At 62.4% G+C, this 230,686-nt stretch carries 194 protein-coding genes and 1 pseudogene (2 of these 195 running past the window's edge); 97 read left to right on the forward strand and 98 right to left on the reverse strand.

The window, feature by feature from the left end:
• From AAGS40_RS17115 to AAGS40_RS17150, 8 genes are all read left to right on the forward strand, one after another.
• On the forward strand, window positions 1-818 hold the 3' portion of the coding sequence (locus AAGS40_RS17115; protein ID WP_345815972.1) for an HlyD family secretion protein. The gene continues 283 nt to the left of window position 1, outside the view; only the last 818 of its 1,101 coding nucleotides appear in the window; its start codon lies off the left edge, out of view; its stop codon occupies window positions 816-818.
• A 9-nt stretch (window positions 819-827) separates the two neighbouring features.
• On the forward strand, window positions 828-2,402 hold the full coding sequence (locus AAGS40_RS17120) for a DHA2 family efflux MFS transporter permease subunit (RefSeq protein ID WP_345815973.1): 1,575 nt from the start codon (window positions 828-830) through the stop codon (window positions 2,400-2,402).
• A 10-nt stretch (window positions 2,403-2,412) separates the two neighbouring features.
• Entirely contained in the window at window positions 2,413-3,846 is a 1,434-nt protein-coding gene (locus AAGS40_RS17125; RefSeq protein WP_345815974.1) for an efflux transporter outer membrane subunit, read from the forward strand.
• 46 nt (window positions 3,847-3,892) lie between these two features.
• Window positions 3,893-5,077: a thiolase family protein gene (locus tag AAGS40_RS17130; protein WP_345815975.1), complete on the forward strand. Its 1,185-nt coding sequence runs from the start codon at window positions 3,893-3,895 to the stop codon at window positions 5,075-5,077.
• A 205-nt stretch (window positions 5,078-5,282) separates the two neighbouring features.
• Entirely contained in the window at window positions 5,283-5,672 is a 390-nt protein-coding gene (locus AAGS40_RS17135; protein WP_345815976.1) for a cytidine deaminase, read from the forward strand.
• Window positions 5,669-6,634 carry a nucleoside hydrolase gene (locus AAGS40_RS17140; protein WP_345815977.1) on the forward strand — a complete coding sequence of 322 codons (966 nt, stop codon included), beginning with the start codon at window positions 5,669-5,671 and terminating at the stop codon, window positions 6,632-6,634. The genes AAGS40_RS17135 and AAGS40_RS17140 overlap by 4 nt, the downstream gene beginning before the upstream one ends.
• A gap of 216 nt (window positions 6,635-6,850) precedes the next feature.
• Entirely contained in the window at window positions 6,851-7,786 is a 936-nt protein-coding gene (gene panE / locus AAGS40_RS17145; RefSeq protein WP_345815978.1) for a 2-dehydropantoate 2-reductase, read from the forward strand.
• A 60-nt stretch (window positions 7,787-7,846) separates the two neighbouring features.
• The gene (locus AAGS40_RS17150) at window positions 7,847-8,146 is read left to right on the forward strand and encodes a hypothetical protein (protein WP_345815979.1); all 300 of its coding nucleotides are present in this window, start codon (window positions 7,847-7,849) and stop codon (window positions 8,144-8,146) included.
• Window positions 8,147-8,271: 125 nt separating this feature from the next.
• On the opposite strand, the gene AAGS40_RS17155 is transcribed toward AAGS40_RS17150, so the two are convergent.
• From AAGS40_RS17155 to AAGS40_RS17185, 7 genes are all read right to left on the reverse strand, one after another.
• Entirely contained in the window at window positions 8,272-9,870 is a 1,599-nt protein-coding gene (locus AAGS40_RS17155) for an OprD family outer membrane porin (protein WP_345815980.1), read from the reverse strand.
• A gap of 181 nt (window positions 9,871-10,051) precedes the next feature.
• Complete coding sequence (locus AAGS40_RS17160) at window positions 10,052-11,098, reverse strand: oligopeptide/dipeptide ABC transporter ATP-binding protein (protein WP_345815981.1); 1,047 nt, start codon at window positions 11,096-11,098, stop codon at window positions 10,052-10,054.
• A complete protein-coding gene (locus AAGS40_RS17165) occupies window positions 11,095-12,087 on the reverse strand; it encodes an oligopeptide/dipeptide ABC transporter ATP-binding protein (RefSeq protein ID WP_345815982.1) in 993 nt (330 codons plus the stop codon). The genes AAGS40_RS17160 and AAGS40_RS17165 overlap by 4 nt, the downstream gene beginning before the upstream one ends.
• Window position 12,088: 1 nt before the next feature.
• Window positions 12,089-13,003, reverse strand: a complete 915-nt coding sequence (locus AAGS40_RS17170) for an ABC transporter permease subunit (protein WP_345815983.1) — start codon at window positions 13,001-13,003, stop codon at window positions 12,089-12,091.
• 3 nt (window positions 13,004-13,006) lie between these two features.
• Entirely contained in the window at window positions 13,007-13,945 is a 939-nt protein-coding gene (locus AAGS40_RS17175; protein WP_345815984.1) for an ABC transporter permease subunit, read from the reverse strand.
• 16 nt (window positions 13,946-13,961) lie between these two features.
• Window positions 13,962-15,578, reverse strand: coding sequence for a peptide ABC transporter substrate-binding protein (locus tag AAGS40_RS17180; RefSeq protein ID WP_345815985.1), 1,617 nt, complete (start codon window positions 15,576-15,578; stop codon window positions 13,962-13,964).
• 174 nt (window positions 15,579-15,752) lie between these two features.
• Window positions 15,753-16,325 (reverse strand): cupin domain-containing protein, encoded by a 573-nt coding sequence (locus tag AAGS40_RS17185; protein WP_345816605.1) that lies wholly within the window; start codon window positions 16,323-16,325, stop codon window positions 15,753-15,755.
• Between the two features lie 921 nt (window positions 16,326-17,246).
• Between AAGS40_RS17185 and AAGS40_RS17190 the strand changes: the two genes are divergently transcribed.
• The 7 genes from AAGS40_RS17190 (at window position 17,247) to AAGS40_RS17220 (ending at window position 26,187) form a co-directional block, all read left to right on the forward strand.
• Window positions 17,247-18,788: an oligopeptide:H+ symporter gene (locus AAGS40_RS17190; protein WP_345816607.1), complete on the forward strand. Its 1,542-nt coding sequence runs from the start codon at window positions 17,247-17,249 to the stop codon at window positions 18,786-18,788.
• Between the two features lie 282 nt (window positions 18,789-19,070).
• Window positions 19,071-20,570, forward strand: a complete 1,500-nt coding sequence (locus tag AAGS40_RS17195; RefSeq protein WP_345815986.1) for a PLP-dependent aminotransferase family protein — start codon at window positions 19,071-19,073, stop codon at window positions 20,568-20,570.
• A 425-nt stretch (window positions 20,571-20,995) separates the two neighbouring features.
• A complete protein-coding gene (locus AAGS40_RS17200) occupies window positions 20,996-21,448 on the forward strand; it encodes an HU family DNA-binding protein (protein ID WP_345815987.1) in 453 nt (150 codons plus the stop codon).
• A gap of 365 nt (window positions 21,449-21,813) precedes the next feature.
• Complete coding sequence (locus AAGS40_RS17205) at window positions 21,814-23,223, forward strand: circularly permuted type 2 ATP-grasp protein (RefSeq protein WP_345815988.1); 1,410 nt, start codon at window positions 21,814-21,816, stop codon at window positions 23,221-23,223.
• Between the two features lie 168 nt (window positions 23,224-23,391).
• The gene (locus AAGS40_RS17210) at window positions 23,392-24,342 is read left to right on the forward strand and encodes an alpha-E domain-containing protein (RefSeq protein ID WP_345815989.1); all 951 of its coding nucleotides are present in this window, start codon (window positions 23,392-23,394) and stop codon (window positions 24,340-24,342) included.
• 12 nt (window positions 24,343-24,354) lie between these two features.
• On the forward strand, window positions 24,355-25,182 hold the full coding sequence (locus tag AAGS40_RS17215; RefSeq protein ID WP_345815990.1) for a transglutaminase family protein: 828 nt from the start codon (window positions 24,355-24,357) through the stop codon (window positions 25,180-25,182).
• 132 nt (window positions 25,183-25,314) lie between these two features.
• Entirely contained in the window at window positions 25,315-26,187 is an 873-nt protein-coding gene (locus tag AAGS40_RS17220; RefSeq protein ID WP_345815991.1) for a proteasome-type protease, read from the forward strand.
• Between the two features lie 307 nt (window positions 26,188-26,494).
• Here the strand turns inward: AAGS40_RS17220 and AAGS40_RS17225 are convergent, their stop codons facing one another.
• Together AAGS40_RS17225 and AAGS40_RS17230 are read right to left on the reverse strand one after the other, a co-directional pair.
• Window positions 26,495-27,679: a porin gene (locus tag AAGS40_RS17225; RefSeq protein ID WP_345815992.1), complete on the reverse strand. Its 1,185-nt coding sequence runs from the start codon at window positions 27,677-27,679 to the stop codon at window positions 26,495-26,497.
• 459 nt (window positions 27,680-28,138) lie between these two features.
• Window positions 28,139-29,491, reverse strand: coding sequence for a YihY/virulence factor BrkB family protein (locus tag AAGS40_RS17230; protein WP_345815993.1), 1,353 nt, complete (start codon window positions 29,489-29,491; stop codon window positions 28,139-28,141).
• A gap of 266 nt (window positions 29,492-29,757) precedes the next feature.
• Between AAGS40_RS17230 and AAGS40_RS17235 the strand changes: the two genes are divergently transcribed.
• On the forward strand, window positions 29,758-30,309 hold the full coding sequence (locus AAGS40_RS17235; protein WP_345815994.1) for a YbaK/EbsC family protein: 552 nt from the start codon (window positions 29,758-29,760) through the stop codon (window positions 30,307-30,309).
• A 29-nt stretch (window positions 30,310-30,338) separates the two neighbouring features.
• On the opposite strand, the gene AAGS40_RS17240 is transcribed toward AAGS40_RS17235, so the two are convergent.
• From AAGS40_RS17240 to AAGS40_RS17255, 4 genes are all read right to left on the reverse strand, one after another.
• Entirely contained in the window at window positions 30,339-30,725 is a 387-nt protein-coding gene (locus AAGS40_RS17240) for a histidine kinase (protein ID WP_345815995.1), read from the reverse strand.
• Between the two features lie 131 nt (window positions 30,726-30,856).
• On the reverse strand, window positions 30,857-32,344 hold the full coding sequence (locus tag AAGS40_RS17245; protein WP_345815996.1) for a SulP family inorganic anion transporter: 1,488 nt from the start codon (window positions 32,342-32,344) through the stop codon (window positions 30,857-30,859).
• A 329-nt stretch (window positions 32,345-32,673) separates the two neighbouring features.
• On the reverse strand, window positions 32,674-33,264 hold the full coding sequence (locus tag AAGS40_RS17250; RefSeq protein WP_345815997.1) for a YSC84-related protein: 591 nt from the start codon (window positions 33,262-33,264) through the stop codon (window positions 32,674-32,676).
• Window positions 33,265-33,434: 170 nt separating this feature from the next.
• Window positions 33,435-34,334, reverse strand: a complete 900-nt coding sequence (locus AAGS40_RS17255) for a LysR family transcriptional regulator (RefSeq protein WP_345816608.1) — start codon at window positions 34,332-34,334, stop codon at window positions 33,435-33,437.
• Between the two features lie 114 nt (window positions 34,335-34,448).
• On the opposite strand from AAGS40_RS17255, the gene AAGS40_RS17260 reads away from it, so the two are divergent.
• Entirely contained in the window at window positions 34,449-35,435 is a 987-nt protein-coding gene (locus tag AAGS40_RS17260; RefSeq protein WP_345815998.1) for a zinc-dependent alcohol dehydrogenase family protein, read from the forward strand.
• 48 nt (window positions 35,436-35,483) lie between these two features.
• On the opposite strand, the gene AAGS40_RS17265 is transcribed toward AAGS40_RS17260, so the two are convergent.
• The 4 genes from AAGS40_RS17265 to AAGS40_RS17280 form a co-directional block, all read right to left on the reverse strand.
• Entirely contained in the window at window positions 35,484-36,245 is a 762-nt protein-coding gene (locus AAGS40_RS17265) for a 3-oxoacyl-ACP reductase (RefSeq protein ID WP_345815999.1), read from the reverse strand.
• A 908-nt stretch (window positions 36,246-37,153) separates the two neighbouring features.
• A complete protein-coding gene (locus AAGS40_RS17270) occupies window positions 37,154-39,025 on the reverse strand; it encodes a hypothetical protein (protein WP_345816000.1) in 1,872 nt (623 codons plus the stop codon).
• Window positions 39,026-39,322: 297 nt separating this feature from the next.
• Window positions 39,323-39,985 (reverse strand): ligase-associated DNA damage response endonuclease PdeM, encoded by a 663-nt coding sequence (gene pdeM / locus AAGS40_RS17275; protein WP_345816001.1) that lies wholly within the window; start codon window positions 39,983-39,985, stop codon window positions 39,323-39,325.
• Complete coding sequence (locus AAGS40_RS17280; RefSeq protein ID WP_345816002.1) at window positions 39,982-42,633, reverse strand: ligase-associated DNA damage response DEXH box helicase; 2,652 nt, start codon at window positions 42,631-42,633, stop codon at window positions 39,982-39,984. The genes pdeM and AAGS40_RS17280 overlap by 4 nt, the downstream gene beginning before the upstream one ends.
• Window positions 42,634-43,065: 432 nt before the next feature.
• Between AAGS40_RS17280 and AAGS40_RS17285 the strand changes: the two genes are divergently transcribed.
• Window positions 43,066-43,416, forward strand: a complete 351-nt coding sequence (locus tag AAGS40_RS17285; protein ID WP_345816609.1) for an FKBP-type peptidyl-prolyl cis-trans isomerase — start codon at window positions 43,066-43,068, stop codon at window positions 43,414-43,416.
• A 105-nt stretch (window positions 43,417-43,521) separates the two neighbouring features.
• Window positions 43,522-43,989 (forward strand): DUF488 domain-containing protein, encoded by a 468-nt coding sequence (locus AAGS40_RS17290; protein WP_345816003.1) that lies wholly within the window; start codon window positions 43,522-43,524, stop codon window positions 43,987-43,989.
• A 10-nt stretch (window positions 43,990-43,999) separates the two neighbouring features.
• Here the strand turns inward: AAGS40_RS17290 and AAGS40_RS17295 are convergent, their stop codons facing one another.
• Window positions 44,000-44,230: a DUF2964 family protein gene (locus AAGS40_RS17295; protein ID WP_345816004.1), complete on the reverse strand. Its 231-nt coding sequence runs from the start codon at window positions 44,228-44,230 to the stop codon at window positions 44,000-44,002.
• A gap of 434 nt (window positions 44,231-44,664) precedes the next feature.
• Between AAGS40_RS17295 and AAGS40_RS17300 the strand changes: the two genes are divergently transcribed.
• The 4 genes from AAGS40_RS17300 (at window position 44,665) to cls (ending at window position 48,127) form a co-directional block, all read left to right on the forward strand.
• Window positions 44,665-45,108 carry a hypothetical protein gene (locus AAGS40_RS17300; RefSeq protein WP_345816005.1) on the forward strand — a complete coding sequence of 148 codons (444 nt, stop codon included), beginning with the start codon at window positions 44,665-44,667 and terminating at the stop codon, window positions 45,106-45,108.
• 217 nt (window positions 45,109-45,325) lie between these two features.
• The gene (locus AAGS40_RS17305) at window positions 45,326-46,204 is read left to right on the forward strand and encodes an H-NS family nucleoid-associated regulatory protein (protein ID WP_345816006.1); all 879 of its coding nucleotides are present in this window, start codon (window positions 45,326-45,328) and stop codon (window positions 46,202-46,204) included.
• Between the two features lie 23 nt (window positions 46,205-46,227).
• A complete protein-coding gene (locus AAGS40_RS17310) occupies window positions 46,228-46,713 on the forward strand; it encodes a hypothetical protein (RefSeq protein ID WP_345816007.1) in 486 nt (161 codons plus the stop codon).
• Window positions 46,714-46,864: 151 nt separating this feature from the next.
• Window positions 46,865-48,127 (forward strand): cardiolipin synthase, encoded by a 1,263-nt coding sequence (gene cls, locus AAGS40_RS17315; RefSeq protein ID WP_345816008.1) that lies wholly within the window; start codon window positions 46,865-46,867, stop codon window positions 48,125-48,127.
• On the opposite strand, the gene AAGS40_RS17320 is transcribed toward cls, so the two are convergent.
• From AAGS40_RS17320 to AAGS40_RS17340, 5 genes are all read right to left on the reverse strand, one after another.
• The gene (locus tag AAGS40_RS17320) at window positions 48,122-49,099 is read right to left on the reverse strand and encodes a hypothetical protein (protein WP_345816009.1); all 978 of its coding nucleotides are present in this window, start codon (window positions 49,097-49,099) and stop codon (window positions 48,122-48,124) included. The two genes, cls and AAGS40_RS17320, sit on opposite strands and share 6 nt — an antisense overlap.
• Window positions 49,093-49,884 carry a MetQ/NlpA family lipoprotein gene (locus AAGS40_RS17325; protein ID WP_345816010.1) on the reverse strand — a complete coding sequence of 264 codons (792 nt, stop codon included), beginning with the start codon at window positions 49,882-49,884 and terminating at the stop codon, window positions 49,093-49,095. The genes AAGS40_RS17320 and AAGS40_RS17325 overlap by 7 nt, the downstream gene beginning before the upstream one ends.
• Entirely contained in the window at window positions 49,881-50,972 is a 1,092-nt protein-coding gene (locus AAGS40_RS17330) for a formylglycine-generating enzyme family protein (protein WP_345816011.1), read from the reverse strand. The genes AAGS40_RS17325 and AAGS40_RS17330 overlap by 4 nt, the downstream gene beginning before the upstream one ends.
• Window positions 50,973-50,986: 14 nt before the next feature.
• Window positions 50,987-52,939, reverse strand: coding sequence for an arylsulfatase (locus AAGS40_RS17335; RefSeq protein WP_345816012.1), 1,953 nt, complete (start codon window positions 52,937-52,939; stop codon window positions 50,987-50,989).
• Window positions 52,940-53,078: 139 nt separating this feature from the next.
• Entirely contained in the window at window positions 53,079-53,621 is a 543-nt protein-coding gene (locus AAGS40_RS17340; RefSeq protein ID WP_345816013.1) for a hypothetical protein, read from the reverse strand.
• A 139-nt stretch (window positions 53,622-53,760) separates the two neighbouring features.
• Here AAGS40_RS17340 and AAGS40_RS17345 point away from each other — a divergent pair, with 139 nt between their 5' ends.
• Complete coding sequence (locus AAGS40_RS17345; RefSeq protein ID WP_345816014.1) at window positions 53,761-54,867, forward strand: catalase family protein; 1,107 nt, start codon at window positions 53,761-53,763, stop codon at window positions 54,865-54,867.
• Window positions 54,868-54,940: 73 nt separating this feature from the next.
• Here AAGS40_RS17345 and AAGS40_RS17350 read toward each other — a convergent pair whose 3' ends face one another.
• Entirely contained in the window at window positions 54,941-55,588 is a 648-nt protein-coding gene (locus AAGS40_RS17350) for a response regulator transcription factor (RefSeq protein WP_345816015.1), read from the reverse strand.
• Between the two features lie 3 nt (window positions 55,589-55,591).
• A complete protein-coding gene (locus AAGS40_RS17355) occupies window positions 55,592-57,001 on the reverse strand; it encodes a cache domain-containing protein (RefSeq protein WP_345816016.1) in 1,410 nt (469 codons plus the stop codon).
• Window positions 57,002-57,197: 196 nt separating this feature from the next.
• Here AAGS40_RS17355 and AAGS40_RS17360 point away from each other — a divergent pair, with 196 nt between their 5' ends.
• Both AAGS40_RS17360 and AAGS40_RS17365 read left to right on the forward strand, forming a co-directional pair.
• Window positions 57,198-57,395, forward strand: coding sequence for a DUF3311 domain-containing protein (locus AAGS40_RS17360; protein ID WP_007177944.1), 198 nt, complete (start codon window positions 57,198-57,200; stop codon window positions 57,393-57,395).
• Window positions 57,392-58,873, forward strand: coding sequence for a sodium:solute symporter family protein (locus AAGS40_RS17365; RefSeq protein ID WP_345816017.1), 1,482 nt, complete (start codon window positions 57,392-57,394; stop codon window positions 58,871-58,873). The genes AAGS40_RS17360 and AAGS40_RS17365 overlap by 4 nt, the downstream gene beginning before the upstream one ends.
• Window positions 58,874-58,977: 104 nt before the next feature.
• Here AAGS40_RS17365 and AAGS40_RS17370 read toward each other — a convergent pair whose 3' ends face one another.
• Window positions 58,978-60,210, reverse strand: a complete 1,233-nt coding sequence (locus AAGS40_RS17370) for an FAD-binding oxidoreductase (RefSeq protein WP_345816610.1) — start codon at window positions 60,208-60,210, stop codon at window positions 58,978-58,980.
• A gap of 452 nt (window positions 60,211-60,662) precedes the next feature.
• Here AAGS40_RS17370 and AAGS40_RS17375 point away from each other — a divergent pair, with 452 nt between their 5' ends.
• The 7 genes from AAGS40_RS17375 to AAGS40_RS17405 all read left to right on the forward strand — a co-directional run bounded on the left by AAGS40_RS17375 (window position 60,663) and on the right by AAGS40_RS17405 (window position 69,151).
• On the forward strand, window positions 60,663-61,328 hold the full coding sequence (locus AAGS40_RS17375; protein ID WP_345816611.1) for an XRE family transcriptional regulator: 666 nt from the start codon (window positions 60,663-60,665) through the stop codon (window positions 61,326-61,328).
• Between the two features lie 118 nt (window positions 61,329-61,446).
• Window positions 61,447-62,391, forward strand: a complete 945-nt coding sequence (locus AAGS40_RS17380; protein WP_345816018.1) for a DUF3348 domain-containing protein — start codon at window positions 61,447-61,449, stop codon at window positions 62,389-62,391.
• 10 nt (window positions 62,392-62,401) lie between these two features.
• On the forward strand, window positions 62,402-64,759 hold the full coding sequence (locus AAGS40_RS17385) for a DUF802 domain-containing protein (RefSeq protein ID WP_345816019.1): 2,358 nt from the start codon (window positions 62,402-62,404) through the stop codon (window positions 64,757-64,759).
• Complete coding sequence (locus tag AAGS40_RS17390) at window positions 64,756-65,403, forward strand: OmpA family protein (RefSeq protein WP_345816020.1); 648 nt, start codon at window positions 64,756-64,758, stop codon at window positions 65,401-65,403. Before AAGS40_RS17385 ends, AAGS40_RS17390 begins: the two co-directional genes overlap by 4 nt.
• Window positions 65,396-66,175, forward strand: a complete 780-nt coding sequence (locus AAGS40_RS17395; RefSeq protein WP_345816021.1) for a DUF2894 domain-containing protein — start codon at window positions 65,396-65,398, stop codon at window positions 66,173-66,175. Before AAGS40_RS17390 ends, AAGS40_RS17395 begins: the two co-directional genes overlap by 8 nt.
• A 532-nt stretch (window positions 66,176-66,707) precedes the next feature.
• A complete protein-coding gene (locus tag AAGS40_RS17400) occupies window positions 66,708-67,670 on the forward strand; it encodes a response regulator (RefSeq protein WP_345816022.1) in 963 nt (320 codons plus the stop codon).
• 23 nt (window positions 67,671-67,693) lie between these two features.
• On the forward strand, window positions 67,694-69,151 hold the full coding sequence (locus AAGS40_RS17405; protein WP_345816023.1) for an ATP-binding protein: 1,458 nt from the start codon (window positions 67,694-67,696) through the stop codon (window positions 69,149-69,151).
• A gap of 9 nt (window positions 69,152-69,160) precedes the next feature.
• Here AAGS40_RS17405 and AAGS40_RS17410 read toward each other — a convergent pair whose 3' ends face one another.
• The 3 genes from AAGS40_RS17410 to AAGS40_RS17420 all read right to left on the reverse strand — a co-directional run bounded on the left by AAGS40_RS17410 (window position 69,161) and on the right by AAGS40_RS17420 (window position 71,695).
• Entirely contained in the window at window positions 69,161-69,658 is a 498-nt protein-coding gene (locus tag AAGS40_RS17410; RefSeq protein ID WP_345816612.1) for an acyl-CoA thioesterase, read from the reverse strand.
• A 557-nt stretch (window positions 69,659-70,215) separates the two neighbouring features.
• A complete protein-coding gene (locus AAGS40_RS17415) occupies window positions 70,216-71,184 on the reverse strand; it encodes an alpha/beta hydrolase (RefSeq protein ID WP_345816024.1) in 969 nt (322 codons plus the stop codon).
• Between the two features lies 1 nt (window position 71,185).
• The gene (locus tag AAGS40_RS17420; RefSeq protein WP_345816025.1) at window positions 71,186-71,695 is read right to left on the reverse strand and encodes a thioesterase family protein; all 510 of its coding nucleotides are present in this window, start codon (window positions 71,693-71,695) and stop codon (window positions 71,186-71,188) included.
• A 304-nt stretch (window positions 71,696-71,999) separates the two neighbouring features.
• On the opposite strand from AAGS40_RS17420, the gene AAGS40_RS17425 reads away from it, so the two are divergent.
• The gene (locus AAGS40_RS17425) at window positions 72,000-72,326 is read left to right on the forward strand and encodes a DUF4148 domain-containing protein (RefSeq protein ID WP_345816026.1); all 327 of its coding nucleotides are present in this window, start codon (window positions 72,000-72,002) and stop codon (window positions 72,324-72,326) included.
• 196 nt (window positions 72,327-72,522) lie between these two features.
• On the opposite strand, the gene gabD is transcribed toward AAGS40_RS17425, so the two are convergent.
• Together gabD and AAGS40_RS17435 are read right to left on the reverse strand one after the other, a co-directional pair.
• Window positions 72,523-73,983 (reverse strand): NADP-dependent succinate-semialdehyde dehydrogenase, encoded by a 1,461-nt coding sequence (gene gabD, locus AAGS40_RS17430; protein WP_345816027.1) that lies wholly within the window; start codon window positions 73,981-73,983, stop codon window positions 72,523-72,525.
• Between the two features lie 22 nt (window positions 73,984-74,005).
• A complete protein-coding gene (locus AAGS40_RS17435) occupies window positions 74,006-75,295 on the reverse strand; it encodes a 4-aminobutyrate--2-oxoglutarate transaminase (protein WP_345816028.1) in 1,290 nt (429 codons plus the stop codon).
• A 136-nt stretch (window positions 75,296-75,431) separates the two neighbouring features.
• Here AAGS40_RS17435 and AAGS40_RS17440 point away from each other — a divergent pair, with 136 nt between their 5' ends.
• Complete coding sequence (locus AAGS40_RS17440; protein WP_345816029.1) at window positions 75,432-76,958, forward strand: PLP-dependent aminotransferase family protein; 1,527 nt, start codon at window positions 75,432-75,434, stop codon at window positions 76,956-76,958.
• Between the two features lie 9 nt (window positions 76,959-76,967).
• Here AAGS40_RS17440 and AAGS40_RS17445 read toward each other — a convergent pair whose 3' ends face one another.
• From AAGS40_RS17445 to phnC, 5 genes are all read right to left on the reverse strand, one after another.
• The gene (locus AAGS40_RS17445) at window positions 76,968-77,540 is read right to left on the reverse strand and encodes a PIN domain-containing protein (RefSeq protein WP_345816030.1); all 573 of its coding nucleotides are present in this window, start codon (window positions 77,538-77,540) and stop codon (window positions 76,968-76,970) included.
• A 3-nt stretch (window positions 77,541-77,543) separates the two neighbouring features.
• Window positions 77,544-78,002: a helix-turn-helix domain-containing protein gene (locus AAGS40_RS17450; RefSeq protein WP_345816031.1), complete on the reverse strand. Its 459-nt coding sequence runs from the start codon at window positions 78,000-78,002 to the stop codon at window positions 77,544-77,546.
• A gap of 96 nt (window positions 78,003-78,098) precedes the next feature.
• The gene (gene phnE, locus AAGS40_RS17455; RefSeq protein ID WP_345816032.1) at window positions 78,099-78,941 is read right to left on the reverse strand and encodes a phosphonate ABC transporter, permease protein PhnE; all 843 of its coding nucleotides are present in this window, start codon (window positions 78,939-78,941) and stop codon (window positions 78,099-78,101) included.
• Window positions 78,938-79,915, reverse strand: a complete 978-nt coding sequence (phnD, locus tag AAGS40_RS17460) for a phosphonate ABC transporter substrate-binding protein (RefSeq protein ID WP_345816033.1) — start codon at window positions 79,913-79,915, stop codon at window positions 78,938-78,940. Before phnD ends, phnE begins: the two co-directional genes overlap by 4 nt.
• A gap of 39 nt (window positions 79,916-79,954) precedes the next feature.
• Complete coding sequence (gene phnC, locus AAGS40_RS17465; RefSeq protein WP_345816034.1) at window positions 79,955-80,881, reverse strand: phosphonate ABC transporter ATP-binding protein; 927 nt, start codon at window positions 80,879-80,881, stop codon at window positions 79,955-79,957.
• 290 nt (window positions 80,882-81,171) lie between these two features.
• On the opposite strand from phnC, the gene AAGS40_RS17470 reads away from it, so the two are divergent.
• From AAGS40_RS17470 to AAGS40_RS17485, 4 genes are all read left to right on the forward strand, one after another.
• On the forward strand, window positions 81,172-82,206 hold the full coding sequence (locus AAGS40_RS17470; protein ID WP_345816035.1) for a M14 family zinc carboxypeptidase: 1,035 nt from the start codon (window positions 81,172-81,174) through the stop codon (window positions 82,204-82,206).
• Window positions 82,203-82,982, forward strand: a complete 780-nt coding sequence (locus tag AAGS40_RS17475; RefSeq protein WP_345816036.1) for an alpha/beta hydrolase — start codon at window positions 82,203-82,205, stop codon at window positions 82,980-82,982. The genes AAGS40_RS17470 and AAGS40_RS17475 overlap by 4 nt, the downstream gene beginning before the upstream one ends.
• A 168-nt stretch (window positions 82,983-83,150) precedes the next feature.
• Window positions 83,151-87,992 (forward strand): NAD-glutamate dehydrogenase, encoded by a 4,842-nt coding sequence (locus AAGS40_RS17480; protein ID WP_345816037.1) that lies wholly within the window; start codon window positions 83,151-83,153, stop codon window positions 87,990-87,992.
• Window positions 87,993-88,153: 161 nt separating this feature from the next.
• A complete protein-coding gene (locus AAGS40_RS17485; protein ID WP_345816038.1) occupies window positions 88,154-89,059 on the forward strand; it encodes a cation diffusion facilitator family transporter in 906 nt (301 codons plus the stop codon).
• Window positions 89,060-89,089: 30 nt separating this feature from the next.
• On the opposite strand, the gene AAGS40_RS17490 is transcribed toward AAGS40_RS17485, so the two are convergent.
• Window positions 89,090-90,070 carry an aldo/keto reductase gene (locus AAGS40_RS17490; RefSeq protein WP_345816039.1) on the reverse strand — a complete coding sequence of 327 codons (981 nt, stop codon included), beginning with the start codon at window positions 90,068-90,070 and terminating at the stop codon, window positions 89,090-89,092.
• A 218-nt stretch (window positions 90,071-90,288) separates the two neighbouring features.
• Here AAGS40_RS17490 and AAGS40_RS17495 point away from each other — a divergent pair, with 218 nt between their 5' ends.
• Window positions 90,289-91,362, forward strand: a complete 1,074-nt coding sequence (locus AAGS40_RS17495; RefSeq protein ID WP_345816040.1) for a purine nucleoside permease — start codon at window positions 90,289-90,291, stop codon at window positions 91,360-91,362.
• A 278-nt stretch (window positions 91,363-91,640) separates the two neighbouring features.
• Here the strand turns inward: AAGS40_RS17495 and AAGS40_RS17500 are convergent, their stop codons facing one another.
• A complete protein-coding gene (locus AAGS40_RS17500; protein ID WP_345816041.1) occupies window positions 91,641-91,943 on the reverse strand; it encodes a DUF4148 domain-containing protein in 303 nt (100 codons plus the stop codon).
• Window positions 91,944-92,170: 227 nt separating this feature from the next.
• Entirely contained in the window at window positions 92,171-93,175 is a 1,005-nt protein-coding gene (locus tag AAGS40_RS17505; RefSeq protein ID WP_345816042.1) for a LysR family transcriptional regulator, read from the reverse strand.
• 171 nt (window positions 93,176-93,346) lie between these two features.
• On the opposite strand from AAGS40_RS17505, the gene AAGS40_RS17510 reads away from it, so the two are divergent.
• From AAGS40_RS17510 to AAGS40_RS17550, 9 genes are all read left to right on the forward strand, one after another.
• Window positions 93,347-94,201, forward strand: coding sequence for an alpha/beta hydrolase (locus AAGS40_RS17510; RefSeq protein WP_345816043.1), 855 nt, complete (start codon window positions 93,347-93,349; stop codon window positions 94,199-94,201).
• 45 nt (window positions 94,202-94,246) lie between these two features.
• Window positions 94,247-95,458 (forward strand): efflux RND transporter periplasmic adaptor subunit, encoded by a 1,212-nt coding sequence (locus AAGS40_RS17515; protein WP_345816044.1) that lies wholly within the window; start codon window positions 94,247-94,249, stop codon window positions 95,456-95,458.
• A gap of 55 nt (window positions 95,459-95,513) precedes the next feature.
• The gene (locus AAGS40_RS17520; protein ID WP_345816045.1) at window positions 95,514-98,702 is read left to right on the forward strand and encodes an efflux RND transporter permease subunit; all 3,189 of its coding nucleotides are present in this window, start codon (window positions 95,514-95,516) and stop codon (window positions 98,700-98,702) included.
• Window positions 98,703-98,715: 13 nt separating this feature from the next.
• Window positions 98,716-100,290, forward strand: coding sequence for an efflux transporter outer membrane subunit (locus AAGS40_RS17525; protein ID WP_345816046.1), 1,575 nt, complete (start codon window positions 98,716-98,718; stop codon window positions 100,288-100,290).
• Between the two features lie 748 nt (window positions 100,291-101,038).
• The gene (locus tag AAGS40_RS17530) at window positions 101,039-101,878 is read left to right on the forward strand and encodes a MetQ/NlpA family ABC transporter substrate-binding protein (protein WP_345816047.1); all 840 of its coding nucleotides are present in this window, start codon (window positions 101,039-101,041) and stop codon (window positions 101,876-101,878) included.
• A gap of 50 nt (window positions 101,879-101,928) precedes the next feature.
• Window positions 101,929-103,086, forward strand: a complete 1,158-nt coding sequence (locus AAGS40_RS17535; RefSeq protein WP_345816048.1) for an ATP-binding cassette domain-containing protein — start codon at window positions 101,929-101,931, stop codon at window positions 103,084-103,086.
• Window positions 103,079-103,735, forward strand: coding sequence for a methionine ABC transporter permease (locus tag AAGS40_RS17540; RefSeq protein WP_345816049.1), 657 nt, complete (start codon window positions 103,079-103,081; stop codon window positions 103,733-103,735). Before AAGS40_RS17535 ends, AAGS40_RS17540 begins: the two co-directional genes overlap by 8 nt.
• A 150-nt stretch (window positions 103,736-103,885) precedes the next feature.
• On the forward strand, window positions 103,886-105,088 hold the full coding sequence (locus AAGS40_RS17545; protein WP_345816050.1) for an acyl-CoA dehydrogenase family protein: 1,203 nt from the start codon (window positions 103,886-103,888) through the stop codon (window positions 105,086-105,088).
• Window positions 105,089-105,156: 68 nt separating this feature from the next.
• Window positions 105,157-106,485, forward strand: coding sequence for an Nramp family divalent metal transporter (locus AAGS40_RS17550; protein WP_345816051.1), 1,329 nt, complete (start codon window positions 105,157-105,159; stop codon window positions 106,483-106,485).
• 163 nt (window positions 106,486-106,648) lie between these two features.
• On the opposite strand, the gene flhC is transcribed toward AAGS40_RS17550, so the two are convergent.
• The 7 genes from flhC to AAGS40_RS17585 all read right to left on the reverse strand — a co-directional run bounded on the left by flhC (window position 106,649) and on the right by AAGS40_RS17585 (window position 111,817).
• On the reverse strand, window positions 106,649-107,224 hold the full coding sequence (gene flhC / locus AAGS40_RS17555) for a flagellar transcriptional regulator FlhC (protein WP_345816052.1): 576 nt from the start codon (window positions 107,222-107,224) through the stop codon (window positions 106,649-106,651).
• Window positions 107,225-107,238: 14 nt separating this feature from the next.
• Window positions 107,239-107,559 (reverse strand): flagellar transcriptional regulator FlhD, encoded by a 321-nt coding sequence (flhD, locus tag AAGS40_RS17560; protein WP_345816053.1) that lies wholly within the window; start codon window positions 107,557-107,559, stop codon window positions 107,239-107,241.
• A gap of 528 nt (window positions 107,560-108,087) precedes the next feature.
• On the reverse strand, window positions 108,088-109,311 hold the full coding sequence (locus AAGS40_RS17565) for a YeeE/YedE family protein (RefSeq protein ID WP_345816054.1): 1,224 nt from the start codon (window positions 109,309-109,311) through the stop codon (window positions 108,088-108,090).
• Between the two features lie 195 nt (window positions 109,312-109,506).
• A complete protein-coding gene (locus AAGS40_RS17570; RefSeq protein WP_345816055.1) occupies window positions 109,507-110,037 on the reverse strand; it encodes a GNAT family protein in 531 nt (176 codons plus the stop codon).
• Window positions 110,038-110,193: 156 nt separating this feature from the next.
• Window positions 110,194-111,054 (reverse strand): helix-turn-helix transcriptional regulator, encoded by an 861-nt coding sequence (locus AAGS40_RS17575; RefSeq protein ID WP_345816056.1) that lies wholly within the window; start codon window positions 111,052-111,054, stop codon window positions 110,194-110,196.
• 92 nt (window positions 111,055-111,146) lie between these two features.
• Window positions 111,147-111,449 carry an addiction module antidote protein gene (locus AAGS40_RS17580; protein WP_345816057.1) on the reverse strand — a complete coding sequence of 101 codons (303 nt, stop codon included), beginning with the start codon at window positions 111,447-111,449 and terminating at the stop codon, window positions 111,147-111,149.
• Window positions 111,446-111,817 (reverse strand): type II toxin-antitoxin system RelE/ParE family toxin, encoded by a 372-nt coding sequence (locus tag AAGS40_RS17585; protein WP_345816058.1) that lies wholly within the window; start codon window positions 111,815-111,817, stop codon window positions 111,446-111,448. Before AAGS40_RS17585 ends, AAGS40_RS17580 begins: the two co-directional genes overlap by 4 nt.
• 264 nt (window positions 111,818-112,081) lie before the next feature.
• Between AAGS40_RS17585 and AAGS40_RS17590 the strand changes: the two genes are divergently transcribed.
• From AAGS40_RS17590 to AAGS40_RS17615, 6 genes are all read left to right on the forward strand, one after another.
• A complete protein-coding gene (locus AAGS40_RS17590) occupies window positions 112,082-112,450 on the forward strand; it encodes a nuclear transport factor 2 family protein (RefSeq protein WP_345816059.1) in 369 nt (122 codons plus the stop codon).
• A 78-nt stretch (window positions 112,451-112,528) separates the two neighbouring features.
• The gene (locus tag AAGS40_RS17595) at window positions 112,529-112,885 is read left to right on the forward strand and encodes a hypothetical protein (protein WP_345816060.1); all 357 of its coding nucleotides are present in this window, start codon (window positions 112,529-112,531) and stop codon (window positions 112,883-112,885) included.
• Window positions 112,879-113,343 carry an RbsD/FucU domain-containing protein gene (locus AAGS40_RS17600; protein WP_345816061.1) on the forward strand — a complete coding sequence of 155 codons (465 nt, stop codon included), beginning with the start codon at window positions 112,879-112,881 and terminating at the stop codon, window positions 113,341-113,343. Before AAGS40_RS17595 ends, AAGS40_RS17600 begins: the two co-directional genes overlap by 7 nt.
• Window positions 113,344-113,606: 263 nt before the next feature.
• On the forward strand, window positions 113,607-114,014 hold the full coding sequence (locus AAGS40_RS17605) for a VOC family protein (RefSeq protein ID WP_345816062.1): 408 nt from the start codon (window positions 113,607-113,609) through the stop codon (window positions 114,012-114,014).
• A 208-nt stretch (window positions 114,015-114,222) separates the two neighbouring features.
• The gene (locus AAGS40_RS17610) at window positions 114,223-114,654 is read left to right on the forward strand and encodes a DoxX family protein (RefSeq protein WP_345816063.1); all 432 of its coding nucleotides are present in this window, start codon (window positions 114,223-114,225) and stop codon (window positions 114,652-114,654) included.
• 74 nt (window positions 114,655-114,728) lie between these two features.
• Window positions 114,729-115,001 carry a hypothetical protein gene (locus tag AAGS40_RS17615; protein ID WP_345816064.1) on the forward strand — a complete coding sequence of 91 codons (273 nt, stop codon included), beginning with the start codon at window positions 114,729-114,731 and terminating at the stop codon, window positions 114,999-115,001.
• Between the two features lie 89 nt (window positions 115,002-115,090).
• On the opposite strand, the gene AAGS40_RS17620 is transcribed toward AAGS40_RS17615, so the two are convergent.
• Entirely contained in the window at window positions 115,091-116,392 is a 1,302-nt protein-coding gene (locus AAGS40_RS17620; RefSeq protein WP_345816065.1) for an MFS transporter, read from the reverse strand.
• Window positions 116,393-116,787: 395 nt separating this feature from the next.
• Between AAGS40_RS17620 and AAGS40_RS17625 the strand changes: the two genes are divergently transcribed.
• Complete coding sequence (locus AAGS40_RS17625; RefSeq protein ID WP_345816066.1) at window positions 116,788-117,510, forward strand: response regulator transcription factor; 723 nt, start codon at window positions 116,788-116,790, stop codon at window positions 117,508-117,510.
• Window positions 117,511-117,585: 75 nt separating this feature from the next.
• Here AAGS40_RS17625 and AAGS40_RS17630 read toward each other — a convergent pair whose 3' ends face one another.
• Entirely contained in the window at window positions 117,586-118,491 is a 906-nt protein-coding gene (locus tag AAGS40_RS17630) for a dihydrodipicolinate synthase family protein (protein WP_345816067.1), read from the reverse strand.
• A gap of 351 nt (window positions 118,492-118,842) precedes the next feature.
• Here AAGS40_RS17630 and AAGS40_RS17635 point away from each other — a divergent pair, with 351 nt between their 5' ends.
• From AAGS40_RS17635 to AAGS40_RS17660, 6 genes and pseudogenes are all read left to right on the forward strand, one after another.
• Window positions 118,843-119,799, forward strand: a complete 957-nt coding sequence (locus tag AAGS40_RS17635; protein ID WP_345816068.1) for a 4-hydroxyproline epimerase — start codon at window positions 118,843-118,845, stop codon at window positions 119,797-119,799.
• Complete coding sequence (locus tag AAGS40_RS17640) at window positions 119,796-120,923, forward strand: FAD-binding oxidoreductase (protein ID WP_345816069.1); 1,128 nt, start codon at window positions 119,796-119,798, stop codon at window positions 120,921-120,923. The genes AAGS40_RS17635 and AAGS40_RS17640 overlap by 4 nt, the downstream gene beginning before the upstream one ends.
• Window positions 120,916-121,200 (forward strand): annotated as a pseudogene (locus AAGS40_RS17645) ((2Fe-2S)-binding protein); the annotation flags it as partial. The gene AAGS40_RS17640 and the pseudogene AAGS40_RS17645, both read left to right, overlap by 8 nt.
• Before the next feature lie 89 nt (window positions 121,201-121,289).
• Window positions 121,290-122,627 carry an FAD-dependent oxidoreductase gene (locus AAGS40_RS17650; RefSeq protein ID WP_345816070.1) on the forward strand — a complete coding sequence of 446 codons (1,338 nt, stop codon included), beginning with the start codon at window positions 121,290-121,292 and terminating at the stop codon, window positions 122,625-122,627.
• Between the two features lie 133 nt (window positions 122,628-122,760).
• Entirely contained in the window at window positions 122,761-123,528 is a 768-nt protein-coding gene (locus tag AAGS40_RS17655; RefSeq protein WP_345816071.1) for an AraC family transcriptional regulator, read from the forward strand.
• 10 nt (window positions 123,529-123,538) lie between these two features.
• Window positions 123,539-123,868, forward strand: coding sequence for a hypothetical protein (locus tag AAGS40_RS17660; protein WP_345816072.1), 330 nt, complete (start codon window positions 123,539-123,541; stop codon window positions 123,866-123,868).
• A gap of 49 nt (window positions 123,869-123,917) precedes the next feature.
• Here AAGS40_RS17660 and AAGS40_RS17665 read toward each other — a convergent pair whose 3' ends face one another.
• The 3 genes from AAGS40_RS17665 to AAGS40_RS17675 form a co-directional block, all read right to left on the reverse strand.
• A complete protein-coding gene (locus tag AAGS40_RS17665; RefSeq protein ID WP_345816073.1) occupies window positions 123,918-124,178 on the reverse strand; it encodes a hypothetical protein in 261 nt (86 codons plus the stop codon).
• A 255-nt stretch (window positions 124,179-124,433) separates the two neighbouring features.
• On the reverse strand, window positions 124,434-124,766 hold the full coding sequence (locus tag AAGS40_RS17670; RefSeq protein WP_345816074.1) for a hypothetical protein: 333 nt from the start codon (window positions 124,764-124,766) through the stop codon (window positions 124,434-124,436).
• A 183-nt stretch (window positions 124,767-124,949) separates the two neighbouring features.
• Window positions 124,950-126,833, reverse strand: coding sequence for a TIM barrel protein (locus tag AAGS40_RS17675; RefSeq protein WP_345816075.1), 1,884 nt, complete (start codon window positions 126,831-126,833; stop codon window positions 124,950-124,952).
• A gap of 297 nt (window positions 126,834-127,130) precedes the next feature.
• On the opposite strand from AAGS40_RS17675, the gene aroQ reads away from it, so the two are divergent.
• From aroQ to AAGS40_RS17690, 3 genes are all read left to right on the forward strand, one after another.
• On the forward strand, window positions 127,131-127,586 hold the full coding sequence (aroQ, locus tag AAGS40_RS17680; RefSeq protein ID WP_345816076.1) for a type II 3-dehydroquinate dehydratase: 456 nt from the start codon (window positions 127,131-127,133) through the stop codon (window positions 127,584-127,586).
• Entirely contained in the window at window positions 127,583-128,464 is an 882-nt protein-coding gene (locus tag AAGS40_RS17685) for a shikimate dehydrogenase (RefSeq protein ID WP_345816077.1), read from the forward strand. Before aroQ ends, AAGS40_RS17685 begins: the two co-directional genes overlap by 4 nt.
• Before the next feature lie 90 nt (window positions 128,465-128,554).
• Window positions 128,555-129,919, forward strand: a complete 1,365-nt coding sequence (locus AAGS40_RS17690) for an MFS transporter (RefSeq protein WP_345816078.1) — start codon at window positions 128,555-128,557, stop codon at window positions 129,917-129,919.
• 168 nt (window positions 129,920-130,087) lie between these two features.
• Here the strand turns inward: AAGS40_RS17690 and AAGS40_RS17695 are convergent, their stop codons facing one another.
• The 4 genes from AAGS40_RS17695 to AAGS40_RS17710 form a co-directional block, all read right to left on the reverse strand.
• A complete protein-coding gene (locus AAGS40_RS17695; RefSeq protein WP_345816079.1) occupies window positions 130,088-130,828 on the reverse strand; it encodes a TetR/AcrR family transcriptional regulator in 741 nt (246 codons plus the stop codon).
• 95 nt (window positions 130,829-130,923) lie between these two features.
• Entirely contained in the window at window positions 130,924-132,240 is a 1,317-nt protein-coding gene (locus AAGS40_RS17700) for an FAD-binding oxidoreductase (RefSeq protein ID WP_345816080.1), read from the reverse strand.
• A 135-nt stretch (window positions 132,241-132,375) separates the two neighbouring features.
• Window positions 132,376-133,158, reverse strand: a complete 783-nt coding sequence (locus AAGS40_RS17705; RefSeq protein WP_345816081.1) for an anti-sigma factor — start codon at window positions 133,156-133,158, stop codon at window positions 132,376-132,378.
• On the reverse strand, window positions 133,158-133,727 hold the full coding sequence (locus tag AAGS40_RS17710) for a sigma-70 family RNA polymerase sigma factor (protein WP_345816082.1): 570 nt from the start codon (window positions 133,725-133,727) through the stop codon (window positions 133,158-133,160). Before AAGS40_RS17710 ends, AAGS40_RS17705 begins: the two co-directional genes overlap by 1 nt.
• 671 nt (window positions 133,728-134,398) lie before the next feature.
• On the opposite strand from AAGS40_RS17710, the gene AAGS40_RS17715 reads away from it, so the two are divergent.
• Complete coding sequence (locus tag AAGS40_RS17715) at window positions 134,399-137,497, forward strand: transglycosylase domain-containing protein (protein ID WP_345816083.1); 3,099 nt, start codon at window positions 134,399-134,401, stop codon at window positions 137,495-137,497.
• A 38-nt stretch (window positions 137,498-137,535) separates the two neighbouring features.
• On the opposite strand, the gene AAGS40_RS17720 is transcribed toward AAGS40_RS17715, so the two are convergent.
• The 5 genes from AAGS40_RS17720 to AAGS40_RS17740 all read right to left on the reverse strand — a co-directional run bounded on the left by AAGS40_RS17720 (window position 137,536) and on the right by AAGS40_RS17740 (window position 143,185).
• Window positions 137,536-138,762, reverse strand: a complete 1,227-nt coding sequence (locus AAGS40_RS17720; protein WP_345816084.1) for an ROK family transcriptional regulator — start codon at window positions 138,760-138,762, stop codon at window positions 137,536-137,538.
• 31 nt (window positions 138,763-138,793) lie between these two features.
• The gene (locus tag AAGS40_RS17725) at window positions 138,794-139,591 is read right to left on the reverse strand and encodes an ATP-binding cassette domain-containing protein (protein WP_345816085.1); all 798 of its coding nucleotides are present in this window, start codon (window positions 139,589-139,591) and stop codon (window positions 138,794-138,796) included.
• 17 nt (window positions 139,592-139,608) lie between these two features.
• Window positions 139,609-140,595: an ABC transporter permease gene (locus AAGS40_RS17730; RefSeq protein ID WP_345816086.1), complete on the reverse strand. Its 987-nt coding sequence runs from the start codon at window positions 140,593-140,595 to the stop codon at window positions 139,609-139,611.
• 88 nt (window positions 140,596-140,683) lie between these two features.
• Window positions 140,684-141,688, reverse strand: a complete 1,005-nt coding sequence (locus AAGS40_RS17735) for a sugar ABC transporter substrate-binding protein (RefSeq protein ID WP_345816087.1) — start codon at window positions 141,686-141,688, stop codon at window positions 140,684-140,686.
• Between the two features lie 411 nt (window positions 141,689-142,099).
• Window positions 142,100-143,185, reverse strand: coding sequence for a LacI family DNA-binding transcriptional regulator (locus AAGS40_RS17740; RefSeq protein ID WP_345816088.1), 1,086 nt, complete (start codon window positions 143,183-143,185; stop codon window positions 142,100-142,102).
• 187 nt (window positions 143,186-143,372) lie between these two features.
• On the opposite strand from AAGS40_RS17740, the gene ugpC reads away from it, so the two are divergent.
• The 5 genes from ugpC to AAGS40_RS17765 all read left to right on the forward strand — a co-directional run bounded on the left by ugpC (window position 143,373) and on the right by AAGS40_RS17765 (window position 149,703).
• Window positions 143,373-144,527 (forward strand): sn-glycerol-3-phosphate ABC transporter ATP-binding protein UgpC, encoded by a 1,155-nt coding sequence (ugpC, locus tag AAGS40_RS17745; RefSeq protein ID WP_345816089.1) that lies wholly within the window; start codon window positions 143,373-143,375, stop codon window positions 144,525-144,527.
• An 11-nt stretch (window positions 144,528-144,538) separates the two neighbouring features.
• Window positions 144,539-146,533 carry a beta-galactosidase gene (locus AAGS40_RS17750; protein WP_345816613.1) on the forward strand — a complete coding sequence of 665 codons (1,995 nt, stop codon included), beginning with the start codon at window positions 144,539-144,541 and terminating at the stop codon, window positions 146,531-146,533.
• Between the two features lie 95 nt (window positions 146,534-146,628).
• A complete protein-coding gene (locus AAGS40_RS17755; RefSeq protein WP_345816614.1) occupies window positions 146,629-147,822 on the forward strand; it encodes an extracellular solute-binding protein in 1,194 nt (397 codons plus the stop codon).
• A gap of 41 nt (window positions 147,823-147,863) precedes the next feature.
• On the forward strand, window positions 147,864-148,841 hold the full coding sequence (locus AAGS40_RS17760) for a sugar ABC transporter permease (RefSeq protein ID WP_345816090.1): 978 nt from the start codon (window positions 147,864-147,866) through the stop codon (window positions 148,839-148,841).
• 10 nt (window positions 148,842-148,851) lie between these two features.
• Entirely contained in the window at window positions 148,852-149,703 is an 852-nt protein-coding gene (locus AAGS40_RS17765; RefSeq protein WP_345816091.1) for a carbohydrate ABC transporter permease, read from the forward strand.
• A gap of 87 nt (window positions 149,704-149,790) precedes the next feature.
• Here AAGS40_RS17765 and AAGS40_RS17770 read toward each other — a convergent pair whose 3' ends face one another.
• From AAGS40_RS17770 to AAGS40_RS17805, 8 genes are all read right to left on the reverse strand, one after another.
• Entirely contained in the window at window positions 149,791-150,435 is a 645-nt protein-coding gene (locus AAGS40_RS17770) for an energy transducer TonB (protein WP_345816092.1), read from the reverse strand.
• 145 nt (window positions 150,436-150,580) lie between these two features.
• Entirely contained in the window at window positions 150,581-150,925 is a 345-nt protein-coding gene (locus tag AAGS40_RS17775) for a biopolymer transporter ExbD (protein ID WP_345816615.1), read from the reverse strand.
• A gap of 50 nt (window positions 150,926-150,975) precedes the next feature.
• Window positions 150,976-151,623 carry a MotA/TolQ/ExbB proton channel family protein gene (locus AAGS40_RS17780; protein WP_345816093.1) on the reverse strand — a complete coding sequence of 216 codons (648 nt, stop codon included), beginning with the start codon at window positions 151,621-151,623 and terminating at the stop codon, window positions 150,976-150,978.
• A 25-nt stretch (window positions 151,624-151,648) separates the two neighbouring features.
• A complete protein-coding gene (locus tag AAGS40_RS17785) occupies window positions 151,649-153,994 on the reverse strand; it encodes a TonB-dependent receptor (RefSeq protein ID WP_345816094.1) in 2,346 nt (781 codons plus the stop codon).
• A gap of 371 nt (window positions 153,995-154,365) precedes the next feature.
• A complete protein-coding gene (locus tag AAGS40_RS17790) occupies window positions 154,366-154,704 on the reverse strand; it encodes a DUF4148 domain-containing protein (RefSeq protein WP_345816616.1) in 339 nt (112 codons plus the stop codon).
• Window positions 154,705-155,340: 636 nt separating this feature from the next.
• Window positions 155,341-156,501: a porin gene (locus AAGS40_RS17795; protein WP_345816095.1), complete on the reverse strand. Its 1,161-nt coding sequence runs from the start codon at window positions 156,499-156,501 to the stop codon at window positions 155,341-155,343.
• Between the two features lie 355 nt (window positions 156,502-156,856).
• On the reverse strand, window positions 156,857-157,429 hold the full coding sequence (locus AAGS40_RS17800) for a hypothetical protein (RefSeq protein WP_345816096.1): 573 nt from the start codon (window positions 157,427-157,429) through the stop codon (window positions 156,857-156,859).
• Between the two features lie 373 nt (window positions 157,430-157,802).
• On the reverse strand, window positions 157,803-158,927 hold the full coding sequence (locus AAGS40_RS17805) for an MBL fold metallo-hydrolase (RefSeq protein ID WP_345816097.1): 1,125 nt from the start codon (window positions 158,925-158,927) through the stop codon (window positions 157,803-157,805).
• Window positions 158,928-159,012: 85 nt separating this feature from the next.
• On the opposite strand from AAGS40_RS17805, the gene AAGS40_RS17810 reads away from it, so the two are divergent.
• Window positions 159,013-159,627 (forward strand): TetR/AcrR family transcriptional regulator, encoded by a 615-nt coding sequence (locus AAGS40_RS17810; protein ID WP_345816098.1) that lies wholly within the window; start codon window positions 159,013-159,015, stop codon window positions 159,625-159,627.
• Between the two features lie 1,186 nt (window positions 159,628-160,813).
• Here AAGS40_RS17810 and AAGS40_RS17815 read toward each other — a convergent pair.
• On the reverse strand, window positions 160,814-161,176 hold the full coding sequence (locus AAGS40_RS17815) for a hypothetical protein (protein WP_345816099.1): 363 nt from the start codon (window positions 161,174-161,176) through the stop codon (window positions 160,814-160,816).
• Window positions 161,177-161,204: 28 nt separating this feature from the next.
• Here AAGS40_RS17815 and AAGS40_RS17820 point away from each other — a divergent pair, with 28 nt between their 5' ends.
• The 6 genes from AAGS40_RS17820 to AAGS40_RS17845 all read left to right on the forward strand — a co-directional run bounded on the left by AAGS40_RS17820 (window position 161,205) and on the right by AAGS40_RS17845 (window position 168,790).
• Window positions 161,205-162,812, forward strand: a complete 1,608-nt coding sequence (locus AAGS40_RS17820) for a hypothetical protein (RefSeq protein WP_345816100.1) — start codon at window positions 161,205-161,207, stop codon at window positions 162,810-162,812.
• Window positions 162,813-163,118: 306 nt separating this feature from the next.
• Entirely contained in the window at window positions 163,119-164,291 is a 1,173-nt protein-coding gene (locus AAGS40_RS17825; RefSeq protein WP_345816101.1) for a glycosyltransferase family 9 protein, read from the forward strand.
• A gap of 131 nt (window positions 164,292-164,422) precedes the next feature.
• Window positions 164,423-164,734 carry a hypothetical protein gene (locus AAGS40_RS17830; protein WP_345816102.1) on the forward strand — a complete coding sequence of 104 codons (312 nt, stop codon included), beginning with the start codon at window positions 164,423-164,425 and terminating at the stop codon, window positions 164,732-164,734.
• A gap of 486 nt (window positions 164,735-165,220) precedes the next feature.
• Window positions 165,221-167,098, forward strand: a complete 1,878-nt coding sequence (locus AAGS40_RS17835) for a DNA-binding protein (protein ID WP_345816103.1) — start codon at window positions 165,221-165,223, stop codon at window positions 167,096-167,098.
• Between the two features lie 183 nt (window positions 167,099-167,281).
• Entirely contained in the window at window positions 167,282-167,626 is a 345-nt protein-coding gene (locus AAGS40_RS17840; RefSeq protein WP_345816104.1) for a DUF2322 family protein, read from the forward strand.
• A gap of 297 nt (window positions 167,627-167,923) precedes the next feature.
• Window positions 167,924-168,790, forward strand: coding sequence for a sterol desaturase family protein (locus AAGS40_RS17845; protein ID WP_345816105.1), 867 nt, complete (start codon window positions 167,924-167,926; stop codon window positions 168,788-168,790).
• A 6-nt stretch (window positions 168,791-168,796) separates the two neighbouring features.
• Here AAGS40_RS17845 and AAGS40_RS17850 read toward each other — a convergent pair whose 3' ends face one another.
• From AAGS40_RS17850 to AAGS40_RS17870, 5 genes are all read right to left on the reverse strand, one after another.
• Window positions 168,797-169,975, reverse strand: a complete 1,179-nt coding sequence (locus AAGS40_RS17850; RefSeq protein WP_345816106.1) for an MFS transporter — start codon at window positions 169,973-169,975, stop codon at window positions 168,797-168,799.
• Window positions 169,972-170,766, reverse strand: coding sequence for a DeoR/GlpR family DNA-binding transcription regulator (locus AAGS40_RS17855; RefSeq protein WP_345816107.1), 795 nt, complete (start codon window positions 170,764-170,766; stop codon window positions 169,972-169,974). The genes AAGS40_RS17850 and AAGS40_RS17855 overlap by 4 nt, the downstream gene beginning before the upstream one ends.
• A gap of 135 nt (window positions 170,767-170,901) precedes the next feature.
• Complete coding sequence (locus AAGS40_RS17860) at window positions 170,902-172,431, reverse strand: PepSY domain-containing protein (protein WP_345816108.1); 1,530 nt, start codon at window positions 172,429-172,431, stop codon at window positions 170,902-170,904.
• Between the two features lie 77 nt (window positions 172,432-172,508).
• Entirely contained in the window at window positions 172,509-174,944 is a 2,436-nt protein-coding gene (locus AAGS40_RS17865; protein WP_345816109.1) for a TonB-dependent receptor, read from the reverse strand.
• 84 nt (window positions 174,945-175,028) lie between these two features.
• Window positions 175,029-175,430 (reverse strand): DUF2946 domain-containing protein, encoded by a 402-nt coding sequence (locus AAGS40_RS17870; RefSeq protein ID WP_345816110.1) that lies wholly within the window; start codon window positions 175,428-175,430, stop codon window positions 175,029-175,031.
• 226 nt (window positions 175,431-175,656) lie between these two features.
• Between AAGS40_RS17870 and AAGS40_RS17875 the strand changes: the two genes are divergently transcribed.
• On the forward strand, window positions 175,657-177,843 hold the full coding sequence (locus AAGS40_RS17875) for a tetratricopeptide repeat protein (protein ID WP_345816111.1): 2,187 nt from the start codon (window positions 175,657-175,659) through the stop codon (window positions 177,841-177,843).
• Here the strand turns inward: AAGS40_RS17875 and AAGS40_RS17880 are convergent.
• The gene (locus AAGS40_RS17880) at window positions 177,836-178,810 is read right to left on the reverse strand and encodes a LysR family transcriptional regulator (protein WP_345816617.1); all 975 of its coding nucleotides are present in this window, start codon (window positions 178,808-178,810) and stop codon (window positions 177,836-177,838) included. The genes AAGS40_RS17875 and AAGS40_RS17880 overlap by 8 nt on opposite strands.
• A gap of 106 nt (window positions 178,811-178,916) precedes the next feature.
• Between AAGS40_RS17880 and AAGS40_RS17885 the strand changes: the two genes are divergently transcribed.
• From AAGS40_RS17885 to AAGS40_RS17895, 3 genes are read left to right on the forward strand one after another with little or no spacing between them, the layout of a single operon-like run.
• On the forward strand, window positions 178,917-180,032 hold the full coding sequence (locus AAGS40_RS17885; RefSeq protein ID WP_345816112.1) for an aryl-sulfate sulfotransferase: 1,116 nt from the start codon (window positions 178,917-178,919) through the stop codon (window positions 180,030-180,032).
• A 29-nt stretch (window positions 180,033-180,061) separates the two neighbouring features.
• Window positions 180,062-181,390: a uracil-xanthine permease family protein gene (locus AAGS40_RS17890; protein WP_345816113.1), complete on the forward strand. Its 1,329-nt coding sequence runs from the start codon at window positions 180,062-180,064 to the stop codon at window positions 181,388-181,390.
• 50 nt (window positions 181,391-181,440) lie between these two features.
• Window positions 181,441-182,556 (forward strand): porin, encoded by a 1,116-nt coding sequence (locus tag AAGS40_RS17895; protein WP_345816114.1) that lies wholly within the window; start codon window positions 181,441-181,443, stop codon window positions 182,554-182,556.
• Window positions 182,557-182,586: 30 nt separating this feature from the next.
• On the opposite strand, the gene AAGS40_RS17900 is transcribed toward AAGS40_RS17895, so the two are convergent.
• Window positions 182,587-183,897, reverse strand: coding sequence for a LysR family transcriptional regulator (locus AAGS40_RS17900; protein ID WP_345816115.1), 1,311 nt, complete (start codon window positions 183,895-183,897; stop codon window positions 182,587-182,589).
• Between the two features lie 512 nt (window positions 183,898-184,409).
• On the opposite strand from AAGS40_RS17900, the gene AAGS40_RS17905 reads away from it, so the two are divergent.
• The 4 genes from AAGS40_RS17905 to AAGS40_RS17920 all read left to right on the forward strand — a co-directional run bounded on the left by AAGS40_RS17905 (window position 184,410) and on the right by AAGS40_RS17920 (window position 188,919).
• On the forward strand, window positions 184,410-185,630 hold the full coding sequence (locus tag AAGS40_RS17905; protein WP_345816116.1) for a porin: 1,221 nt from the start codon (window positions 184,410-184,412) through the stop codon (window positions 185,628-185,630).
• 144 nt (window positions 185,631-185,774) lie between these two features.
• Window positions 185,775-186,323 (forward strand): carboxymuconolactone decarboxylase family protein, encoded by a 549-nt coding sequence (locus AAGS40_RS17910; protein ID WP_345816117.1) that lies wholly within the window; start codon window positions 185,775-185,777, stop codon window positions 186,321-186,323.
• Window positions 186,324-186,455: 132 nt separating this feature from the next.
• Window positions 186,456-187,313, forward strand: a complete 858-nt coding sequence (locus AAGS40_RS17915) for a helix-turn-helix transcriptional regulator (protein WP_345816618.1) — start codon at window positions 186,456-186,458, stop codon at window positions 187,311-187,313.
• Between the two features lie 181 nt (window positions 187,314-187,494).
• Complete coding sequence (locus AAGS40_RS17920; protein WP_345816118.1) at window positions 187,495-188,919, forward strand: FAD-binding oxidoreductase; 1,425 nt, start codon at window positions 187,495-187,497, stop codon at window positions 188,917-188,919.
• A gap of 4 nt (window positions 188,920-188,923) precedes the next feature.
• On the opposite strand, the gene AAGS40_RS17925 is transcribed toward AAGS40_RS17920, so the two are convergent.
• From AAGS40_RS17925 to AAGS40_RS17940, 4 genes are all read right to left on the reverse strand, one after another.
• Entirely contained in the window at window positions 188,924-190,126 is a 1,203-nt protein-coding gene (locus AAGS40_RS17925; RefSeq protein WP_345816119.1) for a porin, read from the reverse strand.
• 118 nt (window positions 190,127-190,244) lie between these two features.
• Complete coding sequence (locus tag AAGS40_RS17930; RefSeq protein WP_345816619.1) at window positions 190,245-191,576, reverse strand: cytochrome c; 1,332 nt, start codon at window positions 191,574-191,576, stop codon at window positions 190,245-190,247.
• 110 nt (window positions 191,577-191,686) lie between these two features.
• Complete coding sequence (locus AAGS40_RS17935; protein ID WP_345816120.1) at window positions 191,687-193,465, reverse strand: GMC family oxidoreductase; 1,779 nt, start codon at window positions 193,463-193,465, stop codon at window positions 191,687-191,689.
• A complete protein-coding gene (locus AAGS40_RS17940; protein ID WP_345816121.1) occupies window positions 193,465-194,199 on the reverse strand; it encodes a gluconate 2-dehydrogenase subunit 3 family protein in 735 nt (244 codons plus the stop codon). Before AAGS40_RS17940 ends, AAGS40_RS17935 begins: the two co-directional genes overlap by 1 nt.
• 391 nt (window positions 194,200-194,590) lie before the next feature.
• Here AAGS40_RS17940 and AAGS40_RS17945 point away from each other — a divergent pair, with 391 nt between their 5' ends.
• From AAGS40_RS17945 to dld, 6 genes are all read left to right on the forward strand, one after another.
• A complete protein-coding gene (locus tag AAGS40_RS17945) occupies window positions 194,591-195,493 on the forward strand; it encodes a LysR family transcriptional regulator (protein WP_345816122.1) in 903 nt (300 codons plus the stop codon).
• 192 nt (window positions 195,494-195,685) lie between these two features.
• Window positions 195,686-197,635 carry an aconitase family protein gene (locus AAGS40_RS17950; protein ID WP_345816123.1) on the forward strand — a complete coding sequence of 650 codons (1,950 nt, stop codon included), beginning with the start codon at window positions 195,686-195,688 and terminating at the stop codon, window positions 197,633-197,635.
• 133 nt (window positions 197,636-197,768) lie between these two features.
• Window positions 197,769-199,253, forward strand: coding sequence for an MFS transporter (locus AAGS40_RS17955; RefSeq protein WP_345816124.1), 1,485 nt, complete (start codon window positions 197,769-197,771; stop codon window positions 199,251-199,253).
• A 234-nt stretch (window positions 199,254-199,487) separates the two neighbouring features.
• Entirely contained in the window at window positions 199,488-199,817 is a 330-nt protein-coding gene (locus AAGS40_RS17960; RefSeq protein ID WP_345816125.1) for a hypothetical protein, read from the forward strand.
• 154 nt (window positions 199,818-199,971) lie between these two features.
• Window positions 199,972-200,739: a transcriptional regulator GlcC gene (gene glcC / locus AAGS40_RS17965; RefSeq protein ID WP_345816126.1), complete on the forward strand. Its 768-nt coding sequence runs from the start codon at window positions 199,972-199,974 to the stop codon at window positions 200,737-200,739.
• Between the two features lie 274 nt (window positions 200,740-201,013).
• A complete protein-coding gene (dld, locus tag AAGS40_RS17970; protein WP_345816127.1) occupies window positions 201,014-202,792 on the forward strand; it encodes a D-lactate dehydrogenase in 1,779 nt (592 codons plus the stop codon).
• Window positions 202,793-202,846: 54 nt separating this feature from the next.
• Here dld and AAGS40_RS17975 read toward each other — a convergent pair whose 3' ends face one another.
• Both AAGS40_RS17975 and AAGS40_RS17980 read right to left on the reverse strand, forming a co-directional pair.
• Window positions 202,847-203,821, reverse strand: coding sequence for an LLM class oxidoreductase (locus AAGS40_RS17975; protein WP_345816128.1), 975 nt, complete (start codon window positions 203,819-203,821; stop codon window positions 202,847-202,849).
• Between the two features lie 60 nt (window positions 203,822-203,881).
• Entirely contained in the window at window positions 203,882-206,248 is a 2,367-nt protein-coding gene (locus tag AAGS40_RS17980; RefSeq protein WP_345816129.1) for a DNA polymerase II, read from the reverse strand.
• 184 nt (window positions 206,249-206,432) lie between these two features.
• Between AAGS40_RS17980 and AAGS40_RS17985 the strand changes: the two genes are divergently transcribed.
• A complete protein-coding gene (locus AAGS40_RS17985; protein ID WP_345816130.1) occupies window positions 206,433-206,858 on the forward strand; it encodes a PRC-barrel domain-containing protein in 426 nt (141 codons plus the stop codon).
• Between the two features lie 97 nt (window positions 206,859-206,955).
• On the opposite strand, the gene AAGS40_RS17990 is transcribed toward AAGS40_RS17985, so the two are convergent.
• The 12 genes from AAGS40_RS17990 to AAGS40_RS18045 all read right to left on the reverse strand — a co-directional run bounded on the left by AAGS40_RS17990 (window position 206,956) and on the right by AAGS40_RS18045 (window position 220,986).
• A complete protein-coding gene (locus tag AAGS40_RS17990; protein ID WP_345816131.1) occupies window positions 206,956-207,966 on the reverse strand; it encodes a DUF2891 domain-containing protein in 1,011 nt (336 codons plus the stop codon).
• A gap of 113 nt (window positions 207,967-208,079) precedes the next feature.
• Window positions 208,080-209,402 (reverse strand): FAD-binding oxidoreductase, encoded by a 1,323-nt coding sequence (locus AAGS40_RS17995; RefSeq protein ID WP_345816132.1) that lies wholly within the window; start codon window positions 209,400-209,402, stop codon window positions 208,080-208,082.
• Complete coding sequence (locus tag AAGS40_RS18000) at window positions 209,402-210,694, reverse strand: FAD-binding oxidoreductase (protein ID WP_345816620.1); 1,293 nt, start codon at window positions 210,692-210,694, stop codon at window positions 209,402-209,404. Before AAGS40_RS18000 ends, AAGS40_RS17995 begins: the two co-directional genes overlap by 1 nt.
• A gap of 73 nt (window positions 210,695-210,767) precedes the next feature.
• Window positions 210,768-212,348, reverse strand: a complete 1,581-nt coding sequence (locus AAGS40_RS18005; protein ID WP_345816133.1) for a DUF3138 family protein — start codon at window positions 212,346-212,348, stop codon at window positions 210,768-210,770.
• Between the two features lie 36 nt (window positions 212,349-212,384).
• Window positions 212,385-213,296: an ABC transporter permease subunit gene (locus AAGS40_RS18010; protein WP_345816134.1), complete on the reverse strand. Its 912-nt coding sequence runs from the start codon at window positions 213,294-213,296 to the stop codon at window positions 212,385-212,387.
• Entirely contained in the window at window positions 213,293-214,264 is a 972-nt protein-coding gene (locus AAGS40_RS18015) for an ABC transporter permease subunit (protein ID WP_345816135.1), read from the reverse strand. The genes AAGS40_RS18010 and AAGS40_RS18015 overlap by 4 nt, the downstream gene beginning before the upstream one ends.
• Window positions 214,261-215,424, reverse strand: a complete 1,164-nt coding sequence (gene potA / locus AAGS40_RS18020; protein ID WP_345816136.1) for a polyamine ABC transporter ATP-binding protein — start codon at window positions 215,422-215,424, stop codon at window positions 214,261-214,263. The genes AAGS40_RS18015 and potA overlap by 4 nt, the downstream gene beginning before the upstream one ends.
• 215 nt (window positions 215,425-215,639) lie before the next feature.
• On the reverse strand, window positions 215,640-216,761 hold the full coding sequence (locus tag AAGS40_RS18025) for a polyamine ABC transporter substrate-binding protein (RefSeq protein ID WP_345816137.1): 1,122 nt from the start codon (window positions 216,759-216,761) through the stop codon (window positions 215,640-215,642).
• 72 nt (window positions 216,762-216,833) lie between these two features.
• Entirely contained in the window at window positions 216,834-218,270 is a 1,437-nt protein-coding gene (locus AAGS40_RS18030) for an aspartate aminotransferase family protein (protein ID WP_345816138.1), read from the reverse strand.
• A 28-nt stretch (window positions 218,271-218,298) separates the two neighbouring features.
• Window positions 218,299-219,633: a glutamine synthetase family protein gene (locus AAGS40_RS18035; RefSeq protein WP_345816139.1), complete on the reverse strand. Its 1,335-nt coding sequence runs from the start codon at window positions 219,631-219,633 to the stop codon at window positions 218,299-218,301.
• Window positions 219,634-219,665: 32 nt separating this feature from the next.
• A complete protein-coding gene (locus AAGS40_RS18040; RefSeq protein ID WP_345816140.1) occupies window positions 219,666-220,460 on the reverse strand; it encodes a gamma-glutamyl-gamma-aminobutyrate hydrolase family protein in 795 nt (264 codons plus the stop codon).
• A 322-nt stretch (window positions 220,461-220,782) separates the two neighbouring features.
• Window positions 220,783-220,986, reverse strand: a complete 204-nt coding sequence (locus AAGS40_RS18045) for a hypothetical protein (protein ID WP_345816141.1) — start codon at window positions 220,984-220,986, stop codon at window positions 220,783-220,785.
• Window positions 220,987-221,435: 449 nt separating this feature from the next.
• Between AAGS40_RS18045 and AAGS40_RS18050 the strand changes: the two genes are divergently transcribed.
• Together AAGS40_RS18050 and AAGS40_RS18055 are read left to right on the forward strand one after the other, a co-directional pair.
• Window positions 221,436-221,987, forward strand: a complete 552-nt coding sequence (locus AAGS40_RS18050; RefSeq protein ID WP_345816142.1) for a cupin domain-containing protein — start codon at window positions 221,436-221,438, stop codon at window positions 221,985-221,987.
• A 95-nt stretch (window positions 221,988-222,082) separates the two neighbouring features.
• Entirely contained in the window at window positions 222,083-223,573 is a 1,491-nt protein-coding gene (locus AAGS40_RS18055; protein WP_345816143.1) for an aldehyde dehydrogenase, read from the forward strand.
• A 124-nt stretch (window positions 223,574-223,697) separates the two neighbouring features.
• Here the strand turns inward: AAGS40_RS18055 and AAGS40_RS18060 are convergent, their stop codons facing one another.
• A complete protein-coding gene (locus AAGS40_RS18060) occupies window positions 223,698-224,717 on the reverse strand; it encodes a VTT domain-containing protein (RefSeq protein WP_345816144.1) in 1,020 nt (339 codons plus the stop codon).
• A gap of 308 nt (window positions 224,718-225,025) precedes the next feature.
• Between AAGS40_RS18060 and AAGS40_RS18065 the strand changes: the two genes are divergently transcribed.
• On the forward strand, window positions 225,026-225,631 hold the full coding sequence (locus AAGS40_RS18065; protein ID WP_345816145.1) for a peroxidase-related enzyme: 606 nt from the start codon (window positions 225,026-225,028) through the stop codon (window positions 225,629-225,631).
• Between the two features lie 82 nt (window positions 225,632-225,713).
• Here AAGS40_RS18065 and AAGS40_RS18070 read toward each other — a convergent pair whose 3' ends face one another.
• Complete coding sequence (locus tag AAGS40_RS18070) at window positions 225,714-226,964, reverse strand: MFS transporter (RefSeq protein WP_345816146.1); 1,251 nt, start codon at window positions 226,962-226,964, stop codon at window positions 225,714-225,716.
• A gap of 101 nt (window positions 226,965-227,065) precedes the next feature.
• Window positions 227,066-228,016 (reverse strand): LysR substrate-binding domain-containing protein, encoded by a 951-nt coding sequence (locus AAGS40_RS18075; RefSeq protein WP_345816147.1) that lies wholly within the window; start codon window positions 228,014-228,016, stop codon window positions 227,066-227,068.
• Between the two features lie 254 nt (window positions 228,017-228,270).
• On the opposite strand from AAGS40_RS18075, the gene AAGS40_RS18080 reads away from it, so the two are divergent.
• Window positions 228,271-228,999, forward strand: a complete 729-nt coding sequence (locus AAGS40_RS18080) for a DUF899 family protein (RefSeq protein ID WP_345816148.1) — start codon at window positions 228,271-228,273, stop codon at window positions 228,997-228,999.
• On the opposite strand, the gene AAGS40_RS18085 is transcribed toward AAGS40_RS18080, so the two are convergent.
• Window positions 228,978-230,686 carry the 3' portion of an EAL domain-containing protein gene (locus AAGS40_RS18085; protein WP_345816149.1) on the reverse strand. The gene runs 283 nt beyond the window's last position, so only the last 1,709 of its 1,992 coding nucleotides appear in the window; its start codon lies off the right edge, out of view; its stop codon occupies window positions 228,978-228,980. The two genes, AAGS40_RS18080 and AAGS40_RS18085, sit on opposite strands and share 22 nt — an antisense overlap.

Genomic DNA, 230,686 nt, shown 5'->3' on the forward strand with positions numbered 1-230,686 from the left:
ATGCACGCGACTATGATGCGCGACTTGCGCAAGCTACTGCCGAAGTGGAAAGCGCGCAGGCGGCGGTAACCGAGCTGGAGGCGAGGAAATCGCTTCAGCTTGCGACGATCAACGAGCAGGCCGCCGAGGTGCGTGCGTCCGGCGCCGAACTGACTCGCAGTGCGGCCGACCAGACACGTTACCGCGAACTGGTGAAAGACGAGGCGGTGTCGAACCAGGTCGTCGAGAAAGCCGACGCGGATCTGATCAAGGCACGTGCCGCCGTCGATCGCAGCGGCGCGGCGCTGATCGCTGCGCAGCGACAGATCTCGGTGCTCGACGCGCAGATCGGCGATGCGAAGGCGCGTATCGCCACCGCGCAGGCCGCCCAACGCGTTGCGGCGTTGAACGTGGAATACACGACGATCCGCTCGCCGATCGACGGCTATGTGGGAAATCGCACGGCGCGTGTCGGTCTGCTCGCTAATGTCGGCGTGTCGCTGCTTACGGTCGTGCCCGCGAGCGGACTCTGGATCGACGCAAACTTCAAGGAAGACCAGTTGAAGAAGATGCGCGTGGGCGATAGCGTCGACGTGAATCTCGACGCTTCGAGCAAACAGATGCATGGCGTGGTGGAAAGTCTTGCGCCCGCAACCGGCGCAACCTTCAGCGTGTTGCCCGCGGAAAACGCCACGGGCAACTTTACCAAGATCGTGCAGCGCGTACCGGTGCGCGTGCATCTCGATGTGCCAAAGGACATGCAACGCGTGTTGCGTCCGGGCCTCTCGGCAACAGTCAAAGTGCATCTCGGCAGCGATAACGCGCCAGCACGCGGATAAGGGCCGATCATGACGACACAGGTTCTCGCCAATCCGGCCGACTTGCCGACGCGAACCAAGGTTCTCGCGTTCACGCTGATGTGCGTCGGCTTCTTCATGGCAACACTCGATATCCAGATCGTCGCGTCGTCGCTCAAGGATATTGGAGGGGGTCTCTCCGCAAGCCAGGATGAACTGTCGTGGGTCCAGACGTCCTATCTGATTGCCGAAATCCTGGTGATTCCCATGTCCGGCTGGCTCACCCGCGTATTTTCCACGCGCTGGGTGTTTGCGTTTTCGGCGCTCGGCTTTACGGTGACAAGCATGTTGTGCGGTCTCGCATGGGACATCAACTCGATGATCCTGTTCCGCGGACTGCAGGGCGCGCTCGGCGCCGCGATGATCCCAACGGTATTCACCACGGCTTTCGTGCTGTTCCCCGGCAAACAACGTTTGATCGCATCCACCACCATTAGCGCGCTCGCCACGCTGGCCCCGACCGTGGGCCCGGTGATTGGTGGCTGGATCACGTCGCAATGGTCGTGGCATTGGCTGTTCTATCTGAACCTCGTCCCCGGCGTAGTGGTCACGCTGATGGTGCCGAAATACGTGCACTTCGACAAAGCCGATGTGTCGCTGCTGAAATCGGGTGATTACATCGGGATTCTGTTGATGTCGGGCTTTCTCGGCTGCCTCGAATACGTGCTCGAAGAAGGGCCGCGCAAAAACTGGTTCGGCGACGACGTGATTCTGACGTGCACATGGATCACGGCCATTTGCGGTTTCCTGTTTCTCGTGCATGCATTTACCGCGAAGCAACCGATCGTCGATTTGCGCGCGCTGGCGATCCGCAATTTCGGCATTGGCAGCCTGCTGTCGTTCATTACGGGCATCGGCATTTTCTGCGCGGTGTTTCTTACGCCAGTGTTTTTGTCCCGCGTGCGTGGCTTCGATTCCTTGCAGATCGGCGTGGCGTTGTTATCGGTCGGGTGTTTTCAACTTGCGGCGATGGTGGCTTATTCGATCGTTGCGCGCTTTATCGACATGCGGATTCTGCTGGTTTTCGGGCTGCTGCTGTTCGGGGTTGGCTGTTACCTGTATGTGCCGCTGACGAGTCAATGGGGCTGGCAGCAGCTGTTGATTCCGCAGGCATTGCGCGGCATCGGCCAGCAGTTCTGTATTCCGCCGATCGTCACGATGGCGCTGGGTTCATTGCCCATGTCGAGGCTTCGCTCCGCAAGTGGCCTGTTCAATCTGATGCGAAATCTCGGCGGCGCCATCGGTATTGCCGTGAGCAGCACGATGCTCAATGACCGGCTGAATCTGCATTACGAACGTCTGGATGAGCATCTGAACGTGGGACGGCCTGTTGTCGATTCGATTCTGCAGCAGCAAAGCGCCCATTTCGCGGCAGTAGGCGGCGGCATGCTGAACGCGGCCAACGCGGGCATTGGCGAATTGCATGCGCTGCTGATGCGCGAAGCGCTCGTGCTCACGTTCTCCGATACGTTTTTTGCGCTGTCGCTCTGTTTTCTGGTCGGCCTGCTTAGCGTGCTGTTCTCGCGTCCGTTCGGCAACACCGCGCCGCCGCCGGATGCGCATTGAGGAATTGAACATGAAACCCCTGATACTCAAAGTACTGGCCGGCGCAGCGTGGCTGACGCTCGCCGCGTGTGCGGTGCAGCCGGAGACGCATGCAAATCTGCCGCAGACAGTCAGGACGGTCGCGCCGTCAGCGTGGAGCGTGGATGCGCCACAAGACAGCGTCAGCGCCGATGCGTGGTGGGCGCAATTCGGCGACCCGGTGATGCATCAACTCGTCGAATCGGTTTTGACCGGCAATCTCGACGTGCAGGCAGCCGTTGAGCGGGTGAAGCAGGCGCAGGATCTGGCGACGCAAAACCGCGCGGCGCTGCTGCCCGAACTGGACGCCAGCGCCACCGCGTCCGATTCCCGGCAGAACATCCCGCCGCCGCTCGGGTATGTGCGTCAGGCGGGCGTGGGTTTGACCGCAAGCTGGACGCCGGACGTGTTCGGCGGCGAACGCCTCGCGGTTCTCGCTGCGCAGGCGCAGGTGTCGGGGCGTCAGGCAGCGTTGAACCAGGTGCGGCTCGCATTCGCAGCGAATACGGCGGCGGCGTACATCGATCTGCGCTGGGCGCAGGCGCAGTTGCAGATTCTGAGTGACAACGAGCAGATCCGCGCGCGGGCGCTGAAGCTCACGCAGCAGCGGTTGCATTACGGACTGTCGACACAGCTCGACGTGGCGCGCGCACAGAACCAGTTGCAGGACTTGCAGGCGCAGATTCCGCGCATGCAGTCGATCGTTCAGCATCAATTGAGTCTGATTGCCGTGTACTCGGGGCGCACGCCGGAAAGCGTGGATAGCCTGCTGCTCGCCAACGTGCGCGAGATTCCGGTTCCCGCGCAGAGCGTGCCGCAAACGATGCCCTCGGACGCGCTCCTGCAGCGGCCCGACGTGCGTACCGCTTACGCGACGGTCGAGCAGCGCGCGGCCGAAGTCGGCGTTTCCAGAGCGCAGCGTTATCCGCAGTTCCGCATCAATCTTGCCGATGGTCTGCTCGCCTCGTCGTATCTCGGTTTGCCGACGCTTACCGACAATCTCTTCAGCGCCGCTCTGAATGCAACGAGTCCGATCTTCAACGCGGGCCGCATCACTGCGAATATCGACGCGAGCGAGAGCCGCATGCGCGAATCGCAGCTCGGTTTGCAACAGACCCTGTTGCAGGCGCTCAAGGAAATCGAGGACAACCGCAGCGACCTGATAAGCGGCGCCACCCAGGTGCAACGTCTGGGCGGCGCGCTGGATGCATCCGGTCACGCGCTGCGACTGTCAACAGAGCTTTATAAAGGCGGTGCGTCGAGTTTTCTCGACGTTCTGGCCGCGCAGGAGGCCTATCTGCTTGACTCGGAATCGCTGAATCAGGCGAGGCGCGAACACGCGCTCGCGGCGGTCGCGTTGTACCGGTCGCTCGGTGGCGGCTGGGACGTGCCCGGCACAGTCACGGCCGTATCGTCGGCTAACTGAAGCGCGGCCGCAGACAGGCAAGCGATCGACCTTGTGGAGAGAAGCGATGAGTACACGAGAAGTAGTGATCTGCAACCCAGTGAGAACGCCGATCGGCGCGTTTGGCGGCTCGCTGAAAGATGTGCCCGCAACGGATCTCGGCGCAGTGGTCGTGCGGGAGACGCTGCGCCGCAGCGGGCTCGACCCGGCGGCGCTGTCATCGGTCGTGATGGGCAACGTGGTCCAGGCCGGCAACAAAATGAACCCGGCCCGCCAGGCGGCGATTGGCGGCGGCGTGCCGGTGGCGGTGCCGGCGCTGACGGTCAACCGCGTGTGCGGGTCGGGCGCGCAGGCGGTAGCTTCGGCGGCACAGGAGATCCTGCTCGGTCTCGGTGACGTGGCCGTGGCGGGCGGCATGGAGAACATGGACCGCGCGCCGTATCTGCTGGACGGCGGCCGCTGGGGTTATCGGATGGGCAGCGCGCAGATTCACGACAGCCTGCTGCGCGACGGCCTGAACGACGCGTTTTCCGGCGAGCACTCGGGCTGGCATACGGAAGATCTCGTGACGCAGTTCGACATGACGCGCGAAGCGCAGGACCGTTGGGCCGCGCGTTCGCAGCAGCGGTTTGCGCAGGCGCAAGCGCGCGGCGATTTCGACGCGGAAATGGTGAGCGTCGAGACGCAAGGGCGCAAGGGTCCGCAACGGTTCGAGCGCGACGAGCAGCCGCGCCCCGACACCACCGTCGAGACACTGGCAAAGCTGCGACCTGCGTTTCGTCCGGACGGCACGATCACGGCGGGCAATGCGCCGGGGTTGAACAGCGGCGCGGCGGCGATGCTGATCGCCGAGCGCGGCTTCGCGCAAGCGCGCGGCATCGAGCCGTTCGCTCGCCTCGTGGCCTATGGCGTCGCGGCAGTCGAGCCCAGCCTGTTCGGCCTTGGCCCCGTGCCGGCCGTTCAGATGGCATTGGCGCGAGCCGGCTGGCAACTGAAAGACGTGGAGCGCTTCGAGATCAATGAGGCGTTTGCCGCAGTGCCGATCGCAGTGGCAAAACGGCTTGGCATTGCGGATGAGCTGATCAACGTACAGGGCGGTGCGATTGCGCATGGTCATCCGATTGGCGCGACCGGTGCGGTGCTGACCACGCGGCTGTTGCATTCGATGCGGCGTGACGGCATTCAACGCGGCATGGTGACATTGTGCATTGGCGGCGGTCAGGGGATTGCGCTGGCGTTGGAACTCGTGTGAGCGCGCCGACGCCGCCTTAAAGTCTTTCCGCCTTGCATCGCTTTCGTTTAGCATCGGTGCCACTGTCACATGAAGATCAGCAGACATGGCACTGATCGCTCGAAGTCTGTTGATAGTGCAGTCCCGTGCGCGGTGCTCCCGAATCTGATGAGCGCCGCGCTTGCATGGCATGTCGATGACGCTGCATTGAAGCGAGGGTGGCTGGATGAACATGGAAGAACTGCTGGAACGCGCGGGTGTTGCGCGGGAAAAGGCGTACGCGCCGTACTCCACATTCAGCGTGGGCGCCGCGTTGCTGACTCAGGACGGCAAGGTTTTCGACGGGTGCAATGTCGAGAATGCGTCCTATGGTCTGTGCAATTGTGCGGAACGTACCGCGTTTTTCAGTGCGATTGCCGCGGGCTATCGGCGCGACCAGTTCGCCGCGTTAGCCGTGATTGGCGACACCGACGGTCCCATCGCGCCGTGCGGTGCATGCCGCCAGGTGATCATCGAGCTGGGCGGCCCGGAGTTGGCCGTCCGCCTCGGCAATCTTCACGGCGCGACACGCGACACCACCGCGGCTGAACTACTGCCGCACGCGTTCTATCTATGAGCATGCACAGGGTCATCTACGACACCGATCCCGGCGTGGACGACGCGATGGCGCTCGTCTTCCAGGCACTGCATCCGGACATCGAATTGCTGGGCCTCACGAGCGTGTTCGGCAACGCCACGATTGAAACCACCACGCGCAACGCGCGCTTTCTTGCTGGCCGGTTTGCGCGAGGCGTGCCGGTTGCGCAAGGTGCGGGGGCGCCGCTCAAACGGGCCGCGCCCGAACCGCTCGCGTGGATTCATGGGGACAACGGCCTCGGCAACATCACGCTCGATTCTGCCGACGTAGCGCCACTCGACCCGCGTCCGGCTCACCGGTTCATCATCGACACGGTGCGCGCGCATCCGGACGAAGTCACGCTGATCGCCGTGGGGCCGCTCACGAATCTGGCGCTCGCGCTCGCGGACGATCCACAGGTCGCGTCGCTCGTCAAACAGGTGGTGATCATGGGCGGCGCGTTCGGCACTAACGGCGTGCTCGGCAACGTCACGCCCGCGGCGGAAGCAAACATGCTCGGCGATCCGGACGCCGCCGACGCCGTCTTCGGCGCGCATTGGCCGGTGACGATCGTCGGTCTCGATGTCACGCAGCGCACGATCATGAGCCATGCCTATCTGGCGTCGGTTCGCGACCGCGGCGGCGCGGCGGGCCAGTTCGTATGGGATGTGTCGCGGCACTATGAAGCGTTTCACGAGCAAAGCGCACAATTGGCGGGGATCTACGTGCACGATTCGTCCGCAGTGGCTTATGTGCTGGCGCCGCATCTCTATTCGACCCGCAGCGGCCCGGTGCGGGTTCTGACGGATGGCATGGCCGTGGGACAAAGCATCCAGAAGCCGTCCAGCATGCCTGTCCCCGCGCCGGATTGGGACGGCCGACCGGAATGCAACGTATGTCTCGACGTTGACGTGCCGGGCATGCTTGCGCTTTACGAGCGCACCGTTTGCGGTGAGCTTTAAGCAGCCACAAGGTGACGATGCAAAAGAGGCCAGGAGCGCAGGGTCCGGGATTGATCTGACGTGACACACGTTGCGTTGCAACATGCAATGCGGCGGGGCGCGGCGCTGTCGGCCGCCAATCTTTGCTACATTGCTGCACACGCACTGCGCACGCGTCAGCATGTCTTTTTCGCCGCGGCGCGGCCAGCGCGAACGCTATTCATCAAGAGGTCAGAGATGCGAATTCTAGTGGTAGGGGCGGGCGCCGTAGGTGGCTATTTCGGCGGACGGCTCGCCGAGGCGGGACGGGACGTGACGTTCCTCGTGCGGCCGGGACGAGCGAAGAAACTCGAGCAGGACGGTCTGGTCATTCACAGCGCGCGCGGCGACTTCACGCTGCGCGACGTGAAGACGATTCTTGCCGGCGTGAAGGCCGAGCCGTTCGATCTCGTGTTGCTCAGTTGCAAAGCCTATAGTCTCGACGACGCAATCGACTCGTTTGCGCCGTTGGTCGGCGAATCGACGATGATTCTGCCGATGCTCAACGGCATGCGCCATATCGATGTGCTCACGGAGAAGTTCGGCGCCGCGCGCGTGCTGGGAGGTCAGTGCGTGATTGCCGCGACGCTCAACGCCGAGCAGCAGATCCAGCATCTCAATGAGATGCATGCGATCACCTTCGGCGAACTGGAGGGCGGTACATCGGAACGTGTGCAGGCTGTGGCCGGCGTGATGGCGGACGCAAACTTCGATACGCTGGTGAGCGAAAATATCCTTCTGCGCATGTGGGAAAAGTGGGTGTTCCTGGCCACGCTCGCGGCCAGCACGTGCTTGATGCGCGGTGCGATCGGCGATATTCTGGCTGCGCCCGACGGCAAGCGTGTGATCGAAAACCTGCTCGGGGAATGCCGGGCGGTCGCCGAGAGCAAAGGCTTCACGATGGGGCCCGACTTCGACGCGCGCGCTACGCAAACGCTGCTGACGCCGTCGCCGCTTACGGCTTCGATGTTGCGCGACGTCGAAAATCATTCTCACACCGAGGCGGATCACATTCTCGGCGATCTGATCTCGCGCGGCGGCGACGCGCAAAAGGGCGAGCACGGCCTGTCGCTGCTACGTATCGCCTATAGTCATCTGAAGACGTACGAAGCAAGGCAGGCCCGCACATCGTGACGTGGGCCGCCCTGGACCAGCGAGCCGGTCTTCACGCAGCCTAACGATCGGAGGTGAAGCATGCCGAGCCCAACCGGATCGGTGCCCGCTTTAAGCGCCGCGTCGGCCACCGTCTTTTCGATCGGCATTGTTTTTCTCGGCTACTGGGGCATGTATGAGCCTAGTCGATGGCGCGCCGCCGACAATGTCGTGTTCGGGTTCGCGCTGCTGGGTTTCGGTTGCCTCGGACTGGTGCCGTGGGTTGTCACGTCACCAGTCGAGGCCGACGGCAACGACAAGCCGGTGCGCATTGCACGACACATGTTTCTCGCGGGCGTCGCGTCGATCTGGCTCGCGGTGGCGTTGTCCGTGATCTTGTAGTGGTACCGCTGCGCGCGCTAATGCCTACAGCAGAGCAGTACAAATCGCGGCGCGTCACGCCGCGGTGAATGCCAGGGTGGCGCCCGGTCTGGATCACCAGACCTGCGGCGCCGCAACCATTCCGGTTAGAACACCTTCACCGGCACGTTCACCACGAGCCGGTATTCCATGTTGTTGCCATCCGAGTAATGCGCTGTGCTCGTATGCCACATCGCGATGAACGTTATCTTCGTATCCTTGAAGCGCCCGCTTTGCAGCGTGTAGCTCGGAATGAAACCGAATTCGTGATGGTGGCCGTGCACCGGCTCGCCGTTTTTCCAGTACAGGTCATGAAGCGGTGCCGACGGCGACGCATTCTCCGCGGCGCCCGCCGACGCATCCGCGTTCCATCCATACTCGCCCCAGAACATTGCTTTCAGCCCCGGCACGCCGGCATATTTGCCGTCGAACGTGTAGCGCAGTTGCAGCGACTGCTCGTGCGGCGCGTTGTAGTCCACGTCCATCGAGTTTGTCAGGTAAATGCCGTTGGTCTCGTTGACGTAGTCGAAGAACTGGTCGCCCAGCACCTGCTGATAGCCGAGCAGCAGCGCGTGCGGCCCATGCTGCGCGGAGACCGACAGGCTGTATGCGTTGCTGTTGATATGCCCCTGGCGTGACGCGCCCGTGTCGTGTGTCGAATAGATATTCGCGAGGCCGCTCCACTTGATCGTGGCCGGATCACCGAACGATTGCGCGACCGAGCCGTAGTACTGACGCCAGACGTCGTCGGCCTGATCGACGTAGAGCGCCATTTCGCCGTTCTTCGCGTAGTGCCATGTGCCGCCAAGGTACGTCAGCCGGTCGATCCGCGTGCCGCCGTACGACGTGGTGAGGTTGGTCAGGTTCGTGTGGCCGCGCGCATCGACTTTGGTGAAACTGCCGGCCTCCAGCGTGGTGTGGGCCAGATCGTTGCTCACGAGCGAAACGCCGAGGAAGGTCGGCGGCAGCGCGCGATTGTCGTGCGGTTCGAGAAACGGATTCGCGACTGTTTGCAGACCGTATTTGACGACCGTCTCCGAAATGCGTCCCTTGATGTCGTACATGCCCGGATAAGCCCACGCGAGCTGCTGCGAGCCGCCGCCGTCCTTGCCCACGTGCACCATGTTGCCCGCGCCGTTGCCGCCGTCGAGCGTGAGCGCGCCGAACAGCGACGCGTCCACGCCGAAGCCGACCCGCCCTTGCGTAAAACCGGATTCGTAGTTGGCCTGAACGCCCTGAATCCACGCATGACGGTAGATCGTGTTCGGCGCCTGGAAGTAGTCGGCGTAGTTGCGCAATTGCAGGTTCACATGACTGTCTGCGATAAAGCCCTTGCTCGCCGCCTGGCTCGACGGCGGCGAGGGCGGCTCGACGGTCTGATTCGCCTCCGCATTGACGAGCGCATTCGTGGTGTCGGGTTGATCGTTGCGAATCTGTCCGCCCTCGTCCGCGCGACGCTTACCGGGAGCCGGAGCAGGGTTGGCCTGCGCGACGGTTGTCGCAGACATGCCGTGGGCGGGGGACGACAACGTTTGCGCGAGCGGCGGAGCCGTGGCTGCGCCGGGGACGGGCTGCGAAACCTGAATGACGCCATCGTCGGCATAGACGCTCGTGGCGACAGTCGAGGCAGGAAGGGTGAGGGCGCAGAAAAATACGATGGAGGCTCCGGACTTTTTTGTCCGTTTTTTTGTTCGGCTATCTTTCATTGGTACGTCTCTGATTATTGTGGTGATACTTTGGCTGGCGATTTGCCAGTCCACGCAGTTCGCCCGTTCTGCGCGAGCGCAGAGCGAGCGAATTCATCGGCGCAGCGGCCCGCTGCGCCGGTAAAACGGTTTTATTGTGTGTGGAAGTTTTCTGTTTCTAGCGAACCACCCGCAGTGATACTCAGGAAGCTTCGTTTACGCGAATGCACGCCACACGTGTAGCGTTCGCACCGTGCGTGACGGGCTGAGGAATGTTCACGGCGCACGCATCGATCGCATCCGGGCAGCGCGTGCGGAACGCGCAGCCGGAAGGCGGACTCAGCGGCGAGGCAATCTCGCCACGCAACAGCAGATGACGGCGCGCGCGCTCCACGGCCGGATCAGGCACCGGCACGGCGGACAGCAACGCTCGTGTATAGGGATGACGCGGCGTGCCGTACACTTCGCGCTTGTCGCCGAACTCCATCACGCGCCCGAGGTACATCACCAGCACGCGGTGGCTGATTGCCTTGACCACCGCGAGATCGTGCGCGACGAACAGCAGCGAGAGCGACAGTTCGCGTTGCAGGTCGCGCAGCAGGTTGACGATCTGCGCCTGGATCGACACGTCGAGCGCGGAAACGGGTTCGTCGCAGATCACGAGTTGCGGCTCGCCGATCAACGCGCGCGCAATGCCCACACGTTGACACTGGCCGCCCGAAAACTCGTGCGGATAGCGGCGCAGATGCTGCGCATTCAGGCCGACGCGTTCGAGCATGGTCAGCACGCGCCGCTGCATGTCGGCACGCGCAATGTTCTGGCCGTGCGTGAGCAGCGGTTCGGCGACGATCTGTTCGATCGTCATACGCGGATCGAGCGAAGCGAGCGGGTCCTGAAAAATCATCTGCACGTCGCGACGCAAGAGCGACGTGTCGCGTTTCGCGCCGGCTTTCGTGGGGGCTCCGGCGTTGCCTAGTACCGTTTCGTTGCCGCGCCAGCGCACGCTGCCGCTCGCCACCGGCGCGAGTCCGATGATCGCGCGGGCGAGCGTGGATTTTCCGCATCCCGACTCGCCTACGAGGCCCACCGTTTCGCCGCGCCGGACATCGAACGACACGCCGTCCACCGCGCGCAGTGTGGCTTTTCCGGACCACGGAAAGCCGCCGCGCGGCACGCCGAACTGCACCTTGAGATTATCGACCGACAGCAGCGTCGCCGCGTTCTGGCCTGCAATGGAAGTGGCGATCATACGTGTTGGACCTCGATGATGTCCGCCACAGGTCTATGGCAGGCGCGTAGCGCGTCCGCGCTTTGTGCGGGAGTGAGGGACGGACGCGACTCGCGGCAACGTTCGATGCAATACGCGCAGCGCGGCGCGAATGCGCAGCCGGCGCCGACTTCGCCCGGCAGCGGCGGATTGCCGGGAATGGTTTGCAGCGGACGGTCGTCGTCATCGGTCAGACGCGGCAGCGCGTTCAGCAGGCCGAGCGTGTACGGATGCGTCGGTGCGGCGAACAACGCGGCGGCGCTCGCCTGCTCGACGGTCTGGCCCGCGTACATCACCATCACGTCGTCGCATAGCCCCGCGACGACGCCCATGTCGTGCGTGATCAGAATGATTGCGGTGCCGCGCTCGCGATTGAGCTCACGCAACAGTTCGATGATCTGCGCCTGGACGGTGACGTCGAGCGCGGTGGTAGGTTCGTCGGCGATCAGGATTTCCGGTTCTGAAAGCAGTGCCATGGCGATCATCACGCGCTGCCGCATGCCGCCCGAAAATTCGTGAGGATACATGCCGATGCGCCGCGCGGCGTCCGGAATGCGCACCGATTCCAGCGTTTCGATCGCGCGGCGGCGCGCGTCGCGACGCGACATCTTGCGGTGCAGTTGCAGCGTTTCCGTCATCTGCCGCTCGATCGTCAGGAACGGATTGAGCGAGGTCATCGGGTCCTGAAAGATCATGCCGATGCGGTCGCCGCGAATCCTGTTGAGCGCCGCTTCGTTCAGCGTCAGCAGGTTTTCGCCGCGATACGTGGCCGTGCCCGACACCTTGCCGTTGCCGGCGAGGAGGCCAAGCAGCGCCATCACGGTCTGGCTCTTGCCCGAACCGGATTCGCCGACAATGCCGAGCGTGCGGCCGGCTTCGAGCGAAAACGATACGCGTTGCACCGCGTCGACGGGCGCGCCTTCGCGGCGTGTGAATCGCACGCTGAGGTCGTTGACTTCGAGTAGCGCCATGTCAGCGGTCCTTCGGATCGAAAGCGTCGCGCAAGCCGTCGCCGACGAAGTTCACGCAATAGAGCGTCACGCACAACATCACGGCGGGGCAAAGCAGCAGCCACGGCATGGATTCGAGCTTCTGCGCGCCGTCCTGGATCAGCACGCCCCAGCTCGTCATCGGTTCCTGCACGCCGAGCCCGAGGAACGACAGCACGGATTCCGTCAATACGATATTGGGCACCGTGACGCTCGCGTACACCACGACCACGCCGAACAGATTCGGCACGATGTGACGCGCGATGATCGAACGCGAACTCACGCCGATCGCGCGCGCGGCGTCGATGAATTCGCGCGACCGCAGCGACAGCGTCTGGCCGCGCACCACCCGCGCCATGTCGAGCCATGAAAATGCGCTAATGGTGAGCACGACCAGATAGAACGCGCGGCCGAACATCGTCATCATCAGAATGGCGATCAGCATGTAGGGGATGGCGTACATCATGTCGACGATCCGCATCATCACCGCATCCACGCGGCCGCCGAGGTAACCGGCGGTCGCACCATACGCGACGCCGATCAGCCCCGAGACCAGCGTGCCGAGCAAGCCGACTTCGAGCGACACGCGCCCGCCTTGCAGCGAACGCGCGAGCAGGTCGCGGCCCAGTTCGTCGGTGCCGAACCAGTGCATGTTCTGCCAGGTGGGCGCGAGGCTGATGGCGCCCCAGTCGCTGTCGACCGGATTGTTCGGCAGGAACCACGGGCCCGCCACGCACGCGATCACGATCAGCATCAGCAGCACGAAGCCGGCGAACGCCGCGCGATTGCGCACGAAGCGCCACGCGGCGGTGGCAAGCGGGCCGCGCGAGCGCGGCGCCCGCGCAATGGCCGCGAGCGGATCAAGCGCCGCGGTGGTCGATTGAATGGAGCGGGGCATGGATCAGTACCGGATACGCGGATCGAGCCACGCATACGCGAGGTCGACCAGCAGATTGAACAGCACGGCCACGGCAGTGGTCAACACGACGAGGCCGAGCACGAGCGTGTAGTCGCGATTGATCGCGCCGTTGACGACCAGCTGACCGAGACCCGGCAGCGCGAACACGGATTCGGTGACGACCGCCGCGGTGATCGACGAAATGCAGATGGAGCCGAGCAGCGAGACGACCGGCATCAGTGCCGGTTTCATCGCATGACGCAGAACGATCGTGCGGCCCGGCAGGCCCTTTGCACGCGCGGTTCGAATGAAGTTGCCCGACAGCACTTCGATCATGCTGCCGCGCATCACACGCGCAATCCCGGCCACGTTGATGATGACGAGCAGCACGATCGGCAGCACGCGGTAGCGCCACTCGCCTTCGCCCCATCCGCCGGCGGGCAGCCAGCCGCGCCCCTCGGATGTTTTCAGCAGGATGGCGAAGACCCACACGAGCACCGGACCCAGCACGAACGGCGGCACCACGTTGCCGATATTGCCGAGCACCATCACGAAGTGGTCGATGAAGCGGTCGCGCCGCACGGCCGCCAGCGTGCCGAGCGCGACTCCGATCACGAGCGCGATCGGCACCGACACGCCGCCGACGCCGAGGCTGACCGGCAGCGCCTTTAACACCAGATCATTGACGGTCCAGTCGGCGTAACGGAACGACGGTCCCAGATCGCCATGCAGCAGCGAACCGAGGTAGTGCACATATTGCAGCCACAGCGGCTCGTCCAGATGATATTTGGCGTTCAGGTTCGCCATGACGGCCGCCGACAGTTGCTTCTCGGTGTCGAACGGGCCGCCCGGTGTGAGGTGCAGCAGCAGATAGCACGCGGTGATCACGGCGAGGATCGTCGGAATCGCCCAGAGCGTGCGGCGCAGCGTGTAAGCCAGCATGACGGTGCTCCCGCGCTTAGTGCTTGATCAGGTACATGTCCTGCGTCGCGCGCTGGTCGACGTAGTTGGTCGACGTATAGCCGCCCACGTACGGCTTGACGAGACGGTCGGCCGAATACTGGAAAAGCGGCACGAGCGGGTAATCGTTCATTGCCAGATCGTGCGCCTGCGTGAGCAGCGCGGTGCGTTTGCCGTCGTCGAGTTGCTGATTGGCTTCGTCCACCAGCTTGTCGACTTGCGGGTTGCAGTAGCGCTGATCGTTCTGCACGCTGTTGCAGCGTATCAGGTCGAAATACGACATGGCGTCGTTGTAGTCGACGAACCAGCCGTCGCGCGAAGCCTGCACCTTGCCGTCGTGACGCTGCTTGAGCAGCACCTTGTATTCGACGTTTTCGAGTTTGGCATTTACGCCGAGCTTGGTGCGCCATTCGGACGTGGCGAAGAGCGCGACCTTCTTGTGCAGGTCGTTGGTGTTGTAAGTCAGCGTGAAGGTGAGCGGCTTCGTGTCCGAGTAACCGGCCTGCTTCAGCAGGTTGCGCGCGTAGTCGACGCGCTTCGCCATCGGCCACGTGGCCCAGTCCGGCTTGAATACCGCCGCGCCTTGCGTGCCCTTCGCGATCAGGCCGTACATCGGCAACTCGCCGTCGGCGGTCAGACGCTGCGTGAGCAGGTCGCGGTCGAGCACCATCGAGAGCGCCTGGCGCACGCGCTTGTCCTTGAACAGCGGGTCTTCGTTATTCAGGCTGTAGTAATACGTGGCGATCTGCAGGCCGGTTTTCAGCTCGGAGCCGAACTGCTTGCTCATCTGCGTGTAGATGCCCGACGGGATCGAATACGTGTAGTCGAACTGACCGGCCTGATACATGCGCATCGCCGTTTCGTCGTTTTCGATCGGCAGGTAGGTCACTTTCGTAATGACCACCTTGCCGGCGTTCCAGTACGTCTTGCTCTTCGTGCCTACCAGACGGTTACCCGGCTGCCAGTCGGCGAGCGTATAGGGTCCATTGCCGACGAAGTTGGCCGGGCGGGTCCAGTCGCCGCCGAATTTCGTCACCACGTCGCGATTGACCGGCGCCATGGTCGGCATGGCGGCCAGTTGCGGGAAGAAGGCAGCAGGCACTTCGGTCGTCACTTCGAGCGTGTACGGGTCGGGTGCGCGCACGGCAAGGCTCGTCAGCGGCTGTTTGCCCGCGAGAATCGCCTTGGCGTTCTTCACGAATTCGACCAGCACCGTGTATTTCGAGCCGGTTTTCGGATCGAGCACGCGCTGCCATGCATAGATGAAATCCTGCGCCGTGACCGGCTGGCCGTTGCTCCAGCGCGCGTCGTGGCGCAGCTTGAAGACCCATGTGTCCGGCCCCGTGCGCGTCCACGATTGCGCGACGCCCGGCACGACCGCGCCCGCTGCGTCGATACGCGTCAAACCTTCGAACAGGTCGAGCGCGATCGTGTTGCCAGTCCACGATTCGATGTGCGCCGGATCGAGCGATTCGGTTTCGGAGGGCACCTGGCGCGTGATCTCCTGACTGGCGGCGAGGGCGACGCCCGCCGGCACATTGACGGCGAACGCGGAAGGAGCAAATGCAAGGACGAGCGCGCTCAGCGCCGCCGCATAGACGAACGGGGTTTTCATCGGTTGAGATCGCAGGAAAGGTCGAGGGGAGAAACGCGCTGGCGCGAATGCGCCCGGTTATCTGCCGTGCTCAGGCCAGGGCGGCCCTTGTTGCTTGTCCGACATGCAGGAATCCTTACATTGCGTAATGCAGGCACTCCGTTGGCCGGTTCAGCCGGTCGAGATGCCTGCCTTTCAAAACAGTCTTGGTGTCCCCACCCAGACGACCACCGACTCGATACGCGCGGTGTTGACCCAGCTGTGCGGCACCGTCGATTCGTAATGCGCGCTGTCTCCTGCGTGCAGCACGAACGTCTTGCCTTCCAGCGTCAACGACACTTCGCCGTCGATCACATACACGAACTCTTCTCCGGCATGCGTGGTGACCTCGGAGCGCTTCTGCCCGGGCGGCATCCTGACGAGGATCGCCTCGAGCTGGCGGCCGCCCGTCACATTGGTCAATCGCGCAAACAGATTGGCCGAGTCCGCAAAGCCGAAAAATCTCAACTGATCGCCACGACTCACGCAGCGTTCTTCGCTGGGTGTGTCGACGAAATACTGCACCGTTACGCCGAGTGCCTGAGCGATGCCGGCCAGCGACGTGATGGACGGCGAGGCGAGACCGCGCTCTACCTGCGACAGAAACGGCTTGGAAAGCCCCGCGGCCGTTGCTGTGTCATCCAGTGTGCGCTTGAGCCGTTGACGCAGCGCGCGGATTTTGCTGCCCAGTTCAAGCGCCGGATTGCTTTTTTGAATTGTCGTGACCATAACAGGAGGAAATAAGCCCGTCAAAATTTGTTTGATAAAAACAAATATGTTTTGATTGCGGTCCGGGCCGGGTAACGGGCCTATATGTCCCCGGGCAAGGACAAACGCTCTATTTTCGAGAAAGCACTCTATATTGCCAGACCCGAAAGAGGGAACTTCAGAAACGGGCGCCGTTCCTCGGAGAAACGGACCAGGCAATGGCAATGTCAGCGGCTGTGCCGGCTCTATCTCGGTATTGATGAAATTTGCATAAGACGAGGAGCAAGCGTATGACGTCAAAGGTGATTTTTATTCTGACGATGTCTGCACGAGACGGTGCAACGCTGCGTAAGCGCGCGTAAGGTGCACCTGGGTCGGTGAATTCCCTGAGTGACGCGGCATGCGTCTATTCGGAGAATCCACCCCGCCCAGTGCAACGGCGTGCGTGTTTAACGGCATGCGCCGCCTTCCGCTGCTTTTCATTCCGCGCCCAGCGATCCTGTGCGACGGAGCTTTGTCCGGCGCGTTTGATCCGAACGTCAGCCGGCATGAGGACATGATTATCGCTACCCCTATCACCTGCAGCGGTCCGTGCCGCTGCCGCCCGTCGTTCCGGCTGCGGTCCGCTCGCAGCGCCCGGCCGGACAAGGCCGATTCCCCCGATGCCTTATCATGGTGGCCGTTCCGCTTGCCGGAGCGCGAGCCCTACAGGTCGCCGCGGACCTCGTCCCCCATCCCAGGCCGTTCCGGCCGTTCAACGCAGGTTTGCGTTGGAACGCCGGTCGCGGCGCCATATTGCGTCGCGCCAGGCGCTTCGGCTCGAGTCGAAGCCGAGACGCGCTTCGAATCGCGCTGGGCCCGCTGATCGTCTTTTTCCAGACGCCGTCTTCGCGCTGCACGCTCTTTCGCGCGGCGCTGCAACTGTTTGACTAGAGGTACATGATGAATTCATCCAACGCACGAGGCGTTCACGTGTCGCAGACCCGTTCGTTTTCGACGGTTTTCCTGATCGAGATGTGGGAACGTTTCGGCTATTACGGGATGGCCGCGCTGCTCGTTCTGTTCATGATCGACAAGCTCGGTTTCGCCGACAGCCACGCCACGCTCACATGGGGCGCGTTCACTGCGCTGGTGTATGCGTCGCCGTCGATCGGCGGCTGGATCGGCGACAAGATTCTCGGCGCGCGTCGCACGATGATCTTCGGCGCGATGGTGCTGGCCGCCGGCTATCTGATGCTGGCGCTGCCCAACGATCAACTCGCTTACATGTACGCGTCGCTCGGCGTGATCGTGGTGGGCAACGGCCTTTTCAAGGCGAACGCCGCGAATCTCGTGCGCCGCATCTATGAAGGCGACGATGCGCGCATCGACAGCGCGTTCACCATCTATTACATGGCGGTCAACATCGGCTCGACCGTGTCGATGCTCGCCACGCCGTGGATCAAGGACCATTGGGGCTGGCACACGGCGTTTGCAGTCTGCTGCGCGGGCATGCTGCTGTCGGTGCTGAACTACTTCGTGATGTTTCGCACGCTCGCGCATATCGGCTCCGCGCCGGACGCCGAACCGGTGCGCTGGAAGCGTGTCGGCGCGGTCGCGCTCGGCGGCATCGTGCTCGGCTCGGCGACCATGTTCGTGCTGCAGCACAAGGCGATCGCGGTTGCGTGCGTGTACACCGCAGGCGTCGCGATTCTCGCGATCTTCGCGTACATGCTGGTGAAATGCGAGCGCTCGGAGCGCTCGGGTCTTTTCGCGGCGCTGATCCTCACCGCGCAGGTGATCCTGTTCTTCGTGTTTTATGTGCAGATGTCCACGTCGCTCACGCTGTTCGCGCTGCGCAACGTCGACCCGCGTTTCGTGCTGTTCGGTCAGACATTGTTCACGTGGAGCGCCGCGCAGTTCCAGGCGCTCAACCCGATCTGGATCATGCTGATGAGCCCGGTTCTCGCGCTGCTTTATACGAAGCTCGCGAGCAACGGCAAGGACGTGCCGGTCGCCGTCAAATACGCGTTTGGGTTTGCGGTCGTGGCGGCGGGCTTTTTCGTCTACGCGGCGAGCGGCAACTATGCGGTGAACGGGCGCGTGTCGTCATGGTTCATGGTCGGCGGCTACGGGTTGTATTCGCTTGGCGAATTGCTGGTGAGCGGCCTGGGTCTGGCGATGATCGCGCGTTACGTGCCGGCGCGCATGAGCGGTTTCATGATGGGCGCTTACTTCGTCGCGACCGGCGTGTCGCAGTATCTCGGCAGCGTGGTCGCCAACTTTGCGCAAATGCCGGCGGGCAATCTGGACCCGCTCGAATCGTTGCCGCTGTACACGAAGCTGTTCACCGGGCTTGGCTGGCTGGCCGCCGGCGGCGCGCTGGTCGCGGTGCTGCTGTTGCCGCTGATGCGCAAGCTCTCGCGTGAGCACCAGCGTTGCAGCGACGAAGCGGCCAACACGTCACGGCAACCGGCGGCGACGAATAGCGTGGTGGCGGAGTAGGGTTCAGGTTTTTGAGGCGGCGGGGCCGGGATCGCGCGTCGCGCCTGTTTTGGTGGAACATTGCTGTTGTGTAATCAGAAAGCGCGCCCTGCATTGCACGGCGCGCTTCTCATTTTCTGAACCTTGCGCGCTGCTCCGGCCGGTTAAGCGCGTCCCGAGTTGTCAAAGGCCGTCCGAGGCCGGTTGGTATCAACCCTATTCGCTACTCGACGCGCTAAGCTGGCGATTTCCTATTGGCCTTTGCAAACGACCGCCAGGCGTTCGTTCGAGGTAACCATCCGCATGGAAATCCACATCTCGATTGAAGGGCGCCACGATCTGTCCGGACAGATCTATCGACAATTGCGCGCCGGTATTCTCGAAGGGCGCCTCGCCGGCGGCACACGCTTGCCGTCCACGCGCGATCTCGCCACGCAACTCGGCGTGTCGCGCAAGACAACGCTCGATGTATTCGAGCGCCTGCTTTCCGAAGGCTATCTGAGCGCGCGCGCCGGGTCCGGCACGTTTGTCGCCGACGGCCTCGAGCGCTTGCCCCTGGAGCGTTCGACCAACGCGGGCGGCGCGGACGCTACGCGTGAGCGGGCCAGGGCGGCCGCGGCGCGCGCACAGCCCATGTGGGACAGTCTGCCCGCCAGTCTGCCGCTGCCTCGACCCTCCGTGCCGTCGCCGCAGGATTTCGTCGGTGGCGCGACGGACAAATCGTTGTTCCCGTTCGACGTCTGGCGCCGCTGCATCAACCATGCATTGCGCGTGCAGTCTCGCGGGCCGGGCATTTATCGCGATGCCGCCGGCGAACAGGAATTGCGCCTTGCGATCTCGCGCTACCTCGCCTTTCATCGCGCCGTGACGAGCAACTGGGACGAGGTGATCGTCACGCAGGGCGCCCAGCACGCGCTCGATCTGATGGCGCGCGTCACGCTGCGTCCAGGCGACATCGCGGCTATTGAAGAGCCGGGTTATCCGCCGGCGCGCGCATGCTTCACCACGACCGGCGCGCGCGTCGCGCCGGTGCCGGTGGATAGCGAAGGACTCATCGTGAGCAAGCTGCCGGACAAGGCGCGGCTCGTTTACGTGACGCCGTCGCATCAATTTCCGCTCGGTATGCCGATGAGCCTGGAGCGCCGCGTCGAATTGCTCGAGTGGGCGCAGAAGCGCGGCGCGGTGATCATCGAGGACGACTACGACTGCGAATACCGTTTCGAAGGACGGCCGATGGAGCCGCTCAAGAGTCTCGATCGCGCCGGTCTTGTCGCCTACGTAGGCACGTTTTCCAAGACCATCTTCCCGGAGTTGCGCGTGGGATACGTGGTGCCGCCGGCATCGCTTTACGGTGCGCTTTTCAAGGCGCGGCAGATCGGCGACTGGCACGGCTGCACGCTCACGCAAACCGCGCTCGCGTCGTTCATGCTGAACGGCGACTTTGCCAAGCATCTGCGGCGCATGCATAAGACTTACGCCGCGCGCCGCGCGATGCTGCTCGACCACCTGTACGGCGATCTTGCGCCGTGGTTCGATCCGATCACGCCTATCGCCGGTATTCATATGGCCGCGCACCTGAAAGCGCCGTTGACGGAAACGGCGGTTGTCAAAGCCGCGCATGACATGTCGATCGGACTCTATGGGCTCGCGCCTTTCTATCAGCGCACGAAGCCACCGGCCGGACTGATCTTCGGCTACGGCAACATTGCCGTCGAGCACATCGACGCTGCGCTCACGCGGCTCGCTACCGTTTTGCCGCGCCTTGCCTCGCAAGCCGGCGCTATGGCAAGCGACGCCGTATGAGCGCTGCAATGAGCTGAGCGTCACGGGCGCTGTCGTCGCTCGCTGCAGCGGCGGTGTGCTTCTGACTCTCGCAAGTCAAGGCGCGAACCGCGGTGCGCGCGATTCACGAAGCTGACTTTTGCCTGCGCATTGTTATCCGCGTGCGTTCGCCCGATTCAGAAAGTGCCTGCACGTAGGCATCGAAATGACTTGTAACCTGAGTTACCTGTTCGTGTTGTGGAATACACGCAGGCGGGTCAAATGCAGTTTTAGCCGCTAAAACAAGGCTCAAAATGAGTTGCGCAGTCTGCGCCGCGCAACACACCGTCGCTGTTATACACAAAAGATTCGCGCAAATCGCCTTGGCACTTGTAGAATCCGCCCTTGGGCGTGCACATACCGTGTGCGCTTCTTGCAATTCACTGACCACAACAGGTAGGAGAAACATGCCGACTTCCGCAAAAAAGGTGGCCAAGAAGGCTGCTGCCCCGGTACCGACCAAGAAGGTTGCTGCAAAGAAAGTCCCTGCGAAGAAGGCCGTCGCAGCTAAGAAGGTCGCCGTGAAGGCGTCCAGCGCACCGTCGCCGATCAAGGACACCTTCACGAAGGCCTCGCTGGCTGCACACGTCGCTGAACGCGCCGCTGTCGAACCGAAAACCGCCAAGGCCGTTCTGGCCGCGCTGGAAGACACGATTCTCGGCGCAGTTCACAAGAAGGGCGCAGGTGAGTTCACGCTGTCGGGTCTTCTGAAGATCGTCGTGCAAGCCGTGCCGGCGAAGAAGCGCCGCTTTGGCAAAGACCCGTTCTCGGGCGAAGAACGCTGGTTCCCGGCCAAGCCGGCTAGCGTGCGTATCAAGGCACGTCCGCTGAAGAAGCTGAAAGACGCTGCTGCGGGCTGATCGCGCTGAGCGCAGCCACGGTTCAAACGTGGTTGACGCTCGCGCCGGGCCGTCGCGCTCGTTGTATTGATCCTCGTGGATGCGAATCCACGGGGATTTTTTTATATGGTTAGCACGCATGCTCCGGCTCGTGTGCGCGCAGCGCCGCCGCGCACCGTGGTGCCGCATTTGCACCGCACTAGCGCATCATGGGCCGTCGCAGTACGATGGCAGCGAAGCCTTGCCAGCCGGGATGCGCTGTTTGCGTGCACGCGTTGCGTGGCGCGCGCGAAAAGCAGAATGGCATAGCGCTTGCTTGATCGATTGTCGAACACCGAATGCGCAGCGCATTCGCCTTCTATCCGACAACAAGAGCGGGGCGTGACATGCGATGCTATGACGAGATGCGTCATCATGATGATGCCGTGCGGCCACATTACGCGCGTTTTGAGCGGTGGTTGGTCAAGCAGGGCAATGAGGCGATCGCGCGCAAACGCGCCGAAGCCGATCTGCTGTTTCGCCGGGTCGGCATCACGTTTGCGGTGAACGGCGATCTGTCTGGCACCGAGCGGCTGATTCCCTTCGATCTGATTCCGCGCATCATTCCGCGCAGCGAATGGCAAACGCTCGAAGCCGGGTTGCGGCAGCGGGTGCGGGCACTCAATCTGTTCATCCACGACGTCTATCACGATCGCAATATCGTGCGAGCGGGCATCGTGCCGGCCGAGCAGGTCTACACGAACGCGCAGTACCGCCCCGAGATGCAGGGCGTGAACGTGCCGCTTGGTGTTTACGCGCATATCGCGGGTGTCGACGTGGTTCGCGCCGGTGACGAGGGCGACTTCTACGTGCTCGAAGACAATCTGCGGGTGCCGTCGGGTGTGTCGTACATGCTCGAGAACCGCAAGATGATGATGCGGCTTTTCCCCGAGCTGTTCGTGCAGAACCGCATTGCGCCGGTCGCGCATTATCCTGATCTGCTGCTCGACACACTGCGCTCGGTTGCGCCCGAAGGCGTCGACGATCCGGTGGTGGTGGTGCTGACGCCGGGCATGTACAACTCCGCCTACTTCGAGCACACGTTCCTCGCGCAGCAAATGGGTGTGGAACTGGTGGAAGGCAAAGACCTGTTCGTCGACGACAATTACGTGTTCATGCGCACCACGCAAGGGCCAAAGCGCGTGGACGTGATCTACCGTCGCGTGGACGACGATTTTCTCGACCCGCTCGCGTTCCGCAACGACTCGGCGCTCGGCGTGCCGGGCTTGCTGACCGCGTATCGCGCAGGCCGCGTCGCGCTCGCCAACGCAATGGGCACGGGTATCGCCGACGACAAGTCGATCTACCCGTACGTGCCGGAAATGATCGAGTTTTATCTCGGTGAGAAGCCGATCCTCAATAACGTTCCCACCTTCCAGTGCCGCAAGCCGGACGACCTCGCCTATACGCTCGCGCATCTGCCGGAACTCGTCGTCAAGGAAGTGCATGGCGCGGGCGGCTACGGGATGCTGGTCGGGCCGGCTTCGACGAAAGCAGAAATCGAGTCGTTCCGCGAGCGGCTGATCGCACGCCCCGCGGGTTACATCGCGCAGCCGACGCTCGCACTGTCCGCCTGTCCGACGTTCGTCGAATCGGGCATTGCGCCACGTCATATCGACCTGCGCCCGTTCGTGCTGTCGGGCAAAGGCGTGACGATGTGCGCAGGGGGTCTGACGCGTGTCGCTCTGCAGGAAGGCTCGCTCGTCGTCAATTCGTCGCAGGGAGGCGGGACCAAGGATACCTGGATGGTCGACTGACGCGGTTGCCGTCCCGAATGCGGATGCGGCCGAGTCCGTCGCATCGCGCGATCCCGATAGCCACCCAACGCGCCGGGGCCGCACGCCGCCGGCGCTTACGGATAACCAGCGCGACTTTCTCCTTCGGTTCTGAACGAAGGCTCGCGTCATCAGATACGGAATGCCGTCATGCTAAGCCGCACCGCCGATCACCTCTTCTGGATGGCCCGCTACATGGAGCGCGCGGAGAATACCGCCCGCATGCTCGACATCAACCTCAAGGCGTTGTTGCTGCCGCAAACGCCGGAGCAGGAGGCGCGTGCGCAACGTTCGGTGCTGCGCATCTCCGAACTCGAAGCCGCGTTCGCCAAGCGTTACGACGAACCCACGCGCGAACATGTGCTCGATTTCATGGTGGCGGATGCGACCAATCCGTCGAGCATTCATTCGTGTCTGCAGGCTGCGCGTGAAAATGCCCGGGCGGTGCGCGGCACGCTGACCACCGAGTGGTGGGAGACCATCAACGACACCTGGCTCGAATTCAATGAGCGCAGTTCGTCGGGGCAGGCGTCGAGCAATCCGGGTGCATTGTTCGAATGGGTTAAGTTTCGCTCGCATCTGTCGCGCGGCGTGACGATCGGCACCGCGCTGCAGGACGACGCGTTCTTCTTCACGCAACTCGGCACCTACCTGGAGCGTGCCGACAACACCGCGCGGATTCTCGACGTGCGCTTTGCCAACGTCGAACCGAATTCACGCGACGCCGCGCGTCAGCTCGAAGACTTCTATTACTGGACCTCGATTCTGAGTTCGGTGTCGGCGCTCGAAATCTATCGCAAGGTCTATCGCGACGTGGTCACGCCGGCTCGCGTGGTCGAGCTGATGATTCTGAATCCGCAGATGCCGCGCTCGCTGCTGGCTTCGCTCGAAGGCGTGTGCGCGAATCTGGCCATGCTGCGAACGTCCGGCTCGAACCAGTGCGAACGTTTCGCGGGCAAGTTGCGCGCCGAGCTTGTTTATTCGGACATCCGGCAGATTTTCGAAGCCGGCCTGCACGCCTATCTGACCCAGTTCCTCGCTCGCGTGTTCGAGCTGGGCAACATGGTCGCGCGTACTTATCTGATGCTGCCAGTCGCCTGACGGAGTTCACCCATGTACCTGACGATCCGCCACGACACGTCCTATCGCTACGAAGCGACCGTCCATTATTCGATCCAGCAGTTGCGCCTGACGCCGGCAAGCGGCGCCTCGCAGGTGGTGCGGCGCTGGAACATCGACGCGCCCGGCAAGCTCGACGCGACCTTCGACGCATACGGCAACGTGCTGCATACGCTGGTGATCAACAAGCCGCACAGCGAAATCCGCCTGCAGGTGTCGGGCGAAGTCGACACCATTCCGCTGATGGACGGTCATTTGCCCGACGCGGTCGGACCGATTCCGCTCGAACACTTTACGTGCTCGACGCGACTGACCGAAGCGAATCCGGCGGTGCGCGACCTTGCGGAGTCGGTGGAAAGCCTGTCGAGCCCGGCGGGTCTCATCGCGTTGTCCGAGCAGATCCTGCAGCGCGTGAAGTACACCACGGGTATTACCGAAGTCACCAGCACCGCTGCCCAAGCGCTGGAACTCGGCAACGGGGTTTGTCAGGACCATGCGCACCTGATGCTCGCGTGCTGCCGCGCCCGCAATATTCCGGCGCGCTACGTAAGCGGCTATATCGAACCCGGCAACGCTAATCCTCGCGACAGCGCGGCTGGCGGCCCGCACGGGGCGAGCCATGCGTGGGTCGATGTGTGGCTGGACGGCCGGGGCTGGATTTCCGTCGACGTCACGCACGCCGCGTTTGCCAGCGAAATTTACTGCCGGCTCGCGGTGGGACGCGATTACGAGGCCGCTGCGCCGGTGCGTGGACGGCGTATCGGCGGGCTGGACGAGCAACTGAAAGTCTCGGTCACGGTGAGCGCGCAGCCGCCGCAGTAAGTGGATGACGGGTGTGTCGTCGCTCGCCGCCATTCAGTTCGGGCCCGCAACAGCCGTAATAGTGAAGAGAGGCGCATGCGCGCCGATTTACAATAGCGCCGTTCAGTCGGCTTTTTGCGGGTACTTTTCACTATGACTTACTGTGTTGCGATGTCCGTCGACGAGGGTCTCGTGTTCCTGTCGGACACGCGGACCAACGCAGGTGTCGATCGCATCAGCACCGCGCGCAAGATGTCGGTGTTCGAGCAGCCGGGCGAACGCATGCTCGTGCTGATGGGCGCCGGCAATCTGTCGCTTACGCAGGCTGTGCTGCACGAACTCACCGAGCCGGCGGACGGCGCGCAGCCCACGATGTGGAACGCGCCCACCATGGCGGACGCCGCTCGCGTAATTGGCCGCGCCGTGCGCTGCGTGCACAAGCGCGAGGCGAAGGCGCTGGAGGAATTCGGCGTCGACTTCAATTGCAGCTTTATTCTCGGCGGACAGATTGCGGGCAACCGGCCGCGGCTTTTCATGATCTACGCGGCGGGCAATTTCATCGAGGCGTCGGCGGTGAATCCGTATTTCCAGATCGGCGAGGCCAAGTATGGCAAGCCGATTATCGACCGCGTGCTCACGCCGTCCACGCCGCTCGACGAAGCCGCCAAATGCGCGCTGATCTCGATGGACTCCACGCTGCGCTCGAATCTGTCCGTCGGTCTGCCGCTCGACCTGCTCGTCTATCAGAAGGATTCGTTGCGCGTCACGCGCTTCGTTTCGATCGACCAGGACAACGAATATTTTGGCATGATCCATCGCACGTGGGGTGAGCGGCTGCGTCAGGTGTTCGGCGAAATCCCCGATCCGGACTGGCAGGATTCGGCCAATGTGCCGGTGTTGCGGCGGGAGCGCGCACTGGTGCTGCATCGCGGACCGGTTGGCTCCGACGGCGTCGAACACGATCACGACGCCACGCCCGCGCAGACCCTGGCGCAGGCGGAAAAAGGCAGGTTGCAACGGCGTTGATGGAAAGGCGCTAATACAAAGGCGCTAATACAAAGGCGCTAATACAAAGGCGCTAATATAAAGGCGCTAACCCACCGTCGACCGACCCTCACACTGCGTAAGAACGGCCGCCACACCCGCGAATACGGGCACCTGGCGGCCTTTTTCATTCCGCGACCGCTTTGCAGCTAGCACACCTTCACCAGCCAATCGATGCAAGCGGACGCCGCGCCGACTCACGTGACGAAAAAAAACCAGCCACAGGCTTTCGCCCGTGGCTGGTCTTCAACTTCAACTGCGTGTTGCTTCAGCAGTCCGTCAAATTCGATTAGAACTTGTGGCGGATGCCCAGGCTGACCAGTTCTTGCGAGCTGGATGCCGAGTTGTAGCTGTACGAACCGATTGCTGCGCCTGCGTTCACGAGCGCGCCGCCGACACGTTGGTCGCCGCTTGCGTGCTGGTATGCGCCAACCAGGTAGATATCGGTACGCTTCGACAGGTTGTAGTCGCCGCCGATGGAAGCCTGGTGGTACGTTGCGCCCGAATCGCCGCTCGACTTCGTGTAGATGTAGCCCACACCAACCAGCAGAGCCGGCGTTGCCTGGTAACCCAGGTATGCGCCACCGATGTTGTACTTCTCGGTCGAACCGAAGCCCGAGTTCGCGTCCGGCTTGTACTGTGCGTTGCTGTAGCGCAGGTTAGCCGTGAACGGACCTGCTACGTATTGCACAGCGACCGAAGCGATGCCGATCGACTTGGCAGCGACGTATGCGCCGTTGATCTGGTTGTCGAACGTGCCGTCGGACGTGCTGCCGTTCCAGCCAGCTGCCGGCGGCGTGCCAGCCGTGCGGCTAGCCAGCGTGTTGCCGTTGTCTGCGCGGAAGTAGCCGGCAGCCACGCTGAACGGACCCGTTGCATATGTTGCTGCGCCCGACCACGTTTGACCCGAACCCACCGAGCCGGCCACGCCGCCGAATGCGTACATGCCTTCGAACTGGAAGCCGCTCCACACCGGCGAGGTGTACTTGACGGCGCTGTTCGTACGCGAGGAGTTGTCGTTGTTGTCGACGTCGCCCGGCGTTGCGAAGGTGGAACCGAAATAGTTGTCAGCCGTCAGCGGCTGCACCAGGTCGACCAGCGGATCGTACTGACGACCCAGCGTGACCGTACCCCACTGATCGCCCGTCAGGCCGACGTAGGCTTGACGACCGAACATCTTGCCGCCTTGACCCAGCTTGCCGCTGTTGATGTCAAAGCCGTTTTCCAACTGGAAAATCGCCTTCAGGCCGCCGCCCAGGTCTTCTGTACCCTTCAAGCCCCAGCGGTCGCCTTGCAGGTTGCCGCCGACCAGGCCAACCTGGTTGCTGTTCTTGCCGGCCGCATCAACCGTGTTGTGCGCGTACTGGACCGATTCGTCGATCAAACCGTACAGGGTAACGCTGCTTTGAGCATGTGCCACGCCAGTGACGCCGAGAAGCGCCAGCGAGAGGGTAGACAGTGCGATTCGTTTCATCCATTTCTCCACGCAGATGATTAGTTTCGTTGTTGCGGGAAGGAGAATAGCTCACCGACTCAGTGCAGAAGAACTGGAAAAAAAAGACTGTCTCCAAAAACCGACAAACCGCGCAAGGTCTTGTATTTAAAGCGCGTTAACGATTGTTTCCATTTCCGCAATAGTTATTCGTTGACCTGACATTATTGTTGTTTCGTTGACAGTGTCGGTGTGGAAGCCAGTCTTTTGGATGGCAAAGTGAAGGGATCTCGTAATCAAGTCGTCTAACCGCGACCGGCGAGCGGCGCCGTTTGCGTAAAAATGGAGCGTTCTCTCGCTTGACGCGGATGCTGGACAAAAGGAGGTCTGTGTGAACACGCCAGTGGCCGGAAGACCCGGCAGCGGTGTTCATCGAAGAGGTTAGCGACACCCGGCCGCGTGTCTGGCGAACGCCCCTGCCTGATTGTTACGTTCGAGCGGTCATGGATTGCGGTGCGTTTCGTCACTGTTGCGACGCGCGACCGTAGCGGCAGCGAGACCCGCCGCCGCCACCACCAGCACGGACGTCCACGGGTGGCGCCTGACGTAGCGGTCGGCCACCACCGCCTTGCGGCTCGCGCGGACCAGCGTGACGGCGGCGATGCGGGTGGCTTGCGCTTCGGCTTGCAGCACCGAGCGGCCGACCTTGAGCGCAGTTGCCCGCGCGGAAGCCGCCTTGCGCGGCTGCACGCGGAATATCGAAGTCGTGGCTTTCACGGCCGCCGCAGCGGGCGATGCCGGCATGCGGGTCCCGGCGAGCGCGCCGCGTGCCGCAGCGGCCGGCGGCACTGCAACGCCGCCGGTGGGGCTGTCGCTGGCAGTCGGCCTTGCCTCTGCGGGTACGGTCGACGCTGCCAGCACGGAGGCGAGCTTCGCGCGGCTTCCCGGCGGCGCGTCCTCCTGCATGCCCCACTCGCCGCGCGGATCGTACAGACGCCCGCGCGCCGCCGAGAATTCCGCGCCGAGCAGTAACACAGCCGCCGAGAAGTACAGCCACATCAGCAGCACGGCAAGCGAGCCTGCCGCGCCAAACGACGTAGCCATGCCGGCATGCGCGAGATAGAGCGCAAAGAGTTTTTTGCCCGCCGAGAACAGCACGGCCGCAACCGCCCCGCCGACGAGCGCATCGCGCCAACGCACTTTCGCATCGGGCAGGAATTTCAGCAGACCGGCAAAGGCGAATGCCAGCACCAGCAAGCCGACCCCGAGCTGCAGCAGGTCGCCAATCACGACGTACGGCGAGTCGCCCCACAGCCATTTGCCGATAAACGTGATGACGGTATCCAGCACCAGCGACACGATCAGCAGAAAAGCCACGCCGAGCACGAGGCCAAACGAGATCAGCCGCACACGCACCAGCGCGATCACGCTCGATGTCCGTGGGCCGGTGACGGGCCATACTATATTGAGTGCGCTATTGAGCGACGAAAAAGTCGCCGACGCGCCAATCACCAGCGTCGCAAGCGACACGATGGCGGCGATGCCACCCGCACTGCCGCTGTGGTGCGCGTTTTCGACGATGGTCTGAACGCCGGCCGCAGCCTGATCGCCGAGCAGCCCATGAATATGGTTGAACAGTTCGCCGCGCGCGGCCTCCGCGCCGAAGAACCAGCCCGCAACCGCGATCACCATGACGAGCGTCGGCGCCAGAGAAAAGGCGGCGTAGAAGGCGATGCTGGCGGCCATCGCCGCGCAACGGTCGTCGGCGAACTGTTTGAAGGCGCCAATCGCCCAGTTGGCCTGCTTGCGCGCCACGTGCTGGAGGTTTTCAGCGGAAAGCGTGTCGATATCCATGGTCGTCTTTCTCGATGCAGTCCTGCGCCGGCTTCAACAGATGCCGGCGAGGCGGGCTGATAAGGCGTGCATGTCACGCCGTCTGCGTTGCCTTACGCAAACCTTATGCCTGTCATTGTGCCACTCGCCGGAAGCGCGCCGAAGGGTGGGGCTCTATCCTGGGACGCACGGCCCGTCACATGGCCTGCGGCCGCATGTCGTGCGCCCGCATGCCGTGCGTGCATGCCGCTAGAATGCATGACGCACCTTTTCCTCATGAGCCGCCAATGCACTCGCACGAACCCGTCAAGCAATTGGACATCATTCCAGCAGACCAACTTTGCTCGCACCTGCCCACGCACGTGGTCGAACAGCTGCCCGCCCAGGGTGTAACCGTTTTCGCGGTCGCCGACGACGCCTCCGACACCGCCCAGTTCAGTGCGCGCTATGGCTTTGGTCTCGAAGACTGCGCCAACACGATCGTGATCCGTTACAGGAAGGAGGGCGGCGAGCATTATGCGGCGCTGGTTTCGCTCGGCTCGCTGCGACTCGACATCAATGGCGCGGTGAAGGCCGCGCTAGGCGCGCAGCGGCTATCTTTCGCGAAGCGTGAGGCGGCGGTCGAGCACAGTGGCATGGAGTTCGGCGGCATTACCGCGTTCGGATTGCCGGACGACTGGCGCATTCTGGTCGACGCGGCTGTCATGGAACGCGAGCAGGTGGTGATGGGCGCCGGGGTGCGCGCCGCCAAACTCCTGCTGGCGCCCGGCGTGTTGCGCCAATGGGAACGCTGCGAAGTCGCCTCACTGACGTTGCCGCCCGGCGACGACGCGCCATGATGGACGCGCGAGCCCGCCTGCCGCGCCGTCTACGCGTTGGCGAAATAGGCTTCGAGGATGTCCACCACGCGCCATAGTGACAGCGGGCGCCGGCAATGGCCATCGAAACCCGCGTCCTTGAGCTGACCGATCGGGTCGCGCGGCCAGATATTGCTCATCGCGAGCAGCAGAACATCGGCGTTGGCGAGATCGGAGCGCAGCGTGCGGGTGAATCGATAGTCGAGAACGGCGTCGAGTCGCGTGTCGAGCAGGATCGCATGCGGGCGCCACCACTTCAGAAAGCATTGCACTTTCGTCAGATCGCCAGCGTGAATCGCCTCGTAACCTTTGAGCGTGAGCAGCAAAACCAGTGACTCGCCGATCGCAGTGTCGCGATGACCGATCAGCACGCGCCGCGATGCAGTTGGAAGAACCACACCATGACGTCGCCAGATTGCGAATTCGGTTTCAACGTCAAGGCTTCCGCGTTTCGTCACCTTGGTCTCCGGAAGAGCGCGGTGTAGGCGTCCAATTTACCCGAAAATAACCAGTGCGGGAAATTTTACGGCTACGTCAACGCAATTCCCGCGCGACTTAACAAGCGCTGGTTGCGCTCGGACAGATTTTTCATGCGTAATTCCTTGCCGGCTTTCCGGTAGCGCTCGACGAGTCCCTGTAGCGCAGCAAGCGCGGAATGGTCGGCAAGCAGCAGATGGCTGCAGTCGATCGTAATGCGGCCGGGATCCTTGGCCGGATCGAAAAGTTCATGAAAACGCATGGTGGACGCGAAAAACAGCGTGCCACGCGGCACGTAGATCTTGTCGCCGCCCTGTTCCTCGACGTGCGCATGGATTTCCCGCGCATGCTGCCAGGCGAAGTTCAGCGCGGCGATCACGATGCCGCACAACACGGCGATCGCCAGATCGGAGACCACCGTGATGGCGGTGACGGCGACGATCACCAGCGCGTCGTTGCGCGGCACCTTGCCGAGCACTCGCAACGAGCCCCATGCAAAAGTTTGCTGCGCGACGACGAACATCACGCCGACCAGTGCGGCGAGCGGAATGCGTTCGATCAACGGCGACAGAAACAGGATGTACATCAGAATCATCACGCCGCTGACGATGCCGGACAGCCGCGATCGTCCGCCGGAATTGAGGTTGATCATGGTCTGACCGATCATCGCGCAGCCACCCATGCCGCCGCACAGGCCCGATACGATGTTGGCGGCGCCCAGCGCCAGACATTCGCGATTCGGCTGGCCGCGCGTTTCGGTGATTTCGTCGGTCAGATTGAACGTGAGCAGCGTTTCCAGCAGACCGACGATCGCGATCAGCACCGCATAGGGCAGCACGATGCGCAGGGTGTCCAGATTGAACGGCACGTCCGGCATGTGCAGGCTCGGCAGACCGCCCGCGATATGCGCCATATCGCCGAGCGTGCGGGTGGGCAGATGCAGCAACTGTGTGAGCAGCCCCACGCCGACAATTGCCACGAGCGCAGGCGGCGCGGCGCGCGTGAGCCGCGGCAGCAGATAAACGATCACCATGGTCAGCACGACGAGGCCGCTCATCATTGCGAGCGGCGCGCCGTGCAGCCACGCGTCGCCCTTCAGCGTGCGCTCGCGGAAATGCGCGAGCTGCGCCGTCGCGATGACGATAGCCAGTCCATTAACGAAGCCCAGCATCACCGGGTGCGGGACCATGCGAATCAGCTTGCCTAGCCGCAGCGCGCCGAACAGCACCATCAGCAGCCCGCTCAATACGACGGTGGCAAGCAGATACTGCGCGCCGTGCTCAACGACGAGCGCGACGATCACCACCGCCATCGAACCTGCTGCGCCGGAGATCATGCCGGGCCGTCCGCCGAAAATCGCCGTGATCGTGCAGATGAAGAACGCGCCGTACAGGCCCATCAACGGATTGAGGTGCGCGACGAGCGCGAACGCAATGCATTCCGGCACCAGTGCGAATGACGATGTCAGGCCGGCGAGCACATTGCTCCGGATGCCGGAAAGGCTGGCAAACCAGCCGTGAGCGGGTCGAGCGGTATTCATGTCGGACAGAGAGGAGTGCCGGCCGAACGCGTGTAGCGACGCGCTTTCCAGCAGATGATGCGTCCAGGCCAGTCGGCGCGACCGTTACCTGGGCGAGATTGCGAAAGTGCAAAACGCGCGAATTTTACAGCAGTCGCGACATTCCGACCGACGAGGCGGCTGTCTCGATCATCAATGCGCATGGTGCACGCCGCAGGCTGCGCGAGCGGGCGCGCAGATAAGCAGTTGCGCGGCAGGCCATCGGGAATGCGCGCCCGCCGGCCGAAATAGAAAGCGCCACGCAGCCGCTTATGCGACTGCGTGGCGCTTCGGACCGCCGTTCGATCCGCTTAGATCATCAGACGCGAGACCTTCGTACCTTCGAGCGACACGCCGGCCATCAGGCCTCCGTTGGTCAGCACGAACGCTTCGACCGGGCTCGTGGCCGTCGATGTGTCGACTGCGCCGTTCGCGCCGACCTTCAACACCGCGACGGTCGCATCCGCACCGGCGGCCCAGCCCTGGCTGCTCGTGAATTTGTCGAGCGCATCCTGCGTCATGAACAGGAACACGAGCGCCTTGGATTGCGCGCCGATCTGCAGACCGAATGAACCGGCGACGGTGCTGTAGTAGCCGGCAGTACGGCCGCCGACGCGCAAACCGCCTTCACCGTATTGGCCGCCGACCCAGAAGCCCGCGGAGATGACATTCGGAAACACGAGAACCCCGCGTGCCTTGGCTACCAGCTCACGCGAGCCGGCGACGTTTGCGTAGAGTCGCGACAGCGTCGAGTCGATCCCCGCGTTGATCGTGTCGCGCTTGCCTGCATTGGCCGAAGGCGATGCGCTCGAGGACGGCGATGTCGTCGTGCAACCGGCGAGGCCAAGACCTGCCGAGGCGAGAACAGCGCTGGTCGTCATGATGAATTGTCTTCTGCGCATGATTTGTTTTCCTTTTGCGTTATCTAAGTTGTGTCTGGCGCTGCAATCTGTTTGGGTACGAGTGCAAACCGGTCTACTTGCGGCGACGTCGGCCAGGCCGACCGTCGCTTGCTAATTAGCATGGCGCGTGCCTGACATTGGTGTGTGTGAGCGCGCCATGCCGGAGCGGGTCAGGACTCCACGTTGGCGAGCGCGTCGATCGTCATATCGAGCAAAGCGCGCAGCCGGGCGACGCGCCGCAGGTCGCGGTGGTAGCCAAACCAGACGTCGCGGCCCGGCGGCGCCTCGCCGACGTCAACCCGTACGATGCCAGGCGTGCTGTCGCCGAGCGGACACGGCAGCACCGCGAGTCCGATGCCTTCGGCGCACATACGTGCCTGCGCGCCGCGATTGTTGCTGCCGAACGCGAGGCGCGCACGCGGAAATACACGTTTCGCCCACAAGACATCGGGTAGCGCAGCGAAATGGCTGTCCATGCCGATGAGTGTGTAAGCCGCATCATCGTGTGTCTCCGTGCTGGCGGCAGGGCGTGCGTACTTTGCTGCTACGTCAGCGCGGGCATAGACCGCATAGTCCATGTGCATCAGTTTTCGCTGCACGATGTCGGCTTCGTCAAAAGGCGTGATCCTGAACACGAGGTCGGCCTCCCGGCGCGCGAGATTGAAGAGGCGCGAATCCGTGACGAGTTCGATCGACACCTCGCGGTGCCGCGCGAGAAAGCGTGCAAAAACGGGCGTCAGCACATGGACGCCAAACCAGTCGGACGACGACACCCGCAGCTTTCCCGTCAGCGCCTCCTCCTTGCCGCTGAGCGCGCGACCGAAGCCGAGCGCCTCTTCCTCCATGCGCTCGGCGTAAAGCAGCACGGCGTTCCCTTCGTCGGTGAGCACGAAACCGTCGCGCGTCCGCTGAAACAGCGTATGGCCGATCGACTTCTCGAGCGCGCGCAGGCGCCGGCCCATGGTCGGCTGGGTCTGGCCAGTGAGCCGCGCAGCCGCGCCCAGCGTGCCGCTGCGGGCGATCGCGAGGAAGATGCGCACGTCGTCCCAGTCGGGCGTGAAGTCATTCATGCGAGTCATTCATTTCTGTTTGCGTGCCGTGCGTAAGTGTCGATTTACGTGCCTTTTCGCATGGACGATTATGCATGCATCGACTCGTCACAACCGCATTCGAAGGAAACGATCATGTCCATGCAAGCGCTCGTTCTTCACGAACACAATGGTCCGCTCAAACTCACTGAACTGGCCCGGCCCGAGGCCGCCAAAGGCGAAGTGCTAGTGCGCGTCGCCGCAAGCGGCCTGAACCCGCTGGACGCAAAAATTCGCGCGGGCGCGGCAGGGCACGCGCGCCATCCGCTGCCGCTCGTGCTGGGGATCGACATGGCAGGCGTGGTGGCCGCGGTCGGCGAGGGTGTGACCGCTTTCAAGGCAGGCGACGAAGTGTATGGGATGACCGGCGGCGTGGGTGGCATGCAGGGGTCGCTCGCCCAGTACGTGAGCGCCGATGCGGATCTGCTCGCATTGAAGCCGTCCGGCCTTTCGATGCGCGAGGCGGCGGGGTTGCCGCTTGCGTTCATTACTGCGTATTCGGGCATTGTCGATCGCGCGCATGTGCGAGCCGGCCAGACGGTGCTCGTACACGGCGGCGCGGGCGGCGTCGGGAATGTCGCCGTGCAATTGGCCAGAGCGCTCGGCGCGCACGTTTTCTCGACGGTTAGCAAACGCGATTTCGACTTCGTCCTGGCGCTTGGCGCCACGCCGATCGACTACCGCGCGCAGACCGTCGAACAATACGTGGCGTCGGCCACCCAGGGTGTAGGCTTCGATCTGGTGGTCGATAACGTGGGCGGCGCGACGCTGGATGCGTCGTTCGCCGCGGTCAGACACTTCGGCCATGTGGTGAGTGCACTCGGTTGGGGCACGCACACGCTTGCGCCGCTTTCGTTTCGCGAAGCGACTTATTCCGGCGTGTTCACATTGGACGCGCTGCTTTCTGGCGAGCGCCGGGCGCACCATGGCGAAATGTTGCGCGTGGCCGCAGCCCTTGCTGGACAAGGCAAGCTTAAGCCGCGTATCGACCCACGACGCTTCGACTTGAGCACGGCGGAGCAGGCCTACACCGCACTTTCCGATGGCAGTGCGCGCGGCAAGATCGTGGTGGACGTGAACTGATCTTCTGTGGGCATGTATTTGCTCTCTTCGCCGTGGGCTCTTTGGCTATCAGCCTTTCACCAGTCCGCCATCGACGATCAGATTCTGCCCAGTGACGGCGCGCGCCCACGGCGACAGGAAGAACAGCACGGCGTCCGCGAACTCTTCGGGGGTCGTCACGCGCCGCACCGGCGTGGAACTGGCGATGAGGTCGAACACGAACTCCGGGGTGGCCGCGCTGGCGTCGGTAGTGCGCAACAGCCCTCCCGACACCATGTTGACGGTAACGCCGCTCGGGCCGAGATCGTGCGCAGCCGTGCGTGTCAGCGATAGCAACGCGGCTTTGGCCGCCGTGTAATCGTGATACGGCACCACGGGATTCTGGAACAGATTCGTGCCGACATTGACGATGCGGCCAAAGCCACGCGCCCGCATGCCTGCCGCTGCCGCCTGAATCGTGTTGAGCGCGCCCTTGAGTGAGCCGTCCAGTTGTTGCTGGAAACGCGACCAGTCGATCGAATCGATTTGCGGGCGCGCGTCGCCGTCGAACTGAAAGTCAGCCAGCGCGTTGTTCACCACCGAGACTATCGGCTGCCCTGTCTTCGTCTGTGCAGTGTCGAACATACGCGCGACCGCTGCGGCGTCCGTGACGTCCGCCTGCAACGGCAGAACACGATCACCGAGTTCCTCCTTCAGCCCGAACGCGAGCTTCTGGCTCTTGTGATAGTTCACCACCACGCCTGCGCCTTCGCGCACCAGCGCCTTTGTGATTGCGGCGCCGAGACCCCGTGCGCCGCCTGTAACCAACACCCACTGTTCGGATAAAAGCATCTGATTTCCCTTGTTCGATGAAGCGACGATGACCCTATTGTCACCGGAATCCACAGATCGGTCCGGTGATGTCTGTGGGATCGCCATCATTTGTGCGGATACGGATGCGCTGCTATGTGCGGCTTCGCGCAAACAGGATGAGTTATGGCGCGATGTCTTCGTGCATCTTTGCAGGCATTGTTGCGCGCGCATCTTTCGATTATCTGTCTTTCGGGTTTGAAGCGGCATGACGGGACTGGTCTGGTTTTTGTTAATTTAGTTCGGGAAACTAATTGAACGACGGTCGTTTCCGCGTGGGTGAAGATAACCGGTAATTAGGAATATCCGGTGGATGGCTCGCGTTGTTAATAAGGGAAAAGCGCTGGCAGTCGCGCTTTGCGTGGGCTAGCGCACGGTATCCGAGTCGTGCTGCGCATAACTTCGACGTCCATCAGGCCTTGATGTGTCATCCAAAAAAATTTGGGCACATCCAGTCGTTTCTCCTGAGGCACGTCAGATCGGACCGGGATTTGGCGTGTGGGGAATGCCACACATCACGTCGATTTCCTGACGCGGGTGGCGCCGATTGGGCTTTGAAGATCTGTTTTTATCAGTGAACAAAGAAGCACTGAGTAATTGGACCGGTCTTTCGAGGATGTAGTTAGGAGAATGAAATGAAAAAGCAACACGGGGATATGCTGGCACTCGGAACACGCAAAGCGGTATTGGCAATAGCGGTCAGTTTGTATGCCGCGATGGCGGGCGCACAGACCAATTCGGCTGTGAGCGCTGCGCCACTGATGAATTCATCGAAGATCATTCTCGCGCAGACGCTGCCGACTGACTGTCCCATGTTCGATACGCTCGGCTGCAAGAACGACACCAGCGCGCTGGGCACGCCTATTGGGACCGGAATTGCTGCTGCGGGATTAGGCGCGGATTCGGCGGGATTGCAGGGCGGCGGCGAAGGCGCGGTTTCGGTCGGCGCAGCGGTCGCTGGTGGAACTGGGGCGACGGGTAGTAGTGGCCGAAGCGGCGGCAACAATGCCGGCGCAAATAGCGGCAGCGGTTCGGGTTCGACGGGTGTGGGCTCGGGTAGCACTGGAAGCGGTAATGGTGGTGGTAGTGGCGGTAACGGCAACGCGAACGGCAACGGCAACGGTAACGGCAACGGCAGCGGTAACGGCAACGGCAACGGCAACGGCAGCGGTAACGGCAACGGCAACGGCAACGGCAACGGCAACGGCAACGGCAACGGCAACGGCAACGGCAACGGCAACGGCAACGGCAGCGGTAACGGCAGCGGCAACGGCAACGGCAACGGCAACGGCAACGGCAACGGCAACGGCAACGGCAACGGCAACGGCAACGGCAACGGCAACGGCAACGGCAACGGCAGCGGTAACGGCAGCGGCAACAATGGGGCCGGAAGCAGTGGTACTGGCGGTGGGTCGGGTAGTGGGACAGGCGGTGCTGGAGCGGGTGGTGCCGGAGCGGGTGGTGCCGGAGCGGGTGGCGGCGGAACCGGTGGCGGCGGAACCGGTGGCGGCGGAACCGGTGGTGGCGGAACCGGTGGTGGCGGTGACAACGGCGGCGGCAACGGCGGCCATGGCAACGGCGGCCACGGTGATGGTGGTCATGGTGACGGCGGCCACGGCGATGGCGGCCACGGTGACGGCGGCCACGGTGACGGCGGCCACGGCGACGGCGGTCACGGTGATGGCGGTCACGGTGACGGCGGTCACGGTGATGGTGGTCATGGTGACGGCGGCCACGGCGATGGCGGCCACGGCGATGGCGGCCATGGTGACGGCGGCCACGGCGATGGCGGCCACGGTGACGGCGGCCACGGCGACGGCGGCCACGGTGACGGCGGCCACGGCGATGGCGGCCACGGTGAAGGTGGTCACGGTGATGGCGGACACGGTGATGGCGGCCATGGCGACGGCGGTCACGGTGATGGCGGTCACGGCGACGGCGGCCATGGTGACAGCGGTCACGGCGATGGCGGCCACGGTGACGGCGGTCACGGTGATGGCGGCCACGGTAATAGCGGTCACGGTGATGGCGGTCACGGCGACGGTGGCAAGGGTGGGTACGGCGGTGGCTTCGGTCACGGCGACGGAGGTCATGGCGACGGCGGCCATGGTGACGGCGGTTACGGTGACGGCGGCAAGGGCGGCTTTGGCGGCGGCTTTGGCGGCGGCTTCGGCCACGGTGATGGTGGCCACGGTGATGGTGGCCATGGCGACGGCGGCCATGGCGACGGCGGCAAGGGCGGCTTTGGCGGCGGCTTCGGCCACGGTGATGGCGGCCACGGTGATGGCGGCCACGGCGATGGTGGCCACGGCGACGGCGGCCATGGTGACAGCGGTCACGGTGACGGCGGCAAGGGCGGCTTTGGCGGCGGCTTCGGCCACGGTGATGGCGGCCACGGCGATGGTGGCCACGGCGATGGTGGCCATGGTGATGGTGGCCATGGCGACGGTGGCCATGGCGACGGTGGCCATGGCGACGGCGGTCACGGTGACAGCGGCAAGGGCGGCTTTGGCGGTGGCTTCGGCCACGGTGATGGCGGCCACGGCGACGGTGGCCACGGCGACGGTGGCCACGGCGACGGCGGTCACGGTGACGGCGGTCACGGTGACGGCGGCAAGGGCGGCTTCGGCGGTGGCTTCGGTCACGGTGATGGCGGCCACGGTGATGGCGGCCACGGCGATGGTGGCCACGGCGATGGTGGCCATGGCGACGGCGGTCACGGTGACGGCGGCAAGGGCGGCTTCGGCGGTGGCTTCGGCCACGGCGACGGCGGCAAAGGCTCCTCAAGCGGTTCCGGCCACGGCGGCTTCGGCGGCTTTGGCGGGGGCTTCGGCGGCTTCGGCGGTGGCTACGGTCGCGGCGGCTTCGGTGGCGGCCATGGCGGCGGATACGGCGGCGGTCACGGCCACTGATTGACCTCGGCACGCGCCGGCCAGCAGAACGGCCGGCGCGTGCCAAGTCGGCGGCATCCAAAAAAAACGAGCGGACGCCCAGCGCCGCTCGTCCTCAACGCAGAACGAGAACCCCGGACATCCGGCAACTCGCATCAGCGTCTATCCTCACTGCACTACCTCGATCACCCTCTCCGGCACCACAAGATAGACGCGTTCGTTTGTCACTCGTCCATCTTCTCGCGCGCCACCGGTGAAGCTCCCAAAAGCCGGCAATACGCCACTCGCGACGCCAAACCGGAAGCATGGCACACGTACCGAATCATTTCTTGTCCTGATCCGATAAACGGGATGTTCGTGTCCTGCGAGCGCATACGCATTCGCAATCCGCTGCGGGTAATGACATAAGGCCCACGGCCCGATACGCCACGGCTCCTGCACCGTTTCGATATTGAGGCAGTCCGGCAACGCACCCGCATGCCGATCGTGATTGCCTTCGACCAGCACGACACGCAGCGAGGGATGTCTCGCGCGCCACGTTTGCAGCGCGTTGAGCGTCTCCTTCGCATTTGCCTCTCGCGCGTGCAGCAGATCTCCGAGGAATACGAGCATGGCCGGCTCGAATTCGGAGATCAGCATGTCGAGCCGCTGTAAATTATCCGCGTTCGAACCCACCGGCACAGGAATGCCGCGAGCGCGAAAGACCGCGTCCTTGCCGAAATGCGCATCGGCGACGAATAACGTGCGCAGTACTGGATCGAAAGCGGCACGCAAACTCGACAGCACGAGCCGGTGCCCTGCAAGAACAATCTCGAGCGAAGCGGCCCTCATACGCGCGCAGCCTTTTCGAGTTCGGCCAGCATCCGCTCGACGCGGTCCGCGAGCTTCTCCGTACTCACTTTCTCGCGCAGACGCCCGACAATGAGCGGAAACGCAAACGGTGTTGGCTTCTTTGGCCGCGTGACGACCACCTGGCTGGTATTCATGCGTTCCAGCGCAATGCGGATTCGCTGCGCGTCGAGTTCCTGCAGCAGTACTTCTGTATCGGCCTGATTGAGCAATAGATTATCGCTGTCGTGATTGCGGAAGATTTCATAGAAAAGACCGCTGGAAGCCTGCAGTTGGCGCGCGCTTTTCTGCTGCCCTGGATGCCCTTGAAACACGAGGCCGGACACTCGCGCAATTTCGCGGAAACGCCGCAACGATAGCTCCGATGAATTGAGGCTCGCCAGAATGTCGTGATCCAGTTCGTTGGGAGAGAAAAGGCCTCGGCCAATTTCCCCTTCCCAGTCGAATGGTTGCGCGGACAACAACTCGAAACCGTAGTCGTTCATCGAAATGGAGAACGTGCCGGGCTTCTCGCGCGCCACTCGCCATGCGAGTAATGCACCGAGACCAATGTGCGCTGTGCGTCCGGCAAACGGATAGCAAAAGAAGTGGTGACCCTCGCGGGATTTCACCAATTCCACGACGAGCACACCCGGTTCGGGCAGCACGGACCACTTCTGCTGTAATTCGAGCAGCGGGCGCACCGCGCGCATTTCCGGTTCGTCATAATTGCCGTGTGCTGCGCGGGCCAGCATGTCGAGCGTCGCGTCGGCCAGTTCGGACGAAAGTGGCATCCGGCTTCCCGCCCATTGCGGCATTGCTCCGCGTGATGTCGTCGCGCGCCGCACCCATGCCGTCATATCCTGCACGCGGATCAGTTCGAGTGCGCGTCCGCCGAATGTGAAAATGTCACCCGGCTTGAGCCGCGAAATAAACGATTCCTCGATTGCGCCGATGCGGCCGCCTGACAGATACGCCACGTTCAGCGTGCCATTCGCGACGATCGTGCCAATGTTGTTGCGATGCCGGCGCACCAGGTCGTCGCGCGGCACGCGGTACTGCCCATCGCTTTCACGCACCACGCGATGGTAGTCGGGGTACGCGCGCAGCGATGTGCCGCCGCCCTCCACGAAAGCGAGTGCCCAGTCGAACTCCGCTTGCGTCAGATATCGATAGGCATACGTCCCGCGAATCTCCTTATAAAGTTCATCTGGATCGAAGCCGCCTCCGATCGCCACCGTGACGAGATGCTGGACCAGTACGTCGAACGGCTTGTCCGGCATATCGCGGCCTTCGATCTGCCGCTTCTCCACCGCCTCGCGCGCGGCAGCCGCCTCGACGAGTTCGAGCGCATGCGTGGGGACGATCGTGACACGCGACGGCCGCCCAGGTGCGTGGCCCGAACGCCCAGCGCGTTGCATCAGACGCGCGACACCTTTGGGGGAGCCGATCTGAAATACGCGCTCCACCGGCAGAAAATCCACACCGAGATCGAGACTCGATGTACACACAACCACTTTCAGCAGCCCACTCTTGAGACCACGCTCTACCCATTCACGGACTTCCTGATCGAGCGAACCGTGATGCAGCGCAATCAGACCTGCCCATTCGGGCCGCGCTTCCAGCAGCGCCTGATACCAGACTTCGCATTGCGAGCGTGTATTGGTGAACACGAGCGATGTCTGCGCATCTCCAATAGCGTCGGCAACGGCTTCGACCTGGCGCATCCCCATATGGCCGCCCCATGGAAAGCGCTCGATCGTATCCGGTATCACCGTGTCGACGATCAGCGCTTTCGGCAACGCGCCGTGAACACTGACACGCGGTGTCTGCACCGGCGCAAGCAGAACCTCGGCTGCAAAAGGCAGGTTGCCGAGCGTTGCCGACAGGCCCCATACCTGCAGCCCTGGCCGCCAGTGCGCGAGGCGCGCGAGCGCGAGCTGTGTTTGCGTGCCTCGCTTGTTGCCGAGCAGTTCATGCCATTCATCGACGATGACGAGTCGCACATGCGACAGCACCTCACGCGCGTCGGGCCTCGTCAGGATCAGCGACAGGCTTTCGGGTGTCGTGACGAGCGCCGACGGCATGCGCCGGTTCTGCCGTGCGCGTTCGGCCGACGACGTGTCGCCAGTTCGCAGTCCGACGCTCCACGGCACGGCAAGTTCGGTTGCCGAGCTTTGCAAGGCGCGGGCGGTGTCGGCGGCGAGCGCGCGCATTGGCGTAATCCACAGGACCGTAAGCGGTTCTGGCTGCGTGCGCGGCGTGCGCCGTTGCTTCGGCGCAGAGTTCGGCTGTTCCGAGAAGGCGGCCAGTGCGCCGAACCAGACAGCCCAGGTTTTGCCGGCACCGGTCGTCGCGTGAAGCAGACCGCTCGCGCCGCGACCGATTTCGCGCCACACATCGCGTTGAAATTTAAAGGGCTGCCAGTGGCGCCCCTCGAACCACTCGGCAAGCCTTTCTTTGAATGGCCGGCCAGCAGCGGCTTCGTCGAGCTTGAACGCAATGGGCTCGAACGCCGGCTCGCGCGCATCGAGCCGCGCCTGCTGTGCGCGACTGCGCGGGATCCGGCGCGGGCGCGGCGCGCGGCGCCTCTCGCGTGCAACCGGAGACGCGCCTGTCGGGTCCTCGTCGGGATCGGGCGGGTTATTCATTTCACCGTGTCTTGGAAACCGTTATTGAATTGCTCTTCAGGAGGTACCTACGAGCGCGTGCTAGCGCGCTCACTCTACGAGTGGACCGATCAATTGCGCTTCTGGTTCACCATCACATCTTCTCATTTACGCCGACGCTGCAGTCTGTATCTGCAACATCCGTCGCCGGATAGCAGCCGCTGCTTTTCAGTGAAACGGTCGAATTGACCGGGAATGCCGCAGGCTGCCATGCAAGAAGTAGCGGTTTTTCCCGAGCATTCACAAGAAGTAGGAGTCTCGCCCGATCGTCGACGTCCACGAGGATCAGACTGCACGTCCATTGCAATGAGCGCGGGAAGCGATCCGTTACAATGACACCCATCACCCCACTGGAGACGTCATTTGAAATCCATCGTTGCTTTGGTCGCTGCCGCGGTTCTTTCCTCGACAGCAATGGCTGCCGCGCCCACCACTGAGAAGCTGCCTTCTGGCGTGATCGTCGAACACCTGGTTCAGGGCACGGGTGCGCAACCGGCGGCGGACGACGTCGTGAAGGTCAACTACCGAGGCACATTGTCCAACGGCACCGAGTTCGACAGCTCTGCCAAACACGGTGGACCGGCCACTTTCCCGCTGAACCGCGTCATCCCCTGCTGGACGCAAGGCGTGCAAACAATGAAGGTGGGCGGCAAAGCCAAGCTCACCTGCCCGGCGGCTACGGCTTACGGTGAACGTGGTGTCGGCCCGATTCCGCCGAATAGCGAGTTGACGTTCGAGGTCGAACTCGTCGGCATCGGCAAATAAGCGGATGCGATGTATGAGCAAGAACCCCGCTTGCGCTACGGCAGCGGGGTTTTTTGTTTATTCTTTGCGTAACTCCGCAATCATGTACGCATCGAGCGACGCGTTATGGTGACAAAAACAGCCAGTCCGCCCGTGCAGGTGGCGACCATCGGCTTCACCAATAAAACGGCGGAAAGTTTTTTCGATCTTCTCAAACGCGCACATGTACGCACGGTTCTGGATGTGCGCCTGAACAATACGTCACAGCTGGCGGGCTTCGCAAAGAAACAGGACCTGCCGTTCTTTCTCGAGAATCTGTGCAACGCCGCCTATGTCGAGCTGCCTGAGCTTGCGCCCGAGCCGTCGCTCCTGAAGCGTTACCGGGCCAAGGAGCTAACGTGGAAAGATTACGAAGCGGCCTACCTCGACCTGATTGCCAGGCGCCGCGTAGAAAGCAGCCTGGACGCCGACATGTTCCGCTCGGCATGCCTGCTTTGCAGTGAACATTTACCCCATCATTGTCATCGCCGGAGTGCACTTGAATACCTGAATGCGCACTGGAACGGCAAGCTTCAGATTTCTCACCTGACTTGATGCGATACGGCTACTCGGCAGGTGCGAACAGCATTGACACATAAAGAATCGTGGAGACCACGATTATGCCTACGCCCACGAGTACCTTGGTGCGATTGAATTCGAGGCCGCCGTTTATCACAACGCCGATTCCCGCGACCGACGTAAGCGTACCGATCGTGGCCAGCAACACGTGAATCTTGCTGCGGATCAGCTTACGGCGCTCCGGGGATGCGTCTTCTTTCCATTTGTCGAGCTTCATTCAGACATCCTTTCAGTCGGGCGCGCGGTGGGTTAAAGACAGCAACCAGGCATACTGCGCGATATCACGCTTCGCAACGATGAGCGTTGCCGAACGAAGAATAAATGAACGCTGGTGAAGTGCAAATATATAACTTTAAAAACTGAAATTTCTGCCTTTGCGCGGCTTTCGCATCGCAGGTCCGACAAAAGCCGGCCATTCAGTCGCGTCGTGCCTTGCTCTGGAAGCCAGCTAAGCCAGCGCGCAGACAGTCAGTTCTTTAGAGCGCGTGAACAGCGGGCGCAGCCTGCTCATCCTTTGCTGTAAGGATTGGCGGCCGGTGCAGGCTATTTCCCGCCGCGTGTTTTGGCTAGCAGCAGGGGAAGTTTTCGCCGCTCCATCCAGCTTTCTATAGCCGACAACGCGTTTAAAGACGCTCGAGTATTAAAAAATTGATGCTGGGTCCTTTGAATCTTCGAATGCTTGCCTATAGTAGAAGCGACTATCGCCGCGACGCACAGCGCCGGTCTTCTCTTGATGCCAATGACGGGGAATCGAAAATGACGCCATCGAATGCCGTGAACTATCAGTCCCAGTCCTGTACGCCGATTTCGCTACAAACTCTGGCCAGCTATCTCGAACTGGCGCTCGACGAAGGGGAAAGTGTCGTGCTGATGCGTGTGGGGACGCATGTGCGCAGCGTGTATGTCGGCGATCCGTCAGGTGCACTCGACGCATTGGCTGATCTCGGCGTGGTGGTCGCATCGCAGGCGGACGAAATGCTTGCATTGACCCGCCTCGGCCTGAACCGGATAACCGCCGGAGAGCAACAGTACCGTTTCATGCGCAGCGTTCGATACATCGCCGATCGTCAGGCGGTTGTATTTACGCCGATTTGAGTGCCGGCAGTGAATTGGAAAGACAAAAGAAGTTCAGGAAGGAAAGAGAAAGAAAGAGAAAGTAAAGAGCATCGCCTGGCCGGTCGAGGAGTCGAAAGGTTCGTACTCCACCAGATAGGCGTAAAACGCGACACCCGTGTATTTTGGGCCGCGCAAACCTGCCTTTCTTCAGTCATTCATGGCATAGTTCGATCGATTCCCACATAAGGAGCAATCAATGCCCACGTTAGAGCAAATCCAAGCAAAGCTGAAAAAGCTCCAGGCACAAGCCGACGTCCTTATTGCCAGAAAGGCGCAAGTCGCGGTCGATCAGATTCGTGATCTGATGCTCAAGCATGGCCTGACCACAGCGGACATCGAAGCCAGCGCGAAAGCCAGGCGCACTTTGCGAGGACTGAATGGCCATGCCAGCGCAAAAGTTGCGAAAGCGGGCAAGGCGTCGCCGAAATATCGCGATCACAAAACCGGCGCAACCTGGACAGGCCATGGCCGCGCGCCGGCATGGATTGCCAGCGTGAAAGACCGCACTCAATTTCTGATCGAAGGCGCGAGTGCATCGACGTCTGCGGCAAAAGCCGGTGTCACGGCAACGAAACGTGGCAAAGGTCAGCCAAAAGGCGCGCAGCCGGCCAAGTATCTGAATCCGAAAACCGGTGCGACCTGGAGTGGGCGCGGTCCGGCGCCGGCATGGCTCGCATCGGTGAGAGACCGCAGCCGATTTCTGATCGACAGCGCGATGGCAGCAACCGGCGATACGGGTCAGAAGGTGGCGACGAGGGCTGCAGCGAAGGCCGGCAACACGAAGGCGGCAGCAACCAGCGGCGCGGTAAGCAAGAAGGCCTCTGCAAAGAAGGTGGTAGCCAGGAAGGCAGTAGCAAAGAAAGCCGCCAGGACAGTTACCGCCAGTAAGGCCTCTACGGCAGCACGTCAAGTAACCGCCACGAAAAGCGCGGCGAGTCCGGCCGCAAAGAAAGCTTCCGCAAAATCCACGGCCGTAAAAACGCCCCGTAAGTCGCCGGGTCGCAAGGCAGCCGCAAAAGCCGCGACGCCGGCCACGCCCGCACCGGAAGCCTCCTCGACGCAAGCCGGCGCATAACGCGCACTGGAGTAATGAAGTAAATGACCCGCGCGCCCGCGTCACCCGAACAGGAAGACCAGGTCGTCCTGCTGGACGATGTTCCTCAACCTGCAGCGGATGCTGCTGGACCGTTTATCGTCGCGAGCGACAGGCGGGTCATTCTTGCCTATCCGATAGCGGAATCCGCCTTCGAACGGTACGGTCCATTCGATCCGGACGACGACCCGTTCTGCACCGTACTGTTTCCGGATACGGCCTTTCATCGCCTTGGTCCGCCCGGTGATGCCGAACTGGACATTCATCCACTCGCGTCACAGGGGCTCAACGGCTTTTCCGCGCACGAGGTGATCCATTCGTCGCTCGCTGCGGAGCTATCGTCCGTCGGTGCAAACGGGCCAGCGCAACGGCATTTCGTGATTACATTCAACGAGTCCACGTTCGAGTGTGTCGCCTCGGACTATACGGTAATCGGTGTTTATGGCGCAGGGGAAATAGCGAGCCGCGAAGCGTTCGCGCTGGTACGGTAGTTCAGTCGGGCAGCAAAGCGCGATCCTACCCTGGCACGCGCAATGCGTGCTGCGGCCGTGGTAATACCCGGCTTAGGGCCCTGTCGTCTCCATTAAAACACGCAGAGTGCCGCTTATTCATGCGCTCTGCCGATTAGCATCGAGGCCACGCATGCTGACGATTCCGATTACCGTCGTTGTAACTGTCGTCATTATTCTGCTCATTGCAAATTTGTCGAGCGGCGAAAAGAAAATCGAGCACAAGATCGACCGGCTTTATTCAAGCGACGATCCGCAATTTCTTCGATCGATGGGTTTGCTGCTCGGGCCGCCCGTGATTTCAGGCAATTGCTTTGAAATGCTGCGTAACGGCGATCAGATTTTTCCGTCCATGCTGGAAGGCATTCGTGCCGCGCGCAAGACGATCACGTTTGAAACATTTATCTACTGGTCAGGGGCGATCGGCGAGCAGATCGCGCAGGCACTCGCCGATAAAGCGCGCGAGGGCGTTGCCGTGCATGTGCTGCTCGACTGGGTTGGCTCGTCGAAAATGGACAAGCGTTATCTGAGCATGCTGCGCGACGCAGGCGCTGAAGTTATCCAGTACCACAAGCCGCACTGGACTGGTCTTGGCCGCATGAACGATCGCACGCACCGCAAACTGCTCGTAGTCGACGGGCGTATTGGCTTTACCGGCGGAGTAGGCATCGCACCGGAGTGGACAGGCGATGCGCAGAACGAAAAGCACTGGCGCGATACGCATTTCCGTGTGGCTGGCCCGGTCGTCGGTCATATGCAGGCCGTGTTCATGGATAACTGGGTCAAGGCGACAGGCAACGTCTTGCACGGCGGGGATTACTTTCCCGACATTGAATCGCAAGGCGACGGTCTCGCGCATATGTTCAGCAGTTCGCCCTCGGGCGGCAGCGACGACATGCAGCTCATGTATCTGATGGCGATCACCGCAGCCACGCACAGCATTCATCTGGCAAGCGCGTATTTCGTACCCGACAAATTGACTATCAACGCGATCGTCGAAGCAGCGAAGCGTGGCGTGAAAGTGCAGATCATCACGCCGGGCAAGCGCATCGACACCCACACGGTACGTGAAGCGTCGCGCGCATGCTGGGGCGATCTGCTGAAAGCGGGCGTCGAAATGTACGAATATCAGCCCACCATGTTCCACTGCAAATTGCTGGTGGTGGACGAGTATCTCGTTTCAGTGGGCTCGACCAATTTCGACAGCCGCTCGTTCAAGCTCAACGACGAAGCCAATCTGAACATATACGACCGCGACTTCGCACGACAGCAAACCGCTGTTTTTGCCGACGACATCAGCAAGTCGCAGCAGATTACGCTGGACATCTGGATGCACCGACCATTGCGCGAAAAGCTGATTGAAAAATTTGTACCGCTACTCGACACGCAACTATGAAGATAGGCTTGCGCCGCGAAGATACGCTTCGACCGTCGTTGCGAACGCCGAATCGCCACTTTCCTTGTTGCGAGTAAGAGGGATGCTCAGTACGGCTTTTGCCCGCTGGTAGGCGTTGGCGAATCCACGTAATTCCTGCGTGACATGCCGGTCGTCCAGACGGCGTCGCGTCATGGCTTGTGCAATGCTGCGGTCGATCAGCGCCAACTGACTGTCGATAAAGTCGATACACCAATCGCGGCATGGCGCGGACGCGCCCGCAACGGCGAGCAACGCCGGTACGATTGAAATCGTTAAGAAGCCGCCTGGCGGAATGCGCGCCAGCGCGGCGGCCGAATCGAACAGTCCCCTGCGCAACGACGCGAACACGGCGCGCCCCCAGAATGCATGGTCGAGTTCGAGTGCTGCACGGCGACGTGACAGCGCGTTGGTCGCGCCGTCGTCTTCTATCCGGCCGTTTGCGACGAGCAGCGGTTCATCCGCGTGCGCGCCCTCCTGAATGCAGTCCGCGCCGAGATAAGCGGCGCTCTGGCTGCGTCCTGCGAGTACGAGATGCTGGAAACGGTCGGGCACGAGCGGATCGAGCGGCACGACTTCACATGTCACCGGTTTGCCCTGCAGATGAACCGCGCAGAGGCCGTCATCCAGCAGAGCGGGACAGCGCGCGAGAGACGGGTAGTCATAGCCTTGCGCCACGATACTGAACGTCTCGCCGTTCGCGTGATGAAGCAGCGTGCGCGCAATCGAATCGAATGCGGCCACGTCGGACTCGTCGAGTACGCTTGTGTGATTGCCCGTGCGCAGGCGTTCACCCGTGCGTCGGCGCGGCACACGCCCAATGGCCAGACAGCCGATGAACAGATCGCGATGCCGGAACAACTCGGGCAGCGACAGGGCGGGCGGCGTGTTGCAGCATTTGCCACACGCTGAACAGCCGAATGAAAACGCGTTCAGCGTTGGCGGTGTCACCACGGGCGGCGCACCGAATCCTGATAGCGCGTCAGGATGAAATGCGCAACGTCGGTCGAGTGATACGACGCGATCAACTGGGCGACCCAAGGCTGGGTGCAATCGCTTTCCCGAACTGTCAGAACGTTGGCATAGGGCGAACGCGCATCTTCGAGGCCGAGGCTGTCGCGCGCGGGAAAGAGGCCGGCGCGTGCGGCGTCGTCACTGTCGATTACAGCGAAGGCTACGCCGGGCAGCGTATCGAACAGCTTCGCGCGCGGCACCTGACGAATCCTCAGATTCAGCCGGTTGCTCGTGATATCGGCGAGCGTCGCATGCAGACCCGCGCTGTCCCTGAAAGTAAGCAACGTGAAATTCTGCAGAAGAATCAGTGCGCGCGCCGTACCCTCGCGATCGGCGGGAACCGCGATCGTCGCACCGCGCTGTAACTGGCTGAGGCTGGTCAGTTTGCGCGAGTACAGTGCGATCGGAAACGTGACCGTGGTGGCAACGCTAGCCAGTGCATAGCCATGCCGTCGGCGCTGCGTGTCGAAAGAAGGCGCATCTTCAAAGCTCGCGGCGTCGATCTCGTTCGACGCGAGCGCTGCGTCGATACGCGCAGGATCATCGAAGACGACGACGTCCAGTGCAAGGCCATGCGTTGCAGCCACGCGGCGTACTTCGTTCATGATCTGCGCGTGCGCACCGGCGCTTACGCCAATCTTGACGACAGACGGCGTAGCGGCGTGCGCGACCTGGAGGAGGGAGGCAGCCAGCACAGCCAGATACTTCGCGAAAAGACGCGTCATGACGCATCCCTCAGTACCGTGCGAAAACCAATGTGCGAGGCCGGCAGATCCGCTTCCTGCTGTTCACGCGATGCCGCGCGATAGCGCACGCAGTAGTCGCGTGAACAGAGGAACGAGCCGCCCTTGATGACCATCGGCGTATCGTGCCTGCGGCCAGGCGGCGCGACGGCTGCGGTGTCGCCGTTGGTATGCGACTGATGCGGGCCGCTGTACACGTCTTTCGTCCACTCCCACGCGTTGCCGATCATGTCGTAGAGCCGGAAATCGTTGGCCGCATAGCAGCCGACGGGCGCGAGTCCAACGTGACCATCTTCATTCGTGTTGAGTATGGGGAAGACGCCCTGCCAATAGTTCGCTGCGGGCTTACCGTGCTCGTCGCGCGGCGCGGTGTCGAGTTGCGCGCCTTCGTGGCCCGCCTTGCCCGCGAATTCCCACTCCGCCTCGGTCGGCAGATCGCGGCCGAGCCAGTGCGCGTAAGCGAGCGCGTCGGCCTGCGTCACCATCGTGACAGGCTGGTTCATGCGGCCGGCCAGCGTGCTGCCCGGCCCGGCTGGATGATTCCACGCGGCGCCTTTGACCCACGTCCACCATGCGAGATCGCGGGCATTCATTTCCTCGCGCGTCGGGCTGTGAAAGACCACTGCGCCGCCCTGGCGCTCGGAATCGCTGACGTAGCCGGTCGCCCTCACGAACGCGGCGAATTGCGCGTTCGTCACGTCCGTCTGATCGATCCAGAAGCCGGCGACACGCGTCATGCCGTCGCCGGCGGGGCGTTCGTCCTCGTAGCCGAGCCGGCTGCCGAATACGAAGGTGCCGCCACGCAGATGCACCATGCCGGCCTTCGGATCGTCGCGCCAACGCACCGGCAGCCCACCGTAGCGCTCGCACTGTGCTTCGTTGCCGAGCGGCACGAGCGGGCGCGAGCGGTTCAGTTCATCGAACGCGCTCGCGTTGCTGCCGCTGAACACCGCCGATGCAGCAGACGTAGCCGACGCAACGGTATAGGCGGTGACAAAGGCCGCGGCCGCGATCACGGCATACATACCGTAGAGCGCGATATTTGATTTCGGTTTGAGACGGAACGTCATGACGAACCCAGCACTTAGTAGTAGCCGCGCGGACGCAGCGGCTCGACACCGCCCACGTTGCTCATGTAGTTGTTCCACTGCTGCACGAGGCCGTCGATGACCGACGGGTTCTGCGCTGACACATCCTGTGTTTCACCGCGATCGGCGCTCATGTCGAACAGTTGCCAGTGGCCGTCCACGGGGCCGAGCGGCGGCTCGGTCCACAGGGCTTTCCAGCGGCCGTCCGCGCTGCGCAGATAACCGCGGCCATATGCCTCGTCGCCGAACGAGGCCGTATGTGGAGCGCTGGAGGTCTGATCGTTGAGCAGCGGCAGCAGCGATTGCCCGGTCACCGGATACACATAGCGATTGTTGTAGACCACCTTGCCCTTGTTCTGATCGACGCCAGTCAGCGTATTGATCAGCGGCGGGGCGGCCTGCGTGGGCGGCGCGATCTGCGCGACGGCGAGGAACGTGGCCGTGTTGTCCGTGACGTGCGTGAATTCGCGCAGCGTTGGCTTCTGCGTGGTCTGGCCCGGCAGATGCACGATCAACGGCGTGGACACGCCGCCTTCGCCCGAATAGCCCTTCGTGAGACGAAACGGCGTGGCGCTCACTTCTGCCCAGCGCAAACCATATTGCAGGCGCTGCGCGTTCTGTTTGCCGTTGTCGGTGCCAAGCGTCGAATAGATAGGGTCTGCGGCATTCGCCGTGTCGGTGGCGGTCGGGTCCGCGCCGGAGTCGATCGGCCAGCCTTCCGCGCCGTTATCCGACTGGAACATGATGAAGGTGTTGTCGTATTCGCCGATATCCTTCAGGTGTTGAATCAGCAGGCCAATGTTGTGGTCGAGATTTTCGACCATGCCCGCGTAGATTTCCATGTAGCGCGCCTGTGCTTTCTTTTCGGCGGGCGAGAGGCTGGCCCATGTCTTGTTGACGTAGCCCGGCCCGTAGTCGGTATAACCCTGCGCAGCGCTGTGCACCGCGCTCACGTATTTCGCGTTGACGGTGCCGTTATTCGCGGTGGCCGCGGTCGCTACCAGCGTTTCCGATGCACCGCCATAAGGCACGAAGTCGTTCGGGATGATGCCCAGCGCCTTCTGACGCGCAATGCGTGCGTTGCGGATCGCATCGTACCCGGCGTCGTACTTGCCCACGTAGTTGTGCAGATAAGGATCGGGAACCTGAAGCGGCCAGTGCGGCGACGTATAGGCCGCGTAGGCGAAGAACGGCTTGCCGTCGCCTTTGTTCGAGTCGATGTACGAGATCAGACGCTGCGTATAAAAGTCGGTCGAATAGAATACAGCGGGACTGCCGCCCGCACCGCCCGGTTGTCCGGGCTGGCCCGGCTGCACGTAGCGGCCGTCTTCCGTGTAGTTCTGCGAGTTCGCGGGTTCGTGCGCGAAGTGGTTGGTCGCGGCGCCGCCAAGAAGCGCGTAACTGTGCTCGAAGCCCCACTGATCCGGTGTCTGTCCGCCGCCCGTCGTGCTGCCCACGATGCCCGAACCAATGTGCCATTTCCCGGCCATATAGGTGTGGTAACCGCCGTCCTTCAGCAATTGCGCGACCGACAATGCGCGGTCGTTCAGATAGCCTTCATAGCCCGGCAGGCCTTTGCGTTCGTCGGTGGGCACGCCCATCGTGCCTTCGCCGACCAGATGGTGGTCGGTGCCGGAAATCAGCATGGAACGCGTGATCGCGCAGACCGTCCCCGTGTGATGATTCGTGAAGATGCGGCCGGATTGCACGAGCGCGTCGAGGTTTGGCGTATTGATCTCTCCGCCGAACGCGTGAATATCCGAATAGCCGAGATCGTCGGCCATGATGTACAGAATGTTCGGGCGTTTCTGCGCGGCCACAGGTGTGCTTGACGTGCTCGCGCCGCGCACGTTGTCGTCGCCGCAAGACGCGAGTGCAACGAGACTGGCGACTGCCGCGGCGAAGATGCCAATGCGAACGCGAGGGCGAGGCGATCGTGATGTTGTCATTGTTGTGGTGACCGATTAGGTTGGGTCGCCGATGTTAGCAATGACGCCAGCGCAGCCAAAGCTTGTTTTCTGCGTTGCTATGTCGGTTTGCGGATATAGGCGACAAAGAGTGATGGCGGATATAGCGCCGCGCGCCTGCTCAGTTGCCGGGGTCGAGTACCGGCTTATCCGGATCGGCGAGCGTTCTGTACGGCAGTTGCGGAGCGTGCGGATTTTGCGTCGTGTCGTCTATCACGCGATCGACGTCCGCCGTTTTGCCGAGTTCGGTGAGAAAGTCCTGTTTGTCGAAGCCCGGTGCAACACAGCCTTGCACGTAGATGAAGCGGCGTTGCAGGATGAGCCAGAGCGTCGACTGTTCGCGCCAATGCGTAGCGTAGTTGATCGTGGACAGGCGGCGCTGTACCGTGTCGGCAATTTCCGCGTCGTACAGATAGGCGTTGGATAGACGGCAGCGGCCTTCCACCCAGCAACTGTTGCCGCGTTCAATGCGGTAATGGCTGTCGTCCAGCCATTCCTGCCCGGTTTCCAGCGGTCCAAGCGGAACCGGACAATCGGCGATTGCGTGAGAAATCTGAAAGAACGGATCGTGGCCGCGATTGACCCGTGCGTCCTGCGCATGGGCATGAGCCGCTGCAGCGCCAAGCAGCAGCGCGGCCATCCGCGAAGTGATCGAACGATTCATTGTCATCGGCTCCTTGGAGAAGCGCGCGCATCGGCTGGCGCGGTCGTGGAATACCCCTTGCTGTGGCCTCATTATCGCGCCGCTTCCGCATGATGATGCGTCAGCCGCGCGTTCATTTTTCCGATTTCAGGAGCTCACCATGGCCGACCGACAGACAATTCAACCGCTGCGCTTCGATCCCACGTTCGAACAGATCCCCGAGGACGAAGCCGAAACTACGCAGGAACTGGTGGACACGCTGCGCAGCATCATCGAAACGACATATAAGGACTACGGCCACGCAGTGCGCAGCGTTCACGCCAAAAGTCACGGGCTTTTGCAGGGGGAACTGGAAGTACTGGACAACCTGCCGCCTGCTTACGCTCAGGGCGCGTTCGCGCGAGCCGGGAAATTACCGGTGGTCATGCGTTTCTCGACCAACCCAGGTGACATTCTCGACGACAGTGTGTCTACACCGCGTGGTCTCGCGGTGAAGATTATCGGCGTGGAAGGCGAGCGCTTGCCGGGTAGCGAAGGCGAGGTGACGCAAGACTTCGTGATGCAGAACGCGCCCGCGTTCGGCGCGCCGACGCCGAAGAAATTCCTCGGCATGTTGAAGCTGCTCGCAAAAACAACCGACAAAGCGCCCGGGCTGAAGAAGGCACTGTCGGCAGTATTGCGCGGCACCGAGGCGACCGTCGAAGCACTGGGCGGCGAAAGCGCGACGCTCAGAAACCTGGGTGGCCATCCGGAAACGCATATTCTTGGCGAAACGTTTTACACGGGCGTGCCGTTTCTTTACGGACCCTACTACGCGAAACTCAGTGTTGTGCCTCTTTCTCCGAACCTGACTTCGCTGACCGATACATCGCTCGACGTGAACGGCAAGCCGAACGGGCTGCGCGAAGCGGTCAACGAGTTCTTCGCAACCGGCTCCGCACAATGGGACGTGCGTATTCAGCTTGCCACCGACATCGACAGAATGCCGATCGAGGACGCGTCGGTGAAATGGCCCGAAGATGAAAGTCCGTACGTGAGCGTCGCGCGCATCAGCGTACCGTCGCAGCCGGCGTGGACTGAAGCGCGCGCTGCGGTCGTGGACGACCAACTGGCTTTCAGCCCGTGGCATGGGTTGAGCGCGCACCGGCCGTTAGGCGGCGTAATGCGTTCGCGCAAACCGGCGTATGAAATGTCGTCGGTCTTTCGTGGTCAGCACAATGGCTGTCCGATGCACGAGCCGCGATCGTTTGAAAAGCTGCCTGAGTGATCGGACTGTAGAGAGCGAAGCGAGCGCGCGTTGCGGCGTGCGCTCACCCACATAGCCAGGCATGCCTGAATATTCAGCGAGCCGGGCGCCGGTTCTCTACTGCAAACTTGATCAGTTCCGCCTGGCCCTCGATATCGAGCTTGCGTTTCAGATTCAGCCGGTGCGTCTCCACCGTCCGCACGGACAGGTCGTTGCGTTGCGCGATCTGCTTGCTCGACAGGCCTTCCGCGAGTGCGTCGAGAATGTCACGTTCACGTGGCGTAAGCCGTTCAATCGGCGATTGCATGGCCGACGCCTGAATCAATCGCGCACCCAGTCCCGCACTGAAAAACGTGTTGCCTTCCAGCACGGCGCCGATAGCCTGAATGATTTCAGTGGCCGGCGAGTCCTTGAGCACGTAACCGCTTGCACCGGCGCGCACTGCTTGCGTCACGTACTCCAGATTGTCGTGCATCGACAGCATCAGCACGCGGATCGCGGGGAATCGCTCATGAAACATGCCGGCGAGCGCAATGCCGTTCATCCCGTTCATGCCGACGTCCATCAGCACGAGATGCGGTTCATGGCTAGCTGCGAGCGCAAGGGCCTCATGCGCATTGCCTGCTTCGCCGACCACTTCGATATGGCGCACCGCTTCGAGCCGCGCACGTAGGCCATCGCGAACCAGCGGATGATCGTCGACGAGAATCAGACGGGCAGTGGCGGAGGAAATGTCGTTCATGGTTCAGGTCTCCTGCAATGCAGGCAGTGTGTTCTCGTGTGCTCCAAGCGGCACGCGGACCGCGACCGACGTATGGCCCGCTTGCGAACTCAGCAACAGCTTGCCGCCGAGCGCCTCTACCCGTTCCTGCATGTTGCGCAGACCGACGCCGGCGCGCAGGCTCACGAATGCATCGGCGACGTCGAAGCCGCGGCCATTGTCGGAGACCGTCAGCGCGACGGCGTCGTGCGATATTTCCAACGTCAACGCCGCTTTCGACGCGCCCGCGTGGCGCAGGATATTGGTCAGCGCCTCCTGCGCGATGCGAAACAACACGGTGTTGACCGCTTCCGGCAACGCGGCGGCATGCGTATGCGCGATCTGCGTGAAGCCGATGTCAATGCCGGACTGTTCGCTCAATTCACGCGAGAGTTGTTCGAGCGCGGCGGCGACGCCGAGATCGTCGAGCATCGACGGACGCAGCGCATGCGAAATGCGGCGCACTTCGCGCAAGGTGTCGCCAAGCCGCGTGATACTCGTGGCGAGCGCGGCTTCGGCGGGCGGCACACGCGGCTCGCTGCGCTCGAAGCGTGCGAGTGCGGACTCGAGCAGCAGCTTGACCGACACCATCATCTGGCTGATGCCATCATGCAGTTCGCGCGAAAGCCGCGCCCGTTCGTTTTCCTGCGAGTCGACGACCTGCTGCGCGAGTCTCTTGAGTCTGGCGTCCGCGCTGCGATACTCGCTGACGTTCAATACGAGCGCGCATAAGGCGATCACCGCAATTCCGGCGACTGCAATGGCGTCGATCCACTTCATTGTGCGATCGATGTTGGCGGCCGCGCTCGCATCGATATCGGCGAGCGTCGAGTCGACGTCGTCGAGATAGATGCCGGTGCCGATCATCCAGCCCCAACGTTCGAGCGGCACCACGTAGCCGAGTTTCGACGCTACCTTGCCGGTCGACGGGCGGTGCCACAGATAGCGCACATACCCGCCGCCGTGCGCGGCGGCGGCGAGCAGTTGCTGAATGGTCGGCGTGCCCTGCGAATCGCGCAGTGCCCACAGATCACGGCCCACGAGACCCGGCTCACGTGGATGCATCAGCGCGCGGCCATGCATGTCGAACACGAAAAAATAGCCGTCCTTGCCGAAATCCATTTTCTGCAGCATGTCGAGCGCGCGGATGCGCAGCATGGCGTCATCGCGCGCATTGTCCTCGCCCGCATTGTAGAGCGGTGCGATGGCCGTGGTGGCGAGCTCCACATAGTGCTTGAGCTCAAGTCGCTTGCTCGCCAGGTAGGCGGCTTGCGTGGTGGCGTGCTGCGTTTCGGCGAGCGCGGTGGCTTCCGTGCGCACGCCGGTTTCAATGCTGGTAATAGCCGCGAGGAACGGCACGATCGCCAGCAGGACAATCTTGGCTTTGAGTTTCATCGTCGGAAAAACACGGCTTGCCGGCTACGTAGTATTACGTAGCCGGCATACGTAATTGCGCGCTTGTAAGGACGCTTACGAAGGCGAATACTACATCCCCACGGGATGCCGCGCCGCCGGCGTGGTATTCCAATGCGCTCGCAGCCGGCACTCAGCCCGGCGCGCTGTGTGTCAATAATAGACTTAGGAGAAGTTCTTGGAGACCTCCCAACCGGCCGGCCGTTCATGGCTCTGGCTCATTCTGCTCATCCCTTATATCGCGCTGTTGTGGCTGCCGTTCTATAACGACACGCGTCCTTCGTTCGCGGGCTTTCCGTTTTTCTACTGGTATCAGTTCCTGTGGGTGCCGTTGACCTCGCTGCTGATTTACGTCGTGTATCGAGGTGTCAAATGAACGATCTGAATCCGGTGAACCCGGTCGCGATGACCGTTTTTATTGCGTTCTTCATTCTCGTGACGGTGATCGGCTTTTTCGCCGCGCGCTGGAAGCGGGGCGATCTCACGCAACTGCATGAATGGGGTCTGGGCGGACGTCAGTTCGGCACCGTCATTTCGTGGTTCCTGGTCGGCGGCGACTTCTACACGGCTTATACCGTGATCGCCGTGCCCGCACTCGTTTATTCCGTTGGAGCGTATGGCTTCTTCGCATTGCCGTACACGATCATCGTGTACCCGTTTGTTTTTGCGGTGATGCCGAAACTGTGGAAAATCGCGCACGCGAAAAACCACGTTACCGCAGCGGATTACGTGCAAGGCGAATACGGCGGCAAATGGTTTCCGGCGGCGATCGCATTGACCGGTATCGTCGCGACCATGCCGTATATTGCGTTGCAACTCGTCGGCATGCAGGTGGTGATCAAGGGTCTCGGCGTGACCGGCGAAATGCCGCTGATCGTCGCGTTCGTGATTCTCGCGCTTTACACATATGCGAGCGGCCTGCGCGCGCCGGCAATGATCGCGTTCGTGAAGGACATCATGATCTATATCGTGGTGATCGCAGCCGTGTGGCTGATTCCGGCGAAACTCGGCGGCTACGCGCATGTGTTCGACGCAGCCGACACCTATTTCAAGGCGAAGGGCGGCGCGACCGGCATCATCCTGAAACCGACGCAGTTCACTGCGTATGCGTCGCTCGCGCTGGGTTCGGCCCTTGCCGCCTTCATGTATCCGCATACGATGACGGCGGTGCTGTCGTCGTCATCGGCCAGTACGGTGCGCAAGAACGCGATCTTCCTGCCGGCGTACACATTGCTGCTGGGTCTGATCGCGCTGCTCGGGTACATGGCGATCGCGGCCGGCGTGCACGTGAAGTCGGCATCGGACATGGTGCCGGCGCTTTTCAACACGCTGTTTCCGTCGTGGTTCGTCGGTTTTGCGGCGGCGGCCATTGCCATCAGCGCACTCGTGCCGGCGGCGATCATGTCGATCGGCGCGGCCAATCTGTTCACGCGTAATCTGTGGCGTCCGCTGGTGACGCCGACTATCTCGCCGGCAGGCGAGGCGTCCACCGCGAAAATCGTGTCGCTGGTCGTCAAGTTCGGTGCGCTGCTGTTCATCGTGTTCCTGCCCACGCAGTATGCGATCGATCTGCAACTGCTGGGCGGCGTGTGGATTCTGCAGATTTTCCCGGCCATCGTTTTCTCGCTGTACACGCGTCGCCTGAACACGCCGGGCCTGTTCCTCGGCTGGCTCGTCGGCATCGTGCTCGGCACGAGTCTCGCGGTGTCGCAAGGGCTGAAACCGGTGTTCGCGCTGCATCTGGGCGACGCGGTCTACCCGATCTACATCGGCCTGATCGCGCTGGTCGCGAACATCGTGGTGAGCGTGGTGGTGTCGCTGGTGTCGCCGCGACGCGCGTTGGCTGCGGCCTGAGCGTTTTCGCCTGCAACGGAAGCCGGGGCGTGGTTCCAGACCACGCCCCGGTTTTTTTGTGAGTTTCGCCTATGCGGCGTTGCGGACCGGTCCCGGCGCGCAGTCTAGAAACGCTCCACGCTGAAGGGCCGCGCGTCTACAAAAGTTTGTTCGCCGGTCATCATTTCGGCGATCAGCCGCCCGGTGACCGGTCCGAGCGTCAAGCCATGATGCGCATGCCCGAACGCGAACCACACGTTCCTGTGTTTTCGCGCCGGGCCAATGATCGGCATCATGTCCGGCGTGCACGGGCGTCGTCCCATCCACGCTTCGTCGTCGAGACGCTTGCCCAGCGGAAACAGCGTACGCGCGACCGGTTCGACCGCCGCGAGTTGCGTCGGCGTCCTCGGCGCGTCGCGCAGCGCGATTTCGACACCCGTGGTGAGGCGAATGCCCTTGGCCATCGGAGCGAGCAGATAGCCGTTCTCGATATCCAGCACCGGATGATTCAGCCGCGCCTGCGCTTGCGGCGCGTAATGCATGTGATAACCACGCTTCACGGCGAGCGGCAGTGCGTAGCCGAGCTGCGTGCTCAAGCGATCCGACCACGGCCCGAGCGCGACCACAACCGATGACGCCGCGATCGTCCCCGCCTCGGTATGCACCTGCCAGCCTTCGCGTAGCGACTCGGCGTCGCCGATAAAGAACCGCCCGCCGAGCGCGTCGAAATACCTGGCATACGCGGTGACGAGCGCATTGGGATCGCTCACCGAATCGGATGCCGGATAACGCAGCGCGCCGCGCAGCGTCGTGTCGAGATCGGGTTCGACCTGTTGCAGACGCGTTGCGTCGAGCGATTCGTACTCGACGCCGAATTCGCGGTGCCACTTTTCCGCCACGCGCGTTTCGGCGTCGCGCACGGCCTCGCTACGAAACACTTTCATCCAGCCGATGGGCCGAAGCAGCGCGCTTGCGCCCGCGTCGGCAGCCATAGCGCGGTGTTCGGTGACGCAATGCTCGATCAGCGTCGCGTACGACTTCGCGATTTCGGCGTGCCGGACCGCATGGGAGTTGCGCCAGTACTGGTAAAGGAAGGGCGCGACCTTGAAGATGGCGTCGGCGTGATAGCGGACGTCGGGCGACTGGTTGCGCGCGTAGCGAAGCAGCGAGCGCAAGTCACGAGGGAACGCGTACGGATACACGCCTTCGCGCTGGATCAGCCCGGCATTGCCGAACGACGTTTCGTTGCCCGGCGGCTTTCTGTCGACGAGCGCCACGCTGCGCCCGCGCTTTTGCAGATGCACGGCCACGCTCACGCCGACGATGCCCGCGCCGAGCACAATGGTGTCGAATTTCATGGTTGTCATGAGTTGATCCGTTGTCTGCTATTCCTTAAGCCTCGTTTGCCTTCGTTTGCCTTCGTTTGACGCGGTGTCAGATGCGTGGTGAACGTCGCTTGAGTGCGCCGCGCGGTGCCGGCTCGCCTGCCGTGCACTAACCCCATTTGAGTACGGTCTGTTTGCGCAGCGTAGCGCATCGACAGCGCGAACTGATTGACGGGCGGCGCACCCGGAAAAAACACTGCCCAATCTGGACCGCGAAGAATCTGTTGATCGTGAAGTCGTGGGATTCGAGCGCCGTACTAATCGTCCTGGCGGTGACCAAGTGGGTCATCGTCAAACCAAACTGACCAGAAGCAGGAGTACACACGATAGGTTTCCCCCAGAAAAGGTGGAATAGACGTGAGTTATCATATACGAGAAAACGCCGAATTCTCGTATATGAGAATTTTTTTGTGGAAGTGACTGGAATGGCGAAAGCGGTGGTGGAAAATCAGGTTACATCCACGCAGGCTGCGAAGCCTTTGCATGAGGGGCCACCCGCGCTCGACCACAAGCTCGTGGGCGGCCATTTGAGACAGGCGCGCAAATCGCGCGGCTTGACGCTCACGGCGTTGTCCGAGCGCTCGGGCATTGCGGTGTCGACGATCTCAAAAGCCGAGCGCGGCGACATTGCGCTCACTTACGACAAGTTCGCGGCGCTCGCGCACGCGCTCGAACTCGAATTCGACGCGATTTTCGGCCGCCGCCGCAAACCGGGCGCGGGCGCGATGAAGCCTTCGTTCACGGCGTCCGGCAAGCAGCAGGTCTATCACACGCCGAACTACGAGTATGGGATGCTCGCCAACAATCTGACGGGCAAGCGCATGGTGCCGATGCGCGCGCACATCCATGCGCGGTCGGTATCGGACTTCCCCGAGTACATCCGTCACGCTGGCGAAGAGTTCGTGTTTCTGCTGGGCGGCAAGCTCGAATTGCGCTTTGAGAATGGCAAGTCGTTCAGACTGACGCCGGGCGACAGCCTGTATTTCGACAGCTCGGTCGGGCACATCTATCTGAGTGTGGGCGACGAGGAGGCCGAAGTGCTGGTGTGCTGCGTGGATAGCGACGAGCATCGGCCGGCCGGGGCTATCTGAAGTGCGTGCGCTGCGGTGGAAGGGAATTGCAGGAACGCACGCTATGCCCGGGAAATGGAACTCCAGCCGTCCCTGGCGCGACAGCGTGTAAACTGCTGACTTTTTTGAACCCGGTGGTATGTTGCAAGCCTCCCAGCGTACAGCGCTCAGCGGCCCCGCGCTCATTCGCTTACTGGCGCGGCTCTCGGACGTCGACGTTCCCGAATCCCGGCAATCGCTGTCGGACCGGCTCAGCCAGTGGCTCGGCTGGACCGACGCGATTGCGTTGTCCACTGCGCTCGCGAGCGGACCTCCCGTCGTACCGGCGGGCGGACGCGCGGCCAGTGCGGCCCGTGCGGGCGTTACGGCGGCGCGCGGTTCGCCGCACGGCTCGCCAAGCGCCGCGCATGATAGCGAAGCCGCGCGGGTTCGCACGTCGCTGATCAAAGCCATTGCGGGCGACAGCGTGCTCGCGCCGTCGAACCGTCGACGCCCCGGCGAGGCCCTGCTGCAAGGTGTCGCGCCGGATCCGGCCGCCGATTTCGCGCTGTTCCGCCAGCGTTACACGTCCATCCAGCAGGCAATGGAAACCGCCGTCGGCACGCTGCGTGGCCGTCTGCGCTCCATGCTCGCGGCGACCACGCCCGCGATGGCGCAGCTTGCTGTGTTGGACGCCGTGATGGAGCGCGCACTGAGCGAGCGCGAGCGTACCTTGCTGGCCGCCGTGCCCGGGCTGCTTGCGGGCCATTTCGAACGGCTGCGCGCGGCAGAAGAGGCGCGGCTGGGTGAGATCGACACGTTCGCCAAGGCTGACGCGAATGTCACGGTCGCTGCGCGGGCAAGCGTCGACGAAGGCGCCAGCGCTCACGTCGGTGTTGACGTCAACGCCAACTCCAATGTCAACGCCAACGCCAACGCCAGCGCCAGCGCCAATGCCAGCGTTGTCTCCGCCGAGCCCCGCGTCGTCAGGCCCGGCGCATGGCTGGAGGTTTTCCGCAAGGACATGCAGAGCGTGTTGCTCGCGGAGCTGGATGTTCGTTTTCAACCGGTCGAAGGGCTGCTCGATGCCCTTCGCGCCTGCTAACTGGGACGCTATGTCCAGATATCGTATTGAACTCATTGTTTTCCTGGCCGGTCTGGCCGCCGTCTGCTGGATCGGCGCCGGCTACGCTGTTTCGAATCCGCTCGCGCTGGGCGTCACGCTGCTGATCGGTGTCTGCTATGTCGCGGGCGCACTCGAATTGCGGCGCTACAGCCAGGCCACGTCGACACTGACGCGCTCGCTCGCCGGTCTCGCCGAGCCGCCTCGCAGCCTGGGCGTATGGCTCGAATCGCTGCACGACAGCTTGCGCAATCCCGTGCGATTGCGCGTCGAGGGCGAGCGGGCCGGGCTGCCCGGGCCGGCGCTGACGCCGTATCTCGTCGGCCTGCTCGTGCTGCTCGGCATGCTGGGCACGCTGCTCGGCATGGTGATGACGTTGCGCGGCACCGGTATGGCGCTCGAAAGCGCCACCGACCTGCAGGCGATTCGCGATTCGCTCGCGGCGCCCGTCAAGGGTCTGGGGTTCGCGTTCGGCACGTCGATCGCCGGTGTCGCGACGTCGGCGATGCTGGGTCTGCTGTCCGCACTCGCCCGGCGCGAACGGCTCGACGCCGCACAACGGCTGGACGCCCGGATCGCCGGTCCGTTGCGGCAGTTTTCGCAGTCGCATCAGCGCGAAGAAAGCCTCAGGCTGCTGCAGCGTCAGGCGGACGTGATGCCGGCACTGGTCGACCGCTTGCAGGCCATGATGGCGACCGTCGAGCGGCAAAGCGTTGCGCTGCATGAGCGGCAGGTCGCCAGTCAGGAAGTCTTTCACGGCAAGGCCGAAGCGGCGTACACGCGGCTCGCGGCGTCCGTCGAACGATCGCTGAAGGACAGCATTGCCGACAGCACGCGCGCCGCGGGCGCCGCGCTCCAGCCGGTCGTGCAGGCGACGATGGCCGGCCTCGCGCGCGAGACTTCCGTGCTGCACGACACGATCACGCATGCAGTGCAGCGTCAACTGAATGGTTTGGCGAGCGGTTTCGAAGCCACGGCGACGAGCGTGTCGCAAATCTGGGAGAAGGCCCTCGCCGGGCATCAGCGTTCGAGCGACGAACTCGCGCAGCATTTGCGCGCGTCGCTCGAACAGATGACGGCGACGTTGGGGCAACGCTCGTCTGCATGGCTCGAGGATGCGTCCACGCGGCTCGAAGCGACGGCGGGCAACGTCGCCGCTGCATGGAACGACGCGCTGTCACGCCAGCAACTCGCCGGAGCGAAGCTCGCAAGCGACAACCAGCAGGCGCTCGCCGCGGCGGCGGCTACGTTCGAGCAGCACGCGGCGTCGCTCGTGCAGGCGGTCGGCCGCTCGCACGCGGACTGGCAGATCGAACTCGCCGCCCGCGATCAGGAACGACTTGCCGCGTGGACCGAATCGCTGCGCACGCTGGCCGCGACGCTGAGCGAGGAATCAAGGCAGGCGGGCGCGCTAACGGCGGCACGTCAGCAGGAAATCGTCGACGCGCTCGCGCAAACCGCGCGCGACATGTCGGCCGATTCGCAAACGCACGCACAGAAGACGATCGCCGAGATCGATCGTCTGGTGCAGGTGGCCGCGCATGCGCCGAAGGCGGCCGCGGATCTGCAAGCCGAACTCGCCGCCCGCGATCAGGAACGACTTGCCGCGTGGACCGAATCGCTGCGCACGCTGGCCGCCACGCTGAGCGACGAGTGGAAGCAGACAAGCACGCACGCCGCGAGCCGCCAGCAGGAAATCTGCGACACGCTGGAGCGGACCGCGCGGGACATCACCGGGCAAACGCAGGCGCACGCCAGCGAGACGATCGCCGAGATTTCGCGGCTCGTGCAGGCGGCGTCGGAAGCGCCCAAAGCCGCGGCCGAGGTGGTCGCGGAGTTGCGCCAGAAACTCTCCGACAGCATGGTCCGCGACACGGCCATGCTGCAGGAGCGCAGCCGTCTGCTGGAAACGCTCGAAACCTTGCTCGACGCCGTGAACCACGCGTCCACGGAACAGCGCACGGCCGTCGATGCGCTGGTTTCGACATCAGCCGGTCTGCTGGAACGGGTGGGCGCGCAGTTCACCGAGAAGGTCGAGCAGGAGACCGGCAAGCTCGGCGCCATCGCCGCGCACGTGAGCGGCAGCGCGGTCGAAGTGGCAAGCCTCGGCGAAGCGTTCGGCGCGGCGGTGCAACTGTTCGGCGAGTCGAACGACAAGCTGGTGAACCATCTGCAGCGAATCGAAGCAGCGCTCGACAAGTCGCTTGCGCGCAGCGACGAGCAGCTCGCGTATTACGTCGCTCAGGCGAGAGAGGTGGTGGACCTGAGCGTGATGTCGCAGAAGCAGATCGTCGAGGACCTGCAGCAACTCGCCGGCCGCCGCTCGTCTGCGGGAGCGCAGGCGGCATGAGCGACGAAATCGACGGCGGCGTGGATACGGCCGCGCCCGTGTGGGCCGTTTTCGGCGATCTGATGTCGGTGCTGCTCGGCGCATTCGTGCTGATTCTGGTCAGCGTGATCGGCGTCCAACTTGAGTTGTCCAACCGTTTGCAGCATGAGGTCAAAGAGCGGCAGGCCGAGACGCAACGTCGCAAGACACTGGAGCAGGCACTGGCGGGACCGCTCGCGGCTGGCCGCGTGACGCTCGTGAATGGGCGGATCGGCATTAGCGGCAACGTGCTGTTTGCGCTGAATTCCGACCGGTTGCAGCCCGAAGGCCGCGATGTACTGAAGAGCCTCGCCGGGCCGCTCGCCGCCTACCTTCGTTCCAACGATCAGATCCTGATGGTGAGCGGCTTCACCGATGACCAGCAATTACGCGAAGGCAATCGCCGCTTCGCCGATAACTGGGAGCTGTCGGCGCAGCGCGCGCTCACGGTTACGCGGTCGTTGATCGATGCGGGTGTGCCGGCGTCGTCGGTATTTGCGGCTGCGTTCGGTGCGCAGCAGCCCGTCAGCCCGAATTCGGACGACGCCGGACGCGCCAAAAACCGCCGCGTCGAAATCGCGCCGGTGCCAAGGCCCGCCAGCGCGGCGGTGAAATCCGGTGACTAGCGGCGCACGTGATAGGGAGCGAGCAGCGCCGCATGCGGATTCAGGTCAGCTTGCAGACGCCGCACCCGGTGAGACTAAAAACACGGCGCGCGCGACGCTCGACGCATGGCGCGAGTCCGGCGCTGACCGGTTCGACGCAGTGCGCTTTTACTTCATGGACGCGCTGGAGCGTCGCGCGTGCGCGCAGCGGGGCGAAACGCGCCGGTTGCTGGACGAACGCCTGAGCAAACTGATCGCGGAGTATGCGGACGCGCTGCGTGACGCTGGGTCGGCGTCGCCGCTGGCGCTTACTTCGGCTCAGAACGAGGCTGCCGCATGCGTCGACGGGCCCGCGCCTGCATTTGCATCTGCACACGACACGCTGGCCAGTCTCGTCGATCGCCTTGCAACCGGCATCCCGCCGGCCGCTGCCGGGCAGCCCGCGCGAGCGTCCTATCCCGAACTCGACGCGCTCGACTATTTCCGCGACGTCTGGGCGAAAGTCCGCACCGAGAAGCAGTTGCGGCAATCGCTGGAGCAGGTGCCGGGCAACGCCGGTCCGCTGAATTCCAGCAGCCTCGTGCATCGGTCGCTTTCGCTGATGCGCGAGTTGTCGCCCGGCTATCTGAAGCAGTTCCTTTCCTATGTCGACTCGCTGTCCTGGATGGATCAGATGAGCGGCGGCGCGGCGCCGGCTAAAGAGACGCCACGCAAGGAGAGCCTGCGCAAGGAAACTTCCCGTAAGGAAGCGGTGCGGACCGCCAGCAAAGGCGGACGCGGCAAGGCGCGGTAACGCACGTGCGGGCCACGCCCGGCAGCTTGAACCGGAATCCAGCACGTCGAACCGGTCTTGCCAGGCGCCGGGCCGCAGGCCGAAAGCCAGGATGCCGCAATGCCAGCGTGTTACGTGCTCCGCCGCTTGTGGCGTGATCGATACGCTTACCTGGCTGGCCATTCAAGCAGCTTTACCCACCTCGCATACCCCAACGAATAAAGCTCCGGCAAGTTCGTACGATTAATCCGCAGACCCTGTACTATATGAACGAGCGGGAATCGGCAGGCAATAAGCGTTCTTTACATTCCGGTCTGGCGGCGACGAGGCGCACGCCCTGTTCAGTCAAGAACATGGCGAGACCGGACTGCCGAATCGAAGCAATGCCAGCGTGGCGATGGATTAAAAAGTGGCTCAGAAACGGCTCAGAAGCGGCCGCCGCGCTGATCGGGGAACCAGCGCGTCGCACACGCTGCGCATGGAAGGGCATTCTGTATGGTTGCCGGCTTGCCGTGAGTTCTCCGGCGGCGGCGTGATGGACCACGTGAAAAACATGAACAACTTTATTCGACCACCAGTGTTTTATCCGGCAACGGTTGTTTTTGTCGACGACAACGATAGCTACCTCGACGCATTGCGCCGTTTCTTTCCGGATACCGCCACCAACCTGTTTTTCACGCGCCCGCAAACCGCGCTCGCATTCATCCGCCAGCACGCACGGGCGAATTCGCTGGAGTTCACGCCGGCGTCCGCGTGTCTGAGCGAGACCGGCTTCGAGCGGTTTGTGGAAACGTCCAGCGAGCGCGACCTTCTTTCGCGCCACTTGCGCTTCTCCGAAGTCGCCGCGGTCGTGGTCGACTACGACATGCCCGGGATGAGCGGCGTCGAATTCCTGTCGTCCATATCGAATCTGCGCTGCGCGAAAGTGCTGCTGACAGGCGTCGCCGACGAAACCGTCGCGGTCAAAGCCTTCAACGCCGGCATTGTCGATCTGTATCTGCGCAAAACCGACGCCAATTCGGGAAACCGCCTCGCCCATTATCTGAAAGATGCGCGCATCCGGCACTGCTCGGAGGCGGGCTGGCTGGCGCTCGGCGAAAACGGCATGGTCTATTGCGATCCGCGAACGCGGCAGGTCATGGACGAGATCGTCGCAGCCGAACAGATCGTCGAGTATTACTGGCGGCCCGACCAGAACGCGATTCTGATGTTCGACCGGGCGGGCAATCCGAGCGTATTCGTCGCCTGGGCAGAGAACGACTGGATCTCGCAGGGCGAGATCGTCGCGGACGAAAGCGGCCCCGCCGAGCTGCTCCGGCAACTTGCCGTGCGCGAGGTAATGCCGCTGTTCTGGCCGGACCTCGCATACCGGTCCGGGGCGACATTCAGAACGCTGACACCCCGCGCGATTCCGGGCTGGGACGACGCTTTCTATTGCTGGTCCAGAATCGATCCGGCCGAAGTGGGAATCGATCTTCTGACTTTCGCGCAATGGCGGAATGAGCGCAACCACTAACCTCCGCCGACAGGTTGAGCCCCATGTACGCCATTCCGACCGCCTTCGTGTCCGCGTTGTTCGTGGTGTTTGGCCTATATGTGGTGATCACGCAGGGCGTGACGCGCTTGTCCGTGCCTTTCGTGATGATGTGCGCGACGACCTTCGCATGGCAGGGCACCTGGACGCTGCTCTTTCAGACTGAAGACCCGCACACTGCCGCATTGCTGGTGCGGATTGGCTACCTGTTCATTCTGTTTCTGCCCACCACGCTTTATCACTTCATGATCGAGGTGGCAGCGCGCCGCAAGGAGCAGCCGATCCTGCTCGCATCGTACGGGCTGTGCGTCCTTCTCGCGGTGCTGCTGCCCGGGCACGAGGTGATTGCCGGTTATCAGAAGTACTTCTTTGGTTACTATCCGATCGCCGGGCCGCTCCACCCGCTGCACGTCGTGCAAACGGTGCTGCTCGCCGCGCGCAGCGGTCAGCTTCTGCTCGACGCTCGCAAGACGGCTGGCGGCGAGGCGCGTAAGCGTCTCGATCTGTGTCTCGCAAGTTTGTGTCTGTATTCTTTCGCCGCGGTCGACTATGCGGTCAATTACGGGTACGGCATGTATCCGCCCGGCGTGCTGTTCATCGCGTTGAGCCTCGGCCTGCTCGCCGTCACGATTGTCCGCTATCACCTGATCCACCCGTATGCGCTGGCGGCAACCATCGCGCACGAGATAGCCACACCGCTCGCGACCATCGGCATGCACGCCGATGAAATTGCGAGCGTCTGGACCCATGTGTTCAAAGGCTACCGCGCGGCAGTGAACCACGGCATCTACGACGATCACGGTCACTCGGGTCAGTCCGAGCGCATCAGCCAGCTCGCCACCGCGATCCGGCGCGAAGTGTCGGGCACCAGTGCGATGGTCGAAATGGCGCTGGCGTCCTTCACGCTCGACCGGCTCGACCGCAGCCGTTTCAGTGCGCACCATGTGCAGCATTGCGTGACGTCGGCGCTCGAGCGCTATCCATTTCGCGGCGATGAACGTGCGCGCGTCACCGTGCTGCCCATTGAACCCGCCACCCGTTTCTCAGGCTCGGACACGGTCGTGATCTTCGTGCTGTTCAATCTGTTGAAGAACGCGCTGCACGCGATTCATGTGTGGGGCGACGGCCAGATCACGATCAGCGCCGTGCAGGATCAGGACTTTTGCGTGCTGCAGTTTCGCGATACCGGACCGGGCATCGCGCCCGACGTCTTGCCGCATATCTTCGACGCGTTTTTCTCCACGAAACGTCACGGCAGCGGCGCGGGAATGGGGCTAGCGTTCTGCCGCCGCGCGACGGAATTGCTGGGCGGCAGTATCGAATGCAACTCGGTGCGGGGCTCGCATACCACGTTCACGGTGCGCTTACCCGCGCCCGGCTCGCCGGCCGACCGCGCGACGCAGGAACCGCCGGCGCGGTCCTGGCGCCGGCGACAGGTTAATGCAAAGGTTGAAGAAAGCTAGGCGCTTTGATTAGTCTTTGAGCGCTGAAATGGGCAGTTCATATTCCTTTACGCGTTCGAGAATGCCGTCGGGAAAACGACGGATCTTACGATCTCGCCCCGAGAACAGAATCTGCTGATAGCCCTGTGACACCTGGCGTCCATCCACGCAGAAACGGAACAGCAGATAGGCCGAGCAGTTTTTGACCTGCACCGTATTCAGATAGCAATCCACCTTCTGAAACGGAAAGGTTTCATGCACGTATTCCTGGTGCGCGCGTTTCGTGACGAACATGCCATCCGATCCCAACAGATTCTGATCAATACACTCGTGAAACCATCTCTCACGGCAAACGCCTTGCCATTCGAAATAGCGCGAGAAATACGTATTCATGAACGCATTCGAGTCTTTTAGATAGATGTCGAACGAGTGATGGAAGGTTTTCGGAGAAACCGGCGTCAAAGGATTCTCTGAAGGCAGTGCGAAGTTACGGTTCAGAGCGTTAGGGATTGCGTCTCGCATCAACATACGATTTTCCTTTTTCAGGACGGCTGCGTGTGGCAGCCACACATGCCTTCCGAAGGCGGCAGGCACATCCCATTCTGTTGGGGATTGGGGCAACGTGGCTATGGCCCGGCTTCGATCAGCCCCAGAGGCGCCGCGCGCTGACCATGAGAACACTGCTGACCTGACGACCTTCAGGTCGAGCACAGTGTTGATCCTTCAGCTTTTTTATTCAGTGGGTCAGCCCACAAAACTCGCTGGACGGCGATCCGACATGCATGCGATTGCATGTGATCGCATGTGATCGCATGTGATCGCATGCGTCGAAGATCAGAGCGTGGCGTGAATGGCGTGCGATGTGATGCAGGGCACAGATCGACGCGAGGAAGATCGGGTATCAGCCTGCGAGCCGCAGGATGTCGCGATTGAAGGGCGGCGCTGGATAGCGCCAGCGGCAACCGTGGTCACGCGTGCGAGTGAGTGGCGCAATTGAGTGACGCAGATGAGTGACGCAGATGATTGACGCAGATGAGTGATGCAAAGTGGCGACGCGAATAAGTCGTCGCTAGCGACGACGCTCATCAACCCGTGCGGGCTTCGGCCCGTTCCCGCAGAAATGCGCAGGCCGTGTCGTGCATGCGCTGCACACCCGGACTCGAATCCAGCGCGCGCCAGCATCCATGCACGAGGCCGGTGCCGATCCAGAGCCTGGCGTCGCCAGCCGCCGCGCGCATGCGTTCGACGTAGACGCGGGCGTCGTCGCGCAGTGGATCGTGTTCAGCGGCTAAAGCCAGTGTGGGCGCAAGCGCGTCGAAACGCGTCGCGTTGAGCGGTATCGTCCATGCGGGGTAGGGCGTCCCGTCACTTCCATCACCCCAGTAGAGATCGCGAAAGCGCCGGACGTCCGCGGCCGTGAGCATGGGTGCGTGCGCTTCGGTGTCGCGCGCGGGCGGCTGAGGCTCGGTGCCGAGCATCGGGTAGACGAGCACGAGCCCATGCACGCGCTGTTCAGCGCGTTCGTCACGCAAGCGAAGCGCGACGCTGGCCGCGAGGGTCGCGCCGGCGCTGTCGCCCACGAGTTGCAGGCTGTCCAGCTCCAGTGAGGCGAACGGCAAGCGCCTTTCGAGCGCGGCGCGCGTGACGTCGAGACAATCGTCGTGGGCGGCCGGTGCACGATGTTCGGGTGCAAGACGGTAGTCGACGGCAATCACATCGAGGCCGGTGTCGGCGGCAATACGTGCGGTGATGTGCTGATGGCTGTCGAGCGAGCCGAGCACGAAACCACCGCCGTGAAAGAACAGCACGGTGCCGCGCACGGCCGCATCGCGACGCACCGCGCGGCTCCGGTAAAGCCGCAGTCGGATCGCATGTCCTGCACGGCTTTGCAGTTCGCCGTCTTCCACTTCGATGCCGGCGGGCAATGGCGGCGTCAACGAGAGCGCGTAGCGGTCATAGAGCGCGCGTTGTTCCGGCGGCGTCAGCGGCGTGCTGTGCGACGGATAAATCGCGCTGGCTTTCTCGACAAAAGCGGCAATCTCGGGTTCGAGCATGTCAGGCCACCGTGTGCTGGGTCTGTTGCGTATGTTTCGGCAGGCCGATCACCTGCCCGGCAAACGCCGGCGGCGGCAGTTCGGCGTGGGCGTTTGCGAGTTGACGTATCTGCGCCGCTACGTCCGGGTCGAACGCAACGGAGCGCGGACCCTCCATGTCGACGTGCAACAGCATCAGTTCGCCGGCCGCCACGGGTTCGTCGCGGCTATCAGCGAACATTTCGAGGTAAAGGTGCAAGCGCTTCGCGTCATATCCGAGCACCCGCATGTCGACGCGAACCTGTGCGCCTTCCTTGATCTCATGCAGATAATTGACGTGCGCCTCGACCGTGAAGACGGACCGCCGGCGCGCGTTGCGCACCGTTTCCGGCAGTCCGATCCGGTCGATCAGCGTGTCGGTGGCGAGGCTGAAGATCAGCAGGTAAAACGCGTCGCGCAGATGACCGTTGTAATCGACCCAGTTGGCGACCACCGTATCGCGATAGCTGGGCAGGCTGACATGTTGCGGCATGAGAAGGTTCCGGTTCCGTGGTGCTGTCCACTGCGCGGCCGATCCGTTCGTCCGTCCGCTGCGGCGCTATCAGTGTAGTCCAACGCACGTCGCGCGGCCGGCCCAGATTGCTGCGCGAAGCGGTGCTGGCCCATACCTGAGCCTGCGATTGGTCGATCGCGGGTGCACGATTGTCCCGAAATTCGCAATAGAGAATTTGCGGATTAGGGGTTTACCCTAGGTAACCTGACTCCTAGACTACCTACATCCGCTGCTGACCGACAGGTCTCCAGCGCGGCAAAAACAATCTCTGGAGGTAGGAATCATGAAATCGCTGATCGAAGCTGCTGTTATCGCTGCCCTCATTACCGCGCCGCTCGCTGCATTTGCGCAATCGAACCAACCGGTTACCCGCGCTCAGGTGCGCGCGGAACTGGTCCAGCTGGAAAAGGCGGGTTACAACCCGGCGGTCGCGAGCGACCCGCAATATCCGCAAGATATCCAGGCCGCTGAAGCACGCGTGGCCGCCCAGAACAGCGCGGCTCAAACGAGTGGCTATGGTTCGTCTTCAACCGGCTCGTCGCAGTCGGGAAGCCGTACGGAAACCACTTCGAGCTCGTACTCGGCACCGGTGGTGTACGTCGGTCATTAAGAGTCCGGAGCGGGTGGATCGGGTAGAGAAGCACGATTCGCTTACTCAGGGACGGGTAGAAAACAGCCACGACGCAGTTGTCGTGGCTGTTTTTATTCGTCCGGCTCGTATTTCGAATGGAACAAAAAAATTTCCGGGTTTCCGCCATGTGACGGCGTGCCCGCATTGGGTCAGGCCGTAGACAAAACGCCGCCGCTCAGATCCCTCCAATACACAGATATTTGATCACCACATAGTCGTCGATCCCGTAATGCGAGCCTTCGCGGCCCAGGCCCGATTGCTTGACGCCGCCAAACGGTGCGACCTCGTTCGAGATCAGGCCGGTGTTGATGCCGACCATGCCGTATTCCAACGCTTCGGCAACGCGCAATACGCGGCCAATATCGCGGCTATAAAAATACGACGCCAGCCCGTATTCCGTGTCGTTCGCCATGCTGACGACTTCTTCGTCGGACGAGAAACGGAATAGCGGCGCGAGCGGCCCGAAGGTTTCGTCGCGCGCGACCTTCATGGCCGGCGTGACATCGGCCAGCACGGTCGGCTCGAAAAAGCCGTGACCGAGCGCGTGCCGCTTGCCGCCGGTGACGATGCGCGCGCCTTTCGCGAGCGCGTCTTCGATGTGCGACTCCACCTTCAGCACCGCCGCCTCGTTGATGAGCGGACCTTGCGTGACACCATCGTCGGTACCGCGGCCCACTTTCAGCTGCTCGACCGCGACGCGCAGTTTCTCGGCAAACGCGTCGTAGACCTTATCGTGCACGTAGAAGCGGTTCGTGCAAACGCAGGTCTGGCCGCTATTGCGATACTTCGACGCAATCGCGCCAGCCACGGCCGCGTCGAGGTCCGCATCGTCGAACACGATGAACGGCGCATTGCCGCCGAGTTCGAGCGACACTTTCTTCACCGTCGGCGCGCACTGCGCCATCAGCAGACGTCCAACCGGCGTCGAACCGGTGAACGACAGCTTGCGTACGACCGGATTGCCGGTCAGCTCCGCGCCGATCGATTTGGGCTCGCCGGTCACGACGTTGAACACATCGCGCGGCACGCCGGCACGTTCGGCGAGTACGGCGAGCGCAAGTGCGGATAGCGGCGTGGCTTCCGCCGGTTTAACGATGATCGGACAGCCCGCGGCCAGCGCCGGACCGACCTTGCGCGTGATCATCGCGGCCGGGAAATTCCACGGCGTGATGGCGGCGCACACGCCGATTGGCTCCTTCGTCACCACAATGCGCTTGTCGCTCGCGGGCGTGGGAATCGTGTCGCCATACACGCGCTTGCCTTCTTCCGCGAACCATTCGAGGAACGACGCCGCGTACTGGATCTCGCCCTTCGCCTCGGCGAGCGGCTTGCCTTGCTCAGTGGTCAGGATCTTCGCCAGATCGTCGACGTTGTCCAGCATGAGGTCGTGCCACTTGCGCAGGATCGTCGCGCGTTGCTTGGCGGTGGTCGCGCGCCAGGCGGGAAAAGCCGCATTGGCCGTGTCGATCGCGCGTCGGGTTTCCGCCGCGCCCATGCGCGGCACCGTGGCGATCGTTTCGCCGGTCGCCGGATTGCGTACTTCGAAGGTCGCGCCGTCGTCGGCGTCTTGCCATTCGCCCGCGATATACGCGCGGGATTTCAGCAGGGTCGGGTCTTTCAGGGTCAACTTGATCATGGTTATTCTGCTCCGAACGCTTTTATGCCGCGACCGCGACGCTTTCCTTGATCACGTCTTCGAGAATCGTCAGCGCTTCGTCGAATACTGTGTCCTGGATCGTCAGCGGGAACAGGAAGCGCACCACGTTCGAGTAGACACCGCATACCAGCAACAGCAGGCCGCGTTCGAGCGCGCGGGTCTGCACCCGCTTCGTGAAGTCCGGATCGGGTCCCGTGCCGCCTGCCTTGCAGAACTCCACCGCCACCATGCCGCCGGGACCGCGCACGTCGGCTATCTGGGGCACTTCGCTTTGCAGCGCGACGAGCTTCGCCTTCACGCGGTCGCCGAGTGTCGTGGCACGCTCGCACAGCTTTTCTTCGTCGATGATGTCGAGCACCGCATGCGCCGATGCTATCGCGAGCGGGTTGCCCGCATAGGTGCCGCCGAGACCGCCGGGCGCGGCCGCATCCATCACGTCGGCGCGGCCCACCACGCCCGACAGCGGCATGCCGCCCGCGAGGCTCTTGGCAATCGTCATCAGGTCGGGCACCACGTCGTAGTGGTGCATTGCGAACAGCTTGCCGGTGCGCGCGAAACCCGTTTGCACTTCGTCGGCGATCAGCAGGATGCCGTGCTCGTTGCACAGCTTGCGCAGCGCGCGCACGAATTCGGCCGGCGCCGGATAGAAGCCGCCTTCGCCCTGAACCGGCTCGAAGATGATCGCGGCCACGCGCTTCGGATCGATGTCGGCCTTGAACAGATAGTCGATGTGTTTCAGCGAATCTGCCGTGCTCACGCCGTGCAGCGGATTCGGAAACGGCGCGTGAAAGACATCCGACGGGAACGGTCCGAAGCCGATCTTGTACGGCGCGACCTTGCCGGTCAGCGCCATGCCCATCAACGTGCGGCCGTGAAAGCCACCCGTGAAGGCGATCACGCCAGGGCGGCCGGTGGCGGCGCGCGCAATCTTGATTGCGTTTTCCACGGCTTCGGCGCCGGTCGTGAAGAACGCGGTTTTCTTCGGGTAGTCGCCTGGTGCGCGTTGATTGATCTTTTCGGCCAGTTCGACATACGACGCATACGGAACGATCTGATACGCCGTATGCGTGAAATGATCGAGCTGGTTGCGGATCGCGGCCAGGATTTTGGGGTGGCGGTGCCCGGTGTTGCACACCGCGATACCGGCCGCGAAGTCGATGAAACGGCGACCTTCCACGTCCCACAGTTCCGCGTTTTCCGCGCGTTCGGCATAAAAGTCGCACATTACGCCGACACCACGCGGTGTGGCGGCATCTTTGCGGGTCTTCAATTCTGCGTTCTTCAAGCTCATTGCACGTGCTCCTGATTTTTTCTGGATATGCGTGCGCCGCCCGTGACACGGGCCACGGCGCGGCACATGCAGCGACTATAATGAGATTTGGCTCCAGGCTTTAGAGCCAATTCGATAAATATGTAGGAGCCATTCGATGAGCGCGAGTCTTTTGTCGGACTGGCTGGCGCAGCGGCTCGACCGCGGCAACGGGCAGCCCATTTACCGCCAGCTTCACCGGCTGTTGCAACAGGCGATCCTGTCGCGGGAATTGCCGGCGGGCAGCAAGGTGCCGTCTTCGCGGTTGCTCGCGCAGGAGCTGGGAGTCGGGCGCAATACCGTGACGCAGGTGTATGAGCAGCTCGCACTGGAAGGCTATGTGAGTTCCGCGACCGGCCGCGGCACGTTCGTGGCCGACAGTGCGCCGGATGAGATCGTCGGCGCGGCCGATAACGCGGCTGGGACGCAGGCTGAGACGCAGTTCGACCCGGGGGCGGAGACGTCGCCGGAGTCGGGGAGGCGGGCGCTGTCCGCGCGCGGCGCGCGGCTGATCGCGGGTGCGGGTGTATCGAAGCGTCAGTGGGGCGCGTTCATGCCCGGCGTGCCGGATGTCACCCGGTTTCCCGCACGTGTCTGGAGCCGCCTGCATAACAAATACTGGCGAAGGTTGCGCCCCGACCTGCTGACCTACGCACCTGGCGGCGGTCTTGCGTCGCTGCGGCATGCGCTTGCCGACTATCTGCGCACGTCGCGTTCGGTGCGCTGCACGCCCGAGCAGATCATCATTACGACGGGGATTCACCAGTCTGTCGATCTTGCCGTGCGCCTGCTGTCCGATCCGGGCGACGTGATCTGGACCGAGGACCCGTGCTATTGGGGTGTGCGCAGTGTGCTGCATGTGTCCGGATTGCAGTCGCGTCCGATCGCCGTCGACGATGAGGGCATCAACCCTTCGCCCGACGACCTCGCGCAGCCGCCCAGGCTGATGCTCGTCACGCCGTCACACCAGTATCCGCTCGGTATGGTGATGAGTCTCGCGCGACGCCGCATGTTGCTCGAATACGCGCGTCAGAACCAATGCTGGATCATCGAGGACGACTACGACAGCGAGTTCCGCTATGGCAGCCGGCCGCTGGCTTCGTTGCAGGGTCTGGATACGTCGGGACAGGTGATTTACGTGGGCAGCTTTGGCAAGACGCTGTTTCCGGGCCTGCGGATCGGCTATCTGGTCGTGCCCGAAGCGCTTGCGGAGAGTTTCGCGACGGCGAGCGCCGAGTTGTACCGCGAGGGGCAATTGCTGCAACAGGCGGTGCTCGCGGAGTTCATCGGCGACGGGCATTTCACGTCGCATATCCGCAAGATGCGTACGTTGTACGGGCAACGCCGTCAGGCCCTGCTCGATGCCGCGACGCAGCGGTACGGTGATGCGCTGCCGGCCGTGGGCGGCGACGCCGGTTTGCATCTGGTGATGCAGTTGCCCGAAGGCAGTGACGACCGGCAGGTGGCCAGCGCTGCGCTGGAGCGCAACATCGTCGTGCGGCCGCTGTCGGGGTATTACGCGCGGCCGGCGCTCGCATCGTCTGGATTGCTGATCGGGTATGCGTGTGTGCCGGATGAGGAGATCGCGCCGGCTTTCAATACGCTCGGCGAGGCGATCGATTTGACGCAGGCGGGGTGGGGGTGAGCGGTCCTGTCAGATTGCGATGCTGTACTGGCGCACCATGGAAACGGTCTGGGTCAGCCCGAGCCTGGTCAGCGTGTCGAGGTAATCGTCGACGGATTTGGGCGGATTTTTTAGCGATTTCCGGTGTTCCGACATGGCCTCCAGCACCTTCGCCCGATTCAGGTCGAACAGGTCCGCGATGAAGTCGTCAGGGTGCTGTGCAGTTACGTTGTACCTGCTCAACGCGCGCGCCGGAAAGTTTTTCAGGTTGAACGTGACGATTAACTCAGCACCGCAGTGGGCCGCCGCGGCGACCACATGCGCATCATCCGGGTCCGGCAGGTCCATGCCCGGTATCAGGTGCTCGTAATTTTCGACGAGAGCGTCGCGGACGTGCGCGTCCATCAGATCGCGCACGCGCGCGATGCTCGCCGGGTCGAGATCGGGACGGTTCGCCGCGAGATTGCGCGTCCACTCGTCATGAATGGCTTGAGTCCAGCGAGCCCGATACAGATCCGTGAGGGCCAGCCGCATGAGGAGATTGCGCAATGGTTGGGAGTACAGAACACAGGCGTCGTACACAGCGGTGAAATGAGACGACATTGGCTATTCCAGCCCCATGTCCTGTGACAGCGCCGCGAGTTCGTCCAGCGCCTGACGGCGCTGCGCGTCGATACGATGACGGTAGGCCATGACGTCTTCATAACGTACGCGCCTGTGTGTGTTCACCTTGCGGAAAGGAATTTCCTTCTTTTCCAGTAACTGCACGAAGTAGGGGCGCGAAACGTTCAGCAGGTCGGCGGCTTCTTGCGTGGTGAGCTCGGCATGAATTGGAATGATCGATACGGCGTTCCCCTGACCGATTTCCGCCAGAACGTCCACCATCAGACGTACCACCGACGTCGGCAATTCCACCGTGCGGGTCAGACCTTGGTCGTCCTTGAAATCGAATTGCTGCGTCTGCGAGCGACTGGACAGCACAACCGACAGATTCCGGCCGGAGGTGCGGGCGAGCTCCGCCTCCTGCTCAGAAGGAAGTGGCGTAGGGTGGATCGTGGTGTTCATGGCGACTCCTTCAAGTGCGCCATTCTAAATCGAAATAATCGAAATCGCAATAAACGAAACGTCACATTCGCTGACGCGTGGAGCGACGTCTACCCATCAAATCACCCGCTCCCGCAACCACGCCGACGCCATATCGATCGCCGACACCACCACGATCACCATGATCATCACCGCGGCCGTCTGCGCATAGTTGAACGAGCGGATCGCCTCATACAGCACCACGCCGATCCCGCCCGCGCCGACCATGCCGACGACCATCGCCGAGCGCACGTTCGATTCGAAGCGATACAACGCATACGAAATCCATAGCGGCAGCACCTGCGGCAACACGGCGTAGATGATTTCGTCGAGGCTCGTCGCACCGGTCGCGCGCACGCCTTCGGCCGGACGCGGGTCGACTGCCTCCACGGCCTCCGCGAAGAGTTTCGCGAGCACACCGGTGGTGTGCACCCACAGTGCCAGCACGCCCGCGAACGGGCCGAGCCCCACCGCGACGATGAACAACATGGCAAAGACCATCTCGTTGATCGCCCGGCACGCATCCATCAGGCGGCGCATCGGCTGCACGACCCATGCCGGCGCCATGTTGTGCGCGGACATCAGCCCACACGGCACCGCGCACACGAGCGAGAGGGCCGTGCCCCACACGGCGACCGACAGCGTCACCACCATCTCCTGGACGTACGTGCGCCATTCGGTGAAATCCGGAGGAAAGAAGTCCTTCGCGAACTGGCCCATGTTGCCGGAATCGGCGAACAGATCCAGCGGCCGCATATCGGCGCTGTGCCACGTGCCACCCAGCAAGGCAAGGAGCGCAATCCAGCCGATCAGCGAGAGCCAGCTACGTTTGCCCGCAGCCGGCGCCGTCGGCCGGGCCGACTGTTGCGCCAGTGCTTCTTTCGTGCGCGCCGGCGACGCAATCAGATCGGCCGTGTTCATGGCTTGCTCTGCGCCACGTTCAGTTCGCTCAGTCTGGCGTCGACGGCGGCAAGCTGGCTCTTGCGGTCGCTATCGGACAGATGCGCGTCGCCTTCGATCTTCTGTTTTTGCTGGAACAATGCGACCTGACGGATCGGCAGCAACTGCGCGTCCGACGAAGCGGCAAACCCACCGTAGCCGAAAATCGCTGCGAGGACGGCCTTCTCGTGCGGATCCGTCTTCGCGTAGTTCAGGAAAAAGTTGCGGATCTTGTCCTTCGTCGCCTGCGGCAGGTCCTTGCGCCACACGAGCGGGTCGGACGGAATCAGCGGCGACGTCCACAACACGCGCACCTGCGCGAACTTGTCCGGATGCTGCTTTTTCAGTGTGTCGAGCATTTCGGTGTTGTTCGTCGCGATGTCGATCTTGTTGTTCACCACCGCGAGCAGATTCGCTTCATGGCTCGACGGCAACACCGTCTTGAACGACGTGTTCACCGGAGCGTTATGTTTCGCGAACAGGTAGTAGCCGGGAATCAGCGTGCCGGAAGTCGAGTTCGGATCACCGAAACCGAGCGTCACGTCCTTCGTGTTCCTGAACACATCGTCAAGCGTCTTGAAACGGCTGTTCACGTTCGTGATCAGCACCGAGTAGTAGCCGGAGTCGCCGTTCGCATAAACGGTCTTCGCAAATACTTCGCCTTGCGAACGATCCACCGCTTCGATGGCGGACGCATTGCCGAAATAGCCGACCTGAACCTTGTTAAAACGCATGCCTTCGATAATGCCGGCGTAGTCAGTCGCGAAGAACGCCTTCACGTTAAGGCCGGTCTGTTTGTTCATATCCTCGACCAGCGGTTCCCAGCGCTGTTTGAGCACGGCCGACGAATCGGTCGAGATAATGCCGAGGCTGATATCTTCCGCATGTGCGGTAGCGACACCCGCGAAGGCTGCTGTGCTAACAGCCAGCGTGATCAATGAACGCAGGAATTTCATCGGTAGAGATCCGTTGAGTGATGAGAATGTCGGACGTGCTCAGTTCGAGTGCGCCGGGTTCAGAGCAAACGCGTAACGTGTTGAATCGGGCTGGGGGCCCTGTGCGGCGGCGCTGTCCGTTTGAGCGGGACCGGCTGCAGCGCCGCTGCCAGCGTCGTCATGTCCGGCGCTCGTGGCTTTGTGGTCGAGAAGTTCGTGAACGTCGTCGCCATAAAGTTTTTTTAGCAGCGCGGGACTGAGTGCGGCGGACGGCCCGTCGTACACCACCTTGCCGTGACGCAATGCAATCGTGCGCGGACAATATCGCATCGCGATGTCGACCTGATGCAGCGACACCAGCACCGTGAGTTGATGTCCTTCGTTCAGCGCGCGCAGCATGTCCATCACACGGCGCGACGACTCGGGGTCGAGCGACGCGATCGGCTCGTCGGCGAGTACGATACGTGCGCGTTGCACCAGCGCACGCGCCAGCGCCGCGCGTTGTTGCTGGCCGCCCGACAGGTTGGACGCGCGCTCGCGTGCATGCTCGCCGATGCCCACTTCGTTGAGCGCGGCCATCGACGATTCACGTTCCGCACGAGGAAAGCGGCCGGTGAGGCGGCGCCAGAGCGGCAGCCGCGCCAGCGCGCCGATCAGTACATTGCTTTCGACAGAAAGCCGGTTCACCAGATTGAACTGCTGGAAGACAAAGCCGATGTCGCGGCGAATGCTGCGCACTTCGCGAACGATTTTGCCGTTCTGCTGGATCGGCCTGCCGAGAATCGAAATCTGCGACGGTTGCGCGTCGGAGGCCGTGAAGCCGGCGATATGCCGCAACAGCGTCGATTTGCCCGAACCTGATGCGCCGATTAATGCGACCATCTCGCCCGGTTGCACGCGCAGATCGATTTCATCGAGCGCCTTGCGGCCGTTGCCGAACGTCTTGCTCAAGCGCTCGATACGGATCGCTTCCCGAATTGCTTCCATGAGAACCCCTTGGTGTGTGCGGCCATGCCGGCACGTGTTGGGCTCATTCTAGGAATGCTCTGTGACGGTTGAGTGAACGCGTCGCAACGTCTAGACGACTATATCTTCTCGTGTCCTTTTCAAGGCATGGGAATGGCAGTTCGAAGTCATTCGTTCGAAAAAACGATGACACCGGTATGACACCTGTCGCATTGGCCATGCGCTTCGTGCATGACTGTGCGCAGCCAGGCTATATTGCGTCTTCGGATCAAACCGTCCCCAATAACCTTGCAGTTTCTTTGCGCCGTCTCATGCAGCCGTTGAGCTTCCTTCCCGACAGTTTTGCGGAGTACGAAGATCTCAAGACCATTCTCGATCAGGGTAGCGCGAGCTTCGAGATTCATTCGGTCTGCGAGACGACGGTGCGCGGGCGGCGATTCGATGTCTTCACCGCAAGCATTGGTTCGACCGATCCGGCCGCGCCCGCCATCGGCTTTTTCGGCGGCATTCATGGACTCGAGCGGATTGGCTCGCAACTCGTGCTCGACTACATGCGGGCACTGCTTGCGCGGCTCGAATGGGATGAACTGCTCGTGCGGCAGTTGCAATCCATTCGTCTTATCTTTATGCCGATCGTCAATCCCGGCGGCATGTGGGCGGCCACGCGCTCCAATCCGAATGGCGTGGACCTGATGCGCAATGCGCCGCAAAACGCCGACGAGCGCGTGCCGCTGCTGGCGGGCGGACAACGCGTGGGTGCATGGCTGCCGTGGTATCGCGGCCGTGAAGGCGGCCCTATGGAAGCCGAGGCGGCCGCGCTACTGAACGTCGTAGAGGCCCAACTCGCCGCGCGCCCGCTCAGCATTGCGCTCGACTGCCACTCGGGTTACGGCTGGAGCGACAGTATCTGGTTTCCGTACGCACGCACGCGCAAGCTGATGCCGCATCTGCCGGAAATGTATGTGCTGAAGACGATGTTCGAGCGCGCGCATCCGCATCATGGCTATCTGTTCGAACCGCAGAGCCATCAGTATCTGCTGCACGGCGACTTGTGGGACTTCGCGTACGACCGCGCGCCTGCCTCCAACGTCTTTCTGCCGATGACGCTCGAACTCGGTTCCTGGCTGTGGATCAAGAAGAATCCGCGTCAGTTGTTTTCGCGTCAGGGCATGTTCAATCCGGTGAAAGCGCATCGCACCGCGCGCGTTTTGCGGCGTCACGCCAACCTGCTCGACTTCCTCGCACGCGCAGCATTCTCGTCGCAACGCTGGCTCCCACAGGGCAATCGCCGCGAGCAGTTGCTGCAAAGCGCGATCGACCACTGGTATGGCGAGGTGGCCGTGTGAGCACCTGGATCCTGTTGCGCGGTCTCACGCGCGAGGCACGCCACTGGGGACGCTTCCCCGGCCTGCTGAAAGAGGCGGTAAGCACGGATCGTCTTCGACTGATCGATTTGCCCGGCAACGGTGAATTCGCCGATCTGCGTGCGCCTTTGACCGTGCCGGAGATGGTCGACTTCGTACGAACGGCCGCTGCTTTGCAGCAGGATGACGGTGGGCCGTATAACGTCGTGGCCATGTCGCTTGGCGGGATGGTTGCAACGGACTGGGCGCAACGGCATCCTCGGGAAATCGGGCGGCTCGTGTTGATCAACACGAGCATGCGGCCTTTCAGCCGCCTCGACGAGCGGCTGAGGCCGTCGGCGTGGCCGCCATTACTGGACGTCGCGTCGCACTGGAGCGATGCGCCACGTGTGGAGCGCGTCATTCATCAGTTGACGTGCAACAACGCGGACGCATTGAATGCCGACCTTGCCGCATGGAGCGAGATTCGCCGCAGTGCGCCGGTGAGTCGCGCCAACGCGCTGCGGCAACTGTGGGCGGCGGCGCGCTTTACTGCGGCCGCGAGGAGGCCGCAATGCCCGTTACTGATCCTGTCCTCGCGCGCGGACCGGCTGGTGAACGCCATCTGCTCCGTCAAACTTGCGGCGGCCTGGCGCGCGGAACATCGCGTGCATCCGTGGGCCGGTCATGATCTTCCGCACGACGACCCCGCCTGGACCAGCGAACAGATCAGGGCATGGCTCATGTCCGAACAGGCGCAATCAACGGTTGCGCTTTAAATACCTTCCCGCCGCACAGGCGCGTTGAGTGGCGCAATATTCGGCAGCGGGTATAACCTTAGTATGCGCACGGGTCGATACCTGGACAGCAGGCGCATAATTCCAGTTCAGACGATGCATGCGATTCGCGCGATACTCGCCATTGCCGCCAGCCGGGGAGAGTTCATCATGCAAGCAAAGAATGAAGAAGCCGTTACGCACTTGCTGAACGATGTCGTCGAATTTGCGCGGGGACGTTTGCCTGAACCCACGTTTCAAGTCGTCGAGCCTTTCCTGCGCCGCTACTACGATTTCGTCGATGCGGACGATCTGCAAAGCCGCTCGATTGCCGACCTGTACGGCGCGGCGCTCGCGCATTGGCAAACCGCGCAGCGGTTTTCACCAGGCAAGGAGCGGCTTCGGGTCTACAACCCGATTCTCGAACAGCATGGCTGGCATTCCGATCATACGGTGATTGAAATCGTCAACGACGATATGCCGTTTCTGGTCGATTCGGTGTCGATGGCGGTCAATCGTCACGGGCTTGCGCTCCATTCGGTCGTGCATCCGGTTTTTCGCATCTGGCGCGCGCCGGACGGCAGCATCGCTCGCGTGAGCCAAGGCTCGGAACAGGCCAACGACGCGCGTTCGCATCTCACATCGTTCATTCATTTCGAGGTGGATCGTTGTGGCGACGCCGCAAAGCTCGATGCGTTGCGCGATGAAATCGCCCGCGTGCTGCGTGATGTGCGCGTCGCGGTCGAGGACTGGCCGAAGCTGGTGGAACTCGCGCGTGTGACGATCAAAGGAATGAAGGCGGGAGAGGCCGGCCCGGACGGTGTAGAGGCGCGCGCATTTCTCGAGTGGATGGTGGCGGACCATTTCACGTTTCTTGGCCAGCGCGATTATGAATTGGTGCGGCACGATATTGGCTACGGTCTGCGGGTCGTGCCGGCTTCCGGACTCGGGATTCTGCGCGACGAACTGCGGCCCGCCGGCGCGGACGAAGTCACGCCACTGCCGCCGGGCGCCGCTGACATCATCTCCAGTCCGTCGCCCGTTTTTCTGACCAAGGCCAACTCGCGCGCCACCGTACATCGACCCGGCTATCTGGATTACGTGGGCGTCAAGCTGACCGATGCGAGCGGCAAGGTAACGGGTGAGCGGCGTTTTGTCGGGCTCTATACGTCGACCGCGTATTTCGTTTCGGCCTCGGAGATTCCGATCGTGCGGCGCAAATGCGCGAACATCGTGCGGCGTGCGGGATTTTTGCCAAAAGGTCACCTCGCCAAATCGCTCGTTACCGTGCTCGAAACCTATCCACGCGACGAACTCTTTCAGGCCGACGAGAATCAGCTCTACGACATCGCGCTCGGTGTACTGCGTTTGCAGGAACATCAGCGTACGCGGCTCTTCGTGCGGCGCGATCGATTCGACCGGTTCGTATCGTGCCTGATGTTCGTGCCGCGCGAGAAATACAACACCGACTTGCGGCAACGCATTGCAAGTCTGCTGGTGGAGGCATTTAACGGCGATAGCGTCGAGTTTACGCCGCTGCTCTCCGAGGCGACACTCGCGCGGATTCATTTCGTCGTACACGCAAAGCCAGGCGGCATGCCCAACGTCGACACACGCGAACTGGAAGCCCGGCTCGTGCAGGTGGCGCGGCGCTGGCAGGACGACCTGGCCGACGCATTGCTCGATGCATTCGGCGAAGAGCACGGCAACCGGCTGCTGCAGCATTACGGCGATTCGTTTCCTGCTGGCTATCGCGACGACTATCCCGCTCGCACGGCGGTGCGCGACATCGAACTGATCGAGCGCGTGCAGGGCACCGAGCGGCTGGCGATGAATCTATACCGTCCGATCGAAGCCGGGCCGCGTGCGTTCCGGTTCAAGGTCTATCGCGTGGGCTTGCCGATTGCGTTATCGCGCAGCCTGCCGATGCTCGAACATCTCGGCGTACGCGTCGATGAGGAACGGCCTTACCGGATCGAAGCGTCTGGCGCGACGCCGGCGTGGATTCACGATTTCGGTCTCGAACTCGCGGACGATGCCGAGTTCGACATCGAGCGAGTGAAAGCGCTGTTCGAAGAAGCGTTCGAGCAGGTCTGGACCGGCGCAATAGAGAGCGACGACTTCAATCGACTCGTGTTGCGCGCGGAACTGAATGCGCGCGAAGTGACGATCCTGCGCGCCTATGCAAAGTACTTGCGCCAGGTCGGCTCAACTTTTAGCGACGCTTATATCGAGCGCGCCGTGACGGGCAATCCGCGGATCGCGCGCATGCTGGTGGAACTGTTCGTCGCGCGCTTTAATCCCGTGCTGGGCGACACGCGCGAAGCGCGCATAGACGGTTGGCTCAAAACGATCGACAGCGCGCTCGATCAGGTGCCCAACCTCGACGAGGACCGCATACTGCGCCAGTTTCTCGGCGTCATCAAGGCCACGCAGCGCACCAACTACTATCGCTTCGGCGCGGACGGACAGCCCAAGCCTTATCTGTCTTTCAAATTCGATCCTGCGCAAGTGCCCGGTCTCCCCGAGCCGAAGCCGATGTTCGAGATATGGGTCTATTCGCCGCGCGTGGAAGGCGTGCATTTGCGCGGCGGGCGTGTGGCGCGCGGCGGTCTGCGCTGGTCCGACCGTCGTGAGGATTTCCGCACGGAAGTACTCGGCCTGATGAAGGCGCAGATGGTGAAGAACGTGGTGATCGTGCCAGTCGGCTCGAAAGGCGGCTTTGTCGTGAAAAATCCGCCGCCGCTCGCGGAGCGTGATGCATGGATGCGCGAGGGCATTGCCTGTTATCAGACATTCTTGCGTGGCCTGCTCGACCTGACCGATAACCTTGCGGGAACAACGGTCGTGCCGCCGCCCGACGTGGTGCGCCACGATCCCGACGATCCGTATCTGGTGGTCGCCGCCGACAAAGGAACCGCCACGTTCTCCGACTACGCAAACGCGATCTCGCAGGAATACGGCTTCTGGCTCGACGATGCGTTCGCGTCGGGCGGTTCGGTGGGCTACGACCACAAGAAGATGGCGATCACCGCGCGCGGTGCGTGGGAGTCGGTCAAGCGGCATTTCCGCGAGATGGGCGTCGATACGCAAACCATGGACTTCACGGTGGTCGGCGTGGGCGATATGTCCGGCGACGTGTTCGGCAATGGGATGCTGCTCTCGCCGCACATCAAACTCGTTGCCGCTTTCGATCATCGGCATATCTTCCTCGATCCGAATCCCGATCCCGCAGTAAGCCTTGCGGAGCGGGGCCGTTTGTTCGGGCTCGACCGGTCAAGCTGGGCTGACTACGACCCCGCACTCATTTCAACCGGCGGCGGCGTGTTTCCGCGCAGCGCAAAGACCATTCCGCTGTCGCCCGCCGTGCAGACGGTGCTCGGTATCAGTGCACCCGCGCTTGCGCCAGCCGAACTGATGCGCGCCATTCTGCAGGCGCCCGTCGATCTGCTTTACAACGGCGGCATCGGCACTTACGTGAAAGCGAGCCGGGAAACCAACCTGCAGGTCGGCGATCGCGCGAACGACGCGATTCGCGTGAATGGCGCGGATCTGCGCTGCAAGGTCGTAGCGGAAGGTGGCAATCTAGGCCTCACACAGTTGGGCCGAATTGAATTCGCACAGCGCGGCGGCCGCATCAATACAGATGCAATCGACAATTCCGCAGGCGTGGACTGTTCGGATCACGAGGTCAACATCAAGATTTTGCTGGGACTCGTGGTCACCGACGGCGAAATGACCGAGAAGCAGCGCAATGCGCTGCTTGCCGAAATGACCGACGAAGTCGGACTGCTGGTGTTAAAGGACAACTACTATCAAACCCAGGCATTGTCGATTGCGGGCCGGTACGGCGTCGGGTTGCTGGATGCCGAGGCGCGTCTGATGCGTTTTCTCGAACGAATGGGGCGCCTCAATCGCTCGATCGAGTTCCTGCCGGGCGACGAGGAGATCGCCGAGCGTCAGGCTGCGAAACAAGGGCTCACCACGCCCGAGCGCGCGGTCCTGCTCGCCTACAGCAAGATGTGGCTATACGACGCGCTGCTCGACTCGTCGATGCCGGAAGACCCGCTCGTGAGCGACATGCTGGTGGAGTACTTTCCGAAGCCGCTGCGGCAGAAGTTCAGCGATCCGATGCAGCGACATCCGCTGCGCCGCGAAATCCTCGCCACGCACTTGACGAATGCGCTCGTGAACCGGGTTGGTTGCGAATTCGTGCACCGCCTGATGGAAGAGACCGACGCGCAACCCGGCGATATCGTGCGCGCGTGCATCATGGCGCGCGACGTGTTCGATCTCGATCACGTGTGGAGCAGCATCGACGCGCTGGACAATCGCGTCGCCGACGACGTGCAGGCACGCATGTTCGTCGAGGTCGCGCGGCTTGTCGAACGTTCTGCCCTATGGTTTCTGCGGCACTTCCAGTCGGGCGCGGCGACGCATGGCGACGTCGCGGCATTGATTGCGCGTTGCCGCGATGCCGCGCAACGGCTCGCCTCGCAATGGCCGGCGTTGTTGCCCGAAGCCGACCTCGAAGCGCTGTCGGAGCGCCAGCGCGTATTCGTGGACGCGGGCGTGGACAGCGATCTGGCGGTGCGGATCGCAAGCGGGGACATCTCGGCCGCGCTGCTCGATATTGCCGAAGTGGCATCGACGTGCGGCCGTAGTCTGGAACAGGTGGCGGCCGTCTATTTCGAACTCGGTACGCTGTTGAACTACGGCTGGATCAGCGAGCGCGCAGCCGCTTTGCCTACGCCGACCCATTGGGACATGCTTGCGCGCGCAACCGCTTTGGCCGAACTGGCGCGCCTCAAACGTGCGCTTGCGACGAGTGCGCTTGCCGATGCCGACGACGCATCGACGCCGGATGCGCTGGTCGAAGCGTGGCGCGAGCGGCGCACCGCACAGCTCGACCGTTATGCGCGCCTGCTCGCAGATTTACGGGCTAGCGGCGGGGCGAGCCTGTCCATGTTGCTCGTGATCGTACGTGAGATGGCGGCGTTGGAGCGCGCCTAGCGGCTTGAGAGTCCGTCAGGCCTGAGTCTGCGCAGCGGGGATGATGTCAGGCACCGAGCGAATGGGCGCCGAAGTTGGACGCATGCGACCGCGCATGTCCATAATACGAACTCTCGCCAATCCAGTCGCTCTCAGCCTACTCACGGACGCACACCACGACGATGAAAGAAGAATCGCCGAAAGCCATTATCTACGCGCTCGCTGCCAATCTGGGCATCGCTATCTGCAAGTTCGCCGCTGCGGCCTTTACCGGTTCCGGCTCGATGTTCGCCGAAGCTATTCACTCCACTGCCGATTGCGGCAACCAACTCCTGCTGCTCTTTGGCCTGCGCGAAGCGCGCAAGCCGGCGAGTCCATTGCATCCAATGGGCAGTGGGCGCGAAATCAATTTCTATTCGCTGCTGGTCGCGTTGCTGCTGTTTTTTGTCGGCGGCGCATTCTCGGTGTATGAGGGCATACATCGTCTGATCGCGCACGAGCAATTGAAATATGCGTACGTGGCGCTGGTGGTGCTCGGCGTGTCGGTGGTGCTGGAGGCGTTGTCGTTGTGGGGGGCGGTGAAGGAAATCCGCAAGACGCACCCGGACAAGAGCATGTGGCGCTGGTTTCGCGAAACGCGCGAGTCAGACCTGCTGGTGGTGGCAGGCGAAGATATCGCCGCGTTGGCGGGCCTTGCCATGGCCTTCGCGGCCGTGCTGCTCACACTGATCACCGGAAATCCCGTATTCGACGCGCTCGGTTCCATCGGCGTTGGCCTGCTGCTCATGGTGATCGCATGGCTGGTGGCGCGCGAAGTGAAGTCGATGATCGTCGGCGAATCGGCGAGTCCCGAGGTGCGCCGCGAGATCGAGGCACACCTGCGATCGCGCAGCGAGATTCGCGGCATCATCAATATGATCACGCTGCAGTGGGGCCGCCACGTGGTGGTGGCGGTCCAGGCCGAGATGATCGACTATGCGAGCGGCCGTGCGATGGTCGACGCGATCAACGTGATCGAAGCCGACCTGCAAGCCGCCTTCCCACAGGTGCGCTGGGTGTTCTTCGAACCCGACGTGCCGCGTGGTTGACGCAACCTAAGGGGTTTCAGACCGCGCCGTTTATTGGAAGCCCGTTACCGCATGCGGCACGTAAAGCTCTTCGAGTCGGCGTATTTCGTCGTCGCTCAGATTCAGCGAAAGCGCGGCCACTGCATCGTCCAGATGATGCAATTTGGTTGCGCCCACAATCGGTGCCGTGATGGGCTTTTTCTGCAGCACCCACGCCAGTGCGACTTGCGCGCGCGGCACGCCACGCTCTTTGGCGATCTCGCTAACCCGCTCGACGATGCGCCGATCCGCGTCCTCCGTTTGCGCATATAGCGTACGGCCGAACTCGTCGGTCTCCGAGCGGGCGCTTTCCGTGTTCCAGTCGCGCGTGAGCCGGCCGCGGGCCAACGGACTCCACGGAATGACGCCAATGCCCTCGCTTTCGCAGAGCGGCAGCATTTCTCGTTCTTCTTCGCGGTACAGCAGATTCACGTAGTTCTGCATGGTGACGAAACGCGTCCAGCCGTTGCTCTGCGCCACGTGCAGCGCCTTCGAGAACTGCCACGCATACATGGACGACGCACCGATATACCGTGCCTTGCCCGCTTTCACGACGTCGTGCAGCGCCTCCATGGTTTCTTCGATCGGCGTGCCGTAATCCCAACGGTGGATCTGATAAAGATCGACATAGTCGGTGCCGAGGCGCCGCAGGCTATGGTCGATTTCGGACATGATCGCCTTGCGCGACAGGCCGGCGCCATTCGGGCCCGGATGCATGCGGCTGTTCACCTTCGTGGCCAGCACGATTTCGTCACGCTTCGCAAAGTCTTTAAGCGCGCGTCCGACGATCTCTTCGCTGGTGCCGTCGGAGTACACATTCGCAGTGTCGAAGAAGTTGATGCCGTGATCCAGCGCCTGCTTGATGAACGGGCGCGCGGCTTCGTCGTCGAGCGACCACGGGTGAGTGCCGCGAGCGGGCACGCCGTAGCTCATGCAGCCGAGACAAAGACGCGATACATCGAGGCCGGTGCGGCCGAGTTTCACATAGTCCATCGTAGTGCTCCAGTAGGAAGTGCACAAAGGCGGTGCGTGCCGCAAACGTTTCGATTATAGGGAAACGGCACGAAGCGCGTTGCCGCCTGCATGGGTGTCGTGGACGTGGAAGGAATGGCGCATTTGCGTAGTGGCAAATAATTTCTTCGCACCTATACTTCTTTCGGCTTGAAAGCAGCTCTCTCCCAACCTGCATCACAAGCATAAGGAAGATCACGATGCTGACTCGCTCACTCGGCGCCCTCTGCACTATCGCACTCACAGCCTGCGCGGCGTTTTCGTCCGCACCGGCCAGTGCGGATGACAACGACGGTTTCTCTCATGACGACGGCGGATCCCACGGGCGTCCGGTCAAGGTCATGATCATTTCCATGTTCGGACCGGAAGGGCAGGTGTGGCTGGATAATCTTGGCCCGTGGCGCGACATCCCGGTTGATGGTTTGTCGCCGGACTATCCAACCGTCCACTGCAACAAGCAGGACGTTTGCGTGATGACGACCGGCATGGGGCACGCGAACGCCGCTGCGTCGATCATGGCGTTGACGTTCTCGCCGCGTTTCGATTTGCGGCATACGTACTTCATGGTGGCGGGTATTGCCGGGATCGACCCGCAGCAGGGCACGGTGGGATCGGCCGCATGGGCCAAATATCTGGTCGATTTCGGCATTCAGTGGGAAATCGACGGACGTGAGATTCCGCCGAACTGGAACACCGGCTATCTCGGCATCAACACCACGAGTCCCGCCGACAAACCGCCGCTCGATTACCGCACTGAAGTGTTCAAGCTGAATACGCGGCTTGCCGACACGGCGTATGCGCTGTCGCGTAACGTTGCTTTGACCGATAACGCGCAGGCGCAGGCCGCGCGCGCCAAATACTCGTATGCGCCCGCGAACCGGCCGCCTACCGTCATTCAGTGCGATACGCTGGCGGGCGATACGTGGTGGTCAGGAACCTTGCTCGGGCAACGCGCACGCGACTGGACCAAAATTCTGACCGACGGCAAAGGCGTCTATTGCACCACGCAGCAGGAAGACAACGCCACGTACGAGGCGCTCACGCGCGCGGCGCTCGTGAATAAAGTCGATCTGAAGCGTGTGGCCGTCTTGCGCGCGGGTTCGGACTTCGACCGGCCCTATGACGGCCAGACGAGCGCCGACAATCTGCTCAATTACGCCGCGCAAGGCGGTTTCGCGATTGCCATTGCCAATCTGTTCCTGTCGGGAAATCCGCTGGTGCAGGACATCTCGACGCATTGGAACGAATGGCGTGACGGCGTGCCGAGGCGATAAACGCGGCTGCCGAGTGAATGGGGCCGGGCTTCAAATGCATGTGCCTGCGCAGACTGATCGCGCAGGCACATTGACGAGAAGCGCTGTGAAGCCGGACGGAAAGCCGCCGTTAGCGCTGCGGCGCACGATACGGCGTCCACACGGCGGCGTCGGTGTCCCAATGGTCGAGTTCAGAGGGCGTCATGATGAGCTCCTTATAAAGAGTGCATGAACGGCCGCACGACGATTCGTTTGTTCCGGTAACCGAACCATTGCGGCGTTCAGGATTCGTTTCGGACTTACTGGCCGGTCGCGACGCGTGTCACGTCGTCGCCGTTGCCTTCCTGCCTTGCAATGCGCGCAGCTTGCGTCTGGCCGATCAAACCTTTATTCGGGTACGTCGTGCGGTTTAATTCGGGCAGCGAGCCGTCGCGATAAGACGCGACCAGTTCTGCTTTGACTTCAGCGCGCGTTTTGCTGGTGTTAGCCGAAGGTTGCGTGTCGTAGCTGCCGGCGCGGCCGATTCCGCCGCCGCCCTGTGCGAATGCGGGCGCGCTGGCCAGTAACGAGAAAGCCAGACCAGCTAATAGATTGCGCTTCATGATTTCACTCCTATCGATCCGTTTGCAGCACGAGAGGCGCCGCGACAGGGTGAAATGTAGACTTTGGAGCGGTGCGGATAAATCGCGGTTCTGCGAAATGAATTGTCGCGATTCCAGAACAATCGCGACAATCAGTCTGATAACGCGTTAAACAAAGGGCGCCGCGGCATTGGAGCCGCGGCTGGAATTCACTGTTTCACCATCTGTACATCAATTCGACACCGCGATCATGCGACCCACTCCGTGATCACAGGCGTATCGAGCATTGGAGCAGATTCGCGCTCTTCGAAAGTGCGCTTCGTACAGGTGGCGTCGAGACTGCCTTTTCCGCTTAGCAACGGGCAACGGTCGAAGACCTCGGCGATCCAGTCTACGAAGACACGGACTTTGGGCGACAGATGACGACTGTGCGGATAGACCGCGGAAATCGGCATCGGCAAAGGCTTCAGCTCGGGCAGTACTTCGATCAGCTGACCCGAACGCAGATGCGGCAGCACCATGAAGCGCGCCGGCTGAATCAGACCGAAGCCTTCGAGTCCGCAGGTCACGTACGCGTCTGCGTCGTTGACTGACACGATGCCCTTCATCTTCACTTCGATCTCTTTGCCGTCCACCATGAAGGCCCAGTCGAGCGTGCGCCCGGTACGGCTCGAAAAGTAATTCACTGCTTTGTGGTTGTCGAGGTCTTCCAGCGAAGCCGGCATGCCGGCGCGCTCGATATAGCCGGGCGCGGCGCAAGTCACGCCTTCGAATAGACCGATACGGCGCGCGACGAGCGAAGAGTCCTGCAGCGCGCCTACTCGTACGACGCAATCCACGCCTTCCTGCAGCAGGTCGACCGGGCGGTCCGACAAGCCGAGTTGCAGATCGATGTCCGGATAGCGCGTGTGGAATTCACAGAGCGACGGAATCACCAGTAGCCGGCCGATCGACCCCGGCATGTCGATTCGCAGCTTGCCGTGCGGCTTTTTATTGCCGCTCTGAAAACTCGCTTCGGTCTCTTCCACATCCGCGAGGATGCGCACGCAACGTTCGTAGTAAGCCGCGCCGTCCGGCGTGAGCGACAGACGCCGCGTGGTCCGGTGCATCAGACGCGTGCCAAGAAACGCTTCGAGGTTCTGAATGATGGTGGTAACCGATGCGCGCGGCAGGTCCAGCGTTTCCGCTGCGCGGGTAAAGCTGTTGGTGTCGACAACACGCGTGAACACTTGCATGGCCTGAAGCCGGTCCATTGCAGACCTCCAGAAAAAGGCAGGTGCCGCGCGGAGTCAGATCCGCAGAGCAATCGCACTCGATTGTTCAGGGGCACCGAATTGTGTTGCCGGATTATAGGCATTTATTTACGAGTCTGCTGAACCCACAATTCGCACCATTGAAGTTCTATGCGCATTGCGCGGCTCGATATGGATGCATTCAAATCGCCGTTTTCCTTCATGCCCGCCGGCAGCACGCCGGCAGAGCCAGATGGAACGGCGCTCGACGTCACTGACGTGCAGATTGAAGGACACGCACAGGACATCACGTTGCGGTTGTACCGCCATGCAAACAAAACCGCACTGCCTGTGCTGCTTTATTTTCACGGCGGCGGTTTTACGAAGGGCTCGATCAATCAGGCCGACTTCGCTGCGCGTTATTTCGCAGAACACTTCCCGGCACTGGTGGTGTCGGTGGGTTATTCACTGGCGCCGAAGTTTCCGTTTCCCGCGGCACCGGAAGACGCGCATCGTGCCGCGCTCTGGGTACAGACACGGGCGCGCGCGTTTGGCGGCAATAGCAGGAAGATTGGCGTGGCAGGTCACGATGCAGGCGGGCAGTTGGCCAACTGTCTGGCGTTCATCGCACGGGACCGCGGCGACGTGAAGATCTCCGCGCAGGCGCTGTTCGGACCCATGCTCGATCCCAGCCTGACGCGGCTTGGCGACGAAAAGCGCCTGGGTTCGGATATCACCGCCAGGGAATGCGCGGCCTGTTACCGCGCCTATCTGCCGCAAGCGTCGCAGCGCATGCACCCCTACGCCGCGCCGCTCGAGTCGGCGCGGCTGGCGGGCCTGCCGGCGACGCTGATTGCAACGGCGCAAAACGACGTGCTGCATGTGGAAGCGGAGAAATATGCGAGCAGTCTGATCGATGCCGGTGTGCTGACCCAGGTGGTCCGCTATCCAAGCGTTTCGCATGCCGCGCTAGCCGATCATCCGCCGGCGTTGCAGGAAGCGGTGCGATTTTTTCAGTGGCGCTTCGATGCGCGCGCCCATCGATGAAAACGAAACAAGCAGAAATCCAATCAACGATACCGGGAGTTTCACATGTCTATTCTTCCTCTTTCCCGTCGCCGTGTGGCGATCGCAGTGCTAGCCGTCGTCGTCGTGGCCGGGCTGGGCACGTTCGGCGCCATCCGTGTCGACGCAAGCTCGCCCGCTGCGCCGACCATCGTGCCGGAGGTGGACGTCGCCACGGTGGTGCAAAAGACGATCACCGACTGGCAGAGCTACTCCGGCCGCCTCGAAGCCGTCGAAAAAGTGGACGTGCGTTCGCAGGTGCCCGGCACGATCGTGTCGGTGAACTTCAAGGACGGCGCGCTCGTGAAGAAGGGCGACACGCTGTTCGTGATCGATCCGCGCCCGTATGCAGCCGAAGTGGATCGCGCCGAGGCGCAGCTCGCCGCCGCGCAGGCCCGCACCGGTTACACGCAAAGCGACTGGGAACGCGCGCAACGTCTGATTGCGGACAACGCGATTGCGAAGCGCGACTACGACGAGAAGCAGAACGCCGCGCGCGAGGCGAGCGCGAATCTGAAAGCGGCGCAGGCCGCGCTCGAAACCGCGCGCATCAATCTCGGCTACACGAAGATCGTGGCGCCGGTGTCGGGCCGCGTGTCGCGTGCCGAAATCACGGTGGGTAATGTCATTTCCGCCGGCGCGGGCGCTGCGCCGCTGACCACGCTCGTGTCGGTGTCGCCGATCTATGCGTCGTTCGACGCGGACGAGCAGACGTATCTGCAGTACCTGAGCCGCGCGAAGGATGGCAGCAAGGTGCCGGTCGAACTCGGTCTCGCCGACGAAAGCGGCTATTCGCGCAGCGGCGTGATCGAGTCGGTGGATAACCGGCTCGACACGTCGTCGGGCACGATCCGCGTGCGCGCGCGTTTCGATAACGAAGACGGCGCACTGATTCCCGGACTTTATGCGCGCGTGAAGGTGGGCGGCAGCGAGCCGCATCCGGCGCTGTTGATCGACGACGCCGCAGTGGGCACGGACCAGGACAAAAAGTTCGTACTGGTGGTCGATCAGAGCAACCACGTGGTGTACCGCGAGATCTCGGTGGGCGGCATGCAGGGCAATCTGCGAGTCGTCAAGGGTGGCCTGAAGGCGAGCGAGCGCATCGTCGTGAACGGCGTGCAGCGTGTACGTCCTGGCGACGCGGTGCGCGCGCACATGGTGCCGATGACGGCCGATCAGGACCCGAACAGCGCGCCGCTTGCGCAAACGCGCGCGAAAGCCGCGGACAAGAACTCGTGAGCCCCATGCGCCGCGTTCTGCTGGTGCGCGCGTGCTCCAACGTTAAGAGCTTCTCATGAACATATCCAAATTCTTTATCGACCGGCCGATCTTCGCGGGCGTGCTGTCGGTGCTGATCCTGCTGGCGGGCGTGATCTCGCTTTTCAAGCTGCCGATCTCCGAGTATCCCGAAGTCGTGCCGCCGTCGGTCGTGGTGCACGCGCAGTATCCGGGCGCCAACCCGAAGGTCATCGCCGAAGCCGTCGCGTCGCCGCTGGAAGAGCAGATCAACGGCGTCGAGAACATGCTGTATATGCAGTCGCAAGCGAATAGCGACGGCAATCTCACGCTCACCGTCACGTTCAAGCTCGGCACCAATCCTGACCTCGCGACGCAACTCGTGCAGAACCGTGTGAATCAGGCCCTGCCGCGCTTGCCGGAAGACGTGCAGCGCCTCGGCATTACGACGATCAAAAGTTCGCCGACGCTGACGATGGTGGTCCACCTGATTTCGCCGAACAATCGTTACGACATGACGTATCTGCGCAATTACGCGGTGTTGAACGTCAAGGACCGGCTCGCGCGGATTCAGGGTGTGGGCGAAGTGCAGTTGTGGGGTTCGGGCGATTACGCGATGCGCGTGTGGCTCGATCCGCAGAAAGTGGCGCAGCGCGGGCTGACCGCGACCGAGGTGGTCAACGCGATTCGCGAGCAGAACGTTCAGGTGGCGGCCGGTGTAATCGGCGCATCGCCTTCGGTGCCGGGCACGCAGTTGCAATTGTCGGTGAATGCACGCGGCCGGCTGAAGACCGAGGGCGAATTCGGCGACATCATCGTGAAGACCGCGCCTGACGGCGGCGTGACCTATCTGCGCGACATTGCCCGGATCGAGCTGGCGGCGTCGGAATATGGGCTGCGTTCGCTGCTGGATAACAAGCCGGCCGTTGCGCTCGCAATCAACCAGGCGCCGGGCGCGAACTCGCTGGCGATTTCCGATCAGGTGCGCTCCGCAATGAAGGAACTCGCGGAAGACATGCCGGCCGGCGTCGAGTACAAGATCGTTTATGACCCGACGCAGTTCGTGCGTTCGAGTATCGAGGCAGTCGTGCACACGCTGCTCGAAGCGATTGCGCTGGTGGTGATCGTCGTGATCGTATTCCTGCAAACGTGGCGGGCGTCGATCATTCCGCTGATTGCGGTGCCGGTGTCGATTGTCGGGACGTTTTCGCTTCTGCTGGCATTCGGTTTTTCGATCAACGCGCTGTCTTTGTTCGGTATGGTGCTGGCCATCGGGATCGTGGTCGACGACGCGATCGTGGTGGTGGAGAACGTCGAACGTAATATCGAAAATGGACTGAGTGCGCGCGACGCGACGTACAAGGCCATGCAGGAAGTGAGCGGACCGATTATCGCCATTGCACTCACGCTGGTTGCCGTGTTCGTGCCGCTTGCTTTCATGACCGGCTTGACGGGTCAGTTCTACAAACAGTTCGCAATGACCATTGCGATCTCGACGGTCATCTCCGCATTCAACTCGCTCACGCTGTCGCCGGCGTTGTCGGCAATGCTGTTGCGCAGCCACGGTGCGAAAGAAGACTTTCTGACGCGTGTGATGAATCGTCTGCTGGGCGGCTTTTTCAGGCGCTTCAACAAGGTGTTTCACCGCGGATCGTCGGCGTATGGCAAGGGCGTGACCGGCGTATTGCGGCGTAAAGGTGCGATGCTCGCCGTGTACGCGATTCTGCTCGGCGCGACTGTTCTCATTTCGCGCGTCGTGCCCGGCGGCTTCGTGCCGGCGCAGGACAAGGAATACCTGATCGCATTCGCACAGTTGCCCAATGGCGCATCGCTCGATCGTACCGAAAAAGTGATTCGCGACATGAGCGCGATTGCACTGAAGCAGCCGGGCGTTGAAAGTGCGGTGGCGTTCCCTGGTTTGTCGGTGAACGGCTTCACGAACAGCTCGAGTGCAGGGATTGTGTTCGTTACGCTCAAGCCGTTCAAGGAGCGTGGCAGCAAGACACTCGCCGCAGGTGCGATTGCCGGCGCGCTGAATCAGCAATATGCCGCAATCAAGGACTCCTTCGTTGCAGTGTTCCCGCCGCCGCCGGTGCTTGGCCTCGGTACGCTCGGCGGCTTCAAGATGCAGCTGGAGGACCATGGTGCGCTCGGTTACGCGGAATTGAACAAGGCGGCCGAGGCGTTCGTCAAGAAGGCTGCGCAAACGCCTGAACTCGGGCCGACGTTCTCGAGTTACCAGATTAACGTGCCGCAACTGAACGTCGACCTCGATCGTGTGAAGGCGAAGCAACTCGGTGTGCCCGTGACCGACGTGTTCAACACGATGCAGATCTATCTGGGATCGCTGTACGTAAACGACTTCAACCGGTTTGGCCGCGTGTATCAGGTGCGGGTGCAGGCGGATGCGCCGTTCCGTCAACGCGCCGACGACATACTGCAACTGAAGACGCGCAATGCGGCGGGCGACATGGTGCCGTTGTCGTCGCTGGTCACGGTTGCGCCGACGTATGGTCCGGAAATGGTGGTGCGTTACAACGGCTATACGGCCGCGGATATCAACGGTGGACCCGCGCCGGGCTTTTCGTCGGGACAGGCGCAGGCCGCGGCCGAGCGCGTGGCGGCAGAGGTGTTGCCGCGCGGCGTCAAACTGGAGTGGACCGACCTGACATATCAGCAGATTCTCGCTGGCAATGCGGGTATGTGGGTGTTTCCGATCAGCGTGCTGCTCGTGTTCCTCGTGCTGGCCGCGCTGTATGAAAGCCTGACGCTGCCGCTCGCGGTGATCCTGATCGTGCCGATGAGCGTGCTATCCGCGCTGACCGGCGTGTGGCTCACGCAGGGCGACAACAACATCTTTACGCAGATCGGGTTGATGGTGCTGGTGGGCTTGTCGGCGAAGAACGCGATTCTGATCGTGGAGTTCGCGCGTGAACTGGAGCATGACGGACATACGCCGCTCTCGGCTGCGATCGAGGCGAGCCGTCTGCGTCTGCGTCCTATCCTGATGACATCGATCGCGTTCATCATGGGCGTGGTGCCGCTGGTGCTGTCGAGTGGCGCAGGCTCGGAAATGCGTCACGCGATGGGTATCGCAGTGTTCTTTGGCATGCTGGGCGTGACGCTATTCGGTTTGATGCTGACGCCGGTGTTCTATGTGGTACTGCGTACGCTGGCAGGCGGGACCATTCACGTTGCGCAGAAAGATTCGCCGCACTACGTGCAGCAGCCGGTGACGGACGCCTGAGGAGAAAACAATAATGAATCGCTTTGAATCTTTGCGCGGATGGGGCCGGGCAGCCGCCAGCGGTTTGCTGGTGGCGTTGCTCGCGGCCTGCTCCGTCGAGCCGACCTATAAGCGTCCTGATGTGGACACGCCGACGGCGTTCAAGGAAGCGCCCGTTGCAGCGTCGGCTGCGTCTGGTGCTGCGGCGTCATCCGCCTCCTTGCCCGACGACGGTACGTGGAAACAGGCGCAACCTTCCGATGACGCGCATCGCGGCGAATGGTGGACGGTGTTTGGCGATCCGCAACTGAACGCGCTTGAAGAGCAGGCCGCTGCCGCCAACCAGGACCTGAAAGCGGCTGCGGCGCGCGTACAGCAGGCGCGCGCGGTGACGCAGGCGGCGAAGTCGGACTGGTTCCCGAAACTGGATGCAGGCTTTGGTCCGACGCGTGAGCGTGCTTCAGCGGCTTCGCAGTTTCTGCCGGACAGCGCGGGTGGGACGACCGGCACCATCTGGCGCGCGCAGGTGGGCGCGTCGTATGAGGCGGATCTGTTTGGACGCGTGAGTTCGAATGTGAACGCGTCGCGCGCTGACGAGCAGCAAAGTGAAGCGCTGTTCCGCTCGGTACAGCTGTCCTTGCAGGCGGATGTCGCGCAGAATTATTTTCAGCTGCGCGAGCTCGACACGGATCAGGACCTGTACCGTCGTACAGTCACGTTGCGCGAAGACACGCTGAAGCTGATCGAGCGCCGCTTCAAGGAAGGCGATATTAGCGAACTCGACCTGGCCCGCGCGCGCAATGAACTGGCGAGCGCGCGTGCGGATGCCGTGGGCGTCGCGCGTCAGCGCGCGGCCTCCGAGCATAGCCTCGCGATTCTGCTCGGCAAGCCGCCGGCTGAATTCTCGTTTGCGGAAGCACCGCTCGCGCCGATAAGCGTGCGCGTGCCGGCTGGTTTGCCCTCGGCGCTGCTCGAACGTCGCCCGGATATTTCGGCTGCGGAGCGGGCGATGCAGGCGGCGAATGCACGCGTTGGCCTCGCCAAGTCCGCGTTCTTCCCGAAGCTGGATATCACGGGGGCCGCTGGATTTGAGTCGGCGACGCTCGGCGATCTGTTCATGTGGTCGAGCCGTGCGTTCATCCTCGGACCCTTCGCGGGTTCCGCGTTGACGCTGCCATTGTTCGACGGCGGCCGCCGCAAGGCCAACCTTGCTCAGGCGCGCTCGAAATATGACGAAGACGTCGCGCAGTATCGTCAGCAGGTACTGGTTGCGTTCCGTGAGGTCGAGGACAACCTGGCGGATCTGCGCCTGCTCGACGATCAGATGCGCCAGCAGAACACCGCGGTCGAAGCGTCGCAGCGTGCCGCGCATCTGTCGCGCACGCAGTACACCGAGGGCGCGGTCAGTTATCTCGACGTGATCGATGGCGAGCGCCAGGTGCTGACGACGCAATTGCAGGCAAGCCATCTGTCGGGCACGCAGGCGGTGGCGACAGTGAATCTGATTCGCGCACTGGGTGGCGGCTGGGGTGAGGCGGGCGCGCCGGATCCAGCGACGGTCGGCGCGGCGCCGGCTTCGGACGCGACGCAGCAGGTGGCGAAGCGTTAGGTTTTACGTTGGTCAGGAAGCGATGCAAAGCCGGCCCTCGCGCAAACGCGGGCCGGCTTTTTTATCGCCGCCGTGAGGACATCGGCGTGGGGTCGAGGGTGATTTTTCCAGTTGCAATGTCCTCCGCAAGTTTGAAGGCGGGGCGCTGCATTCGATGTCTTCGTCCGCGAGATGGCACGAAAGGGCAAAAAGAGGCCGCCACGTGTGATGAATCGTGGTGGCCATCGCGCGCAAGGCCTCCCAGGCTTCTTCGGGCTCGTAAGAGAACGCACGAGCGTCGACCACGAGTGCATGCGGCGTGGCAATGCGGGTTCCTTTTTTAAGACCGAAACCGTGGAAAGCGCTGGTGTAATCGTAATATATTGATATTTTCCCGGTTTAAACCAAGTTTTATTCATATTCTCAAAGTTAGACTTGCGCCAACGTCGCCCGAACGTCCGCGTCGTCAGCCAAATCTTTTTTCCCACTTTCCTTCCGAAAATCCGTTCGTAGACTCGCGCTTTCGTGCCGTCTATGATCGTTCGCACCTCATCTGGAGAGAGGCGATGACCTGTCCGACTGTCCATAGGACGCTCATGTAGCACGGCCGGTGCTGATCGGACGGCTTGCGGCCAATGTCCGCAATTCAGCTCGCGCTCGACCGCTGCGACGCACCTTTTCGTTGTTCGCTTCTTTCGGCACGCGCTCCCGCATGCCGCCGGACCGGCTCGCCTCACAGAACGTCACGATCCAACCCCGAAGGTTCACCATGCGCATTTCTTTCACCACCGCTCGGCGCTTTTTCCACAGCACAACATTTGCAGTCGTTGGCACAGTCAGTCTTGCATTCACGATATCGACTTTGCCCGCGGCCGCAGCCGACACCGCTACGCTCAAAATCGGCACGGCGACGAGTCCGCAGATCGAAGCGCTGAAGGTGGCCGCACGCGAGGCGAAAGAGCAGGGACTCGACGTAAAGATCATCGAGTTCACGGACTGGAATACACCCAACGCCGCGCTCGCCAACAAGGATATCGACGTCAATTACTTCCAGCACATTCCGTTTCTCGAGAATGCGAAAAAGCAGGGCGGCTACAACTTTGTCGCGATTGCGCCGGGTACGATCATGAAGATCGGTCTGTATTCGAAGAAGATCAAAAACTTCGACGAGCTAAAGAATGGCGCGACGGTCGCCATCGCAAATGATCCGGTAAACGGAGGCCGCGGCTTGCTGCTGCTGCAACGCGCGGGTCTCATCAAGCTCAAGCCCGGTGTCGACTATCGCGCCACGACGCTCGATATCATCGACAATCCAAAGCATCTGAAGATCGTGCAACTCGAAGCGTCGCAACTCGCGCGCTCGCTCGATGACGTGGATCTCGCGCAGGGCTATCCCAGCTTCATCAAACTGGCCGGTACGACCGATCCGAACAGCGCGCTGCTGTTCGACGGGCTGGAAAACAAGAACTACGCGATCCAGTGGGTCGTGCGACCCGAGAGCGTGAACGATCCGCGAATCCGCAAGTACATTGCGATCTACCAGCATTCGCCCGCCGTGCGCGCCGCGCTCGATAAAGCGTTCGGCTCGCTTTACGCCGTCGCCTGGTAAGCTGCGCGCGCATTCGCCGACCGAATCAGCCTGATACGAAAGGAGCCGCAATGACTCATCTTTTCGATGTGCCCCAGTTCATTGAAGACGCACCGGCCGTGGCGCGCCGGAAAACGCCGGACGAGCCGGCGCAAACGGTCGTGCTGTTCGATGACGTGAGCAAGGTGTTCACCGACGCGCGTGGCGTGCAGAACACCGCGCTTGCCCATGTCGCGCTGACGGTGGCGCGCGGCGAAGTATTCGGCATCATCGGCCGCAGCGGCGCCGGTAAGTCGACGTTGCTTCGCCTCATCAATGGGCTGGAAACGCCAGGCTTGGGCGAGGTGCGTGTGAACGGCGTCAGTGTCGGCGAACTCGATGAGCGCGGGCTCGTCACGCTGCGGCGGCGCATTGGCATGGTCTTTCAGCACTTCAACCTGCTCTCGGCGAAGACCGTCCGCGAGAACATTGCGTTGCCACTCAAGATAGCGGGTGTGCCGAAAGCGTCGATCTGGAAAAAGGTCGACGCTCTGCTCGAACTCGTGGGCTTATCCGCGAAGCGCGACGCTTATCCGGCGAGCCTCTCCGGCGGCCAAAAGCAGCGGGTGGGCATCGCGCGTGCACTCGTGACCGATCCGGACCTTCTGCTTTGCGACGAAGCGACGTCCGCGCTCGACCCGGAGACCACGCAGGCCATTCTCGCTTTACTGCGCGACATCAACCGGCGGCTCGGTCTGACGATCGTGCTCATTACGCACGAAATGCAGGTGATCCGCGAAGTGTGCGACACGGTCGCCGTAATCGAGCGTGGCGAGGTAGTGGAAAGTGGACCCGTGTGGCGTGTATTCGGCGATCCGCAGCAGGACGCCACGCGCGCACTACTCCGCACGCTCGTGCACGACCTGCCGTTGGACCTCGCCGAACGCGTGAGGCCGCTGCACGACATCGCGCAACACGACGCACAGGTTCTGCTTGACGTACGCTTCACCGGCGCCGACGCGCACGAGCCGGATCTGGGCCGCCTGACGGCGGCGCTGAGCGTGGACGGCGGCCGCGTGAGTTTCGTGCATGGCGGCATCGACCGGATTCAGGGGCATGCGCAGGGCAGGCTGGTCGTCTCTGCGCACGTGCGTGGAAACGAGCAGACCTCCGTGCAGGCGCAAGCGGCGACGCTGGCCGAGCGTGCACGCCGTTATGCGAACCATGTCGAGGTGCTAGGCTATGTCTGATATTTGGCTATCCGAATTAACCGACGCCATTCGCGACACTATCGTGATGGTGGGTGTTTCGGCGTTCGTCGCCGCGCTGGTGGGCATTCCTCTCGCGCTGGTCCTCGTTACCACGACACGCGGCGGCATCTTCGAAAAGCGCGCTGTGAATGGCGTGCTCGGCGCACTCGTCAACGCATTCCGCTCTACGCCGTTCATCATTCTGCTGGTTGCGCTGTTGCCGCTCACGCGCGTGCTGATCGGCACAACCATTGGCGTGTGGGCGGCGGTCGTGCCGCTGAGTATCGCGGCGATTCCTTTTTTTGCACGCGTCGCGGAAGTCAGTCTGCGTGAAGTGGACCGTGGTTTGATCGAAGCGGCTCAGGCAATGGGAGCACAACGCCGGCACATTATCTGGCATGTGTTGTTGCCCGAAGCGTTGCCGGGTATTCTCGGTGGCTTCACGATCACCGTAGTAGCCATGATCGGCTCTTCCGCAATGGCGGGCGCGGTGGGAGCAGGCGGCCTCGGGGACCTCGCGATCCGCTACGGATACCAGCGTTTCGACACCACGGTCATGGTCACCGTGATCGTATTGCTGATCGTGCTCGTGACGGCGGTGCAGTTCGTCGGGGACCGCTTCGTGCGACGGCTCGCGCGTCGTGTCTAAAATCACGCCTATCTGCATCGCGCTATTTGAATGATGAATTGGCCTCGCCGTGCGGGTTTGCTTAACATGCGCGCACGCCTATGATGTGACGAAGCGCCCGCTGCCAGGCGCATGGGTGCGAACCTGGCCGACTTGAACACTGGATCTTGCATGAACGAACCGCGTCACCTTGAGACGGCGCAGACGAGCGAACCGTCAGCCGCGCCCGCGGTGCGCGACCTGGCTGGTCTGCTCGACGCGTTGCGCGCCACCGCGGCCCAGCGCGATCGCGACGGCGGCCACGCCGCGCAGGAAAAACAATGGATCGCCGACGCCGGCTTGCTGACGCTGGCGGTGCCGCGCGAGTTCGGCGGCATCGGCGCATCGTGGCCGGTGATTTACGACACGATTCGCCGGATCGCGCAAGTCGACAGTGCGCTCGCGCATCTGCTCGGCTTCACTTGCCTGCAAGTGGTCAGCATCGATGTGTGGGGCAATCCGGCGCAACGCGCGCGTTATCTGGGCGGCACGGCAGAAGGCCGCTGGTGGTGGGGCAACGCCGTCAATCCGCTCGACACGCGACTCGTGGCGAGCGCGACGGGTTATGGCGGCTACCGGCTCGACGGCCAGAAAGGTTTTTGCTCGGGCACGCGCGGCTCCCGGATGATGACCGTTTCGGCACACGACCCGTCCACCGGCAAGCCGGTATTCGCGGTCGTGCCCACTACGCGCGAAGGCATCACAGTGAGGGAAGACTGGAACCCGATCGGGCAACGCCAGACCGATAGCGGAAGCGTCGCTTTCACGGGGGTCGAGGTCAGGCCGGATGAAGTGCTCGAGCGGGCCGACACGCCGTACGCGAGTCTGCGCACGCTGATTTCGCAGCAGGTTCTGACCAACCTTTTCGTGGGCATCGCGCAAGGTGCGCTGGAAGAAGCCCGGGGTTACGTCACGCAGCACGGTCGTCCGTGGATCAGTTCCGGCGTCGACAAGGCCACCGACGATCCGTACCTGATCCAGCGCTTCGGCGAAATGCGTCTGCAGGCAGTGAGCGCGGAGGCGCTCGCGGTACGCGCGGCCAGCATGCTCGACGATGCGTGGCGGCAAGGTCCGGCGCTTTCCGCCGAAGACCGTGCGCACGTGGCGCTCGCCACCTCCGAGGCAAAAATCGTTGCGCACCGCGCCGCGCTCGACGTCAGCGAGAAACTGTTCGACGCGTGCGGAGCCCGCGCGACGCACGCGCCGCTTGCGCTTGACCGTTTCTGGCGCAACGCTCGCGTGCATACGCTGCACGATCCGGTCGACTACCGCGTTCGCGACGTCGGCCGTTTTGCGCTCAGTGGGACATTGCCGGACGTTTCTTTGTACACTTGAGGCGGTTCGCGGCGCCCCGCCGTCTGGCTTGGGGCAACGCGTTTTATTCCCCTCGAGAGACCCACGGTTTGCAGTTCAAACTACCGACTACGGCGACCGCGCCGTTCTGCCCGTCCGAAGTGCAAGGTTCGGTCGCCGTCTCGCCTCGCGCGCCGTTCTGGAAAAAAATCGCGCAGTTCGCCGGCCCCGGCCTGCTGATCTCGATCGGCTACATGGACCCCGGCAACTGGGCCACGGATATCGAAGCCGGCTCGCGCTACGGTTACAGCCTGCTGTTCGTCGTCATGCTGTCGAGCCTCGCGGCCATGGCGCTGCAATGCCTGAGCATGCGCCTTGGCATCGCGACCGGCAAAGACCTGGCGGAATTGTCGCGGGACCGCTACTCGCCCGGCATCGCGCGCTTTCAGTGGATGCTCGCGGAGTTGTCGATCGTGGCCTGCGATCTGGCCGAAGTGCTCGGCGGCGCGCTCGCTTTTCATCTGCTGTTCAAATGTTCGCTGACCACCGGCGTTCTGCTGACCGCTTTCGACACGCTCATCGTGCTCGGGCTGAAAGGCAAGAATTTCCGCGACCTCGAGGCGATCATGGCCGGGCTGATCGCGACTATCGGCGTGGGTTACATCATCGAGCTGGCGCTCGTGAGCCCGCATTGGCCGTCGGTCGCGAACGGGCTGATTCCGTCCTGGCAAGCCATCCACTCCACCGAGCCGCTGTATCTGGCAATCGGCATTCTTGGCGCGACCGTCATGCCGCATAACCTTTATCTGCATTCGTCGATCGTGCAGACGCGGGCGGTCAAGCGCGACACGGCGAGCCTGCGCTCGGCGATCAACATGTCGCGGCTCGATACGATCGTGTCGCTCGCTATTGCGCTACTCATCAACATGGCGATTCTGGTTCTCGCCGGGGCCGCGTTTCATGCGACCGGGCACAACCAGGTGACCGAGATCGAAGACGCGTACAAGCTGCTGGCGCCGGTCGTCGGTACCGGATTTGCGGCGGTGCTGTTCGCGATTACGCTGCTCGCGTCAGGGCAAAGCTCGACATTCACGGGCACGGTGGCAGGTCAGGTGATCATGGAAGGCTTTCTGAAGCTGAAAATTCCGTGCTGGCAGCGGCGTTTGATCACGCGGGCGCTCGCACTGATTCCCGCGCTGATCGGCGTGCAGGTGATGGGCAGCGGTGCGGTGGGCAAATTGCTGGTGGCAAGCCAGGTCGTATTGAGCCTGCAACTGCCGTTTGCGCTTTATCCGTTGATCCGAATGACGAGCGACCGCTCGCTGATGGGCGCTTTCGTCAATAAGGCGCTCACGCGGCTCGTGTCGTGGACGCTCTTCGTGGTGATCAGCGCGGCGAACCTGTGGCTCGTGGTGCAGACAGTGGGACTGGTTGGCTGAGCCACGCGCTGTTTGACGGGCTACGCGAGCCGCCGCGCGCGCTCGTGCGAAAGCGGCAGGCGTAAAAAAAAGGTCCGCTCGCTGGCGGACCTTTCAATTTGAAGCTTCGGCTCGAATCAGGCTGGACATGCCTTCATCGTTTTTTTAAGTTCGATCTGACTGTTCAGGCTGCTTGCGCAACCTGTGCTGCTTCTTCGGCAACTGCTTCCTGACGGGCGGCGGCGGCCTTCTTCGTCTTGCCAGCGCGCGACGGCGGCTGACAGGCACCGCACACCACGTTGTGCTGCAAATCGTGCTTATGAGCGACGAACTTGCCCGTGCAACGGCAGCACTTGGTCAACTGCAGGATATCGGCGTCGAAGAAACGCACCAGCGTCCATGCACGCGTCAGGTCCAGTACCGGTTCGGTTTCGCTGTGCTTGCAATGTTCCAGATACAGCCGATACCCTTTGGTCAGCGCATCCAGATGCGAGCAGCGCGCTTCCTTTTTCAGGAACAGGTACGTGTTGTAGAACAGCGAAGCGTGAATGTTCGCGAGCCACGTCATGTACCAGTCCGCCGAAAACGGCAGCATGCCTTTGGGCGGCGAAACACCCTTTACTTCACGATACAGGCGGATCATGCGGTCGCGTGAGAGCGTCAGTTCGCTCTCCAGCACCTGCATGCGCGCGCCGAGTTCGATCAGCGCGATGGCGCGGAATACTTCCTGTGCATCTTCCGTCAGGCTACGCTTGAGCATCGCAGTCACCCCGGTTAAGCAAATTGCTCAGCAGGCTGACCTGCAAGCAGGATAGCCGCGTGAGTCGGTGCAACTGCTGCATGCTTGGTCGTTTGCGTCAACGCCGACAGCATGGCGTGGTCGTTGAAGCGGAAAAAGCACAACAGCTGATCAGAGCCGGCCAGCTTTACGATCTGCGCGAGCGACAAACCCGCCAGCAGATCAGCCAGTTCCGATGACAAGCCCAGCCGGAACATGCCGACTGCTTTGTCCTCACGCAACATGCGCTGCGCGAGCATGATGTAAGACAAGTTGATTTCGCGGATTGAATCTAACGTCTCGCTGCTACGGTCCATTTTTTGTGTTTCCGAAGCCCCGAATTGCTATGTCGGCTTTTTGCCGTTATGTCTTTTATGCCTCGCCGGAAACGCTGACCCCCGGCTACTGCTGCTGCCTGATACAGACAGCGAGCTTTGATACACCGCGTTACATTTCGTAACAGCTTGGGACGAATTGTATGAAGGGTAAAACAAGAAATCAATACATTCTCAAAAAAATATCCCAAAAAGATACACTGATATTCGGTAACTATTTCTGGTTAGAAGAATGGTCGATGCAGGACGCAATTTTAGGGTACAAAAAGCGGTGTCATATCCATGAAAACCCCCGTGGGGCGGCAATTCTGCCGAATGATATGAAGAAGCGATAATCTGCATGCTGTGCCAGAAAAACGACACCGACATTAGAAAGGAAATAGAAAGGAGGTAAAAAGAGGAGTAATAATTGCCGTTATAATGCTTTGTTTAAGGGACGCAACAAACCTGTAACAGTGTGGTTCGTCCCCGGTTACAAACGCGCGCTAGTTTGTAAGTTCTTTGTGACAACTAGCACCTGGTCGCGCGGACCCGTTCCACGGCAAGGCCAAAGGTCGGCCGCAGGCGGGTGCCGAGTACGTTGCCCGCGAAAGCAGCAGCGAGCCACAGCCAGCCATGGAGGCTGCCAGACACAATGCCGCTGAAGTAGGCGCCGATGTTACAGCCGTAGGCGAGCCGCGCCCCATAGCCCAGCAGCAGCCCGCCCACGACGGCGGCGATCAGAGACCGCGTCGGCACCCGCCAAGCCGGCGCGTAACGGCCCGCGAGCGCCGCTGCGGTCATCGCGCCGAGGACAATGCCGATATCCATGACCGTGGTGACGTCATGTGTAACGGGGGCGGCCAAAGCGCCGGCATTGGCGTGGGCGGCCCAATACGGCCAGCTGGCTACGTCGACGCCGAGCGCCGCGAGCAGCTTTGCGCCCCATAGCGCGAACGCCGACGTGATCCCCCACGGGCGGCCCGACAAGGCGAGTGTCGCAAAATTTAGCAGCGCCAGCGCAATGGCCCCCGCGAGTAACGGCCACGGGCCGTACAGCCATGGCGACGCATGGGCAGGGCGCGCTGGCTCACTGACCAGCTTGCCGTGGCGGCGTCGCTCGATCAGCATGGTCAGAGCGGCTATGCCCGCAAAAAGCGCCAGATTGAGCGTAATCGCCCAACCGGCGCCGAGCGCGGTCACCAAGGAAACGGGTTTGAGCGACGGCAGCGCCGTCCAGAAGGGCATGTGCGCCGTTGCGACAACGGAACCGGCGACGAATGCCGCCAGTGTCACGATCATGCGGGTACTTCCGCCGCCGACGGTGTACAGCGTGCCGGACGCACATCCGCCGCCTAGTTGCATGCCGATTCCGAACATGAATGCCCCGACCAGCACCGACGTTCCCGCCGGTGCGACCAGGCCGACGACCGGCCGACCAAATAACGTTCCGGCAGCGAGCACCGGGAAAAACAGCAGGACGCCGAGCGCGAGCATCAGCATCTGCGCGCGCAGGCCGGCGCCGCGGCCGTCGGCGATAAAAACCCGCCATGCCGATGTGAAGCCGAACGCCGCGTGATACAGCGACACGCCAAGCAGCGCACCGACGATAAAAAGCGCGGCTTGCCGGCCGCTGACCGTCTGCGCCAGATAGATCGCGCCGAGCGCAATGAGCACAAGCGCAGTGCCGAGCGCCCTCGGATTGATGCCGAAGCGACGCGGCACGCGCGGAAAGGATGATGAGATGTCTGACATGGTGAGTGTTGGGGGGACAGTTGAGCGGCGCCGGCCAAGCAAGACGGCGGCAAGCCGCTCGCGGCCGGCGCGGAACAGGGGAAATAAAAATAGCATGGATCGACTGGCGAAGCAGGCTGGTCCCACGACGCCATTTGCGACCCGCCTGCAGTGCAGCGGACCCTCGGAAATCGCGGACGGACGCCGCGACGTCTGTCAGAGAAACCGCGCCATTAGATCGGCGTCGTAAAACGCATCGCCAACCTTCAACGCACCAATCTCGCAACCGTATTTGCGAAACCCAAACGATTCATAAAGATTTCGCGCTGCGTGATTGTGGGTGCCGACCAGCAACTGGATTTGCAGCAGACCGCTTACCCGGCCGGCGCGCGCCACTAAGTCCGTCAGCAACGCGCGCCCGACCCCGCGCCCGCCGGCTTCGGGGGCCACGTACATGCCAACCACGGCCGCCTTATGCCGCTCCTTGTCCCGCCCGTTGCGCAGCAAGCCGACCACGCCGACCAGCGGTGCGTCGCTGGCAAGGGAGGCACCGAGCAGAAAATCTCCTTGCGCGGCACGCGAGCCCTGCAACGTTGCGTCATGTTGGGACGCGCCCTGCGCGAGCGCTTCTTCGTAACTCTGGCCGAACGAGTCGGGATGCGTCTTCAATCCGCGCAACCGGAGCTGGAAGTAGGCGTCGCGGTCCGCGAGGCCGAGTTGGCGGACGATTATGGTGTTGTGATTCAAATGTGACGCTCCTGCAGACTGATGGTTTGTACCCGACTGCCGATCACGCGACGGTGGGGCCGGGCGGCGCTTACTCATCCCGTGATGACCAGCGCAACGGCTCGTACGCTCCGGCGTTTCCCACCGCCTTGACCGATGACCGGCGCGTCCCACATTCTAGGCAGCAGCGTTGCTGCTTTGGTTCTCCGTGTACTGGCGCAGCGCCGCTGCGGTTTGCGGGTCCGCAGGAAAGAACGCCTCGATCGCGAGTTCCGAGAGTGTGACGTCCACCGGCGTGCCGAAGACCGTGGTCGTGCTGAAAAACGATAGCTCGCCGATTGCCGTACGCATGTGCAATGGAACGGCAACCTGATTGAACGCGTTGTCTTCTTGCCCGGCAGGCTGCGCGCCGGGCGGCGCTGGATAGGCGGCCAGTTCCTCGCGTAACGCGCTCAACGTGTGGTCGCCGCTTATCTCGATTTGACGCTGCAGACGCCCGAGCGTGTGATCGCGCCACGCATGCCAATTGACGATCGACCGCGCGATGCCCTCCGGATGCAGGCTCAGGCGCAACGCATTGACCGGCGGCTCCAGTAGCTCTGCACTTGCGCCGGCAACGAGAGGCGCGAGTGCGCCATTGGCCGCGATGATGGTCCAATGACGGTCTATCGCCAATGCGGGATAAGGCTCGTGGCCTTTCAACACCAGGTCGACGGCCTCGCGGGCGGCCGCGAGTTGCGGGTCGGTGAGCGGGCGCTCGCGAAACAGTGGCGCGTAGCCTGCGGCCACCAGCAGCGCATTGCGCGCGCGTAGCGGCACGTCGAGACGTTCCGCCAGATGCATGACCATTTCCCGGCTGGGCGCCGCTCGGCCCGACTCGACAAAGCTCAGATGCCGTGTGGAGATATCGGCTTCGGTGGCGAGCAGCAGCTGGCTCATTCTGCGACGTTGCCGCCACTCGCGCAAAAGGTCGCCGACTGAGCGGTTAGCCGGTGCTGTTCCGGGCGGGGTCGCGTTCGCAAGAGAAAATGTGTTCATGTTGCTGATGATAGCGAGGCCCAGTTAGCTAGCCATTACCCGGCAGGTAATGCAAGGCAGTGATGTGCGCAGAGGGCGTGTAATTGCGACCATCAAGCGTGCGCCACGCCTCCCGGCACGATGTTGATCTTCACGCCGAGCGCGCGCAGCAGCTTGAAAACCGTATCCATGCGCGGTTTGGAGCCGGGCGCGAGCGTTTTGTAGAGGCTTTCACGCCCGAGCCCTGCGTCGGCCGCGACTTGGGTGATGCCGCGCGCCTTGGCGATATCTGCGATTGCTGCGAGTAAAAGATCGGCGTCGTCTTCTTCGAGTGCTGCGTTGAGATACTCGGCAATCATTTCCTCGCTATCGAGGTATTGAGACGCGTCGAACCGCGCCGTTTTGATCTTGCTCATGACAGTTCCTTTCTGAGTGCTGCCCACATTGTTTTGGCATGCTTGATATCGGCCATCTGCGTGGACTTATCGCCACCGCAGAGCAGCAGATACACCACGCGCCCTTCCCGCGCGAAATACACCCGATAGCCGGGCCCGAAATCGATGCGCATTTCGGATACGCCGTCTTCGAGATACTTCACGTCGCCAAAATGGCCACGTTCAGCGCGCCGTATTCGCACAAGAATCCTGGCCCTTGCCCGCAGGTCCGCGAGTTCTGCCAGCCATGTGTGAAATGTTTCGGTGCGGTTGAGCGTGTACGTAGCCGGTGATGCGATCTGTTGTTGAGTGTATCCATTAGGATACGATTTGGCAAGCTCAAAAATCATATAAAAAATGGCGGTTCGTGGCCGCGCTCGTGAAGTGCGTCAAACGCCGCGCGCTGCGACTGCACGGCCCCCAAAACTCAGTCGAGCTTAGCGACTCGCTTTGGCGATGACGATTCGTCCGAATGGCCATGGCATGTGCACGAATCCTTACCTCGCGCGTAATCGACGCTCTTCGCGCAAACCGTCAATGTTCGTTCCGAGCCCGCCGACGACAACGTGTCTGCCAGGCGTCGTGCTCAAGTTACGCGAATCGAGGAATTGGAAATGAATACGCATACCGACCTGATCGACCGTTATTTCGACGCTTGGAACGAGACCGACGGCGCGCGCCGCCGCGAGTTGATTGCCGCAACGTGGACGCCCGACGCCGACTATCGCGACCCGTTGCTGGCGGGCGCCGGCCATGACGGGATCGACGCGATGATCCGCGCCGTGCAGGAGCGCTTTGCGCACCACATGTTTCGCCGCACGACGGACGTCGACGGCTTTGCGGATCGCCTGCGCTTCTCGTGGGAGCTGACGACGCCCGCCGGCGAAGTGATCGTCAAGGGTTCGGATTTCGGCGTGGTGGATGCACACGGGCGTTTGCGAGCCGTGACCGGCTTTCTCGATTACGTGCCTGCCGCGACCTGAACTCGTCTTTCGCGCTTTCTCCGCCGTTGCTCCGCCGTTTTCGCCGTTTCTCTTTCAGGACTTTTCACGGAGACGATCATGCACGGGCCTGCCGCCGTCACGGCTCATCGAGTCATCAGCGTTTTGGGGCGGCTGTGCGCAGCCGCCGACACGCTCAGTAGCGCGATCGCCGGCTTCGCGCTGCTAGCCGGCGATCGCGCGTTCACGTTCATGGCGTTGCTCGCCTCGCGCGAGCCCGTGCCAGGCGGCGCAGGACTCGTGCTCCTCGCACTGGCCGGCTGGTTGCGCTGGCGCTGCGCGCGTTCATCTGGCGATTGCCCGGTTGCTTGCTACAATCGCTCGAACAGCGCTATCCGCGTCAATCCGCCTGCGTCGACGCAACCGCACGCACGCCACACACGACACACACGCACAATCAAGGAGACATCGTGCTGAAGAATCTGGACCCGCTGCTCAACGCCGACATCCTTTATGCACTCCGCTCGATGGGCCATGGCGACGAACTCGTGATCTGCGACGCCAACTTCCCCGCCGACTCCGTCGCACGCGAAACCGTGCTGGGCGAAGTGCTGCGCCTCGACGGCGTGAGCGCACCGCGCGCCATTCGCGCGGTGCTGTCGGTGATGCCGCTCGATACCTTCATCGAGCATCCCGCGTCGCGCATGGAAGTGGTGGGCGAACCGCACACCATGCCGTCGGTGCAGCGCGAAGCTCAGGCCGAAGTCAACGCGGGAGAAGGGCGCGACGTGCCTTTTGCGTCGATCGAACGGTTTGCTTTTTACGAGCGCGCGCGCAAAGCCTACTGTGTGATCGCAACCGGCGAAGAGCGCGGCTACGGTTGCTTCGTGTTCACGAAGGGCGTGCTGCTGGCGCCCGACACGCCGCGCTCGTAATGCGGCGGCCAGCCGATCCGCATGACGGCTGGTGCCGCCGCGCCACGCCGCATGCGCAGACGTGCTGCGATCCAGTCCGGGCCACTGCCGCTGTGTCCAAGCAAACCCAGGCAAACCCAAGCAGACCCACGGGCGCACCAGGCGCAAGCGGCATGTTTATGCTAGGTTTTCGGCGACTGACTTTCAAACGAGCGGCGCGGTGGCCCACGTGTACGGTTTAACTACCGCGCGTCACCACGCAACTGATCACGGTAACGGATTCCATGAGCTTCTCGATAGATAGTCTCGATCATCTCGTCCTGAATGTCGCCGACGTCGAAGTCAGCGCCGCCTGGTACGCTCGTATGCTCGGCATGCGGCGTACGGAATTCGAATCCCGTACGGGCAAGCGTGTGGCCATGACCTACGGCAGTCAGAAAATCAATCTGCGCCCGGCGAAGGCTGACACCGTTGCGTGGTTCACCGGACGCGAAGTGGTGCCCGGCAGCGCCGATCTATGCTTCATCACCACATCGAGTCCCGCCGAGGTGAAGGCACACTGGCTCGCGCAGGGTGTCGAAATCGAGGCGGGGCCGGTCGAGCGCGACGGTGCGCGCGGCAAGATGACTTCCGTCTACTGCCGGGATCCGGACGGCAATCTGATCGAGGTCGCCACATACCCTACGATCTAACTTAAAACGCGGGCTTACGTCGCCGCGAGAGATGGCCGCGTTTGAACGTGCGGAGGTGTCATTCGCTATTGCCCATGCTGCCGTGCATCATGCGATTGATCCGAATCGGACTTGGAAAAGGCGGCCATTGCGCGTGGTGGCCGGTGCAAAGTGGGGAACTGCGGCCGTCTGCACCGGTCTGCTGCTTATTCATTTACAGGAGCCCCTCATGACGCGTCCCGTCGATTCCGGCGTAATTCTCATTGCACGTATCGCCCTTGCAGTGCTGTTCCTGTGGGGCGGTGTAATGAAGCTGCTGGGCTACGCGGGTTTCGTCGGCTATCTTCACTCAAAGGGCGTGCCGTTCGTGCAGATCGCCGCGCCGATCGCCACGGCGGTCGAAGCGCTCGGCGGCCTGCTGCTGATCGTCGGCTTCAAGGTTCGACCGCTCGCGCTCATCATGGCGGTGTACACGGTCGCGACGGCGGTGCTGGGCCACGACTTCTGGAACGTCACCGACCCGGCCCTGCAACGCGACATGGTCATTCATTTCTGGAAGAACATCGGCATTGCCGGCGGCTTCCTGCTGCTGTTCGTCACCGGCGCGGGCCGGATCAGTATCGATGGCGCGCGCGCGCCTCGCAGCGGGCTCGGGTTGTGACACGGCAGTTGAGGTAGTCTGTGAAGGTAGTCTGGGCGTAGGAATTGATTCTGGCTGTAACCAAGGGAGCGAAAATGATTCAGAGTTTCGAGCAAAACGTCGGCGGCAAAATCACCCAGTTGTGTGCGAGTCTCGGCGAAGGACCCACGCCGCATCGCGTGATCATCAGTCTCGCCGATTCCGCCAAGACACTCGTGGTGCTGGACGCGTCCGGGCTGATCAGCACGATCAAGGCCGAGATTGAGGAGCCGGAAAAACTGATCGCCGACGCGATCGCCAAGGCCCAGAACGAAGGGCTGATCGAACGGGCGATCGACACCGGCACGATTCAGGAGGCGTCGCTGTAGTGCAACATTGAACGGCTGTAAAAAAACCCCCGCTGCGCGCTCGCGCCGCAGGGGTTTTTGCATGGATACTCAAAAAGACGCTAACCGGCTCAGCCTTCGTGCGGCGCGTCCTTGATAAACAGCGTGGTCAGCGCGCCGAGAATGCAGATTGCGCCGACATACAGCGGCGCGGCCATGGCGTTGGACTTCATCATCAACGATACGGCGATCGGCGTGAGTCCGCCGAATACGGCATAAGCGACGTTGTACGAGAACGAGATACCCGAGAAACGCACCACGGGCGGGAACGCGTTGACCATGACAAATGGAATCGCGCCGATTACGCCGACCAGAAGCCCCGCCGCCGCATACAGCGGCACGAGCGCGGACGTGTCCACCGCGAGCCGCTGGAACATCACGTAGTAGGTGACGGCCAGCGCGAGGCCGCCGATGAGGATCGTGCGGCCCGCACCAATGCGTCCGGCGATCGAGCCCGCCATCACGCAGCCGATCGTCAGGCACAGCGTGGCGACGCAATTCGCCAGCAATGCGGTGGCCGGTGCGATATGAAACTGCTTCTGCAGCAACGTGGGCGTCATCAGAATCACGACGACGATCGCGGCTGACAGCATCCACGTGAGCAGCATCGAGACGATCACCGCGCGGCCATGGTCGCGCAGCACGGCCTTGAGCGGCACTTCGGCGGCAATCGCCTTGCGCTGCTTGAGTTCGGCGAACACCGGCGTTTCGTGCAGCCAGCGGCGCAGATAGACGGAGAACATCCCGAACACGCCGCCGACGAGGAACGGAATGCGCCACGCGTAAGCGGAAATCTCCGCCGGCGCGAACTGGTGGTTCACCGCCGACGCGATCAACGAACCCAGCAGAATACCGGCCGTCAGCCCGGCGGTGAGCGTGCCGCACGCATAGCCGACGTGCCGCTGCGGTACGTGCTCGGAGACGAACACCCACGCGCCCGGTACCTCGCCGCCGACCGCCGCGCCCTGCATCACGCGAAACAGAAGGAGCAGGACCGGCGCGAGCACGCCGATACTCGCGTAAGTGGGCAGCAGACCCATCATCAGCGTAGGCACCGACATCAGCAGCACGCTCAGCGTGAACATGCGCTTGCGGCCGAACAGATCTCCGAAATGCGCCATGATGATGCCGCCGAGCGGCCGTGCGAGATAGCCCGCCGCGAAGATGCCGAACGTTTGCACCTGACGCAGCCAGTCGGGCATGGCCGCCGGAAAGAACAACTGGCCGATGGCCGGCGCGAAGAACACGAAAATGATGAAGTCGTAGAACTCGAGCGCCCCGCCGAGCGCGGCGAGGCCGAGCGTCTTGTAATCGCTGCGCCCAAGAGGGCGTGGGGTGACAGCCTGTGCTCCACCCAGATTTGTCGCTTGCATTGCTTGTATTTTGTCTTGAATTGGAAGCCACACGTGGCGCGTGGAAATACGGCGGTCGTCGGGCGAGAAGTGTGGCAAGCGCTGGGTAGAGCACGGGACACCGGCGCGCCGCTCCGGATAGGGCGGCGCGATGACGACAGGCCTGTTCGGTATTTTACAGGATGCAAGCCTTTTCTTTCCCGAAGTGCTTAATTAGATTGGTAAAAGTTCCCGTTCGTCGGTTTTTCATGCGCGCGCTTTGCGCAAGCTTGTTGGCAAACACGCATCGGCCGTTGATGGCGCGCCGCTCAGTCGATAGAAAGCCTCGGCACTCGTAGATTAGGAATGCTCCTATGGGATGGCCGGGGCGCGACTCTGAGAATCGCGTCAGAGCTATCTCTCACGAGTCCAACCAAATGCGCATTGCCATTCTTCAGCGTGATCCGGTCATGCGTCAGACAATCGAAAAGATCCTGACCACCGCCGGCCATACCTGCGCGAGCTTTGACGACGGCCTCGCCATGTCGAAAGCGCTCGCGCGTTCCACCGTCGACCTGCTGGTGCTGGACTGGCAGGGCACGCGCCTGTCGGGCTCGGACGTGCTGCGATCGGCCCGCGCAGTGGGCGGCGACCGTCTGCCGGCGCTGTTCGCCTCGCGCGACACATCGGAGGAGAGCACCGTACGTGCTTTCGTGAGCGGGGCGGACGACTATGTCGCTCTGCCGTTGCGCCCCGCGGAGTTCCGCGAGCGCGTGGCCGCGTTGCTGCGGCGCGCTTATCCGGACCGCTTTAGCGGCGCGAGTTTCAGCGTGGGTCCCTACCATTTCGATACGCATCGGCAACTCGTCACGCTGCGCGGTCAGCCGGTCCAGCTGTCGGGCACGCAATACCGGCTCGCTTCGCTGTTCTTTTCGAACATTGGCCGCGTGATGTCGCGCGATCATATTTTTGCGATGGTGTGGGGCCGTGAGTTCCGCGAATTCACACGCACGATCGACAGCCATGTGTCGAGACTGCGCCTGCTGCTTGAGATCGAGCCGCAAAACGAATTCCGGCTGCAGCCGGTCTACAAGAGCGGCTACCGGCTGCTGCATTTGCGGCAGGAAGAGGGGGTCGAAGCGGAGAAGCAGGCGGCCTGATCTTTCGCTTGGCCGGCTCGGCGGCGCTGCCACCGCGACTCGCGCAACTTGCGCCCGCCGGAAGTTCAGGCAAATTTAGATTGGCGGCAGCGCGGGCCGTGTGTCGATCGCCTTGCGAATCAGCGCCTCTACCGCGTTGCGCTCGTCGCCGGCTAACGGCAGACGCGGCGGGCGCACCGGCTCCGTCCCAAGCTCCAGCATCGCTTCGGCCAGCTTGATGTTCTGAACGAGTTTCGGCGACACATCCAGCGCGAGCAGCGGCGCGAACCAGCGATAAATCGCCCGCGCTTCTTCAAGCCGTCCCGCTTTCAACAGCGTGTAGATGGCGACCGTCTCATGCGGAAACGCGCACACCAGACCGGCGACCCAGCCGTGCGCGCCCATCAGCATGGCCTCCATGGCGAGATTGTCCACGCCGCACAGGATCGCAAAGCGATCGCCCACTTCGTTGATCAGATCGGTCACGCGCCGCACGTCGCCGCAGGACTCCTTGATCGCGACAATCTTTTTCTCGTCGGCTATCTCTGCAAACATCTCGGGCGTCATATCCACGCCGTAGGCGAGCGGATTGTTGTAGATCATCAGCGGCAATGCACTCGCTTTCGCGACGCTGCGGAAATGGTTCAGCGTCTCGCGTCGGTCGGACAGGTAGCGCAGCCCCGGCAGCACCATATAGCCAGCCGCGCCATGCCTGCCGCCGGCTTCGGCCTGGCGGCAGGCGTCGAGCGTGCTGTTTTCCGCGATGGTGAGCAGCACCGGCACGCGGCCGCTCGAGGCCTCCACCGCGATATCCAGTACCTGGAGTTTCTCGTCGAGCGAGAGCGTCGACGCTTCGCCGAGCGATCCGCACACGATGATGCCGTCCACGCCCGCTTCGATCTGCGCGTCGATATTCCTCGCGGTCCATGCCCGGTCTATGCTGAAATCCGCGTGAAATTTGGTGGTGACCGCCGGCCATACGCCTTCCCAGATATGCGCCACGACTGCTCTCCTGATTCTGATGAAACTGCACGCAGTGTAAGTAGGGAAAATCCTCGCGTCTTGCGGGATTCGCTCGCGGTGGGTGACGATTTCAGCATAGGCGGCGACGCCGGATAGCCGCGAATTCACCGCGCAGCACACCCGGCCGGAGAACAGGCGTAATAACACGCGGACGGTGCGCCTGCACGCAGGCAACGGCGCTGACTTTCAATCCCAGGTGGGCGGCCCGGCATAGTCACATCGAGCGGATGGCGTGCGGCCATCACGGTGCGACCGATCACCGGAACTATGCCGAAATCGTCACCTGCGACGCGCACGCGCACCAAGACTCATGGCTTCGTCATTCCTACCATGAGCAACATGAAAACCTTGGACATCATCGATTCGCACACAGGCGGTGAGCCGACCCGCCTCGTGGTGTCGAACGGGCCGGAGCTCGGTGAGGGCACGCTGGCGCAGCGGCTCGACATCTTCCGCACCCATTTCGACGACTGGCGCGCGGCCGTCGTCACGGAGCCGCGCGGGTCGGACGTCATGGTCGGCGCTTTGCTGTGTGAGCCCGACGATCCCACCTGCACGGCGGGCGTGATCTTTTTCAACAACGTCGGCTATCTCGGCATGTGCGGGCACGGCACGATCGGTCTCGTCGTGTCGCTCGCGCATGGCCGGCGGATCAAGCCGGGACGGCACCGGATCGAGACGCCGGTCGGCGTCGTGGAGGCGACGCTCAACGAGGACGGCAGTGTGTCCGTGCGCAACGTGCCGGCGTATCGCCACCGTGCCCGCGTGCAGGTCGAGGTGCCGGGTTATGGAAGATTGAGCGGCGATATCGGCTGGGGCGGCAACTGGTTTTTTCTCGTCGCCGAACATGGGCAAACGCTCGAAGCGTCGCGCATCGGCGAACTGACCGAGTTCAGCGCCGCGATCCGCGACGCGCTGATCGCGCAGCGCATCAGCGGCGCGGAGGGCGCGCTGATCGACCATATCGAGCTGTTCGGCCCCGCTTCGCGCGATGGTCTCGACAGCCGCAGCTTCGTGCTATGTCCCGGCAATGCGTATGATCGCTCGCCATGCGGCACGGGCACGAGCGCGAAGCTCGCCTGTCTCGCCGCCGACGGCAAGCTCGCGGCGGGCGAAGTATGGCGGCAGGAAAGCATCATCGGCAGCGTGTTCGAGGCGCGCTACGAGCGTGCGGCCGACAACGCGTCGATCATCCCGACGATCACCGGGCACGCGTACATCATGGCCGAAGGACGCCTGTGTTTCGACGGGCGTGATCCGTTCGCGCGAGGCATCCGCACGGTATGACAGCAGACGTGCTGGTGATCGGCGCGGGCATTGTCGGCGCGGCGTGCGCGGCGGAACTGGCCGCGCGCGGCCTGCGCGTCGACGTGCTCGATGCGCACGGTATAGGCGGCGGCGCGACGGCGGCGGGCATGGGCCATATCGTCGTGATGAACGACTCGCCGGCGGAGCTGGCGCTCAGCCGCTATTCGCGCGACCTGTGGCTGGAGCTTGCGCCGTGCCTGCGCACACGCGACGCGTTCGCGCGCTGCGGCACGCTCTGGGTCGCCGAAGACGAGGACGAATGGCAAGCCGCCCGCGCCATGCATGCGGCCTTCGACGCGCAGGGCATCGCCGCGCACCTGCTCGACGCGCGCGAATTGCACGAGTGCGAGCCGGCGCTCGCGCCGTCGATGGCGGGCGGCTTGCGGGTCGAACACGACAGCATCGTCTATGCGCCGACCGTCGCCGAGTGGCTGCTGACCCGGTCGCCGGGCGCATCGCATATCTGCGTGCGGCCTGGCGTTGCTGTCAGGTCGGTCGATGCAGCGTGCGTGACACTCGCGGATGGCGAGCGCCTGAGCGCCGCGCATGTGGTCGTGGCCAATGGACTGCGCGCACGGGAACTGCTGGTCGCGCTGCCGCTCCAGCCGAAGAAAGGGCACCTGCTGATCACCGACCGGTATCCCGGCGTAATCCGCCACCAACTGCTCGAACTCGGCTACATCAAGAGCGCGCATCATGCGTGCGGCACGTCGGTGGCATTCAATGCGCAGCCGCGGCCTACGGGCCAATTGCTGATCGGCTCGTCCCGTCAGTTCGACACGACCGATCCCGTCGTCGAGATGCCCGTACTTGCTCGCATGTTGCAGCGCGCAGCGCGTTATCTGCCGATGTTGCCCGAGATGAACGGCATTCGCGCATGGACCGGGTTCCGGGCGGCAACGCCGGACGGCTTGCCGGTGATCGGCCCGGCCGGCGAGTGGGCGCCTGGCGTCTGGCTGGCGGTCGGGCACGAAGGACTCGGCGTGACGACGTCGCTGGCCACGGCGAAATTGCTGGCGGCGCAGATGGTCGGCGACACGGCGGCCATTCCGTTCGAGCCTTATTTGGCCGCTCGCTTTGGATACGAGGTGGTTCATGAATGATGCCGGCGGCGCACGCATTCGTTTGACGGTCGATGGCAACAGCGTCGACGTCGAAGCCGGCACGACAGTCGCGGCGGCAATCGTGCTGGCGACGAGCGTCATGGGCGACGCGCGTGACGCTCATCGCATTGACGGCACCCGGATTTCGGTAAGCGGACAGCCGCGCGCCGCGTTGTGCGGCATGGGCGTCTGCCAGGAATGCCGCGTGAGCGTGGATGGCCGCGCGCACGTTCTCGCCTGCCAGACGCTCTGTCGCGAAGGTCAGAATGTGCAGACGGGTGCGGCCTCGTCCGTGGGGGCGGGCCGACAATCAGTCGGCGAGCGGCACGCGCCATCCACGAGACGCGCCACCGGCGAGCACGCGCGATGAACTCACACTTCGACATCGTCGTGGTCGGCGCCGGACCGGCCGGCCTGCATGCGGCGCGCGCGGCGGCGCGCGAAGGGGCGTCGGTTGCATTGCTCGACGATAACCCACGCGCCGGCGGACAGATCTGGCGACAAGGACCCGGTCATCCGCCGCAGGCGCCGTTGCAAGCGCTGCTCGCGACGTTGGGCGAACAGCACAGGCTCACGTACTGGCCATCGACACGCGTCGTCGCGCCGCTCGACCGCCCGCTCGACGCGCCGCTGGCCTCGCGCGGGCTGCTGCTCGAGTCGGCGGAGCGCGGCGGCGTGAGCATCACCTACGATCGCCTGATTCTGGCGACGGGCGCGCGCGAACTGCTGCTGCCATTCACGGGCTGGACGCTGCCCGGCGTGACGGGCGCGGGCGCTTTGCAGGCGCTCATCAAGGGTGGCATGCCGGTGCGCGGCGAGCGGGTGGTGATTGCAGGCAGCGGCCCGTTGCTGATCGCCGCGCTTGCCAGTGCGCATGCAGCGGGCGCGCGCGTCGTCGCGGTCGTCGAGCAGGCATCGGCGCTCGACGTCGCGCGCTTTACCGCTTCGCTGCTGGTCGAGCCGGCGAAGTTGCGGCAGGCAATCGGCATGGGTTTGTCGAGCGGCCTCGCGAGTTGGCGCTACTGGACGGGCAGTGTCGTCAAAGCGGCGTATGGCAATGGCCGCGTCGAACAGGTGACGATCCGGCGCGGCGAGCGTGACGTGACGCTCGACTGCGAGCGTGTGGCATGCGGCTATGGGCTGGTGCCGAACAGCACGCTTGCGCAGGCGCTCGGTTGTGCGATCGGCGACGCGGGCGAGATCATGGTGGACGACGCGCAGCGCACGTCGGTGCACAGCGTGCTGGCGGCGGGCGAATGCACGGGCGTGGGCGGCGCGGAGCGGGCAGCGGTCGAAGGGGAGATCGCCGGTCTCGTGGCGAGCGGCACGCGAACGGATGACGCGGCGGATGGCGCAACAGGTAGCGCGCCCGGCGTGCTCGTGGCCCGACGCGCCCGCTGGCGCCGCTTCGCCCATCGCGTGGCGACGGCGTTCGCGTTGCAGGAAGCCGCCCGCACGCCGCCCGACGACGCCACGCTGCTCTGCCGTTGTGAGGACGTCAGCTTGGGTGAAGTGCGCGCCTGCCGCGACGGGCGCGAAGCCAAACTGCACACGCGCTGCGCGATGGGCGCGTGCCAGGGACGCATCTGCGGCGCGGCGGCGAGTGTGTATTTCGGCTGGCCGGCCGCGACACCGCGTCCGCCGTTCAGTCCCGCCGCGATCCGCACGCTGATGCTGGTCGATGACGAAGCGTCGTCGGACTAATACTTGCCTCGGCCGCCGGCAATATTGTGCGTAGGGTACGCGGTCCTATAATCGAGCGCACATTGCAGCGCCGGCGCACCCCGCGCGGCCCGCCACGCCAGGCCCGAACCCGCCGACCCACGGAACTCGCACGATGAACACGCTGGCCCATCCGCCTGAACCCGACGACGCAACGCTCACCGGCATGCTGTCGCATTTCACGTTGCTGGAGCCGGTGTTCGACGCAATGCCCGACGTCGTGTTCTTCGTCAAGGACGCCCACGCGCGATACGCGCTCGTGAACCGCACGCTGGCTTCCCGTTGTGGCTTCAAGGAGAAGTCCGGCTTGCTCGGCAAAACCGCCGAAGACGTGTTTCCGAGCCGCTTCGGCCGCATTTACACGGCGCAGGACAAGGCGGTCATCAACGTCGGCAATCAGATGATCGACCAGTTGGAGTTGCACCTGTATCCCGGCCGTCAGCCTGGCTGGTGTCTCACATGCAAGCAGCCGCTGCGCGACGCTGGGGGCCGCGTCGTCGGGCTGGCCGGCATTTCGCGCGATCTGAAAGCGGACGAAAGCAGTCATCCTGCCTACAGCCGGCTCGCGGCGGTCGTCCAGTCAATTCAGGAAAACTATGTCCAGCCGCTGAATCTGAAACAGCTTGCGGCGATGGCGGATATGTCGGTCGCGCAACTCGAGCGCTATTTCCACAAGGTGTTTCATCTGACGCCGCGCCAGGTTTTGCTCAAAACGCGGCTGGATGCGGCCACGGCGCTGCTCGTATCGCACGACAAGGTCACCGACGTCGCGGCGCTGTGCGGCTACACCGACCACAGTGCATTCACACGCCAGTTCAAGGCGACGGTGGGCGTCACGCCCACCGAGTACCGCATGCTGCTGCACGGCACAGCGCGAGCCTGAGCGGCTGCCTATGGCCCGACGCAAGCATCATTACTACGTTTATGTTGTCCTGCTCGACGACGCCGTGTGGAACGACGCGCGTTTTCGTCGCGCGAATCCGGACTACCGGTTCGACAAGCCGTGCGTGTACGTGGGAATGACCGGTCTGGACCCGGATCTGCGATTCGACCGGCATAAAGCCGGCATTCAGGCGAATCGCTATGTTCGCGATTACGGCCTGCGTCTGGTTCCAGAGCTTTATGAAGTGTTCAACCCCATGCCTTATCGCGGCGCGCAGGACATGGAAGTGGAATTGGGGATTGGATTACGTGAAGCGGGCTACGGCGTGTGGCAGGCGTGAAGCCGCGTGGGCGGACCGGCAGAAGTGCCGGACGCGGAGGTCCGGCGGATTATCGGATGCCAAGGCCGCGCAGTACGGCATTGCCTTCCGGCGTCAAACGGATGCGCGACACGCCTGCATCGCCGGCGACCGTCTCCACCAGACCGGCTTCGTACAGTTGCGGAATTTCGGGTTTCGCCGATGCGTCGATCGGTGCGTGCAGCAGAAGCAGCAGCGTCGCCAGTTCGTGGTGGCTCAGCAGGCGGCGCAGGATGGTGGGCTTTTTGGCCGGCGCCGGTGTGTCGTTCGTGTTGTGGTCGGGCTGGTTCATGGTTCGCACCTTGTGCGGGTTCGTGTCCGGTGGATGATGCTGACGAAGTCTTAAACGATTCTTAAGACTCATTGTGCTGTAACACCGTGACATCATCATTGCACGCGGACAAATGCCGGCTGATTGCCGGCCGGGTATTTTCCTTCATGCTTACCCGGCCTGACCAATATCAGCTTGACCGCGCGAGTCCGCCTGACTCGCCCCACCACGCTGCCTTACAGTCGCACCCCCGGCGCCTCCGCTTCGCCGCCACGATCACGGCGCGCAGGTCTTGCCCGCTGCTTCGATCCACAGATTGCTGACGTGACGCTTGCCCGCATAGAAACGGTAAGTGGTTGCTCCATTGTCGCTGCGCACCTTGATGATGTTCGAATCGCCAAAGTCGAGCATCTGGCCTTGCGGAATGGCGGTGGACTTGAATGCGGCGTTGTGGTTCGTGGCCACCTGAGTCAGGCAGGCAATCACGTCGTTGACGGGGCGCTGCGTGGTCGTATCCGTTACGGGCTCGCCGGTATCCGGATTCTTCTGGAAGTAAGCACACGCGCTAAGAAGCAGGGGAACTGAAAGGACTACGGCAAACTTCTTCATAACTCTCCTGGCGTTTGTTCGGCCGACAAAACGTGCGGCGCCCCGACCGGACGCCGCCGCGCGGCGCTGGGCCGCGGATGGACCGCCATTATATCGGGGCGGCGCAAGCGTCCACCCCGTTGCCGCACGTGCCATGCCCGAGCGCAACGTGGGTGCGCCTCCCCGGCGGTGCCGCTGCGGTGCTCATTTGCGCCGTTGCGCCTGCGCCGCGAGCCGCACGGCAGCATTCGCGGCGCCGTAACCGTCGTAGCCCCCACGTCGCTCGACGATCTCCATGAAGAAGCGTTTGTCCAGCAGCTCTGTGTACGCGTGGAAAAATTCGCCGCCGCGCTCGTCGCGGTCGTACAGGATATTGTGCGCGCGCAGCGCTTCGAGCGTGTCGTCCGGTAGCGCGTAGCGCGCAGCGAGGTCGTCGTAATAGTTGCGCGGGATGCGCAGCACCGGCAGCCCGTCGGCGACGAATTCGGGAATCGCGCTGAAGATGTCGGCGGTACTCAGCGCGACATGGTTCAGCCCGGAGCCGTGGTAGGTGCTCAACGCTTCGGCCACCGCGGTATGGCGATCCACCGACGCATTCAGCACGATACGCACCGAGCCGTCACGGCTGCGCAACGCCCGGCTGCGCACCAGTCCATACGGGTCCGGCACCAGCACGCCGGGCTCCGCCTGGAAGCCAAGCGCGGTGCGCAGGAACAGCACCCACGTGTCGAGCGAATTGGCCGGCACCGACAGGCACACGTGATCGATGCGGCTGAGCGGTCCGACTTCGGATGGACCGTTGATGTCGGTCAGTACGAAATCGGCCTCGAACAGCGTGGGCTGCTCCGGCGCTTCGTCGACGAAATAGTTCAGGCTGCTGTCGGGCGCCTGCACGGCGGGCAACACGCGCTCGTTCGGGCCGATCTGGCCGGAAAACGGCGCATAGCCGAAACCGGCGGCGCGCTCGAATGCCTGGCTGGCGTCATCCACGCGAAAGGCCGATGCGCACAGCGACAGCCCGTGCTGCTGGAAGAATGCGTTGGCGAACGAATCCGGTTCGGCGTTCAGCACGATCGACGCCGCGCCGTGCTGAAACAGCGTGACGTCTTTCGAACGATGCCGGCCGGCCTCGCGAAAGCGCAGTTTGCCGAGCCAGTCGACCAGCTGTGCGCGCGTGGTGTGGTCCACGGCGAATTCGAGGAACTGGTAGCCCACGTGTGCCGGCGCGGCAGGCGGCCGGTACAGATCGCCGACCGGCTGACCGCTGCTCTGCAGCAGTGCGCGGGTGTGCTCCTCCAGAAACAGCAACGAGCGGTGCCCGTCAGCGGCGGTGATCGTGGTGGGCGCGGCGCGAAAACCGTCGTTGAATATTTCGAGCGAGAGCGGCCCCTGGTAGCCGGTTTTGACGACCTGTGCGGTGAAATTGGCCAGATCGAAGTCGCCCTGGCCGGGAAAGCAGCGGTAGTGTCGGCTCCATTCGAGCACGTCCATTGCAAGCTTCGGTGCGTCGGCGATCTGCACGAACGTAATGCGGTCACCCGGAATATCGGCGATACCGTCGACTGTGTCGTTCAGTGACAGCGTGTGGAAGCTGTCGAGCACGAGGCCGAGGTTCGGATGATTGACCGCATTCACCAGCTTCCATGCATGCCGGTATGTTTTGACGTGCTTGCCCCACGCGAGCGCCTCGTAACCGGCGATCACGCCGGCCGCTTCGGCGGCGCGGGCCAGTGCGCCGAGCTGATCGGTCATCAGCGCGTCGTCGCCGATGGTGTCCGGCGACACGTTGCTGCACACCAGAATCCGGTCGGTGCCCAGTTCGTGCATCACGTCGAACTTGCGTTTCGCCCGGTCCAGATTGCGTTCGAGACGCTCCGGGCTCACGCCGTCGAAATCGCGGAACGGCTGGAACAGCATGATCTTCAGACCGAGATCGTCGGCGATGCGCCGCACGTCGGCGGGCGAGCCGTCGAAATACAGCAGATCGTTTTCGAATATCTCGACGCCTTCGAAGCCCGCGGCCTGAATCGCCGTCAGCTTCTCGACAAGGGTTCCACTGATCGACACGGTGGCAATCGAACGCTGCATGGATGAGGCTCCTGCATAAGCTGTCAAACGGCTTCGGATAGGGCGCGACGCATGTGCATGTTGCGATGCGCAAAATGTTCCAGCCAGTTACCTGAAACATGCGGTGGCTGGCACGAGGCGAAAACGCGTTGCCCATCCTAACCTGGTTTGCCGACAGCATATACAAACTAACTAGATGGTACAAATTCGTAAAAACCCCGAATGACGGATTGCGCCGATGCGCGCACACTTCGTCTACGTCGTGAAAGCGCTGCGTCGGCGGCGGCTGCCGACGTTACTTTGCAGGAGTGTGTGGTCATGAGTTTCGCATCGGTCCTGGTCCTGAACGGGCCCAATCTCAATCTGCTCGGCACGCGCGAGCCGGCCATCTACGGCTCGGAAACGCTCGACGACGTCGCGAGACTTTGCCGCGACGCGGCAGACCGTCTCGACCTGTCGGTCGACTTCTGTCAGTCGAACGCCGAGCACCAGTTGATCGACTGGCTGCATGCGGCGCGCACCAAGGTCGACGGCATCGTGATCAATCCCGCCGCGTACACGCATACGTCGGTTGCGCTTGCCGACGCGCTCACCGCGATCGAAAAGCCGGTCGTCGAAGTGCACATCTCGAACGTGCATCGGCGCGAGGCGTTCCGGCATCACTCGTATGTGTCGGCGGTGGCGGACGGGATCATCATCGGGTGCGGCACGCAAGGCTATGTGCTGGCGTTGGAACGGATGGCCGTCATCCTTAAAAACAGGGTGGCGCGATGAGCACATCTGCATCGAATGCGCAGGCCACGCCGCGCTCGTACCTGGTCGGACTGATCGGCTCGGGAATCGGCGGCTCGCTCACGCCCGCCATGCACGAAGAAGAGGGCAGCAGGCTCGGCCTGCACTATGTGTACCGGCGCATCGATCTGGAAGCGTTGAAGCTGGATATGTCGGCGCTTTCCGATCTGCTCACTGCCGCCGAACGCATGGGGTACAACGGTCTGAACGTCACCTATCCGTGCAAGCAGGCGATCATTCCGCTGCTCGACGAACTGTCCGACGACGCTCGCGCGCTCGGCGCGGTCAACACGGTGCTGCTGAAGGACGGCAAGCGCATCGGCCATAACACCGACTGGTCCGGTTTCGCCCGGGCATTCCAGCGCGGGTTGCCGGATGCGTCGCTTAAGCGTGTCGTGCAGCTCGGCGCGGGCGGCGCGGGCGCAGCAGTCGCGCACGCCGCGCTGACCATGGGTGCGAAGTCGCTCGTGTTATTCGACGTGGACGCCGGGCGCGCGGCGTCGCTGGCCGAGGAGCTGCAAAAGCGCTTTCCGGCCAGCACGGTCAGCGCCGGCATGGCTCTGGCCGAGTCGCTGGCGGCCGCCACCGGCCTGATTCACGCGACGCCGACCGGCATGGCGAAACTGCCGGGCCTGCCGCTGCCTGCCGAATTGCTGCACCGTGATCTGTGGGTCGCCGACATCGTCTATTTCCCGATTCGCACCGCCCTGTTGCAGGCCGCCGAGGCCATCGGCTGCCGCACGCTGAGCGGCGGCGGCATGGCGGTGTATCAGGCAGTCGATGCAATGCGTATCTTCACGGGCCAGGAACCGGATGCTGAACGCGTTTATACGCATTTTCAATCGCTGCTGCAGGGCTGATCGCTCAGCAGGGCAGAGCGGCCCATGCTCGCATCCGGTGGCCGCCTGGCGCCAGACATACGGTCCATACCGAGAGGAGACGAATACAACATGTCGCAACCGATCCAGAGCAATCACACCGAAGCCGCGCTGCAGTCCGGCGCCGCCGTCGGCGCCGCGCGCCGTTCAAAAGCCCGCTACAAGATCCTGGCGCTGCTCGCCGCCGGCACCATGATCAACTATCTCGACCGCACGGTGCTCGGCATCGCGGCGCCGCAGTTGACCAAAGAACTGGGCATCAACGCCGCGGTCATGGGCTTGCTGTTCTCCGTGTTCTCGTGGAGCTATGTCGCCTCGCAGATTCCAGGCGGTCTGTTTCTCGACCGGTTCGGCAGCAAGCTCACGTATTTCCTGTCGATGACTTTCTGGTCCCTCTTCACGCTCGCGCAAGGACTGGTGCACGGCATCGGCGCGCTGTTCGTATTCCGTCTTGGGCTGGGCGTGTCCGAGGCGCCCTGCTTTCCGACCAACAGCCGCGTCGTGGCCACGTGGTTTCCACAAAGCGAACGCGCGATGGCGACCGGCACGTACACCGTCGGCGAATATATCGGCCTCGCGTTTTTCAGCCCGTTTCTGTTCATGCTGATGGGCGCGTTCGGCTGGCGGTCGCTGTTCTACGTAGTGGGGGGCGTGGGCATCGTGTTCGGTCTGATCTGGTGGGCGTTCTACCGCGAGCCGGGCGATCATCCGTCGGTCAATCAGGCGGAGCTGGATTACATCGCAGCAGGCGGCGGACTCACGAACGTGAAGAAAGACGCAGCGGCTGCCGGCGCGGTCAAGGCGAAAAGCGGATTCGAGTGGCGCACCATTGGCCGCCTGCTCAAGCATCGTCAGCTGACGGGCATATGCCTCGGCCAGTTCGCGGGCAACTCGACGCTGGTGTTCTTTCTCACGTGGTTCCCCACCTATCTCGCCACCGAGCGTCACATGGCGTGGCTGAAAATCGGCTTCTTCGCGATCATGCCGTTCATTGCGGCGTCGGTCGGCGTGATGTTCGGCGGCATTTTCTCCGACTGGCTGCTGCGCCGCGGCGTGTCGGCGAACGTGGCGCGCAAGCTGCCGATCATCGCCGGGCTGCTGCTCGCGTCGACGATCGTTCTTGCGAACTACGTGGAAAGCAACGTGGTGGTGATCGTGATCCTGTCGGTGGCATTCTTCGCCCAGGGCATGGCGGCACTCGGCTGGACGCTGGTATCGGACATCGCGCCCGACGGCCTGCTCGGCGTGACCGGCGGCATTTTCAACTTCGCGGCGAACCTGGCCGGCATTATCACGCCGCTGGCAGTGGGCTTTATCGTCGCGGCAACCGGCTCGTTTGTCGGCGCGCTGGTGTTTATCGGCGCAATCGCGATGGTCGGCGCGCTGTCGTACATTTTTATCGTCGGCGATATCAAGCGGATCGTGCTGGACGATTGATTTGCGCTGAGATGAAAGAAGCGGGATGCGGCCTGTCAGGCGCGTCCCGCTTTTTTATGTGCACGGCGATCGTGGTATGCGCAGCACGCTCCGGATCGCGAAAGTCCGCCTGGTCTCATTCGTGGGCCGGCTCGCTCGAAGCACGGCCAGGCGAGGAACCACGCTCCGTCAATTTTCCTTTCGCACGAATCGCAGCACCGCGTCCACGATCATCGCGCGGTGTCTTGCCCGCAGCCTCGGGTGCGACGGATCGCGTCCAAACGCCGTGCCGAACGTATGGCGATTGCCGACCCGGTGAAAGCACAGCGAACTGATCATCAGATGCAGGTCGATCGGGTCGAGGTCGTCGCGAAACTGGCCGGACGCCACGCCGCGCGCGAGCAGATCTTCAATCGTATGAATGACGGTGACGTTGCGGCCTTTGAATGTCTTGACCTGCTCGACGTACTTCGCGCCATGAATGTTTTCGATGGTCACGAGGCGGACGAAATCGCGCTGGCGGTCGTGATAGTCGAACGTGAATTCGACCAGCGCGCGCATACCTTCGACCGGATCGAGTTCGCTGACATGCAGATCCTGTTCGAGCGCCCGAATGTCGCCATACACCTTTTCGAGCACGGCCTGATACAACCCTTCCTTGCTGCCGAAGTAGTAGTACAGCATGCGCTTGGTGGTGTTCGTGCGCTCCGCAATCGCGTCGACCCGCGCGCCTGTCAGTCCCATCGCAGAGAATTCCTGCGTCGCGACGTCGAGGATGTTGCGCTTTGTCTGCTCGGGGTCGTATTTGCGTCGCGCGTCGCTACGTCGGGCGTCGGTACGTCGGGCGTCGCCACGTGGGGCGTCGGTTTGCGGCGTGTCGGACGGAGTGCCGTTGACATCCGGCCCGGCAGCCTTGCTTCCCTTTTTCATTGTGTATTCGAGCGGCAGTGACCGCGCATTCTAGCATGGCGAAATACGCGTTTCGCGCGGCTTCGCGGCATGAGCGGCATGCGTATCGGCGCGATTCAAAGTGGGGTCGGCGCCCGCTTGCGGCGCGCGGTCAACACGTCGCGCGTTTGCATGGCGGTGTAGGTGAGTTGCGCAGCGGCGAGGCCCAGTGCGCCGAACGCGGGCGTCAGGCCGAAACTGGCGAAAGCGTCGGGCACCGGCCGCTCGCCGGCAATGGCCGCTGCCAGCAATTCACCGGAGACGGTGGTCGGCGCCATGCCGTGGCCGCCGAAGCCGACCGCGTACCAGACGCCGTCGGCGCTTCGCCCGATCTGCGGCATCTTGTGGCGCGCGTAGCTCATCAAACCGCCCCATGCGTGCTCGACACGCACATCATGAAGTTGCGGATAGACCTTCAGCAGATCGCGCCGCAACAGGCGGGCAATCGCCTCGGGCGCGCGCTCGCGCACGGAAATCCGGCCGCCCCAGAGAACGCGCGTGTCGGGCAACGGCCGGTAATAGTCGAACGCGAAGCGGGTGTCGTAGACGGCGGCGCGCGTGTCGATCGCGTCTTTCAGTCGTGCGCCGAGCGGTTCAGTCGCCATCACATAGGTGGCGATGGGCAGCACGGCACGCTCGACTCTTGGATAGACGTGGCGCGCATAGCCGCCGCCTGCCATCACGACATGCCGCGCTTCGATCACGCCGTTGGGCGTACGCACGACAAAGCCGGCACCCTGTTGACGCAAGCCAGTGACGGGCGAATGCTCGTGGATTCGTACGCCCGTGGCGCGAATCGCGGCGGCGACGCCGAGTACGTATTTAAGCGGATGAAAATGGAAGGCATTGCGCTCGAACAGGCCGCCGTGATAGCGGCTGGTTTTGAGTTGCGACGCGAGTTGCGCGGCGCTCAACGGTTCCCATTCCACGCCAAACGTGTCGCGCATCAGACGCCGTTGCAATTCGAGCCGTGACGGCTCGTCAAACCAGTTCGCGAGAATCACGCCGGCGTCGGTCGCGTCGCAAGCAATGCGATAGCGCGCGATGCGCTTGCGCATCAGATCGACGGCGTCGGTGGTCAGCGTGTAAAGCTCGCGGGCGCGCACGGAACCGAGGATTCGCAGCAGATCGGCGCAGTCGAGACTGTAGCCGCCGAACACGAAACCGCCATTGCGCCCGGACGCGCCATAGCCCACCTGTTCGGCTTCGAGCACGACGACATCGGCGACGCCCCGTTCAGCGAGTCCCAGCGCGGCCGACAAACCTGCGAGGCCGCCGCCGATGATGCAGACGTCGACCGCATGCCGCCCCGCCAGCGGCGCATGGACAGGTTCGGCCTGCCCCGCCGATGAACCCGCAGGACGACTGACAGTCGCTTCGTAATAACTTTGCATGCGGCTAGGTTAGTGGCAAGCGCGCGTTCGCGTCTAGCCGGCGCGTGCGGCCAGCGCGTCCAGCGGTCGAGTCAGCTCGCGCGCCGGGTCCACATCGGCAAACGCCGGCTTTCGAAGTCATGGATTCGCTGCGGCTCAGGTCACCGGCAGCAGCTTGCCGGTGAATACCACCGGCCCGGACGGCGCATTCGGATTCGGCGAGCCGCCCGGTGCTTCGATCGACACCGCCAACGCCGCGTAGCTTTGCGGCTTCTGCTGACCCGCGGGCAGCTTGCCGGTTGCGCTGTCCGGCAGCATGCCGAGTGCAACCGGATGGCCGCTTGCCGGGATGCCCCACAATTCCATCGCGCGGCCGGCCGGCAGATCGACCTTGCCCAACGGGTGCAAGCTCATCGTGGAATGCGTTTCGTCCCACGCGACCAGCATGACCGGTTGCGATTCCTTATTGTTCAGCACGGCGACGTGCGAGATCGCAACCTCCGGAATCTGGGCGACGGTGGGCGCGGGCGTTTGCGTCGTGGCCGACGGCAGCAGCGAACGCACGGCAACCACCACGGCAACGGCTGCGATCCCCGTAACCCCAAGCGCCCAGCCGCGCCAGAACGCAAGGTTTTCGAACAGACTGCGCGACGGACGCACCGGCCTTTCCAGCATCGACCGCGGCCGCGCGGCTTCGCGCGCGCTGCTCAGATTCAGACGACGCTCGATGGCCTCCCACACGGCGGCCGGCGGCATGCGCGGCTCAGCGAGTTCGGCCATGGGCGAGATGCGCCGTTGCCAGTCGTCGACGGCTTTGCGGACCACGGAGTCTCGATCCGCGTACAGCTGGAAGCGTCGCCGCGCCGCGCCGCGCAGGGTGCCAAGCACGTACTCGGCGGCAAGCAGATCGATGACCTGAGGATAGCGATGCAGATTCATCACTCGCCCCCAAGACAGGTCTTCAGCTTGGCGAGGCCGCGCCGGATCCAGGATTTGATGGTGCCGAGCGGCACCGTCAGCACTTCGGCAATTTCGCTATGGCTCTGGTCGCGCAAGTAAGCGAGCGCGACCGCCTGGCGTTGGGCCGGCTCCAGCTGCTGCATGCAGCCGGCCAGCAAACGTGCCTGCAGACTGACCGCAGTCAGTGCTTCGGGATCTGGGTCCCCTGTTGCCACGAGATCGTCCAACGCATCGCTCCACTCTGTTTCCTGCGAATTGACCCGCCGCAGATGATCGAGAGCACGGTTACGGACAATAGCCGACATCCACGTCATTGGAGCGGACAATGCGCGGCGATAGTCGCCCGCAAACCGCCAGATATTGACGAAGCTATCCTGCAACACTTCTTCTGCCCACTCGTGCCTGCTCAATATACGGAGCGCGAGACCAAACAGTTTCGGGGCGGCGAGATCATAAAGCTCGCGCAGCGCCGCACCGTCTTCTCTGGCGACACGTTCGAGCAACTCGGCGAGCGTTTCCGGCGTTAATTCTCGAGGATTGGCGTTCATGGAGAGAATCAGGGTGGACTTGCGGGCCTATGTTACTCAATTTCTCCATCGGCTTATATGTGGTTTTTTCCCTCACGCTTGCATCCACCGAAACGAGGTTCGCGTATAAGGCTGCACGTCGCGCTTACGCGCGCGGGTTTCGCGGAGGACCGGATGGCCGGCGCATGAGGGCCGGTGTTTCAGAAGCGCGGCGTCGTCATCGACGCCGCGTGCGCCCGTCGGCCGATGCCGGCCGGACAGCAGGACACGGGGCGCGTGTGAAGGGAGGGGCAGGGCCGTTGTACGAGCCGGATCGAACGGACGGCAACGGAGCCCAGCGATGCAGCGTGGATAACGCGTCGCGGGCATGTGTCGGTGCAACACGGGGAGCTGGGCTCATTCCTGACGCAGGTCCGGACCGTTGCCGACTTTTGTCGTCGACGGTCCGGACCGGAATGAGCCACTGCGGGACGCGCAGACAAAAAAAGCCGCCTGAAACGGCGGCTTCCTGTTCTGCGAAGGACGTCCAATATCTCATGACCTTTCACGCTTCCACAAGCCTTCCCGCACGGTGTTGTAGCCGCGACACTGTGGGGTAAATCCGGGCCAATAACGGCCGCAGATTCCGGGATACACTCATTCGCAGGCGCGCCAGATCAAAAAGTATGGCGCCCATTCGGGGGAGTGCTGCAATGAATCGGCCAGTGATTCGGATTCCGCTTCGCATGACGGGTACGGTACCTGTCAGGAAGTGGCTTAGGTGGGCGCTGGCGGCAGCATTCGTGCTGGTGCTGGCATTGGCGGTTCAGTTCTGCCGCGTCGAGATCGAAACTTCGCGGCTTCAGGCGCACTATCTTTCCGAGCTGACTCGCGACGTGGGTTTCTCCGTTGCCGAAGGCCCGAGTCACGCGATCCGTTTTCCTCAAGCCGACAAAGGCCCGTACGACACCCGGCTCGGCTACGCGCTGTTGCCGTCCATCCAGCAGCGCCTCGCGCAGCGCGGTTTTGAAGTCACGGCGCAGGCGCGGGATTCCGAACGCATGCTCTCGTTAGCGGACGATGGTCTCTTCCTGCCGTATGCGGAAAAAGATCAGGCCGGCCTGCAACTGCTGGACGGAACCGGCGCGACGCTGTTCGACGCGCGCTTCCCCGGCCGCGCCTACGCGAGTTTCGACGCCATCCCGCCGCTCGTCGTCAATTCGCTTCTCTTCATCGAGGACCGTTACCTGCTCGATCCGGGTCAGCCGAACCGCAATCCGGCGATCGACTGGGGACGCTTCAGCCGCGCGCTGGTGGACCAGGGCGCGCGCGTGTTCAATCACCATCAGTCGGCGCCGGGCGGCAGCACGCTCGCCACGCAGATCGAGAAGTTCCGGCATTCCGCGGACGGCCGCACGGCCACGCCGCCGGAAAAGTTGCGGCAGATCGCGTCGGCTTCGCTGCGTGCTTACCTGAACGGACCGCAAACGCTGCCGGCGCGTCAGCAGATCGTCGTGCACTATCTGAACTCAGTGCCGCTGGCTGCGCAGCCCGGGATCGGCGAAATCAATGGAATAGGCGATGGCCTTGCCGCGTGGTACGGGCGCGACTTCAACGATATCAACCGGCTGCTGAACGCGCCCTCCACGGTGCAGAATCTGCCGGATCAGGGCGTGGCGTTCCGTCAGGTGCTGTCGCTGATGATCGCTCAGCGCGCGCCGTCGTATTTCCTGCATCACGGCTACCCCGAGCTCGAGCGTCGCACGGATAGTTATCTGCGCCTGCTGGCGAACAACGGCGTGATCTCCGCGTCGCTGCGCGATGCCGCGCTGTCCGCGCAGGTCGATCTGCATCGCGCACCGGGCCGGATGACGGGCGCCGAGTCGTTCGTGTCGCGCAAGGCGGTAACGTCGATGCGTTCGCATCTGCTCGCGGCGCTCGGCGTGCGTAGCTTCTATGAACTCGACCGCCTCGATCTGCAGGCGAGGGGCACGTTGAACAATGCGGTGCAGCAGGCCGTCAGCGACCGGCTCGCCGCCGCGGCGACGCGTGACGGGGCGAAAGCCGCCGGGCTGGTCGGCTTTGAAATGCTGCGCGCGTCGGACGATCCTTCGCATATCGCCTACAGCTTTACATTGTTCGAACGGCGCGACGGTGCGAACCTGGTCCGTGTGCAAACGGACAGTGTGAACCAGCCGTTCGACATCAATTCCGGCGGGCGTCTGAATCTCGGTTCGACCGCAAAACTGCGCACCGTCGTCACTTATCTGCAAATCGTTTCCGACCTGCACGCGCGGTATGCGCCGCTCAGCGCCGCCGAGCTGAAAACGGTTCAGGCCGATCCGGGCGATCAGCTCACGCGCTGGGCGCTCGACTATCTGATACACACGCCGGACCGCTCGCTTCAACCGATGCTCGACGCTGCCGTGGAACGCACTTACTCGGCGAATCCGGGCGAAACGTTTTATACCGGCGGCGGCGCGCAAAGCTTCAACAACTTCGAGTCCGACGACAACAGCCGCGTTCTCACCGTGCGCCGCGCGTTCCAGCACTCGGTGAATCTGGTGTTCGTGCGGTTGATGCGCGACATCGTCCATTACGAAATGGTGCAAACGACCGGACAGTCCGCGCAATGGCTGAACGATCCCGCGCTGCGCAAGATGTATCTCACGCGTTTCGCCGATCAGGAAAGCCGCGTGTACATGGGCCGGTTCTACACGAAGTATCAGGGCAAGACGCCCGATCAGGCGCTTGCGCTGTTGCTGCTCGGCGTGCGCAAGGCGCCGCCGAAAGTGGCGACCGTGCTGCGCAGCGTCGCGCCTCGCGAGTCGAACGCCTGGTTCAACGCGAGGATGCGCGAGGCGTTGAAGAACACGCCCGCGGCCGCCTCGCTCGACGATGCCGAACTCGCGACGCTCTATACGAAGTACGGCTCGGACCGCTTCAATCTGAACGATCGCGGCTATATCGCGAGCGTGCATCCGCTCGAACTGTGGTTGCTCGACTATCTGCGCGCGCATCCGGGCGCATCGCTCGATCAGGTGCAAAAGGCCAGCCAGGATGTGCGCCTGTCCAGCTATTCGTGGCTCTACAAGACGCGCTATCACCTCACGCAGGATCGCCGGATCCGGCGCATGGTCGAGCTGCGTGCGTACGACGCGATCGGCAAGTCGTGGCGGGCGCTCGGCTATCCGTTCGAGACGTTGACGCCCTCGTATGCGGCGGCGATCGGTGCGTCGGGTGACCGGCCCGCGGCGCTGGCGCAGCTGATCGGCGTGATCGGGAACGACGGGAACAAGATGCCGACGGAAAGCCTGACGCAACTGGACTTTGCGAAAGACACGCCGTACGAGACGCATTTCAGACGCGCGGCGGTCGCGCCGCAGCGGCAACTGTCGCCGGAAATCGCAGTCGTCGTCAAAAGCCTGTTGCGCGATGTCGTCACGGGCGGGACGGCCAAACGCCTCGCACAAGGCATGACGTTTCCCAACGGCCAGACGCTCGACGTGTACGGCAAGACCGGCACCGGCGACCAGCGCTTCAACGTGTTCGCCAAAGGCGCGCGGCTGATCGAATCGCGCAAGGTGAACCGCAGCGCGACCTTCGTGTTCGCCATAGGCGACCGCTTCTACGGCACGTTGACGGCGTGGGCGCACGAGCCGTATGCCGCGCATTACGAGTTCACGAGCGCGCTGTCGGTGCAATTGCTCAAGTCGCTTGCGCCAGCCCTGCAACCGCTGCTCGATGAACCGGCCGAACCGTCCGTGAAGACCGTGTCCGCGCCGAAGGTGGAGGACGTGGCGGCGCGCTGACGCGATGCGCGTGCGAGCCGGGCGGCAGCGCGGGGCGTCTAGAACGCGGGCTCTGCCGCCGGTTTGAGGAACAACTCGTGAACTGGCGCGAAGTGCGCATACAGCGGCAGAATGGCGCCGCCCATCGCGCGTGCGTCGGCGCCGATCGCGCCTTCCAGTAATTGCGGGCGCACCATGCCTTCCCATTCGTAACGATCGAGCACGCGCTCCGTGCGCCGGATGATTTCGCGCACCAGTTGCCGGTCGAATTCACCGTCGATCACGACCGCATCCAGGTCGAGCAGCGCAGCCGCATTGGTCAATGCGTTGGCGATCGCGGGACAGGCGCTGTCGAGCCATTGCTCCGTGTGCCGCCAGATTTCGGGCGACAGTGCGCGATGATCGTGCGCGGCAGCATGCGGCACACCGGCGTCGCTCAACAGCTTTTCGAGCACGAAGCCCGACGCCGCGTGCAGCAGTTGCCGCGCCGGCTTGCGCGCGCTGCCGTCGCGCAGCGGAATCGAGCCGACCGCGCCGGCGTTATCGTGCGGTCCGCCATGCAAACGGCCGTCGATCACGAGACCGCCGCCAATGAACGTGCCCACGAACAGGTAAAGGAAGTTGTGAATGCCGCGCCCCTGGCCCATGACGAGTTCGGCCGCGCAGGCGGCGGTGGTGTCCTTCGCGAATTCCACCGGCAGGCCGGTCATCGCCGCGATGCGCGAGCGCAGATCGATCTCGTTCCAGGCCTCCAGCGCGCCGTCCGGCGCGCCGAGAAGGTCGCGCCAGCCGCCGAGCCATAACGGCGCCGCGACGCCCACGCCGACCACTTTGGCGGCTTTGGAACCGAGCGTCTGATTCACGCGTGCGAGCTTGCTGTCGAGCGCCGGAAACAGCGTGCGCGGATCGGGATACGCGTAGTCGAAAACGTCGCGGCACATCACCTGGCCCGCGAAATCCATTGCCAGCACGTCGAGGCTGCGGCGTCCCACCTTGATGCCGATGGTGTACGCGCCGTCCGCGCGCAACGCGATCGGCACCGACGGCTGGCCGATCCGGCCGCGCACACGCGCCTGCTTTTCGAGCAGGCCGTCGTCGATCAGACGGTCGACGATCATCGACACCGTCTGCATCGACAGACGCGTCAGGCGGCCGACGTCGGCTTTGGGCAGGGGTCCATGCAGGCGGATCGCCTGCAGCACGATCCGCTCGTTGAACTGCCGCATGCCGACCTGGTTCGAGCCGACCGTGCGTTTGAGGGGCGAGCGGGCGCCGGTAGTGTCCATCGTCTGGAGTCCGCTCAGCAGCGTGCGTGGGTCATGCAATTGCCTTGACGTCCGCTTCTTTCGCGCCCGTCATGATCGCCACCGCTTCCGACATGTGAATGTCCCGGGTGTTCACGAGCGCCGCGCGCCGCCCGAGCCGTTGAATGTGGATGCGGTCGGCGATCTCGAACACGTGCGGCATGTTGTGGCTGATCAGGATCACCGGCAGACCCCGATCGCGCACGCGGCGAATCAGTTCGAGCACCATGTTGCCTTCTTTCACGCCGAGCGCGGCGGTGGGCTCGTCCAGAATCACGACGTGCCGCGCGAACGCCGCGCTGCGCGCCACCGCGACGCCCTGACGCTGGCCGCCCGACAGCGTTTCCACGGCCTGACGCATGGAACGGATGCCGATCTGCAAGTCTTTCATGTGCGAGGTCGCTTCCTCCAGCATGCGGCGCTTGTCGATCATCTTGAAGATCTTGCCGCGCCAGCCCGGCTTGAGCAGTTCGCGGGCGAGGAACAGGTTCTCGGCGATGCTCATGGCGGGCGCGACGGCGAGTTCCTGATACACGGTTTCGATGCCCTGCGCCCGCGCATCGAGCGGACTGCGAAATTTGACGGGTTTGCCGTCGAGCAGAATCTCGCCTTCATCGGGTACGGTCGCGCCGGATAGCGCCTTGATCAGCGACGATTTGCCCGCGCCGTTGTCGCCGATCACGGCGAGAATTTCACCGGGCAGCACTTCGAAGTCGCAGCCGTCGATCGCGGTGACGCTGCCATAACGTTTGACGAGTCCGCGTGCCTGCAGCACGGGCATCACGGGGGAAGCGGAAGTAGTGGTCGACATGACGGGCCTCTGGGAGCTTAACCGCGACGATGAGAAAGTTTGTCCGCGGCCACCGCCAGAATCACCAGCATGCCGGTGATCAGTACCTGGTAGACCGAAGAAACGCCGATCAACGTCAAGCCGTTGCGAAACACGCCGACAATCAGCGCACCGAGCAGCGTGCCGACAATCGAGCCCCGTCCGCCGAACAGGCTCGTGCCGCCGAGCACCACCGCGGTAATGCTGTCGAGATTCTCGGTTTGCCCCGCCTGCGGATCGCCGACGCCGGTGCGCGACACCGAGAGCAGCGCGGCAATGCCATAGATCGCGCCGGCGAGCGAGTACACCGTCAGCAGGATCTTCTGCGAGGACAGGCCCATCAGCCGCGCGGCCTCGGGATTGTTGCCGAGGGCGTACAGGTGCCGGCCAGGCACGGTATCGCGCAGCACGAACCAGGTGGCCAGATACATCAGCAGCGTGAGTACGGTGCCGTAGGTGACCTCGGCCGGTCCGAGCCTGAATGTGTTGCCGAAGAACATGATCGCGTCGGGCAGGTTCGATACGCTCTCCGCGTTCGAATAGATCTGCGTGAGCGCGAACGCAATGTTCAGCGTACCCAGTGTGACGATGAACGCCGGCAGTTTGATGCGCGTGATCAGCACGCCGTTGAGCGCGCCGAACAGCGTGCTCGCGGCGATCCCGCACAGGATGGCGAGCACGGGCGGCACGCCGAGCGTGACCGCGAACTTGGTCATGATGATCGAGCCGAACGCCATGACCATCCCGCATGACAGGTCGATGCCGCCGGTCAGCACGATCAGCGTCTGACCAATGGCGATGACCGCGACCACCATGGTCTGCTGCAGGATCAGCGAGAGGTTCTGGAACGACAGGAAGCGGTTGCTCTGCGAGATGAAAAACGCGCAGGCGAGTACCAGGGCGATGAGCGGGCCGACTTCGGCGAGCGACGGCAGACGGTCCGTGAAGCTGCGCGAGTGGCCGACCGGCGCGGAAGGTGTCGACATGATGGATGTCCTCGATACGGGTGCGCAGCGTTGGGCTACGCGGCAAAAGCGTCGGCGGCAGCCGCAGCGGGCCGCCTTGCACCAGGCGTTACTTGTTGCCCCAGCAGTTGTCGAGGCCGAACTGAGTGTCCTTGCTGTCGATGCCCGGCATCGGTTTGTCGGTGATCAGGGTCACGCCCGTGTCCTGATAGCCGGACACCTTCTTGCCGGTCTTCGCGAAGTTCACGCCCGCTTCCACACCGAGCGAGGCCATCTTCAGCGGGTATTGCTGCGAGGTCGCCGCGATAGCACCGGCCTTCACGTTGCGCACGCCTTCGCAGCCGCCGTCGATCGAGACGATCATCACGCTCTTGTCCTTGCCCGCCGCTTTCAACGCGCGATACGCGCCCGCCGCCGCTGGTTCGTTGATCGTGTAGACCACGTTGATGTCGGGCGACTTCTGCAGACAGTTTTCCATTGCTGTCTGCCCCTTCGACTGATCGCCGCGCGTGTCCTGGCTGCACACGATCGACGGATCGCCTTCCTTCACGCCGAAGCCCGACAGAAAGCCGTTATGACGCAGCACGCCAACCGATACGCCGGGCGCGAGATCGAGCGTGGCGATTTTGGCCGGCTTGCCGTTCATCGCGGCCTTTGCGTATTTGCCGATCAGCACGCCGGCCTTGAAGTTGTCGGTGGCGAAGAGGGCGTCGGTGGCGTCCTGCGGATCGGTCGGCGTGTCGAGCGCGACCACCATGATGCCCGCCGCGCGCGCTTTCCTGATGCTCGGCACGATAGCCTTCGTGTCGCTCGGGGTGATCAGGATGGCTTTAGCGCCGGCGGTCATCATGTTTTCGATCGCCGTGACCTGGCTCGCGTTGTCACCGTCGAACTTGCCCGCGGCCGTGAGGAGCTTGGCGCCGTCTTTCGTGGCGGCGGCCTCGGCGCCCTGTTTCATCTTCACGAAGAACGGATTGGTGTCGGTCTTGGTGATGAGGCCGACCACCGGCTGGTCGGCCGCCTGGCTCGCGCTCGCGCACCAGAGCGCCGACGCCGCGACGCACATCGACACGATTGTTCCGGCTGCAGGCAACCTGCGGAATGGCTGATTCATGGGACGCTCCTCCAGTTATTGACAACGATGTTGGGTCAGGCCGGCGGCCACGGACGCGAACGCTGCGCGCCGGGAACCTCGGTTGCGAGCTTCACGCCCGGCTAAATCACTTTGGTTGATTTAGTACAGCAGGCGCGCCTCGACTCGTCAAGGGCGCGTTTCGAACGCAGCGTGACGCGAGACGCCGCGCAATAAGGCGTGGACCTAGGCGCAGCAAGGCTTAGGCAGGGTGTTGCGCTGCGCCATCGACCACGGCGGCTTGGGGAAAGTCCTGGCTCGATTGAGCGTGTTGGGTAGCCGCGCGACGTGATTCAGCGGCGCGGCATGAAAGCCGGACGGTTCATTTCGCGCGCCGTTTCCGGGCGATTGGAGCGTTCACTACGTAACACGGGCGGGCGCATGGCGGCTGCATCAGCGCGGACGCGGCGCGCCGGTGGATGCGCGCACAACCAGTTGCGGCGCCGACGAGACACGCATCGGAACATCGGCCCTGGCTTGCGTCGAGTGGCCCGCTTGCGCAGCGCGCGCGCCTTGCGCCGAGGGCGTCACTTCTGCCGCCTGTCCGTACGACGATTCGATCAACTCACGCAGCAACGACACGGCAAGTTCCGCGACTTCCACAGTCGGTACTGCGACCGTGGTCAGCGCGGGCCGCGATTCACGCGCAAGCTGAATGTCCGTAATGCCAATCACCGACAGGTCGCCGGGCACGCTCAGGCCGAGGTCGGCTGCGGCATGCATCGCGCCGAGCGCGGGCAGGTCGTTGGTGGTGAAAAGGGCGGTGAGCGTTGGGTCGGCGACGAGCAGCGCGCGCGCCGCGTCGTAGCCGCCCTGGATCGTGTCGGGCGTGTGCTTCACGCGCGCTTTGGGTGCGCCGGCGGCGCGGAGTGCGTCGACGAAACCCTGATAGCGCGCGGCGTGAATGCCCGACGCCTTGCTGCCGACAATTGCGCCGATACGCCGATGGCCGAGTCCCAGCAGATGCTCGCCGGCCAGCGCGCCGGCCAACCGGAAGTCCACCGCGACACACGGCAAACCCGGCGGCTCGCCGGGCCTTTCCCACATGCACAGGACCACCGGCGTGCCGCGCGACTCGGTGGTGTGCAAGTCCGCGAAATCCAGATTCGCGTTGGTCACCAGCACGCCTTCGGATAGCGTCCCGGCGATCTGTTCGAGATAGGCACGCCCGGTCTGCGGGTCTTCGTTCGTATTGCAGATGATCACGAAGTGACCGCTTTCCCGAGCCGCACGTTCGACGGCGAGCGCGAACTCCGGATAGAACGGATTGGCGATGCTCGACACCATCAGCGCGAGCGTCGGCGCGCGGCCTTCGGCCAGCGCGCGGGCGGCGAGGTGCGGGCGGTAGCCGAGCGCATCGACGGCGTCGAGCACGCGCTGCCGCGTCTGCGCACCGACGCGGCCGCGGTTGCGCAGCACATTGGACACCGTGGCGGGCGTGACGCCTGCATGACGGGCAACTTCGCTAAGTGTGGGCATGGGATCAATATTTGGGATTGCTGCCCGACATTTGCATCGAGCGGAAAGGCGCGGCACCATCTATCGCATAAACACACGATATCGGAGACAGACCAGGCCAGCGATCGCATGCGATCGATTTTTTCGGCCTTGTTGATTAAGCGCTTAATCTCCGACTTCGAGCCGATTAAATCACGGAGTCGATGCAATGGCGAGCATTTCGTTAAAAGGCGTGCAAAAAGCGTACGGCGACGGCGCACCGGTAATCCGCGACGTCGATCTGGAAATCGGCGAAAACGAATTCTGCGTATTCCTCGGGCCGTCCGGCTGCGGCAAGTCCACGCTGCTGCGCATGATTGCCGGTCTCGAAGACCTCACCGACGGCGACCTTGCCATTGGCGGCAAGCTCATGAACGACGTGCCGGCGGCGCAGCGCGGCGTGGCGATGGTGTTCCAGAGCTACGCGCTGTTTCCGCACATGACCGTGTTCGAGAACATGGCATTTGGCCTCAAGCTCGCGAAAACCCCGAAAGACGAAATCGACCGCAAGGTGCGGGAAGCCGCGCGCATTCTGCAACTCGAAGCGTTGTTGGAGCGTCGGCCGAAAGCGCTGTCCGGCGGTCAGCGGCAGCGCGTGGCAATCGGCCGTGCGATCGTGCGCGAGCCGGGCGTGTTCCTGTTCGACGAACCGCTGTCTAATCTCGATGCGACGCTGCGCGGCCAGACGCGCATCGAGATCGCGCGGCTGCACAGGCAGTTTGCGAAAGCGAGCGTGGTCTACGTGACGCACGATCAGATCGAAGCCATGACGCTTGCCGACAAGATCGTGCTGCTGCATGCGGGCAAGGACACCGAGCGCTACGGCAGCATTGCGCAGATCGGCGCGCCGCTGGAGCTATATCACCGCCCGCGCAGCCGGTTCGTCGCCGGGTTCATCGGCTCGCCGCGCATGAACTTTCTGCCGGGACGCGTGGCGCTCGTCGACGCGAAGGGTGTAGTCGTCACGCTCGATCACACGCAGGAGAACGTGCGTGTGCCGGTGAACGGAGACGGGCTGCAAACGTCGCAGGCGGTCTCGCTCGGCGTACGGCCGGAACACCTTGAATTTGTGGACGCTGGCGCCGCCGTGCCAGACGAGTCGGTGCTAACGCGCACCGTGTCGCTCGTCGAGCAACTCGGCGAGCACAGTTATGTTCACCTCGATCAGCCCGGTGGCGCGGCGCTGATTGCAAAAGCGCCGGGCGAAACACGCCTCGCGCCCGGCGAGCGCGCTTGCCTGCGCGTGCCGCTTCATGCCGGTCACCTCTTTACCGAAGACGGCTTTGCCGCCGCTTCGCTCGAATCTGTCGAACACTACGCGTAGGGGACATGCTGATGCGCCTTGGAGTCTGTTATTACCCGGAACACTGGCCGGAGTCGATGTGGGAAGACGACGCTCGCCGGATGAAAGCGCTCGGCATCGAGCAGGTGCGAATTGCCGAGTTCGCATGGAGCCGGATCGAGCCGACGCCCGGCGAATACGATTGGGCGTGGCTGGATCATGCAATCGACGTGCTCGGCGCGGCCGGTTTGCAGGTGGTGATGTGCACGCCGACCGCGACGCCGCCCAAGTGGCTGATTGATAGGCATCCTGACATTTTGCCGGTGGGCGCGGACGGACGGCCGCGCGCCTTCGGCTCGCGGCGTCATTATGATTTTTCGTCGCCCTCGTATTTCGCCGCTTCGCAACGCATCTGCACCGCGGTGGCCGAGCGTTACGGCCAGCATCCCGCTGTCCGATACTGGCAGACCGATAACGAGTTCGGCTGTCATCACACCGTGGTCAGTTATTCGAACGCGGCTGTGCAGCGCTTTCGCGAATGGCTGAAAGCGCGCTATCAGACGATCGACGCATTGAACCGCGCGTGGGGCACCGTGTTCTGGAGCATGGAATACCGCAGCTTCGACGAGATCGACGCGCCCGTGGCGACAGTGACCGAAGCGCATCCGTCGCACCGGCTCGATTACCGGCGCTTCGCTTCGGACGAAGTGGCGCGTTACAACCGCATGCAGGTCGAGATCATTCGTGCGCATTCGCCGGGGCGTCCGGTCGCGCATAACTTCATGCAGCTTTTTACCGAGTTCGATCACTACAAGGTTGCCGCCGACCTCGACATCGCGACCTGGGACAGCTATCCGCTTGGCGCGCTCGAAGAACAGTGGTTCGCGCCGGAGATCAAGGCGCGCTGGCTACGCAGCGGTCATCCCGACTTTGCGTCGTTCAATCACGACGTTTATCGCGGCATGTCGAAACTGCCGTTCTGGGTGATGGAGCAGCAGCCCGGTCCCGTGAACTGGGCGCAGTGGAATCCTGCTCCGCTGCCCGGCATGGTGCGCTTGTGGAGCTGGGAAGCCTTCGCTCACGGCGCAGGCTGTGTGTCGTATTTCCGCTGGCGGCAGGCGCCGTTTGCGCAGGAACAGATGCATGCGGGCTTGAACACGCCGGATAACCGGCTCGACGTGGGCGGCACGGAAGCCGCGAAAGTAGCCGACGAAATTCGCACCGTGCTTTCGGCGAATGCCGACGCGAATGCGGCCATCCGCTCGAAAGTCGCGCTCGTCTACGACTATGAAGCCAAATGGCTGTTCGAGATTCATCCGCAGGGCGCGGATTTTCACTACCCGCGCTTTGCGTTCGAGTACTACTCGGCATTGCGCTCGCTCGGGCTCGACGTGGATATCGTGCCCGTGGACGCGTCGTTCGATGGGTACAGTCTGATCGTGGTGCCGCCGCTGCCCGTCGTGCCGGACGATTTTGCCGCGCGTCTCGCGCGCTCCGGCGCACACGTCGTGCTGGGCCCGCGCACGGCTTCCAAGACGCGTGACCTGCAAATTCCTGCGGGCTTGCCGCCTGGACCGCTGGCGTCGGTGTTGCCGCTGCGCGTGTGGCGTGTCGAATCGATGCGGCCCAATGTGACCGAAGCGGTGAGTCTGGTGAATAACGCGGACGCCGGCACAAAAGACGGCTTCGCGCGCCACTGGCGCGATCTCATCGACGGCGATGCAACAGATTCGCTCGACGTCCGCGCGCGTTTTGGCGACGGCCATCCGGCCTACGTGAGAAGCGGCGCGTTCCACTACTTCGCCAGCCTGTTCGATGACGCGCTGACCGTCGCCCTGTTCGACACGATCGCACACGAAGCCGGTATCGAAACCACGCGGCTTGGCGACAGTGTGCGCATGAGCCGCCGCGGCGAATTGACTTACGTGTTCAATTACGGCAACGAGGCGCACACGCTGGAGCATATTGCCGACGACGCCCTGGTGATCGGTTCGCGCGCGATCGAGCCGCAGGGAGTCGCCGCTTATCGCAGGGATTTAGCGCAGTAAAAACAACGACGCATTATCAGGCAAACAAGGAGACAGGCAGCATGAAACTGAAACCACGCAAGATTCTGCTGGCACTCGCGTTCGCGGCGGCGGGAATGACCGTCGTCAGCACGGCGCAGGCCGGCACGCTTACCGCGAATATCGCGTTTAAGGGCGCGAGCCAGCGCGCGGTGTGGCAGTCCGTGATCGACGAGTTCAAGAAGGCCCACCCGGGCACGGACGTCAAGGTGTCTTTCGTCGACGAAGAAGCGTACAAGGTGCAGTTGCCCGGCTGGCTCACCACGGTCGCACCGGACATCGTGAACTGGCACGACGGCGAGCGCATGGCCTATTACGCGCAGCGCGGCCTCTTTGAAGACCTGAGCGGCGACTGGGCAAAAAATGGCTGGAACGACATGTATGCGTCGACGAAAGAGGCGTCGTCGTATAAAGGCAAGCAGTATGCCGCGCCGACCGTGTACTACTCGTGGGGCATGTTCTACCGCAAAGACTTGTTCCAGAAGGTCGGCATTAGCGGCGAGCCGAAAACGTGGGACGAGTTTCTCGAAGATTGCAAGAAATTGAAGGCAGCCGGCATGGCGCCCATTGCCGTGGCGGGGCGCGATGCGTGGACGCTCGCGGGCTGGTTCGACTACCTGGACCTACGTTTGAACGGCAATGCATTCCATCAGAAACTGATGGCAGGTGACATCGCTTACACCGATCCGCGTGTGAAGAAGGTCTACACCACGTGGAAACAGTTGATCGACGCGGGCTACTTCATCGACAACTCGCTCTCGTACGATCTGGATGCGGTGCAGCCGTTCCTGTTCCAGGGCAAGGCCGCGATGATGCTGATGGGCACGTTCATCACCGCCGGTTTCCCGCCCGCCGTGAAGCCGCAAATGGGCTATTTCCAGTTCCCGATCATCGACGCGAAGGTGCCGACCGCCGAAGATGGACCGGTCGAATCGCTGCATATTCCGTCGAAAGCAAAGAACAAGGCCGACGCGCATGCTTTCCTGAAGTTTGTCGAGACGCCTGAAATCGGCGCGCAACTCGCGACGGGTTTGGGGTCGCTGTCGGCAAACAGCAAATCGCCGGAACCGGATGATCCCATTTCAAGGATCGGTTTCCAGATCCTCGCGAATACGAAGGGCGGCATCGCGCAGTTCTACGATCGCGATATGACGAAGGAAATGGCCGACGAAGGGATGAAGGGCATGCAGCAGTTCATCTCCGATCCTTCGAAACTCGATGACGTACTCGCGCAACTCGAACAGACGCGCAAGCGGATCTACAAGAAGTGAACGGCGGCGGCCGCGAGGCCGCCTTCGACAGGAGAACGATCGTGTCGCATTCCGTCACCCGCCATACCGTGGACGGTCCTGCTGAACCAGGTGGTGCTGGCCTGCCCGCGTCCGGCCGCGCGCAGCGTGGCAATGCGCATGGCGCAGCGCGCCGGCGCGGTCCGTCGCCCACTGCGCGCCGGCAGCGCCGCGCCGCCTTTCTGTTTCTGGCGCCGGCCTGCATCATGGTGGCGATATATGTGGTGTGGCCGATCCTCTCGACCATTCGCCTGAGCTTCTTTAACTGGGACGGAATGAGCGATCCGTCTTTTGCGGGCCTCGCGAACTATGTCGAGCTGTTTCATACGGCCACGTTCTATACCGCGCTGAAGAACAATGTCATCTGGCTGCTACTGTTTCTTCTCGCGCCGCCCATGGGCCTGGCTGTCGCGCTGTACCTCAATCAGGCCGTCGCGGGCATACGGGTGGTCAAATCGCTGTTCTTTGCGCCATTCGTCCTGTCGGGCGTCGTGGTTGGACTGATCTTCTCGTGGTTTTACGACCCGACCTTCGGCCTGCTCGCGCTGATTCTCGGCCACGGCGTGCCGGTGCTGGGCGATCCTCGGTACGCCACGCTCGGTATCGTATTCGCCGCGCTATGGCCGCAAACCGCGTATTGCATGATCCTCTATCTGACTGGCCTGACGTCGCTGAATGCCGAGCAGATCGAGGCCGCGCGCATGGAAGGCGCACGTGGCTGGTCGATGTTGTGGCACGTGATTCTGCCGCAATTGCGGCCTACCACGTTCATGGCGATCGTGGTCACCGTGATTGGCGCGCTGCGCAGTTTCGATCTGATTTCGGTGATGACGGGCGGCGGTCCGTTTGAAAGCTCGACTGTCCTCGCGTATTACATGTACGACCAGGCGATCAAGTACTACCGCATTGGCTATTCGGCGGCAGTGGCGGTCGTACTGTTCGCGATCATGCTGGTGTACATCGTCTATCACTTGCGGCGCATGCTGCGCACCGAGCAATAAGGAGCTGCCCATGTTCCCGATTCCAATCGACAAGTGGAAACCGGCCACGCGCCGCGCCTACAAGCTGACGCTGCCGCTTGCCTTGCTGATCTGGCTTCTGCCGATGATCGCAGTGCTCGTGACCTCGGTTCGCTCGACCGAGGAGTTGAGCGAAGGCAATTATTGGGGCTGGCCGAAGCACTTCGCGATGTTCGACAACTACCGCGAAGCGCTGACGACTTCGCCCATGCTGCACTACTTCTGGAATAGCGTATTGATTACGGTGCCAGCGGTAGTCGGCTCTATTGCGTTAGCTTCAATGGCGGGATTTGCGCTCGCCATTTACCGGTTTCGCGGCAATTCAACGTTATTCGCGACGTTCGTAGCCGGCAATTTCGTTCCGGTACAGGTGCTGATGATTCCGGTGCGGGATCTGTCATTGCAACTCGGTCTGTTCAATACGGTGAGTGCACTGATTCTGTTTCACGTGTCGTTCCAGACGGGATTTTGCGCATTGTTCCTGCGCAACTTCATCAAGCAGTTGCCATTCGAACTGGTCGAGGCGGCGCGGATAGAAGGCGCGAACGAGTGGACTGTGTTCTTTCGAATCGTATTGCCTTTGATTCGCCCGGCACTTGCCGCGCTCGCCATTCTGGTGTTCACGTTCGTGTGGAATGACTATTTCTGGGCGCTGTGTCTGACTCAGGGCGATGATGCCGCACCGATCACGGTCGGCGTCGCGGCATTGAAAGGGCAGTGGACGACCGCGTGGAATCTCGTCTCCGCCGGCTCCATTCTGGCTGCGTTGCCGTCGGTCGCCATGTTCTTTGCGATGCAGAAGCATTTCGTGGCCGGCTTGACGTTCGGGGCCACGAAAGGGTGAATGATTGATGATCGAATGATCAAGGCGGCTCGATTGCGTGTAGAGAAGGTTTGCCCGCGAAAGCGGGCTTTTTTTTCGTGGTGTCGATCAGTCTATGTTGAAGTGCACCCGGACGTCCTGATGACTTTCTATCGGCTTTCCGTCCTGAATCGCGGGAAAAAAACGCCAGTGGTGCAGCGCTTCGAGCAGAAGCTGGTTGAGTCGCGGATAAGAGGTCGGCGTGATCAGAGCGACGTCCACCGAGCCGTCCGTGTGAATGATGAAGCGGGCGGTGGCAGTGACTCGATACGCTGCTTCGCGCAAGTCGTCGGGTAAGGGCGGCAGCGGTTGCGCAATAACGCGCGCAGCTGAATCGCCCGCGGACACGGCCGCTGATTTTTCTTCGCGCTGTGACGCGTTATGTTGCGGCTCTCGGGGACTGGACATGCTATCCGGCTCTGTTGCTGCGGCCGGTTGCGGTTGTTGCGGTTGTTGCGCTTGTTGCGGCTGCGGCGATTGTGGCGATTGTGGTTGCCGCATTTGCGGTTGCGCTGCGGGCTGAGTTGGTACAAACGGTCGGCTTGTTCGAGGAGCGGCGGGTTGCGCGTGGCTTGCTGACTCGGTATGCATCTGCGGGGACTGCGAGATGGGACGCGCGTGGGCTTGCGGCTTTGCTTGAGTGGACGGCGGTGCCAACTGTCGAACCGTCGGCGCCGGCTGCGGCAGTTCGAGCACGCGCATTTCGAGCGGCATGTCGACCGGCGGCGTAGCCGCGTCCATTCGAACCCACGGCCCGGCGGCCAGCAGGCAGGCCGTCAGAATCAGCACTGCGCCAGTTCCTGCGAGCGCGAGCCGCAGCTTTGACGAACGGTCCAGTACGGCGAAGAAATTGCGCACACTACTCACGGTGTACCGCGACAAGGAAACGTTGCGCGCCCGCCTTCCGCGCGGCAAGCATGGCCTGAACGACTACGCCGTGGGCGGCGGCCTCGTCGGCGGCAATGACGACATCCTTGCCGGTTTTCAGCTTGCCTCTTACCGCCGCCTCGACCTGGTCTGGCCGAACCGGCTGACGGTTCACGAACAGCTGATTGTGGCTGTCGACGGAAAGCGTCAGCGGCTCCGAGGCGGCCATGGGTTGCGCAGCGCCCGCAGGCAGATCGATCCTGACGGCGTCGAGTCGTTGCATCGCGAGCGACGCCAGCATGAAGGTGGCGAGCAAAAAGAACATCACATCGATCATCGGAATGATTTCGACGCGGCCTCGCTTTGCCGCGCGTGACCGGCGCAACTTCACGCGGGCTCTCCCATTTCGGCATTTGCCAGTCGCAGTTCGGCCTGTCTCGCGTTAGCGAACGATTCGAGTTCATCCATCAACCGCTCGAGCCTTCGCGAGAAGTAGTTGAATGCAAAGAGCGCGAAAAGCGCGACTAGAAGGCCGATAGCGGTCGCCACCAGCGATTGTGCGACGCCACCTGTCACGCCCGCTGGATCGACGAGTCCCGAACCGCCGAATAACTGGAACGAGTGCATCATGCCGACGATCGTCCCCAGCAGTCCCAACAATGGCGCGGCTGTGACGATTGTTTCGAGAAGCCAGAATCCCTTGCTCATATCCCGTTCGATCTGCGATGCGATTGCCTGCGCGTCGGCCTCGCGCAACCACAGTGGCGCGCTCGAATCAGCCGACCAGGGCGCGGTCATACGGACAAACGCGTTCTGCGGCGCAGCCTGCTCCGGCGGCCTGACTGGACCACTTGCCGGTACCGCTCTGGCAGGTGCGCTGGCTGGGCGCATTGCCGCCGGCATGTGCGCGAGGCGAATGAACACATAGGCTCGATCGACTGCGATCGTGATGGAAAGCACGGCCAGAAACGCGAGCGGATAGACGACCCAGCCTCCTGCGCGCACCACCGTCATCATGTTGTTCCAGTCCTGCATGGTTGACCTCCATCAGGCGTCGAAATCAGAAATGTTTGGTCAGGCCGGCATAAATCGCGAAATGCGGACCATACTGCGGCGCGCCGACGCCGATACCGGAGCCATCGCGCAGTTCGTAGACGCGGTTGAGCGCATTGATCACGAGCAGGCGCGCGTCGAATTTGCCAATGAGCGGCTGATTGAAATGCTGGATGACGCCGAGATTGATCTGCGCATAGACCGGCAGCCGGTCGGTGTTCGCAAAGCCGCTGCGCAGACCGGTGCCGACGAGACCATCGAACGTGAAGGTAGTCTTGCCCAGGTCATAGGTTCCGCCAAATGACGCGGTAATGCGCTGGTCATGGTCGAGATAGACCCAGTGGTCGCTAATGTAGGCGAGTTCCTGCGGGTCGAAATTGAATTGCGCGGAATCGATCTGCTTGCCCTGGGCGCGGCTATATGCGAGGTTCAGATAGGCGGACACGTTGTTCTGTCTGTAGTTCGCGCTGAACTCCAGTCCGTACACGCGGCCATATGCATAGTTGAACGGCGTGAAGATCAGTGCGGAGCCGAACTGGCCTTCATCCAGCAGATTGGTGGCTTTCTTGTAGTACGCGTCGAGTCCGAGCGTGACGCTCGACCCAAGACGCTGCGTCACGCCGAGGTCGAAATAATGACTGCGCTCCGGCTGAACCGGGTCGTTCTGGCTGGAAGGGCTCTGATTGGTCGTGCCGTTAAAGCGGCTGATGGTCGAGCCCGACAGCAACTCGAATGCGGGCGGCGTGAAATAGCGTGCGTATCCTGCATGAAACGTGGTGGCAGGTGTGAGGGCATACACAAGCCCGATGCGCGGGCTCAGCTGGCTCGCGCTCACGTATTCGTCCATTCTGTCGTAGCGCAGGCCGTAATTGAGTGTGAGTTTATTGGTGAGTTTCCACTCGTCCTGAACATAAGCGCTATACAGATAGCCGGTTTTGCTGCTCGAGTCGTGGATGTTGAAAGGTTGATCGGAAAGTGGGTTACGGGCGTCGTCAGTCGCGAATACATTCACGCTGTCGTCGAATACCGCGTGTTCCTGCTGGAAAAACAGCCCTGCGCGAACCGTGTGTTTGTCATTCAGACGCCAGGTCGTATCCGCCTGCACACCATTCGCCGAGTTGCTGTGGAAGTCCTGCGACGCAACACCATTGAAAAGCAGATCGCCGACCGGGTCCGGGTTGAATTGGGTTCGCGTGTAGCGCGTGAAGAGTGCGACCTGATAATCCAGCGCGCCTCCGTTAGTGCCCTGCAGCGCGACCGCCGCGAAGTTGTTCAACTCTGATTGCGTTTCGTTCAACTGGCTCGAATCGAACGTCGTGTTGCCATTGAGCGTGAAACTGGTCGGCAGACCGGGCGTGTTGGGGATTTCAAACTGGTTGCTCGTCGTGCCGAACATCAGACTCACGCGTGTGAGCGGATTGATGATGTACGACATGTAGCCGAAAGCGTCACCCTGGCGTGTGTGATCGTGAATGGCGCTTGCACCCGAGGTCGGATTCTCGATGCCGAGATTATCGACGCCCAGGGAGCCGCTGAAGTAATAGCTGAACGGCCCCTGACTGCCGAATACGTCGGCACTGGTCTTCAAGGTCTGGTGGCTGCCGCCAAATACGTCGACGGTGCCCCCGTTGCCCGTGTCGCCCGTTCTGGTGCGAATGTCCACGATACCCGCTGTGCGGTAGCCATACTGCGCGGGCAGCGCACCGGTGAGAAGATTGACCTGATCGATGATACGCGTGTCCAGTGTCTGCCCGAATCCACTGATCGGCTCAGGAATGATGATTCCATTGATACGGTATTGCAGATCCGCATGATCGCCGCGTACGTGCAACTGGCCATAAGAGTCGCTTGCCACGCCGGGCGCCTGCAGCAGCACCTGATTCAGCGGCGTGTCGGCGCCCGCAGGCAACGCATCGATGTCGGCCTGACTGAAGCGGTAGACGCTGCTGCCGGTTTCGGGCGAGAGGCCGTTTCGCGCTTGGTCGAGTCGTTTCGCATTCACCTGAACGTCGAGCACATCGCTTCGAGCAAGCTGGACGTTGACCGCGCCTGTAGCATCCGGGCCAGTGGTGGCGATGCTGTTTGCGCTTGCGAATCCCGGCGCTGACACGACCACGGCGTATGTACCCGGCGCGATGTGGCCGATCGTAAAGCGACCTGCGGCGTCGGTCTTCTGTTCGCTAACGGAGGTGCCGCTGGCGTTCTGGATGCTGACGTTGGCGTTGCGGACCGGCGTGCCGGAGACATCCGTGACGACACCGGCGACCGAAGCGTCGTCCAGCGCGGCCTGGGCATGGGCGGCGATTGCGAACAGCAGAAAGGCGGCGCGGGAGACGCGTGTGTGGTTTTTCATCGTTATTGGTGCGGCTGCTAGCAAAGAGGTGGTGATCCAGCGCGATCGGACTCGGGTGGTCAATCAGGCGATCCATCGCACTTGTCCTACGCATAATGTTATAACATAACGTGTGCATTTAGGAAGAGCGCGTTTTGCAATGTGGATGTAAGGCGGGCTAGCGACGAAGAGGTGGCACAGGGAGGGACGCTGACGCTTCCGATGAAGCAAATGGGTGTCAGCGCCTTAGTAGATATGTGCTCAGTCAGCCTGTCGGCCAAATGGCACGCCGGATAGCGGTTGCCGTGTTGAAACGATGTAAAAGGACGATAAACTAAAGATAGGAATCCTGTGCATATCGGATGCGTGCACAGGATTCCTCGGTCTGATGTTCAGCTCCCGAAGAAGATATCGCAGTAACTGTTAGGCCCAACGCAGTTCGTGTTCCGCGACATGCGGGTAGCACTGCCGGCCGACGATGTCCCGTTCTGCGGCATGCCGCCGTACGCCTGCGTCGTGTTCTGAGTGGCAACCTTGGCCTCGGCCGCCTGGATGTCGGCCGGGTAATTTGCGTCGTCGCCGACCGAGGGGCTGTAGCCAGCCTGCTCGACTCGAATCAGGTCAGCGCGCACTTCAGCGCGTGTCAACGGCGCATTGGATTGAGCGAAGCTCAGCGCGGGGGCGGCGAAAGCGCCTGCAGCGAGAACAAAACAAACGAGAGCGTTTTTCATGATGAGATCCTTGGTTGAACGTGAGTGGGTGACGGCAGTTGCCTGACAGAACAGCGCTGGCTCAACTGCCGAAGTACGGCGTGCAGAAACCAGCGGGCCCGACGCATTGCTGCGTGTGTTTTTGCGTCTGCACGTGGGTCTTCTCATGTGCCGACGCCTGCGTGACCATTCCGACGGAAGCAAGAAAGAGCGTTGAAAGTGCGATGGATAAGATGCGTTTCATTTTGGATACCTGATTAATGAGTTGTTTAACGTGCCAGGGTTGACGATCGGGTTGCGAACAAGTGCCGGCTCAAAGCGTGACCTTATGCACGAAGTGCAACCGGCCATGAACTGTGCTGCTGCGTGAAGCGCGTTGTCTAGTTTGCGTTCATGTAGGGATAAACACGACGTCGCGTCGACTTATTCCCGCTTTTTGCGCGCGCGGTGAATTTTTTGTTGGATCTGGCAGATGGATGAACGCGAGTGGTTGTTCACGCGCTCGTCAGAGCATGCGAGCAAGGGGCGCGACCCTGCGTGATTGGAGTCGGTGACGACGCGGCGGTTCGCGTCGCGCATTGGCCGCGTCACCGTGCCTGGGCGGCGAGGGCAGCGCCGCGTGTCGAGCCGGGCGCTTACCCTGGTGAGGAGACGAATCTAGAACGCGTGCCGCAAGCCGACCGTGACGGCGACCTGCGCGTTCGTTGACGACGGCGAGAGCGTGTTGATCATTGCGTGGGACAGAACAGAGTCCGCAGGCGCGCCGTGTACGTTCTGATAGACGCCTTCCAGATAGAAGTCGGTGCGCTTGCTCAGTGAATAATCCGCCTGCAGCATCCCCGTATTCCATCCTGGAGACGAGCCGTTATACGCACCGTGGGTGTACGTGTAAGCGCCCGAGAGTGTGACGGCCGGTGTCAGCGCGTATTTGGCATTGACTTCATAGTTGTCCAGGCGCAGCGACCCTGCGAGCGTCCCGGCGGATGGATCGGTTGCACCGAGATAGGTGCCCGTTCCGAACGAGAAGACGCCGGCCGCATTGTCGATCTGCGAGTGACTCCAGACGAGGCCGACCGTGGCGGGCCCGAACGTATAGTTGCCGCCGACCGACCAGATACGCTGACGTTGCGCGATGAAGTCCGCACTGGTATCACCTGAAGTAACCGCACCTGAACCATTGCCCGCGTTGCTCAACTGCAAATAGCCCGCTGCAAGATTGATGGGCCCCTGTGCATAGGAAATGCCGAACCCGTACGAGCGGTTATTGGCGAAGTCGCCGGCCTTGTTGCTGAACGAGTACATGGTCTCAGCCGTGATGCCGTACAGCGTAGGGCTCGTGTACTTGACCGAGTTGTTGATGACGACCGAATCCGCCGCCAGGTTGTCGTTTTCGAAAGGGTGCGCGGCCATGCTGCCGCCCCACGTGTTGAATTCCGCAGTGAGCGGACCAACCAGGTCATTCATCACATCGAACTGGCGTCCGAAGGTCAGCGTGCCGTACGCATCGCTTTGCAGGCCGACCCATGCCTGCGAGCCGAAGCCGTCACCGGAGAAGGCCTGAGCGCCGTTATTGAGCAGGAAACCCTGTTCCAGTTTGAAGACAGCGTGCAGGCCGCCACCCAGGTCCTCCGAGCCTTTCAGGCCAAAGACCGTGTTCTGTGTTTCACTGCTCAACAACTGGAAGTTGCTGTGGCCCAGCTGGCTGTTCGTATAGACCAGACCGGTATCGATAAGACCGTAAAGCGTCACGCTGCTTTGCGCGTGTGCTGAAACCGCGAAGGTTCCAAAGAGCGCGACCGCGAATATTGACCGTTTCATACCTGTTAGCTCCGTGTTAAACGATGAATCAGGCGCTGCATGCCCAGTTGCAAGCGCCATCGGTCGGCCTGCAAGCGTGTTGCAAGCCTTTGCTGCGAGAACGTGAAAGCTTCCATTGCATTGCACACGGTTGCTACGGTGCGATGCGCAGCAACGCGTGCGGGCGGCGCACATAGGCCGTCCGATTCAGTCGGGTAGAAAAGTAAATAGCACGTCAAAAAAGAATAGGTATGACGTGAGGGCAGACCGAAAGACGCGGGAATTTATCACGTCGCCGGTCTGCAAGGGATGGGAAAGCAAAGAAAAGCGCGATCGACGCGGCGTGCGGTGCCGCGCCGTTAGACGAAACAGGCACTCAATGGGCGCCTGACGGGTTCGGCGGCGGCAGAGCGGGGTCCAGCCTCGACGATTGCCTGACCAGTTGGTCGGTCATGGCGTCCGCGACTGGATTGGAACTACGCCGCGTTGGGACGACGCGCAGCGACGGGTCCGGCGGCGGCAGGTTCGGGTCGAGTTGCGCGGATTCCTTCACGAGCTGGTCGGTCATGGCGGCGGCGACAGGATTCACCGAATGACGGTGCAAGCTGTCGCGCGTGGTCGGCACCCGCGGCGCCGGGGCGGCTTTGGGGTCGGCCGCCGTGATATTGGACCCGTAAGCGGCAACGTTCGGATCGACCTCTACGGCAGTTCTGCGCGGCTCCGTTGCCATGGCGGCCTGCGGAGCCGGTGCAGTTTGTTGCGACTGCGGCGCAATGTGCTGATACAGCGACTCTCCGTTCACGGCGACGCTTGGAGCGGTTTGCAGCGGCGCCGGAAGCGCGCCATTTTCGGAAGCGCGCGAGGGCGTTGCGCGCACGATGTTGCCCGCAATGACGTGCGAGTCGGTCGAGTCAATATCGTCCGTGTCTGTGCCGGACGCACGGCTCATCGTACCGTCCGGCGTATCGGTGGCTGGGTCGCTTTTCGGGGACAGAAAATATGCGCCTAACGCTACCTCGGCCAGCACTACGCCCACAATCAAGGTTTTTACACTATTCCTCATATCAACCAGCCGGTCTTTCACGCGTTTCAATCGCCCATGATACCCAACCGCAAATCGCCGCTCCAGAAAACAAACGGTTTCGAGTTGGCCATTGTCGCTTCTTCTCGTGACAGAACGGCGATTTAAACGGGGAGCGGCCGCCTTTGCGAACTGGAGATCGATGCGTGTGCCTGCTGCCGAACGGCGCGGCGCCGGGTGCTGTGCAACCGGTGATCGCGACGTGCTCCATAGACCTGCCTTTAAACCGCAATCGCTTGCGCTACGAACTCATCGGGTCTTCGCTCTTGCAGCCGAACCAGCGGCGCCGCGCGCCTGGTTCGGCTACATCCGCTACTTCGCGCCACCATTTTTTGCCCCGATGCGGTGCGTTGAGATCGAGCCGTTCGCCCACACGTGGCGTGGAGAGCGCAATGCCGTGCGCGGACGCAAGCCCGGCGATGCGCTCGAACGGCTCCTGCCAGCGATGCATCGCGAGATCGAATGTGCCGTTGTGAATCGGTACGAGCCAGCGACCGCCAAGATCCAGGTGAGCCTGTATCGTCTCTTCGGGCTGCATGTGAACGTAGGGCCATTGCGCATCGTACGCGCCTGTTTCAATCAACGTAATGTCGAACGGCCCGAGCTTTTCGCCGATGTGCCGGAACCCTTCGAAATAGCCGGTGTCGCCGCTGAAAAAGATTTTGAGTTCGTTGTCGGCAATGACCCAGGACGCCCACAGCGTACTGTTGCCGTCGAAGAGACTGCGGCCCGAAAAGTGTTGACCTGGCGCTGCCGTCAGCGTCAGGCCGTCAATGTTGGCCTCTTGCCACCAATCGAATTGCCGGACTTTTCGAGCGTCGATACCCCACTCGATCAACCGGTCGCCAACACCGAGCGGGGTCAGGAAAACGTCCGTTCTTTCAGCGAGCGCGAGTACGGTCTCATGGTCCAGATGATCGTAATGGTCGTGCGAAAGAATCACGCCGCGCAGCGCAGGCAGGTCGGCGAGCGCAATGGGCGGTGCATGAAAACGCTTTGGACCAACTCGCTGGAACGGTGAAGCACGTTCCGCAAAAACCGGATCGGTTAACCAATATTGACCGCGCAATTTCAGCAGGATGGTGGAATGGCCGAGACGATACAGGCTGCGATCTGGCGCCGCGTCGAGCTGCTCACGCGTGAGCGTTTCCACCGGAATGGGACCGGCAGGCATTGTGCCGGCCGGCTTATTGAGCAGCACGTTCCACGCAATGCGCAGAGTTTTGCCGAAACCCTCTTCAGGGCGCGGCTTGACGTTGCGAAATCGCTGGCCATCGTGCTGAGCAGACGACTCGAACGACTCGCGCCCGCGTCGTGCGGCAGTCAAACCCAACACGCGAAGGAGGGTACTGGAAAACGAACTCATGAAAGGCTGCCCCAATCCGGAAAGTAGACTGTCTAGTGTAGTTTAGTTTTGGGAAAAGTAAACTGCATGGTGTAATATTTTGGCCATGATTACTACTGACACTTCTCTTCGTCTCACCGATCGCAAGCGGGCTGCGGTGATCCATGCAGCGACCGAGGAGTTTCTCGCCGCGGGTTTCGACGCCACGAGCATGGACCGGATTGCAGCGCGCGCACACGTGTCCAAGCGCACCGTCTACAACCACTTTTCGGGCAAGGAAGCGTTGTTTGCGGCGATCCTGCATGAACTGTGGGATTCGAGTGAAGTGGGCGAGGCACAGGCCTATTCGGCCGAGCAACCATTGCGGGAGCAACTGGTGAGGCTCCTGCAAAAAAAATTGAGCGTGATGAATGACGACGCATTTCTCGCGCTTGCGCGCGTGGCAATTGCTGCCGGCATTCACTCGCCTGAGCGTGCGCGCGACATGGTAGCGCGCATGGGCGAACGCGAAGAGGATCTGACTGTGTGGGTTAAGGCTGCCGCTGTGGACGGACGGATCAAGGCGCCCGATCCGATATTTGCCTCGCAGCAGTTGCAGGGGCTTGTAAAGGCGTTTGCCTTCTGGCCACAGGTGGCAATGGGTCAGCCGCGCCTTGGCAAAGCAGAGCAACGCCGCGTGGCCGAATCAGCGGCCGATATGTTTCTCGCCTGCTATGGCTGACAAAGTCATTTGATAAGGATGACGAAGTACATAATCTCGCGCGGCGACCATTTCACCTGCAGGCAAGTCATTCGTCGGTATTCGCGTAAAGCGAATTTCCAGCGAGACATTCTGTTTTTATATTATTAATATAAATAGAATATTTTCGTTGTCCGCCAGCATCTCGGGGAATATGAATCGCACTTCTGGACCACACGGGGGCAGACTTGCCTCTTTCACGCGCGATCTCGGAAATATCCGACAGTAATTTACGCGTCTTCTTCTCGGATCATTGCTTATCCGCGTTACCCTTTAACGTTTCAGCTTTGAAACGTTTATAATTCCGCTGCCGTAAGATCACGTAAGTAATGCCGACTTTGCGCCTACCTACATTGATATTCCGTAAAAATTACGCTTGGTAAGTTTGTTGCGGTTCGGAATAGCCCTAGCCAACGGATTTGCCGACAGCAGCGTTGTCTTTTCTTCGACTGCGGTGCGAAGGGCGGCAAGTTTTAAGGCTCGCAACTGCTGCTGTCGAGCAATTCGCGCGCGATTGCCTCCGCTTGGTCAATTCATGGATTTTCGCGCTGCAGTGGCACATGCGAGGCCATGAACGGAAAGCGGCAGAGGACTAAACACCGTCATCAGTTGTCCTCAATGAAGCAGCACATGCGTCGAACGGCGCGTGTCTGGCAGTACGCGCGTTTGTCTGCGCGAGCGCATTTCCCAACTCTGTCGGCCAATAGCCGTCAATATAGTAAGGGATGCGTAATAAATAAGGTCTCCGCAACACGGCCTTGGTAAATCAAAGCTCATGGCGTGCCGCATGAGCTTCAAAAGATCAATAACGCAGAAGCAGGACGGCCTGGATCGATCTTGCGCAATTCTCGGGGATAACCTCTTCCTTAGCGAACGTTTGGACAATGACGAGAAATTTGAAATTACTAGGGGTTGCGGCGGCAACCATGCTGACCTGGCTGTGCGCGGAAAACGCGCAAGCCCAGACCAGCACAATCACTGTCTCTGGCCAGCAATACAAATTGTGCGGTCAGGAGAACGCCAGATGTTCGTTCCTTGGAACGGGTTCAGTCGTGTTTGGCGCAGTGCCGCCCAACGCACCATCAGTCATGCTGACCGCCCCGCGTACGTTCAGTAACGGCGTCGGTTGCTACGTAGGCGCTGTTTCACAGACCGATCCCGCATTCGGCTATGGCAAGTCCTGCTGGGTGAGGGCGGTAGCAGCAACGCCGACCCCGACGCCAACACCAGCGCCGACGCCAACACCGGCGCCGACGCCCACGCCCACGCCCACGCCAACACCGGCGCCTACGCCCACCCCAACGCCAACCCCAACGCCAACGCCAGCCCCGTCTCCCACGCCGTCCGCAACGGCGGCCCCGGCACCTACGCCCACACCCACGCCGACCACGGCGACGCTGTCCTGCAGCGCGCCGACGCAAACCGCCGGCGGCACACCGAACGGTGTAATCAGCGCCGACACGCCGACGACTGACGGTCTGCGGGTATTCCAGAACAACGCTCCGTTCAAGCTCTCGATTACCACCAACACGTCAAGTTCGGATACCGTCGTGTGGTCCGTGGCCGACTCCAATGGTTCGATCAAGGCGCAGGGCAGTTTCCCGGTTAGCTCAGGTGTGCAGACGAACACCATTCCCTGTACGTCGACGTGGTCGGGGTATGGCGCACTCACCGCGACACTTCGCTCCAACGGGGGCACGCTGCCGCAAAGCGGCACGCGTCCGCAAGGCATTGCGACCTTCGGTGTCCTGCCGAACCTGAGTTCGGTATTGGGCACGGTGACCTACGCGCATCAGGATCAGCATCGTTTCGGCATGCAGGGCTTCAACGGCAACATTGCCGCGCTGCACGCACTGGGCATCTCGTGGACGATCGACGACCGTCAGGTGTCGGCGATGGAGCCGAACGGTCCGAACACGTACACGCCGAGCGTGAACGATCTCGATCCGTTCTACAAGGCGAACCCGGACCAGATGCGTATCGTGCGTCTCGACGGACTGCCGGCATGGGATTCGAAGACCGGTCAGTTCAACGACAGCTATTACGCGCCGCTGAACATGCCTGAGTTCCAGACGTTCATGAGCAAGGTCGGTACTGACACGAGCCTGATCCGCGCGGCGAACTACCCGAACCAGCAGAAGAACTACTATCAGGTCACGTGGGAGCCGAGCCTCGGCTGGGCCGATAGCGACGCTAACTTCGTCGCCATGTACAAGGCGGCCTATCAGGGCATTCATTCGACCGACCCGAATGCGGTCGTGATGGGCACGGGCAATCCGTTCGCAGCGAACTGCGATACATGCACCACGGGCTATCTGCAGAAGTTCGGTGCGCTCGGTCTGTGGAATTACATCGACGCGGTCGCCACGCACGGCTACTGGAACGCAGGCACGTATCCGGCTCATCCGCCGGAGTTGCAGGATTCCGATCCGAGCACCGCAAACCAGGCGAATGCACTCGATAACCAGATGGCGCAATTGCGTTCGGTGATGCAGGCCGGCAAGCCGAACATGAAGCTGTTCTTCACGGAGGCGGGCGTGAGCTACGATCCGGGTCTGAACTACGGACCGAACGTGCCGTCGCAAAACCAGATGTTCGCGCAGGCGGCGGTTGGCGTGCGGGCGCACATCATCGTGCTGGGCGGCGGTGCGCAGGTCACGACGCTGTTCTACGGTCCTGACTATCCAGGCGAAGTGGGTTACGGTTCGTTCTTCGATCTGAACGACGCGCAAGGCGCATTCGGCGCGACGAACCTCTCGCCGAAGCCTGAAGCCATGGCGTTCGCCACCATGACGCGTGTTCTCGACGGCACGAATACGCTCGGCCGCGTGAACGGTGCGCCGTCCGGCGTGTTTGCGTATGCGTTCCAGCAACTCGGCAATGGCAAGGTTGTGACCGCCGCATGGGCGCACAACAATGCGCAATGGCCGACGAGTGGCGGCGTGTATAGCCAGACTTATTCGACCAGCTACACGCTCCAGGTCGACAACGCGGGCACGTCGGGCAATGTGACGAAGATCGATGGTTATGGCAACGTTACGACGGTGCCTTACACCAACGGTGCCGTTTCGTTGACGCTCACCGAAGTGCCGCAGTACATCGTGTCGGCCAACGCAACGGTGGCGAAGAACAATTCGACCGTTCCTGTGGGATACACGGGTCAATAAGAGCCGCTCCACAAAGGCGCGCCGCACGCAGGACGAGCGGCGCGCCCACAACCTGTCAGATCCAGTCGATTCAGGCCGCCATTCGAGCGGCCTTTTTTTCGCTTGTTGCTCCATAGCGGACCCGCGCGTTTTCACGGCTCGACGTTCGCGTTTCTGTACGCCTGGCCACATATTGCGACGCGGCAAGCGTGCACAATCGGGACGTTATCCGTGCGACGCGTCGCGCCACGCGCACGGGCAGCCATGCGCAGGCGCCACACGAGCGCGCGGCGAAGGCAATAAACTCAACGCCACTGCGGAGAAGCCATGGGTTGGAAAAACCTGCTGATCGAGACCCCGGCCTGGATGATGAGCCGGTTCTACCCGCCGCGTTTTGATCCGCATCGCGCCACGCCACGCAGCATTCTCGTGCTGCGGCCGAACGACTTCGGCGAACTGCTTACCACCACGCCGCTCTTCGAATCGTTGCGCAAGCGCTTTCCGAACACGCGCCTCGTTGCCGGCGTGGGCAGCTGGGGACGTCCCATCCTGGAGAACAACCCTTTCGTCGACGAGATCGTCGAGATCGACGCGCCCTGGAATAACAAGCTGGTCGAAGACCGCTCGCATCGCAACGTGTTGCGCTTCCTGTGGAACTCACCGCAGGTCGCCGCATTGCGCAAGCGTGGCGGCTTCGATGTCGGGATCGACGTGCTGGGCAGCTACATGGGCGCCATCCTGATGATGCGCGCGGGTGTGCGTTATCGCATCGGCGTGCGCGGATATCGCGGCGGCTACAGCGGTTGTCAGGAGTACATCGAATTCGCAAGGCGTCAGTGCGGTCGCGCTGCGCTCGCTCAAGGCGAATTGCTGGGCGCAACCGCACTGCCGGAAGCGCGGCCACAACTATTTCTCACCGACGACGAACGCGCGCTTGCCGCCAAAATCTGGAGCGCCGATGCCGCTTCCGGTCGCCGGACGGTGCGCGTGCTCGTGGGCGTCGGCGCGGGTGTGCCGACCAAGGCCTGGGACGCGCGCGAAGCTGGCATGGCGCTCGCGCGCGTCGCACGAACGCTCGAGCAGAGTGGCGACGCCTGCGATATCCTGATCGTCGGCAGCGAGGCCGATAGAACGCGCGCTGCGGAAGCCATCGCCGCGGCGGGTGCAGGCGTTCCTATCCGCTCAGTGGCGGGCGACGTGAGCATGCGCACAGTGTTCGCGCTCGCCGAAGGCGCAAGCGTCGTTTTGTCCAATTCGTCGATGCTGATGCATGTGGCCGCCGCATTCCATCGTCCCACTGTCGCTGTGATCGGCGGTAGCGTCACACGTCCTGAAGTGCACGATGCGATCTGGGGTTATCCGCCGCCCTATCGCAGCGTGGCGCCAGTGCAATATATTCCGGGCGAGCATGCGAAGAACTGGCCGGAGCGGGAGCGGGTGGTTCAGGCGCTTCTCGACCTCGTCGAGGTTCAACGCGCGCATCTGCACGCGGCAGCCTGAGCCTCGTGTGCGGGTCGCGCGTCTACTTCGGACTGGACGCTCAAGAATAGAAACGGTAGGCTATAAGCGCAAAGAGGTGGGTGGCTGGGTGACAACCCGGCGGGTTTCTTCGAACATCGTGGAGCCGACTCATGGACGTGAGCACAGAAGCGCTGGTGGACCTGCTGCGAGAAGTGGAAACCGAAGACCCGATTGATTACGCCGACCTGCCGTTCAGCGAGCACGAATTACGACGTCTGGTAATGAGTTCCCTCGTCGAGCGGCACCATCTGATCGAGAACGGCACCCTGTCCGTCTCCGACATTCACGCACTCTATCTGCTGAGCACCGCCAAGCTGGTGCTGGAGAACACCGTACTGCACGCGCGGCTGCTACTGTTGCAAGGGCAGCGGGTCGACGTGCAATCGCTGCTCGCGCCTTTTACGCTCAAAGGCAAAAGCTGACTGCATCCGCGAGTCAATTGACCGGTCTCACCACGCGCGTGGCAGCTCATTCAAGTGAATGCTGCTGCGCCGTTTCTATTCTCTCTCCGAGAGCGAAAGCGATAAGTCTGTAAGCGGCATTCATGCGCGCTTTACTCGTCGGTTCCGTTTAGCGAATATCACGATGTCAGGCGCTCTTCGCAGAACGAACGCGACGCACGTGCCGAACTGGTTGGCCGGACCGGTCCAGCCAGTTTCGATAGCGTCGCCAATCGGCGAGCGGTGAAATAGCCGCTATGGGTTTTCGTGAGCGCACGCGTGGCGCGGATAAAATCCTTGGGCGATCACCCTTGACCGCAAGCAAACCGGCCAGACGCCACGGTTCGCCTTTAGAATAGGGGTGCGACTGGACCTTGTCCTTGCTGATAGCGGGGATGTCGCGCGAACGAGGTAACGTATCGATGAGTAAAGCTTTGGCCAGGTCATTTTGATTCTTTGAGGCGCTTTATGTCGATGGACGCAAATACGATTACAGATGAACAGATCGCAGAAATCGCCGACCGTCAGGTGACGGACGGCCAGAGAGTTTCGCCGCTGACCGTCTGGTCCGAGATTCGCAGCGGGTCTATCGTCGCAATTGCGGCCGCGTTACAGCGGTGGCGCGAAGCGCGTCAGCCCAGCGCGCCGCCCGTGCCAATCCGCTCAGCCATCCCGCACGAGCTTTCAGAAAGCTTTACCGGTGTGGCCAGCCGGCTGTGGTCAACCGCGCAGAACGACGCTGAGCGCGCGATGAACGAGCGGCTAGCCGTGCTCAACACGCAATTCGAGGCGGTTGCGGAAGAACGTGACGAGGCGCTGGGCGCCTATCAGCGCATGATCAACGAACTCGACGCTGCGCGCGAGCAGATTGAGGCGCTGACGAACGCATCGAGCGCAGCGGAAAGCGCCGCAGCGAGTCTGCGCGATGAACTCGCTCAGGCCACTGCGCGCGAGCACGCCGCTGAAGCACGCGAGGCGCAGCTTGCCCAGCGCGCGTCTGAGGCGGAGCATGCGCTATCGCAGAGTCGCGCCGCGCACGAAGAAGAACGGCGAGCGCAGGAAGCGTCGCTTGCGAATGCCGCAAGCCTGAATGAAGAACTTGCACGCAGCAAAGCTGCACATGAAGAGGAGCGCCGCGCGCATGAGGCATCGCTTGCAAATGTAGCGGGGCTGAATGAAGAGCTCGAGCGCGTCAAAGCAGCACATGAAGACGAGCGCCGCGTGCATGAAGCATCAGCCGCGACCATAGCGAGCCTGAACGAAGAACTTTTGCATACCAGAGCCGCGCTCGACGAGCAGCGGCAAGCGCACGAGGCCTCGCTTGCGACCGGCGCGGGCCTGAGCGAGGAACTCGCTAACAGCAAGGCGGCCCACGACGAGCTGCGGCACGCGCACGAGGCCTTGACGGCGAATGTCGCGCGCCAGAGCGAAGACATCGCGCGACTCACCAACGAGCGCGACGAGGCGCGCGCCCGCGCGTCCACGCTCGAAAGCGAATTTGCCGCCAAGTCCGACGATGTGCAGCGCTGGACGCAGGAAGCGAACGCCGCGACCGAACGCGCGGAGAGCGCGATGGCCCGCGCCAATGCAGCCGCAGCGCAAGCAGAGGAAAGCGTCGCGCGCATTGCTGCGCTGGAAGCCGAACTGGCCGATGCCCGCGCACTGCTTGCGAGCGAACGGGAAGCGAATGCGACACATCAGCAGAACGCGTCGACGCACACGAACGAATTGCAGCGTCTGAGCCGCGAACTCGAAGAAGCACGTCAGCAGATCGTCACGCTAAACGAAGCGAAAGCCGCGACTGCGGAGGAACTGGCGCGCGCCGTACAGGAGGCCTCGGCGGCGCAAGCGCGTGTGGAGAAAGGCGACCAGTACGCGGCGATACTGGAGCAACGCCTCGCGGATCAAAGCCGCGCGAATCAGGGGCGGCTGCGCGCTGAAGAGGCGCAGCACCACCCGCAGGCGAACAGCGGGTCGGCTAACACCGCCGCGTCGGAGGAAGTGGCCGCGCTGCAACGTCAGTTGGCAGCTCAGGCGAAAGCCTATGAAAAAGCGCTGCATGACTTGCGTGCGAATGCCGAGCAGTGGGTCGCGCATTCCAGAGAACTTAAACAGCGGCTGGGCGTCGCGAGCGAGAAAGTGCTGTTTGTCGACGCGCGTAGCAATGCGGAGGTCGCTCTGCTTCGGCGGCTATCGTCCGAACTCGAACGTTTGAAACCGGATCATGAACTGGTGTCGCGCGACATACAGCAAAAAATGATCTATTCGACAATGAGTGAGCGGCTCGCGCAAAGAGGTTACCGATACGATCCCGCGACCTCGACACTGTCGAAGCTTGAGAGCTGAGCTTACGCTGCCGCCGGCGACACGGCGCAAAACCTGCGCTGCGTCGTCGGCGCTCCGCTGAAAATCGGTGACAACGCTTGGGTGCCACGCAAGTGGGCGATCGGGGGTAGCAGGCGCACCGTCACTAGCCTGATCGGATAAGATACGGCCCCGTCCAGATCCGAGACTTCAGGAGCGCTTTCAATGATTCAACCGACCAACGTATTCAAGGACAATCTCGCGCAACTGCCCGCAATCGACGGTATCGAACGCGTCGATCTGATCGACGGGCAGGGCGCGGTGGTGGCCACTATTGAAAACAAGCCGGGCAAGCAGGGTTCTGTGGCGGTGTACCACTATCTGCAGCAAACGTTCGGTAAGCTGGATGCCAGCGCTGCGAAGCATGGCCTCGCGGTGTTCGCAGAACATACTGCGGACGCCCGCAACCGCCCTGGCGCGCATCCGAACGTGGACCGTCTGCTCGACATTGCCGCTAACGGACAGGCGTTAAGTATCCATGTCGTCGCCACGGACAAAAACGCGCGTTAAGGAAATCACGTCGACAGGCGCGCCGGCGCAACATCCGGCGCGCAGGTCGGTAATCTCTTCATGTTGTAAAGCTGCAAGCTCGATGAAAACCCGGTATTAAAGGCCGTTTGCGTGTTGAAAAGGGCGCTGCGATATCATGGTCGGGCGGTCCATTTTGCGATGTTCCTTAGCTTCGGCAGTGCGGTCAACCGGCCAGCCTTTCAAGGTCGTGCACGGTTGATTACCGCCACGAACCGCGTGGCGGTGAGTCGGAACGCACAGCGTGCCATGGGCGCACCGTCCTCTACGGGGAATCACATGTTCGCGTCGAGTCCGTTTCCTGAGTTGCTGCATCACGGTGGTATCTGGCTGCGCGCCTATGTGCTTGTGCTTTCGATGATGGCCGGAGGCGCGGCGCTCGAACGGCGTTGGCCCGCAGTTTTATTGCAGTCGCGCACCGGGCAGCGCTTCAACATGGCTTACGCCGGCTTCTACCTGGCATTGTCCGAACTGCTCAAGCCGCTGACGGCGGCCGCGGGCGTAGCCGTGGTGAACGCACTTGGCGGCGGCATGGTGACACTTAATTCGCGCGGGTGGGGCGCGGTGGCGTCATTCGTGATCGTCGTGCTTGCCATCGATCTTCTCGAATACGCGTTCCACCGTTTGCAGCATACGTGGCCGGTACTGTGGAAACTGCACTCGCTCCATCATAGCGCGGTGGAATTCAACGTCACGGTCACGCTTCGGCATCATTGGCTCGATTTCGTCATCAAGGGTTGCTTGCTGTATCCGCTAGTGGGCGTACTGTTCAAGGTCGAACCGTGGATCGTCGGCGCCACCACGGTCGTCTTCATGCTCGGGAATTATTTCGCGCACCTTAACTTGCGCGCAGACCTCGGCCGCTACATCACGTGGGTGAACAACCCGCAATATCACCGCTTGCATCACTCCGTCCGCCCAGAACATTTCGATCACAATTTCGCGCAATTGCTGCCGATATGGGATCACCTGTTCGACACGTTGTGGGTGCCGGCAAAACACGAGTGGCCGGTCACCGGGCTCGACAACGGAGAGCAGCCGCGCTCGCTGTTCGGCGCGCTGAGCTGGCCGATCGGCGCACACGTCGTGCGCGACGGTATTGTCGAGCGTAAGCCGATCGGGATGCTGGACAAAGAGGCGAAATAGAACCGCCTACGCGGCTTGCCCGCTGCGCACGGCCCGCCCGCCGACCACGCAGACCACCAGCGTTGCCGTCACGAGCACGTATAGCGCAATGCGCAAGCCGAACAGGCCGGCGCCGAATCCGATAAGCGGCGGCCCGATCAGGAAGCCCGCATACCCGGCGGTCGCCGCCATGGACACGCCGACGGCCGGCGTGCCGGTCGTGCGGCCCGCTGCGCTGAAAATCACCGGCACGATATTCGCAAGTCCGACGCCGACCATCGCAAAGCCCACGCAAGCCGTCGACACGGTCGGCCAGCCGAGCACGAGCGCCAGTCCGGCAGCGGCGATTACGCCGCCGAGCACGACGACCTGAGCGGAACCGAATCGCCGCACCGATACGTCGCCGACGATCCGGCACGCGGCCATCGAGAACGCGAATGCCGAGTAGCCGACTGCCGCGACGCTCGCTTCGCGGTGAAGCACCGAACGCAGATAAACGGCGCTCCAGTCGGCAACCGCGCCTTCGACGAGCATGCAGAGAAAAGCAAGCATCGCCAGCTTCATGACGTTGCCGCTCGGCAGCACGAAGCCGCTACTGGAAAGGGTGGTTTTCGACGCGACGCCGCGCAACGCGAGCAGCGCGACGGCAACAATCAGGAGTGCGATGAACGCGTCCGGCAGGAACAGGCCGCCGGCCACGCCGACGCCGTTTCGCTGCAGCATTGCGCCGGCTGCGGCGCCAAGCAACCCACCGACGCTCCATGCCGCGTGGAACGACGACATGATCGGCGCTTGCCATTGCGTCTCGATCGTACTGGCATGGCCGTTCATGGAGACATCGAGCGCGCCGTTCGCCGCGCCGAGCACGAGCAGCGCGGCGCACAGCGTGGCGAGGTTCGGCGCGTACGCCGGCATGGGCAACATGATCACGAAGATGACGCCAAGCAGCGCCGTGCTGCGGCCGGAGCCGAAACGGGGCGCGAGTTGCCCGGCAAGCGGCATTGCGACGATCGCGCCCAGCGCGAACGCGAACAGCGCAAGGCCGAGCGAAGTATCACCGAGCGCCAGATTTTCCTTGATTCGCGGCACTTCGACGGCCCATGCGCCGATCCCGAAGCCATTGGCGAGAAAGACGCCGAGCGTTGCGACGCGCTCTTTCACCGGACGCCCGGCACTCGCCGTGAAGGGTGTGCTGACCTGGCTCATGAGCGGACTACCGTCACGTTGTCGCACACGGCCTCGAGCTGTGCCAGCCGTTCGGCTGGCACATCCGCCTCGACGAACAGTTGGTCCACGCTTGTAGCGTCCGCCACCATGAACGGCGCGGCCGTCATCAGTTTCTCCGACGTCACGGCGATCGCGACCTGTCCGCTCGCCTGCACCATGGCGCGTTTGAGTTCGGCGTCTTCGGCGCCGAAGGCGGCGACGCCTTCGATCGGATCGAAAGCGCACGCGCCCAGAAAGCACAGGTCGGCTTTAATCTGCTGGATCTGCAGCAGCGCGGTAGCCCCGAGCGAGCCGCCCGAGCCGGGCGCGATGCGGCCGCCGATCAGGATCACCTCGATGCCCGGCCGGTCGAGCAGACGCGAGCAGGCATCGGGTGAATTCGTCACGACGGTCAGATTGGCGTGCTCGGGCAGCGCCTCGGCGATCGCGCTGTTGGTCGAGCCGGCGTCGAGCAGGATGACCTGCCCGGCGCGTACGATCGCAGCCGCGGCCGCGGCAAGCCGTGCCTTGCGGTCCACCGCTTCATGCATGCGCAGAGCCGGCGACGAGCCGGCCGGCGAGACCAGCAGTGCGCCGCCGTAGACCCGTTTGCAGAGTCCCTGATCGGCAAGGTCGCGCAAATGACGGCGCACCGTGTGCTCCGAAGTCTTCAACTCTTCGGCGAGCGTAGCGGCCAGCACTCGGCCTTGCGCACGGAGTCTGTCCAGGATCAACTGCTCCCGCTGTTCGGGGAGGAGACCGTCTTGCGCTTCCTGCCGCGTTCGCTGCATGTCGTCACCTTGCTCGGTTCGTTAAAACGATCATAAACGAGCAAAATGTATCGTAAACGAGAGCGTGGTGCAAATAGGCCTGGACCAAAGTGCGAAAATCGGTGAGGAGGGCAGACGCGCCTGGTCCATCCCGCCTCATGCGGTTTTTTTCGCGCGTCCAAAGCAGGCCCAGTCCGCCAGCCACACCGCCAGCAGCGTCGCGCCCATCAGCGGGAAGATGACGCCGAGCAGTACCAGCGCGCTGCGCCAGCCGCGCAGCGGCGGCTTGCCGCGTTCGCGGGCGGGCGCGCCGAGCGAACCTGACGGGCGGCGTTTCCACCACATGACGCAACCGGTGACGGCCATGGCCGCGAGGCCTAGCGAAATGGCCGCGCAGATCAGTTGGTTCGCGAGTCCAAAAAGACGGCCCATGTGCAACGATGTTCCAAACGACACCGCTTTCGACACCGCGCCATAGTCGCGATAGCGGATATCCCTGAGCACCGCGCCGCTGTACTGGTCGATATAAAGCGTGCGCTCGGCGCGCGGGTCGGCGGGAAAATAGGAGACGCTATACACGCCCGTCGCGGAATCGGGGAGCACGAGGCTGTAGCGATCCGTTATGCCGAGCGATGCCACGATCTGAACAACGCGACCAGGCGGCAATGGGTTCGCTGTTCGCGCACTGGAACGGGAAGCAGGGACGGGCGCGTCGCCGACGGCCCACGGTGTCTGTCGCAGCGGCAGATCGTCCATCACCATGCCGGGCATCGTGTTGGTGTCCGTATCGGCGTCATCCGCCTGAGCGCGATGCTCGCGATGCAGGTCGTGTCCGGTGGCGGATTTCACTGCGCCGCTCGTCGTAAGCAATTCCGCGACCGGCGCGACCGGCGCGACCGGCGCGCCCGGCAACGCGGAGCGCAACGGCAGGCCGCCCCAGGCGCCCGGCGGCGCACCGAGATTCGACGCGGTGGCAAGCGCCTTGAACTGCTTGCCCCACGACCCGGACCACGGCAGTCCTGTCAACACGAAGGCGAGCGCGCCGAGCGCGAGCCAGATGCCCATTACCGTGTGCAGGTTCTTCCACAACGCACGCCCCTTCAGCGTGAAGCGCGGTTTCAGCGCCGAGCGCAGCGTGGCGCCGCCGCGCGGCCACCAGAGCGCGACGCCCGTACCGAGCATCACGAGTGTCCAGCATGCGGCCAGCTCCATCAGCAATTCGCCCGCTTTGCCAAGCAGCAGCTTGCGATGCAGCATACGGACGACCTGCATGAGCCGGTGCTCGACGCTTAACGTGCCTAGTACCTCGCCGCTAAATGGATTGACGTACACACTCTCCTTGTCGCCGTCGGCGAGACGGAATATGAACTCGGCACTGCGCTTCGGCGCGGTGCCGATCTCGGCGGTCAGCGCTTTCGCTGTGGGCGGCAGCGCCGCGCGCGCCCGCGCGAGCAGCACGTCTTCGGGCAGCCGTGGCGTGGCTCGCGGTTCGACGACCAGCCGGTGCGGATACAGCAGCGGTTCGAGTTGCGGCTGGAAGCAGTACAGCGTGCCGGTGATCGCCAGCACGATCAGAAACGGCATCACGAAGAGGCCGGCATAGAAGTGCCAACGCCACAGCGTGCGATAACCGGCGTTCGCCGCGCCGGTGACGCTGCCCGTGCGTTGAGCGGTCGTGGTGGACATGCAATCCTCCTGTTGCCATGAGTAGTTTGAGTGATGCCGGCAGCGCGAGCTTCATGCCGAAGCGCGCGGCCTCGGGTTCACATGCGGAACTTCGCTTCGGCGTAGAACGTGCGGCCCGGATACGGGTGATAGACGTAGTAGCGGGCATCGAACATGTTGTCGACGCCCACGCCGATTTCAGTGAGCTTCGTCGGCCTGAACGTGAATCTGGCGTCGGCGACGGTGTACGTGCTGGTGCCGCCGAACACGTTGGGATTCGTGTCGGTGTTAGTCAGCGTGTTGTACTGACGGCCCGAATAACGTGCGGCCAGGGTGAGGGACGAGCGTTCGTCGAAGCGGTACGTCGCGGCAAGATTCGCGCGCCGCAGCGGAATGCGATAAAAGTACTTGCCGACCGTGGCCGGGTTCTGTGCATTGGCAACGATCTTCGATTGCGTGTAGGCGACGCTCGCCAGCAGGTCGAGACCGCGCACGAATACGTCTTCGCCGGAATAACTCGTTTCCACGCCGCGTGAGCGCACCTTGCCGATGTTCTGAAAGTTCGTCACGTTCGGAATCACCGTCGTGTCGGTCTGACTGAAGATCGTGTTCTTCACGTCGTCCTGGAACAGCGAAAGGCGGAAGATACCGTTCCAGTGCGCCCACTCCGCAGTGAGTTCTTTGGAGAGATCGTCTTCGGGTTTCAGGTTCGGGTTGTTGTTGACGATCGACGACCCATTGATTTGCCCCTGGAACAATTCGCTGACCGTGGCGAACCGGTACGCGCGGCCAATCGAAGCGCGCAGCGTGAGATCGTCGGTGACGTCGAATGTAAGCGCCGCTTTCGGTGAGAAGTGGTGCTGGCTCGCATCGGCATAACCGACCGTTTTGCCGGGCAGCGCCTGCGAGCCGTCGTATGCCTGCCAGTCCTCGTAGCGCAGACCGTACACGAGTCGCCAGCGCGGCAGAAAGCGCCATGCATCCTGCGCATATAACGCCTGGGTTTGCGTTTTTCCGCTGAAAGCATTCGCGAACGACGTCGCGCTGCCGTCGCGCCAGTTCAGCGTGTTGTAGCTCTCGTTGTCGACGAAGTAGTTGTCGTAGTGATAGCCTGCGCTCAGCGCGTGATTCGTTAGTCCTGCCTGGTTTGAAATGGGAGTGTAAGTGCTGCGCAGATCGAGTGTTTTCCAGCCGGTGCCGGCGCCGAAAATGACCGTACCCGGACCATTGCCCGGCGCGCCGGAAGCCGCGGTGCGCGCTACGCTATTGCCGACATCGTAAAACGATGCGACCGCTTCGCCGTTCCAGCCGCTTGCATTGCGCGTTTTGAGCGTCAGGCCGTAGAGCCAGTTCTCGCTGTGACCAAGGCTCGGCGCCAGCGCCGCAGCGGGAATCGTGTATTCGTAGCCGCCGATCGAAACCTTGCCGCTGTAAACCGGATTGCCGTTCGCGTCGCGAAGAAAACTCGACGTCTGACTGTTGTAGGTCTGGTGCCAGTAGCCCAGTGTGAACGCGCCTTGCAGCGTCGGCGTGAAGTCGTACTGCATCTTCAGCTTGAACTGGTCCTGTACGGTATGTTCAATGCCCTCGCCATTCACGCCCAGTACCGCGGTCGGCGCGTTGGTCTGGTTGTTGTAGAAGTAGGCGCCGGTCACGGGCGTATCGCCGGCTTTGGCGGGCGTGGACGATCGTGCGAGCGTTGCGAATTGCAGTGGCTGGCTCGTGTTTTCCAGATGATTCACACCGAGCCGGTAAGAGAACTGGCCGATCCGGTCGCCGATCGAGGCGCTCGTTTCGCTGCCGCTGAAATTCTGGTTCACGCCGAACAGGCTGAAGTGCTGCGTGAACGCCTTGACGTCGGCGTCGGCCTCGAACTTCTTTGGCATGCGCGTGCTGATCAGCACCGTTGCACCGAGCGAATTGCCCGGATAAAGCGCGGAAAACGGACCGTAGATCACGTCGACCTGCTGGATCTCTTCGGGAAACACCATCGACCAGCGCGGCGGAAACGAATAGCTGCTGCCGAGAAGATTGCTGAGCAGCAGACCGTCCGCATAGACGAGACCTCGCGCGCTTTGCGTGTTGCTCGTGCCGCGCACGGCGATGATCGAATTCAGATCGCCAATGAAGCGTTTGCGCACGGCAAGATTCGGCATGTACTTCAGCACGTCTTCCGTATTCACGACGTTCCATTTGTCGAACTGGTCGCGCGTCACGGTTTCGACGGTCGCGGGGAGGTTGGGATCGACTGCGCGCGACATGGCGGCCCCGTTGGCGGTGTTAGCGTCAGTGGCGGCCGCCGTAACGTTGATCGAAGGCAGCGTGGTCTCGGCGATCGCGTTGTCGGCGTGGGCCGGCGAAGCCACGAACGCGGAAACGAGCGCCGGAATGAATGCGGGCCAGCGGGCGGTGCGACAGCTTGCGACCGGCGCGTGAGCGTCGTTGAAAAACAGGCGCGTGATGCGCACGAGCGTGAAACGGCGCGCGCCACGGCGAGCGCGAATGGGCAGCCTTCGCAGGGCGAAGTGGGACATGATGCATTTCCTGGATGCATTGAACGGGCGATCGCGCGCACCGTCGCCGCGTGTGGCGACATGCGTGATCGGGGGCAACGGCGTTCAGGAAAAGGCGGGCGGGTCTCTGGGGCGTCCGGACGGGAACGCACCAAGGGGAGTGAAGCGGGTTGAAAGAACCGGTGGCGCGATGCCGGAAAGCGCGAGCGCGGCGGGCGCCGCGACTGCGGCAACGGCCGGCATGGCAACGTGATGTTCGAGCAGATGACAGTAACCGCACGCGCCGAAAGCGTCGTCATGGCTCAGATGGACCGGCGCCAGGTCGCGCTGAACGGTGTGGCTCACCACACTCTGCCCAGCCGGCTGAAGCGCCGAACACAATGCGGCAACGGGCTCCTGCGCGCGGCTCGCCGCAAGCAGCTGACTGACGAGCGGCGCGGCCACGACGAGCCACATGGCGATCAGGCCAAGCCATGCGGTGAGGTGGTTGCGGGAACGTCGGGTCATGATAGCCAAATGTAAAGACGCGGCGATTCTAGCATCGTCGAGCGATATTTTTCACGGTGATGCCGGCTATAGCGAAGGAACAGACGACCGAAACCGGCTCATTTCCCGGCATGAAGCGACTGCCGCTTCGCTTAAGCTGTGAGTAATGTACTGCTGCTGACCTGCCTGCTGGCGCCCCATTGACCGTTGCGACGGCGGACCTCCCGCCGCCGCGCCATCCGTACTGATGACTGTGACGCAGACGCTCGCCACTCCACTCGTTACCTCATTGGCTGACCTGAACCGGCAGGCCGCGTCGCTTTGCACGGCTGGACAATTCGCCGAGGCATTCGCGCTGGTAAAACCGGTGCTGGAAGAAGCCGACGTGGACGAAGTGGGCGTCGATGTCTGGGCTGACGCGCTGAACGTTGCAGGCACGTGCTCGTTCGGCCTACGCGCGCCTGCCGACGCCGAGCGCTACTGGCGCGAATGCCTGCGGATCAAACCTGCGTATCCGGAAGTGGTCGACAGCCTGGGCATGCTGCTCCGATCGCTTGGACGCCTGTCGGCGGCGAAAGCGGCGTACCGGCAACTGGTCGCGCTCATGCCGCATCATGCCGAAGCGCACAACCGGCTGGGTTCCGTGCTCTACGAGCTTGGCTATCTGGAGGACGCCGAGGCGTCGTACCGGGCGGCGCTGACGCTTCGTCCCGATTTCGCCGAAGCGCATTACAACCGCGCCAATACGCTGCACAATCTGCATCGCTATGAAGAGGCTGAAGTCGCGTACCGCGCTGCGTTGCGCGGGTTGCCCGCGCATGCTGAAGCGCACAACAATCTGGGCAACGTGCTGCTGCAACTCGGCCGTCCTGTCGAGGCCGACGCCGCGTATCGCGAGGCGTTGACGGTTCGCCCGCAATATCCGGAGGCGCTCAATAATCTCGCGGGCGTGCTGAAGATAATGGGCCGGCCCGCGGAAGCCGAACTGGCCTGCCGGCTCGCGCTGGCGATTCGCCCCGACTACGCCGACGCGCATCTGAACCTCGGCACGGTGCTCGATCTGCTGCAGCGGCCGGCCGAAGCAGAAGCCGCCTATCGCGAGGCGATTGCGCGCCGGCCCGATTACGCCGAGGCGTATTACAACCTGGGCATCGCGCTTTTCAAGCTCGACCGCCTGGCGGAAGCCGAGGCGGCGTATCGCGAGACGATGCGCCTGCGGCCCGACATCGTGCATGCGTATAACAATCTCGGTTGCGTGCTGCGCGTCGCGGACCGCATGGCCGAGGCCGTCGAGGTGTTCGCACAGGCGGCAGCCTTGTGCCCCGATATGGCGGAGGCGCACTACAACCTCGGCGCTGCGCTGGTGCAATTAGGCCGACTGAACGAATCCGAGCGCGCGTATCGTCGCGCGCTTGCACTACGTCCGGATTATGGCGACGCGACATTCGGCCTCGCCGTGCTGCTGCTCGGCATGGGCCGGTTCGAGGAAGGCTGGCCGCTGTACGAGTGCCGCTACGATCAGCCTGGTTTCGTCCATTGGCACACGCGCTCGATGCTTGCGTGCGCGCATTGGACCGGCGACGCGCTATCGGGTCGCTCGCTGCTCGTCTGGCAGGAAGACGGCCTGGGCGACATGTTGCAGTTCAGCCGCTATTTTGCGCTGCTAAAAGCACAAGGCGCAGCGCGGATCACGTTTGCATGCGTGCCGGCGCTGCATCGATTGATGCGTTCCGTGGACGGGGTAGACAGCGTATGCGATCACGATACCGCGATCGCGCACGCGTCTACGTACGACTGCTGGACGAGCTTGCTGAGCGCACCGCTGCATTTGCGCACGACGGTGGACACGATTCCGCGCCCGGTCCGCCTGAGCGCGGAAAACGTACTCGTCGAGAAATGGAAGCCGGTGCTAGATGCGCTGCCGCCTGGCCGCAAGGTGGGTCTCGTGTGGAAAGGCAATCCGAAGCACCATAACGACGCCAATCGTTCGATTCCGTCGCTCGATCTGCTCGCGCCGTTGTGGAGCGTGCCGGGCCTGAACTTCGTCAGTCTGCAGAAGGGGCAAGGTGATGGGGAGGCACAACGGCCGCCCGCCGGTCAGCCGCTGCTCGACCTTGGCGCGTCGGTCGCCGATTTTGCTGATACGGCCGCGATCGTCGCGCAACTCGATCTCGTGATTTGTGTGGATACGTCGATTGCGCATCTCGCGGCTTCGCTCGGCAAGCCGTGCTGGGTGATGCTGCCGGACCGGGACATCGACTGGCGCTGGCTGCGCGAGCGCAGCGACTCGCCGTGGTATCCGCATACACTGCGCGTGTTTCGTCGCGCGCTCGGTGAAGATTGGCCGATCGTGATCGAGCAGGTCAGACAGGCATGCGCCCAACGATTTGCTGGCGAGGCGTCCGTCCACGTGGGCGCAGATATGCTCAGGTAATACGTGGCGTACGCTTTCGCGGAGTGCGCGGAGTGCGCGAGGTTCGAGCCGGCGTATGGAAGCGATTCTCGGTCGCTTCGATCGAGTGGCCGAGAAACTGCAGGAACATGCTCATCGCGACCGTCGTGGTGAGATCCGAGCGTTGATATAGACAACTAAACGATCGGGCACCCGCGTCGGCGAGCGGTGTCCACGCGAGCTTGCGCTGCGCCACGTCTTCCACCACGTTCTCGGCAATCAGAAAGCCGATGCCCACGCCGTCCGCCACGAGCCGCCGCACCATCGAAACGGAACTGCTCTCCACGAGCGGACGCGCCTTGCGCTGTTCACGGTGGTCGATCTGGTCGACCATCGCGCGCAGTTCGGTATCGGGCGTCATCAGGATCAGCGGATAGTCGAGACAGTCGCGCAAACGCGGCCGCTTGCCGAGCTTCGTCAGAGGATGGCCCGGCGGCGTGACGAGCCCCAGATGCTGCGAGAACGCCCGCACCTCGACCACGCCTGGCGGCGGCTTGCGGCGCAGGCCGTAGCCGATGTCCGCCTCGCCCGTCTCCACCCACTTCAGAATACTTTCTCCGTTGCCCGAGCGCACGCTGTAGGTCACGCCAGGGTAGCTCTGCATGGCAGCCTGGATGGCGTCGGGCACGAGCTGTTCCGCAGATGACGGCGACACGGCGAGATTTATGTGCCCGCGGCGAAGCGAGCGCAAATCCTCCACTTGTGTCATTGCATTGTCGAAGTCGCGTTGCCCGCGGCGCACAGCCGCAATGATGATTTCACCCGCGGTGGTCAACTGCATGCCGCGCGGCAGGCGGTCGAAGAGCGGTGTGCCGACCTGCTCCTCCAGATTGAGGATTTGCTGGTGCACGGCGGCAGCAGTCAGGTGCAGCGAATCGGCGGCTTTGCGGATCGAGCCGCGCCGGACGACCTCGTCGAAACAGCGGAATGTCTGTGATATTGGACGCATCAGCTCACCGTATAGTTTTTCCATACAGGCCGTCAAAAACAATCATGTTTTCCTGACAGAGTGAATAGCCTAGATTTTGCTCCATGTCATCTCAACGGAGCAAACCGTGATCACCACCGTCGATCAGATTACCCAGCGGCGCCGCGGCGTCGGCCTCATTGCTCACGACCCGGCGCTGTCTGCAGGCGGCTACACGCTGATTGCGCCGCAAACCGCGCGCGGCCATGTCTATCTCGTCGATATTCACGGCGAAGTGGTGCACGAATGGACTCTGCCGGTGCGCGCCGGCCGCCATGCGGTGATTCTGCCGAATGGCAATCTCGGCTACAACGGCAATCATGCGGATTCGGAAGATCGCTATGCGCCGTGGTCGATGTGGCACGGCGGAGACTTTTACGAAGTCACGCCGCAAGGCGAAGTGGTGTGGCGCTACCAGGACCCGGCGCATCACCACGACGCGCAATGGTTGCCCAACGGCAATCTGCTTTACGCGGCCTGTGCGCCGGTCCCGGCGGGTTTTGCGGAGCGCGTGCAGGGCGGCACGGCGCACGCGCCCGACGAAGTCATGTATGGCGACGTGATCCGCGAGGTGAATCGGGCGGGCGAACTCGTGTGGGAGTGGAAAGCGTGGGAGCATCTGAACCCAAAAGACTTTCCGATCGCAGCGGGCTTCGGGCGTTATCACTGGCCGCTCGTCAACGGACTTGGCGTGAACGCAAAAGGTGAAGTGCTGATGAGCTTGCGCACTACGTCCGGCATCATCGCGGTGAGCCGCGAAACACAGGACGTCACGCTGCACATTCCGTCGGCCGTCGTGTCGCATCAGCATGCACCTGTACCGCTCGCCAACGGCAACATTCTCACGTTCGACAACGGCAACTTTCGCGCCGGCGCGCACGTCGCGTTTTCCCGGGTACTCGAAATCGATCCCGCTACGCACGACGTGGTGTGGTCCTATGCGGACGACATGGTCAACGCGTTCTACAGCGCGTTCATGGGCAACGCGCAACGGTTGTGGAACGGCAACACGCACATTACCGAATCCGCGACCGGCCGGCTTTTCGAAGTGACGCCCGCACGCGAAGTGGTGTGGGAATACGTGATCCCCTGGTTCGATCAGTATCCCGACGAGGCCGCGCGCAAGACCGGGCCAGGCCAGTTGAACAGTGTGTTCCAGACTTTCCGCTACAGCCGCGAGCAGTTGCCGTGGCTGCGTGCTTAAACACTGCGCGGTCGATTCCAGGAGGTAACGTGAGCACAGATAGCGCCACACATAGCGTCGACGCACGCCTGCCTGCATGGCAACTCGCGCTGTTCGGCTTGCAGCATGTGCTGTCGATGGCGGCGTCGCCCGTCACCGCGGTATTTCTCGTGTCGAAGATGGTGTCGTTGCCGGCGGAAATGACCGTGCATCTGATGGGCGCGACGTTTTTCGTCTGCGGGGCGGGCACGCTGTTGCAATCGCTTGGCGCAGGGCCGCTCGGCGCGCGCCTGCCTTTCGTGATGGTGCCGGGCGGCGCGCCTGCCATGCTGTTCGCCGTGATCGCCACGCAAACCGATCTGCCCACGGCGGCCGGCGCGGCGCTGCTCACGAGCCTGTTCTACTGGCTCGTGCTGCCGGTGTTCGCACGCTGCCTGCGCTTTTTTCCGCGCGTCGTGGTGGGCACGATGCTGTTGCTCGTGTCGGTGAGCCTTATCCGGATCTATGCGGGCATCGTCGTCGGGCAGCCTGGTAAGCCCGGCTTCGCGCAACCGCAGTCGCTCGCGCTGGCGTTGCTGACGATCGTCGCGACGCTCGGCGTGGCACGTGTGTTTCAGGGCACGGCGGGCAGGCTGGCGGTTCTGATCGGTCTCGCGACTGGCACGTTCGCGGCGTGGTCGCTCGGTCTGATGCCGACCACGGGCCTCGGCTCCGGGCCGCTCTTCGCGCTGCCTGTGCTGCTGCCGTTCGGCATGCCGCACTTCGACGTGGTCGCCGCGTTGCCCATGCTCATTTTCAGCGTGATCTCGATGGCGGAGGCCACGGCGCAAACCGTCGCCGTCGGCGAAATCACGGGGCGCAAGATCGACATGCGGCGCGACGTGCCGCGCACCATTCGCGGCGACGCGGTGGCTTCACTGTTCGGCTCACTGCTGGGCACCTCGCTCATCATTACGAGCGCCGAGAATATCGGCGTGGTGCAGACCACAGGGGTGCGCTCACGCTACGTCACCGCAACGGCGGGCGCCATGCTGATGATCGTCGCGCTGTTCGCGCCGCTCGGCCGCTTCGCTTCTGCGATTCCCGCGCCGGTGGTGGGCGGCACGGCGTTGATCGTGTTCGCGATGATCGGGGTGATGGGCATCAATCTGCTCGGCAAGGTCGATCTGCATGCACGCGGCAATCAGTACACGCTGGCGGCGGCCCTGGTCACGGGCCTGTTGCCGGTTCTCGTGCCGAACGTGTACGCGTCGTTTCCCGCTTACGTGCAGATCGTTCTGGGCAACGGCATGGCCGCCGGCACGCTCACGGCGATTCTCGTCAACCTGGTTTTCGGCGCATGGCGCCTTGCACCGCCCGAGAAAGTCCAGACAACCTGAAGCAGGCCTGCCTGCCAGGGCATTTTCCTTCCACGCTTTATCCACACGTTATGAATAACAGAATCGCTTTTCACGCGACGCATGTCGCGTGTTCGGTTGCGCTCGTCTTTTCGCTGGGCGCACAGACGGCTCGGGCGCAAAGCAGTGTCACGCTGTATGGCAGCCTCGATGCGGGCCTCGGCTATGTGAGCAATCTGCATGGCGGCAATGCGTATATCGCCGAGCAAGGCACAATGCAAGCCGATCGCTTTGGCTTGCTCGGTGCGGAGGATATCGGCGCGGGGCGCTCGGTCGTGTTCAGACTGGAGAACGGTTTTCTGACAACGACCGGCGCTCTGGCGAGCACCAACACGTTCTTTAATCGGCAGGCTTACGTGGGTCTCGCCGATCCCGTATTCGGCACCGTGACGCTCGGGCGGCAGACAGACTGGAACTTCGACTGGCTCGGTTCGCTGTCGACCGCGCAATTGCTCGGCGACTTCTCGGCATTTCACCCCGGCAATCTCGACGGCCTCGGCAGCACGTTGCCGGTCCAGTTGTCGAATACCGTGAAGTGGAAGAGCACGACCTATCACGGCCTGAGCGTCGGCGCGTTATACGGTTTTCCGGGTGCAACGGCGAGCAATACGAACGGGCGGACCGTGAGCTTCGGCGCAAACTACACGAATGGACCGTTCAAGCTGGTCGCGGTCTATTCGGAATACCGTGACCGCCTGTTGCCGCTTTCGAACGGACTCGGCCTGACAGCATTCGAAGGACAGACGCTCGCGCCCGGTGCGACATTCAACGCGAAGCAGGTGCGCGATATGGGCATCGGCGGATCGTACCGTTTCGAGCGTGTGACGCTGCATGCGCTCGCAACGGACGTGCGGATCCAGTCGAACGGCGGCACCGAATACTTCCGCACGATCGACGGCGGCGCGAACGTTCGCCTGACGCCTGCGGAAGAAGTGTCGGCGGGCGCATGGACTGCGACGCTGGCGGGGCGTCGCTGGACGCAGTTGACGGTGGCGAACGTGTACTCGCTGTCAAAAGCGACCCAGCTCTACGCCGACCTGATGTTCGAAACGGCCGGCGGCGGCGCGGTGGCGAATACGCTCGGAATCGGCGCGTCTTCGAGCGGACGGCAGACCGTGTTTCTCAGCGGCATTCACCATCTTTTCTGAACCGGCCGATCGCGTGGCAGGCAACGGCCGTCAACCCGCCGCAATGCTGACGGTGCGCGTGGCCTCCACCACGGACAGGCGGATCGCATCGATCAACGCGCGGGCAGCGGGCGAAGGTGTGCCGCTCGCGCGCATGGTCAGACCGATCTCACGGCGCGTGTTGTGCAGTTGTACGCCCAGCACCGCCAGTTGCCCTGATTGAACCTCATAGTGCAGTTGTTGCGCTGACAGGGCCGCCACCATGTCCGTGCTGACGAGCAAGCCACGAATGACAGCAAGGTCGGCGGTCTCGACCGTCGGCATGGGCGGCTTCACTTTCATCCTTCTGAATTGCGCCTCGAATAGCGCTCGGGCTGGCGCGTTGCTGCGCGGCACGATCCATTGCGCTTCGCGCAGATCCATGATGCTCAGATTGCTTGCCTGCACCAGCGGATGATCGCTGCGGACCAGAACAACCATGTCTTCCGACATCAGGCGCTCGTTTTTCAGGCCGCTCGCTGCATCGTTGTTGCGCAGCGCGCCGAGAATGAAGTCGATATCGCCGGCGCGCAGTCCCGCGACGAGCGCTTCATACGCGCTTTCGTCGGTCACGACGCGCACGCGCGGATGCTCCGCGCTCATGCGTGCGATCGCTCTCGGCAGGATCAGTGTGCGTCCGAGCGGCAACGCGCCGACCGTCACCGCGCCCTGAATTTTGCCGTGCAGCGCGGCAATATCGTCGGGGATGTGACGCAGTTCGTTCAGCGCGCGGCGCACGAGGAGCAAAAACGTCTCGCCTTCGGCGGTGAGCAGGATGCCGCGCGCGCTGCGGTGAAAGAGACTTAAACCGGAACCGTTTTCAAGCACTCGAATCGCGGTGCTCACAGCGGGCTGACTGATACCGAAGGCTTTCGCCGCACTCGGCATATGCCGATGCCGCGCGAGCGCCACCAGAAGCTGCAGCCGACGCGTGTTGAGGAGATAGGCCGGCAATGTGCCTTCGGCTGCCGGGCGGCGGCGCGACTGCCGCGCCGAACACCATTGTGCGAGTTCTTCCAGTTCCGCAAAAATCCGCTCGCAACGTTGCAGCACGGCGCGACCGACGGGTGTAGGCAACATGCCGGACGGTCCTCGATCGAAGAGCGGCACGCCCAGCGCTGCTTCCAGTTCCTGCACCGAGCGCGTGACGGCTGACTGCGCGCGAAACAGTGCGGCAGCGGCACGCGTTGCGCTGCCCAGGTCCGCGACCAGCCGGAAAGCGCGCAACTGCGCAAGATTAAGCAGGTCCCTGCCGGCATTCGACGCCGCCGTTGTCCTGCCGACTGTCGCGTTGCCGGGTGGACCGAGCTTGTTAGTGACCATGCGCGCTGCGCTCCAATGAGACGACGTTCCGGTGATAAACAAAATGGTGCAACCGCTGCGCCGCAAGTGTGGGTTCATTGCGTGGCTGATCCGATTCATCGCGATCAGCCTGTTCGACGCAGTCAAGTATAGCCATGCATAGCGTGTTGCACCAAAGCCCGCGCACCGCTTGCGACTTCGTTTACAGGGCATCTGTTCTGTTTATCGGCGAGGACTCGACGCAGGCAAAGAACAGCGTCGTGATGCGGGTCGCGCACTGCGCACGAACGCACGCACGCCGGGACTCCCGGCGATGAGCCCCAATGGACGGCGTTTCAGTGCATGCAAATCTTCAAACGCCTGAACACACCTGACAACGGGTTTTCCCGAACTTTACGCAAGGCCTGCGAAATTTTTATCGTCCCACCCCATGAGGGGCGACGCGGTCCGCGACACGAGGTTCGCGGCAATCAACGAAAGGGCGTGCGCCTGTACAGCGTTTCGGAAAACAAGTGCAAACGGGAGATCTGGCAATGAAAACGAGTATCAGGCGAGTCGACGCTGTGTTGTTCGGCGCGGCGATGGCGGCGTCCCTACCGGCTTTTGCGCAAAGCAGCGTCACGTTGTACGGCATTGTCGATAACGGGCTCTCGTGGACGAACGGGCAAAGCACGCTCGGTTCGAACAGCGGCGGCAAGTCGGCGTGGAAAATGACGCCGGGTGTGTGGGCCGGCAGCCGCTTTGGTCTGAAGGGCGCGGAAGACCTCGGCGGAAACACCAAGGCGATCTTCACGCTCGAGTCCGGCTTTAACTCTACCTCGGGCGCACAGCAATACGCGAATGCGATGTTCGGCCGTCAGGCCTGGGTGGGCTTGACCCATCCGCTCTACGGCACGTTCACGGCAGGTCGGCAATATGCTTCGTATTACCAACTACTTTCGCCCTATAGCCCGACTACATGGATCACCGGCTATTACGGCGCGCATCCCGGCGATATCGACGGGCTCGACACGATTTACCGCGCAAATAACACGCTGGAATATACGTCGCCGAAACTGTACGGGCTGACGGTGAGCGGTTCGTATTCGCCTGGAGGCGTGGCGGGCAGCGTGAACCGCGGCTCGACCTGGTCCACGGCGGCGCAGTATGCAATGGGACCGGTCGGTCTGGCAGTCGGCTTTTCGCGCATCAACAATTCGACGCTCGGCGGCGGCACATTCGGCGCGGATTCGACCACATCGAACAACGGCGCGCAGATCGGCGTGTCCGCGTTGACGAACGGTTATCAGACCGCGCAAGCGCAGCAGCGCTTCGCGGTGGGCGGCGGCTACACGTTCAGCAATGCGTGGGACGTTACCGCGACGTACTCAAACGTGCAGTACATCCCGGGCGTCGGATCGAAATTCCACGACGAGGCGATCTTCAACACGGGCGGCCTCGTGCTGCACTGGAAGCCGGCCGTGGCGTTGGATGTCGCCGCGGGCTACAGCTATACGCGCGCGACGCGCGCCAACGGTATCGCCGACAACGCGCAGTATCACCAGTTCAACCTCTCGCAGTACTACTCGCTGTCCAAGCGAACGGGTCTGTATGCACTGGAGGCGTACCAGAAGGCGAAGGGCAAGACGCTTGGGACCAGCGGTGCCGGACAGATCATCAACGCGACGGCCACCCTTGGCGACGGCTATAACGGCTCGCCGTCGTCATCGGGGAGTCAGATGGCGGTGGGAGTGGGGATCATTCACCGGTTCTGAGTCCACGGCGCGTTGTGCCGTGGAGCCGGGCCTTGAGCCCGGCTCTTTATTACATGCGAGGTAATTGGCACGCAGCACCCGCGTCCCTAATCTTCGGTGGTCGCGCGGCTCATCCCGATCCGCGCTCACCATCGAGGACCCATCATGTCGACGTTTCCCATTCACACGATCGAATCCGCGCCCGCGCAGTCGAAGCCGGTCCTGCGGCACATTGAACAGACCTTCGGCTTCGTTCCGAATATTGCCGGCGCGATGGCGTCGTCGCCGGTATTGATCGACGCCTTTTTCAACCTGTTTCAGAAGGTCCATTCAGGCACGTTCTCGGAAGCGCAGATCCAGACTCTGCTGCTCACCAATGCGGTCACTAACGCCTGCACGTGGGCGGTTGCATTCCACACGGCGCTCGCGCTGAACCAGGGTCTCACCGCCGCCGACGTCGAAGCCATCCGTTCAGGCCGGGTGCCCACCGACCCGCAGCACGCAGCGCTCTCAACACTCACCAGAAGCGCAATAAAAAAGCGCGGTCATCTCGACGAGTCCGAGATCACGGCATTTATCGAAGCAGGCTTTCGCCGTGATCAGGTGCTCGAACTCCTCGCTGTCGCGGCAGCGTCGACTATCACGAACTACGTGGGCAGCATTGCACAGCCTGCGCTCGAAACCCAGTTCGAGGTGTACGCGTGGAAGGCTTGAGCAGTGGTTGAGGGCAGGTCAACGCCGGCAAGCAAATGTTGACCCGTAGCCGGCCCGGCTCGCGCCATGACACAAAAACGCGAAGCGGGCCGGCCGTACAATCTGTCCATTCTCAGGCACGGACCCCTCGCGATGAACGCCATCAATCCCGTCAAGATAGCCAGGAAGACACAGCCGAACGAACTCGGTCCGCTGCTGCGCCACTGGCGCGACTTGCGTGGCATCAGCCAGTTGGACCTGTCTTTCAACGCAGGCGTTTCGCAGCGGCACATCAGCTTCATAGAAAGTGGACGCAGCGTGCCAAGCCGCCAGATGCTGATCGACCTGGCGCAGACACTCGACATTCCGCTGCGTGAACGCAACACGCTGTTGCTGGCTGCCGGCTACGCGCCCATTTACTCCGACGTTGCATGGAATGCCGACGAGATGAAAAGCGTGACCCAGGCACTTGGCCGCATGCTCCGCCAGCACGAGCCATTTCCGGCGCTCGTCATGGATCGCTACTGGAACGTGCTGATGACCAATGATGCGGCGCCGCGCTTTTTCAACTGCTTTATCGACATGGCGGCGCGCAAGGGGCCTCGCAACATGCTGCATCTGATGTTCGACCCCGCCGGCATGCGTCCCTTCGTCGCCGACTGGCAAACGGTCGCGGACAGTCTGATCCAGCGCGTGTACCGGGAGTCGGTGGGTCGCGTGATCAACGACGCGACACGCGAACTGCTTGCCGCGCTACGTGCTTACCCTGACGTACGAACGGAGTTTCAGCCGGGCGGCGTACCCGCGCCAGATGCCGCTTCGGCCGCCATGCCCGTGATACCGGTTGGCTTCATCAAGGATGCCCAGGTGCTGCGCTACTTCTCGATGGTCACGAGCGTCGGCACGCCGCAGACCATTGCTGCTCAGGAATTGCGCATCGAGTGCATGTTCCCGGCCGACGATGAAACCGAGGCGCGCCATCTCGACATGCTCGCGGCGCTGTCCGGCTAGCGAATAACTTATGGTTATGTGCATCCGATAAAACGTTAATTGCCTGCCATCCAGTGATGCGTAATGATGCTACCCAGGAGACAGCCGCCCTCAGCGCTTAGCGGGGTGGTCAGCCGATTCGCAAAGAGCGGCGTCAGGAAAAAATGGGCAGCGTCACACAAAAACATGGCGGATACTTGAGATGACGGACTTGCAGCACTCACTTATCGCCCAGTTGGGCGACTCATGCGTGTCGATCGACGCGGGTAATCTGGAAGCGCACGCAGGCGACTGGAGCGACGCGCCGCGTCACCGGCCGTCTATTCTGCTGACCCCGCGCACGCCGGCCGATGTCGCGCATGCACTGGGGGTGCTGACCAAATTGCGGCAGAAGGTGGTGGTGCAGGGCGGCCTTACGGGGCTGGCGGGCGGCGCGACGCCGCAGCCCGGCGAAGTGGCGATGTCGCTCGCGAAGCTCAATGCGATCGAGGATTTCGATCGCATCGGCGGCACGATCACGGTTCAGGCCGGTCTCGCACTCGAACAATTGCAGCAGCATGTCGAGGCCGAAGGCTGGTTTTTTCCGCTCGACCTCGGCGCGCGCGGTTCGTGCCAGATCGGTGGCAACGCGGCGACCAACGCGGGCGGCAATCGCGTGGTGCGCTTCGGCGTGATGCGCGATCTGATTCTCGGCATGGAAGTGGCCCTCGCCGACGGCACCGTGCTCACCATGATGAACAAGGTCACCAAGAACACCACCGGTATCGATCTGAAGCAGTTGTTCATCGGCTCCGAGGGGATTCTCGGCGTGATCACCCGGCTCGTGCTGAAACTCGAGCCGAAGCCCACCGTGTCCAATACGGCGCTGTGCGCGCTGGGTTCGTTCGAAGCGGCCACGCGCCTGTTGAAAGAATTGCGACGCCGTTTGCCGGCGCTCTCCTCTTTCGAATTGATGTGGGACGACTTCATGAGCGCGGCAATGCGGACAGGCGGCCTCAAGGCGCCGTTTGCGACGCGCTCGCCTGTGTACGTGCTGGTCGAAACGCTCGGCGCGTCCGAGGAAAGCGAGCGGCGCGCACTCGAAGAAGTACTGGCATTCGCGCTGGAAAACGACATTGTCGACGACGTGATCGTCGCCCAGTCGATAGAACATGCGCGGCAGCTTTGGGCGTACCGCGAAACGGTTGGTGAACTGCTGAGCCACCTCAAACCGCACGCCGCGTTCGACGTGGGTTTGCCGATGATCGAAACGGATCGTTTCGTCACCGCCATGAAAGAGATTTTGTCCGCCCGCTTTCCTCAGCAGACGCATCTGTTCTTCGGCCATCTCGGCGACGGCAATCTGCATCTGCTATCGGGACCGTATGCCGATGCGGCGGCAATGCACGAGGTCGAGCGGATCGTCTATGAAGGCGTGCAGGCGGCCGGCGGTTGCATCTCGGCCGAACACGGCATCGGCGTCGTGAAGCAGGAATTCCTGCATCTGAGCCGCTCGTCCGCGGAAACCGAACTGATGCGCAAGCTGAAAGGGCTGCTCGATCCATGCGGTATCCTGAACGATTCGCGGGTCATTCGCGAGCAGGGCTTGCATGACAGCGGCGCCGGATCGGCTTCGGCGCCGCATTGAGCCGTCAGAAGCGGTGGCGTACGCCAATGCTGACGATCGCCTGCGACTGCGCCGCCGACGAATGGCCGTTGCCTTTGTCGCTCACCGACGCGGTGGCGGCGACGGGATTACCGAGCGCATCCAGCGTACCGCCCGACGCGTGTTGATAGCCGCCCATCAGATAAACGGATGAACGTTTCGACAGGCTGTACTGCGCGCCCAGCGTGACGTTGTGATACTGCGCGCGGTCGTCCACGCCGGTTACTTCGCCGCCGCGCGTGTAGCTGTAGCCTGCGAACAGTTGAAGGGCCGGGCGCAGCGTCCACTGGCCGAACACGCCGGCAATATTGAATGCGGCATGGCCCGTGAACAGCGAGTCCGCGCCCGAACGGTATTGCACATTGCTATAGTTCACGCCGACGATTGCCGGCCCGAGATCATACGTGGCGCCTGCCGCGATGATCTGTTGCGATTGGGCGCTTGCGTAGCCTTGGTTGATCGACGAGTTGAAAAAGCCGTCGTCCGTGCCGCTCCATTTGCCGACGCTGCTGTCTTTCGGGCCGCTCTTGCTATTGTCGGAGCGTTCATAGCCCACGCCGACGTGTAATGGACCGCGGCCATAGCCGGCGCCCACGCTCCACGTATTCCGCTGCTTCAGGCTTCCGGGCTGGCCGCCGAACCCATACAGCGCGCCGAAGGTGAAACCCGAGTAGGTCGCGCTCGTGTACTTGATTGAATTGTTCACGCGCGCGGTCTGGTCGAGGTCGTCGATGTCGCCCGGATGCGCGCCGAAGCCGCCCACCAGCGCCACCGGCGCGACCGGCGCGACGAAGTCGTTGAGCGACGTGTACTGGCGGCCCATCGTCAACGTCCCGTATTGGGTGCTGCCGATCCCCATATAAGCCTGCCGGCCGAACAGGCCACCGTTCTGGCCGGGCTTGCCGTTCGTGATGTCGAAGCCGTCTTCCAGCTGGAACAGTGCATTCCAGCCGCCGCCCAGATCTTCCCGCCCCTTGATGCCCCAGCGGCTGCCCGACAGATTGCCGCTGCTCAGCGCGATGTTGGAGTGTCCGCTTTGTCCGTTGTCATGACCGGCGGCGCCGGTGCGCTCATTGCTGCGGTACGTGACGCCCGCGTCCACGATGCCGTACAGCGTGACAGAACTCTGCGCGGACGCGATGCCCGTGACCGACAACAAGAGGGGTGCAGCTAACCAATGCTTTTTCATCTTTAGTAGTAGTGTGGTTGATACGTCTTGCTCAGGTCGCCTTAATGGCGATCTCTCTTTTTTCCGCGCGCACGCAGGCTGCTCCCAAACGACGGAGCAGCCTGCGCGAAACGAGGGACTAGTGGTTCAGCGAAGCGCCAGGCGGCATTTCCGGCGCCCGCACGACGACCGTCTTGCGCACTTTGGCGACCTCGTCCGCGCTGATGGAAGGGGCCTGATTGCCCCAGCTATTGCGCAGGAAGTTGGTCACGTCGGCGACTTGCTGATCGTTCAGACGCCAGCCGAAGGCCGGCATCGTAAACGAAGAAGGCGCGGTCCTGGTGCTTTCGAGTGCGCTGCCGGTGAGCACCACATGGATCAGCGAAGTCGCGTCGTGGCCTTGCACGACCGGATTGCCACCCAATGCCGGAAACGCACGGTTGTACCCGCGCCCGTCGCTGCGGTGGCAGGCCATGCAGTTGTCGCGATAGACGCCCGCGCCCGGCGCTGAGGCGTCGCCGGTGCGCAATGCGTGCGCCGTCGTATCGTCGTACACGTACGCCTTTTCCTGCGCGTCGGTGGAAGGCAATGTCTTCAGATAACGGGCGATGGCCGTGAGGTCGGCGTCGCTCATGTGCTGCATGCTGTGCTGCACGACATCCGTCATGCCGCCGAATGCCGCACTATGCTGTGTACGGCCGGTCTTCAGGAACTGCACGATGTCGGTCTCGCTCCAGCTGCCGAGGCCGGTGCGCGGATTGCCGCGCAGGCTCGTTGGAATCCAGCCGTCGATCGTTGCGCCGCCCGCCAGAAACGCGGTGCCGTCGAGATCGCTCAACGCGCGTTCCTGCATGGTTGCCGCACGCGGCGTGTGGCATGCGCCGCAATGCCCGAGACCTTGCACGAGGTACGCGCCACGTGCGACGACCGGGTCGGCGTAATGCCGCGCGTCGAACGCAGCAGGCGTGGGGGCGAACGCGTGACGCCAGATGCCGAGCGGCCAGCGCATCGAAAGCGGCCAGACGATGTCGACCGCCTTGTTCGGCTGCTTTACCGGCGCGACGCCCTGCGTGAAGTATGCATACAGCGCGTGCATGTCGTCTTCACTCAAGCGCGCATACGACGGATAAGGCATTGCCGGATACAACGTGTCGCCATTCGGCCTGACGCCCGCTCGCACTGCACGGTCGAACTGCTCGAAGGTCCACGATCCGATGCCGGTGTCGTGGTCCGGTGTGATGTTGGTCGAGTAGATCGCGCCGATCGGCGTGTCGAATTTCAGGCCACCCGCAAAAGGTTTGCCGGACTTCGCCGTATGACATGCAATGCAATCGCCGGCCCGCGCGAGGTATTCGCCATGCGCGATCAGCGCCGTGCCGGATGCGCCTGCCTGGGCGGGTGCAGCGATGACTGCCGATGCGGTGGCCGCTGGGGTGTCCGCCGCTGTGCCCGCACGCGCGCAGAGCGGCATGGTCAGCGCAGCCAGAGCGGCCAATGCGGCCAGCGCAGGCGCCGCCGCGCACGACAACGCGGTGCCTACGCGTTTGACGGCACGCAGCGGCTGTTTAATGTTGTTCTTCTTCATACGCTCACCAGCGGCCCGGGGTTCTTCAGATATTGCGTGCGGATTGCCCGCGCCGACCAGTAGGCAAGCGCCGCCACGAGGCCGGTCGGGTTATAGCCGATGCCCTGTGGAAACGCCGACGCGCCCATCACGAATACGTTGTGCACATCCCAGCTTTGCAGATAGCGGTTCAGCACGCTGGTCTTCGGGTCGGTGCCCATGATCGCGCCGCCCACCAGATGCGTGGTCTGATAGCGGCGCGAATCGAAGTGCGCGCCGAATTCCCGCGTGTACACATTGATTGCCTTTGGACCCATCTGTTGCGCGATCTTGTGCATCTGACCGGTCACATAGCGCGCCATCCTGATGTCGTTGTCCTTCCAGTCGAACGTCATGCGCAGCAGCGGCTGGCCGTATGAATCGCGATAAGTCGGATCGAGGTCGAGGAACACGTCGCGGTACGACATGTTCGAGCCGTGCGCGTCCATTGAGATGGTGTGGGCGTAATGGTCCTTCACCGACTTCTTCCACTGTGCGCCCCAGTTCGGCGTGCCGGCCGGCGTCGCAATGCCGCTGATCGGTTTGGTGCCGGCCTGGTTCACCCACAACGGCGAGCCGCCGACAAAACCTGCTGGTCCGTGATCGAAATTGTCGGCATTGAAGTCGTCCACTGCGACGCCATTGCCGCCCGCGCCGATGAATGGATTCGTGAACGTGTCCTTGTCGAAGAACGCGGTGATGGTCGAGAGATTCTGATAAGCGAAATTGCGGCCGACCACCCCTTCGCCCGACACCGGGTCGTATGGTTTGCCGATGCCCGACAGCAGAAGCAGATGCACGTTGTGATACTGGAACGCCGCGACGATCACGAGATCGGCGGGCTGGAACACTTCATTGCCGGCCGGATCGACATACGTGACCCCTTTGGCGCGTTTTTTGGTGTCGTCGAGTTCGACGCGCAGCACGTGGCAGCGAGAGCGGAGTTCGAAGTTCGGCAGTGGCTTTAGCGCAGGCAGAATGTTGAGATTCGGCGACGCCTTCGAATACATGTAGCACGCGTAGCCGCTGCAGAATCCGCAGAAATTGCACGGGCCCATCTGCACGCCGTACGGATTCGTGTACGGGCCCGATGTATTTGCCGAAGGCAAACGGTAGGGGTGCAAGCCGAGTTCGCGCGCGGCCTTGCCGAACCGCTCGGCTGAATACGTGTTCATCTGCGCGGCAAGCGGGAAGTTATTGCTGCGCGGCGCTTCGAAAACGTTGCCGTCGCCCACCACCTTACCGTTGACCTTGTATGCCTGCCCCGAGGTGCCGAACACCTTCTCGGCGAAGTCGAAGTGCGGTTCGAGTTCTTCGTAGCTGACGCCGTAGTCCTGAATCGTCATGCCTTGCGGAATGAAGTTCTTGCCGTAGCGCTCTTCGTAGTGGCTCTTCAGGCGCAACTCTTCCGGTGTGATCCGGAAGTGCACGCCCGACCAGTGCAGGCCCGCGCCACCCACCCCTTCGCCCGGCAGGAACGCCGCAAGTTGCCGGTAGGGCAGCGCGGTCTCGCCGACGTTATGACGAATCGACACAGTGGTCTTCGAAAGATCGAGAAACAGCTTCTTGCGCACGCTGTAGGTGAGTTCGTCGATCGTGTTCGGATAGGCGCCGTCCGGATACGTGTCGCGATATTCGCCGCGTTCGAGCGCAACCACGTTCAGGCCCGCTTCGGTGAGTTCCTTCGCGAGAATCGCGCCGGTCCAGCCGAAGCCGACGATCACCGCGTCGACGTGCGGTTTGGTTTGGGTAGACATTAACTGCGCGTTCCTTCGATCGACACGGGGCCATACGGGTAAGCCGCGCCGTTCTGATTGACGAAATCCATGAAATCGGCGCGCGCGCCGGGAAAGCCGATCATCTTCCAGCCGCCCAGATCGCGATTGCCGCCGTGGATCGGATCGCAGAAATAGCCCTCACGCGTGTTTTGCAGCAACTGGCCGAAGAAGGTCGCGGCGGGCACGTCGGCGAGGTCGATCTTGCCTGCCTCCAATGCGCCGAGCACGGTGTCGCGGGTGGGGGCGTCGAGCGCGTCGAACGCATGCCCGTACGTCTTCGTGCAATACGCGTTGACTGCGGCAATGCCGAGCCGGTACAGGTCGCGCGGCACGAGCTTTAATTGATAGCCGAGTTCAGGTGCGCCTTGCACAAAGGGTCCCTGCATGTACCAGAGCGCGCCGTGCGCATACGGTGTATCCATTTGGCGATCGATGAATTCGGGCACGCCTGCTTCGACGGCGCCCGGACCTTCGGCGTCGGCGGGAATCAGCCGGTCGACGGCAGCGTGGACGAACGCCCATTCCTTCGCATCGAAAAAACGCGGCTTGTAATCGGCTGCCGATGCGCGTGGCGCTACCGCCGCGTTCGGCTGCGAGCCGGTCACGTCTGCGTTCGGCTGCCGGGCTTCACAGCCTGCAAGCGTGCCGGCCGGGACCAGCGCGATCGCCGTGCGCAGAAATCCGCGACGGGAGTTCAGTGGAGAGGAGGGCATGTTGATTCTTTCACCAGAGGAAGGCGCTTCGGGCCTTGGTCAGTCGTCGGAGATCCGGCGACATTGTAGATGGAACCGGTTCCAGCGTCTTTCTGTGATTTTACAATAGGCTATTTCTTAGCCCGAAGAAATCTACTTTTCCGGGTTCAAAAAGTTGGGTGGATGAGAAGTTTTGCGGTGAGCCACGGGGCGGCTAGCAAAGTAAGGCGGCGCACCCGCGGACGACATAAAAAGGCGGCGTACTTGGCGCAGTAGCGGCTTGCCGTTCTTCTTCCAGCGCTGACGTGCAGGCAGACCCGCTTGTTACCCGACGCACTGAAGTAGGTCCGCCATGCCTTTGGCGATTCTTCGAACACACGTCACAATCGAGACTCCATCAAGAAACGCCGCCATGGAAAACCTCCTCAGAAAACTCGACCTGACGTCGCTGCGCCTGTTCGTGGCCGTTTGCCAGGAGCGGAACATCGCGCGTGCGGCGGAGCGTGAGTTCATTGCGTCGTCGGCGGTCAGCCGAAGGATCGCGGAGATCGAGGCGGTGATCGGTCTGCCGGTGATCCAGCGCCAGTCGCGCGGCATTGCGGTGACGTCGGTCGGCGAGACCGTGCTGCACTACGCGCTCGCGATCATCGGCAACATCGAGCAGATGAGCGCAGCGTTGTCGCGGCTCTCGTCGGGCGCGAAGGGGCGCGTGCGGGTGGTGGCGAACCTGTCGTCGATCGTGCAGTTCTTGCCGGAAGACGTGGCGGCGTTCGGGCGCGCGTGTCCCGAGGTGTCGATCGAGCTCGAAGAGGAAAACAGTGCCGAAGTGTTGCGGATCATCGGCGAGCACGGTGCGGATTTCGGCATCTGCAACGCGGTGGCGGGCAGCGAGTCTTTTGAACAGGTGCCTTATCGGCAAGACCGGCTCGCGGTGCTGGTGCCGGGCAGCCATCGGCTTGCAAATGCCGCACGCGCGGCGTTCAGCGATCTGCTCGGCGACAGCTTCGTCGGCTTGCGCAGCGAAAGCGCGCTCACGCAGTTGCTCGTGCAGCAGGCGGGCAGTGCCGGCCGTCAACTCGACGTGAAGATTCGCGTGAGCAGTCTCGACGCGCTATGCCGGATGGTCCATGCGGGTCTCGGTATCGCAGTCGTGCCGGAGCAGGTCGGCCTGCTCTACATCAATACGCTCGACGTGCGTCTGCTTTCGCTAAGCGACGCGTGGGCGGTGCGACGCCTCATCATGATCTTTCAGTCACGCGAGCAATTGAGCGCCAGCGCGGCCGCGCTGGTCGCCTTTCTCGGCGGCAAGCCGTAGCGGGCAGCGTGGCGTCTGCCGCGCGACGCATCCGTGGGATCGGCAGGCGAGCGGTGGTCGCGCGAAAGCGCAGGTTGCATGCAGGATGCAGCGCCGCCAGGGAGCACTCGCGAAACGAGACGTCTGCGTTGCCGGACCGGCACTTCGGCATTGTTCCCGCGCGCTTTATAGTAGGCGCAAGGAGAACGCACAATGAGCGATACGATTCGACTGCACGGTCGCGTGCTGTATCTGTCCCAGAATCCCGCGGTGATGGACGCGCAACTTGCGGGCGACAACTTCACGCTGGCCACGGCGGGTCCGCTGCGCGATGACGTGTCGACGGACGAGATCACGCCAGTCACCGTCATGCTGACTTACGACGAGCGCCTCGGCCAGTTTCCGTATGTCGGCTTCAAGGCGGGCGAGCGCTTGCCGGTCGGCCGTCATGCGGTGAAAGACGGCGGCTTTCAGGTCACGGTGGCAGGCAGGCGGTACGGCAAGGGGTCGTCGCGCGAATCGAGTCCGCTTGCTGAACTGTCGGCGGGTATCCGGCTGATCGTCGCGGAGAGTTTCGAGCGCATCTATCAGCAGAACTGCGACAACATTGGCATTCTCACCACCACCAATTTTTCCGTGCTCGATCGGCTGATCGCCGGCGAGTCCGTGCCCATCGACGAGTTTCTCGAAGGCCGCGACGCGCTCACGCAGCAGATCATTCGCAGCGGCGGCCTGCTCGCGTACAGCAAATTCGCCGACTGGCCCGCGCCGCGCACGCGAACCACGAGCAGCGCTCAAGGCGCTGCGCCGCCAAAGACGCTCGTCGAAAAGATCATCGAACGGCATCTGCATCCGGGCATGGATAGCGCGCAACGCGGCGACGGCGTGTTCATTGCGGCCGACTGGCGCTTCAGTCACGACTACTTCACGGGCATGTGCGCTCATCTGATGCACCGGGCGTTCGGCAAGCCGGCGCCGCTGCATGCGCCGGATCACATCATTGCGTTTCAGGATCATCTGGTGCTCGCCGCGCAGAGCATCCCGCACGTGCGCGATGGTTTGCTGCCGGGTGTCGCCAACCTGATGGAAGGGCACACGTCGTTCGCGCGCGACTATCCCGTGCGCTCGCACGGAGCGCTCGACAACCTGCCGGGTTCGGAAGGCATCTGTCATGCGTTGATGGCCGAGCAATACGCGTTGCCGGGACAGGTGGCGTGCGGTACCGATTCGCACACGCCGCATTCCGGCGCGCTCGGCTGCCTGGCGTTCGGTGCGGGCGCAACGGAAATCGCCAATAGCTGGGTTACGGGTTACGTACGCTGCAAAGTGCCGGAAACACTGCGGATCGAAATCGACGGCACGTTGCGCGACGGCGTCACCGCCAAAGACGTCGTGTTGCACCTGCTGCATCTCGACGCGATCCGCTCGGGCGGCGCGATCGGACTCGTATTCGAATACGGCGGCGAAGCGGTGCGGGCAATGTCGATCGACGAGCGCGCCACGTTGACCAACATGGTGGCGGAACTGGGTGGCTTCACCGGCATCGTCGAACCGGACGAACGCACTGTGGCGTTTCTGAAGGAGCGGCGCGGCGTCGATTTCACGCTGCAAAGCTGGATGAAAAGCGATGTCGGCGCGACGTATCGCGACACGATCCGAATCGACGCAAGCGCCATCGAGCCAATGCTCGCGCGACCCGGCGACCCCGGCAATGGCATGCCCGCGCCGCGGCTGGAACAGGACGTGGCGATCGACATTGCGTACGGCGGATCGTGCACGGCCGGCAAGCGCGAAGACTTCGATTTCTATCATGAGGTGCTGCATTGGGGCGTCGAGCATGGTCTGCGCGTGCCGGACCGCACACGGCTCTTCCTGCAATTCGGCACGATGGCCGTGCGCGCCTATTGCGAGCAACAAGGCTATTTACCCGTGTTCGAACGCGCGGGCGTGACGCTCGTCATGCCCGGATGCGGGTCGTGCGCGAATTGCGGGCCAGGGCAGTCGGCTGATGCGAGCGACGTGACGATCAGCGCAATCAACCGCAATTTCCCGGGGCGTTCGGGTCCGGGCGATGTGTGGCTGGCAAGTCCCTATACGGTAGCGGCGAGCGCGCTAGCTGGAAAAATAACGACCTTCGAGCAATTAAAGCGCGCGCACGGCTAGAATGCTGGCCGGAGCGTATGGCCCGGCATCCCGACGCGTGTGACCTTCGACGTGCGACTTGCGGCGCGCGGCGGGAGCGAAGAGGCCGGCACGAGACTGGCTCGAGCGATCAAGCTGCATGGAGACACGACACATGGCATTTCCCGATCAAGGCGGCCGCGTTGCGCAACGCGGCGGCGCGGTGCATTCAGCGGCGGCAGAGACAGGCATTGGTGCACCGTCTGCAACCAGGGCCAACACAATATCGCTCGACGCCGGCAGCATTTCCGCGCGTCTGGACCGGCTGCCCGCGACACGCGCGGTGTGGAAACTGGTCGCGCTGTTAAGCCTGGGTTTCTTTTTCGAACTTTACGATCTGCTGTATTCGGGTTATGTCGCGCCCGGGCTCGTGAAGAGCGGACTGCTCACCGCAACGACGCATGGCCTCTTCGGCACGACCGGCATCGCCAGTTTTATCGCCGCACTGTTCGCCGGCTTGTTTATCGGCACGCTCGCATGCGGATTTCTCGCCGATAAGTTCGGGCGCCGCGCGGTCTTCACCTATTCGTTGCTGTGGTACGTGGCCGCCAACCTGATCATGGCCTTTCAGCAGTCGGCAACGGCCTTGAATTTCTGGCGCTTCGTTGCGGGAGTCGGCATCGGTGTCGAACTGGTCACGATCGGCACTTACATTTCCGAACTGGTGCCCAAGCAGATTCGCGGGCGCGCCTTTGCATGCGAACAGGCGGTGGGCTTTACCGCCGTACCCGTGGTCGCGTTTCTGTCCTATCTGCTGGTGCCGCGCACGCCGTTCGGAATCGACGGCTGGCGCTGGGTCGTCGTGATCGGTGCGCACGGGGCCGTGTTTGTCTGGTGGATCCGGCGCGCATTGCCGGAAAGTCCGCGCTGGCTTGCGCAGCAAGGGCGTCTCGATGAAGCCGACCAGGTGATGAGCGCGCTGGAGGCGAAGGTGCGCAGCGAATACGGCCGCGAGTTGCCGCCGCCCGCACCGCCAGTGCCGGTTGCGCCGCGGGGCAGCTTCCGCGATATGTGGGTGCCGCCCTATCGCAGCCGCACGCTGATGATGAGTATCTTCAACGTGTTTCAGACGGTCGGCTTCTATGGCTTTGCCAACTGGGTGCCCACGCTGTTGATCAAGCAGGGCATCACGATCACCACGAGTCTGATGTACTCGAGTGTGATCGCGCTCGCCGCGCCGCTTGGACCGGTGATCGGCCTTTTTATCGGCGACCGCTTCGAGCGCAAGACAGTCATCGTCGTGATGGCAGGTGTGAATATCGTGTGCGGCCTCTGGTTCAGCAAAGCATCGGGCGCAGTGTTGCTGGTGACATTGGGCGTGTGTCTGACGCTCGCAGGCAACATCATTTCGTACAGCTTTCATGCATACCAGGCAGAGCTTTTTCCGACCAGTATCCGTGCGCGTGCGGTGGGCTTTGTCTATTCATGGAGCCGTTTCTCGGCCATTTTCACGGCTTTCTTGATCGCGGAAGTCTTGAAGCAATTCGGCACGGTGGGCGTATTTATTTTTATTGCCGGCGCAATGCTCATTGTCATGGCGGCGATTGGATTGATGGGGCCGCGTACAAACGGACTTGAGCTGGAAAAGATTTCAAAGTAACAAATCTCGGATTGTCTTGCCGCTGTGCGCCACAGCAAGCACTGAATTGGCCGTCATGTCCAGCGTGTGTAAGTGTTTCGCTAAATGACATTAAGGGGGACGGAAACGGTTCGCTGCAGCGCACAAAGCCACCTTGGTCAGCGACGCGCGGCGGCACGCCGGTTGCTCAAATCCTTGTCAAGCAGGCGAAGACCGTCTGTGTCTATCTTTCAGTTCGATAAGGAGGGACAGGTCATGAGCAAGGCAACCAGCACATTAATCGCGGCCCTCGCCGCACTCGCACTCTCTGGCGGCGCCTACGCGCAATCGGCCGGAGGTTCGAGCGGAAGTGGCTCGCAGGGCAGCACGGCTGGCCCGGCTAATCAGGCAAACCAGGGGAACAGTGGCACGGCTGGCTACGGTAATCCAACCAACACCAACTCCGACAGCGGCATGAGCAACATGGCGCCGAATTCAGGCTTGCCTAGCAACACGACCGGTACGTCGACCACCAACAGTGCACCCAAGAGTAACAACACGCTGGCAAGGCCGAGTGTCGTGTCGCCGGCAGCGACGGGTCAGTAAGTCTCGTTCACTTGTCGCGTGATGGGCCGCTGCTCTGACGGGCAGCGGCCTTTTTGATTTTCAAAGCCTGCGGGCCACGCTGCACTGTGCACCACATTACGCTAGCATCGTCAGCGGCGATATGGTGAAAGTGGTCGGACCAGCGAGGCAATGCATGCAGAAAGACAATCCGGACAAGGCGTTAAAAGTCGCCGACGTAGTGGCTGAGCGCGTCGAGAGCCTGATTGTCGACGGCGTGCTGAAGCCGGGCCAGGCACTGCCGTCCGAGCGTCGTCTGATGGTCAAGCTGGGCGTGTCGCGATCGGCGTTGCGGGAAGGGCTGAAGGTGCTGCGCGCACGGGGGATCATCGACACCGAACATGGGCGTGGATCGTTCGTCGCCGCGCTGACCACGCAACCGGCGCTCACGCCGATGATGCATCTCCTCGGCTCTCAGCCAAGAACCCTGTACGACATTTTCGAAGTGCGTGAACTGCTCGAAGCCGAATCGGCGCGTCTCGCCGCGCTGCGCGGCACGCAGGCGGATTACGCACTGATTACTCGCCGCTACGAGCAGATGGTCGCAGCCGACCAGAGCGACATGGACACCTCGGAACGCGCGCGGCTCGACCACGCTTTCCATCTCGCCATCTGTGAAGCGTCGCATAACCCTGTGCTCGTGCACACACTCAGTTCGCTGACCGATCTGCTGCTGAGTTCGGTGTTCGCATCCGTCAACAATCTGTACCACCGCGAAACGGAAAAGCGTGTGATCGACAGGCAGCACGCCCGGCTTTACAAGGCCGTGACCGGCAGGCAACCGGAGCAGGCGAAGAAGGCGGCGAGCGTGCACATCGCGTCGGCTACGGCCTGTCTGCGGGAAATCGAGGCGGAGGAGCAGCGTCTGGTCCGTGCGACGCTGCGGCTGAACGGCTGGGACTGACGCACGCCAACCCGCTGACATGCGTGATCGTTGTGCGTCGGCGGCTGCGTCGCTGTTCAACGGCGCTAGCGCCGATGTCAGCGCGATCGCAATAACTGGTAGGACCACTGCGATCGTGCCTCGACAGCCTCCAGATGGCGAGCAACAATGCGAGCATGAAATCCGGCGGGACGATCACGCGGCGTGGGCGCTGCGTGATCGGAAACGAGCAGCGCTACAAAGGTGCTTATTTTCCGCCATGTCTGCGCAGGTCTGACTGCGACCGGAGACCACCATGTCCGATATTGCCCATTCCGCCACCCCACTCAAAGGCGCGCGCGAGACGTTGCTCGCGTCTCTCAGCAATATCGTCGGCCCGCGCAACGTATTGACGAGCGATGCGCAGACGCGGCGCTACCGCACGGGTTATCGCTTCGGCACAGGCCGCGTGCTTGCGGTGGTGCGGCCCGGCACGCTGGTCGAACAGTGGCACATCCTCGCCGCCTGTGTTGCCGCGCGCACGATCGTCATCACGCAGGCGTCGAACACCGGTTTGACCGGCGGTTCGACGCCGGATGGCAACGACTACGACCGCGACGTCGTCATTATCAGCACCACACGCATCCGGCGCGTGCATCTGATCGACGGCGGCCGCCAGGTGGTCTGCATCGGCGGGACGACGCTCGATCAACTCGAACGCACGCTCAAGCCGCTTGGACGCGAGCCACATTCGGTTATTGGTTCGTCATGCATTGGCGCATCGGTGCTGGGCGGAATCAGCAACAACTCGGGCGGCTCGCTCGTGCATCGCGGACCGGCTTACACGGAAATGGCACTGTTCGCCGCCGTCGACGCGTCGGGCACGCTGCGCCTCGTCAATCATCTGGGTATCGAACTCGGCGCCACACCGGAAGCAATCCTGTCGCGCGTGGAGGCCGGTACGTTCAGTGCGGCGGACGTGCGCGACGGCGCGGCGGCGTCGGATCGTGAATACGCCACGCATGTACGTGATATCGATGCCGCCACGCCCGCGCGCTTCAATGCCGATCCCCGGCGGCTCTTCGAAGCGTCGGGTTGTGCCGGCAAGGTAATGGTATTTGCCGTGCGTCTCGATACATTCGCGGCTGAGCAGGGCGCGAAGGTGTTCTATATCGGCACCAATGACACGAGTGTGCTGACCGATATTCGCCGCCACGCGCTGGCGCATTTCACGCACCTGCCCATTGCCGGCGAATACATGCACCGCGACGCATTCGACATTGCGAAGCAATACGGCAAGGACCTGTTCGTCATCATCGACAGGTTCGGCACGACTCGCCTGCCGGCGTTCTTCAACCTGAAAACACGAGCCGACGCGTGGTTCGAGCGCCTGCGTTTCTTGCCCAGACATCTGACGGATCGCGCGCTGCAATGGGTCAGCGAGCGTCTTCCGGAACATCTGCCTCAGCGACTGAACATCTGGCGTGACCAGTACGAACATCACCTGATGCTGAAAGTCCCGGCGGCCGGCATTGAAGAAGTGCGTGCATTTCTGGCCGGGCGATTTGCGCAGTCGGGCGGCGCATATTTCGAATGCACGGACGAAGAGGGCCGCAAGGCTTTTTTGCATCGCTTCGCCGCGGCGAGTGCCGCCGTGCGTTACCGGGCGGTCCATCACCGCGAGGTGGAAGACATCGTCGCGCTTGACATTGCGCTGCGGCGCAATGACCGCGACTGGTTCGAACGGTTGCCGGAAGAAATCGAGCGGCCGATCATGCGAAAGCTGTACTACGGACACTTCCTGTGTCACGTGTTTCACCAGGACTACATCGTCGCAAAGGGTAATGACTGCGTTGCGCTCGAACACGCGATGCTCGAACTGCTCGACGTGCGCGGCGCCGCGTATCCCGCCGAACACAACGTGGGCCATCTATACGAAGCGACGCCGCAGCACGCTGCGTTCTATCGGGAACTCGATCCGTGCAACTGTTTCAATCCCGGCATTGGCAAGACGTCGAAGTTTGCGAATTATCGGGACACCGCGGCTTCACGACCGGTACACGCAGATGCGACCGAGCCGGCAGCTGCGCGGTAATACGTAAGGGCAACCAGAAGGTTGTGTGCGCACATAACGTCACCGCCTCGCGTTTTAGTCCGGCTGGCCGTCATGAAAATGAGGCAATACTTCGCTCGCCAGCTCGTCGATCACCTCGCTGACAGGCCGTTGCGACGCCAGATTGAACGTCACGTGGTGTGTCCCGTCCGCGCGCATCGCGCCGAGAATGTCGATCAACGCGTGCCGGCCGGTGCGATAGCCCAACGTCACGGGCTGGGCCGGCTCGTGCGGATCGCTGCTGAGCTCGACGCGCATTGCCACGCCGAAAGCGCGAAACGCACCGGGCGCGGCACGCGCCACGGCCGCGCGCCACATGCTGTAGCGGGCCCGCTGAGCGTCGGGCTCGCGATGGTAGGTCATCCAGCCGAGCGAATGGCGCGCGATCCAGTCGACACTCTGGCCGCCTGAACCTACCGCAAGCATCGGCACGGCGCGCTCGCTTGCAGGCAGCAGACGGAATTCGGGCGCACCCTCGGGCGATTGATCGGGAATGACGCGCGACGGACTGCCCAACGCGGCGGCCACCGTCTCCCAGTGATTGCGATAGAGTTCGCGCCGTTCATCGGCGTTGCGGCCGAAAGCGGCATACTCCGGCGGACGATCGCCGGACCCGAGACCAAGAATGAACCGGCCGCCGCTTAGCGTATCGACGGAGCGCGCAGCCTTGGCAATATGCAGCGGATGCCGCAGCGTGAGCACGATTGCGCCGCTGATCAACGCGATGCGGCGGGTCCGGTCGGCGAGTGCGCCAAGCAGCACCCACGGGTCGAGATGTCCTACCGGGTCGGGATAATCGGGGCTGTTCAGCGGCACGTCGCGTACCCATAACGCGCGGAATGCGTGACGGTCGGCGCGTTCAGCGAGCAGGACCTGTTCGGTGAAATCGGCGACGGCCGTGTCGGCGCGCAGCAGCGGCAATGTCAGACCGATACTGAGCGCACCGTCCGTGAAAATGCGGTCTGCAGTGCTGGCATGCGCCGTTTCACCGTGCTGACGTACTGTTTCCAACTCGCGACTCCATGGTTCCGTCTGGACGTTTGTACACGCCGGCTCAATGCTAGCACCGTGTCAGAACAACTGCTTTTGCCCTGACACCAGCGTCGTGAAGTCGTCGCGCAGCAATGGCAGGATCGCATCCGCGATAGGCTGCAATTGACGCGTCAGATAGTGATCGTAGTCGATCGCGGAACGCAGTGTTTCGAGTGGCTCAGGGCCCGCGATCGTCATGACATAGCTGATCCAGCCGCCATTCTGATACTGCAGCGGCCGACCCTGCTGGCGGTTGAATTCGTCGGCGACGCGCGCGGCGCGCACATGCGGCGGCACGTTGCGCTCGTAATCGGTGAGTGGTCTGCGCAGCCGCTTGCGGTACACGAGTTGCTCGTCGCGCTTGCCGTCGATCGTGTCTCGCACATAGTCGCGCACATAGTCCTGATACGGTTGCCCCCGGAAAATGCGGCCATACAGTTCCTGCTGGAATTGCTGTGCAAGGGGTGTCCAGTCGGTGCGTACCGTTTCGAGCCCCTTGTAGACGATGTCTTCGCTGCCGTCCGGCAACATTGTCAGACCCGCGTAGCGTTTCTTGCTGCCTTCCTCCGCGCCGCGAATGGTGGGCATGAAAAAGCGCCGGTAGTGTCGCTCGAATTGCAGTTCGAGTGCGCTATCAAGGTTAAAGCGCGCGCGCAGACTCTCTTTCCACCATGCGTTGATATGGTCTACCAGCGCGCGGCCGATGCGGGCGGCGCCATCTTCGTCATGCGCGTGTTTCAGCCACACGAAAGTAGAATCCGTATCTCCGTAAATTACTTCATACCCTTGCGCCTCGATCAGTTCACGCGTGGTGTGCATGATTTCGTGGCCGCGCAGGGTGATCGACGACGCAAGGCGCGGATCGAAAAAGCGGCAGCCGGTGGAACCGAGCACGCCGTAGAACGCGTTCATGATGATTTTCAGCGCCTGCGAGAGCGGCTTGTTGTGCTCACGCTTGGCCGTTTCGCGCCCTTGCCAGACCTGCCCCACGATCGAGGGCAGGCAATGTCGGCTGCGCGAGAAGCGCGCGCCGAGAAAGCCGGGCACGGACTCGTCGTCGCCGGGATGCAGCATGCCTTCCACGAGGCCGACCGGGTCGATCAGAAACGTGCGGATGATCGACGGGTACAGGCTCTTGTAGTCGAGCACCAGCACGGAGTCGTACAGACCGGGGCGTGAATCCATGACGAAGCCGCCCGGACTGGCCGCGCCGGCGACGTCGCCGAGATTGGGTGCAATGTAGCCCTGCCGATGCATACGCGGCATATACAGATGCGTAAAAGCCGCCACTGATCCGCCGCTTCGATCCACGGACAGCCCTGTCACCGTGGCGCGTTCGAGCAAGAACGGCAGCAATTCGGTTCTGGCGAAAATGCGCGTGACCAGTTCGCAATCCTTGAGGTTATAGGTGGCGAGCGCCGGCTTGTCTTCGTCGAAACGGCGCTGGATTTCATCCATGCGCTGATAGGGGTTGTCGATCGCCTTGCCTTCGCCCAGTACGGAACGCGAGACGTATTCGAGACTGAATGACGGAAAACTCCACGTGGCCGAACGAAGCGCCTCGATGCCGTCGATGATCAGACGTCCTGCGATGCCCGCGAAATAATGATTCTGCTTCAGACCGTGTTCGCGCCATTCCATCAGTGCGCCACCGCGCCCGAGCCGCAACGGAACGCGATATTGTTCAGCGTGCTGATGCAACACGCGCAAATCGAACTGCACCACATTCCAGCCGATAATCGCATCAGGATCGTACCGCTCGATCCACGCAATCAGCTTTTCGAGCAATTGGGCGCGGGTTTCGCAGTATTCGAGGTCGAAGTCGAGACCTCGGGCGTCGCCATTCGGCGGCCCGAGCATATACACCTGCCGCTGTCCGCACCCTTCGAGCGCGATCGAATAGAGTTCGGCATGCGCGCTCGTTTCGATATCGAGCGACACGAGCTTTAATGCTGGCCGGTAATCCGCCGCGGGTTTCAATTCGGCGTCAAGAAGGGGGCCGTGTGTTTGCTCGTCGCCAGTGAAGAGCACGGGCGCGGTAATGAAACGCTCCATCATGTAGCGTTCCGGCGGCAGAACATCGGCTTCGTAAATGTCGACGCCGCCTTGCTTCAGACGCTTTTCAAAGCCAGTAAGCTGGCGATACTGCTTGCAGTAAAGACCCATCACCGGACGATGCCGGAAGTCGCACAGTTCAAGCGGGCGCAAATCGAGCGGTGCTTCGCGGCGCAGAATTGTTTCCGCGCGTTCGCGGTGTTCAACGGGAATGAACGCCACCGAAGGCTGCGGCCGCAGACGAACGTGACGCGGCCCATGACGGGTCGCCAGCCAGAAATCCACTTCCGTACCCGCGGGCGTATCGCGCCAATGTCGGGTCAAGATAAAACCCTGTTCGAGCTCAGCCAAACTTCCACCTCTAAACGCAGCGTGATCGCTAACCGCGATTTTAACGCCGACGACCCGGCATGCGGATGCAACTGCGCCGCGCAATCTGTATGATCGTGCTGCAGCAATTATCCGGCGCAAGCCAACGCGCCGTGCAGTTTTCTAATAGCGGTCTTCCAATTCTTCTAATAGCGGAGTGAAAGATATGACTTTGGGCAAACTTCTTGTGGCAGTCGCGGTGGCGGCAGCGAGTGTGGGCGCGCATGCGCAAGTCGCGGGGACGCAGCCGCTAAGCGTTACGGTCGAGCAGTCCAATGCGCTGCTGAGCGGCTGGAGCGTCAAGAAGAGCATCCTCGGCAAAGCCGTCTATAACGACAAGAACGAAAAAATCGGTGCCATTCGCGACCTCGTGGTAGCGCCGGACGGTTCGCTTTCGGCGGCCATCGTTTCGGCCGGCGGATTTCTCGGTGTTGCGTCACACGACGTAGCCGTGCCGATCGCTGCACTGGATGTACGCTCGGGCAATTTCTATCTGGCGGGCGCAACGAAAGATGCGCTGAAGGCCACGCCGGAGTTTCAGTACAACAAGGTTCAATCGCCGCCGAAGCCTAAAAAGCTGACTGCGCAGTAAGGTGCATTGAAGCCGGCGGATTGAAAGACGCCGGCTTTATTTCAGGTCGTGTGCCGCGGCTCGATGCGGTGCAACGCGGTGGCAACGCTGGCGCACATCAAGCTTCGAGCGCGAGTGTGGCAAACGTGCCGAGCCAGTGCTCGCCCATGTAATCGCCGGCCACGTGAGGGAGAGCGCTATGCAAGTGACGCTCCGCCGCATCGAATAGCGCCGCACGGCGGCAGTCGCCTGCCGGCAGCGCGCGCGCCAGCGACCGCTGGCACCATGCGCGGCTCAGATTCAATCCGTCGAGATGAGCAATCTTGCCGTCCGTGCGATCCGTCACGGTAACGGGTTCAAAGAGCGTGGCAGGTTTCTTCGCGCCGAGTTCAGGCAGAAAGCGGCCGAACCAGTCGACGAATTGCGCGGGCGGCAACACGCGGCGCATCAGTTCCGCCTCCATCAGCGAAGGTGACAGGAACTCGTCGCCGGCCGGCTCCCATGCCTGGCATCCTACGTCGTTCAGAAACCAGCGTTCGGCGGTGTTGACCACCAATGCTTCGAGCGATTCACGCGACTTCTGGCGCGCGAAATCCAGTGTCAACGCCAGCGCAAATGCCATATTGAAGTGCGTGCCGACCCGCAGCGGATACGTCGCCTTCGGCAAAAAATCCTCGAAGCGTTCAACAAACACATCGGTAAGCGGCGCGAAAGTCTTGGACCAGCGCGCCGCATCGGACAGCTTCAGCGCATCGAGCTGCGCACTGAGCGCGAGCAGCCATGCCCATCCGTAAGGCCGCTCGAAGCCGCGGTTATGCGGCAGATCCAGATAGGCGACTTCACCGGCCACGTTGGCCTCGGTGAAATGCTCGTCCACGACGGCGACAATGCGCGGCGCCTCGGGCAAATCCGGAAAGCGCTCGAGTAGATGCAGAATCAACCAGTAACCGTGCACGCAGGAATGCCAGTCATAGCTGCCGTAAAAAATCGGATGCAGCGCGCGCGGACCTTGCACGTCCTGCGGGCCGGCAAGCGAGTGGGTCAGCTTGTTCGGATACTCGCGCGTGAGGTGGGCCAGCGCCAGGTTCGCGAATCTGGACGCGAATTCGGGGGTGAGTTGCGTATTCATAGGCGGCTCCTCTTCATGCCAGGCGACAGTCAGGTGTGACAGTATGATGTCGATGGTACGCAATAGTACAGCCGTCTGCCGGGTTGCAGCAGGAGTAGCCGCCGCCACAGGTATTAGAACAGTTCTAGAAGCCGGTGATACATCATGCCTAATTCGAGCGCTGGCCGGCGCAATGCCGGTCCGCCCGGAAAACGCGCATGACGAAGTTGGGCGAACAGGTCGAAGGCCGCCGTTTGTCCCGCGATCGCTTTGGCGACCACGCGCCCCGCGATACCCGTCAGCGCCACGCCGTGCCCTGAAAAGCCTTGCACGTAGAAGTAGTTCGGGTCGATCAACCCGAAATCGGGCGCGCGATTGCGCGTTACGTCGACAAAACCGCCCCATGCATAATCGATTTTCACATCCGCGAGTTGAGGAAAAACACCCACCATTCGCTCGCGAATGGCCTGTGCGAGTTGTGCGGGCGACGCGCCGGTAGAACTCGCGCGCCCGCCGAACAGCAACCGGTGATCGGCCGACAGACGGAAGTAGTCGAGAAAGAAATTGTTATCGCAGATTGCCTCGCGACGTGTAATCAATGCATTGGCGCGCGCGGCGCCAAGCGGTTGCGTGGCGACGATGTACGACGCGATCGGCGCAATGCGTGCAGCGACCGGCGCGGGCAGTACGTTGCCGATAGTGGCGTTGCCGCACACAACGACAAAACGGCAGCGCACCTCACCGTCCGGCGTTTGAACGACGGGGCGGCCGCCGCGCACGACCTCGATTACCGGCGAATTCGCGAAGAGTTGCACACCCTCGCGGCGCGCCGCGTCGGCGAGACCGAGACAGTATTTGAGCGGGTGCAGGTGCCCGGAAAAAGGATCGTAGACGCCGGCGAGATAACGCCCGGACGCCACGCGGGAGCGAATTGCATCGGTGTCGAGCCATGAAAGCCTGTCATACCCCCAGCGTTGCGATGCCGATTCCATCCACGCCCGCAGATCCGGCACACGTTTGGGACGGGTGGCGACGGTCAGATAGCCTGGCGTGAAATCGCATTGAATTCGATAGCGTTCGATGCGTTCCCGCACGAGCGCCACGCCTTCTATCGACATCGCCCACGCGGCGCGCGCTCCCTCCAGCCCGAGTTGCCGTTCGATGATCTCGTCTTTTGCGAAACCGACGAGCGTCTGCCCGCCATTGCGTCCGGATGCGCCCCAGCCTGGACGGTGAGCGTCGAGCACGACCACCGAGAGCCCGCGAGCACGGCATTCCAGCGCCACCGACAAGCCGGCGAATCCCGCGCCGATCACGCAAACATCTGCGTCGATCGCGGTATCGAGCGCCGGGTCGTCCGCAAGCGGACGCGTGACACTCGCTTCGTAGTAGGAGTTGGCGATCAGCGCGTTGGCGCGCTGGTCGAGTGTGTTGAAAGCGAAAGTCGGGGCATTCATCAAAGCAGGTCCTTCATCCGATACCAGGCCATGGCGAGTACGAGGGCGGGCGTGCGCAACGCTGCGCCGCCAGGAAAATCACGGTGACGGATCTTGCCGAACAGATCGAAGCGCGATGCCTGACCATGAATTGCCTCGGCGATCAGCTTGCCGGCAAGTCCCGTAGTGTTCACGCCGTGTCCAGAGAAGCCTTGCGCAAAATATACCGTAGGGGACAGCCGGCCGAAATGCGGCGCGCGATTCATCGTGATGTCCACGAAGCCGCCCCACGCATAGTCGATTTTGACATCGTGGAGTTGCGGGAATGTTTTGAGCATATCGCGGCGCATCGCTTCACCCAGATTGCGCGGCGCGAAGGTCGAATAGCTGACCTTGCCGCCCCACAGCAAACGATTGTCGGGCGAGGGCCGGAAATAATCGAGCACGAAACGACTATCGCACACGGCAGCTTTCGCCGGCATCAGTGCTTCGGCGCGATCCGCGTCGAGCGGTTCAGTCGCGATGACGTAGGTGCCCACGGGCATGATCTTGCTCGCGATATCCGGTGCGAGGCGACCGAGATACGTGTTGCACGCGAGCACGACGAAGCCTGCTTTTACCTGGCCGCGCGCAGTTTGCGCGACATGCCGGCCGCTTTCTTCTCGCAGTGCGGTCACGCAACTATCTTCGAAAATCCGCACGCCCGCTTCTCGTGCGGCGCGGGCAAGGCCAAGCGTGTAATTCAGCGGATGCAGGTGGCCGCTGTCCGCGTCGAACAGGCCGCCCAGGTAGCGCTGGGACTGAACGTAGTTGCCGACGCCGTCCGCGTCGATAAAGCTGAAACGGTCATAGCCAAAGCGATGCTGCGCTTCGTCACGCCATTTTTGCAGCGCGCTCACATCGCGCGGTTTATTGGCGGCGGTCAGATAGCCGATCGTCAGATCGCATTCGATACGGTGCTTCGCAACGCGCTCCCTGACAATGTCCAGTGTTTCGATGCCCATGTCCCAGATGCGCTTCACGTCGTCGGCCGACATGTACTTTGAAAACGTGTCGATGTCGCATGCGAAACCGCCGATCAACTGGCCGCCGTTGCGACCGCTTGCCGCCCATCCCACTTTCGACGCCTCCAGTACGGCCACTGAGTAGCCGCGTTCCGCGAGGTTGAGCGCGGCGGAGATGCCGGTGAGGCCGGCGCCGATCACGCAGACGTCGACATCGAGCGTAGTGTCGAGCGGCGCATGCCGGGTAGTGTCATTCGCGGTGGCCGCGTAATACGACGCGACGTGAGGCTGGTTCGAGAATCGGAGCATAGGCAGGTGGGCGCAAAGTGCCTTTGGCGTGGCCTCTTTCTTCAGCATGAGGCCACGCGTGCGGCGGTGCGGATTAGAACGAGTAAATGAACTGCGTTGCGAGCAGGTCGTTGGACTTGCCATACGAACCGTCGTTTTTCAGGAACACCTGTTTGTTGGCCCAGTCGTGGCGGTATTCCACCTTGACCGTGATCTGCTGGGTCGGATAGAACAGCAGGTCGAGCGAAACATCCTGACGGGTTGCGCCCTTGCATTCGAAGCCAAGACCGCCGTTGGCCTTCGAATTGGCGAGACAGTCCGCGCCAATGCCGAAACCGTTGGAGGTGTCCATGCCGTTTCCATTCAGCGCAATGCCGCCACCGCCGCCGCCGTTCTTGCTGTCGACGAGCAGGTCATAGCGCAGCGTCGCGCCCATGCGGCCCACCACCGGCATGTTGAACTTGCGGTGCGCCAGCAGCGAGAGGCCGTACCACTGCGCCTGGCCGCCGTTGTACGCCGCGTTCTGCTGCTGGCCGTAGTCGACTTCCGCGTTGTACTGCACGTCGGCGAGCATGTAGGTCAAATCGGCTTCGCCGAAGAAGAACGTGCCGCCCGCGCTCGGCGACTGGCCGCCCACGCCGTAAGAAACGGCGCCTGTGTTTGCGTCGACCGCGCTCGCAAGCGTCTGGCGGCCGATATTGAACGACCCGCCGATATCCAGCGCGCTCGACCATGTGTAATCGGTCCGTGCCGTGAAGGTCGGAATCTTGTTGCTTGTCGTGATCGGATCGCCCAGCGCATTGGTGCCAATCTGCGTCGTCGCGCCATACGTGCGGTACTGTTCATTGCCAAGGAAGAACTTCCACGCCCAGTTGCCGGCCGTGTAATTGGCGCCGATCCCGACGTAGCTGCCCGGATCCGAGAAGTCGTACAGCAGGTTATGCGTGAGTGTCAGCATCTGGTTAGATTGCTGCACTTCGTAGCCGCCGAAGCTCGGAATCAAGCCGGTCACGAGCGTGGTAGTCGCCGAAATCGGCACGTTGACCACGGCGGTGTTCAGAATGTTGTTGCCGATCTCGCCATGCGAGTTCTGCAGCAGCGTAATGCCGTTGCCGCGATTCGGCATCAGCGTGATTTCGGCGGAAGGCGCCATCGGGCCGACACCGAACGTCTTCTTGATGTCGAGATACAGATCGCCGAACGTGCTATTGAAGTAGTTGTACGCACTTTCGTGGTTCGCGAACAGGAACGACGAGCTGCTTTGCGCACGGTTGTAGATGTAGGTCGGATCGATATAGCCGGTCACGGAAAGCCCGGCAATCGGTCCCGTCTGCGCGGCGTCTTCGAGTGAATCGACCTTGAGCTGCTGATTGGCGATCTGCTGCTTCATCGCGGTGACGTCGTCATTGGTCAGCGTGGCTTGCGCCTTGCCGTAATCCGGCGAGGGAATGTCCACCGGCGCGGCGGCCACGGCCGGAGCAGGTGCCGCTGTCGCGGTGGCGGCAGTGGCTGCCGCCTTGGGCTTCGTCGCCACTTCGGCCCGTAACTGCTTCACCTCCTTTTGCAGCGCGTTCAACTGGGCCTGGAGCGCCCTGATCTGGTCACTGGTGGCATCTGCCAGCGCAAGGCCAGGCAAACTCCCCGCCACCAACAGACAGATGAGCTTCTTCTTCATTCATATTCTCCTTATTAGTCGTGTTGCAAAGATGTCTTATGCGCGCGCCGTATCGAGCGGTTTCCGAAGGGCGGCTGGTTGTGGTGAGGAAGGCGAAGGGTCGGCGGCGTCGGCCAGCGCGAAGGCGATCTGCATGTCGCGGTTGCGCTTGCGCTCGCGCAATTGCATCCAGCGGTTCACGGCGATTACCCCGATCGTCACCGTGGTGATGAAGATCGTTGCAAGCGCATTCATCTCCGGATTCAGTCCGAGACGCACGCGTGAAAACACGACGAGCGGCAACGTGGTCGAGCCCGGACCGGAGAGGAACGCGGAGAGCACCAGATCGTCGAACGAGAGCGTGAAGGAGAGCAGCCAGCCCGACATCAATGCCTGGGAGATCAGCGGCAATGTGATCAGAAAGAACACCTTGAAGGGCGTCGCGCCGAGATCGAGTGCGGCTTCTTCCAGCGATTTGTTCAACTCTTTCACGCGTGACTGCACGATGATCGCGACGTAGGACACGCATAGCATCACGTGGCCGATCCAGATCGTGAAGAGGCCGCGGCCCTTCGGCCAGCCGAGCATCTGTTCGAGTGCGACGAACAGCAGGAGGAGCGATATACCCTGAATGACCTCAGGAATCACGAGCGGCGCGTTGATCATGCCGGCAAAGAGCGTAAAGCCGCGAAAGCGCCCAAAACGGGCGAGCACGAAACCCGCCCATGTGCCGATCACGACGGAAGCGCACGCGGTGAGCAGGCCAATCTTCAGCGAGAGCCAGGCCGCACTGAGCAGTTCATCGTCGTGCAGCAGCGCGCCGTACCACTTGAGCGAGAAGCCGGACCAGACCGTGACGAGCTTCGATTCGTTAAAGGAGTACACGATCAGACTGATGATCGGGATATACAGGAACAGAAACCCGAATGTCAGCACGCTATTGGAAAGCGCTTTATTGGGCTTGATCATTTTGCGTCCCCCAGTTCCTTGACCTGGTAGTACTGAAACACGGCCATTGGCACGAGCAGCAGCAGAACCATGGCGACGGTCACCGCCGATGCCATCGGCCAATCCATGTCGTTGAAGAACTCATCCCACATCACGCGCCCGATCATCAGTGTGTCGGCGCCGCCGAGCAGTTCGGGAATCACGTATTCGCCCACGGCCGGAATGAACACCAGCAGGCTGCCGGCAATGATTCCGTTCTTCGATAGCGGCAGCGTGATACGTGTGAACGCGGTCCACGGTTTGCAGCCGAGGTCATAAGCCGCTTCGAGCAGCGTCAGGTCCATCTTCACGAGATGCGCATAGAGTGGCATCACCATGAAGGGCAGGTAGGAATAGACCATGCCGATATACACGCCGATGTCGGTGTGATAAAGCCGCAGCGGCGAATGAATCACGCCGATCGACATGAGCGTGTGATTGAGCAGGCCGTCGTCTTTCAGAATGCCGATCCACGCATAAACGCGAATCAGGAATGACGTCCAGAACGGCAGCATCACGCCCATCATCAGCAAATTGCGTCTGGCAGGCTCGGAACGGGCGATGTAGTACGCAATCGGATAGCCGATCAGCAGGCAGAAGAAAGTCGAAACGGCCGCCATTTTTAGCGAGCTGATATAAGTCGCGATGTACAGGTCGTCCTGCAACAGGAACGCATAGTGGCTTAGCTGCATCGCGAAATGCACCATGCCGTCCTTGATCGTCACGAGATCCGTGTAGGGCGGAATGCCCAGGCGCAGATCGGCGAAACTGATTTTCAGCACGAGCACGAACGGCAGCGCGAAGAACAGTGTCAGCCACAGAAACGGCACGCCAATCACAGTCGTGCGGCCCGAAGGCAGCAGCATCAGTAAGCGCCTTTTGAGTGACGCAGCCATGCCGTTGCTGGATGGCGCGCCGAGCGCCGCGGAGGAGGGGATGGGATGTCTCATTGCGTCAGCACCACGCCGCTAGCCGGCGACCAGTAGACGAACACGTCGTCGTTATACGAGGGCGCACCTTCGCTCATCAGGTGCGAACTGGACAGATTCGACACGACGGTTTTGCCGCTCGGCAGACGCACGTGATACAGCGAATAGCTGCCCATGTACGCGACATCCGAGACGACGCCACGCGCCCAGTTATGCGGGGTTGTCGGTTTGACCAGGGACACCTTCACGCGCTCGGGCCGCACCGAGATACCCACCGGCATGCCGAGCGGACCGGTCACGCCGTGGCTCACGTAGATGCGCGATTCCAGGTCCTCGCTTTCGACGAAGATATGGTCCGGCTCGTCCGCCACCACGGTGCCCTCGAACAGGTTGGTCGAGCCGATGAATTCGGCGGAAAAGCGGCTATTCGGAAATTCGTAGACCTGGGTCGGCGAACCAATCTGGACGATACGGCCTTCGCTCATCACCGCGAGGCGTCCCGCCATCGTCATGGCTTCTTCCTGATCGTGCGTGACCATCACGCAGGTCACGTCGACCTTTTCGATGATGTTCACGAGTTCGAGCTGGGTCTTCTGGCGAATCTTCTTGTCGAGCGCCGACATGGGTTCGTCGAGCAGCAACAGCTTGGGGCGCTTGACAAGCGAACGGGCGAGCGCCACACGCTGCTGCTGGCCGCCCGACAGTTGATGCGGCTTGCGCTGTGCGTACCTGCTCATCTGCACGAGCGCGAGCGCGTCGGCGACGCGTTCCTTGATCTCGTTCTTCGGCGTGCCTTCCTGCTTGAGACCGAAGGCAATATTCGCTTCCACGCTCATATGCGGGAACAGCGCATATGACTGAAACATCATGTTGACCGGCCGTTTATACGGCGGCATTGCGGCGAGGTCTTCGCCGTCCACCAGAATGCGGCCGGACGTCACCGTTTCGAGTCCGGCCAGCATACGCAGGAGCGTGGATTTGCCGCAGCCCGAGCTGCCCAGCAAAGCGAATAGCTCGTTCTTTGCAATGTTCAGATTGACGTTATCCACGGCGGTGCTGTCGCCGAATTTCTTCACGACATTTTCGATGCGGACGAATTCCTCCGGTTTCGATTTTGTCGCTACTGCGGGGCGGCCCGTCTGGGCGGCGCCGGCTGCGCTTGTTGAGGTCGTCGAGTTCATGTTCTGGCCATTCCTTGCGAATCGCGGGCGCGAGTGTCTCCCTGCGAGGCGCATGAGGCGACTCGCAACGTGCGCTGCGATCGAAAAAAACATGGGACTGCGCGCCGGTTGGGACACGAACAAGCGCGCAGGCTGACTGCGGTTAAAAACTGTTCGTGCGTTGAGGGATCGAGCGATCCCTCAACGCGGGATCAATACGACATGGCGTCGAATAATTAATGGCCGGTTTTGAGCTGGGCCCACAAACGGTTTTCAAGGCGGAGAATATCCGTGGGGACAGGTTTCATTAACGTCATTTTGCTCAGCACATCGTCGCCGGGATAAACCGTTTTGTCGTTCGCAACCGCGGGCGTGACGAACTGGCGTGCGGCTTTATTGGCCGTCGGGTAGAACACCTCATTGGTGATCGCAGCATTGACCTTCGGGTCCGAAATGTAATTGATCCATTTCAGCGCGGCTTCCGGGTGCGGTGCGTCTTTCGGAATCACCATCACGTCGAACCACAGCAGGCCGCCTTCCTTCACGTTGGAGAACTTGATCTGGTACGAGCGTTTGGCTTCTTCGGTGCGGCGGCTCGCAATGCCGACGTCGCCGGACCAGCCAAGCGCGATGCACACGTCGTTGTTGGCGAGGTCGTTGATATAGCCCGAGGAATTGAATTGGGTGATATAGGGGCGAATTTTTTTCAGCACTTCGAATGCGGCCTGGTAGTCGGCGGGATTCGTGCTGTTCGGATCTCTGTGCATGTACTGCAATGTGGCGGCGAAGACATCGACCGCCTGATCCAGGATCGACACGCCACAGCTTTTCAGCTTCGAAAGGTTGGCGGGATCGAACACCAGCGCCCAGCTGTCCACCGGGGCGTTGGCGCCGAGCGCTTTCTGCACGGCCTGCACGTTGTAGCCGATACCGTCGGTGCCGTATGCCCAGGGCACGCCGTACTGGTTGCCCGGATCGGCGTCGGCAATCATCTTCATCAGCACGGGGTCGAGATTCGCGAGATTCGGCAGCTTCGATTTGTCCAGCTTCTGATACACGCCGGCCTGAATCTGCTTGGCCATATAGTTCGATGTCGGCACCACGATGTCGTAGCCGGAGCTGCCGGCGAGCAGTTTGGCTTGCAGCGTGTCGTCGCTATCGTAGTTGTCGTATTTGACGTGAATGCCATCCTGCTTTTCGAAGTTTGGAATCGTGTCCTTCGCAATGTAGTCCGACCAGTTGTACACGTTCAGTTCCGTGTCGGCCGCAAGGGCCGGCGTGACCGACAGCGCCGTAAAACCGGTGAAGGCGAGAAACGCGGCACCCGCGACCGCATGACGAAAATGACTAACGCTCATGGTTTTTCCCTTGATAAGAAGAACCGGCATGAGCGTTGTTCAGGAGTGCGCTCATACCGGAACGGACTGCCGTTACGAAATACCGAGTTGCTGTGCCGTGGCGTCGATGGCCTTTTTGGCCTTTGAAACGATCTCGTCGATCTCTTGCCTGTTGATCACGAGCGGCGGCGACAGGAGCATCCGGTCACCGGTGGCGCGCATGATCAGATTGCCGTTGAAGCAGAAGTCGCGGCAGATCGTGCCGACCTCGCCGCCATTGGCGAAACGCTTGCGCGCCTTCGGGCTCTCGGCAAGTTGCAAACCGGCCACGAGACCTGCGCCGGAAATCTCACCGATGATCGGGTGATTCGCGAAGGTGTCGCGCAGCTTCGTCTGGAAGTACGGACCCGTATCGGTCTTGACGCGCTCGACGATTTTTTCGTCGCGCAGCAGCGTCAGGTTCGCCACGGCCACCGCGGCCGCTACCGGATGCCCGGAGTACGTGAGGCCGTGATTGAAGTCGCCGTTTTCGATGATCGCTTTAGCCACGCGGTCGTGCAGACCGACCGCGCCCATCGGCACATATCCGCTCGTCAGCCCTTTCGCGAGTGTGATCAGGTCGGGCTCGAAGCCGAAGTGTTGATGCGCGAACCATTCGCCGGTTCGCCCGAAACCGCCGATCACTTCATCCGCGACGAGCAGAATGTCGTATTTGCGGCAGATGCGCTGGATTTCGGGCCAATAAGTGGAGGCGGGGAAAATGACACCGCCGGCTCCCTGGAAAGGCTCACCAATAAAGGCGGCCACGTAGTCCGCGCCGATCTCCAGTATCTTCGCTTCGAGTTGCTGCGCACGCGCCAGTGCGAATTCTTCCGGCGTCAGGTTGCCCTCGGCTTCGCCGAAGAAATACGGCTGGTCGATATGTACGATGTGCTCGACCTTGGAAGGCATCTGCTCATGCATGTAACCCATGCCACCGAGTGTGCCGCCCGCGATCGTCGAACCGTGATAACCGTTCTTGCGCGAAATGACGTACTTTTTCGCGTGTTTTCGCTGCGTCGCCCAATATTGGTGGACGATGCGCAGTACGGTGTCGTTGCCTTCCGATCCGCTGTTGCAGTAAAAGAAATGGTTGAACGGTTCCGGCGCCAGTTCGGCCAGCAGCGCGGACAATTCAATGACCGGCGGGTGAGTGGTCTTGAAGAAGGTATTGTAGTAGGGCAGTTCCTGCATCTGCTGGTAGGCGGCGTCGGCCAGTTCCTTCCGTCCATAGCCGACGTTGACGCACCACAGCCCTGCCATGCCGTCGATAACCTTGTTGCCTTCGGAGTCCCACAGGTACACGCCCTGCGCTTTCACGATCACGCGGCTGCCGGCGCGATTGAGCGAGCCCATATCCGAAAAAGGGTGGATATGATGCGCGGCGTCGAGCGCGCGGTATTCGGCAGTACTGCGCTGCTGGTGTGCCGATGCGGCGCGCACCTGAGCGGCCGGCTGCACATAAGCAACTTCTTCTGTTCTATAACTCATATTGCCTCCAATGTTCTGTGCGTTCGCGTTACACGTGCAGCAGCAAATGCCGGCGTTCCCATGAACTGATCACGCGGAAAAATGCTTCGTATTCGGTTTCCTTGAGCGCGAGATAAGCCTTCACGAATTTCTCGCCGAGTACTTCCGCGATCGGCTCGCATGCGCCCATGAGCGTCAGGCCGTCTTCCAGGTTGCGCGGCAGCTGGTAAGGCAGTTCATAACCGTCGCTGAGCAGCGGCTCGGTGGCTTCGAGGTTTTGCGTCATGCCGAGATAGCCGGCGGCGAGTGTCGCGGCAATTGCCAGATACGGGTTGCAATCCACACCGGGAATGCGGTTCTCGATACGGCGCGCGGCCGGCCCCGAGTGTGGAATACGAAAGCCCACGGTGCGATTGTCGTAACCCCACGCGACGTTGATCGGCGCGGCCATGAAACGGGAGAGTCTGCGATACGAATTGATATACGGTGCGAAGATCGGCATGAGGGCCGGCGTGTACTTCTGCAGTCCGGCGATATAGCCGGTAAACAGCGACGTAGGTTTGCCGTCGGTGCCCGTGAACAGGTTGTGTCCGCTTTCCTCGTCGACCAGGCTTTGGTGCATATGCATGGCCGATCCGGGTTCGCCTTCCATCGGCTTTGCCATGAAGGTGGCGTACATCTTGTGACGCAGCGCGGCCTCACGCACCGTGCGCTTGAAGAGGAATACGCTGTCCGCGAGTTTCAGCGGATCACCGTGCATGAAGTTGATTTCCATCTGCGCGGCGCCCACTTCATGAATCAGCGTGTCGACTTCCAGTTCCTGCACCTCGCAGTATTCGTAGATGTCTTCGAAGAGTGGATCGAACTCGTTGACCGCTTCGATCGAATAGGCCTGGCGGCCCGTTTCCGGACGCCCTGTCCGGCCAATAGGCGGCTGCAGCGGCAGATCCGGGTCTTTGTTCATATCGACCAGATAGAACTCGAGTTCGGGCGCGATGACTGGCTTCCAGCCCTTGGCTTTATAAAGCTCGAGCACGCGGCGCAGAACACGGCGCGGCGAAATCGCGACGGGTGTGCCGTCGAAATGCACGCAGTCGTGAATCACCTGTGCGGTGGGGTCGACGGCCCACGGAATCATACGGATCGTGCTGGCGTCCGGAACGCACACCATGTCCGGATCGGTCACGCCGGTGAGCGTGCCGTCTTCCGGATAGTCCCCCGTGACAGTCTGGATCATTACCGCTTGCGGCAAACGCATGGACTCGCCGGATTCAAACTTGCTGCGCGGAATGATCTTGCCGCGTGCGATCCCGGCCATGTCGGGAATGATCGCCTCGATTTCGGTGACGCGGTTCTTTTTCAGAAAATCGTCGATGTCATGCATGGTTGTTCTCTCTGTTTTGGTACGCGAGCGGCTCAGGCATGCGTGGCGGCGGCGGATGCCGTGCCATAGCCGGCCCTGGTGCGCATTCGTTCGCGGCAGGCGTCGCCGAACGCGCGGAAGATCGCGGCGGAGAGCGCGTCGTTCGCGTGCTTCCACTCGGGGTGCCACTGCACACCCAGCGCGAACGCGCGCGCGTCTGTCACGCTCACCGCTTCGATCAGGCCGTCCGGCGCAATGGCCTCGGCCATAAGGCCCGCGCCTAACCGCTCGACGCCCTGGCCGTGCAATGAGTTCACACGCGCTTCCTTCGCGCCGCCCGCAAGCCGCTGCAACGAGCCGCCCTGTGTCAGCGTGATCGAATGAGACGGTGCGTACTGCACGTCGAGGTCGTCTTCCTTGTTCTCGCGATGGTCGTTCAGGCCGGCCACCGCGTGAACGCTTTGATGCAACGTGCCGCCGAACACCACGTTCATTTCCTGAAAGCCCCGGCATACCGCCAGCACGGGCACGCCGGCGGCGATCGCGGCGCGCATCAGCGGCAGCGTCGTCGCATCGCGAGCGGCGTCGTGCAGCGTGCCCGTCGCGCTGGGATGGCCGCCGTAATGGCGCGGCTCGACGTTGGAATAGCTGCCGGTAAACAGCAGGCCGTCGACGCTCGCCAGCACATCCTCCGCGGACTGACGCTCGCCGAGCGCGGGCAGGAGCATGGCCAGCGCCTGCGAACCGTCGACGATCGCGGTGATGTATTTCTCACCGACCACGTGCGACGGATGGACTCCCATCATGGTTCTGTCGGCGCTAATACCGACCAGGGGTTTGTTTCGCATAACGAATAGACGTGTGTGTTCCCCACGGTACGTGGCATGAACAACGTTAAACACAGCGCGGCACAATGTTGCGGCCGGACGCACAGCGTCAAGCCAGCAGGGTAGTGCGCGTGGTTAAAGGGCGGGCCGTTCGATCATTCCGTCAAGCGGCAAGCGACAAGCGACAAGCGGCAAGCGGCAAGCGACAAGCGACAAACGACAACCGACGAGCGGCATGCAGCAGACCGCAGGCGGCAGACGACAGCGCGCATGCAAGATCGCGCGGCTCGAAAGGGCGCGCTCACGCAGACGGACGGATCGAACGGTGAAAAGAAGGGAGGCGCTACGGCAGTAACGACGCGACTTCATCCGTACGCACGGCGATAAAGGCGCGCGCAGAGATAGAGTTGTGACGTCGAACGGAACGGCGGGACAGGATCGTGAAGACAGACAGAAAGCGGCGGAACGCAAGGCTGCCGTTGCTGCCGTCGGCGATGGCGCCGTCAGTGCGAAGACAACTCGCCTGACTTCGATTCCATCTCACCAAAGGGCCTCGGACTCTCACGATTACACTCGACTGGCGACGTTGAAAGTATTGAACGGCCTGTTCGAAAATCGCGCGGGGCGTTTAAAGAAACAGGACGCTGGGATGATCGCATGAACCGGGTCGAACTGGGTTCGTTGCGTCGGATAACACGTATTTCGTGCCGCGTGACGCCGGCATGACGATCGCCTGTGAACCAGCATATACGAGCCAATAAAGCCGTCAAATCATTTTTTGAAAAGACGGATCAGGGCTTTCCCGAGGGTATGGCCGGACGGGGGTGCGGTGGGAATATTCGTTGCGTTGTTCATGCGAATCAGGATTTTTCAGGGTTTCCCCCAGCGGCGCGACAGCCAAAGTGATTAGAATATTCAACACGTGCACGCACGCAGGTGCCGCACTGATGCGCGCAAACACGCGCCACTATCGTTTCAAATTCAGAGAACCTAGCGATGTCCATAGAAGTAGCCACGCGCCTGCAGTACATCCGCAAAAAGCACGGCCTGTCCCAGCGTGAACTGGCCAAACGGGCGGGCGTCACGAACGGCACGATCTCGCTGATCGAGCAGAACCGTGTGAGTCCGTCGGTCGGCTCGCTGAAGAAACTGCTCGAATGCATACCAATGAGTCTCGCAGAGTTCTTCACATTTGAAGTGGAGGTGGAGCGCTCGATCGTGTCGCGCCGCGCCGACATGCCGAATCTCGGTAACGAGCAGATTGAGTTCTATCTGGCGGGATCGAGCGTGAAAGATCGAAATATGGGCATTCTGCGCGAGGTGTATCAGCCTTTGTCGGACACCGGGCCTGAAATGCTCGCGCACGAGGGGCACGAGGGCGGCGTGGTGGTCAGCGGCCAGATCGAACTGACGGTGGATGGCGTGACGTGGCTGCTCGACCCCGGCGACAGCTATTACTTCGAAAGCCGCTTGCCGCATCGTTTTCGTAATCCCAGCGGGGAGCATCTCTGCGAGATCGTGTCGGCCAATTCGCCGCCGACCTTCTAGTCTCTCCGCGTCAACGCGCCACGACGCCACGCGACGCGCCACCCGCAAGCAGTGAATGCCGGCGTGCGCCGTGCGCATAACAATGAGGCATCCTGATGAATAAGACTTTCGCTTTCTGGCAGGACAAGGCCGCTACGCTTTCCATCGAAGGCCGCGCGTTTATCGACGGCGAATACCGCCATGCCGCGAATGGCCGTACGTTCGATTGCCTGAGCCCGATCGACGGCAAGCTCCTTGCCAGGGTCGCGGACTGCGGCGCGGCCGACGTAAACGCCGCAGTCGCTGCCGCGCGCCGGGCCTTCGATTCGGGCGTGTGGTCCGGGCTCAACCCTCGCGCACGCAAAGCGGTGCTGCTGCGCTGGGCCGCGTCGATTCGCGAGCATGCCGACGAACTCGCACTGCTCGAAACACTCGACGCCGGCAAGCCGATCGCCGACACCACGACGGTGGATGTGCCAGGCGCGGCATACTGCGTCGAATGGTTCGCGGAAGCGATCGACAAGATCGGTGGCGAGGTAGCGCCCGCGGATCATCATCTGGTGGGGCTCGTCACGCGTGAGGCGATGGGTGTCGTGGCGGCCGTCGTGCCGTGGAATTTTCCGATTCTGATGGCGTCGTGGAAATTTGGCCCGGCGTTGGCGGCGGGTAACAGTGTGGTGCTCAAGCCGTCCGAAAAGTCGCCGCTTACAGCGATTCGTCTCGCGCAACTTGCGCTGGATGCCGGGATTCCGGCGGGCGTATTCAACGTGGTGCCCGGCGCGGGGGAGCCAGGCAAACTGCTGGCGTTGCATGAAGACGTCGACTGTCTCGCGTTCACAGGTTCGACGCAGGTCGGCAAGCTGATCATGCAGTACGCGGGCCAATCGAATCTGAAGCGTGTGTGGCTCGAACTCGGCGGCAAATCGCCGAATATCGTGTTGCCCGATTGCGCCGACCTCGACCGCGCGGCGAACGCGGCCGCCAGCGCGATCTTTTACAACATGGGCGAGATGTGCACGGCGGGTTCACGGCTACTCGTGCACCGCGATATCAAGGACGTGTTTATCGACAAGCTGATCGCGGCTGCACGCAGCTATACGCCGGGCAATCCTCTGGACCCGCAGACATCGATGGGCGCAATTGTCGATCACGTGCAGCTGGAACGCGTGCTGGGCTACATCGAGGCGGGCCGCGCCGAAGCAAAATTGCTGTTAGGCGGCTCGCGCGTCAAGCAGGAAACGGGTGGCTTCTATATCGAGCCAACCATCTTCGAGATCGCGCCTGCAGGTGCAAAAGTGGCGCGCGAGGAAATCTTCGGACCCGTGCTGTCCGTGATCACTTTCGATACGGTTGAGGAGGCGATCAGGATTGCGAACGACAGCGAGTATGGGCTGGCCGCCGCCGTCTGGACTTCGAATCTGACCACCGCGCACGAGGTATCGCGCCAGTTGCGTGCGGGCACCGTGTGGGTCAATTGCTACGACGAGGGCGGCGACATGAACTTCCCGTTCGGTGGTTATAAGCAGTCGGGAAACGGCCGCGACAAGTCGCTGCATGCGCTGGAAAAGTATACGGAGCTGAAATCGACGCTGGTGCGGCTGCGCTAAACCTGCACCTGACTTTCGCGTGACCTTCGCGATGCTTGTGCGAGGGCTGCGCGGGGGCTGTGCGAGACGTTAGGCCAGCACGTTCGCGCCGTGGGTTCCGATCGCGGAAAGTCCACGGTGCGAATTACTTCGCAAGCCGTGCGCGCACCGTGTATTCGCCTGGTTCGCCTTCGTCCTCGATCAGGTGGGCTTTCGACGTACTGAAGTCGGGCGGTATCGGCTCGACCGGGTAGCCGCGCTTCTCCCACGCGTCGAGTCCGCCCTTGAGCGCTTTCACCTGATGAATGTTCTTTTGATGCAACTGGCTGATGATCCGCTTGGCCGTAGCCTCGTTCGGACACACGCAGTACACGACGATCGGACGCTTGAGCAGTTCAGGATCGATGGGCTCGGGTGAGTCGAGGTCGAGCGGCAGCGCGCCCGCGATCCGGTGCGACTCGCGCGCGCGTACGCTGGCGGGACGCGCGTCAAAAATCAGCGGGGGTTCGTCGGACTTCATGAGCCCATCGAGCTGATCCGGCGAAATGCGCACGTCCGCAAGCCAGCGGCGGAATTGCCAGCGCCGGATCCAGCGATACACCAGCACGACGACGAAGATCACCGCAAACGCGTCGAAAATCGTGCCGCCATTGTGGCGCACGAGCAGCATCAACTGCACGATCTGGTCGTGCAGCGCGGCGCCGCCAATCACCCAGACGCACGCCCATAGCGTCGCGCCGACAAAATCCCATAACAGAAATACGCCGACATTGATCGCGGTGGTGCCAAGCAACGGCGCGGACACCAGTCCAAGGCCCGGCAAGAACTTCGCGACGGTCAGAATGGGCGCGCCGTATCGCTCGTATGTATTGCGAGCAACGCGCACAGTCGTGTCGAGCGAAAGAGAGAAACGCACCAGGTAGGTCAGCAGACGGCGGCCATACGCGCGGCCCGTAAAGAACCACAGCGAGTCGGCGAGCAGCGTGGCGGCCACTGCCGCGCAGACCACGCTTGCATAAGAGGTTTGCCCCATGGCGGCCATCGTTCCGCCGAGAATCAGCATCGGCGCAGCGGGAATCGGCAAGCCGAGCTGCGTAATGAGCACGCTCATGAAGACGGCCCACACGCCGAGCGATGGCGGAATAGCAATGGGGAAGTGCCACACAACCGGGCTCCTGGGAATGCAATGAACGTTGATGGATGATCGGCAGCGCGGCGCGCACGGCATGGGAACAGCCCACGTAATGCATATTCCGTTCCCGAACGAACTATCGGCTTCTGCGAGCGCCTGAACATGCAAGCGGCTTGTTCGCAAGGCCCGAGTCGCAGTGAAGATTTAAGCACAGGTAGACAAAGCGCGTTGTGTACGTCATGAGGAAACGCGACCCGGTTGCTACAATCGTCACAGACAGACAGACAGACAGACAGACAGACAGACAGACAGACAGACAGACATGATAAGGGAGACATCGCATGGCCACGCTACAGCCCATCAGCCGCTACCCCGTGCCCAACCCGGACGAGTGGCCGCAGGACATTCGCGCCCGTATTCTCGAGGTGCAGGAAAAAGCCGGGTTCGTCCCAAACGTGTTTCTCACGCTCGCTCACCGGCCGGACGAGTTCCGCGCTTTCTTCGCTTATCACGACGCGCTGATGCTCAAGGAAGGCGGCCTCAGTAAAGGCGAGCGCGAGATGATCGTGGTGGCTACGAGCGCGGTGAACGACTGTCTGTATTGCGTGGTCGCGCATGGCGCGATTCTGCGGATCTACGAAAAGGCGCCCTTGCTCGCGGATCAGGTGGCCGTCAATCATCGCAAGGCGGAGATCACCGCGCGTCAGAAGGTCATGCTCGATTTTGCGCTGAAGGTATGCCGCGCGTCGGGCACCGTGGATGACGCCGACTTCCAGATACTACGCGAGCACGGCTTTTCCGACGAAGACATCTGGGACATCGCGGCAATCACGGCGTTTTTTGGTTTGTCGAACCGGATGGCGAATGTGATTTCAATGCGTCCGAACGACGAGTTCTTTCTGATGGGACGCGTGCCGAAAGACGCGTCGGCGCCGCCGCGTCAATGAGTGCAGCGGTGAGCGCGGCAGGGTGCCGGCGCATGAAGCGCGGCGTCAATCGTCCTCTGAGTGACGCCGCGTGCATCGCCGTTCAGGCGCTCACCGACTTTGAACCGGCACCGGGCGCGCTGAGCGCGCGGTCGTCGATCGGGAAATGCAGCATCGCGGCGAAGAGTCCGGCGAGGACCGTCGCTTCCCACAGCAGCGAATACGAGCCAGTCAGATCGAACACGAGGCCGCCGAGCCACGCGCCGAGGAACGAGCCGAGCTGATGACTCAGAAAGCACATCCCGAACAGCGTGCCGAGATGGCGCGTGCCGAATACTTTCGCGACGAGCCCGCTCGTCAGCGGCACGGTGCCGAGCCACGTCAGGCCCATCACCGCGGCGAAGATGACGACGGATGCGGAGGTCTTCGGCAGCACGAAGAACGTGCCGATCGTCGCGCTGCGAATCAGATATAGCCAGCCGAGCACATGATGCTGGCGGAAGCGTCCGCCGAGCCAGCCGCATCCCCAACTGCCTGCCATGTTGAAGAGTCCGATCAGCGCGAGCGCAGTGGCACCGAGGCCGAGCGGCATATGACAGAGCGTCAGATACTCAGGCAGGTGCGTGGCGATGAACGCAAGCTGGAAGCCGCACGTGAAAAAGCCCAGCGTCAGCAGCCGGTAACCGCGATGCCGTGCCGCCTGTGCAAGCACCTGACCAAGCGGCGCGGCGGGTGGTGGCTGAACCGGCGTGCCGACTTGCGGGCGACGGTCGAGCACCATGCCGAGCGGCGCGACGAGCAGCATGAGAAACGCAAGCGCGAGCAACGAAGCAGCAATGCCCGCGTGGAGCCTGACGCCTTGCGCGAACGGCACCAGCAGCACCTGGCCGGCCGAGCCGCCGGCGCTGACGAGACCCATCGCCACACTGCGCTTCTGCGCCGATGCGATCCGCCCGACCGCCGGCAGCACTACGCCAAAGGTCGTGCAACTTACGCCAATTCCGACCAGCAGTCCCATGCCGACGATCAGCGTTGCGCCGCCTGGCGCGACCGCCGACAAGCCGAGCCCTGCTGCAAAGGTTGTCGCGCCGAATGCGACGACGGGCGTCGAGCCGTACCGATCCGCGGCCGCGCCGGCGAACGGCTGCGCGAAGCCCCACACGAGGTTGTGCAGCGCGATCGCAAATGCAATCAACGTGACCGGCAAGCCACGGTCGAACGAGAACGGGCCGATAAAGAGCCCGAAAGTCTGACGGATGCCCATTGCGGCGCTCAGAATGAGCGCGCCGGCAAGGATGACGAGTGTGGTCTGGTTGAAGGCGGGCGCGAAGCGCCTCGTGTGAGCTGTCGACATGGTTCTGATCTCCTTTGACACATGGTCGCAGCGGGCGTCCGATGCGGCAAAGGAAACGTGTTCGACGACAGGTGAGCGCGGCTCACCTGTCCAGTGCAAGGCTAACCCGCCGCGCTGCGCGGTGCCGTGTGGACGTAGCCTTGGGTTTGGGCTTCGACATGTTGCGCCTCGCTGATCAGCCAGCGCCGGAAGTCGAACAGCTCCGGTCTGCGCTCCTCATTTTCCGCGCTCACCAGCCAGTAGGCGGTGGTCGAGTCGATCGACGCGCGTGAGGCCTCCACCAGCGCGCCGCTTGCGAGATCGCGATCGACCAGCGGTTTCCTGCCGAGCGCGACACCGAGACCCATGCTGGCCGCTTCGAACGCTAGCTGGATCGTATCGACGCGCAGGCCGTCGGTCGTGTCGACGTCTTGCGCGCCGGTTGCCTCCAGCCACACCTGCCAGTCCTCGCTTGCGGCGTTCACGTGAATCAGCGTCGCGTGGCGCAGGTCGATTTCATCGTCGGCGCCGTGCAACGCATGTAGTTTTGCCCGATAAGCGGGGCTGCACACGGGCACGAAACGCTCACTGAACAGGCGCACCCAGCCGGTGCCTGCGACCGGCGCGCGGCTCAGGCGAATCGCAAAGTCGAAACCGTCGACGGGAAAGCCGACCTGGCGGTGCGACGTGTCCACGGTCACGTTCACGTTCGGCCAGCGTTCACGAAACTCCGCCAGGCGCGGCAACAGCCAGCGCGACGCAAACGTCGGTGCGCAACTGACTGCCACCGGCCGGTTTGCGCGATGATTGGGCAAGCGCTGCGTGCCGATGGCGATCAGCGAAAACGCCTCGGACACGTACGACAGATAGTCGGCGCCCGTCGCCGTGAGCGAAATGCCGCGCGGTTCGCGCACGAACAGTTCGACCCCGAGCGCCTGTTCGAGACCCACGATGCCGTGACTGATCGCACTCGGCGTGACGTTCAGTTCGGCGGCGGCGAGTTTGAAGCTCTGATGGCGGCCGGCGGCTTCGAAAAAGCGCAACGCGGGCAACGGCGGTAAGCGCAGCGGCATGATGCATCCCCAAGGTCGGCGCGACGCGCGCCGTGCAGGTGCTGTGTCGGTACCCGCGCGCCGGTCGGCTGCGCGCGGTTCGGGTAAAGGATACCTTGCCGGGCGAACGCGTTCACGTGCGGATTTTTTGCGGGGCGAGGGCTGCACGGCGGCCAGCAAAAAATCGGGTTATTCATGTCGATTTCGGAGCCCGCCACGCGTCGACGTAGTGAAGGGGTGCCGTGCCCTTTCCCCAACCAACAAGGAGATTGCTGATGACTGATCCGCAAATATCCGCACCGGCGCTCAAACCGGCCCGTGACCTCGCCGGATCGCCGAGCCGGTTCCCGGGTGAAAGCGCCGCTTATCGCCGCGCCCGCAACGAATTGCTGGCCGAGGAAATCGAATTGCGCCGCCACATCGAACGGGTGGCCGCGCAGCGCCGCGCGTTGCCGCCCGGCGGCGAGGTGCCGGAGGATTATCCGTTCGAAAGTGAAGCCGGGCCCGTCAAACTGTCGGATATGTTTGGGCCGCACGACACGCTGATTACCTATAACTGGATGTTCGGGCCGCGGCGCACCCGGCCGTGTCCAATGTGCAGTTCGCTGCTGGCCGCCTACGACGGTGAAGTGCCCGATATCCTGCAACGGGTCGGATTCGCGGTGATTGGCCGCGCGCCGATCGACAGACTCGTGGCGTTCAAGCAGGAGCGGGGCTGGCGTTATCTGCCGCTCTACTCGTCAGGCGGCAACACATTCAATCGCGACTACGCGGCGGAGGACCCCGATGGCGACGACAACCCGGCGTTAAACGTGTTCACGCGTTCGGGCGGCACCATCCGGCATTTCTGGGCCGAGGAAATGGGGCCGAGCACCGCTGACCCTGGACAGGACCCGCGCGGCGCGCCTGATCTGATGCCGCTGTGGCTGCTGCTCGACAAGACGCCCGGGGGGCGAGGCCGCGACTGGTACCCCAAACTGAATTACGACACCGCGGCCGCCTGATCGCCCTCGACATGGGCCGCATGGGCCGCATGGGCCGCTTCGAGATACCCAGCCACGGCGTCGGCGCGCATCGGGCGGCCGAACAGATAGCCCTGGAGTGCGCGTGCGCCGAGCGCTTTCACGACGTCGGCCTGCGACGGTGTTTCGAGTCCTTCCACCACGCACTCGAGTCCGAGATTGCGGCACAGGTCGAGCACCGATTTGACGATCTTTTTCGACGCGCTGCTGGTGTGCACGTCGGTCATGAAGCTGCGGTCGATCTTGATCGTGTCGAACGGCAGCCGGTGCACGTAGCTCAGACTCGAATAGCCTGTACCGAAATCGTCGAGCGACACCCGGCAGCCTGCTTTCTTGATCGTCGTGAGTGAGCGGCGCGCCTGCTCGAAGTCGCGCGTCAGCGCGGTCTCCGTGATCTCGAACGACACGCGGTGCGGCGACACACCGCTCGCGGCCACGATGTCGATCAGACGGCGCGCGCGTGCCGAAGTTGAAATGTCGATCGAGGACAGGTTGAATGACAGATAAAGCGTGGAAGGCCAGCGCGACATTTCGCCAAGCGCTTTGCGCAGCAAGATTTCCGTCATGCGCAAAATCAGTTCGGTACGCTCTGCAATCCGAATGAATTCGTCGGGACTCACGTCGCCGAGCCGCGCGTTGTGCCAGCGGCCCAATGCTTCCAGCCCGATCGTGCGTTGTGCGAGCACGTCGTAGATCGGCTGGAATTCGAGAAAGAGTTCCGCTTCCAGATCGGCGTGCCGCAGTTCCTGGGTGACGAGACTCGAACGGCGAATGCGCGTTTCGTGTTCGCTCGAAAAAATCACGGGCATTCCGCGTTGGCCTTCCTTGCCGGCGTACAGCGCGGCGTCGGCGCGTTCGAATACCTGCGCCACCGTGGCGCCGGCTTCCGGAAACGCAGCCCAGCCAATCGTTCCCGACAGTTCCGCAACATTGCCGCCCACGCGGTACGGTTGGCTCAACGCGTCGCAGATACGTTTGCCGAGCGCCATCAGTGTGTCTTTCGCGAGGCGATGTTGCGCGAGCACCCCGAACTCGTCGCCGCCGAGCCGGGAGAAGAAGATGCCCGGTTCGGCGAGCGCGGTGAGCCGCTGGCCGACTTCCTGCAGCACGAGATCGCCGCACGCGTGACCGTAGATGTCATTGACCTGCTTGAAGCCGTCCAGATCGATCAGGCCGACGTTAAAGCCGCCGCCGCTGCCGAGCACCTCCTCTGAGAGGGCGCGTAGCGACGCGAAGAAGCTGCGCCGGTTGGGCAGATCAGTGAGACTGTCGATGCTGGCGAGACGGAAGTTGTCGTCGCTCAGCCGCTGCGTTTTTTGCTGGCTTGCCTGCAGTTCACGCTGCGCATGGACCACGTCGGCGAAGGTCTGGTAGTACATCTGAATGATGAAGGAAAGCGCGAAGCCCACCAGCGTCATGTCGATTGCCATCGCGATGAAAACGGGGTACCCGGTAAAAACCAGAAACGTCGAAAAGCTCAGGATGACGATCGATAGCAGCAGCAGCGCCGCAGTGCGCAGATGCATCAGGCAGAACACGCATCCCACCACGGTCGTTGCCATGTAGAACGCGACCTGCGCCTGGTCGTAAGCATTGCCGTACGGAAACAGCATGAGCGACCACGCGCTGAATGCGACGCCGAAAAGCGCGGCGAGCCAGTTCAGCTTGC

The organism is Paraburkholderia sp. PREW-6R (genome assembly GCF_039621805.1).
Taxonomy (GTDB): domain Bacteria; phylum Pseudomonadota; class Gammaproteobacteria; order Burkholderiales; family Burkholderiaceae; genus Paraburkholderia.

Bases quoted from the DNA above. Each gene is read 5' to 3' on its own strand.
- AAGS40_RS17120 (WP_345815973.1), top strand. From the start codon at position 828: ATGACGACACAGGTTCTCGCCAATCCGGCCGACTTGCCGACGCGAACC.
- AAGS40_RS17125 (WP_345815974.1), top strand. From the start codon at position 2,413: ATGAAACCCCTGATACTCAAAGTACTGGCCGGCGCAGCGTGGCTGACG.
- AAGS40_RS17130 (WP_345815975.1), top strand. From the start codon at position 3,893: ATGAGTACACGAGAAGTAGTGATCTGCAACCCAGTGAGAACGCCGATC.
- AAGS40_RS17135 (WP_345815976.1), top strand. From the start codon at position 5,283: ATGAACATGGAAGAACTGCTGGAACGCGCGGGTGTTGCGCGGGAAAAG.
- AAGS40_RS17140 (WP_345815977.1), top strand. From the start codon at position 5,669: ATGAGCATGCACAGGGTCATCTACGACACCGATCCCGGCGTGGACGAC.
- panE (WP_345815978.1), top strand. From the start codon at position 6,851: ATGCGAATTCTAGTGGTAGGGGCGGGCGCCGTAGGTGGCTATTTCGGC.
- AAGS40_RS17150 (WP_345815979.1), top strand. From the start codon at position 7,847: ATGCCGAGCCCAACCGGATCGGTGCCCGCTTTAAGCGCCGCGTCGGCC.
- AAGS40_RS17155 (WP_345815980.1), bottom strand. From the start codon at position 9,870: ATGAAAGATAGCCGAACAAAAAAACGGACAAAAAAGTCCGGAGCCTCC.
- AAGS40_RS17160 (WP_345815981.1), bottom strand. From the start codon at position 11,098: ATGATCGCCACTTCCATTGCAGGCCAGAACGCGGCGACGCTGCTGTCG.
- AAGS40_RS17165 (WP_345815982.1), bottom strand. From the start codon at position 12,087: ATGGCGCTACTCGAAGTCAACGACCTCAGCGTGCGATTCACACGCCGC.
- AAGS40_RS17170 (WP_345815983.1), bottom strand. From the start codon at position 13,003: ATGCCCCGCTCCATTCAATCGACCACCGCGGCGCTTGATCCGCTCGCG.
- AAGS40_RS17175 (WP_345815984.1), bottom strand. From the start codon at position 13,945: ATGCTGGCTTACACGCTGCGCCGCACGCTCTGGGCGATTCCGACGATC.
- AAGS40_RS17180 (WP_345815985.1), bottom strand. From the start codon at position 15,578: ATGAAAACCCCGTTCGTCTATGCGGCGGCGCTGAGCGCGCTCGTCCTT.
- AAGS40_RS17185 (WP_345816605.1), bottom strand. From the start codon at position 16,325: ATGGTCACGACAATTCAAAAAAGCAATCCGGCGCTTGAACTGGGCAGC.
- AAGS40_RS17190 (WP_345816607.1), top strand. From the start codon at position 17,247: ATGAATTCATCCAACGCACGAGGCGTTCACGTGTCGCAGACCCGTTCG.
- AAGS40_RS17195 (WP_345815986.1), top strand. From the start codon at position 19,071: ATGGAAATCCACATCTCGATTGAAGGGCGCCACGATCTGTCCGGACAG.
- AAGS40_RS17200 (WP_345815987.1), top strand. From the start codon at position 20,996: ATGCCGACTTCCGCAAAAAAGGTGGCCAAGAAGGCTGCTGCCCCGGTA.
- AAGS40_RS17205 (WP_345815988.1), top strand. From the start codon at position 21,814: ATGCGATGCTATGACGAGATGCGTCATCATGATGATGCCGTGCGGCCA.
- AAGS40_RS17210 (WP_345815989.1), top strand. From the start codon at position 23,392: ATGCTAAGCCGCACCGCCGATCACCTCTTCTGGATGGCCCGCTACATG.
- AAGS40_RS17215 (WP_345815990.1), top strand. From the start codon at position 24,355: ATGTACCTGACGATCCGCCACGACACGTCCTATCGCTACGAAGCGACC.
- AAGS40_RS17220 (WP_345815991.1), top strand. From the start codon at position 25,315: ATGACTTACTGTGTTGCGATGTCCGTCGACGAGGGTCTCGTGTTCCTG.
- AAGS40_RS17225 (WP_345815992.1), bottom strand. From the start codon at position 27,679: ATGAAACGAATCGCACTGTCTACCCTCTCGCTGGCGCTTCTCGGCGTC.
- AAGS40_RS17230 (WP_345815993.1), bottom strand. From the start codon at position 29,491: ATGGATATCGACACGCTTTCCGCTGAAAACCTCCAGCACGTGGCGCGC.
- AAGS40_RS17235 (WP_345815994.1), top strand. From the start codon at position 29,758: ATGCACTCGCACGAACCCGTCAAGCAATTGGACATCATTCCAGCAGAC.
- AAGS40_RS17245 (WP_345815996.1), bottom strand. From the start codon at position 32,344: ATGAATACCGCTCGACCCGCTCACGGCTGGTTTGCCAGCCTTTCCGGC.
- AAGS40_RS17250 (WP_345815997.1), bottom strand. From the start codon at position 33,264: ATGCGCAGAAGACAATTCATCATGACGACCAGCGCTGTTCTCGCCTCG.
- AAGS40_RS17255 (WP_345816608.1), bottom strand. From the start codon at position 34,334: ATGAATGACTTCACGCCCGACTGGGACGACGTGCGCATCTTCCTCGCG.
- AAGS40_RS17260 (WP_345815998.1), top strand. From the start codon at position 34,449: ATGTCCATGCAAGCGCTCGTTCTTCACGAACACAATGGTCCGCTCAAA.
- AAGS40_RS17265 (WP_345815999.1), bottom strand. From the start codon at position 36,245: ATGCTTTTATCCGAACAGTGGGTGTTGGTTACAGGCGGCGCACGGGGT.
- pdeM (WP_345816001.1), bottom strand. From the start codon at position 39,985: ATGAGGGCCGCTTCGCTCGAGATTGTTCTTGCAGGGCACCGGCTCGTG.
- AAGS40_RS17280 (WP_345816002.1), bottom strand. From the start codon at position 42,633: ATGAATAACCCGCCCGATCCCGACGAGGACCCGACAGGCGCGTCTCCG.
- AAGS40_RS17285 (WP_345816609.1), top strand. From the start codon at position 43,066: ATGGCTGCCGCGCCCACCACTGAGAAGCTGCCTTCTGGCGTGATCGTC.
- AAGS40_RS17290 (WP_345816003.1), top strand. From the start codon at position 43,522: ATGGTGACAAAAACAGCCAGTCCGCCCGTGCAGGTGGCGACCATCGGC.
- AAGS40_RS17295 (WP_345816004.1), bottom strand. From the start codon at position 44,230: ATGAAGCTCGACAAATGGAAAGAAGACGCATCCCCGGAGCGCCGTAAG.
- AAGS40_RS17300 (WP_345816005.1), top strand. From the start codon at position 44,665: ATGCTGGGTCCTTTGAATCTTCGAATGCTTGCCTATAGTAGAAGCGAC.
- AAGS40_RS17305 (WP_345816006.1), top strand. From the start codon at position 45,326: ATGCCCACGTTAGAGCAAATCCAAGCAAAGCTGAAAAAGCTCCAGGCA.
- AAGS40_RS17310 (WP_345816007.1), top strand. From the start codon at position 46,228: ATGACCCGCGCGCCCGCGTCACCCGAACAGGAAGACCAGGTCGTCCTG.
- cls (WP_345816008.1), top strand. From the start codon at position 46,865: ATGCTGACGATTCCGATTACCGTCGTTGTAACTGTCGTCATTATTCTG.
- AAGS40_RS17325 (WP_345816010.1), bottom strand. From the start codon at position 49,884: ATGACGCGTCTTTTCGCGAAGTATCTGGCTGTGCTGGCTGCCTCCCTC.
- AAGS40_RS17330 (WP_345816011.1), bottom strand. From the start codon at position 50,972: ATGACGTTCCGTCTCAAACCGAAATCAAATATCGCGCTCTACGGTATG.
- AAGS40_RS17335 (WP_345816012.1), bottom strand. From the start codon at position 52,939: ATGACAACATCACGATCGCCTCGCCCTCGCGTTCGCATTGGCATCTTC.
- AAGS40_RS17340 (WP_345816013.1), bottom strand. From the start codon at position 53,621: ATGAATCGTTCGATCACTTCGCGGATGGCCGCGCTGCTGCTTGGCGCT.
- AAGS40_RS17345 (WP_345816014.1), top strand. From the start codon at position 53,761: ATGGCCGACCGACAGACAATTCAACCGCTGCGCTTCGATCCCACGTTC.
- AAGS40_RS17350 (WP_345816015.1), bottom strand. From the start codon at position 55,588: ATGAACGACATTTCCTCCGCCACTGCCCGTCTGATTCTCGTCGACGAT.
- AAGS40_RS17355 (WP_345816016.1), bottom strand. From the start codon at position 57,001: ATGAAACTCAAAGCCAAGATTGTCCTGCTGGCGATCGTGCCGTTCCTC.
- AAGS40_RS17365 (WP_345816017.1), top strand. From the start codon at position 57,392: ATGAACGATCTGAATCCGGTGAACCCGGTCGCGATGACCGTTTTTATT.
- AAGS40_RS17370 (WP_345816610.1), bottom strand. From the start codon at position 60,210: ATGAAATTCGACACCATTGTGCTCGGCGCGGGCATCGTCGGCGTGAGC.
- AAGS40_RS17375 (WP_345816611.1), top strand. From the start codon at position 60,663: ATGGCGAAAGCGGTGGTGGAAAATCAGGTTACATCCACGCAGGCTGCG.
- AAGS40_RS17380 (WP_345816018.1), top strand. From the start codon at position 61,447: ATGTTGCAAGCCTCCCAGCGTACAGCGCTCAGCGGCCCCGCGCTCATT.
- AAGS40_RS17385 (WP_345816019.1), top strand. From the start codon at position 62,402: ATGTCCAGATATCGTATTGAACTCATTGTTTTCCTGGCCGGTCTGGCC.
- AAGS40_RS17390 (WP_345816020.1), top strand. From the start codon at position 64,756: ATGAGCGACGAAATCGACGGCGGCGTGGATACGGCCGCGCCCGTGTGG.
- AAGS40_RS17400 (WP_345816022.1), top strand. From the start codon at position 66,708: ATGAACAACTTTATTCGACCACCAGTGTTTTATCCGGCAACGGTTGTT.
- AAGS40_RS17405 (WP_345816023.1), top strand. From the start codon at position 67,694: ATGTACGCCATTCCGACCGCCTTCGTGTCCGCGTTGTTCGTGGTGTTT.
- AAGS40_RS17410 (WP_345816612.1), bottom strand. From the start codon at position 69,658: ATGTTGATGCGAGACGCAATCCCTAACGCTCTGAACCGTAACTTCGCA.
- AAGS40_RS17415 (WP_345816024.1), bottom strand. From the start codon at position 71,184: ATGCTCGAACCCGAGATTGCCGCTTTTGTCGAGAAAGCCAGCGCGATT.
- AAGS40_RS17420 (WP_345816025.1), bottom strand. From the start codon at position 71,695: ATGCCGCAACATGTCAGCCTGCCCAGCTATCGCGATACGGTGGTCGCC.
- AAGS40_RS17425 (WP_345816026.1), top strand. From the start codon at position 72,000: ATGAAATCGCTGATCGAAGCTGCTGTTATCGCTGCCCTCATTACCGCG.
- gabD (WP_345816027.1), bottom strand. From the start codon at position 73,983: ATGATCAAGTTGACCCTGAAAGACCCGACCCTGCTGAAATCCCGCGCG.
- AAGS40_RS17435 (WP_345816028.1), bottom strand. From the start codon at position 75,295: ATGAGCTTGAAGAACGCAGAATTGAAGACCCGCAAAGATGCCGCCACA.
- AAGS40_RS17440 (WP_345816029.1), top strand. From the start codon at position 75,432: ATGAGCGCGAGTCTTTTGTCGGACTGGCTGGCGCAGCGGCTCGACCGC.
- AAGS40_RS17445 (WP_345816030.1), bottom strand. From the start codon at position 77,540: ATGTCGTCTCATTTCACCGCTGTGTACGACGCCTGTGTTCTGTACTCC.
- AAGS40_RS17450 (WP_345816031.1), bottom strand. From the start codon at position 78,002: ATGAACACCACGATCCACCCTACGCCACTTCCTTCTGAGCAGGAGGCG.
- phnE (WP_345816032.1), bottom strand. From the start codon at position 78,941: ATGAACACGGCCGATCTGATTGCGTCGCCGGCGCGCACGAAAGAAGCA.
- phnD (WP_345816033.1), bottom strand. From the start codon at position 79,915: ATGAAATTCCTGCGTTCATTGATCACGCTGGCTGTTAGCACAGCAGCC.
- phnC (WP_345816034.1), bottom strand. From the start codon at position 80,881: ATGGAAGCAATTCGGGAAGCGATCCGTATCGAGCGCTTGAGCAAGACG.
- AAGS40_RS17470 (WP_345816035.1), top strand. From the start codon at position 81,172: ATGCAGCCGTTGAGCTTCCTTCCCGACAGTTTTGCGGAGTACGAAGAT.
- AAGS40_RS17480 (WP_345816037.1), top strand. From the start codon at position 83,151: ATGCAAGCAAAGAATGAAGAAGCCGTTACGCACTTGCTGAACGATGTC.
- AAGS40_RS17485 (WP_345816038.1), top strand. From the start codon at position 88,154: ATGAAAGAAGAATCGCCGAAAGCCATTATCTACGCGCTCGCTGCCAAT.
- AAGS40_RS17490 (WP_345816039.1), bottom strand. From the start codon at position 90,070: ATGGACTATGTGAAACTCGGCCGCACCGGCCTCGATGTATCGCGTCTT.
- AAGS40_RS17495 (WP_345816040.1), top strand. From the start codon at position 90,289: ATGCTGACTCGCTCACTCGGCGCCCTCTGCACTATCGCACTCACAGCC.
- AAGS40_RS17500 (WP_345816041.1), bottom strand. From the start codon at position 91,943: ATGAAGCGCAATCTATTAGCTGGTCTGGCTTTCTCGTTACTGGCCAGC.
- AAGS40_RS17505 (WP_345816042.1), bottom strand. From the start codon at position 93,175: ATGGACCGGCTTCAGGCCATGCAAGTGTTCACGCGTGTTGTCGACACC.
- AAGS40_RS17510 (WP_345816043.1), top strand. From the start codon at position 93,347: ATGGATGCATTCAAATCGCCGTTTTCCTTCATGCCCGCCGGCAGCACG.
- AAGS40_RS17515 (WP_345816044.1), top strand. From the start codon at position 94,247: ATGTCTATTCTTCCTCTTTCCCGTCGCCGTGTGGCGATCGCAGTGCTA.
- AAGS40_RS17520 (WP_345816045.1), top strand. From the start codon at position 95,514: ATGAACATATCCAAATTCTTTATCGACCGGCCGATCTTCGCGGGCGTG.
- AAGS40_RS17525 (WP_345816046.1), top strand. From the start codon at position 98,716: ATGAATCGCTTTGAATCTTTGCGCGGATGGGGCCGGGCAGCCGCCAGC.
- AAGS40_RS17530 (WP_345816047.1), top strand. From the start codon at position 101,039: ATGCGCATTTCTTTCACCACCGCTCGGCGCTTTTTCCACAGCACAACA.
- AAGS40_RS17535 (WP_345816048.1), top strand. From the start codon at position 101,929: ATGACTCATCTTTTCGATGTGCCCCAGTTCATTGAAGACGCACCGGCC.
- AAGS40_RS17540 (WP_345816049.1), top strand. From the start codon at position 103,079: ATGTCTGATATTTGGCTATCCGAATTAACCGACGCCATTCGCGACACT.
- AAGS40_RS17545 (WP_345816050.1), top strand. From the start codon at position 103,886: ATGAACGAACCGCGTCACCTTGAGACGGCGCAGACGAGCGAACCGTCA.
- flhC (WP_345816052.1), bottom strand. From the start codon at position 107,224: ATGCTCAAGCGTAGCCTGACGGAAGATGCACAGGAAGTATTCCGCGCC.
- flhD (WP_345816053.1), bottom strand. From the start codon at position 107,559: ATGGACCGTAGCAGCGAGACGTTAGATTCAATCCGCGAAATCAACTTG.
- AAGS40_RS17565 (WP_345816054.1), bottom strand. From the start codon at position 109,311: ATGTCAGACATCTCATCATCCTTTCCGCGCGTGCCGCGTCGCTTCGGC.
- AAGS40_RS17575 (WP_345816056.1), bottom strand. From the start codon at position 111,054: ATGAACACATTTTCTCTTGCGAACGCGACCCCGCCCGGAACAGCACCG.
- AAGS40_RS17580 (WP_345816057.1), bottom strand. From the start codon at position 111,449: ATGAGCAAGATCAAAACGGCGCGGTTCGACGCGTCTCAATACCTCGAT.
- AAGS40_RS17585 (WP_345816058.1), bottom strand. From the start codon at position 111,817: ATGATTTTTGAGCTTGCCAAATCGTATCCTAATGGATACACTCAACAA.
- AAGS40_RS17590 (WP_345816059.1), top strand. From the start codon at position 112,082: ATGAATACGCATACCGACCTGATCGACCGTTATTTCGACGCTTGGAAC.
- AAGS40_RS17595 (WP_345816060.1), top strand. From the start codon at position 112,529: ATGCACGGGCCTGCCGCCGTCACGGCTCATCGAGTCATCAGCGTTTTG.
- AAGS40_RS17605 (WP_345816062.1), top strand. From the start codon at position 113,607: ATGAGCTTCTCGATAGATAGTCTCGATCATCTCGTCCTGAATGTCGCC.
- AAGS40_RS17610 (WP_345816063.1), top strand. From the start codon at position 114,223: ATGACGCGTCCCGTCGATTCCGGCGTAATTCTCATTGCACGTATCGCC.
- AAGS40_RS17615 (WP_345816064.1), top strand. From the start codon at position 114,729: ATGATTCAGAGTTTCGAGCAAAACGTCGGCGGCAAAATCACCCAGTTG.
- AAGS40_RS17620 (WP_345816065.1), bottom strand. From the start codon at position 116,392: ATGCAAGCGACAAATCTGGGTGGAGCACAGGCTGTCACCCCACGCCCT.
- AAGS40_RS17625 (WP_345816066.1), top strand. From the start codon at position 116,788: ATGCGCATTGCCATTCTTCAGCGTGATCCGGTCATGCGTCAGACAATC.
- AAGS40_RS17635 (WP_345816068.1), top strand. From the start codon at position 118,843: ATGAGCAACATGAAAACCTTGGACATCATCGATTCGCACACAGGCGGT.
- AAGS40_RS17640 (WP_345816069.1), top strand. From the start codon at position 119,796: ATGACAGCAGACGTGCTGGTGATCGGCGCGGGCATTGTCGGCGCGGCG.
- AAGS40_RS17650 (WP_345816070.1), top strand. From the start codon at position 121,290: ATGAACTCACACTTCGACATCGTCGTGGTCGGCGCCGGACCGGCCGGC.
- AAGS40_RS17655 (WP_345816071.1), top strand. From the start codon at position 122,761: ATGAACACGCTGGCCCATCCGCCTGAACCCGACGACGCAACGCTCACC.
- AAGS40_RS17660 (WP_345816072.1), top strand. From the start codon at position 123,539: ATGGCCCGACGCAAGCATCATTACTACGTTTATGTTGTCCTGCTCGAC.
- AAGS40_RS17665 (WP_345816073.1), bottom strand. From the start codon at position 124,178: ATGAACCAGCCCGACCACAACACGAACGACACACCGGCGCCGGCCAAA.
- AAGS40_RS17670 (WP_345816074.1), bottom strand. From the start codon at position 124,766: ATGAAGAAGTTTGCCGTAGTCCTTTCAGTTCCCCTGCTTCTTAGCGCG.
- AAGS40_RS17675 (WP_345816075.1), bottom strand. From the start codon at position 126,833: ATGCAGCGTTCGATTGCCACCGTGTCGATCAGTGGAACCCTTGTCGAG.
- aroQ (WP_345816076.1), top strand. From the start codon at position 127,131: ATGAGTTTCGCATCGGTCCTGGTCCTGAACGGGCCCAATCTCAATCTG.
- AAGS40_RS17685 (WP_345816077.1), top strand. From the start codon at position 127,583: ATGAGCACATCTGCATCGAATGCGCAGGCCACGCCGCGCTCGTACCTG.
- AAGS40_RS17690 (WP_345816078.1), top strand. From the start codon at position 128,555: ATGTCGCAACCGATCCAGAGCAATCACACCGAAGCCGCGCTGCAGTCC.
- AAGS40_RS17695 (WP_345816079.1), bottom strand. From the start codon at position 130,828: ATGAAAAAGGGAAGCAAGGCTGCCGGGCCGGATGTCAACGGCACTCCG.
- AAGS40_RS17700 (WP_345816080.1), bottom strand. From the start codon at position 132,240: ATGCAAAGTTATTACGAAGCGACTGTCAGTCGTCCTGCGGGTTCATCG.
- AAGS40_RS17705 (WP_345816081.1), bottom strand. From the start codon at position 133,158: ATGAATCTGCATCGCTATCCTCAGGTCATCGATCTGCTTGCCGCCGAG.
- AAGS40_RS17710 (WP_345816082.1), bottom strand. From the start codon at position 133,727: ATGAACGCCAATCCTCGAGAATTAACGCCGGAAACGCTCGCCGAGTTG.
- AAGS40_RS17715 (WP_345816083.1), top strand. From the start codon at position 134,399: ATGAATCGGCCAGTGATTCGGATTCCGCTTCGCATGACGGGTACGGTA.
- AAGS40_RS17720 (WP_345816084.1), bottom strand. From the start codon at position 138,762: ATGGACACTACCGGCGCCCGCTCGCCCCTCAAACGCACGGTCGGCTCG.
- AAGS40_RS17725 (WP_345816085.1), bottom strand. From the start codon at position 139,591: ATGTCGACCACTACTTCCGCTTCCCCCGTGATGCCCGTGCTGCAGGCA.
- AAGS40_RS17730 (WP_345816086.1), bottom strand. From the start codon at position 140,595: ATGTCGACACCTTCCGCGCCGGTCGGCCACTCGCGCAGCTTCACGGAC.
- AAGS40_RS17735 (WP_345816087.1), bottom strand. From the start codon at position 141,688: ATGAATCAGCCATTCCGCAGGTTGCCTGCAGCCGGAACAATCGTGTCG.
- AAGS40_RS17740 (WP_345816088.1), bottom strand. From the start codon at position 143,185: ATGCCCACACTTAGCGAAGTTGCCCGTCATGCAGGCGTCACGCCCGCC.
- ugpC (WP_345816089.1), top strand. From the start codon at position 143,373: ATGGCGAGCATTTCGTTAAAAGGCGTGCAAAAAGCGTACGGCGACGGC.
- AAGS40_RS17750 (WP_345816613.1), top strand. From the start codon at position 144,539: ATGCGCCTTGGAGTCTGTTATTACCCGGAACACTGGCCGGAGTCGATG.
- AAGS40_RS17755 (WP_345816614.1), top strand. From the start codon at position 146,629: ATGACCGTCGTCAGCACGGCGCAGGCCGGCACGCTTACCGCGAATATC.
- AAGS40_RS17765 (WP_345816091.1), top strand. From the start codon at position 148,852: ATGTTCCCGATTCCAATCGACAAGTGGAAACCGGCCACGCGCCGCGCC.
- AAGS40_RS17770 (WP_345816092.1), bottom strand. From the start codon at position 150,435: ATGCCGCTCGAAATGCGCGTGCTCGAACTGCCGCAGCCGGCGCCGACG.
- AAGS40_RS17775 (WP_345816615.1), bottom strand. From the start codon at position 150,925: ATGATCGATGTGATGTTCTTTTTGCTCGCCACCTTCATGCTGGCGTCG.
- AAGS40_RS17780 (WP_345816093.1), bottom strand. From the start codon at position 151,623: ATGCAGGACTGGAACAACATGATGACGGTGGTGCGCGCAGGAGGCTGG.
- AAGS40_RS17785 (WP_345816094.1), bottom strand. From the start codon at position 153,994: ATGAAAAACCACACACGCGTCTCCCGCGCCGCCTTTCTGCTGTTCGCA.
- AAGS40_RS17790 (WP_345816616.1), bottom strand. From the start codon at position 154,704: ATGAAAAACGCTCTCGTTTGTTTTGTTCTCGCTGCAGGCGCTTTCGCC.
- AAGS40_RS17795 (WP_345816095.1), bottom strand. From the start codon at position 156,501: ATGAAACGGTCAATATTCGCGGTCGCGCTCTTTGGAACCTTCGCGGTT.
- AAGS40_RS17800 (WP_345816096.1), bottom strand. From the start codon at position 157,429: ATGAGCCGTGCGTCCGGCACAGACACGGACGATATTGACTCGACCGAC.
- AAGS40_RS17805 (WP_345816097.1), bottom strand. From the start codon at position 158,927: ATGAGTTCGTTTTCCAGTACCCTCCTTCGCGTGTTGGGTTTGACTGCC.
- AAGS40_RS17810 (WP_345816098.1), top strand. From the start codon at position 159,013: ATGATTACTACTGACACTTCTCTTCGTCTCACCGATCGCAAGCGGGCT.
- AAGS40_RS17825 (WP_345816101.1), top strand. From the start codon at position 163,119: ATGGGTTGGAAAAACCTGCTGATCGAGACCCCGGCCTGGATGATGAGC.
- AAGS40_RS17830 (WP_345816102.1), top strand. From the start codon at position 164,423: ATGGACGTGAGCACAGAAGCGCTGGTGGACCTGCTGCGAGAAGTGGAA.
- AAGS40_RS17835 (WP_345816103.1), top strand. From the start codon at position 165,221: ATGTCGATGGACGCAAATACGATTACAGATGAACAGATCGCAGAAATC.
- AAGS40_RS17840 (WP_345816104.1), top strand. From the start codon at position 167,282: ATGATTCAACCGACCAACGTATTCAAGGACAATCTCGCGCAACTGCCC.
- AAGS40_RS17845 (WP_345816105.1), top strand. From the start codon at position 167,924: ATGTTCGCGTCGAGTCCGTTTCCTGAGTTGCTGCATCACGGTGGTATC.
- AAGS40_RS17850 (WP_345816106.1), bottom strand. From the start codon at position 169,975: ATGAGCCAGGTCAGCACACCCTTCACGGCGAGTGCCGGGCGTCCGGTG.
- AAGS40_RS17855 (WP_345816107.1), bottom strand. From the start codon at position 170,766: ATGCAGCGAACGCGGCAGGAAGCGCAAGACGGTCTCCTCCCCGAACAG.
- AAGS40_RS17860 (WP_345816108.1), bottom strand. From the start codon at position 172,431: ATGTCCACCACGACCGCTCAACGCACGGGCAGCGTCACCGGCGCGGCG.
- AAGS40_RS17865 (WP_345816109.1), bottom strand. From the start codon at position 174,944: ATGTCCCACTTCGCCCTGCGAAGGCTGCCCATTCGCGCTCGCCGTGGC.
- AAGS40_RS17870 (WP_345816110.1), bottom strand. From the start codon at position 175,430: ATGACCCGACGTTCCCGCAACCACCTCACCGCATGGCTTGGCCTGATC.
- AAGS40_RS17875 (WP_345816111.1), top strand. From the start codon at position 175,657: ATGACTGTGACGCAGACGCTCGCCACTCCACTCGTTACCTCATTGGCT.
- AAGS40_RS17880 (WP_345816617.1), bottom strand. From the start codon at position 178,810: ATGCGTCCAATATCACAGACATTCCGCTGTTTCGACGAGGTCGTCCGG.
- AAGS40_RS17895 (WP_345816114.1), top strand. From the start codon at position 181,441: ATGAATAACAGAATCGCTTTTCACGCGACGCATGTCGCGTGTTCGGTT.
- AAGS40_RS17900 (WP_345816115.1), bottom strand. From the start codon at position 183,897: ATGGTCACTAACAAGCTCGGTCCACCCGGCAACGCGACAGTCGGCAGG.
- AAGS40_RS17905 (WP_345816116.1), top strand. From the start codon at position 184,410: ATGAAAACGAGTATCAGGCGAGTCGACGCTGTGTTGTTCGGCGCGGCG.
- AAGS40_RS17910 (WP_345816117.1), top strand. From the start codon at position 185,775: ATGTCGACGTTTCCCATTCACACGATCGAATCCGCGCCCGCGCAGTCG.
- AAGS40_RS17915 (WP_345816618.1), top strand. From the start codon at position 186,456: ATGAACGCCATCAATCCCGTCAAGATAGCCAGGAAGACACAGCCGAAC.
- AAGS40_RS17920 (WP_345816118.1), top strand. From the start codon at position 187,495: ATGACGGACTTGCAGCACTCACTTATCGCCCAGTTGGGCGACTCATGC.
- AAGS40_RS17925 (WP_345816119.1), bottom strand. From the start codon at position 190,126: ATGAAAAAGCATTGGTTAGCTGCACCCCTCTTGTTGTCGGTCACGGGC.
- AAGS40_RS17930 (WP_345816619.1), bottom strand. From the start codon at position 191,576: ATGCCGCTCTGCGCGCGTGCGGGCACAGCGGCGGACACCCCAGCGGCC.
- AAGS40_RS17935 (WP_345816120.1), bottom strand. From the start codon at position 193,465: ATGTCTACCCAAACCAAACCGCACGTCGACGCGGTGATCGTCGGCTTC.
- AAGS40_RS17940 (WP_345816121.1), bottom strand. From the start codon at position 194,199: ATGCCCTCCTCTCCACTGAACTCCCGTCGCGGATTTCTGCGCACGGCG.
- AAGS40_RS17945 (WP_345816122.1), top strand. From the start codon at position 194,591: ATGGAAAACCTCCTCAGAAAACTCGACCTGACGTCGCTGCGCCTGTTC.
- AAGS40_RS17950 (WP_345816123.1), top strand. From the start codon at position 195,686: ATGAGCGATACGATTCGACTGCACGGTCGCGTGCTGTATCTGTCCCAG.
- AAGS40_RS17955 (WP_345816124.1), top strand. From the start codon at position 197,769: ATGGCATTTCCCGATCAAGGCGGCCGCGTTGCGCAACGCGGCGGCGCG.
- AAGS40_RS17960 (WP_345816125.1), top strand. From the start codon at position 199,488: ATGAGCAAGGCAACCAGCACATTAATCGCGGCCCTCGCCGCACTCGCA.
- glcC (WP_345816126.1), top strand. From the start codon at position 199,972: ATGCAGAAAGACAATCCGGACAAGGCGTTAAAAGTCGCCGACGTAGTG.
- dld (WP_345816127.1), top strand. From the start codon at position 201,014: ATGTCCGATATTGCCCATTCCGCCACCCCACTCAAAGGCGCGCGCGAG.
- AAGS40_RS17985 (WP_345816130.1), top strand. From the start codon at position 206,433: ATGACTTTGGGCAAACTTCTTGTGGCAGTCGCGGTGGCGGCAGCGAGT.
- AAGS40_RS17990 (WP_345816131.1), bottom strand. From the start codon at position 207,966: ATGAATACGCAACTCACCCCCGAATTCGCGTCCAGATTCGCGAACCTG.
- AAGS40_RS17995 (WP_345816132.1), bottom strand. From the start codon at position 209,402: ATGAATGCCCCGACTTTCGCTTTCAACACACTCGACCAGCGCGCCAAC.
- AAGS40_RS18000 (WP_345816620.1), bottom strand. From the start codon at position 210,694: ATGCTCCGATTCTCGAACCAGCCTCACGTCGCGTCGTATTACGCGGCC.
- AAGS40_RS18005 (WP_345816133.1), bottom strand. From the start codon at position 212,348: ATGAAGAAGAAGCTCATCTGTCTGTTGGTGGCGGGGAGTTTGCCTGGC.
- AAGS40_RS18010 (WP_345816134.1), bottom strand. From the start codon at position 213,296: ATGATCAAGCCCAATAAAGCGCTTTCCAATAGCGTGCTGACATTCGGG.
- AAGS40_RS18015 (WP_345816135.1), bottom strand. From the start codon at position 214,264: ATGAGACATCCCATCCCCTCCTCCGCGGCGCTCGGCGCGCCATCCAGC.
- potA (WP_345816136.1), bottom strand. From the start codon at position 215,424: ATGAACTCGACGACCTCAACAAGCGCAGCCGGCGCCGCCCAGACGGGC.
- AAGS40_RS18025 (WP_345816137.1), bottom strand. From the start codon at position 216,761: ATGAGCGTTAGTCATTTTCGTCATGCGGTCGCGGGTGCCGCGTTTCTC.
- AAGS40_RS18030 (WP_345816138.1), bottom strand. From the start codon at position 218,270: ATGAGTTATAGAACAGAAGAAGTTGCTTATGTGCAGCCGGCCGCTCAG.
- AAGS40_RS18035 (WP_345816139.1), bottom strand. From the start codon at position 219,633: ATGCATGACATCGACGATTTTCTGAAAAAGAACCGCGTCACCGAAATC.
- AAGS40_RS18040 (WP_345816140.1), bottom strand. From the start codon at position 220,460: ATGCGAAACAAACCCCTGGTCGGTATTAGCGCCGACAGAACCATGATG.
- AAGS40_RS18050 (WP_345816142.1), top strand. From the start codon at position 221,436: ATGTCCATAGAAGTAGCCACGCGCCTGCAGTACATCCGCAAAAAGCAC.
- AAGS40_RS18055 (WP_345816143.1), top strand. From the start codon at position 222,083: ATGAATAAGACTTTCGCTTTCTGGCAGGACAAGGCCGCTACGCTTTCC.
- AAGS40_RS18065 (WP_345816145.1), top strand. From the start codon at position 225,026: ATGGCCACGCTACAGCCCATCAGCCGCTACCCCGTGCCCAACCCGGAC.
- AAGS40_RS18070 (WP_345816146.1), bottom strand. From the start codon at position 226,964: ATGTCGACAGCTCACACGAGGCGCTTCGCGCCCGCCTTCAACCAGACC.
- AAGS40_RS18075 (WP_345816147.1), bottom strand. From the start codon at position 228,016: ATGCCGCTGCGCTTACCGCCGTTGCCCGCGTTGCGCTTTTTCGAAGCC.
- AAGS40_RS18080 (WP_345816148.1), top strand. From the start codon at position 228,271: ATGACTGATCCGCAAATATCCGCACCGGCGCTCAAACCGGCCCGTGAC.